202 protein-coding genes, 5 tRNA genes, 3 pseudogenes and 1 CRISPR repeat array (2 of these 211 only partly in view) are annotated in these 227,315 nt (G+C 60.9%); of the genes and pseudogenes, 122 read left to right on the top strand and 88 right to left on the bottom strand.

Features of this window, described 5'->3' with window-relative positions:
* The 6 genes from ribD to ACYQ4Z_RS05355 form a co-directional block, all read right to left on the bottom strand.
* On the bottom strand, positions 1–316 hold the 5' end (the start) of the coding sequence (gene ribD / locus ACYQ4Z_RS05380) for a bifunctional diaminohydroxyphosphoribosylaminopyrimidine deaminase/5-amino-6-(5-phosphoribosylamino)uracil reductase RibD (protein ID WP_325162762.1). Its footprint begins 866 nt before the window's first position; the window shows 316 of its 1,182 coding nt (coding positions 1–316); its start codon is at positions 314–316; the stop codon falls past the left edge of the window.
* A 13-nt stretch (positions 317–329) separates the two neighbouring features.
* A complete protein-coding gene (nrdR, locus tag ACYQ4Z_RS05375) occupies positions 330–881 on the bottom strand; it encodes a transcriptional regulator NrdR (RefSeq protein ID WP_219971546.1) in 552 nt (183 codons plus the stop codon).
* Positions 882–897: 16 nt separating this feature from the next.
* Positions 898–2,154 carry a serine hydroxymethyltransferase gene (gene glyA / locus ACYQ4Z_RS05370; RefSeq protein WP_219971522.1) on the bottom strand — a complete coding sequence of 419 codons (1,257 nt, stop codon included), beginning with the start codon at positions 2,152–2,154 and terminating at the stop codon, positions 898–900.
* 131 nt (positions 2,155–2,285) lie between these two features.
* A complete protein-coding gene (locus ACYQ4Z_RS05365; protein ID WP_459860292.1) occupies positions 2,286–3,062 on the bottom strand; it encodes a TerC family protein in 777 nt (258 codons plus the stop codon).
* Positions 3,049–4,323 carry a pyridoxal-dependent decarboxylase, exosortase A system-associated gene (locus ACYQ4Z_RS05360; protein WP_459860290.1) on the bottom strand — a complete coding sequence of 425 codons (1,275 nt, stop codon included), beginning with the start codon at positions 4,321–4,323 and terminating at the stop codon, positions 3,049–3,051. The genes ACYQ4Z_RS05365 and ACYQ4Z_RS05360 overlap by 14 nt, the downstream gene beginning before the upstream one ends.
* Before the next feature lie 24 nt (positions 4,324–4,347).
* Positions 4,348–5,970, bottom strand: coding sequence for an AMP-binding protein (locus tag ACYQ4Z_RS05355; protein WP_119335273.1), 1,623 nt, complete (start codon positions 5,968–5,970; stop codon positions 4,348–4,350).
* 74 nt (positions 5,971–6,044) lie between these two features.
* Here ACYQ4Z_RS05355 and ACYQ4Z_RS05350 point away from each other — a divergent pair, with 74 nt between their 5' ends.
* Positions 6,045–6,308, top strand: coding sequence for an acyl carrier protein (locus ACYQ4Z_RS05350; protein WP_145981795.1), 264 nt, complete (start codon positions 6,045–6,047; stop codon positions 6,306–6,308).
* A gap of 36 nt (positions 6,309–6,344) precedes the next feature.
* On the opposite strand, the gene argB is transcribed toward ACYQ4Z_RS05350, so the two are convergent.
* Genes argB through ACYQ4Z_RS05305 form a run of 9 tightly spaced genes read right to left on the bottom strand, consistent with a single transcriptional unit; the run spans position 6,345 to position 16,987 of the window.
* Positions 6,345–7,235: an acetylglutamate kinase gene (gene argB / locus ACYQ4Z_RS05345; RefSeq protein ID WP_119335271.1), complete on the bottom strand. Its 891-nt coding sequence runs from the start codon at positions 7,233–7,235 to the stop codon at positions 6,345–6,347.
* 52 nt (positions 7,236–7,287) lie between these two features.
* Positions 7,288–8,871 (bottom strand): tetratricopeptide repeat protein, encoded by a 1,584-nt coding sequence (locus ACYQ4Z_RS05340; protein WP_459860289.1) that lies wholly within the window; start codon positions 8,869–8,871, stop codon positions 7,288–7,290.
* A 15-nt stretch (positions 8,872–8,886) separates the two neighbouring features.
* Positions 8,887–10,677, bottom strand: coding sequence for an aspartate--tRNA ligase (aspS, locus tag ACYQ4Z_RS05335; RefSeq protein WP_233467914.1), 1,791 nt, complete (start codon positions 10,675–10,677; stop codon positions 8,887–8,889).
* Between the two features lie 22 nt (positions 10,678–10,699).
* On the bottom strand, positions 10,700–10,972 hold the full coding sequence (locus ACYQ4Z_RS05330) for an FmdB family zinc ribbon protein (protein ID WP_119335268.1): 273 nt from the start codon (positions 10,970–10,972) through the stop codon (positions 10,700–10,702).
* Between the two features lie 57 nt (positions 10,973–11,029).
* Positions 11,030–11,917 carry a prepilin peptidase gene (locus tag ACYQ4Z_RS05325; RefSeq protein ID WP_459860288.1) on the bottom strand — a complete coding sequence of 296 codons (888 nt, stop codon included), beginning with the start codon at positions 11,915–11,917 and terminating at the stop codon, positions 11,030–11,032.
* A gap of 16 nt (positions 11,918–11,933) precedes the next feature.
* A complete protein-coding gene (locus ACYQ4Z_RS05320) occupies positions 11,934–13,145 on the bottom strand; it encodes a type II secretion system F family protein (protein ID WP_119335266.1) in 1,212 nt (403 codons plus the stop codon).
* A gap of 13 nt (positions 13,146–13,158) precedes the next feature.
* Positions 13,159–14,874, bottom strand: coding sequence for a type IV-A pilus assembly ATPase PilB (pilB, locus tag ACYQ4Z_RS05315; protein ID WP_219971510.1), 1,716 nt, complete (start codon positions 14,872–14,874; stop codon positions 13,159–13,161).
* Positions 14,871–16,160, bottom strand: a complete 1,290-nt coding sequence (locus ACYQ4Z_RS05310; RefSeq protein ID WP_459860286.1) for an HlyC/CorC family transporter — start codon at positions 16,158–16,160, stop codon at positions 14,871–14,873. The genes pilB and ACYQ4Z_RS05310 overlap by 4 nt, the downstream gene beginning before the upstream one ends.
* Positions 16,157–16,987, bottom strand: coding sequence for a cytochrome C assembly family protein (locus ACYQ4Z_RS05305; RefSeq protein WP_219971493.1), 831 nt, complete (start codon positions 16,985–16,987; stop codon positions 16,157–16,159). The genes ACYQ4Z_RS05310 and ACYQ4Z_RS05305 overlap by 4 nt, the downstream gene beginning before the upstream one ends.
* 36 nt (positions 16,988–17,023) lie before the next feature.
* Here ACYQ4Z_RS05305 and ffh point away from each other — a divergent pair, with 36 nt between their 5' ends.
* Genes ffh through ACYQ4Z_RS05290 form a run of 3 tightly spaced genes read left to right on the top strand, consistent with a single transcriptional unit; the run spans position 17,024 to position 19,987 of the window.
* Positions 17,024–18,379, top strand: coding sequence for a signal recognition particle protein (gene ffh / locus ACYQ4Z_RS05300; RefSeq protein WP_459860285.1), 1,356 nt, complete (start codon positions 17,024–17,026; stop codon positions 18,377–18,379).
* A gap of 10 nt (positions 18,380–18,389) precedes the next feature.
* Positions 18,390–19,241 carry an EI24 domain-containing protein gene (locus ACYQ4Z_RS05295; RefSeq protein WP_217125471.1) on the top strand — a complete coding sequence of 284 codons (852 nt, stop codon included), beginning with the start codon at positions 18,390–18,392 and terminating at the stop codon, positions 19,239–19,241.
* Entirely contained in the window at positions 19,241–19,987 is a 747-nt protein-coding gene (locus ACYQ4Z_RS05290; RefSeq protein ID WP_459860477.1) for a competence/damage-inducible protein A, read from the top strand. Before ACYQ4Z_RS05295 ends, ACYQ4Z_RS05290 begins: the two co-directional genes overlap by 1 nt.
* On the opposite strand, the gene ACYQ4Z_RS05285 is transcribed toward ACYQ4Z_RS05290, so the two are convergent.
* Positions 19,944–21,794 (bottom strand): bifunctional diguanylate cyclase/phosphodiesterase, encoded by a 1,851-nt coding sequence (locus ACYQ4Z_RS05285; protein ID WP_459860284.1) that lies wholly within the window; start codon positions 21,792–21,794, stop codon positions 19,944–19,946. The genes ACYQ4Z_RS05290 and ACYQ4Z_RS05285 overlap by 44 nt on opposite strands.
* Positions 21,791–22,219, bottom strand: a complete 429-nt coding sequence (locus ACYQ4Z_RS05280; RefSeq protein ID WP_459860283.1) for an HDOD domain-containing protein — start codon at positions 22,217–22,219, stop codon at positions 21,791–21,793. Before ACYQ4Z_RS05280 ends, ACYQ4Z_RS05285 begins: the two co-directional genes overlap by 4 nt.
* A 92-nt stretch (positions 22,220–22,311) precedes the next feature.
* Between ACYQ4Z_RS05280 and ACYQ4Z_RS05275 the strand changes: the two genes are divergently transcribed.
* Positions 22,312–22,893 (top strand): DUF1415 domain-containing protein, encoded by a 582-nt coding sequence (locus tag ACYQ4Z_RS05275; protein ID WP_219971465.1) that lies wholly within the window; start codon positions 22,312–22,314, stop codon positions 22,891–22,893.
* 47 nt (positions 22,894–22,940) lie between these two features.
* On the opposite strand, the gene ACYQ4Z_RS05270 is transcribed toward ACYQ4Z_RS05275, so the two are convergent.
* The 9 genes from ACYQ4Z_RS05270 to ACYQ4Z_RS05230 all read right to left on the bottom strand — a co-directional run bounded on the left by ACYQ4Z_RS05270 (position 22,941) and on the right by ACYQ4Z_RS05230 (position 32,178).
* Positions 22,941–23,795 carry an HDOD domain-containing protein gene (locus tag ACYQ4Z_RS05270; RefSeq protein ID WP_170141291.1) on the bottom strand — a complete coding sequence of 285 codons (855 nt, stop codon included), beginning with the start codon at positions 23,793–23,795 and terminating at the stop codon, positions 22,941–22,943.
* A complete protein-coding gene (hemF, locus tag ACYQ4Z_RS05265; protein WP_119335256.1) occupies positions 23,773–24,741 on the bottom strand; it encodes an oxygen-dependent coproporphyrinogen oxidase in 969 nt (322 codons plus the stop codon). Before hemF ends, ACYQ4Z_RS05270 begins: the two co-directional genes overlap by 23 nt.
* Positions 24,741–26,060 carry a phosphoribosylamine--glycine ligase gene (purD, locus tag ACYQ4Z_RS05260; protein WP_219971452.1) on the bottom strand — a complete coding sequence of 440 codons (1,320 nt, stop codon included), beginning with the start codon at positions 26,058–26,060 and terminating at the stop codon, positions 24,741–24,743. Before purD ends, hemF begins: the two co-directional genes overlap by 1 nt.
* A gap of 66 nt (positions 26,061–26,126) precedes the next feature.
* Positions 26,127–27,701 (bottom strand): bifunctional phosphoribosylaminoimidazolecarboxamide formyltransferase/IMP cyclohydrolase, encoded by a 1,575-nt coding sequence (gene purH, locus ACYQ4Z_RS05255; RefSeq protein ID WP_219971438.1) that lies wholly within the window; start codon positions 27,699–27,701, stop codon positions 26,127–26,129.
* A 21-nt stretch (positions 27,702–27,722) separates the two neighbouring features.
* Complete coding sequence (locus ACYQ4Z_RS05250) at positions 27,723–28,004, bottom strand: helix-turn-helix domain-containing protein (RefSeq protein ID WP_219971429.1); 282 nt, start codon at positions 28,002–28,004, stop codon at positions 27,723–27,725.
* Positions 28,001–28,990, bottom strand: a complete 990-nt coding sequence (gene dusB / locus ACYQ4Z_RS05245; protein WP_459860282.1) for a tRNA dihydrouridine synthase DusB — start codon at positions 28,988–28,990, stop codon at positions 28,001–28,003. Before dusB ends, ACYQ4Z_RS05250 begins: the two co-directional genes overlap by 4 nt.
* 39 nt (positions 28,991–29,029) lie before the next feature.
* Positions 29,030–30,403, bottom strand: coding sequence for an aminopeptidase P N-terminal domain-containing protein (locus ACYQ4Z_RS05240; RefSeq protein ID WP_219971425.1), 1,374 nt, complete (start codon positions 30,401–30,403; stop codon positions 29,030–29,032).
* Complete coding sequence (locus tag ACYQ4Z_RS05235) at positions 30,400–31,143, bottom strand: nucleotidyltransferase family protein (protein ID WP_219971423.1); 744 nt, start codon at positions 31,141–31,143, stop codon at positions 30,400–30,402. Before ACYQ4Z_RS05235 ends, ACYQ4Z_RS05240 begins: the two co-directional genes overlap by 4 nt.
* 9 nt (positions 31,144–31,152) lie before the next feature.
* Positions 31,153–32,178, bottom strand: a complete 1,026-nt coding sequence (locus ACYQ4Z_RS05230; RefSeq protein WP_219971414.1) for an aminoglycoside phosphotransferase family protein — start codon at positions 32,176–32,178, stop codon at positions 31,153–31,155.
* A 63-nt stretch (positions 32,179–32,241) separates the two neighbouring features.
* Between ACYQ4Z_RS05230 and lptD the strand changes: the two genes are divergently transcribed.
* Genes lptD through rsmA form a run of 4 tightly spaced genes read left to right on the top strand, consistent with a single transcriptional unit; the run spans position 32,242 to position 37,462 of the window.
* On the top strand, positions 32,242–34,704 hold the full coding sequence (lptD, locus tag ACYQ4Z_RS05225) for an LPS assembly protein LptD (RefSeq protein ID WP_219971411.1): 2,463 nt from the start codon (positions 32,242–32,244) through the stop codon (positions 34,702–34,704).
* Positions 34,705–34,713: 9 nt separating this feature from the next.
* Entirely contained in the window at positions 34,714–35,706 is a 993-nt protein-coding gene (locus tag ACYQ4Z_RS05220) for a peptidylprolyl isomerase (RefSeq protein WP_119335247.1), read from the top strand.
* Positions 35,703–36,653 (top strand): 4-hydroxythreonine-4-phosphate dehydrogenase PdxA, encoded by a 951-nt coding sequence (pdxA, locus tag ACYQ4Z_RS05215; RefSeq protein ID WP_459860281.1) that lies wholly within the window; start codon positions 35,703–35,705, stop codon positions 36,651–36,653. The genes ACYQ4Z_RS05220 and pdxA overlap by 4 nt, the downstream gene beginning before the upstream one ends.
* Positions 36,650–37,462 carry a 16S rRNA (adenine(1518)-N(6)/adenine(1519)-N(6))-dimethyltransferase RsmA gene (rsmA, locus tag ACYQ4Z_RS05210; RefSeq protein ID WP_459860279.1) on the top strand — a complete coding sequence of 271 codons (813 nt, stop codon included), beginning with the start codon at positions 36,650–36,652 and terminating at the stop codon, positions 37,460–37,462. Before pdxA ends, rsmA begins: the two co-directional genes overlap by 4 nt.
* An 8-nt stretch (positions 37,463–37,470) precedes the next feature.
* Here the strand turns inward: rsmA and ACYQ4Z_RS05205 are convergent, their stop codons facing one another.
* Complete coding sequence (locus tag ACYQ4Z_RS05205) at positions 37,471–37,689, bottom strand: YgaP family membrane protein (protein WP_459860278.1); 219 nt, start codon at positions 37,687–37,689, stop codon at positions 37,471–37,473.
* Between the two features lie 67 nt (positions 37,690–37,756).
* Between ACYQ4Z_RS05205 and ACYQ4Z_RS05200 the strand changes: the two genes are divergently transcribed.
* Positions 37,757–39,244, top strand: coding sequence for a DNA recombination protein RmuC (locus tag ACYQ4Z_RS05200; protein ID WP_459860277.1), 1,488 nt, complete (start codon positions 37,757–37,759; stop codon positions 39,242–39,244).
* Here the strand turns inward: ACYQ4Z_RS05200 and ACYQ4Z_RS05195 are convergent.
* Complete coding sequence (locus ACYQ4Z_RS05195) at positions 39,216–40,478, bottom strand: Eco57I restriction-modification methylase domain-containing protein (protein WP_197713615.1); 1,263 nt, start codon at positions 40,476–40,478, stop codon at positions 39,216–39,218. The two genes, ACYQ4Z_RS05200 and ACYQ4Z_RS05195, sit on opposite strands and share 29 nt — an antisense overlap.
* An 85-nt stretch (positions 40,479–40,563) precedes the next feature.
* On the opposite strand from ACYQ4Z_RS05195, the gene ACYQ4Z_RS05190 reads away from it, so the two are divergent.
* Complete coding sequence (locus ACYQ4Z_RS05190; RefSeq protein WP_119335241.1) at positions 40,564–41,634, top strand: alkene reductase; 1,071 nt, start codon at positions 40,564–40,566, stop codon at positions 41,632–41,634.
* Here ACYQ4Z_RS05190 and xth read toward each other — a convergent pair.
* Genes xth through ACYQ4Z_RS05175 form a run of 3 tightly spaced genes read right to left on the bottom strand, consistent with a single transcriptional unit; the run spans position 41,613 to position 45,202 of the window.
* Positions 41,613–42,452 carry an exodeoxyribonuclease III gene (gene xth / locus ACYQ4Z_RS05185; RefSeq protein WP_119335240.1) on the bottom strand — a complete coding sequence of 280 codons (840 nt, stop codon included), beginning with the start codon at positions 42,450–42,452 and terminating at the stop codon, positions 41,613–41,615. The genes ACYQ4Z_RS05190 and xth overlap by 22 nt on opposite strands.
* Positions 42,449–43,060, bottom strand: coding sequence for a YqiA/YcfP family alpha/beta fold hydrolase (locus tag ACYQ4Z_RS05180; RefSeq protein ID WP_459860275.1), 612 nt, complete (start codon positions 43,058–43,060; stop codon positions 42,449–42,451). Before ACYQ4Z_RS05180 ends, xth begins: the two co-directional genes overlap by 4 nt.
* 3 nt (positions 43,061–43,063) lie before the next feature.
* Positions 43,064–45,202, bottom strand: coding sequence for a M3 family metallopeptidase (locus ACYQ4Z_RS05175; protein WP_219971385.1), 2,139 nt, complete (start codon positions 45,200–45,202; stop codon positions 43,064–43,066).
* A 97-nt stretch (positions 45,203–45,299) separates the two neighbouring features.
* On the opposite strand from ACYQ4Z_RS05175, the gene ACYQ4Z_RS05170 reads away from it, so the two are divergent.
* On the top strand, positions 45,300–46,097 hold the full coding sequence (locus tag ACYQ4Z_RS05170) for an alpha/beta fold hydrolase (protein WP_217125450.1): 798 nt from the start codon (positions 45,300–45,302) through the stop codon (positions 46,095–46,097).
* Here the strand turns inward: ACYQ4Z_RS05170 and ACYQ4Z_RS05165 are convergent.
* Positions 46,066–47,367 (bottom strand): MFS transporter, encoded by a 1,302-nt coding sequence (locus ACYQ4Z_RS05165; RefSeq protein ID WP_459860272.1) that lies wholly within the window; start codon positions 47,365–47,367, stop codon positions 46,066–46,068. The two genes, ACYQ4Z_RS05170 and ACYQ4Z_RS05165, sit on opposite strands and share 32 nt — an antisense overlap.
* Positions 47,368–47,394: 27 nt before the next feature.
* On the opposite strand from ACYQ4Z_RS05165, the gene ACYQ4Z_RS05160 reads away from it, so the two are divergent.
* Entirely contained in the window at positions 47,395–47,643 is a 249-nt protein-coding gene (locus tag ACYQ4Z_RS05160) for a hypothetical protein (RefSeq protein WP_459860270.1), read from the top strand.
* Positions 47,644–48,158: 515 nt separating this feature from the next.
* Here ACYQ4Z_RS05160 and ACYQ4Z_RS05155 read toward each other — a convergent pair.
* Positions 48,159–48,329 (bottom strand): phage virion morphogenesis protein, encoded by a 171-nt coding sequence (locus tag ACYQ4Z_RS05155; protein WP_459860269.1) that lies wholly within the window; start codon positions 48,327–48,329, stop codon positions 48,159–48,161.
* 72 nt (positions 48,330–48,401) lie between these two features.
* Between ACYQ4Z_RS05155 and ACYQ4Z_RS05150 the strand changes: the two genes are divergently transcribed.
* A tRNA-Arg gene (locus ACYQ4Z_RS05150) sits at positions 48,402–48,478 on the top strand.
* Here the strand turns inward: ACYQ4Z_RS05150 and ACYQ4Z_RS05145 are convergent.
* Together ACYQ4Z_RS05145 and ACYQ4Z_RS05140 are read right to left on the bottom strand one after the other, a co-directional pair.
* The gene (locus ACYQ4Z_RS05145; protein WP_459860267.1) at positions 48,476–49,453 is read right to left on the bottom strand and encodes a phage head morphogenesis protein; all 978 of its coding nucleotides are present in this window, start codon (positions 49,451–49,453) and stop codon (positions 48,476–48,478) included. The two genes, ACYQ4Z_RS05150 and ACYQ4Z_RS05145, sit on opposite strands and share 3 nt — an antisense overlap.
* 392 nt (positions 49,454–49,845) lie before the next feature.
* Positions 49,846–50,163, bottom strand: coding sequence for a hypothetical protein (locus ACYQ4Z_RS05140; RefSeq protein ID WP_459860265.1), 318 nt, complete (start codon positions 50,161–50,163; stop codon positions 49,846–49,848).
* 173 nt (positions 50,164–50,336) lie between these two features.
* Here ACYQ4Z_RS05140 and ACYQ4Z_RS05135 point away from each other — a divergent pair, with 173 nt between their 5' ends.
* From ACYQ4Z_RS05135 to ACYQ4Z_RS05115, 5 genes and pseudogenes are all read left to right on the top strand, one after another.
* Positions 50,337–51,239 (top strand): ISAs1 family transposase, encoded by a 903-nt coding sequence (locus ACYQ4Z_RS05135; RefSeq protein ID WP_459860264.1) that lies wholly within the window; start codon positions 50,337–50,339, stop codon positions 51,237–51,239.
* A gap of 47 nt (positions 51,240–51,286) precedes the next feature.
* A complete protein-coding gene (locus tag ACYQ4Z_RS05130) occupies positions 51,287–51,493 on the top strand; it encodes a hypothetical protein (RefSeq protein ID WP_459860262.1) in 207 nt (68 codons plus the stop codon).
* A gap of 366 nt (positions 51,494–51,859) precedes the next feature.
* Positions 51,860–52,837, top strand: a pseudogene (locus ACYQ4Z_RS05125) (IS21/IS408/IS1162 family transposase).
* Positions 52,825–53,473, top strand: a pseudogene (istB, locus tag ACYQ4Z_RS05120) (IS21-like element helper ATPase IstB). The pseudogenes ACYQ4Z_RS05125 and istB overlap by 13 nt, the downstream one beginning before the upstream one ends.
* 144 nt (positions 53,474–53,617) lie before the next feature.
* A CRISPR array of direct repeats spans positions 53,618–57,332; the repeat unit is 29 nt; unit sequence CGGTTCATCCCCGCATACGCGGGGAACGC.
* Positions 57,333–57,559: 227 nt separating this feature from the next.
* Positions 57,560–58,543: an IS5 family transposase gene (locus tag ACYQ4Z_RS05115; RefSeq protein ID WP_108079952.1), complete on the top strand. Its 984-nt coding sequence runs from the start codon at positions 57,560–57,562 to the stop codon at positions 58,541–58,543.
* Positions 58,544–58,700: 157 nt separating this feature from the next.
* Here the strand turns inward: ACYQ4Z_RS05115 and cas2e are convergent, their stop codons facing one another.
* The 13 genes from cas2e to ACYQ4Z_RS05050 form a co-directional block, all read right to left on the bottom strand.
* On the bottom strand, positions 58,701–59,006 hold the full coding sequence (gene cas2e, locus ACYQ4Z_RS05110; protein ID WP_219971909.1) for a type I-E CRISPR-associated endoribonuclease Cas2e: 306 nt from the start codon (positions 59,004–59,006) through the stop codon (positions 58,701–58,703).
* On the bottom strand, positions 58,987–59,898 hold the full coding sequence (gene cas1e / locus ACYQ4Z_RS05105; RefSeq protein ID WP_233467912.1) for a type I-E CRISPR-associated endonuclease Cas1e: 912 nt from the start codon (positions 59,896–59,898) through the stop codon (positions 58,987–58,989). Before cas1e ends, cas2e begins: the two co-directional genes overlap by 20 nt.
* Positions 59,898–60,557 carry a type I-E CRISPR-associated protein Cas6/Cse3/CasE gene (gene cas6e / locus ACYQ4Z_RS05100; RefSeq protein ID WP_219971375.1) on the bottom strand — a complete coding sequence of 220 codons (660 nt, stop codon included), beginning with the start codon at positions 60,555–60,557 and terminating at the stop codon, positions 59,898–59,900. Before cas6e ends, cas1e begins: the two co-directional genes overlap by 1 nt.
* A 12-nt stretch (positions 60,558–60,569) precedes the next feature.
* Positions 60,570–61,340 carry a type I-E CRISPR-associated protein Cas5/CasD gene (cas5e, locus tag ACYQ4Z_RS05095; RefSeq protein WP_219971364.1) on the bottom strand — a complete coding sequence of 257 codons (771 nt, stop codon included), beginning with the start codon at positions 61,338–61,340 and terminating at the stop codon, positions 60,570–60,572.
* On the bottom strand, positions 61,333–62,409 hold the full coding sequence (gene cas7e / locus ACYQ4Z_RS05090; protein WP_219971362.1) for a type I-E CRISPR-associated protein Cas7/Cse4/CasC: 1,077 nt from the start codon (positions 62,407–62,409) through the stop codon (positions 61,333–61,335). The genes cas5e and cas7e overlap by 8 nt, the downstream gene beginning before the upstream one ends.
* A gap of 18 nt (positions 62,410–62,427) precedes the next feature.
* Complete coding sequence (casB, locus tag ACYQ4Z_RS05085; RefSeq protein ID WP_219971360.1) at positions 62,428–62,946, bottom strand: type I-E CRISPR-associated protein Cse2/CasB; 519 nt, start codon at positions 62,944–62,946, stop codon at positions 62,428–62,430.
* On the bottom strand, positions 62,943–64,544 hold the full coding sequence (gene casA, locus ACYQ4Z_RS05080) for a type I-E CRISPR-associated protein Cse1/CasA (protein ID WP_459860259.1): 1,602 nt from the start codon (positions 64,542–64,544) through the stop codon (positions 62,943–62,945). The genes casB and casA overlap by 4 nt, the downstream gene beginning before the upstream one ends.
* 3 nt (positions 64,545–64,547) lie before the next feature.
* Positions 64,548–67,253 carry a CRISPR-associated helicase Cas3' gene (gene cas3 / locus ACYQ4Z_RS05075; RefSeq protein ID WP_459860258.1) on the bottom strand — a complete coding sequence of 902 codons (2,706 nt, stop codon included), beginning with the start codon at positions 67,251–67,253 and terminating at the stop codon, positions 64,548–64,550.
* A gap of 126 nt (positions 67,254–67,379) precedes the next feature.
* On the bottom strand, positions 67,380–68,300 hold the full coding sequence (locus ACYQ4Z_RS05070; protein ID WP_219971346.1) for a phosphoribosylaminoimidazolesuccinocarboxamide synthase: 921 nt from the start codon (positions 68,298–68,300) through the stop codon (positions 67,380–67,382).
* 27 nt (positions 68,301–68,327) lie between these two features.
* Positions 68,328–69,605: a DUF3422 family protein gene (locus ACYQ4Z_RS05065; protein WP_219971338.1), complete on the bottom strand. Its 1,278-nt coding sequence runs from the start codon at positions 69,603–69,605 to the stop codon at positions 68,328–68,330.
* A gap of 9 nt (positions 69,606–69,614) precedes the next feature.
* Complete coding sequence (locus ACYQ4Z_RS05060) at positions 69,615–71,066, bottom strand: PhoH family protein (RefSeq protein WP_219971336.1); 1,452 nt, start codon at positions 71,064–71,066, stop codon at positions 69,615–69,617.
* A gap of 43 nt (positions 71,067–71,109) precedes the next feature.
* A complete protein-coding gene (locus ACYQ4Z_RS05055; protein ID WP_119335232.1) occupies positions 71,110–71,586 on the bottom strand; it encodes a peroxiredoxin in 477 nt (158 codons plus the stop codon).
* A gap of 15 nt (positions 71,587–71,601) precedes the next feature.
* Positions 71,602–71,973, bottom strand: coding sequence for an Mth938-like domain-containing protein (locus ACYQ4Z_RS05050; RefSeq protein ID WP_459860255.1), 372 nt, complete (start codon positions 71,971–71,973; stop codon positions 71,602–71,604).
* A gap of 73 nt (positions 71,974–72,046) precedes the next feature.
* Between ACYQ4Z_RS05050 and ACYQ4Z_RS05045 the strand changes: the two genes are divergently transcribed.
* The 4 genes from ACYQ4Z_RS05045 to ACYQ4Z_RS05030 are packed head-to-tail and all read left to right on the top strand — an operon-like array spanning position 72,047 to position 75,542.
* Positions 72,047–73,405: a pyridoxal phosphate-dependent aminotransferase gene (locus tag ACYQ4Z_RS05045; RefSeq protein ID WP_219971307.1), complete on the top strand. Its 1,359-nt coding sequence runs from the start codon at positions 72,047–72,049 to the stop codon at positions 73,403–73,405.
* Positions 73,402–74,721 (top strand): homoserine dehydrogenase, encoded by a 1,320-nt coding sequence (locus ACYQ4Z_RS05040; RefSeq protein WP_219971304.1) that lies wholly within the window; start codon positions 73,402–73,404, stop codon positions 74,719–74,721. The genes ACYQ4Z_RS05045 and ACYQ4Z_RS05040 overlap by 4 nt, the downstream gene beginning before the upstream one ends.
* A gap of 28 nt (positions 74,722–74,749) precedes the next feature.
* Positions 74,750–75,055, top strand: a complete 306-nt coding sequence (locus ACYQ4Z_RS05035; RefSeq protein ID WP_219971293.1) for a nucleotidyltransferase domain-containing protein — start codon at positions 74,750–74,752, stop codon at positions 75,053–75,055.
* Positions 75,045–75,542 carry a hypothetical protein gene (locus tag ACYQ4Z_RS05030; RefSeq protein ID WP_119335227.1) on the top strand — a complete coding sequence of 166 codons (498 nt, stop codon included), beginning with the start codon at positions 75,045–75,047 and terminating at the stop codon, positions 75,540–75,542. Before ACYQ4Z_RS05035 ends, ACYQ4Z_RS05030 begins: the two co-directional genes overlap by 11 nt.
* On the opposite strand, the gene moaA is transcribed toward ACYQ4Z_RS05030, so the two are convergent.
* A complete protein-coding gene (gene moaA, locus ACYQ4Z_RS05025) occupies positions 75,527–76,606 on the bottom strand; it encodes a GTP 3',8-cyclase MoaA (protein WP_459860252.1) in 1,080 nt (359 codons plus the stop codon). The two genes, ACYQ4Z_RS05030 and moaA, sit on opposite strands and share 16 nt — an antisense overlap.
* Before the next feature lie 107 nt (positions 76,607–76,713).
* Here moaA and ACYQ4Z_RS05020 point away from each other — a divergent pair, with 107 nt between their 5' ends.
* The 23 genes from ACYQ4Z_RS05020 (at position 76,714) to ACYQ4Z_RS04910 (ending at position 102,610) form a co-directional block, all read left to right on the top strand.
* Positions 76,714–79,092, top strand: a complete 2,379-nt coding sequence (locus ACYQ4Z_RS05020) for an AAA family ATPase (protein WP_459860250.1) — start codon at positions 76,714–76,716, stop codon at positions 79,090–79,092.
* 14 nt (positions 79,093–79,106) lie between these two features.
* Positions 79,107–80,132 (top strand): YbgA family protein, encoded by a 1,026-nt coding sequence (locus tag ACYQ4Z_RS05015; protein WP_119336107.1) that lies wholly within the window; start codon positions 79,107–79,109, stop codon positions 80,130–80,132.
* 223 nt (positions 80,133–80,355) lie between these two features.
* Positions 80,356–82,023: an acetolactate synthase large subunit gene (gene ilvB / locus ACYQ4Z_RS05010; protein WP_219971276.1), complete on the top strand. Its 1,668-nt coding sequence runs from the start codon at positions 80,356–80,358 to the stop codon at positions 82,021–82,023.
* Positions 82,024–82,039: 16 nt separating this feature from the next.
* Positions 82,040–82,354: an acetolactate synthase small subunit gene (gene ilvN / locus ACYQ4Z_RS05005; protein WP_119335223.1), complete on the top strand. Its 315-nt coding sequence runs from the start codon at positions 82,040–82,042 to the stop codon at positions 82,352–82,354.
* 42 nt (positions 82,355–82,396) lie between these two features.
* Positions 82,397–83,536: a chorismate synthase gene (gene aroC / locus ACYQ4Z_RS05000; protein WP_219971274.1), complete on the top strand. Its 1,140-nt coding sequence runs from the start codon at positions 82,397–82,399 to the stop codon at positions 83,534–83,536.
* Positions 83,537–83,554: 18 nt separating this feature from the next.
* Positions 83,555–84,739, top strand: a complete 1,185-nt coding sequence (locus ACYQ4Z_RS04995; protein WP_219971245.1) for an MFS transporter — start codon at positions 83,555–83,557, stop codon at positions 84,737–84,739.
* Positions 84,740–84,767: 28 nt separating this feature from the next.
* Complete coding sequence (gene leuC / locus ACYQ4Z_RS04990) at positions 84,768–86,180, top strand: 3-isopropylmalate dehydratase large subunit (RefSeq protein WP_459860247.1); 1,413 nt, start codon at positions 84,768–84,770, stop codon at positions 86,178–86,180.
* Positions 86,180–86,299, top strand: a complete 120-nt coding sequence (locus tag ACYQ4Z_RS04985; protein ID WP_119335219.1) for an entericidin A/B family lipoprotein — start codon at positions 86,180–86,182, stop codon at positions 86,297–86,299. The genes leuC and ACYQ4Z_RS04985 overlap by 1 nt, the downstream gene beginning before the upstream one ends.
* Positions 86,300–86,301: 2 nt before the next feature.
* A complete protein-coding gene (gene leuD, locus ACYQ4Z_RS04980; RefSeq protein ID WP_219971241.1) occupies positions 86,302–86,946 on the top strand; it encodes a 3-isopropylmalate dehydratase small subunit in 645 nt (214 codons plus the stop codon).
* A 2-nt stretch (positions 86,947–86,948) separates the two neighbouring features.
* Positions 86,949–88,016: a 3-isopropylmalate dehydrogenase gene (leuB, locus tag ACYQ4Z_RS04975; RefSeq protein WP_459860245.1), complete on the top strand. Its 1,068-nt coding sequence runs from the start codon at positions 86,949–86,951 to the stop codon at positions 88,014–88,016.
* Positions 88,017–88,042: 26 nt separating this feature from the next.
* A complete protein-coding gene (gene asd / locus ACYQ4Z_RS04970) occupies positions 88,043–89,188 on the top strand; it encodes an aspartate-semialdehyde dehydrogenase (protein ID WP_219971233.1) in 1,146 nt (381 codons plus the stop codon).
* A 49-nt stretch (positions 89,189–89,237) separates the two neighbouring features.
* Entirely contained in the window at positions 89,238–92,228 is a 2,991-nt protein-coding gene (locus ACYQ4Z_RS04965) for a motility hub landmark protein FimV (RefSeq protein ID WP_459860242.1), read from the top strand.
* A complete protein-coding gene (locus tag ACYQ4Z_RS04960; protein ID WP_219971229.1) occupies positions 92,228–92,806 on the top strand; it encodes a hypothetical protein in 579 nt (192 codons plus the stop codon). The genes ACYQ4Z_RS04965 and ACYQ4Z_RS04960 overlap by 1 nt, the downstream gene beginning before the upstream one ends.
* A complete protein-coding gene (truA, locus tag ACYQ4Z_RS04955; RefSeq protein WP_459860240.1) occupies positions 92,803–93,624 on the top strand; it encodes a tRNA pseudouridine(38-40) synthase TruA in 822 nt (273 codons plus the stop codon). Before ACYQ4Z_RS04960 ends, truA begins: the two co-directional genes overlap by 4 nt.
* Positions 93,621–94,283 (top strand): phosphoribosylanthranilate isomerase, encoded by a 663-nt coding sequence (locus tag ACYQ4Z_RS04950; protein ID WP_459860239.1) that lies wholly within the window; start codon positions 93,621–93,623, stop codon positions 94,281–94,283. Before truA ends, ACYQ4Z_RS04950 begins: the two co-directional genes overlap by 4 nt.
* Before the next feature lie 16 nt (positions 94,284–94,299).
* Positions 94,300–95,526, top strand: coding sequence for a tryptophan synthase subunit beta (gene trpB / locus ACYQ4Z_RS04945; protein WP_219971206.1), 1,227 nt, complete (start codon positions 94,300–94,302; stop codon positions 95,524–95,526).
* On the top strand, positions 95,523–96,374 hold the full coding sequence (gene trpA / locus ACYQ4Z_RS04940) for a tryptophan synthase subunit alpha (RefSeq protein ID WP_119335210.1): 852 nt from the start codon (positions 95,523–95,525) through the stop codon (positions 96,372–96,374). Before trpB ends, trpA begins: the two co-directional genes overlap by 4 nt.
* Positions 96,375–96,376: 2 nt before the next feature.
* Positions 96,377–97,243, top strand: coding sequence for an acetyl-CoA carboxylase, carboxyltransferase subunit beta (gene accD, locus ACYQ4Z_RS04935; protein WP_219971899.1), 867 nt, complete (start codon positions 96,377–96,379; stop codon positions 97,241–97,243).
* Positions 97,240–98,571: a bifunctional tetrahydrofolate synthase/dihydrofolate synthase gene (gene folC, locus ACYQ4Z_RS04930; protein ID WP_459860238.1), complete on the top strand. Its 1,332-nt coding sequence runs from the start codon at positions 97,240–97,242 to the stop codon at positions 98,569–98,571. The genes accD and folC overlap by 4 nt, the downstream gene beginning before the upstream one ends.
* Entirely contained in the window at positions 98,538–99,416 is an 879-nt protein-coding gene (locus ACYQ4Z_RS04925; protein ID WP_459860237.1) for an SPOR domain-containing protein, read from the top strand. The genes folC and ACYQ4Z_RS04925 overlap by 34 nt, the downstream gene beginning before the upstream one ends.
* Positions 99,413–99,913, top strand: a complete 501-nt coding sequence (locus ACYQ4Z_RS04920; protein WP_119335206.1) for a CvpA family protein — start codon at positions 99,413–99,415, stop codon at positions 99,911–99,913. Before ACYQ4Z_RS04925 ends, ACYQ4Z_RS04920 begins: the two co-directional genes overlap by 4 nt.
* A gap of 1 nt (position 99,914) precedes the next feature.
* Positions 99,915–101,447, top strand: a complete 1,533-nt coding sequence (purF, locus tag ACYQ4Z_RS04915) for an amidophosphoribosyltransferase (RefSeq protein ID WP_119335205.1) — start codon at positions 99,915–99,917, stop codon at positions 101,445–101,447.
* The gene (locus ACYQ4Z_RS04910) at positions 101,444–102,610 is read left to right on the top strand and encodes an O-succinylhomoserine sulfhydrylase (RefSeq protein ID WP_459860236.1); all 1,167 of its coding nucleotides are present in this window, start codon (positions 101,444–101,446) and stop codon (positions 102,608–102,610) included. Before purF ends, ACYQ4Z_RS04910 begins: the two co-directional genes overlap by 4 nt.
* Here the strand turns inward: ACYQ4Z_RS04910 and ACYQ4Z_RS04905 are convergent.
* The 10 genes from ACYQ4Z_RS04905 to hrcA form a co-directional block, all read right to left on the bottom strand.
* On the bottom strand, positions 102,589–103,347 hold the full coding sequence (locus ACYQ4Z_RS04905) for a UDP-2,3-diacylglucosamine diphosphatase (protein WP_285614206.1): 759 nt from the start codon (positions 103,345–103,347) through the stop codon (positions 102,589–102,591). The genes ACYQ4Z_RS04910 and ACYQ4Z_RS04905 overlap by 22 nt on opposite strands.
* Positions 103,344–103,886: a peptidylprolyl isomerase gene (locus ACYQ4Z_RS04900; RefSeq protein ID WP_119336106.1), complete on the bottom strand. Its 543-nt coding sequence runs from the start codon at positions 103,884–103,886 to the stop codon at positions 103,344–103,346. The genes ACYQ4Z_RS04905 and ACYQ4Z_RS04900 overlap by 4 nt, the downstream gene beginning before the upstream one ends.
* 59 nt (positions 103,887–103,945) lie before the next feature.
* On the bottom strand, positions 103,946–105,109 hold the full coding sequence (gene dnaJ, locus ACYQ4Z_RS04895) for a molecular chaperone DnaJ (protein ID WP_219971190.1): 1,164 nt from the start codon (positions 105,107–105,109) through the stop codon (positions 103,946–103,948).
* 91 nt (positions 105,110–105,200) lie between these two features.
* Positions 105,201–107,129 carry a molecular chaperone DnaK gene (dnaK, locus tag ACYQ4Z_RS04890; protein WP_119335201.1) on the bottom strand — a complete coding sequence of 643 codons (1,929 nt, stop codon included), beginning with the start codon at positions 107,127–107,129 and terminating at the stop codon, positions 105,201–105,203.
* A 65-nt stretch (positions 107,130–107,194) separates the two neighbouring features.
* Complete coding sequence (gene grpE, locus ACYQ4Z_RS04885; RefSeq protein WP_459860235.1) at positions 107,195–107,884, bottom strand: nucleotide exchange factor GrpE; 690 nt, start codon at positions 107,882–107,884, stop codon at positions 107,195–107,197.
* A 97-nt stretch (positions 107,885–107,981) separates the two neighbouring features.
* Positions 107,982–108,692, bottom strand: a complete 711-nt coding sequence (locus ACYQ4Z_RS04880; RefSeq protein WP_219971186.1) for an alpha/beta fold hydrolase — start codon at positions 108,690–108,692, stop codon at positions 107,982–107,984.
* A complete protein-coding gene (trxC, locus tag ACYQ4Z_RS04875) occupies positions 108,689–109,123 on the bottom strand; it encodes a thioredoxin TrxC (RefSeq protein WP_219971184.1) in 435 nt (144 codons plus the stop codon). The genes ACYQ4Z_RS04880 and trxC overlap by 4 nt, the downstream gene beginning before the upstream one ends.
* Before the next feature lie 13 nt (positions 109,124–109,136).
* Complete coding sequence (locus ACYQ4Z_RS04870; RefSeq protein WP_219971897.1) at positions 109,137–109,565, bottom strand: phage holin family protein; 429 nt, start codon at positions 109,563–109,565, stop codon at positions 109,137–109,139.
* Positions 109,565–110,638, bottom strand: a complete 1,074-nt coding sequence (gene hemH, locus ACYQ4Z_RS04865) for a ferrochelatase (protein ID WP_219971182.1) — start codon at positions 110,636–110,638, stop codon at positions 109,565–109,567. The genes ACYQ4Z_RS04870 and hemH overlap by 1 nt, the downstream gene beginning before the upstream one ends.
* On the bottom strand, positions 110,635–111,657 hold the full coding sequence (gene hrcA, locus ACYQ4Z_RS04860; protein WP_219971180.1) for a heat-inducible transcriptional repressor HrcA: 1,023 nt from the start codon (positions 111,655–111,657) through the stop codon (positions 110,635–110,637). The genes hemH and hrcA overlap by 4 nt, the downstream gene beginning before the upstream one ends.
* A 66-nt stretch (positions 111,658–111,723) precedes the next feature.
* Here hrcA and ACYQ4Z_RS04855 point away from each other — a divergent pair, with 66 nt between their 5' ends.
* Together ACYQ4Z_RS04855 and recN are read left to right on the top strand one after the other, a co-directional pair.
* The gene (locus tag ACYQ4Z_RS04855; RefSeq protein WP_119335196.1) at positions 111,724–112,605 is read left to right on the top strand and encodes an NAD(+) kinase; all 882 of its coding nucleotides are present in this window, start codon (positions 111,724–111,726) and stop codon (positions 112,603–112,605) included.
* Between the two features lie 6 nt (positions 112,606–112,611).
* On the top strand, positions 112,612–114,300 hold the full coding sequence (gene recN / locus ACYQ4Z_RS04850; RefSeq protein WP_459860233.1) for a DNA repair protein RecN: 1,689 nt from the start codon (positions 112,612–112,614) through the stop codon (positions 114,298–114,300).
* Here recN and fur read toward each other — a convergent pair.
* Complete coding sequence (gene fur / locus ACYQ4Z_RS04845; protein ID WP_119335194.1) at positions 114,297–114,746, bottom strand: ferric iron uptake transcriptional regulator; 450 nt, start codon at positions 114,744–114,746, stop codon at positions 114,297–114,299. The two genes, recN and fur, sit on opposite strands and share 4 nt — an antisense overlap.
* 126 nt (positions 114,747–114,872) lie before the next feature.
* Between fur and ACYQ4Z_RS04840 the strand changes: the two genes are divergently transcribed.
* The 5 genes from ACYQ4Z_RS04840 (at position 114,873) to greA (ending at position 121,161) form a co-directional block, all read left to right on the top strand.
* A complete protein-coding gene (locus ACYQ4Z_RS04840; protein ID WP_119335193.1) occupies positions 114,873–115,346 on the top strand; it encodes an outer membrane protein assembly factor BamE in 474 nt (157 codons plus the stop codon).
* Positions 115,347–115,390: 44 nt separating this feature from the next.
* On the top strand, positions 115,391–116,194 hold the full coding sequence (dapB, locus tag ACYQ4Z_RS04835) for a 4-hydroxy-tetrahydrodipicolinate reductase (protein WP_285614195.1): 804 nt from the start codon (positions 115,391–115,393) through the stop codon (positions 116,192–116,194).
* Between the two features lie 91 nt (positions 116,195–116,285).
* Positions 116,286–117,428: a glutamine-hydrolyzing carbamoyl-phosphate synthase small subunit gene (gene carA, locus ACYQ4Z_RS04830; protein ID WP_119335191.1), complete on the top strand. Its 1,143-nt coding sequence runs from the start codon at positions 116,286–116,288 to the stop codon at positions 117,426–117,428.
* Between the two features lie 23 nt (positions 117,429–117,451).
* A complete protein-coding gene (gene carB / locus ACYQ4Z_RS04825; protein WP_459860230.1) occupies positions 117,452–120,688 on the top strand; it encodes a carbamoyl-phosphate synthase large subunit in 3,237 nt (1,078 codons plus the stop codon).
* The gene (greA, locus tag ACYQ4Z_RS04820) at positions 120,688–121,161 is read left to right on the top strand and encodes a transcription elongation factor GreA (RefSeq protein ID WP_219971151.1); all 474 of its coding nucleotides are present in this window, start codon (positions 120,688–120,690) and stop codon (positions 121,159–121,161) included. Before carB ends, greA begins: the two co-directional genes overlap by 1 nt.
* On the opposite strand, the gene ACYQ4Z_RS04815 is transcribed toward greA, so the two are convergent.
* Complete coding sequence (locus ACYQ4Z_RS04815; protein WP_459860228.1) at positions 121,152–121,547, bottom strand: YhbY family RNA-binding protein; 396 nt, start codon at positions 121,545–121,547, stop codon at positions 121,152–121,154. The two genes, greA and ACYQ4Z_RS04815, sit on opposite strands and share 10 nt — an antisense overlap.
* A 61-nt stretch (positions 121,548–121,608) precedes the next feature.
* Here ACYQ4Z_RS04815 and ACYQ4Z_RS04810 point away from each other — a divergent pair, with 61 nt between their 5' ends.
* The 24 genes from ACYQ4Z_RS04810 (at position 121,609) to ACYQ4Z_RS04695 (ending at position 146,577) form a co-directional block, all read left to right on the top strand.
* Entirely contained in the window at positions 121,609–122,232 is a 624-nt protein-coding gene (locus ACYQ4Z_RS04810) for an RlmE family RNA methyltransferase (RefSeq protein WP_219971149.1), read from the top strand.
* A 178-nt stretch (positions 122,233–122,410) separates the two neighbouring features.
* Complete coding sequence (gene ftsH / locus ACYQ4Z_RS04805) at positions 122,411–124,315, top strand: ATP-dependent zinc metalloprotease FtsH (RefSeq protein WP_219971892.1); 1,905 nt, start codon at positions 122,411–122,413, stop codon at positions 124,313–124,315.
* Between the two features lie 19 nt (positions 124,316–124,334).
* Positions 124,335–125,186 carry a dihydropteroate synthase gene (folP, locus tag ACYQ4Z_RS04800; protein ID WP_219971140.1) on the top strand — a complete coding sequence of 284 codons (852 nt, stop codon included), beginning with the start codon at positions 124,335–124,337 and terminating at the stop codon, positions 125,184–125,186.
* Positions 125,187–125,255: 69 nt separating this feature from the next.
* A complete protein-coding gene (gene glmM / locus ACYQ4Z_RS04795; RefSeq protein WP_285614192.1) occupies positions 125,256–126,614 on the top strand; it encodes a phosphoglucosamine mutase in 1,359 nt (452 codons plus the stop codon).
* A gap of 29 nt (positions 126,615–126,643) precedes the next feature.
* The gene (tpiA, locus tag ACYQ4Z_RS04790) at positions 126,644–127,384 is read left to right on the top strand and encodes a triose-phosphate isomerase (RefSeq protein ID WP_459860226.1); all 741 of its coding nucleotides are present in this window, start codon (positions 126,644–126,646) and stop codon (positions 127,382–127,384) included.
* A 2-nt stretch (positions 127,385–127,386) separates the two neighbouring features.
* Positions 127,387–127,731 (top strand): preprotein translocase subunit SecG, encoded by a 345-nt coding sequence (secG, locus tag ACYQ4Z_RS04785; protein WP_119335183.1) that lies wholly within the window; start codon positions 127,387–127,389, stop codon positions 127,729–127,731.
* Between the two features lie 54 nt (positions 127,732–127,785).
* A tRNA-Leu gene (locus ACYQ4Z_RS04780) sits at positions 127,786–127,870 on the top strand.
* Positions 127,871–128,037: 167 nt separating this feature from the next.
* Positions 128,038–128,409: an NADH-quinone oxidoreductase subunit A gene (gene ndhC / locus ACYQ4Z_RS04775; protein ID WP_219971120.1), complete on the top strand. Its 372-nt coding sequence runs from the start codon at positions 128,038–128,040 to the stop codon at positions 128,407–128,409.
* Positions 128,410–128,412: 3 nt separating this feature from the next.
* The gene (locus ACYQ4Z_RS04770) at positions 128,413–128,892 is read left to right on the top strand and encodes a NuoB/complex I 20 kDa subunit family protein (RefSeq protein WP_119335181.1); all 480 of its coding nucleotides are present in this window, start codon (positions 128,413–128,415) and stop codon (positions 128,890–128,892) included.
* A 14-nt stretch (positions 128,893–128,906) separates the two neighbouring features.
* A complete protein-coding gene (locus ACYQ4Z_RS04765; RefSeq protein WP_219971118.1) occupies positions 128,907–129,497 on the top strand; it encodes an NADH-quinone oxidoreductase subunit C in 591 nt (196 codons plus the stop codon).
* Between the two features lie 2 nt (positions 129,498–129,499).
* Positions 129,500–130,753 (top strand): NADH-quinone oxidoreductase subunit D, encoded by a 1,254-nt coding sequence (locus tag ACYQ4Z_RS04760; protein WP_217126185.1) that lies wholly within the window; start codon positions 129,500–129,502, stop codon positions 130,751–130,753.
* An 11-nt stretch (positions 130,754–130,764) separates the two neighbouring features.
* Positions 130,765–131,262: an NADH-quinone oxidoreductase subunit NuoE gene (gene nuoE / locus ACYQ4Z_RS04755; RefSeq protein WP_217126186.1), complete on the top strand. Its 498-nt coding sequence runs from the start codon at positions 130,765–130,767 to the stop codon at positions 131,260–131,262.
* Between the two features lie 20 nt (positions 131,263–131,282).
* Positions 131,283–132,578 carry an NADH-quinone oxidoreductase subunit NuoF gene (gene nuoF, locus ACYQ4Z_RS04750; protein WP_459860475.1) on the top strand — a complete coding sequence of 432 codons (1,296 nt, stop codon included), beginning with the start codon at positions 131,283–131,285 and terminating at the stop codon, positions 132,576–132,578.
* Positions 132,578–134,731, top strand: a complete 2,154-nt coding sequence (nuoG, locus tag ACYQ4Z_RS04745; protein ID WP_219971114.1) for an NADH-quinone oxidoreductase subunit NuoG — start codon at positions 132,578–132,580, stop codon at positions 134,729–134,731. The genes nuoF and nuoG overlap by 1 nt, the downstream gene beginning before the upstream one ends.
* Positions 134,728–135,777, top strand: coding sequence for an NADH-quinone oxidoreductase subunit NuoH (nuoH, locus tag ACYQ4Z_RS04740; protein WP_119335176.1), 1,050 nt, complete (start codon positions 134,728–134,730; stop codon positions 135,775–135,777). The genes nuoG and nuoH overlap by 4 nt, the downstream gene beginning before the upstream one ends.
* 13 nt (positions 135,778–135,790) lie before the next feature.
* Positions 135,791–136,276 carry an NADH-quinone oxidoreductase subunit NuoI gene (nuoI, locus tag ACYQ4Z_RS04735; protein WP_119335175.1) on the top strand — a complete coding sequence of 162 codons (486 nt, stop codon included), beginning with the start codon at positions 135,791–135,793 and terminating at the stop codon, positions 136,274–136,276.
* An 11-nt stretch (positions 136,277–136,287) separates the two neighbouring features.
* The gene (locus ACYQ4Z_RS04730) at positions 136,288–136,875 is read left to right on the top strand and encodes an NADH-quinone oxidoreductase subunit J (RefSeq protein ID WP_459860222.1); all 588 of its coding nucleotides are present in this window, start codon (positions 136,288–136,290) and stop codon (positions 136,873–136,875) included.
* A gap of 14 nt (positions 136,876–136,889) precedes the next feature.
* Positions 136,890–137,192, top strand: coding sequence for an NADH-quinone oxidoreductase subunit NuoK (gene nuoK, locus ACYQ4Z_RS04725; RefSeq protein ID WP_459860220.1), 303 nt, complete (start codon positions 136,890–136,892; stop codon positions 137,190–137,192).
* Positions 137,193–137,201: 9 nt separating this feature from the next.
* Positions 137,202–139,199 (top strand): NADH-quinone oxidoreductase subunit L, encoded by a 1,998-nt coding sequence (gene nuoL, locus ACYQ4Z_RS04720; RefSeq protein WP_219971095.1) that lies wholly within the window; start codon positions 137,202–137,204, stop codon positions 139,197–139,199.
* 15 nt (positions 139,200–139,214) lie between these two features.
* Complete coding sequence (locus ACYQ4Z_RS04715) at positions 139,215–140,699, top strand: NADH-quinone oxidoreductase subunit M (RefSeq protein WP_119335171.1); 1,485 nt, start codon at positions 139,215–139,217, stop codon at positions 140,697–140,699.
* Between the two features lie 16 nt (positions 140,700–140,715).
* Positions 140,716–142,188 (top strand): NADH-quinone oxidoreductase subunit NuoN, encoded by a 1,473-nt coding sequence (gene nuoN, locus ACYQ4Z_RS04710; RefSeq protein ID WP_219971086.1) that lies wholly within the window; start codon positions 140,716–140,718, stop codon positions 142,186–142,188.
* A 15-nt stretch (positions 142,189–142,203) separates the two neighbouring features.
* Positions 142,204–142,773, top strand: a complete 570-nt coding sequence (locus ACYQ4Z_RS04705; protein WP_219971084.1) for an NUDIX domain-containing protein — start codon at positions 142,204–142,206, stop codon at positions 142,771–142,773.
* 95 nt (positions 142,774–142,868) lie between these two features.
* Positions 142,869–144,110 (top strand): diphosphate--fructose-6-phosphate 1-phosphotransferase, encoded by a 1,242-nt coding sequence (locus ACYQ4Z_RS04700; RefSeq protein WP_459860219.1) that lies wholly within the window; start codon positions 142,869–142,871, stop codon positions 144,108–144,110.
* Positions 144,097–146,577, top strand: coding sequence for an EAL domain-containing protein (locus tag ACYQ4Z_RS04695; protein ID WP_459860217.1), 2,481 nt, complete (start codon positions 144,097–144,099; stop codon positions 146,575–146,577). The genes ACYQ4Z_RS04700 and ACYQ4Z_RS04695 overlap by 14 nt, the downstream gene beginning before the upstream one ends.
* Here ACYQ4Z_RS04695 and murJ read toward each other — a convergent pair.
* Positions 146,557–148,095, bottom strand: a complete 1,539-nt coding sequence (gene murJ / locus ACYQ4Z_RS04690) for a murein biosynthesis integral membrane protein MurJ (RefSeq protein ID WP_459860215.1) — start codon at positions 148,093–148,095, stop codon at positions 146,557–146,559. The genes ACYQ4Z_RS04695 and murJ overlap by 21 nt on opposite strands.
* A gap of 77 nt (positions 148,096–148,172) precedes the next feature.
* Between murJ and rpsT the strand changes: the two genes are divergently transcribed.
* Entirely contained in the window at positions 148,173–148,436 is a 264-nt protein-coding gene (rpsT, locus tag ACYQ4Z_RS04685) for a 30S ribosomal protein S20 (protein WP_119335164.1), read from the top strand.
* An 87-nt stretch (positions 148,437–148,523) separates the two neighbouring features.
* Here rpsT and ACYQ4Z_RS04680 read toward each other — a convergent pair whose 3' ends face one another.
* Complete coding sequence (locus tag ACYQ4Z_RS04680) at positions 148,524–148,838, bottom strand: DUF3579 domain-containing protein (protein WP_119335163.1); 315 nt, start codon at positions 148,836–148,838, stop codon at positions 148,524–148,526.
* A gap of 102 nt (positions 148,839–148,940) precedes the next feature.
* On the opposite strand from ACYQ4Z_RS04680, the gene ACYQ4Z_RS04675 reads away from it, so the two are divergent.
* Complete coding sequence (locus ACYQ4Z_RS04675; protein WP_219971069.1) at positions 148,941–150,815, top strand: SurA N-terminal domain-containing protein; 1,875 nt, start codon at positions 148,941–148,943, stop codon at positions 150,813–150,815.
* A 76-nt stretch (positions 150,816–150,891) separates the two neighbouring features.
* Here ACYQ4Z_RS04675 and ACYQ4Z_RS04670 read toward each other — a convergent pair whose 3' ends face one another.
* Both ACYQ4Z_RS04670 and smpB read right to left on the bottom strand, forming a co-directional pair.
* Positions 150,892–151,689, bottom strand: coding sequence for an enoyl-ACP reductase FabI (locus tag ACYQ4Z_RS04670; RefSeq protein WP_119335161.1), 798 nt, complete (start codon positions 151,687–151,689; stop codon positions 150,892–150,894).
* Between the two features lie 63 nt (positions 151,690–151,752).
* On the bottom strand, positions 151,753–152,202 hold the full coding sequence (smpB, locus tag ACYQ4Z_RS04665) for an SsrA-binding protein SmpB (protein ID WP_217126199.1): 450 nt from the start codon (positions 152,200–152,202) through the stop codon (positions 151,753–151,755).
* A gap of 66 nt (positions 152,203–152,268) precedes the next feature.
* Between smpB and ACYQ4Z_RS04660 the strand changes: the two genes are divergently transcribed.
* From ACYQ4Z_RS04660 to ACYQ4Z_RS04635, 6 genes are all read left to right on the top strand, one after another.
* Complete coding sequence (locus ACYQ4Z_RS04660; RefSeq protein WP_459860211.1) at positions 152,269–152,733, top strand: type II toxin-antitoxin system RatA family toxin; 465 nt, start codon at positions 152,269–152,271, stop codon at positions 152,731–152,733.
* A 50-nt stretch (positions 152,734–152,783) separates the two neighbouring features.
* A protein-coding gene (locus ACYQ4Z_RS04655; protein WP_088178290.1) for an IS3 family transposase occupies positions 152,784–154,339 on the top strand; the annotation gives its coding sequence in 2 pieces (ribosomal slippage) (positions 152,784–153,216 and positions 153,216–154,339; 1,557 coding nt in all).
* Between the two features lie 71 nt (positions 154,340–154,410).
* A complete protein-coding gene (locus tag ACYQ4Z_RS04650) occupies positions 154,411–154,698 on the top strand; it encodes an RnfH family protein (protein WP_219971066.1) in 288 nt (95 codons plus the stop codon).
* Between the two features lie 35 nt (positions 154,699–154,733).
* Positions 154,734–156,194: an IMP dehydrogenase gene (gene guaB, locus ACYQ4Z_RS04645; protein WP_217126202.1), complete on the top strand. Its 1,461-nt coding sequence runs from the start codon at positions 154,734–154,736 to the stop codon at positions 156,192–156,194.
* Between the two features lie 17 nt (positions 156,195–156,211).
* Positions 156,212–157,780 carry a glutamine-hydrolyzing GMP synthase gene (guaA, locus tag ACYQ4Z_RS04640; protein WP_219971056.1) on the top strand — a complete coding sequence of 523 codons (1,569 nt, stop codon included), beginning with the start codon at positions 156,212–156,214 and terminating at the stop codon, positions 157,778–157,780.
* Positions 157,781–157,810: 30 nt separating this feature from the next.
* The gene (locus ACYQ4Z_RS04635) at positions 157,811–158,701 is read left to right on the top strand and encodes a PilZ domain-containing protein (protein WP_459860208.1); all 891 of its coding nucleotides are present in this window, start codon (positions 157,811–157,813) and stop codon (positions 158,699–158,701) included.
* A gap of 11 nt (positions 158,702–158,712) precedes the next feature.
* Here the strand turns inward: ACYQ4Z_RS04635 and ACYQ4Z_RS04630 are convergent, their stop codons facing one another.
* Complete coding sequence (locus tag ACYQ4Z_RS04630) at positions 158,713–160,161, bottom strand: putative nucleotidyltransferase substrate binding domain-containing protein (protein ID WP_219971034.1); 1,449 nt, start codon at positions 160,159–160,161, stop codon at positions 158,713–158,715.
* A 106-nt stretch (positions 160,162–160,267) separates the two neighbouring features.
* On the opposite strand from ACYQ4Z_RS04630, the gene tadA reads away from it, so the two are divergent.
* Together tadA and ACYQ4Z_RS04620 are read left to right on the top strand one after the other, a co-directional pair.
* Positions 160,268–160,747, top strand: coding sequence for a tRNA adenosine(34) deaminase TadA (gene tadA / locus ACYQ4Z_RS04625; protein ID WP_217127029.1), 480 nt, complete (start codon positions 160,268–160,270; stop codon positions 160,745–160,747).
* Complete coding sequence (locus ACYQ4Z_RS04620) at positions 160,744–161,298, top strand: L,D-transpeptidase (RefSeq protein WP_285615645.1); 555 nt, start codon at positions 160,744–160,746, stop codon at positions 161,296–161,298. The genes tadA and ACYQ4Z_RS04620 overlap by 4 nt, the downstream gene beginning before the upstream one ends.
* 71 nt (positions 161,299–161,369) lie before the next feature.
* Here ACYQ4Z_RS04620 and ACYQ4Z_RS04615 read toward each other — a convergent pair.
* From ACYQ4Z_RS04615 to ACYQ4Z_RS04590, 6 genes are all read right to left on the bottom strand, one after another.
* Positions 161,370–161,445: transfer RNA gene (locus ACYQ4Z_RS04615), tRNA-Ala, on the bottom strand.
* A 13-nt stretch (positions 161,446–161,458) separates the two neighbouring features.
* Positions 161,459–161,533: transfer RNA gene (locus ACYQ4Z_RS04610), tRNA-Val, on the bottom strand.
* An 85-nt stretch (positions 161,534–161,618) separates the two neighbouring features.
* On the bottom strand, positions 161,619–162,131 hold the full coding sequence (locus ACYQ4Z_RS04605) for a hypothetical protein (RefSeq protein ID WP_219971014.1): 513 nt from the start codon (positions 162,129–162,131) through the stop codon (positions 161,619–161,621).
* Positions 162,132–162,253: 122 nt separating this feature from the next.
* A complete protein-coding gene (gene ettA / locus ACYQ4Z_RS04600) occupies positions 162,254–163,921 on the bottom strand; it encodes an energy-dependent translational throttle protein EttA (protein WP_459860473.1) in 1,668 nt (555 codons plus the stop codon).
* Between the two features lie 150 nt (positions 163,922–164,071).
* Positions 164,072–165,346, bottom strand: a complete 1,275-nt coding sequence (locus ACYQ4Z_RS04595; protein ID WP_459860205.1) for an NAD(P)/FAD-dependent oxidoreductase — start codon at positions 165,344–165,346, stop codon at positions 164,072–164,074.
* A gap of 85 nt (positions 165,347–165,431) precedes the next feature.
* Complete coding sequence (locus ACYQ4Z_RS04590; RefSeq protein ID WP_219971008.1) at positions 165,432–168,122, bottom strand: glycosyltransferase; 2,691 nt, start codon at positions 168,120–168,122, stop codon at positions 165,432–165,434.
* A 75-nt stretch (positions 168,123–168,197) separates the two neighbouring features.
* Here ACYQ4Z_RS04590 and ACYQ4Z_RS04585 point away from each other — a divergent pair, with 75 nt between their 5' ends.
* Positions 168,198–168,611, top strand: coding sequence for a hypothetical protein (locus tag ACYQ4Z_RS04585; RefSeq protein WP_119335137.1), 414 nt, complete (start codon positions 168,198–168,200; stop codon positions 168,609–168,611).
* Here ACYQ4Z_RS04585 and ACYQ4Z_RS04580 read toward each other — a convergent pair.
* The gene (locus ACYQ4Z_RS04580) at positions 168,538–170,091 is read right to left on the bottom strand and encodes a glycoside hydrolase family 17 protein (protein WP_219971006.1); all 1,554 of its coding nucleotides are present in this window, start codon (positions 170,089–170,091) and stop codon (positions 168,538–168,540) included. The genes ACYQ4Z_RS04585 and ACYQ4Z_RS04580 overlap by 74 nt on opposite strands.
* Complete coding sequence (locus ACYQ4Z_RS04575; protein WP_438437973.1) at positions 170,088–170,486, bottom strand: glycine cleavage system protein H; 399 nt, start codon at positions 170,484–170,486, stop codon at positions 170,088–170,090. Before ACYQ4Z_RS04575 ends, ACYQ4Z_RS04580 begins: the two co-directional genes overlap by 4 nt.
* A gap of 117 nt (positions 170,487–170,603) precedes the next feature.
* Between ACYQ4Z_RS04575 and ACYQ4Z_RS04570 the strand changes: the two genes are divergently transcribed.
* Together ACYQ4Z_RS04570 and ACYQ4Z_RS04565 are read left to right on the top strand one after the other, a co-directional pair.
* Entirely contained in the window at positions 170,604–171,050 is a 447-nt protein-coding gene (locus ACYQ4Z_RS04570; protein WP_119335135.1) for an FKBP-type peptidyl-prolyl cis-trans isomerase, read from the top strand.
* A gap of 17 nt (positions 171,051–171,067) precedes the next feature.
* Positions 171,068–171,913 (top strand): 3',5'-nucleoside bisphosphate phosphatase, encoded by an 846-nt coding sequence (locus ACYQ4Z_RS04565; RefSeq protein WP_459860201.1) that lies wholly within the window; start codon positions 171,068–171,070, stop codon positions 171,911–171,913.
* A 7-nt stretch (positions 171,914–171,920) separates the two neighbouring features.
* Here ACYQ4Z_RS04565 and lpdA read toward each other — a convergent pair.
* The 3 genes and pseudogenes from lpdA to aceE all read right to left on the bottom strand — a co-directional run.
* Positions 171,921–173,354: pseudogene (gene lpdA / locus ACYQ4Z_RS04560) on the bottom strand (dihydrolipoyl dehydrogenase); the annotation flags it as partial.
* 24 nt (positions 173,355–173,378) lie between these two features.
* Positions 173,379–175,163, bottom strand: a complete 1,785-nt coding sequence (gene aceF / locus ACYQ4Z_RS04555; protein ID WP_459860199.1) for a dihydrolipoyllysine-residue acetyltransferase — start codon at positions 175,161–175,163, stop codon at positions 173,379–173,381.
* A gap of 12 nt (positions 175,164–175,175) precedes the next feature.
* Positions 175,176–177,872 carry a pyruvate dehydrogenase (acetyl-transferring), homodimeric type gene (aceE, locus tag ACYQ4Z_RS04550; RefSeq protein WP_459860197.1) on the bottom strand — a complete coding sequence of 899 codons (2,697 nt, stop codon included), beginning with the start codon at positions 177,870–177,872 and terminating at the stop codon, positions 175,176–175,178.
* 180 nt (positions 177,873–178,052) lie between these two features.
* Here aceE and ACYQ4Z_RS04545 point away from each other — a divergent pair, with 180 nt between their 5' ends.
* Positions 178,053–180,011, top strand: coding sequence for a PAS domain-containing sensor histidine kinase (locus ACYQ4Z_RS04545; protein WP_459860195.1), 1,959 nt, complete (start codon positions 178,053–178,055; stop codon positions 180,009–180,011).
* On the top strand, positions 179,995–180,627 hold the full coding sequence (locus ACYQ4Z_RS04540) for a response regulator transcription factor (protein WP_219970986.1): 633 nt from the start codon (positions 179,995–179,997) through the stop codon (positions 180,625–180,627). The genes ACYQ4Z_RS04545 and ACYQ4Z_RS04540 overlap by 17 nt, the downstream gene beginning before the upstream one ends.
* Here the strand turns inward: ACYQ4Z_RS04540 and ACYQ4Z_RS04535 are convergent.
* Positions 180,551–182,170 (bottom strand): NAD(P)H-hydrate dehydratase, encoded by a 1,620-nt coding sequence (locus tag ACYQ4Z_RS04535; RefSeq protein ID WP_459860193.1) that lies wholly within the window; start codon positions 182,168–182,170, stop codon positions 180,551–180,553. The two genes, ACYQ4Z_RS04540 and ACYQ4Z_RS04535, sit on opposite strands and share 77 nt — an antisense overlap.
* A gap of 53 nt (positions 182,171–182,223) precedes the next feature.
* Here ACYQ4Z_RS04535 and tig point away from each other — a divergent pair, with 53 nt between their 5' ends.
* From tig to thpR, 8 genes are all read left to right on the top strand, one after another.
* The gene (gene tig, locus ACYQ4Z_RS04530; protein WP_459860191.1) at positions 182,224–183,585 is read left to right on the top strand and encodes a trigger factor; all 1,362 of its coding nucleotides are present in this window, start codon (positions 182,224–182,226) and stop codon (positions 183,583–183,585) included.
* A gap of 24 nt (positions 183,586–183,609) precedes the next feature.
* Positions 183,610–184,233, top strand: coding sequence for an ATP-dependent Clp endopeptidase proteolytic subunit ClpP (gene clpP / locus ACYQ4Z_RS04525; RefSeq protein ID WP_119335126.1), 624 nt, complete (start codon positions 183,610–183,612; stop codon positions 184,231–184,233).
* A 3-nt stretch (positions 184,234–184,236) separates the two neighbouring features.
* On the top strand, positions 184,237–185,544 hold the full coding sequence (clpX, locus tag ACYQ4Z_RS04520) for an ATP-dependent protease ATP-binding subunit ClpX (protein ID WP_285615634.1): 1,308 nt from the start codon (positions 184,237–184,239) through the stop codon (positions 185,542–185,544).
* 167 nt (positions 185,545–185,711) lie between these two features.
* Positions 185,712–188,153: an endopeptidase La gene (gene lon, locus ACYQ4Z_RS04515; RefSeq protein WP_459860188.1), complete on the top strand. Its 2,442-nt coding sequence runs from the start codon at positions 185,712–185,714 to the stop codon at positions 188,151–188,153.
* Between the two features lie 22 nt (positions 188,154–188,175).
* Positions 188,176–188,251, top strand: a tRNA-Val gene (locus ACYQ4Z_RS04510).
* Positions 188,219–189,046, top strand: coding sequence for a 2-C-methyl-D-erythritol 4-phosphate cytidylyltransferase (gene ispD / locus ACYQ4Z_RS04505; protein ID WP_459860186.1), 828 nt, complete (start codon positions 188,219–188,221; stop codon positions 189,044–189,046). Before ACYQ4Z_RS04510 ends, ispD begins: the two co-directional genes overlap by 33 nt.
* Entirely contained in the window at positions 189,036–189,566 is a 531-nt protein-coding gene (gene ispF / locus ACYQ4Z_RS04500) for a 2-C-methyl-D-erythritol 2,4-cyclodiphosphate synthase (RefSeq protein WP_219970965.1), read from the top strand. The genes ispD and ispF overlap by 11 nt, the downstream gene beginning before the upstream one ends.
* Positions 189,551–190,135 (top strand): RNA 2',3'-cyclic phosphodiesterase, encoded by a 585-nt coding sequence (gene thpR / locus ACYQ4Z_RS04495; protein ID WP_219970948.1) that lies wholly within the window; start codon positions 189,551–189,553, stop codon positions 190,133–190,135. Before ispF ends, thpR begins: the two co-directional genes overlap by 16 nt.
* Before the next feature lie 4 nt (positions 190,136–190,139).
* Here the strand turns inward: thpR and ACYQ4Z_RS04490 are convergent, their stop codons facing one another.
* Genes ACYQ4Z_RS04490 through ACYQ4Z_RS04480 form a run of 3 tightly spaced genes read right to left on the bottom strand, consistent with a single transcriptional unit; the run spans position 190,140 to position 192,294 of the window.
* Positions 190,140–190,586, bottom strand: coding sequence for a host attachment protein (locus tag ACYQ4Z_RS04490; RefSeq protein ID WP_459860183.1), 447 nt, complete (start codon positions 190,584–190,586; stop codon positions 190,140–190,142).
* Positions 190,583–191,365, bottom strand: coding sequence for a M90 family metallopeptidase (locus ACYQ4Z_RS04485; protein ID WP_219970944.1), 783 nt, complete (start codon positions 191,363–191,365; stop codon positions 190,583–190,585). The genes ACYQ4Z_RS04490 and ACYQ4Z_RS04485 overlap by 4 nt, the downstream gene beginning before the upstream one ends.
* Positions 191,362–192,294: a DMT family transporter gene (locus ACYQ4Z_RS04480; protein WP_219970928.1), complete on the bottom strand. Its 933-nt coding sequence runs from the start codon at positions 192,292–192,294 to the stop codon at positions 191,362–191,364. Before ACYQ4Z_RS04480 ends, ACYQ4Z_RS04485 begins: the two co-directional genes overlap by 4 nt.
* Positions 192,295–192,318: 24 nt before the next feature.
* On the opposite strand from ACYQ4Z_RS04480, the gene ACYQ4Z_RS04475 reads away from it, so the two are divergent.
* The gene (locus ACYQ4Z_RS04475) at positions 192,319–194,259 is read left to right on the top strand and encodes a RelA/SpoT family protein (protein ID WP_459860180.1); all 1,941 of its coding nucleotides are present in this window, start codon (positions 192,319–192,321) and stop codon (positions 194,257–194,259) included.
* A gap of 1 nt (position 194,260) precedes the next feature.
* On the opposite strand, the gene ppk1 is transcribed toward ACYQ4Z_RS04475, so the two are convergent.
* Positions 194,261–196,345, bottom strand: coding sequence for a polyphosphate kinase 1 (ppk1, locus tag ACYQ4Z_RS04470; protein WP_459860178.1), 2,085 nt, complete (start codon positions 196,343–196,345; stop codon positions 194,261–194,263).
* A gap of 112 nt (positions 196,346–196,457) precedes the next feature.
* On the opposite strand from ppk1, the gene ACYQ4Z_RS04465 reads away from it, so the two are divergent.
* From ACYQ4Z_RS04465 to ACYQ4Z_RS04450, 4 genes are read left to right on the top strand one after another with little or no spacing between them, the layout of a single operon-like run.
* On the top strand, positions 196,458–197,894 hold the full coding sequence (locus ACYQ4Z_RS04465) for a Ppx/GppA phosphatase family protein (protein ID WP_459860176.1): 1,437 nt from the start codon (positions 196,458–196,460) through the stop codon (positions 197,892–197,894).
* Positions 197,891–198,595 carry an ankyrin repeat domain-containing protein gene (locus ACYQ4Z_RS04460; protein WP_459860174.1) on the top strand — a complete coding sequence of 235 codons (705 nt, stop codon included), beginning with the start codon at positions 197,891–197,893 and terminating at the stop codon, positions 198,593–198,595. Before ACYQ4Z_RS04465 ends, ACYQ4Z_RS04460 begins: the two co-directional genes overlap by 4 nt.
* A gap of 18 nt (positions 198,596–198,613) precedes the next feature.
* The gene (locus ACYQ4Z_RS04455; protein ID WP_285615621.1) at positions 198,614–199,822 is read left to right on the top strand and encodes an amidohydrolase; all 1,209 of its coding nucleotides are present in this window, start codon (positions 198,614–198,616) and stop codon (positions 199,820–199,822) included.
* A complete protein-coding gene (locus ACYQ4Z_RS04450) occupies positions 199,822–202,374 on the top strand; it encodes an ABC transporter permease (RefSeq protein ID WP_459860171.1) in 2,553 nt (850 codons plus the stop codon). Before ACYQ4Z_RS04455 ends, ACYQ4Z_RS04450 begins: the two co-directional genes overlap by 1 nt.
* A gap of 11 nt (positions 202,375–202,385) precedes the next feature.
* Here ACYQ4Z_RS04450 and ACYQ4Z_RS04445 read toward each other — a convergent pair whose 3' ends face one another.
* A complete protein-coding gene (locus ACYQ4Z_RS04445; protein ID WP_119335111.1) occupies positions 202,386–202,574 on the bottom strand; it encodes a hypothetical protein in 189 nt (62 codons plus the stop codon).
* Entirely contained in the window at positions 202,571–203,302 is a 732-nt protein-coding gene (ygfZ, locus tag ACYQ4Z_RS04440; protein WP_119335110.1) for a CAF17-like 4Fe-4S cluster assembly/insertion protein YgfZ, read from the bottom strand. The genes ACYQ4Z_RS04445 and ygfZ overlap by 4 nt, the downstream gene beginning before the upstream one ends.
* Positions 203,303–203,340: 38 nt before the next feature.
* Between ygfZ and mltG the strand changes: the two genes are divergently transcribed.
* The 12 genes from mltG to ACYQ4Z_RS04380 are packed head-to-tail and all read left to right on the top strand — an operon-like array spanning position 203,341 to position 214,962.
* On the top strand, positions 203,341–204,423 hold the full coding sequence (gene mltG, locus ACYQ4Z_RS04435) for an endolytic transglycosylase MltG (RefSeq protein WP_459860168.1): 1,083 nt from the start codon (positions 203,341–203,343) through the stop codon (positions 204,421–204,423).
* On the top strand, positions 204,420–205,103 hold the full coding sequence (tmk, locus tag ACYQ4Z_RS04430) for a dTMP kinase (protein ID WP_219970906.1): 684 nt from the start codon (positions 204,420–204,422) through the stop codon (positions 205,101–205,103). Before mltG ends, tmk begins: the two co-directional genes overlap by 4 nt.
* Positions 205,096–206,160: a DNA polymerase III subunit delta' gene (locus tag ACYQ4Z_RS04425; protein ID WP_119335108.1), complete on the top strand. Its 1,065-nt coding sequence runs from the start codon at positions 205,096–205,098 to the stop codon at positions 206,158–206,160. Before tmk ends, ACYQ4Z_RS04425 begins: the two co-directional genes overlap by 8 nt.
* The gene (locus tag ACYQ4Z_RS04420; protein ID WP_459860166.1) at positions 206,160–206,558 is read left to right on the top strand and encodes a PilZ domain-containing protein; all 399 of its coding nucleotides are present in this window, start codon (positions 206,160–206,162) and stop codon (positions 206,556–206,558) included. The genes ACYQ4Z_RS04425 and ACYQ4Z_RS04420 overlap by 1 nt, the downstream gene beginning before the upstream one ends.
* Before the next feature lie 25 nt (positions 206,559–206,583).
* Positions 206,584–207,381, top strand: a complete 798-nt coding sequence (locus ACYQ4Z_RS04415; protein ID WP_219970891.1) for a TatD family hydrolase — start codon at positions 206,584–206,586, stop codon at positions 207,379–207,381.
* Entirely contained in the window at positions 207,378–209,021 is a 1,644-nt protein-coding gene (locus tag ACYQ4Z_RS04410; RefSeq protein WP_459860164.1) for an acyl-CoA synthetase, read from the top strand. Before ACYQ4Z_RS04415 ends, ACYQ4Z_RS04410 begins: the two co-directional genes overlap by 4 nt.
* 19 nt (positions 209,022–209,040) lie before the next feature.
* Positions 209,041–209,844, top strand: coding sequence for an enoyl-CoA hydratase (locus ACYQ4Z_RS04405; protein ID WP_119335104.1), 804 nt, complete (start codon positions 209,041–209,043; stop codon positions 209,842–209,844).
* A 22-nt stretch (positions 209,845–209,866) separates the two neighbouring features.
* The gene (locus tag ACYQ4Z_RS04400; protein WP_219970887.1) at positions 209,867–210,754 is read left to right on the top strand and encodes a TatD family hydrolase; all 888 of its coding nucleotides are present in this window, start codon (positions 209,867–209,869) and stop codon (positions 210,752–210,754) included.
* Complete coding sequence (locus ACYQ4Z_RS04395; protein WP_219970885.1) at positions 210,751–212,637, top strand: peptide-binding protein; 1,887 nt, start codon at positions 210,751–210,753, stop codon at positions 212,635–212,637. The genes ACYQ4Z_RS04400 and ACYQ4Z_RS04395 overlap by 4 nt, the downstream gene beginning before the upstream one ends.
* Entirely contained in the window at positions 212,627–214,162 is a 1,536-nt protein-coding gene (ubiD, locus tag ACYQ4Z_RS04390; protein WP_459860161.1) for a 4-hydroxy-3-polyprenylbenzoate decarboxylase, read from the top strand. The genes ACYQ4Z_RS04395 and ubiD overlap by 11 nt, the downstream gene beginning before the upstream one ends.
* Positions 214,163–214,219: 57 nt before the next feature.
* On the top strand, positions 214,220–214,462 hold the full coding sequence (locus ACYQ4Z_RS04385; RefSeq protein WP_217126401.1) for a FitA-like ribbon-helix-helix domain-containing protein: 243 nt from the start codon (positions 214,220–214,222) through the stop codon (positions 214,460–214,462).
* On the top strand, positions 214,459–214,962 hold the full coding sequence (locus ACYQ4Z_RS04380) for a type II toxin-antitoxin system VapC family toxin (protein WP_459860159.1): 504 nt from the start codon (positions 214,459–214,461) through the stop codon (positions 214,960–214,962). The genes ACYQ4Z_RS04385 and ACYQ4Z_RS04380 overlap by 4 nt, the downstream gene beginning before the upstream one ends.
* Here the strand turns inward: ACYQ4Z_RS04380 and recD are convergent.
* The 3 genes from recD to ACYQ4Z_RS04365 are packed head-to-tail and all read right to left on the bottom strand — an operon-like array spanning position 214,913 to position 223,559.
* The gene (gene recD, locus ACYQ4Z_RS04375; RefSeq protein WP_438437948.1) at positions 214,913–216,760 is read right to left on the bottom strand and encodes an exodeoxyribonuclease V subunit alpha; all 1,848 of its coding nucleotides are present in this window, start codon (positions 216,758–216,760) and stop codon (positions 214,913–214,915) included. The genes ACYQ4Z_RS04380 and recD overlap by 50 nt on opposite strands.
* Positions 216,761–216,774: 14 nt before the next feature.
* Positions 216,775–220,209, bottom strand: a complete 3,435-nt coding sequence (locus tag ACYQ4Z_RS04370) for a UvrD-helicase domain-containing protein (RefSeq protein WP_459860471.1) — start codon at positions 220,207–220,209, stop codon at positions 216,775–216,777.
* Complete coding sequence (locus ACYQ4Z_RS04365) at positions 220,209–223,559, bottom strand: exodeoxyribonuclease V subunit gamma (protein ID WP_219970863.1); 3,351 nt, start codon at positions 223,557–223,559, stop codon at positions 220,209–220,211. Before ACYQ4Z_RS04365 ends, ACYQ4Z_RS04370 begins: the two co-directional genes overlap by 1 nt.
* Between ACYQ4Z_RS04365 and ACYQ4Z_RS04360 the strand changes: the two genes are divergently transcribed.
* Together ACYQ4Z_RS04360 and ACYQ4Z_RS04355 are read left to right on the top strand one after the other, a co-directional pair.
* Entirely contained in the window at positions 223,509–223,964 is a 456-nt protein-coding gene (locus ACYQ4Z_RS04360; protein WP_459860157.1) for a DUF3592 domain-containing protein, read from the top strand. The genes ACYQ4Z_RS04365 and ACYQ4Z_RS04360 overlap by 51 nt on opposite strands.
* Positions 223,965–224,026: 62 nt before the next feature.
* Positions 224,027–224,374, top strand: a complete 348-nt coding sequence (locus ACYQ4Z_RS04355; protein WP_285615604.1) for a hypothetical protein — start codon at positions 224,027–224,029, stop codon at positions 224,372–224,374.
* A 1-nt stretch (position 224,375) separates the two neighbouring features.
* Here ACYQ4Z_RS04355 and hisC read toward each other — a convergent pair whose 3' ends face one another.
* Positions 224,376–225,458: a histidinol-phosphate transaminase gene (gene hisC / locus ACYQ4Z_RS04350; RefSeq protein WP_219970855.1), complete on the bottom strand. Its 1,083-nt coding sequence runs from the start codon at positions 225,456–225,458 to the stop codon at positions 224,376–224,378.
* Positions 225,459–225,537: 79 nt separating this feature from the next.
* Between hisC and hisB the strand changes: the two genes are divergently transcribed.
* The 3 genes in view from hisB to hisA are tightly spaced (at most 12 nt apart) and all read left to right on the top strand, a layout consistent with a single transcriptional unit that may run on beyond the window.
* Positions 225,538–226,137: an imidazoleglycerol-phosphate dehydratase HisB gene (gene hisB / locus ACYQ4Z_RS04345; RefSeq protein WP_219970853.1), complete on the top strand. Its 600-nt coding sequence runs from the start codon at positions 225,538–225,540 to the stop codon at positions 226,135–226,137.
* 12 nt (positions 226,138–226,149) lie between these two features.
* Positions 226,150–226,809 carry an imidazole glycerol phosphate synthase subunit HisH gene (gene hisH, locus ACYQ4Z_RS04340; protein ID WP_217126394.1) on the top strand — a complete coding sequence of 220 codons (660 nt, stop codon included), beginning with the start codon at positions 226,150–226,152 and terminating at the stop codon, positions 226,807–226,809.
* Positions 226,810–226,820: 11 nt separating this feature from the next.
* Positions 226,821–227,315, top strand: partial view of a 1-(5-phosphoribosyl)-5-[(5-phosphoribosylamino)methylideneamino]imidazole-4-carboxamide isomerase gene (gene hisA / locus ACYQ4Z_RS04335; protein ID WP_219970851.1) — the 5' portion only. The gene runs 285 nt beyond the window's last position; only the first 495 of its 780 coding nucleotides appear in the window; it begins with the start codon at positions 226,821–226,823; its stop codon lies beyond the right edge, outside the window.

Raw genomic sequence — 227,315 nt, 5'->3', positions numbered from 1 at the left:
CGTCGGCACACGGCGGCGTCTTGCCGTGGTGGGCGCACGGTTCAAGTGTCACGACAGCGGTTGCGCCGCGTGCGCGGTTACCTGCTTGATGCAGCGCGCCAATTTCGGCATGGGGACCCCCTGCGCGTTCGTGCCACCCTTCGCCGACAAGGGTGCCATCGGGGGCAACGAGCACACAGCCGACGCGCGGATTGGGGGTTGTCGTGTTCATCCCCCGGCGCGCCAGGCGAAGCGCACGCCGCATCCACTGGGCAAAAGGGGATGCGTCTTGAGGCGAAACCGTAGCTGTCACGTGGGCGAGGAATTGATCATTCACGGGGCGACGGATCCTAGGACGCGGCGTCTGGGTCGGCCTCTGTGGGCGTAGGGGCAAAGAGGTCCCCAGGCTCGGAAAGCGGGGGGTGCGTCTCTTTCGCCCCTTTTTTTCGCCGTCGCGGTTTGACGTTGCGCAGGAATTGCGCGAACGCGTCGACGTCTTCGAAGTTGCGGTAGACGGAAGCGAAACGGACATAACCGATCTTGTCGAGCGATTTGAGCGCGTCCATCGCCCATTCGCCGAGCTGGTCGGAGGCGATTTCGCTGGCGCCACTTGCGAGGAGCTTCGCTTCGATCGCGTCGATCGCTGCGTCGATCGCGTCGTTCGAGACGGGACGTTTGCGCAGCGCCAGCTCGAAACTGGCACGCAGTTTTTCGCGTTGGTAGGGTTCGCGCGCGCCGTTGCGTTTGATCACTGCGGGCAGTTTGATCTCGGCGCGCTCGAAGGTGGTGAAACGCCGCCCGCACGCGGCACAGCGACGGCGGCGGCGGATCACCGCGCCGTCGTCGCTTTCGCGCGTCTCCAGGACTTGGGTGTCAGGCGCACTGCAGAAGGGGCAACGCATCGCGCTGCAACCGCGATCAGACGCGGCTCCATTCGTAGACTGGGAAGCGCCGACAGAGCTCAGCGACTTCGCCTTTGACCCGCTCGATCACCGTGGCGTCTTCCGGTGCCTCGAGCACGTCGGCGATGAGGTGCGCGGTTTTGACCGCTTCGGCTTCTCCGAAACCGCGGGTGGTGATCGCAGGAGTACCGATGCGAATGCCCGAGGTGACCATCGGTTTTTCCGGATCGTTCGGAATCGCGTTTTTGTTCACCGTGATATGGGCTTGGCCCAAAGCGGCTTCGGCGGCTTTCCCCGTGATCCCCTTGGCGCGCAGATCGACCAGGAACAGGTGGGATTCGGTTCGGCCGGAGACGATTCGAAGCCCGCGCGCTTGGAGCACGGCGGCCATCGCCTGAGCGTTTTGCACCACCTGTTCTTGGTAGCGTTGGAATTCGGGCGTCATCGCTTCTTTGAACGCGACCGCTTTCGCGGCGATCACGTGCATCAGCGGCCCGCCTTGCAGCCCGGGGAAGACAGCGCTGTTGATCGCTTTTTCGTGCTCCGCCTTCATGAGGATCACCCCACCCCGTGGGCCGCGCAGCGTCTTGTGCGTGGTCGACGTGACGACGTCGGCGTGCGGCACGGGGTTGGGGTAGACCCCGGCGGCGATCAAGCCAGCGTAATGCGCCATGTCGACCCAGAAGATCGCACCGACGGCCCTTGCGATCGCGGCAAAACGCGCCCAATCGATTTTGAGCGCATAGGCGGAGGCCCCCGCGACGATGATGCGCGGCCGGTGTTCGTGCGCGAGCCGCTCGACGGCGTCGTAGTCGATCTCTTCACGGTCGTTGAGCCCGTAAGAGACGACGTGGAACCATTTGCCCGAGAGGTTGAGCGGCATGCCATGGGTGAGGTGCCCCCCTTCGGCCAGGCTCATCCCCATGATCGTGTCGCCCGGTTTCGCAAACGCCATCAGCACCGCTTGGTTGGCTTGCGAACCGGAGTTGGGTTGCACGTTTGCCGCTTCTGCGCCGAAGAGTGCTTTCAGGCGGTCGATCGCGAGTTGCTCGACGCCGTCGACGAATTCGCAACCCCCGTAGTAGCGACGGCCCGGGTAGCCTTCAGCATATTTGTTGGTCAGCTGGCTTCCTTGCGCCGCCATCACTGCTGGGCTGGCGTAATTTTCCGACGCGATGAGTTCGATGTGTTCTTCTTGGCGACGGTTTTCGGCCTGGATGAGCGACCAGATTTCGGGGTCGACGATTTCGAGGGTATCGGATTGGCGGAACATCGTGATTCCTTTGGGTGCCGCAAAGGCGCTATTTTACATGACGGAAGAGGCGCTGCGTGCAGGCGATCGCCTGGTTGGCAGCGCAATCCGCAAAAAGCCGTTCCTGAAATCGGGAGCGAACGGGAAAAGGGTTACTCTTTGCGTTCGTTCTGGGGGGCGTTTGTGGGCATGTGCGGGGTGTGCAAAGCGACAGCGTTGCCATTCATCCGTTTGCGCAACCGGATGTTGAGCATTTCGACGACAAACGAGAAGGCCATCGCAAAGTAGAGATAACCCTTCGGCACGTGGACGCCAAACGCTTCGGAGATGAGCACTACCCCGATCACCACCAGGAAACTGAGTGCGAGCATTTTGACCGTGGGGTGGTGGTCGATAAATGCGGCGATCGGCGCGGCGGCAACCATCATCACCAGCACGGCGACGACGATTGCCGCGATCATCACCGGCAGGTTTTGCACCAGCCCCACTGCGGTGATCACCGAGTCGAGCGAAAAGATAATGTCGATCAATGCGATCTGGATCAGGACGGCGAGGAACGCTTTGGGTTTGGGCGATTGTACGGCACGATCCCCGGACCCTTCCAGACTCTCATGAATTTCCGAGACGCTCTTGGCGATCAGAAAGAGCCCCCCACCAAGGAGAATGAGATCGCGCCCGGAGAATGACCAGGAAAAGAGGGAAAAGAGTGGTGTTGTCAGGCGCATCATCCAGGTCAGCGAAAAGAGGAGAGCGATGCGGGTGAGCATCGCCAGGGAAAGTCCCAGGATTCTGCCTTTGGTTTGCTGCGCTTTGGGCAGTCGGTTTACCAGGATGGCAAGAAAAATCACATTGTCGATGCCGAGGATGATCTCAAGCGCCGTCAGGGTCAGGAAAGCAAAGATCAGGTCGGATAGCTCAACGAGTGCCATGGTGGGGCTCCTTTGACGCAGTAACTGGCCAAACGAGAGTTTCGCTCACGGGGGGATGGCTCAGGAAGCGCTGCGGGCTCGCGGTGGTGCCATAAGCGCCCGACTGAAAGACCACGACCCAGTCCCCCGCTTCGGCGCGGGGCAGGAGGACGTTGCTGGCCAACCGGTCGAGCGGCGTGCACAGGGGGCCGACGATCGTCACCTTTTCCGTTGCGGGGCTGTTCATTCGGTTACCGATCGCCACCGGGTAGTTTTTCTTGAGCACCTGTCCGAAGTTACCCGTTGCGGCAAGGTGCGCGTTGAGCCCAGCGTCGCAAACGAGGAAGGTCTCGCCGCGCGAGGTTTTCCGTTCGAGGATTTGGGTGACGAACACCCCCGCTTCGCCGACGAGATAGCGCCCCAGCTCGAGGATGAGTTGGGTGGTGGGGAAGCGCTGCCGGTGGATTTGCGCCAGGCGGTGCAGCGCCGCGCCAATCGCGGCGCGATCGATCGGAGATTCTCCGGCGAAATAGGGAATGCCCAGGCCGCCCCCAAGGTTGAACCATTTTGGTGCCGCGCCTGCTTCATCACACAACCTAGCCAGAGTTTCGTAACTGTTTTGGTGCGCGGCAATCAACCGTTCGGTATCAAGGAGTTGTGAACCGGCGAAGAGGTGGAGTCCTGTCCAGTGCGCACCACTTGCTCGAATGCGGGCGATCAGCGCTGGGGCGGCTTCGCGGTCGACACCGAATGGTTGTGCGCCACCGCCCATTTTCATCCCAGCACGGGTCATCGTGAAATCGGGATTGATCCGAAGCGCCACGGCAGGGGTGACGCCGAGCTGTTCCGCGGCGGCAAGGACAGTAGTGAGCTGATCGGGCGATTCGATCGTGACCGTGACGCCGGCGGCGACGGCACGACGGATTGCCGTCGGGCGTTTCCCAGGGCTTGCGAACGCGATGCGCTCTGGCGGCATTCCGACGTCGAGCGCGAGCGCCATTTCGTTTTCCGATGCGACGTCGAAGCCATCGACCCACGAAGCGATTGCGGCGACGAGCGGCGCAAAAGGGTTGGCTTTCACCGCGTAGTGAATGTGGATCTCGGGGCCAAAGGCATAACGGCATTCAAGGATGCGGGTTCGGAGCCGTTCGGCATCGTAGGCGTAGAACGAGGCGGTGCCCAAGCGCGCAGCAACCAAGGGTAGGGGCGTTCCGCCGATCAAGAGAGTGCCGTCGGACTGAGCAGGCCAGAGGATCGAAGGATGGTGGCTGAGTTCCGTCACGATGGGGCTCCGTTTCTGTTCTGCTCAGTGTCCATGCGCCTCAGCCGAGAAGCGGGATTCGAGTGCTTGTCGAACCGCATGACGATCGATTTTGCCATTCGGGTTGCGCGGTAACGGTTCTGTCACCAGATCGATCAGCGCCGGGACCTGGTAGGTGGCCAAATGGCGACGGCAGTGAGCGGTTAGGTCGGCGGCGGTGACGTTGTTTAGGGAGACGACGACCGCAACCGCGATTTTCTGGCCCAGGAGGGGATCGTCGAGCCCGCACGCACAACATTCGACCACCGCGGGGTGCGCAAGGAGCACACTTTCGATCTCTTCTGGGCTCACGCGGTAGCCGCTGGTTTTGATCTGACCGTCGCGGCGACCGACGAAGTAGAGAAAGCCGTCATCGTCGCAATAGCCGTAATCGCCGGAAAAGACAGCGATTTCGGGCAGCGGCAATGCGCCATTGGCCGGTCGCAACGCGGGTGGAAGCGTCCGAAAGCGCGCTTGGGTCTTGACCGGATCGTTCCAATAGCCCAGGGAGACGAGTGGGCCGCGCTGCACGATTTCACCGATTTCGCCGGGGGGGGCCCGTGTTCCATCTTCGCGAACGACGATTACGTCGTTGTTGGGAACGGGGATGCCGATCGATTCCGGCCGTTTCGGCCATTCGGACGGCGGCAGGTAGGTGGCGCGGAACGCTTCCGTGAGCCCGTACATCACGAAGAATGGGCTCTTTGGGCAACGGTCGTACCACTCAGCCACCCAGCGCGGCGGCATCTTTCCGCCGGTACTCGCGCCCAAACGGAAATGTTCGGCGAAGGTTGTGGGCCAGGAAAGGTTGAGCAGTTGCCGCCACAGGGGGGGTACGGCGGTCAATACCGAGATCTGGTGTTCGCCGACGACCGCCAGCGCATCGCGGGGCAGAAAATAGTCGTGGAGCACGACCGTCGCGCCAACGGTCCAAGCAGTCGTGAGTTGGGAAAAGCCCGCATCGAAGGAGAGCGGCAAGAGCGCGAGGATCCGATCGGTAGTGGTGAGGCCCAGGTAGTGGGCGACGGTTTGGGCGCCAGCAAGCAGGTTGCGGTGGGAAACGACCACACCCTTGGGGAAACCGGTGCTGCCCGAGGTGTAGAAGATCGCCGCGGGGTCGTTTTCGGTGATCCGATTCGCGTCCTCGCGAACGGAATTCGATGCGGGGTTGGCGTGCGTGAGCAACAAAAGGGAATCGCGTTCGTGCGGCGCGGCCAATTCGGCAAGGGGCGACGGGGGCGTGTGGGGGCGCCAGGCGTTCGCTGCGTCCAAGTGGGCGCGCAAGGCGTCGGCGCGGGCGGTGCTGGTGACGATCAACGAGGGGCGTGCGTCGTGCACGAGGTAAGCGATCTGTTCTGGCTTGAGCGCAGGGTTGGCGACGATGAAGAGCGCGCCCAGGCGGTTTGCCGCCAGGAGCGCGATGATCGTTTCAACGCGTTTGTCGAGCCAGATCAGCACACGCTGCCCCGGATGGAGGTGCGCCTGCCACGCTTGGGCGGTTGCGGTGACGTGCGCGTCGAGCTGCGCGTAGGTAAGGCGGCGCGCACTGGCGCGCGTCTCGATGAGCGCCTGTTGTTCCGGTGTACGCTGCGCTTGGTGCGTCACGAGTGCGGCAAGGGTGATGATCATTGGCTTCGTTTTCTTGGTGCGCTGCACAACTCTTGCGTATAATCGCTCACTTCACGGACGCGCAGGAGTCTATCTTGGCTCTGGAAACGGAAATGCTCGATCTGGTTGCGACGGTGCTGGAGCTCTCTCCCCAGCGACGGGCGCAATTGACCACCGATTCCCCGCTGTTGGGCGCGTTGCCGGAGCTCGATTCGATGGCGGTATTGGATTTGCTCCATGCGATCGAAGCCCAGTATGGCGTGACCATCGAAGACGAGACGGTCACGAGCGACCGCTTCGCATCGGCGAAAGCACTGGCGGATTGGGTGCGGGAACTGCGTGGCGATGCTTTGAACTGATCGGCCTTGTGCATGCTCGATCATCCTGTTTGCTGCTCATTCGGCACGAATCATCGTGCCGACGCCATGGTCGGTGAGAATCTCGAGCAGAAGGGCGTGTTCGACCCGGCCGTCGATGATATGCACGGAGCGCACGCCGTTTTTCGCCGCTTCAAGTGCGGATGCGATCTTGGGCAACATGCCGCCTGAGAGGGTTCCGTCGGCGACCAGTTGGTCGATCAGGCTGGGGGTGAGTCCGGTCAGCAGATTGCCCGCTTTGTCGAGCACCCCAGGGGTATTGGTGAGGAGCACCAGTTTTTCGGCGCGGAGGACTTCGGCGACTTTCCCGGCGACGACGTCGGCGTTGATGTTGTAGGTTTGGCCGTCTTCACCGACGCCGATTGGCGCGATCACGGGGATGAAATCGCCGGAATCGAGAAAGGAGATGATGCTGGGGTCGATGCGGGTGATTTCGCCCACCTGACCGAGGTCGATCAGGTCTTCGTCTTTACCGGGCATCCTCATGTAGAGTTTCCGCGCGCGGATGAAGCCACCCCCATCCTTGCCGGTGAGGCCAACTGCTTTACCCCCATGCTGGTTGATGAGATGGACGATCTCTTTGTTGACCTGGCCTCCAAGGACCATTTCGACGACATCCATCGTTTCGGCGTCGGTGACCCGCATGCCTTGGATGAATTCGCCCTTTTTCCCGACGCGTTGCAGCAGGTTTTCGATTTGCGGCCCCCCGCCGTGCACGACGACCGGGTTCATCCCCACCAGTTTCAGGAGCACTACGTCTTGCGCGAAACAGGCTTTGAGGTGGGGGTCTGTCATTGCGTTCCCCCCGTATTTGATGACGATGGTTTTGTCGAAAAAGCGCTGGATATAGGGAAGTGCTTCCGAAAGGATGCTGGCTTTGAGACGGGGGTCGATCGTGTTGTCGTTCATTGGCGTGGGTCCTGGTCTCACGAACAAGAAAAGAATGGATGGAAAGATTGTATCAAGGGTTTTCTTGCTGGGGGGCAAGCAGCGTTTCCAACTTCTGTAAACCCGGATAGTTGGGGTCGAGACGGCGCAGTGTGCGCGCGGCGCGCTTCGCCTGTTCTTGCGCGACTTCTGCGGGGATCACGCCGTGCGCACGGGCGCGAAGGAACGCAAGCGCCAGGTTGAAGTGAACCGCAGGGCTTCCCGGCAGCGTTTCCACGGCTTTGGCCATTGCTTGGATCGCGGCTGGCCAGTCGTTCGTTTGGGCGTAAGAGACGCCTTGCAGCACGAGTTTTTTCGCCGATTCGGCAAGTTGCCGTTCGACGTCGTCCCACAACTGCCCATAGCCTGCGTTGCGCAACTGCGCCGCGAGGTGTTGGCGCGTCGTGTGGTCGCGCAGCAACTCGCGCAACCGCTTCAGTAAGCGCAACGCATCACTGCGTAGCGTTTCGTCGGAGAGTCCGGCAAGGAGCAGACGGGAGAACCATTCAGGAAGTGGATCGGGAATTGCCGAGTCACATGCGCAATGTAACGCGAGCCGTAACGCGTCGGTGGCTTCTTCTGCCAAACCTTGACGGTGCGCCAGGCGAAATTGGGCAAAATGGAAAATCGCCAATTCCAACGGGCTCTTGGTCCATTTTCCCAGTTCGGCAACGAGCGCTTTGGCTTCGTCCCATCGGCCGGTTTCCGCCATCGCTTCGACGATGAGCATTTTGTCTTCGGCGTTGCGTGGGATGCGGTGGGTTTGCAAGCGTTGCAGAGCGCGCCACGCGGTTTCGTGATCGCCCGCGGCAAGAAGGATCGGCAAGGCGTGCTGCAGACGCACGCGGTTGATCGGGGCTTGCGTGACGATTTGCTGAAAAGCCGCCGCCGCGGCTTCACGATCGCCCAGCCGTTCCGCAATAAGGGCCTGCACTTCCCACGCGTCGAGAAAACGGGGGTGGGCGTCGGTAAGGGCAGTGACGACCGCTTGGGCTTCGTCGAGTCGGTCGAGCGCAAGCAATGTGCGCGCTTTCCCCAACGACGCCCAGGGTTTGGCGTGTTCCGCAAGGATTGCGTCGTAGTGCGCCAGCGCCGCTTCCCAGTGGCCGGCGCGTTCGAGCAGGTGCCCGTAGAGGCGCAGCGCAGCGTTACGGAATTGCGGTGCGGCTTTCAGAATGGTTTGTAATGCATTTTGCGCGGTTTCGATCTCCGGGTCACCCCAAAGCCGCCAGAGGGGAAGGAGTGCTTGGTAACGGGCGGTGACCGAATGGACGCGCTTTTGCAGCTGCCAGCTGCTGACCGGTTGCAACAGCACTGCGTCGGGTCCGAGATCGGCAGTGCTGAGGATCACTTGCATTTGCTGCTCTTGGGTGAGCACCACGAAAGGGGTTCCGGCACGCGCGTCGGGAAAGCTGCGAACCGTTTCCAGTAGGTCGAGGGCGTTACCGTCTGGGCCACTCCATGTCGAGACGATGAGATCCGGCTTCTGATTCGCCAGCGCGGATTGTGCGGCAGCGAAGGTGGCTGTGACTTCGACTGCCGTACAACCGCTTTCGCTGAGCACCGACTGCAGGAGTGCGCGCGTCGTCCCGTGGGGTTCGATAAGCAGCGCGCGCATCGTCGCCGCCGTGCATCACGAGGCGTTCGTGGCCTTTTCGGGAAGGCGCAGACGCAAATGGAGCTCTTTGAGTTGCGCCTCAGAAACCGGTGACGGCGCGTGGGTGAGCAGACACTGCGCCCGCTGGGTCTTCGGGAACGCGATGACGTCACGGATCGATTCCGCGCCAGTCATCAACGTGACGATCCGATCCAACCCGAATGCCAACCCGCCGTGCGGTGGTGCACCGTATTTCAGCGCATCCAAGAGGAAGCCGAATTTCTCTTGCGCCTCTGCTTCGGAAATCCCCAACGCCGCGAAAACCTTGCGCTGCACCGCTTCGCGGTAGATACGAATCGACCCGCCGCCGATCTCCCAGCCGTTCAACGCGAGGTCGTACGCTTGCGCGCGTACGCGCGCCGGGTCGCTCTCCAGATAGGGGAGGTCGGCTTCGCGCGGACTGGTGAAGGGGTGGTGGCACGCCACCCAGCGCTTTTCGTCTTCGTCGTATTCGAACATTGGGAAGTCGACCACCCAAACCGGCGCCCACTCGGCCCCCGTGAGGAATCCTTTTTCGTGGCCGAGTTTGACGCGCAACGCGCCCAACGAATCGAAGACGATTTTTGGCTTGTCTGCGCCGAAGAAGAGCAAATCCCCCGTTTGCGCACTGGTACGCTCGAGGATCGTTCGCAACGCCCGTTCGTGCAGGTTCTTGACGATCGGCGACTGCAGCCCCTTTTCGTTCGGTTGGGCGGCGTCGTTGACTTTGATGTACGCGAGCCCTTTGGCCCCGTAGATCGCAACGAAACGGGTGTAGTCGTCGATTTCGCCTCGGGTGAGCGCGGCGCCGCCCGGTACGCGCAGCGCCATCACTTTGCCACCACTGTTGGCGGGACCAGAAAAGACCTTGAACGCGACGTCGCGCACTGCATCGGTCACATCGGTGAGTTCCAGCGTGACACGCAGGTCCGGCTTGTCCGAGCCGTAGCGCAGCATCGCTTCGTCATAGGTGAGGCGGGGAAACGGGTTCGGTAGCGTCACGTCGAGCACTTCGGCAAAGACCGAGCGAATCATCTCCTCCATGAGGGCGATGATCTCTTCTTGGGTCAGGAACGAAGTCTCGATATCGACTTGGGTGAATTCCGGTTGTCGGTCGGCGCGCAGATCTTCGTCACGGAAACATTTGGTGATTTGGTAGTAGCGATCGAAACCAGCCACCATCAAGAGCTGCTTGAAGAGCTGTGGGGATTGCGGTAGCGCGAAGAAATGACCGGGATGGACCCGGGACGGCACGAGATAGTCCCGCGCCCCTTCTGGCGTGCTCTTGGTAAGCATCGGGGTTTCGATATCGACGAATCCGTGCGCGTCGAGAAAGCGGCGAAAGGCGCGCGTGACCTGGTAGCGCAAAAGCAGATTCTTTTGCATGGTGGGGCGACGCAGGTCGAGCACGCGGTGGGTCAGGCGCACGGTCTCAGAGAGGTGTTCGTCGTCGATGGGAAAGGGAAGCGGGGCGCTCGTATTGAGGATTTCGAGCGTTTCGACGAAGACTTCGATTTCCCCGGTGGGAATGTTGGGGTTTTCCGTTCCTGCGGGACGCCGCCGAACGGTACCGGTGACGCGCAGGACATATTCGTTGCGCACCGCTTCGGCCAAACGGAACGCTTCGGGGCGGTCGGGGTCGACGACGACCTGGACGATCCCGGAACGGTCGGCGAGGTCGATGAAGATGACGCCCCCGTGGTCGCGGCGACGGCGTGCCCATCCGCAGAGGGTGACGGTCTGGTCGAGGTGTTGCGCGGTGACGGTTCCGCAGTAGTGGCTTCGCATCGCAATTCCTATCGTTGTGATGTCATTCGGTGGTTGCTGCGCAGGCTTCACAGGCGCCCGCACCGCATCCGCTGTTGTCCGCGGTTGCGTTCGTGCTCTTTTTCGTGTTGCTGTTGCCTTTGTAGTCGGTGACGTACCAGCCGTCTCCTTTGAACGCGAATCCTGCAGCCGACAGGAGCTTCACGTAGGTGCCGCTGCCACAGGTGGGGCACGTCGTGATCGGAGCGTCATTCACCTTTTGCAGGTGTTCTTGTTCATGACCACACGATTCGCAACGATATTCGTAGATCGGCATCGCGGTTCTCCCAAACACACGGCACAAACGCGAAATTATAAACGGGCGCGCGGTTTGCTAAAAGGTGAGGCGCGTCACGAGATCGGGCCAAAAGAGGGTGATGAGGCCAGCAAACGCCAGGAATGGGCCAAACGGGATCGGCGCGCCAGCGGCCAAGTGGCCACGTACGCGCGCCACCACGCCGATCACAGCACCGAGCGAAGCGCTCACGAGCAAAATTTGCGGTAATTGTGCGGCGCCAAGCCACGCCCCGAGCGCGGCGAGCAGTTTGAAGTCACCGTATCCCATCCCTTCTTTGCCTGTGAGCCATTTGAAGAGCCAGAAGATGCTCCAAAGAAGCAGGTAGCCACTCGCAGCGCCGAGAACGGCTTGGGGTAATGGGGCAAACAGGTTTTCGAGGTTGACGAGCAGGCCCGCCCACAGGAGTGGTAGGGTGATGTCGTCCGGCAACAACTGGGTTTCCCAGTCGATGAACGCCAACGCGATCAACGACCAAGCGAACCCGGCAGCACAGAGTGACACGACCGTGAGACCAAAATGCCAGACGATGCCCGCGGTGACGAGTGCCGTGACCCCTTCGACGACGAGGTAGCGGGCAGGGATCGGCTGTTGGCAATGGCGGCAGTGACCACGGAGCAGCAACCACGACAGGATCGGCAAGTTCTCCCACCATGCCAACCGGTGGTGGCACTGCGGACAGTGCGACGCGGGAAACGCAAGGTTGAAGCGCTCGGTTTCGACGCGCGCATCAGCAGAGGGGGCCGGAAGGGTCTTTGCCGTGCCTGCGCATTCGGCCAAATAGGCAGTGGCTTCGCGATACCACCGCCGTTCCAGCATCTTGGGCAAGCGGTAGATCACGACGTTGAGAAAACTGCCCACCACCGCGCCGAGGAGTGCGGCAGCTCCGACCCAGAAGAGCAGAGGCAATGTCGGTGTTGGCGTCATCGCAATTCCTGCGCGTTTAGCCGACCACTTGTCCAAGTTTGAAGATCGGCAGGTACATGGAGACGACGATACCGCCGACGACCACGCCGAGGAAGACCATGATCACCGGTTCCAAGAGCTGGGAGAGCGACGCGACGGCGTCGTCCACCTCCCTTTCGTAGTATTCGGCGATTTTGTTGAGCATGTCGTCGAGTTGCCCCGACTCTTCGCCAATCGAAACCATCTGCGGCACCATCGCCGGAAAGACGCCAGCGTCGATCATCGCAACGGTGAGTGCGACCCCTTGGGTCACCTGGGTGCGAATCTGCTCAGTGGCGTCGCGGTAAACGGCATTTCCCGCCGCATCGGCAACCGAAACCAGTGCTTCGTTGAGCGGCACACCCGCGGCGAACATCGTCGCAAGGGTACGCGCCCAGCGCGCGATCGCTGCTTTTTGGAGAATGACCCCGACGACAGGCAGTTTCAGCAGCAGACGATCGACACGGTCGCGAAACGTTTGCGATTTCCGGTGCGTGAGCACGAACGCCACCACCGCGGCGATCAGCGTACCGAAAATGGCCCACCACCACGCGACGAAGAATTCGGAGATCGAGATGACGAGGAGCGTGGGCGCCGGAAGATCGGCGCCGAAGCTCGAAAAGATCTCTTTGAATTGCGGGATCACGAAAATCATCAAAATCGAGATGACGATGAACGCAACCACGACCACCGCGGCGGGATAAAAGAGTGCCGATTTGATCTTGCCTTTGATTGCGATGATCTTTTCTTGGTAGGTTGCGATGCGGTCGAGCAGATCGTCGAGGATCCCGGCGTGTTCGCCCGCGGCGACGAGCGCGACGAAAAGCCGGTCGAAGTAGAGCGGGTGTTTGGCAAACGCTTGCGCAAGCGAATTGCCTTGCGCGATGTCGCTGCGAATCTCGTTCAACAACCGCGCGAGCGCCGGGTTCGATGTGCCGCGAATCGCAATGTCGAACGCTTGCAAAAGCGGCACCCCCGCTTTCATCATCGTGGCCAATTGCCGGGTAAAGAGGGCAATGTCTTTTTCTTGGACGCGTCCACGCCGCATCTTCACCGCCTGGAGTTTGCGGACGCGAACCCCTTTTTGGCGCAACGCCGATTTCGCGGCCAGTTCGCTCACGGCACGGATTTCGCCGCGTGTTTTTTTCCCTGCGGCGTCGGTTCCTTCCCAGACGAACAATTTCTCTTCTTGGGCTGTTGCTCGTGCCACCTTCTCCTCCTTTTTAGTCGTTGGTCACTGCGAGCACTTCCGCAAGCGACGTCACCCCCTGCTTGACTTTCAGGAGCCCCGATTGACGCAGATTGCGAATCCCTTCCCGACGCGCTTGCCGCTCCAACTCCAGCGCGTTCGCGTTGGTCATGATCAATTCGCGCATCGCATCGGAAATGGGCATCACCTCGTAGATACCGACCCGCCCCTTGTACCCCGACCCGTGACACCGTTCGCACCCTTTGGGGTTGGGGCCGAAAAGCGTCCAGCTGCCGTCGAGATCGGCTTCGGTGAAACCCGCGGCAAGGAGCGCCGGTTTCGGGATCTCCTGCGGCACTTTGCACGCACACAGGCGTCTGGCGAGGCGCTGCGCAGTGATGAGGATTACCGAGGAGGCGATGTTGAAGGGCGGCAATCCCATCAACCGAAGACGGTCGAGCGTCGAGGGGGCGTCGTTGGTGTGCAGCGTCGACAAAACCAGGTGGCCCGTCTGCGCCGCTTTGACCGCGATATCGGCGGTTTCGAGGTCGCGGATCTCACCCACCATGATGATGTCCGGGTCTTGGCGCAAAAAGGCACGCAACGCCGACGCAAAGGTCAAGCCGGTTTTTTCGTTGATATTGACCTGGTTGATCCCTGGCAAATTGATTTCGACCGGGTCTTCGGCGGTCGAGATATTGACGTCGGGTTGGTTGAGGATGTTGAGACACGTGTAGAGCGAGACGGTTTTCCCCGACCCCGTTGGCCCGGTGACCAAAACCATGCCGTACGGACGGTGAATTGCTTCGAGGAGCGCTGCTTTCTGATCGGGTTCGTACCCCAACGCGTCGATGCCGAGCATCGCTGACGAAGGATCGAGAAGCCGCATCACGATCTTTTCACCCCAGAGGGTGGGCAGGGTCGAAACGCGAAAATCGATCGCTTTCTGGCGGTTGAGCACCAATTTGATGCGGCCATCCTGCGGGACACGGCGCTCCGAGATGTCCAGCCGCGCCATGATCTTGATCCGTGCCGTGATCTTGTCTTTGAACGTGAGCGGTGGGCGCGCGACTTCACGCAGGACACCGTCGGCGCGAAAGCGGATGCGGTAGTGTTTCTCGTAGGGCTCGAAATGGATGTCGGATGCCCCTTCGTTGATCGCGTCGAAAAGGATTTTGTTGATGAATTTGACAACCGGCGCATCGTCGATCGTTTCGTCGCTCAGGGTGGATGCCGCGGTGTCCTCTGACGACTGGATTTCGGCCGAGAGGTCGAGCGCTTCGTCGGTGAGGGACGCGAGCGCGTCGGCTGCCGATTGGAAAAATTCGTTGAGCGTTCGCCATAGGGTCTTCGCAGGAACGACGACGGGTTCGATCGTCTGGCCGCTTTGGAAGCGCAACGCATCGAGCAGTTCCACTTGCGAAGGGTCGGCCATCGCGACGACGGTTTTCCCTTTCCGCCGCGAAAGGGGAAGCACGCCGTGTTTGAACGCGAGTTCGCGATCGAGCAGATCTTTGGGGATTTTGTCGAGATCGACGGCATCCAAGTCCAGGATCGGGATGCCGAACTGCTCGCCGGCAAAATGGGCCAACCGCTTTTCGGAAAGCTCCGCGATCGTGATCAGCGTGAGCAAGACACCGAATGGCCCCTCGTCGGGCTGTGCGAGCGCGCTTTGCAATTGCCCCTCGTCAACCCAGCCCGCGTGCACCAATGCGCGCATGAGACCCGTGATGTGGCGTTTGGCGTTCATTCGCTACGTTCCTCAGAAACGCGACGTAGGCGCGCAACCCGAACCGTTCGCTCGTCGGTTTGCACGATTTCGACCACCACGTCGTCGAAACGCACCGCGGTCTCTCCGTCCGGCAGTGCTTGTAACGTCGCAAGCAACAAGCCGTTCAACGTCCGGCCTCGATCTTCCGGCAGGTGGATACCGAGCGCGCGGTTGATTTCACGGATCAACGTCTCTCCGGGTAGGGTGACCATCCCGTTTGCGTCCCAATGGATCGCGTGTGCTCCCGTCAGCGACGTGGTGAATTGGCCGACGATCTCTTCGAGGATATCGTCGATCGTCACCAAACCCAAAAGCTCACCGTACTCGTCGACCACCAACGCAAGCCGCTGTTGCCGTTTCTGGAATTCGTTGAGTTGCGTCAATACCGGGGTCTTTGCCGGGATGAAATAGGCGGGTGTTGCCCGTTTTTTGAGGAGTTCGCGCGAAAAGGGTTGATCCTGCAACAGCGCACTCAAGATCTGGCGGGCATGGACGATTCCCAAGATTTCGTCGGATCGGCTGTCGATAAGCGGCAGCCGGGTGTGGTATGCCGTTGCCAACTGCTCGCGCAACGCACTTTCGCTTTCGGAGAGGTCGAGCGATTCGATCGCCCGTCGGGGTTTCATCACGTCGGCAACAGTGAGGTGTTCGATGTCAAGGAGATTGAGCAGCAATTCGCGGTGGTTCTGGAAACGCCACACAGAGGTTTGACTGAGCAGCGCGCGGAGTTCTTCGGGCAAGTAAGTGTGGTGATCCCGCCGTTGGTTGAGGCGCAATAGGGTCAGAACCCCCTTGACGAAGAGATTGACGAAATCGACGATCGGGCCGGTGAGTTTCAAGAGCGCCGTGAGCGGCCACGCGAACCAGAGGGCCAAAGTGTCGGCGTAGCGCGCACCGATGACTTTCGGGGTGATTTCGGAAAAGACGAGGATCACGAACGTCAGGACGAAGCTCCCTACGGCCAATGCGCTTTCGTGTTCGCCGAAGAGCGCGAGCGTGATCACCGAAGCGAGCGTCGCCGCACCGACGTTGATCACGTTGTTGAGGAGCAGAACGACCCCCAAGAGGCGGTCGGTGTCGGCCAAGAGCGCCGTGGCCAGGCGGGCGCTGCGGTTGCCGTTCGCAGCAAGCGCCTGTAGGCGGAAACGGTTTGCTGCCATCATCACCGTTTCACTCATCGACGCGAGACCAGAGCCCGCTAGGAGCGCGACGAGTGCGACGAAATGCCAGGGCGTGACCGCAGCGATTTGAGAGGGGGCGCTCATGCCGATCGATGGGTCAAGAGAAAATCACGAACGAAATGAAAACCGAGATAGGCGAGCGCCAGGAGCACGATCCCGCCCCACAACCAGCGCAGGGCCGTTTGGCCACGCCAACCGTAGCGCCAGCGCCCAAAAAGCAGCACGGCGAAGACGAGCCACGCCGAAAGGGAAAAGACCGTTTTGTGGTCCCAGCGCCAAGGAACGCCGAAGAGGGCTTCGGAAAAAACGATTCCGGTGAGGTTGGTCAGCGTGAGCGCGGCGAATCCCATCCAGATCATGCGGAAGAGCTGTCGCTCCATCGTCATGAGCGGGGGGAGATGCTCCAACCAACGGAAAAAACGGTGGTGGTGCAGCGCCTGTTCGGCAAGGGTCATGAGAAAGGCGTGAATCGCGACCACGGAAAAGAGGGCGTAGCTGACGACCGCGACCAAAAGATGGGCGACGAGTGCCGGACGTCCCGCTGCAACGACGGGGTTGAGCGAGAGCGGCAAGATTGCCGCGACGATGGCAACCGCGGCGGCCGCTGGCGCATGGATGAGCGTCGTCCAGTGGCCTTCGGGACGGCGCAGGTCCCACGCGAGGATGACGCCTGCCAACCAGAGGGTGAGTGAGAGGACTGGCGCCACGCCCAAACGGATCCCGCTTGTGACGCCGCCAAAGAGGATCGCCCAGACTGCTGCGCCATGAACGAGGAGTGCGGCGACGTAGGCAGGGCGCAGCCAACGGGGTGGGCAGGATTGCGGGTCGGAGACACGACAGTGGCGCCACCCGCCAACCGCGACGAGGGCGTAGCAGAGGGCTGCGGCCAAATGCAGTAGAATCGACGTCATAATGCGAAAGTGTAACCGATTCGGAGAGATTTGAAGATGCTCGACCAATTGACCCAACGCCTCAGTCGTGTGGTGAAGACGCTCCGCGGCCAGGCGCGCTTGACCGAAGAGAACATTCAGGATGCGCTGCGCGAGGTGCGCATGGCGCTCCTCGAAGCCGATGTCGCGTTGCCTGTGGTCAAAGCCTTCATCGAGCGCGTGCGGACCAAAGCGGTCGGGCAAGAGGTGATCGGTTCCCTCACCCCAGGGCAGGCGCTCGTAGGGGTCGTCTTTGACGAACTGAAAGCCTTGATGGGGGGGAACGAGGCGCCGCTGCAGCTCAACGCCCGTCCGCCCGTTGTCATTTTGATGGCGGGGTTGCAAGGGGCTGGTAAGACGACGACGGTGGGTAAATTGGGGAAATGGCTCAAAGAGACGAAACGCAAAAAAGTGCTCACGGTCTCCACCGACGTTTACCGCCCGGCGGCGATCGAGCAATTGGCTACGGTTGCGAAAGCAGCGGGGGTCGACTGGTTCCCTTCGAAGGCCAGTGAGCAACCCATCGCGATCGCGCAGAACGCGTTGGCGGAGGCAAAACGGCGGCTCTACGACGTCCTGATCGTCGACACCGCAGGGCGGCTCGCCGTCGATGAAGCGATGATGCAAGAGATTCGCGCGCTCCACGACGCGTTGCAACCCACCGAAACGCTTTTCGTGGTGGACGCGATGTTGGGGCAGGATGCGGTCAATACCGCGAAAGCGTTTCACGACGCGCTGCCGCTCACTGGCGTGGTGCTCACGAAGCTCGACGGTGACGCGCGTGGTGGCGCGGCTCTTTCGGTGCGTTATGTCACCGGCGCGCCGATCAAATTCGCGGGCGTCGGTGAAAAACTCGACGGCTTGGAGCCCTTCTACCCCGAGCGCATGGCCAGTCGGATCTTGGGGATGGGGGACATCCTGGGGCTGGTGGAAACGGCGCGCAAAGAGGTCGACGAGGAGAAAGCGAAACAGCTGGCGAAGAAGATCCAGTCAGGGAAAGGGTTCGACCTCAACGACTTTCGTGAGCAGATCGTGCAGTTGCGCAAGATGGGCGGGATGACCTCGCTACTTGACAAAATGCCCGCGCAGATCGCGCAGATGGCGGGGCAGCTCCCGGCAGGCAGCGACGACAAAATGATCCGACGGATTCAGGGGATCATCGACAGCATGACGCCCGAAGAGCGTGCGCGCCCGGAAATCATCAAAGCGAAACGCAAACAGCGGATCGCGGCGGGTGCCGGGGTGACGGTGCAAGAAGTGAACCGCTTGCTCAAACAGTTCGATCAGACCCAGCGGTTGATGAAGAGCTTGGGCAAAGGCGGACTCAAAAAGATGATGCGCGGTCTGGGCGGTGTGTTGCCGCGCTTGCGCTAAAGGAGGTGCGATGACGCATGCGGGAAGCGACGCGGCCGACTTCGCTGGGCCGCGGTGGCCGGATGGCCTTAGTGGCCTGCTGTGGCTTGCGCTTCGTCGTTCGCTCAGAACTTTGTTGCGTGGCGAGGCGATCGGCGCGTTGATCTGGCCCGTGCTCGTCGCCAGCCTCATCTGGCTGGTCGTGGGTGCGCTAGCGTGGGAACCGGTCACGGCGATGGTGGGCGGTTGGCTCGAAGCAGCCGGTTCCCCCGATGGCGCGGCAGCGGGTGACGTGCCCTGGTGGGCGGGGGCGCTGGCGATTGGCGTGAAGTTTGCCTTTTGGCTGGGGGTGATCCCACTCATCTACGTGACGGCGCTGGTGCTGTTGGCGGTGTGGACACTGCCGGGGCTGATTCGTCGGATCGCGCAACGCGATTACTCCGCGCTCGAATTCCGTCATGGGGGCTCGGTGGCGGGCAGTATCGTCAATACCCTCGTCGCGGTGCTGCTCTATCTCTTGGGTATGGTGGCGACGCTGCTCCTGTGGTGGGTACCTGGTGCGCTTGTCCTTTTTCCTTTCGTCCTCACCGCCTGGCTCAACCAGCGCACCTTTGTCTATGACTGTTTGAGCGAGGTCGCCGATCGCACGGAGCTGCGTCGCGTAGCCGAGCGCTACAAAGGGTGGCTCTTCGCAGTCGGTATGGTCGGGGCTTTGCTGTTGTGGATTCCGTTCGTCAATCTCCTGTCGCCGGTGCTGATCGGGATCCTGTTTGCTCATGCTACCCTGGAGCTGCTCGCTTGGGAGCGGGGGAATGGAAGAACGACGCCGACGTCGAGCCGCGAAGCGACGGAAACGAAACCAACGTGGGAGTTGCTGCCATGATCCATATCGGCGCGTATATCATCGGGGATGAGATCCTTTCGGGGCGGCGGGAAGACAAACACCTCAAGGCGCTCATCGCCATCCTCAAGAAGCGTGGGTTACGCCTCTCTTGGGCCCATTATCTGGGGGACGATCCGTTGCACCTCACCGAAGCGTTTCGGCGCAGCTTCGCCACGAGCGATGTGGTGTTCAGCTTCGGCGGGATCGGTGCGACACCGGACGACCATACGCGGCAGTGCGCCGCTGCCGCGCTGGGGCGGCGTCTTGTCTTGCACCCGGAGGCCGAGGCGCTCATTCGGGCTCGGCTGGGTGCGGACGCGACGCCGCAACGCCTGGAAATGGGGGTTTTCCCGGAAGGGGCGCGGATCATTCCCAACCCGTACAACCAGATTCCCGGTTTCAGCGTCGAACACCACCACTTCGTTCCCGGTTTCCCGCGGATGGCGTGGCCGATGGTGGAGTGGGTGCTCGATACCTACTACCGTGACCATTTCGCTCGCGAAGATTGGGTGGAAGAGAGCCTCATTGCCTGGGATGTCCGTGAAGGCGACCTCCTGGATCTGATGCAGCAGCTTACCGAAAAGTATCCCGAAGCGACGCTTTTTTCTTTGCCGTCCCTCAAGGAGGAGAGCGGCGGTCGCTGGCGGCTCGAACTGGGGTTCAAAGGGCCTGCCGCGCAGGTTTCGCAAGCGATCGCGGAGCTCAAAGCGGCGCTGACGGCGCGGGGGGTTGCCTTCGCTCCGTAAAGAGCGCGTTGGCGGGAACGATCCCTCTCTTGGCCTGGTCGGCACTTAACTTTTTCGCCAGCTTTTTCACTTCCGCAGCCGCAGCGGCCACCGCCCGGTAGCTGTCGAATTGCTGGGGCAGAACCGGTAGTGCGCCTACAGTTAGTGCGGAAAGGGGGTGAAAGACCACGTTGCCACGGCGATCTTCTGCTACGATGCCGCCGCGCTGCCAGTCGTCGCTGCTGTAGAAACTGGGAAGCGCGGCGGTGTAAGCGGAAAAGAGCGCCGTGATCCGTTCTTGCCACGCGGGATCGCGAAAGAGGACGATGAAGTCGTCGCCGCCGATGTGGCCAATGAAGTCTTCCGGATGGGTGACGTGGCGCTTCAGGAGTTCCGCAACCAGCCGAATCAGTTCGTCGCCGCGCTCGAATCCATAGAGATCGTTGTACGCTTTGAAGTGGGCGATGTCGACGTAGGCGACGACAAACGGTAGTTGCTGTGTGAGTAGGCTTTGGATGCGGTCGTTGATCGGCAAGTTTCCGGGAAGGCCGGTGAGCGGGTTGGCGTACCGTGCCGCTTCGAGTTGCAGCTCCACCAAGGTGCGCAACAGCGCCTGCCCGTCGCCAAGCCCCAGGTATTTGCCGCTTTCGCCGACGACGAGGAACGGTCGCCCCAGCTCGGTGAGCGCGAGCGTTTGCAGCTGCTGGGAGAGTTCGTGGATGGTCGCGTCGGAGCGGATCGCAAACGCTTTGCTCAGGTAGTGCTGACACGATTTGCGGCCAAAGAGTTCGTGGCGGTAGGGACGGGCGAAATCTTCCAGGAACGGGTGGCGGAAAATGAGACCCAGGGGACGTTCGTCCGTATCGACTACCGGGATTGCGCTCAAATCCGGATCGGCGGTGAAACGGGCATAGATCGTTTCGTTGTTCGTTTCGAGCGTTGCTGGCGGGATTGCGAGTGCGAGCGAAGCCACGTTCCGGGTGTGCGCTTTCGTGAGCACCTGCGCGTTCCCTGTTTGGAGCCATTGCCGCCGTTTCTCCGTGGGTAGCGAATCAACCAGCGTTTTTTGCGGTGGCGCGAACAGAAAACCTTGGACGAAGTCGAACCCCAACTGCTGCACCAAATGCCATTCCGCCGCTTTTTCCACCCCTTCTGCGACGATGCGGCTTCCGGTGGTCTGGCTCAGCATCACCACCGCTTCCAGAAAACGGCGGACGGCGCCGTCCGTTACCGCTTGGAGGACGAAGTGGCGATCGAGTTTGACATAGTCGGGACGGATTTCCGACCAGACACGAAGCGACGCGTACCCTTCGCCCAGATCGTCGATCGCGATCTCGAACCCTTGGCGGCGGTAATGGGTTACTGCCTGCCGCAGCGTGTCATAGTCCAGGTGTGGTGATGCTTCGGTAATTTCGATCACCACCTGGCTCGGTGCCATGCCGTGCAGAGTGAGAAGATGGCGGGTCCACCCTTTTTGGGCGCCCTGGATGAACGCGAGCGGATCGACGTTGAGGAAGAGCTTGTGCGGCGCACCATTGGCGATTTGGTGCGCATAGGCAGCGATCGCCGCTTCGCGGCAGGCGTAATCGAGTTCGGCGATACGCTGCGCCGCGCGTGCTGCGGAAAAAAGCGCGTCTGGTCTGGCCAGTGGGCTGTCTTGCGGCCCACGGATCAGCGCTTCCCAACCGTAGCAGGTGAGATCACGGGCCCGCCAAATCGGTTGGAAATGGGCAACGAGGGCGCGTCGACACAGAATGTCGTCCAATGTCAGTCGCCAGTCACTTGTGTCGTCGTTGCGGAGATGTGGTGCGTAACGGATTGCGTTCATGGAAGGCAGCCTTCGCTGGGGTTGAGGCAACCCAGATGGGACGCGATCGCGGCACTCAACGAAGCAATGCGTACGCTGTTGTCCCAGAACCGCGGCATTGGTTTGGGGATCTGATTGCGTAACGCGATTGCGGTGACCAGCGTCACCAGCGTTTCCACACCTAGGAGCGTGACCGCTTGGCGGATCGATTCCAATGGACGTGCGATACCATAGGCTGGCGAATTGACCGTTTTCAGTACCGCAGCACTCAGTGCGAGATCTTGCGTGACCAGATCGGCAATAGTACGCATGCTGGGGTGTTTGCGCTGTAATTCCTGGTCGATCGCCGACAGGATCTGCGGGCGCGGAGGAATGGGGATGTTGGCGAGAAGCGGGTCGGTTGCGCTTCGTTCTTGCGCCTTTTCTGATGCGTTCAGAGATGGCATTATCGCTTTCCTCCCGGTATCGTCGGTGCTGGTGTTTGGTCGAAAGGGTAGCGGATCGAGATGACGATTTGATGACAAGGAGCGACGACAGAATGGAGCCAACGGATTCGATCGATGAAGCAGCGGTGGTCGAGCAGATGCGTGCTTGGATCGAAAGGGCCGTGATCGGGCTGAACTTATGCCCGTACGCCAAAGCCGTTTGGATCAACCAGCAAGTGCGCATCCGAGTAAGCGATGCACGCCACATCGATCATTTTCTGGAGCATTTGGACGAAGAGCTGGAGCGGCTCGTAACGACTGACCCGAAGGTCCTGGACACGACGCTTCTCGTCCACCCCACCCTTTTCCCTGATTTCGCGACGTTCAACGATTTCTTGGATCTGGCCGAAGCCTGTTTGGAGGACCACGATTTGGTTGGGGTGATCCAGATCGCGTCGTTCCATCCCCAATTTCAATTTGCCGAGGAGCCGGAAGGGGATTGGAGTCACTACACCAATCGGGCACCGTACCCGACGCTGCACCTCCTGCGCGAAGCCAGTATTGCGCAAGCGGTTGCTGATCATCCCAACCCCGACGCGATCTGGCAACGCAACGTAGCCTTGATGCGCGAATTGGGGCGGTCGGGGTTGGCGAAGCTGAAGATCTGGCCGGAGTTGGAAGACGAAAAAAAGTAAGGCGCGCCTAAAATCTGCGCGTGCGGTCGGCCTCGCGGCGCGAGCGGTCAGGTGTCGGCGTTCGAGGGGTCGAGCAATGCGATCAAGTCGTCACAGAGCGCATTGTATTCTTCTTCGGAGAGTAAGAGAAATTCCAGAGCGGCATTTCCGAGTTTTTCCCATTCGTAGTTTTCGGTCAAACGCATGGCCCGGTAATCGATTTGTTCAGCGATAAGTGCTGTCGCGATCAGGTTGAGCGCCGTGGTTGAGAGGCTTTCTGAAGCAAAACAGTCCAGTTCATGGTGGTGCGCAATCGCTTCACAAATCGGCTCTGGAAGTCCCCAATTCTTGGCAAGCAGACTCCCAACAATCGCATGGCTGGTTTGATGGCGTTCTTCTTCGACTGCGGTGAAGGGGCGCTGAAATTCGGCATTGGCGGCGCGGAGTGTTTCGAGATAATCCGGAAAGCGGGCCGCCATCAGAGGAATCCCACAATCGCGAAAGAGCCCGAACAGGTAAGCGAGATTAGGGGACAGATTTTTCAGTTGTTTGGCAATGGCTGCGGAAAGGAGCGCGATCCGTGCCGAACTGTCCCAGAAACGCTCGAGTTTTGGGGTGGCCAGGGTGTTGCGCACCATGAAACCCGTTACCAGGGTAGCAATGTTGTCAAGCCCAAGCACCCCCACTGCTTGGTCGATCGATTCCACTTTGCGCCGTAAGCCGTAAAAAGGGGAATTGACCGTTTTCAACACGGCGGCCGAGAGCGCGACATCGCTGGCAACGAGCCGAGAAAGTGCGCGCAAATCGGGCGCATCGGATTGGAGTGCAGAAAAAATCTCCGTCAGGATTTGAGGGCGAGGCGGGATTGCGATACGCGCAATCAGCTGCTGTGCGGTCTGCTCACTCAGAGGTGGATTGTTCATTGCCGTGGCTCCCTTCGAACGCCCAGTCCCGGGGCGTGAGCAATTCATAGAGTCGTGCTTCGGGTGAGCCGGCCTCGGGATGCCAATCGTAGCGCCAATGGACCACTGGGGGCAGGGACATCAAGATCGATTCGGTTCGACCCCCTGTTTGCAGGCCGAAGATGGTTCCCCGATCCCAGACCAAGTTGAACTCGACGTAGCGCCCGCGCCGGTAACATTGGAACTGCCGCTCCCGTTCGCCGTAGGGGTGGTGGCGGCGCCGCGCGACGATCGGCAGGTAAGCGGGCAGGAAATGGTCGCCGACCGCAAAGGTGAGCCGTTGTGCAGCGTCAAACGGGGTGTTGCCGTCGGCGCCAAGATCGTCGAAGAAGAGGCCGCCGACGCCCCGTGGTTCGTTGCGGTGTTTGAGGAAGAAGTAACGGTCACACCACGTTTTCCATTCCCGGTAGCACGTATCGTCTCCGCCACCGGCATGGACCGCGTCGCGGCACGTACGGTGGAAATGGACGATATCTTCGACGAACGGATAGTACGGGGTGAGATCCATCCCGCCGCCGAACCACCAGACGTCAGGCTGTGTGTCATTGCTGTGCGCGACGAAAAAGCGAACGTTGAGGTGCACCGTCGGGCAGTATGGGTTACGCGGGTGGAGCACGAGCGATACGCCCAGCGCTTCGAACGGGCGGCCAGCAAGTTCCTGACGGTGCGCCGTGGCGGAAGGGGGAAGGCTCGCCCCCCGGACATGGGAAAAGTTGCAGCCGCCCCGTTCGAAGAAGCGGCCATTTTCGATGAGACGGGTAAGCCCGTCGCCTTGCAGACGGTCACCAGCGGGACGAGACCACGCATCGGTGTGAAACGGCTCACCGTCGAACGCTTCGAGCGACGAGACGATTTCGCGCTGGAGCGCAAGAAAACGGTCACGCAGTTCGGCGATTGGCAACGCCATCACGACCGTCCCGGTTTGGCAATGGCGCGGTGGCCGATGTCGCGACGCATCTGTTTGCCCGGGAATCGAATCTGTTCGGCGACGGCATAGGCACGCTGTTGTGCCGCGGCAACCGAGTCGCCCAATGCAGTGACCGCAAGGACTCGCCCCCCTGCGGTGACGAGGGTGCCGTCGTCGCGTTGCGCCGTGCCGGCGTGGAAAATCAACACCGAATCGTCATTGATGGCAAGCGGTGTCGGTTCTTTAGGTAGGCCCATGATCGGGTCCCCTTTCTTCGGCGCGTTGGGATAGCCTTGGGCAGCGAGCACCACCGCAAGCGCGACACGCCGATCCCATTCGGCAGTGGCGTCACCGATTCGCCCTTCGAGCGCGGCTTCGATGAGGTCGACAAGATCCGATTTGAGCCGCGCCATGATCGGTTGGGTTTCCGGGTCACCCATGCGGCAGTTGAATTCGACCACAAAAGGCGCGCCATTGGGCGCGATCATCAGCCCGGCATAGAGGAATCCGACGTAGGGCGTACCCTCTTCAGCCATCGCAGCGAGTGTGGGACGGATGATTTCCCGCATCACGCGCGCATGCACGTCGGGGGTGACGACCGGAGCAGGGCTGTAGGCCCCCATTCCGCCCGTGTTGGGCCCCTGGTCACCGTCCAAAAGGCGTTTGTGGTCTTGGCTGGTCGCCAGCGTCAACGCCTCTTTGCCGTCGGCAATCACGATGAAGCTCGCTTCCTCGCCTTCCAGGAACGCTTCGATGACCACACGCGCGCCCGCTTCCCCCATTTCCCGGCTCACCAACATTTTGTCGATTGCCGCATGTGCCTCGTCGAGCGTTTGCGCAACGACGACGCCTTTCCCGGCCGCGAGCCCATCGGCTTTGATGACGATCGGCGCGCCTTGGGCGTCGACGTAGGCGTGCGCTTTGTCGGGGTCAGAGAAGGTGGCGTAGGGCGCCGTGGGGATACCGTGCCGAGCCATGAAGGCTTTGGCGAACTCTTTGCTGGCTTCCAGCTGGGCAGCCGCTTGCGTCGGTCCGAAAATCGTGAGCCCTTCGGCTTGGAACGCATCGACGATTCCCGCCGCAAGTGGCGCTTCGGGGCCCACCACGGTGAGATCGACGTGATGGCGCTTTGCCGCGTCGATCCAGGAGGGAATGTCATTCGCGGGGAGGTTGCGACATTTTTCCGTCGCGGCGGTCCCGGGGTTGCCTGGCGCGACGAACACGCGCTGCACCCGCGGCGACTGCGCGAGTTTCCAGGCAAGTGCATGTTCGCGACCGCCGCTCCCAACCACCATCACGGTTAAACCCAGATGTTTCATCTTGCCCTTCCTCTGCTTCGCCTTTCTTGTATGACCGATCCGCTTCGTTTTGGTGTCGAGTGGCGCTCAGTGACGGAAATGGCGCATACCGGTGAAGACCATTGCCAGGCCGTGTTCGTTTGCGGCTGCGATCACCTCTTCGTCGCGCACCGAGCCCCCCGGTTGGATCACTGCAGTGGCGCCCGCTTGCGCCAGGACATCGACGCCGTCGCGAAACGGAAAGAACGCGTCCGACGCCACGACCGAACCGCGCACCTCGAGCCCGGCGTTTTGCGCTTTGATCACGGCGATGCGCGAGGAGTCCACACGACTCATCTGACCAGCGCCGATGCCGATCGTTTGCCCGTTTTTGCCGTAGACGATCGCGTTCGATTTGACGAATTTGGCAACGCGCCAGACAAAGAGGAGGTCGCGCATTTCGTCTTGCGTTGGTGTGCGGCGTGTCACCACTTTGAGGTGAGCGGGATCGAGCAGGTCGGTATCGTTGGACTGAACGAGCAATCCGCCGCCGATGCGCTTGAGATCCTGCTGCGCAACCGCTGGACCCCACGGACAGCGCAAAACCCGGACGTTTTTCTTCTCCGCAAGGCGCGCTCGAGCTTCTTGGGTGTAATCGGGCGCGATCACTACTTCGAGGAATTGCTGCGTCAGGGCTTCGGCTGCTGCGGCATCGACCACGGTATTGAACGCGATGATCCCGCCGAACGCAGAAGTGGGGTCGGTTGCGAACGCCTTGCGGTAGGCATCCGCTGCGCATTCGGCTACGGCAACGCCGCACGGGTTGGCGTGTTTGACGATCACGCACGCTGCTCCGTCTTGCTGGGGATCGAACTGTTTCACGCATTCCCACGCGGCGTCGGCATCTGCCAAGTTGTTGAACGAAAGGGCTTTGCCTTGCAGCGTTTCGGCAAGCGCAAGCGCGCCCGGCGCCGGATTGAGGTCGCGGTAGAACGCCGCCTGCTGGTGCGGGTTTTCACCATAGCGAAGCGGCATCACCAGGTCGAAGGAGAGGTGGAGGGCTTGGGGCCAGGTGGCGTCGCCTTCGAGCCGTTGTGTGAGGTAGGTGCTCACCATTGCATCATATCGCGCCGTGTGGGTGAAGGCTTTCGCAGCAAGACGAAAGCGGGTGGCGTAACTCACTTGGCCGCGGTTTTTGAGTTCGTCGAGCACGGGCGTGTAGTCGGCCGGGTCGACGATCACGGTGACGCCACCCTGCTCGTCGCCGTGGTTTTTCGCTGCGGCGCGAACCATCGCCGGGCCGCCGATGTCGATGTTTTCGATCGCCTCAGCTAGCGTGCAGTCGGGGCGGGCAACGGTGGCGGCGAATGGATAGAGGTTGACGGCGACGATCTCGATGGGGGGAATGTCGTGCGCGGCGAGCGTCGCGATGTGCTCGGGGTTGCTGCGATCGGCGAGGATGCCGCCGTGCACGCGTGGGTGCAGCGTCTTGACACGGCCATCGAGGATTTCCGGAAAGCCGGTGTGTTCGGCAACGTCGGTGACGGTCAAACCGGCGTCACGCAACGCTTTCGCGGTGCCGCCGGTAGAAAGCAGCGTGTAGCCCAATTGCGCCAACGCTTGGGCAAAGGGGATGAGGCCGGTTTTGTCGGAGACGCTCAAGAGCGCGGTGCGGTGGGTCATCGGTGGTTTCCTCGATCGATTTCAGGCATTGGGATAGAGGTCGTGCTCTTTCAGTTTGCGGCGCAAGGTGTTGCGCGTCACACCAAGGAGTTCGGAAGCGCGGGTGATGTTGCCGTGGGTTCGGATGAGCACGTATTCGAAGAGCGTGCGTTCGACCCGCTTCATGACCATCGCGTGCAGATCCGATGGAGGAGCGCCGTCGAGATCGACGAAATAGCGGTCGAGCATTGTTTTGACCGCGATGCACAACGTATCGTCTGGGCGAAGGGGGTCGTGCGGGGAAAGATTCTGCGGCGCATTCATGCAACGCGCTCCTCAAAGGCGGGCAATTCGGTGAAAAAGCGGTCGATGAGTTCGCGCTGTGCCGCCGCGCACTCCAGTTGGTTCATCTCCCGGCGAAACGCGGCGCCCCCCGGTAACCCTTTCGAGTACCACCCGATGTGTTTACGCGCGATTTTGACTCCGGTCTCTTCTCCGTAAAAGGCATAGAGTTCTTCCAGGTGTTCGAGCAGAATCGCGCGAATTTCGGCACGGGAGGGAGGCGGAAGGTGTTTGCCGGTGGCGAGGTAGTGTTCGATTTCCCGGAAAATCCACGGGCGACCCTGTGCGGCCCGACCGATCATCACGGCGTCGGCACCGGTGTATTCCAGGACGTATTTGGCTTTTTCGGGTGTGTCGATATCCCCGTTCGCGATCACAGGAATCGACACGAGGCTTTTGACCCGGGCGATGGTGTCGTACTCTGCCTCTCCCATATATTGGTCGGCTCGTGTCCGACCGTGGATCGCCAGCGCACGAATCCCAAGGTCTTCAGCGATGCGCGCCAGTTCCGGCGCATTCTTGTTTTGCCGGTTCCAGCCGGTCCGCATCTTGAGGGTCACCGGGGTTTCGGGAACCGCTTTGACCACCGCTTCGAGAATCGCCGCAGCCAGTTTGAGGTCTTGCATCAACGCCGAGCCAGCGAAGACGTTGCAGACTTTCTTTGCGGGACACCCCATGTTGATATCGATGATCTGAGCGCCGCGATCGACGTTGTAGCGCGCCGCTTCGGCCATCATTTTGGGGTCGGCGCCTGCGATCTGAACGACGATCGGCTCGACTTCGCCCTCGTGGTTGGCACGGCGCTGTGTTTTGACACTGCCGTAGAGGAGCGAATTGGAGGTCACCATCTCAGAGACCGCAAGCCCTGCTCCCAAGCGCTTGCAGAGTTGGCGGAACGGGCGGTCGGTGACGCCTGCCATCGGAGCAACGAACAAATTGTTGCGCAGCGTAAAACCGAGGTAGTTCACGGCACGTATCGTTCGAGTTTTCGGGGGGAAAAGTATACCCTATCCCCCGCGCATCAGCGCTTCGATCTCGTCGATCGCAACCGGGACGTCACGGGTGAGCAAGGTGCATCCCGTTTCGGTGACCAGTGCGTCGTCTTCGATGCGAATGCCGATACCCCAAAAGTCGCGGGGGATATCCTCGGCAGGGTCGATGTAAAGCCCCGGTTCGATCGTCGTGACCATCCCTGGCTGTAACGTGATCGATTGCCCATCGATTTGATAGGGGCCGACGTCATGAACGTCGAGCCCCAGCCAATGGCCGGTGCGGTGGGGATAGAAGCGCAGATGGCGCTTTTCGGCGATGAGGGTGTCGACCTCGCCGGAGAGCAGTCCCAGATCGACCAGGCCTTCGACCAAGACGCGGGTGGCGGCGTCGTGCGCTGCGGCAAACGGCGCCCCGGGGCGGGTTGCGGCAATCGCGGCGTTCTGAGCAGCGAGGACGATCTCGTAGAGTGCGCGCTGCGCGCCCGAGAAGCGGCCGTTGGCGGGAAACGTTCGCGTGATGTCGCTCGCGTAACCGCGATATTCGCAACCGGCGTCGATCAATACCAGCGCGCCGTCGGGAATGGTCGCGCGGTTTTCGACGTAGTGCAGAATGCAGGCGTTGGCGCCGCTTGCGACGATCGGCGGGTAGGCAGGCCCTTCGGCGCCCAGTTCACGGAACGTGGCAAGGATTTTGCCTTCGAGCGCCGCTTCGCTGACGCCGGGACGGGTGATCTGCATCGCGGCGCGGTGCGCGGTTGCGGCGATCGCTGCACTCATCTTGAGGCACGCAATTTCGTATCGATCTTTGATTTGACGAAAGCGTGCTATCAAAGCCCGGACGTCGTACCACGCCTGAGGGGGGGTGACCCCCTGCCGGGTTTTACGTTCGAGCGCGCTTTTCCACAGACGCAGCCGGGCGTCGACAGCCTCATGTTCCAGGATCGGCGCCCAGACGTTCGCAGCACCGGCCAAGAGGTCCGGCATTCGGGTGTCGAGTTCGGTAAGGGGAAAGGCGTCGTCGAGCGCGAGCGCTGCGGCGGCCCGTTCGACACCCAGCCGAAACCCGTCCCACTTTTCTTGTTCGGGGTTGCGGTCGCGACAAAAGAGCACCGCGCGCGGTTCGGCGAACGTGCGCAAGAGTAACCATGCGTCGGGTTCGGTAAACCCCGTGAGGTAGTAAAAGTCGCTGTCGAAACGAAACGGGTAGTGGGTGTCGCGGTTGCGTCGCTGTTCGCGTGCGGTGGGCAGCAACAGTGCCCCACCACCAGCAGCTTGCATCGCCGCCAGGATGAGCGCACGCCGGTTTGCGAACGGCGTGGGGTCCGGATCCAGGCGGCCAACCGGCGGTTGCGGGGGTTCAGGGGTAGGGGAGGGAAGCGAGGGATTCATGGGTCTCCTTTCGTCGAATCGATGAGCGCCTGCCGTTCGCGGCGCCAGCGGGCGAGCCGCTGCGGCGTGCCGATGTCCCACCACGGCGCTTCGGTGATTTCGTAACCGATGCGTCCCTCTGTGATGGCTTGGCGCAGCAAGGGGCCGAGCGGGGCACGGGTCTGTGGCGTCAGCGAAGTGAGCAACGCAGAACGGTACAAGGCAACACCAGCGAACGTATAGGTATTGCCCCGGGTTGTATCGGCATGGGGCAGCAACGCGCCGCTGGGGGTGACCGTGAAATCGCCATCGCGATGGTCCGGCGGATTGGGCGCAAGCAGCAGGTACCCAAGGTGATCCGGGTGGGTGTTCAGTTGTGCTTCACCTCGGCGCACGAACATGGCAAGTGACCAAGCGGGTGCGAGATCGACGTCGCCATTGACCACCAAAAAGGGGTCGCTGTCGATGAGGGGAAGTGCCGTGCGAATACCCCCCGCCGTCTCCAGCCCGGGTGGGGTTTCTCTGCTGTACTGGACCGTGATTCGCCACGCGCTGCCGTCGCCGACGTACTGCTCGATCTGTTCACCCAGCCAACAAGGATTGAGGACCACAGAGCCGATACCGGCGTCGGCAAGCCGTTCGAGCCAGTGGGCGAGGAGCGGTGTTCCCGCGGCATCGGGAACGAGCGGTTTCGGGGTGGTGTCGGTGAGCGGACGCAACCGTTCGCCGCGCCCCGCCACCAAGATCAAGGCACTGGTCATGGCAACCGTTCAGAAGGTGAGCGCGACTTGAACCTCTTCGGGGTGGAGCCGCTCGAAAAGACGCAGTAGTGGTTTCAGTGCGGTATAGCGCATCAGGGCTTTCCACAAGTAGCGCCGAACCCGTGGCAGGTCGTCGAGATAGCCGGTTTTGCCGTCGCGGTAAGCCAGCCGGGCGAAGATCCCAAGCACTTTGAGGTGGCGCTGTACGCCCATCCATTCGTAATCGGCGTAGAAGTCGTCGAACCGCTCATGGATGGGAACGCCGAGCCGTCGTGCCTGCTGCCAGTAGCGGACGAGGAGGTCGAGCGTGAATTCCTCCGGCCACTCGAGGTAAGCGTCGCGCAAGAGTGAAACCGGGTCGTACGTAATCGGCCCCCAGACGGCATCTTGGAAATCGAGCACACCCAACGCCCCAAGGGGGCGCAGCGGATGGTTGTCCGGCAGCACCATGAGGTTGCGACTGTGGTAGTCGCGATGGACGAAAACCTGAGGCTGCGCCTGAGCGCGTTCGATCAGCGCGGTGAAGCTCTGCTCCAGCATCTGTTGCTCAGTAGCGGTAAGCGTGACACCCAGATGGCGGCCTAGGTACCATTCCGGGAACAGACGGAGCTCGGCTTTGAGTTTGGCGGCGTCGTACTCCGGAAGCGCTGCGGGACGAGGTTGCTTTTGAAGCACCAAGAGCGTGGCCAACGCTTCGGCATACCATTCGTGGGCGGTTTCCGGTTGGCTGTTTAGCCGCGTCGCCAGCGTCTCGCTGCCGAAGTCGCTCAGCAACACGAAACCCAGTTCCGCAGCCACGGCCTCGACCGTGGGAACGGGTACGTTGGCCTCGGCAAGACAGGCCCGAATCTGTAGCCACGGCTGGATCGCCTCTTTCTCCGGCGGTGCGTCCATCACGATGCGTGTCGTGCCATCGTTCAACCGTACGCGCCAATAGCGTCGGAAGCTGGCGTCTTCCGAAGCAGGCGTCAAGCTGTCGCTTGCGATCCCCAAGTCGTGCAACCAGGCAGTCAGTGCCAGACGGCGTTCCTCCATCGATCAGCCCAAACCCTTTCGTGTACAATCGCGCTAGACGATTGTAACCGAACTGATTGCCCTGTGACTTTCGTGCCTGATTCGAATGGACGTCGCGGCAAACCACCGCGACCGCGGTTGCGTCCTATCGTCGCGTGGTTGGCGGTGATGGGGTTTTCCTCATGGACTTGGGGGGAAGGGCTGCCTCCGTTCGAAGTCGATCCTTCTCTGCTGGGTTCTCCTTCGGCGGTTCCGCCTCAGCAAACGCCCGTTCTGCCTCATGACGCAGCGCCGAAGGATGCCGCGAACCCGAACCGCGAGCCTGAAGTCCCGGTGCCACTGACGTCGGCAACTTCTGCGCAGCGGGTCAGTGAACGCGATCTGCCGTTTTTGCCGGCTGGTACGGTGATCGAGGCCGATCGCATTCGCGGCGAACGGGGAAAAACGTTGATTGCCGAAGGGGACGTCATCGTTGCACGGGATGGGCAGTTCGTGCGTGCCGAACGGCTCACCTACGACGAACCCTCGGAAACTGTGACCGCAACGGGTGCAGTAACCCTGGAGGATCGCGCCCTGGGGGTTCGGGTGACCGGTCCCGAAGCGCACTACAATTTGGCGGACAAGACGGGGGTCTTCCAGCAGCCGCGCTACTTTTTCACTCCGTCGGAGAAAAACCCGCACGCAACCGACGCCCACGGCGCGGCGCAAGCGGTCTATTTCGAAGGCGCGAACCAGTATCGGATCGAAAGGGGGAGCTGGACCACCTGTGCGGCGCCGGACCCCGACTGGTATCTCCAAGCCGATCGCATCACACTGGATCGCAATACCAACGTCGGCCATGCGCAGGATGCGCGGTTGCGTTTCGGCGATACCACGCTTGTGGCGCTGCCGTGGTTGGAGTTTCCGCTTTCGAAGGAGCGGAAATCGGGCTGGCTTGTCCCCTCGTTCGGGGTGTCGAGCCGGGCCGGGGTACAGGTTGCGGTACCCTACTATTTCAACCTGGCCCCGAATTACGACCTGACGCTGACGCCAAGAATTTATACCCGTCGTGGACTGCAATTGGGCAGCCAATTCCGTTATCTGACCGAATCGATGCGCGGAACGCTCGAAGCGGAGGTGTTGCCGAGCGACCGCGAAGCGGGGCGAACGCGCGCGCTGGGAATCTGGCGGCATGAGCAGCGTTTCACTGACCGGCTCTACGGTACGGTCGATTACAACGCGGTGGGCGACCGGGACTACTTCAAAGATTTGAGCAACAACCTGAGCCTTTCTTCAACGGTTCATCTGCTGCGGCAAGGGTCGCTCTGGTACCATGGCGAGGGGTGGGGTTCGCAACTCCTGGTGCAGCAGTATCAAACGCTCGATCGCACCATCGAAACGCCCTACCGTTTGCTGCCGCAGTGGCGGCTCTGGTCGGCACCCGTCGCGTTGGGCAATGCCGGGCGCTTTGGCACCGTGACCTTTTCGGGGCAGGTAACGCAATTTCGCCACCCGGATGCGGGGTCTATCTCCTCTTCGGGACTCTATTGGGCCGAAGGAACGCGCTGGGTAGCAACCCCCGAGTGGCGCCTGCCGATCGCAACCGAATGGTGGTCGGTGGAACCGCGCGTGCTGGCACATCTCAGCCACTATTCCCTCGACCAACCCGCGGTTGTCGGCGGGCGAACGACCCTTTCGCGCGCGTTGCCGATCGTTGCGCTCGACGCGCGGATGGCGTTCGAACGCGACTGGACGCTTTTTGGCCGCAACTGGTTGCAAACGCTGGAGCCTCGCCTCTTTTACCGCTACGCGCCCTATCGCGATCAGTCCGATTTTCCCCTTTTTGATACCGATCGGTACGGTTTTGGCTTTGCCCAGCTCTTCATGATGAACCCTTATACGGGGTATGATCGCGTTGCGGACGGTCACAGTGTCACGGTGGCGGTCACGTCGCGGTTGCTGGAGCCCGAAACGGGTAGAGAACGGATCCGTGCGTCGCTTGCGCAGCGTTTTTACCGTGACGATCCCAAAGTATTGCTCCCCGGAGAGGCGCCGTGGAGTAACCGGCGGACCGACCTGCTCGCGGAAGTGGTCTGGCAGCCTTTCGAGCGCTGGCGGACCAAAGGCTTTTGGCAATACGATCCCGACGAAGGAGTGAACCGCCGTTTCAACGTCGCGGTGCGTTATGAGGCAGGGCTAGCGAAGGTAGCTGGCTTCGACTACCGGTACACGCGCGATCAGCTGGAGGAAGTGGCGCTTTCGGGGCAATGGCCACTTGCGCCGCGCTGGTACGGGGTGAGCCGCATCGCCCGGTCACTGCAAGAAGACCGCTGGACGGAACTGCTCGCTGGGTTCGAATACAACGGCGGCTGCTGGGTTGGCCGGGTCGTACTGCATCGCTATGCGCTTTCGAGCGCCAGCAACAACACAGCGATCTTTTTCCAACTCGAACTCAATGGGTTAGGGAGTTTGGGCAACGACCCGGGGTCGCTCCTGCGGCGAGCTGTACCGGGCTATGGCAGAATTGCGCCGACCGGCCCGGAGCGGTCGCTCGAGTCGGGGTGGTAGGAGAAGCGAATGAAAAAAAGGGTAGGTATCTGGGTGATCCGATGGGTTTTGGCGAGCGTCATGGTCGCGCTTCCGCCTGCGTGGGCTACGGATACCATCGGTGTGGTTGCCGTCGTCAATGGGGAACCCATTACCTCGTTGCAACTGGAACGGCGTCGCGCCCAGATCGAACGCCAATTGGCCCAGCAAGGGCGTGCGGCACCTGCGCAACAGATCGCCGACGAAGCATTGCGGTCGCTCATCGTCGAGCGTATTCAATTGCAGGCGGCGAAGCGATTCGGGATCGAGGTCGAACCGCGTGAAGTGGACGACGCGATCGCTTCGATCGCGGCGCGCAATGGGATGGACCGGACGCAACTGGAAGCCGCATTGCAGCAAGACGGAATCTCTTGGGCCACGTTCCAAGAGGAGATCCGCCGGCAAATCCTGTTGCAGCGGTTGCAAGCGCGGGTAACGCAAGGGTCCGACACCGTCAGTGACGCTGAACTCGACCATTTCATCGCAGCGTTTCCTGACCTCAAACGCCGTTTTGCCGAAGAGGCGGCGAACGTCGTGCAAACCCATGTCCGCCACATTCTGCTCAAAACGGGGGCGACCCTCACGGACGAGGAGGCAAAAGCGCGCCTCGTCGCGCTCAAAGAGCGGTTGGCGCGCGGTGAAGATTTCGCGGAACTCGCGCGCCTCCATTCCGAAGACGGCTCGGCCGCCAATGGCGGTGACCTGGGTTGGGTGTTGCCGGGCGATTTCGTCCCGGAATTCGAAACGGTAATGAACCGCTTGCCGGTCGGCGCGGTTTCCGATCCGGTGAAAACGCGGTTCGGATGGCATTTGATCCAGGTGGTGGCGCGGCGGCCGCTTGCCGACGATCCCGACGCGTTCCGCAATTACGCGCGCAACAAACTTCGCGAGCGGAAACGGCAGCAGGCGTATGAGGCGTTCGTCCAATCGCTCGAAGCCGAAGCAGTGATCGAGCGACCGACTGGTGAGGGTTTACCGCGGTGAACGAAAACGCACGCGCTCCGTTGGCAATCACGCTGGGAGAGCCGGCTGGCATCGGCCCGGAACTCTGTGCCCGGCTGGTCGAACGGCGCTGGCCGCACCCGTTGGTGCTGATCGGAGATCCCGCATTGCTTGCGCGCTATGGTGTGACGTTGCCGGAATACGAACCGAACAAGCGGGTGCCCTTATCGATCCTGCCAGTTCCGCTTGTGGCACCCGTCACGCCGGGTGTGCTCGATCCCGCGAATGCCGCCTATGTCCTTGCCACACTGGATCGCGCGATCGACGGCGCATTGGCGGGCGCATTCTCGGGCATCGTCACGGCGCCGGTGCATAAAGGGGTGATCAACGACGCGGGGATCCCCTTTACCGGCCACACCGAATATTTGATGGAAAAAGCTCAGGTCACCCAAGTGGTGATGATGTTGGTGGGGGGCGGCCTTCGCGTGGCGTTGGCTACCACCCATTTGCCGCTTGCCGAAGTGCCAGCGGCTATCACCGCAGAACGGCTCGAAGCGGTGATCCGGGTCCTGCACCACGATCTTGTCCATCGTTTCCGGATCGGTGCGCCACGCATCTTGGTTGCTGGGCTCAACCCCCACGCGGGTGAAGGGGGGCATCTGGGGCGCGAAGAGGTCGAAGTGATCGCGCCTACGCTCGCGCGGTTGCGGGAAGAAGGACTCGACCTCGTTGGGCCGCTTCCTGCCGATACGCTGTTTACCCCACGGGTGCTCACAGGGTCTGACGCCCAATTGGCGATGTACCACGACCAAGGATTGGCGGTGCTCAAATACGCCAGCTTCGGCACCGGGGTCAATGTCACATTGGGGTTGCCGTTCGTGCGCACGAGTGTCGATCACGGCACTGCGCTCGACCTTGCGGGAAAAGGGGTTGCCGATCCCGGTAGCTTGTGTGCTGCCGTAACGCTGGCATCCGAACTCGCGCAATGAACCGATCTTTTCCCGCGCCTCGCAAGCGGTTTGGCCAGAACTTTCTGCGCGATCGCAACGTGGTGGCGCGCATCGTCGCTGCGATTGCGCCGCAACCCGGCGAAAAGGTCATCGAAATCGGCCCGGGGCGGGGTGCGCTCACCGAACCGCTCAGCCGTGTCGTGGCAGAGCAGGGGGGGCGATTGACGGTGGTCGAGCTCGACCGCGACCTGGCCGCCTACTGGCAAGAACGCGCGGCGCAGGGTGCACCGATCAACGTGGTCGCGTCGGACGCACTGCAAGTCGATTTTGCCGCGTTCGGTGCGCTTTTGGTGATCGTCGGCAATTTGCCGTACAACGTCTCATCGCCGCTGCTTTTTCACTTCGCGCGCTTTCACGAACAGATCGCGCGGCTCGTTTTGATGCTGCAGAAAGAGGTGGTCGAGCGGATCGCGGCGCAGCCAGGCAGTAAAACCTACGGGCGGTTGAGCGTGATGGTGCAGCGCCGTTTTCGCGTCACGAAATGTTTCGACGTGCCGCCGGGTGCCTTTTGGCCGGTACCGAAAGTGGTCTCGAGCGTGGTGAAGCTCGAACCGTTACGGCCAGACCCTTATCCGCAACTCGACGAGAAGCGGTTCGAAACGGTGGTGCGCACGGCGTTTGGACAGCGGCGTAAAACCTTGGCCAACGCGCTCAAAGGGGAGATCGATAGTGAAACGATACGCGCGCTGGGTATCGACCCCAACGCGCGCGCTGAAACGCTGCCCGTGGACGCGTTCGTGCGTTTGACTCGTGTGCCGTTACGCACAAGCGTCCAAACAGAGCCGTAACGGCGGGGTCAGCCGTTGCTCCCGCCTTCGTTTTGCTGCGGCTTGACCGGACAGGTGTTCATGCCCAGAATGGTATAGAGGGGGCAGTATCCAACCAGCCCGGTGACGAGCGGGACAACGCCAATCCACGTCCACGGGGTACCGATTCCCATGATCGCCAGAACGAGCAGAATGGCGCCTACGGCAATGCGCAGGATTTTGTCGATGCCACCCACGTTGGTTTTCATGGTCGTTCTCCTTCAGGTTCTATGGAATCTCACTATATCATAGTGTATTGATCGACGAGAGACAAGCATGGCGGGTGAAAGTATCATCGGGTGGATTGTTGGGGTCGCAGCATTGGTCGCGGCGGGTTGGGGTTGGCGTCAAAGCATGATTTGGCGTCAACGCTACTTCGATGACGCGCAGAATTGGGCAGACGCGCGCGCCACCCTGTTGGCGCAAGCGGCCCGCCTGGAGGCCGAATTGGCTGCGGCGCGCAGCGAGCTTCAGCAAAAGCTCGAAGCGGAGCGGGCGCGCCACCGGGAAGCGCTCGAAGCGCTCGAAAAGCAACACCAGCAAACGTTGGCAGCGTTGACCGAACGCCATCGGATGGAACTCGCCGCCCGTGACCAACAGCACCAAGAGGCGCTCGCGGCGCGGGACGCGCTCCAAGCCGAGCGTGACGCCGCATGGCGTGAGAAATTGGCGCTCTTGGAGTCGGCACGCGAAACCCTTACTCGTGAGTTCCAGACGATCGCGCACCAGCTCTTCGAAGAGAAGAGCCAGCGTTTTACGGCGCTCAACCAAGAGCAGTTGAGCGCGCTTTTGAACCCCTTGCGCGAACGGTTGGACGGATTTCGCCAAAAAGTGGAAGAGATCTACGTCACCGAAAGCAAGGACCGCGCCGCAATCGCCGAGCAGGTGCGGCAGCTGATGCGCCTCAACCAGACCCTTTCCGAAGAGGCGCGGCAACTCACCCACGCGTTGAAAGGTACGCAGCAGACGCAAGGGGCATGGGGAGAGATCGTGCTCGAACGGCTTTTGGAATTGGCCGGACTCCATGAAGGGCGCGAATACTTCACCCAGGTGAGCCACACCGTCGACGGCGAACGGTTGCGGCCAGACGTGGTGGTGCAACTGCCGGGCGATCGGGTATTGGTGATCGACGCCAAAGTGTCGCTCACTGCCTATACCGAAGCCGTCGCCGCAACCGAAGATGCGGCGCGCGAACGGGCACTGAACGCGCACGTCGCGTCGATCCGGCGCCACATCGACGGCCTTGCGAAACGCCACTATCCTGCGCTCTTTCCTGGTAAGACGCTCGATTTCGTCGTCCTGTTCGTCGCGGTCGAACCGGCGTTTCTCGCCGCGTTGGAGCGGGCGCCAACGCTCTTTGCCGAAGCCTGGGACAAAAACGTCTTGCTCACGAGCCCTTCGACGCTGCTCTTCGTGCTGCGCACCGTCGAACACTTGTGGCGGCAAGAGGCGCAAAGCCGCAACGCGCAGGAGATCGCGCAGCGCGGCGCGGAACTCTACGACAAATTGGTCGGTTTTCTCGACGCGATGGCCGAAGTCAAGCAACGCTTGGCGCAAGCGAACCGGGCATTCGAAACGGCCGAAAAACGGCTGGTGAGCGGCCGTGGTAGCCTCGTCTGGCAAGCGGAGCAATTGAAAGCGCTGGGGGTGAAACCGAAGAAAACGGTTCCCGAGGCGTGGTCCGAGCAAGCGGCAGAGTGCGAAGAAGAAGCCGATCTCACACAGCGCTTATCGGTTACAAATCCTGAGCTGCCTGCGGAATAAAAGGCGCGAACCACTCCGGAAGTGGCGCATTTTCCAGTGATCGTTGCGTGAAAAGATAACGGCCGTCGCAGACGAAACCGAGCGCTTCCCAAGCGACACGATTCAGCGCAGCGCACAGCGCTTCCAGATCGACGGTGGTGTCATGGGGAAATAGCGCCAACACGGAACCCTCGAAGTCGCGGCAGGGGTGGAGGAAAAAGGGTTTTGGGGCACGGGTTTTGGTATTGACATAGACGCGTGGCGCGTCGGTCTGAGGGTGGCTCCGCCCCCAATGCCACCAATTGCTTTCGTCGAAGCGGCGTACCCGGCGGTTGATCAACCGCGCTTTGTGTTCGAGTAACCACGGTGCAGGGGCAGCCGGGTCCGGCCAGAACATGCGCCGCGTCTTTCCGGTGCGCACCGTAGCCGAATAGACGAATTCGCGGTTGGCATAGCGAGGATTCGCGAAAATCGCGTCGGCACCCGAAACCGCCCCCACTTTGACCGAGGCGATCTGGTTGAGGCGAAACGGATGGTGATCCGAAAGGAACAACAGGTGGCCAGCGCACTCGGTGAAGTGGCGCAGCTCCCAGGTGAGTCGTGCCGCGTCGTCGGGTATGGGATCACCGCCTTTGACGGTAGCGACCAGAGTGCGGCGGGAAAAGTCGTTTTTTACATAACGAAAAATCTGACAGTTCGGGAGGGCGTCGGCAAAGATCCGCGCGTCACCCAGCTCGATGAGGTGGGTGATCGTTCCTTGCGCAAAGAGCCAGCGGTTGAGCGGCACTGCCGCGGTGGCTTTGAGCCAATCGCGTGGGGTGATGAAAATCAGTTCGCCCCCCGGGCGTAGCCGGCGGACTCCCTCGGCAATGAAATAGAGGTAAAGGTTGGCGCGGGCGTCGAGTTTGGGCAACGCGAACTGGTCGCTCAGGGATCGCCACAATTTACGTGTGGTCTTATCGATCCATTGTCCACGAACGTACGGGGGATTACCGACGATGGTCGCAAACGTCGCTTCGGGTTCCCAAGCGAAAAAATTGGCAAGGTGCGTGCCCGGTAGCGCAACGGCGGGGTCTCTTTCCACCGCGACGATCGCCAAGGGCGTGGCGCCAAAGCGTTCTCTGAGCGCACGCAGAATCGCGCCATCACCAGCCGCCGGTTCAAGAACCGGACCACGTGGAGTGACCAAGGACGCGATCAATCGCGCCACATTGGGCGGCGTGAAAAATTGCCCCAAAAGCGCTTGTTTGGACACAGCGGCGGATTGACTGTTTGGAGGTTCTGGTTTAAGATGATCCATTGTTAATAACCAACAAGTCACTAAAAGAAAGGAGCAGACGATGGCCGATCTCTTTACTCCGCTGGAAATGGGGCGTTTGACCCTGCCCAATCGGATTCTGATGGCACCGATGACGCGGTGTCGAGCGGAACGTGATGGTACGCCGACTCCGATCATGGCGGAATACTATGCGCAGCGCGCATCAAGCGGGTTGATCATCACCGAAGCGACCGCGGTCGCGCCCGAAGGGATAGGCTACATCTATACCCCGGGGATTTGGAACGACCGCCAGCAAGCGGCGTGGCAGCACGTAACCGAAGCGGTCCATCGCGCCGGCGGCCGAATCTATTGTCAAATTTGGCACGTGGGCCGGGTCTCCCATCCCGATTTGCAACCCAACGGGGCGTTGCCGATTGCCCCGTCAGCGATTGCGCCCGAAGGGACGGTCTACACCTACGAAGGGCCTAAACCGTTCGTCACACCGCGCGCGCTCGAAACGGACGAAATCCCCGGAATCGTTCAGCAGTTTGCCGACGCAGCGCGGCGCGCGATCGCGGTGGGTTTCGACGGTGTCGAGGTCCATGGCGCGAATGGCTACCTCATCGACCAGTTCTTGCGGGACGGCAGCAACCACCGCACCGATCGGTACGGGGGGTCGATCGAAAACCGCGCCCGTTTCCTGATGGAAGTGCTCGACGCCGTCGTGCAGGCGGTTGGAGCAGATCGTGTCGGTTTGCGGCTCTCCCCCGTTCAGCCGTTCAATTCGATGTCCGACTCCAACCCCGAAGCGACGTTTACCCGGGTGGTCGAAATGGTGCAAGCGTGGCCACTTGCTTACCTGCATGTGACACGCATGGGAATCGACCAACCGGGGAAAGCAGGGCCATTTTTCGAGCCGCTTACGCTCAAGAAGCGGTGGCCGGGCGTGTTCGTCGCGAACCACGGTGCGGATCGCGATACCGGTAACCAATGGATTCACGATGGCCTGGCCGATGCGGTCGCGTATGGGGCGCTCTACCTGAGCAACCCCGATTTGGTCGAGAAGTTCCGTACCGGTAGAGCGCTGCGCGCCCCCGACCCGAAAACGTTCTATCAGGGCGGGGCGAAGGGTTACACCGAGTTCGACGATTGAGTTGCCATATTTGTGGGGGGAAGCCATTCCACCCACACCGGTGCATGGTCCGAGGGGCGCTGCCACGTCCGCGGTTCCCGGTCGACGCCTGCGGCGATCACGCATCGGGCAAGCGGCGCGCTCACCAAGATGTGATCGATCCGCAACCCGATGTTGCGCCGAAACGCCCCTTGGCGATAATCCCACCACGAGTAGAGGACCTCCTCTGGGTGGCAGATGCGTACGGCGTCGGTGAAACCCTGCGCGACGAGTTCTGCCCACGCGGCACGTTCGGCACTGGAGACGTGGATCGACTCTTCGGGCCAGCTCGGGTGGGCGTCGCGCGCTTCGGGTGCGATATTGGCGTCTCCCATCACAAAGATCGCTTGACGCTGGGGGTCGAGCGCGGCGAGCCACGCAGTGAGCGCTTCGATCCATCGGAGTTTGTACGCGAATTTTTCGCTGCCCACTGCTTGACCGTTCGGGAAATAGGCGGAAACGGTCCAGAGGGGGCGCGTTTGAGCGGGAATGCGCCACTCAACCGCTAAGAGTCGCGCGGCGTCGTCGGCAAAGCCAGGGATGCCGCGATGGACTTCCTGCGCCTGCCATTCGTTGGGTGCGATGAGGGCGACGCCGTTGTAGGTGGGTTGTCCAAATGCCAGAATTTGGTATCCCCGTTCCGCGAACGGTTCCGTGGGCACCTGTTCGGTGACGCATTTCAGCTCCTGCAACGCGACGAGCGTTGGGCGCTTTTCGTCCAGATAGCGCAGCACGTGGGGCAAGCGCACCTTGAGCGAATTGACGTTCCAGGTCACGAACCGATTCGCATCACAGCTCATAGTGCGGCTCCTGGCACTGTGTGGGCAACCAGAAAGGCGACTACCTGCGGAAGTAGCTCAGAAAAATTCGAAAGCGCATGGTTCCCCCCTTCCAGCATCCAGTGGTGCGCCCCTGGGTAGCGGGCAACCATCTCACGCCAGTCGAGAAGCTCATCACCTTTTGCGGCGACGAGCAAAACGCGCTCGGGATTGGGAAGTAGCCCCACGGCGAGCGCTTCCAGTTGTGCGACGTGTGCCGCGGTGAAGGTGAAACGCTGCGTGGGATCATGCCAGCAGGTCTGCTCACCGATCTGCGCCCGTAAATCGCGTGCGGGGTAGATGGCAGGGTTCAGCAAAACCACCCGCGCAGTCACGGCTTTGGCAGCGAGCCAAGTGGCGTAAAAACCGCCCAGGGACGAACCGACGATCCCGAGTCGCGCGTCCGCAGGAAGCGCGGCGTACCAGCGGTCGATCAGCGCTGCGGCGGCAAAAGGGGCCGGTGGCAGCGCTGGGCAGTGCCAGACGATTTCGGGATGGTGCTCCGCCAAATAGGCCTTGAGCAGCTGGGCTTTGAACGATTGCGGCGACGAGCGAAAACCGTGGAGATAGAGCAGGTGCGTCAGCGCCATCACTCAGGCTCCCGTCGGTTCGGTGTCTGGTTGGGAGCCGAGTGTAAGCGCCAACAGCGCATCGATCTTCGGTTCACGCCCGCGGAATGCAACGAACGATTCGAGCGCGGGTCGGCTTGCCCCCACCGCAAGGATCTCTCGCCAGAATCGTTCGCCCACCGTGGGATCGACCACGCTGCCGCGCGTTTCTGCCGCTTCCAGAAACGCCTGATACGCATCGGCGGCGAGCACTTCGGCCCATTTGTACGAGTAGTACCCTGCCGCGTAACCACCGGCGAAGATGTGGCTGAAGCTGTGGGGAAAGCGGTGCCATTGGGGCGGAGTAAACACCGCCACTTCGGCGCGGACTTCGTCGAGGATCCGCATCACGTCGTCTAGCGCGACGTCATGCCGTCCTTCTGGGGTTGCCGCAACGCCCAATTCGCTGTGGATGCGAAAGTCGAAGAGCGCGAATTCGATCTGGCGGACCGTTTGCATTCCCGCCTGGAAGAAGCGCGCGGCGGTCATCTTGTCGAAGAGCGCGCGCGGCAGTGTCTCGCCCGTTTCGACATGCGCGGTGAGGGTCTGCAGTACTTCCCACTCCCACGCGAAAAATTCGAAAAACTGACTGGGTAGTTCCACTGCGTCCCATTCCACGTGGTTGAGCCCGGCGATCTCGCGCTCTTCCACTTGGGTAAGTAGGTGGTGCAGCCCGTGCCCCATCTCATGAAAGAGGGTGAGGACTTCGTCGTGGGTGAGGGTAGTGGGCTTGTCGCCCACAGGTGGCGCGAAATTGCACACCAAATAGACCACCGGATGATCCACGCGACCATCGAGGTGACGATGGCGGCTTTTCGCGTCGTTCATCCATGCGCCGCCTTTTTTCGTCTCCCGCGCAAAGAGATCGAGGTAGAGGTAACCGACCGTTTCTCCCGCTTTGTCGAGCCGGTAGGTGCGTACGTCCGCGTGCCACGTGGGCAGCACCACCTCTTCGAACGTGACGCCGTAGAGGCGCGTGATGAGCGCGAAGAGCCCGTCGAGCACTTTGGGAAGCGGAAAGTATTGCCGCAGTTCGTCGTCGGAAAAGGCGTATTTCGCTTGGCGCAGCTTTTCGCTGGCGAACGCGATGTCCCATGCTTCCAGTGGGCTCACCCCCAGGGTGTCGCGCGCAAAGCGCTCCAACTCCGCTTTGTCCCGTTCCGCGTAGGGACGCGCCGCGCGGGCCAGATCGGCCAGGAAGTCGCGCACCGCCTCCGGCGACGGCGCCATTTTCGGCGCAAGCGAATAGGCGGCGTAGTGGGGAAAGCCCAAAAGCTGCGCCTCTTCCTGCCGCAGTGCCAAGATTTCCGTGAGAATCGGGCCGTTGTCCTGTTCGGGCGGACCGAATTCGGAGGCGCGGGTGGCGTAGGCTCGGTAAAAGCGAGCGCGCCAGGCGCGATCTTCGGCATACTGCATCACCGGCAGATAAAAAGGCATCTGCAGCGTGAACTTCCACCCCGAAGCGCCGTCGCGTTCTGCTGCGGCACGCGCCATCGCACGGACCGTTTCCGGTAGCCCGGCCAATTGCGCTTCGTCGGTGACGAGTTCGCTATAAGCGTTCGTCGCATCGAGAAGGTTTTCGGAAAATTTCGCTGCCAGTGCAGAGAGCCGCTCCTGGATGGCAAGGAAGCGCGGACGGGCCGTCTCGGGAAGTTCGGCGCCCGAAAGCAGCCGGTCGCGCACTTCCAATTCCAGAGCGCGGCGCCGCCATGCGTTGAGGTCCGGTGCCTGCGCGAGCAAGCGCTTCATGCCCGCGTAGAGATCGGGGTCTTGCCCCAATTCGCTCCAAAAGCGGGTCATCTCCGGCAGCAATTCGTTATAGACGGCACGCCACTCGGGAGTGTCCAGCACACTATGCAAATGCGCGACCACGCCCCAAAGCGCGCCTAAGCGTTCCAGCGCTTCGTCGAGAGGGGCGTACCATTCGGCCCACGTCAACGCGGCGTTTGTGGTCTGCACCGCCCGTTTCGCCTGAGTGACCGCGGCTTGCGCCGTAGCCAGCGCAGAACGGATCGCCGCAGTTGCCCGCTCCGGTGTCAGCGCATCGAACGGAGGGAATTGCCAATGGGTCAGCAAAGGGGTGAGGTCGTCGGAAGTTGGGGTTTTCTCTGTCATCGTTGTCATGGGAAAATCGCGTACCGAGTGGAATCGATAGCCGCAATTGTACCGGCGGCAACCGCGATTCGCCATGCCCGGTGCACACGTGCGTGTAGGACGCAAGATGAACCAGTTTGAACGCTTTGTCGAACACCCCAAGGGGAAGCTTTTCGTAGCCAGTTGGCAGCCGGATCCGGTTGCGCCTTCTGGTAGCGCGAACGTCCCTTTTTTGCTGCTCCACGATTCGTTGGGGTGTGTAGGGCTGTGGCGCGATTTTCCCGTGCGCCTGTCGCAAACCCTTGGGGTGCCGGTCCATGCCTATGATCGCCTTGGTTACGGACGCTCCAGCGCGAAAACTGGTCCGCAGACGCTGTCGTTCATTGCCGACGAAGCAGATGAGGGCATCGTCCCGATACTGGACGCGCTCGAAATCGACCGTTGTGTGTTGCTCGGTCACAGCGTCGGGGGCGCGATGGCGCTCACTGCCGCGGCAATCCACCCAGAGCGCGTCGCGGGCGTGGTGACGATCGCGGCGCAGGCGTTCGTCGAGCAGCGCACGCTCGAGGGCATTCGTGCCGCGAAAGCGCTGTTTGCGCACCCCGAACAACGTGCGCGGCTTACCCGCTGGCACGGAGCAAAAGCGCAATGGGTACTCGATGCGTGGACCGAAACGTGGCTCGATTCGGCTTTCCGGGATTGGTCGCTTGTTTCGGTGCTGCCCAAAGTCACCGCACCGGTATTGGCGATTCACGGGGATCGCGACGAATACGGCTCTGAAGCGTTTCCCAACGCGATTGCCGCAGGCGTCGTAGGGCCGGCAGAACAAGTGATCCTACGCGACTGCGGCCATCTTCCGCATCGCGAACGGCCCGACGAGGTGATGACCGCGATTACCGCTTGGTTTCGGCGCCGTTTAGCGTGACGTTGCGCGCGCGCGTTTCCGTGACCATGAAACCCGCCAGCCACCCGATGACAGCAGCCCCAGCCAAGACACTGATCGCGGCCGTCATCGCGTCGGGCGGGTAGAGGGGGACGCCATCGACCACCGTCGCGCCCCCCAGCGCGTCCAAGATCGCCCCAGCGATGGGTTGCAGCAACGCGCCGCTCAAAAAGCCGCCCATATTGGTAAGCGCAGTGCTCATCCCGGAAAGATGCGGCGGGTTGACCTCTTTCGCGCACGCCCAAGTGAGGACGAACGCCGCATTGGCAAAACCCATCACCAAAAAGAGCAGGAAGGTAACGATTACGGGTTGTGCGGAAAGGGTGAGGAACGCTCCCCAACAGGCCACATAGACGGTGCTGGCGGCTACCAAAACGGTTTTGCGGCGCGCCAGGCGATCCGAAAGCGCACCCAACGCCAGGCATCCGATGGCAAACGCCAGGAAATAGGCAGAAAGGTGGTGTGACGCCAGAATTTTGTCGGCGCCATGAACGCTCATCAGGTAGGGCGTTGCCCAAAGGCCAGCGAACGCAAAAAAGCTGCCCGCGATGCCGAAATTGGCAACCACGGCAGGCCAAGTGCGCCGGTTGCGCACGATGGCCATCAAACCGTTCATCACGGTGCTGCGTTCGATCGGGCGGCGGTGTTCGCTGGGTTCGTTTTCGATGAGCCGCCAACAAAGCAGCGCCACCACGAAGGAAAGTAGCGCGGTAAAGAGAAAGACGCCGCGCCACCCGGTGATCTGCGCAACCGCGGTGAGCGGCGTTCCCGCGAGCATCGAACCCAGGTTGCCCAAAAAGAGCGCAAGACCGACGAGCGACGCGAATCGCCGTTCGTCGTACCAGAGCGCAAAGAGTTTGAGCATTGCGATGAAGGTGACCGAAACCCCCAAACCGGTGAGGGTTCGACCGGCAATCGCCCAGGAGAGCGTTGGTGCCAACGCAAAGAGCAGGCTTCCCGCCGCTGCGACGAACCCGCCCGCAACGATCACCCGTTTGGGGCCGAGCGTATCGGCCAAAATCCCAGTGGGAAGCTGCATCAGGGTGTACACATAAAAGTAGGTCGCGGCCAGCACCCCGAGCGACGCCGCGTTCGTCTGAAACGCCGAGGCGAGCTCCGGAGCAATCCCCGCGGGCGCAAAACGGTGAAAGAAGGACAGCACGTAAGCGGCAATGACGGCAACCAGCGCCAAACGCCGCGCTGCCGCGGAAGGGTGGGATGCGGTAGGGTAAGTGAGCCGGGGTGGGGCCATCGGGTTATCCAGTTGGCAAGCAGAGGAATGGCATTGTATGATGAAATTGTCGAGCAAGTGGGGGATTACGGTTCGGTTATCCTCGTTGGCGATATGCTGGGACCGATTCTTGCTTACATCAACGACCACACTTGGGCGCAATGCGCCTTTGTATTCTTTCTGTTTGTTCCGCCGCTTTTGATGGCGCAGCTTCGCGGAGAAAAAGGACTGGAGTCGCTCGATACCATCGTCAGCTGGCTTGCGTTTCTGCTCATCCTTGGGTTAGCCCTTGTCTGATCGCACCAACCGAAGGGAGATTTTGCCGCCAGCCCTTCTTGCCAGAATACCCTACCCCGTCTGCGTATCAAAGCGGGCGAAAATCCGATCGCGCCTTCCATCAGCGCCTGGCCAACACGATGCATCGCGGGCGTCATGTCCTAGACGCGCCGCGATAGGTCTTCCAGCGCCTTACGAACTTCGCGGTCGTCGATCTCGATCTTGATCATGCGGACTTTATGACGCACACAAGGCCGTCCGCTTTGACGCACGGGCGGGGGAAAGTATATACTATAGCAAGTCATTGGCGCGGAGGGCTGCGATCCCGACCATACAGCGCCAGACGAGCCGCAGGTGACGCAGCGCCTGCGGCTTTCACTCGCCGCCCGCCTCTCGCGCATGCTCTAAGGCATCCGACTTCAATCTCTGAATCTCACGAAGGGCAAGAATCAACCCTCTGTCATCAGGACTTTCTTCAAGCATTGACTATACACGTCGTTCCCATTCTTCGATCTCGGCCATGCTCAAGAAAGGCGTCAGGTCATTATCAACCAATTCCACGGCATAGATGACATTCCTAACTCACTGCGGCAAGCGCCAAACGCTTGATATTTGCGGTGCATCGCCGGCGTCATGTCGGACACGCGCCGGGAAAGGAATTCTAGCGCTGCGCGTACTTCGCGGTCGTCGATCTCGATCTTGATCATGGCGCATCCATCACGAACATCAGGCCCACACCTTGACGCGCGGGCGTGGTAGGGTATACTGATCGCAGCCATGAACCGGCGTGGCCCAATGGCAGGGTGGCTGCCCGTCGAGGGTAAGTAGATGCCGGTTCGAATCCGGCCCCGGTTCATGGCTCCCCATCGACCACTTCTTTGGTGATGCCGATCTCGCCAATGATCGCGCGATAGTCGTTTTCCGATATCTCGCGCCCAGATCGCACCACATTCATCGCGCGTCCAGCTTTTTTCAGCGCATAGTCGTAGCGCACCGCGATTTTTTTCCCCGCAGCTCCGTCGCGATAGATCAACAAAAGCGCTGGCGCTCCCCCTGACTTGTCCAGCAGTACGAGACCGGGATTGCGCAGGTGCACCGGCAGGCCGAGATACCAGCCCCAGTCCAGTTTGTTTGCCTTGGCATTACGGAAAGCGTGCGCCACGTCGATGTCGCTTACCGCAATTTCCGCCGTCTGCGGCGTGACGCCCAGTTCGCCGAGACGTTCAACCCATTTTGATTTGAGCGCGCCAACCATCATCCACTGCCCGGTCGTGCGCACGCGGTCGATACTTTCGGCAAACTCGGCAAAGCGCACTGCCAGCAGCCTAAACACATGCTCTGGCCAGGCATCCACCATCTGCGCACCGATCAGCGCAGGTTTTCCCGCCACCTTGTTGAGCAGCGCATCGACCAGCGCCATGTCCGCGCAGCGCTTGTCGCCACCTGCGGCATGCGCATCCGTGCACAGCACGCTCGCCCCCGGCTGATACCCCCAGCCATTGTCGATCCCGACCGGCTCTCCGGTCTTGGTGTCGATTTCGTCCCAACCGGCAGGCGGTTTGGTGTAGCCCGGTTTGCCGCCGAGCCGCTCCGCGCTCTTGGGGCCGTCCGCGCCGACTACGCGGCACTTGCACCCCCAGCCGTTCGGCGGGTAGTGCGTCTGCCAAAACGGATGATCGGCGGGCAGCGTCAGTCCGTTCCACGCAAGGTGTTGCAAGCGCGGGTTCTCGCTGCCCGAGTGGCGATAGACCCAGTACTTGAACCCGGCGTCCTTCAGTTGCGCAAGCCGCCCGGCGGCGTAGCTTGTAGCAAGATTCGTCTGGTAGATCACGCGCGAGCACCAGACGCTCCCGGCTGGCGTTTCTTCGCCAGTCTAACCGTGCCGCGATACGATCTCAGCGAAGCGCTTGCGAAACGACAAGAGCATCTCAACGTCGGCAATTGCGGTTCATTCTCGCATACGCGAAGAACCTGATAGTATAAACCTACGATAACCGTCGTCGCTATTCTTACCTCCGCCGCGCTGGCCTGGGCCACAGGCGCCAGCCTGATTGCCGGAATTTTCATCGGCATTGCGCTCTCGCCATTAGCGGCCATGCTTCTGGGGCTGGCCATCGGTCTTGCCCGGTCTTGATTTGCCACGCTCACTCCATCAGCTCGTCCGCCTCCAGCGCGTGGATCTCCTTATGGAAGCCGTCATCTCTGTCGTAGTCGTGCCGCTCGTTACGCAGGGAACGCGCTGATCGCTGCTGGTAACATCATGCGACTCCCGGTTGATCCCCGCATACGCGGGGAACGCTTATTTGCCGCCATGTCGAATGCCACCGCCATCTTCGCGGTCATTGCGACGAAGTCCGGCAAATCGCCGATCTTGACGCCAAGTTGGCTGCCAGATTCCGCTAGCGCAGCAAGCTCGGTTTGCGCCAATGGAATTTCACGCGCCATGTGCTTGATGGTGTCGCCACCCAGGCGTGCGTGCGCCTCGGTCGCCTCGCGCGTCCGGGTCTTGAGTCGCTCGATATTCTGCACCAGCGATTGCAACGCGCCATGCGCCGCGCCCGCCGAGGCGGTGATCAGCAGTCCAAGGGACAGGGCAATCGCATGAATGCCACTGTCGTGGACTGCTGAAGTAGTCGTTCCCGATCAATGGGTTGCCAAGGGGGCTATACACAGTGTCTTGATTTGTGTAGTTTTCTCTCTTTTTGGGGTGGCCCATGGAGACGGGGAACAAGCTGCGGTTGGCGGACGTATTCGTATCGATCAGTGATCCGAGGCAAGCGGGCAAGGTCAAACACGACCTGGTCGAACTGTTGGTGGTGGCGGTCGACGGCAAGACCAGCCGACGCACGGGCAAGGTGGATGCCACGCCGCTGCACCTGATCAGCGCGTTTGCGGCAGGTGCGGGCTTGGTGCTGGGGCAGCGGGCGACGGCGGCGAAATCGAACGAGAAGACGGCGATTCCCGAACTGCTGGCCACGCTGGCGCTGGAAGGCTGCATCGTCACCATCGATGCGATGGGCACCCAGGCCAACATTGCCCAAACCATCCGGGATCGTGGTGCTGACTATGTTCTGGCGGTAAAGGATAATCAGCCGACGTTGGCCGCTTCGATACGAGACTTCTTTGCCCAATTCCAAGCACACCCAACACTTACCCCGCACACGGCGGCCGAAACGGTCGAGAAGGATCATGGCCGCCTGGAAACACGCCGTTGCTATGCCTTTGATCAACTGGACTGCTTGGCCAGACCCGAGCAATGGCCGGATCTGAAATCCTTCGCAGTGATCGAGACGGAACGCTGTATCAACGGCAAGATCTCGCTGGAACGCCGTTTCTACATCAGCAGCCTGCCTGCCGATGCCCACCGCCTGGCTCGGGCGGTACGCGCACATTGGGCCGTGGAGAACCGCCTGCATTGGTGTATGGATGTTGCCTTTGCCGATGATCAGATGCGCGTTCGCACCGGTCATGCTGCTCACAATCTCGCCGTCTTGAAGCACATCACCCTGAATCTCATCCGCCTCGATCCCGTCAAACGCAAGGGCGGTATCAAGGCCAGACGCCTCATCGCCGCTACCTCCGACATCTACCGCGCTCAGCTCCTCGGCCTGCAGTGAGCCGTTCATGCGATTGCCCTGGTCCAAGGGATAAGGTGCTGCCTGCCATGCCAAATTTCGTCTATACTGCGCCCATGAATACCGATTCCGCCATTTTCTTGCTGCTGATGGCCGCCTATCTCACGCCCGCACTGATCATGCTGGCAACCGGCGCTTCGCTGGGTGCTGCGTTGCTGGGCGCGCTTTTGGCATTGCCCATCACCATCCCGGTGGCAGGCATCCTAGGCAGCCTTATGCTGGGTGCTCGTTCTTGATCTGCCGTCTCACACAGCCCAGCTGGTTCATCCCCGCATACTCGGGGAACGTGACCAGTGTTGACAGAGCTTCCTACGCGGCAGTGAACACCGTCTAGAAGCGTTCTAACGCCGTTCCTGATTTCTGAGCTGCCTACGCGGCAGTGAACTGGCGCGCTGCGCCATCGACCAGACCGGCATGTTTCTGAGCTGCCTACGCGGCAGTGAACTTTTCACCCGACGGATCACTGTCTTCACCACGTTTCTGAGCTGCCTACGCGGCAGTTGTCAGCACCGATGGTAAATGTCCGCAAAACACCGGTTTGAGATGTCCTCCCGACAAAGCTGGTGCATCCTTGTGTTGTGTCAAGAAGCAAGGAAAGCGCCATGCTCAACCGAGAGGACTGGCTCATGATACGCGAAATGCGAGAAAAGGGGTGTTATGGCGCTGCTGCGCGGTGGGCCGCCGCCGCGACGGCGAAGCGGGATTCGGTCCAGCAAACTCGACCCTTACAAGGCGCAAGTGGATCGGCTGCTTGCCGAAGGGGTCTGGAACGCCACGGTGATCTTTGCCGAGATCCAGGCGATGGGCTACCGCGGCGGGATCAGTATTCTGCGTGACTACATTCGACCCAAGCGAGCGCTGAGAAAGCCCAAGGGCACGGTGCGCTTTGAGACCGCGCCGGGGCGGCAATTGCATTTGGCGGCGTGCCGGGTGAAGTCTGGGTGGACAACCAGAAAGCAGCGGTGCTTGCCCACGGGCTCGATGGAGGCGTGCGGTTCAATCCGGGCTTTTTAGCGCTTGCCGCACACTATGGGTTTCGCCCCAAGGCCTGCCGACCGCACCGGCCGCAGACCAAAGGGAAAGACGAGCGGATGGTGCGCTACGTCAAAGAGAACTTCTTTCAGCGCCACCGGGCGTTTGAAAGCCTGGCGCATCTCAACCAGTTGCTCCAAAAGTGGCTTGCCGAGGTGGCCGACGAGCGGGTGCACGGTACCCACAAAGAGGTCGTGCGCGAGCGCTTCGAAGCGGAGCGCGCGCATCTTGCCCCGTTGCCGCCGGTGCGCTTCGATACCAGCTACCGGCAGACCCGACGGGTGGCGCTCGATGCCTTCATCGACGTGCGCGGCAACCGCTACAGCGTGCCCGCACACTTGTGTGGGCAAACCGTATTCATCCACATGGCCCTGGACGGTACGCTCAAAGTGTTCGACAGCGAAGGCACGGTGGTAGCCGAACACCGGCTGCGTCCGAAGCGCACAGGTTGGAGCGTCGTGCCCGAGCACCATGCCCGGCTGTGGCAGGAACTCAAGGTCGAGACCAGAAGCCTGACCACTTACGCGGAGGCGGCATCATGGAACTGATGCACCTGATGCGCCAACTCAAGATGGAGTACCTGATCGCAAATCTCGACGCCCTGTGCGAACAGGCGGCAAAGCAAAAGCTCGACTGCCGCAGCTTTCTTGCCGATGATCCGAAGCCTTGCCGGACTGGCGTTTGTGGAGCGGGCAGAGAACGTCATCCTGTCAGGGCCGCCGGGCGTGGGCAAGACCCACCTGGCCATCGCGCTTGGCGTGAAGGCTGCCGAAGCGGGTCATCGGGTGCTGTTTCTGACGCTGGAGGAAGTGATGAACCGGCTCAAGCGTGCCCAGCAGGAGAAACGCCTGGAGCGGCAACTGCAGCAGCTTACCTACCCCAAGGTGCTGATCGTCGATGAGATCGGCTACCTGCCGCTTGAACGACAGGAAGCGAGCCTTTTCTTTCGATTGGTGGCCCGACGCTACGAAAAAGGCTCGATCATTCTCACCTCGAACAAAGGGTTTGCCGACTGGGGCGAGATCTTTGCCGACCAAGTGGTGGCCACGGCCATTCTCGACCGGCTGCTGCATCATGCCACCACCCTCAACATCAAGGGCGAGAGCTTCCGGCTCAAGGAAAAGCGCAAAGCCGGGCTCCTGACCAAAGCGGCCAACCTACCCCAACCAGAAGGAGACAGGTAGCCCACCACCTACGGCCTGGGCAGCCAAGCAGCATTCCGTTGAAAACCGGACATCTCGAATCGGTGAAAAGCGGTCAATTGTGGTCGGTGTTGACAGCATACGCGGGGAACGCGGGGCGGCGGATAGCGAAACGTGCAAAACAGCCGGTTCATCCCCGCATACGCGGGGAACGCGAGCCATGCCGAACCACATAGCCAGGTCTAGCCGGTTCATCCCCGCATACGCGGGGAACGCCTCCACGAACGGCATGATTCCTCCAGAATCATCGGTTCATCCCCGCATACGCGGGGAACGCAATAACATCGCCGGGGTACTCATCAACCAGAACGGTTCATCCCCGCATACGCGGGGAACGCGCGACAGCGGCCTCCTGGGGCGCTTTGCGGGGCGGTTCATCCCCGCATACGCGGGGAACGCTGCACAAGCAGGTGGCAGATCAGCTCGCCGCGCGGTTCATCCCCGCATACGCGAAGAACGCCACCGCGTCATACGACGGCACCTGCCAGTCATACGGTTCATCCCCGCATACGCGGGGAACGCCATACCAGGCGGCGCTTGCCGTCCGGCGTCGTCTGGTTCATCCCCGCATACGCGGGGAACGCCTGCGCAGGGCGAGCATGGGCGATGCGCACGACTGGTTCATCCCCGCATACGCGGGGAACGCCGCTCGAAGTCCGCCCACACGTCGGCCAGCAGCGGTTCATCCCCGCATACGCGGGGAACGCTGCGCAGCCTCATCGATTACGAGTCGGGCATACGGTTCATCCCCGCATACGCGGGGAACGCGCCACATCGGTGCCGTCGCCCCATCCTTCGGCCGGTTCATCCCCGCATACGCGGGGAACGCCAAGCACTGGTCGAGGGCACCCGCGAACGTATCGGTTCATCCCCGCATACGCGGGGAACGCCCCGCCGCCGCTGACCCGAAGATCGCCTTCATCGGTTCATCCCCGCATACGCGGGGAACGCCGTAGAGGCGCTCTCGCGCCGCGTTGGTTTCTTCGGTTCATCCCCGCATACGCGGGGAACGCGCACCTTGGCCTGCGCCAGGCTGCCCGTACTGCCGGTTCATCCCCGCATACGCGGGGAACGCGACTACCCGCGATTCCGCGCCGGCCTTGGCCCCGGTTCATCCCCGCATACGCGGGGAACGCGATATCCGCGCCGAAAGAGAGGCTGGCGCCAGCGGTTCATCCCCGCATACGCGGGGAACGCTAATCACCGGCGGCGTGATCGACTTCTGGACCCGGTTCATCCCCGCATACGCGGGGAACGCGAAGCGCCCATCGTGGCGATCCTCTCGGTAGTCGGTTCATCCCCGCATACGCGGGGAACGCCGAGCAGGCGCTGGCAGGCTGCCACCGCCTCGTCGGTTCATCCCCGCATACGCGGGGAACGCGGGCTCCACCAGTAGCCCTGTTCCATGTCGGTCGGTTCATCCCCGCATACGCGGGGAACGCGGAACGACAAATGACTGAAGACCAACTCACCGCCGGTTCATCCCCGCATACGCGGGGAACGCGTTTCGTGGCAGAACTCGTAGGCTGGACAGGTCGGTTCATCCCCGCATACGCGGGGAACGCGAAGACACGGCAAGCACAGAGTCGAGGGCGTGCGGTTCATCCCCGCATACGCGGGGAACGCGCCGAAAGGCAAAACGGCCCGGAAGGAGGCAACGGTTCATCCCCGCATACGCGGGGAACGCTCGATGAGCCACTCGCCGTTCAGATCCTCCGGCGGTTCATCCCCGCATACGCGGGGAACGCGTCGATAATGGACTGGCTAGAGCTGGAGCATCGCGGTTCATCCCCGCATACGCGGGGAACGCGGTTGATCAAGCGCCGCGAGTTCGCTCCGGTGCGGTTCATCCCCGCATACGCGGGGAACGCGACTTCGTCCCACGTCGCTTCGGTCAATTCCGACGGTTCATCCCCGCATACGCGGGGAACGCGTGTTCCGATGACCGCGCGAAGGCGTGGGATGACGGTTCATCCCCGCATACGCGGGGAACGCGCGTGGGCAAAACAGCGAAAGGGGGAAACTGGCGGTTCATCCCCGCATACGCGGGGAACGCCGCAGCCTGGTGTTCCAGATGCGGTTCCGAGACGGTTCATCCCCGCATACGCGGGGAACGCAGGGGTGCCAAAAGGATTTTGGTCGCTGGTTTCGGTTCATCCCCGCATACGCGGGGAACGCACCTCCAGGGAGGTGTAGTGGGCGTTTGGGGTGCGGTTCATCCCCGCATACGCGGGGAACGCGCCTTTCCCGGCGGCTCGGGCCGTCGAAGAAGGCGGTTCATCCCCGCATACGCGGGGAACGCGGCTCTGGGGTGGCGCCCCCAGGGCCGTTTTGCGGTTCATCCCCGCATACGCGGGGAACGCGTCGAGATGGGCGTTCCTGGCGTTGAGATCGCCGGTTCATCCCCGCATACGCGGGGAACGCTCCAGATTTCTCTCTACGCAAGTCCACACATTCGGTTCATCCCCGCATACGCGGGGAACGCTTTCACGCGCTGCTAATGGTTAGGCCCAGCTACGGTTCATCCCCGCATACGCGGGGAACGCTTTATCGGTTCGAGTTTGGGCTCTTCGTTGGTCGGTTCATCCCCGCATACGCGGGGAACGCGATTGAGTTGACGAAACAAGTGCACCATCTCCGCGGTTCATCCCCGCATACGCGGGGAACGCAGCATCTGACCTGCTCCTACCAAGTTAGGTGCCGGTTCATCCCCGCATACGCGGGGAACGCATGAAGGTGGTAGGTAAGATCATCACCACGGTGCGGTTCATCCCCGCATACGCGGGGAACGCAACCCCTCGGCGATGCACAGTGCTGCTGCATCCTGGTTCATCCCCGCATACGCGGGGAACGCCTTCTTTGATTCCTCTTCAAATTCTCTTTCAGCGGTTCATCCCCGCATACGCGGGGAACGCTCCCCCGCCACGGGTACCAGGGCGCGGGATTGCGGTTCATCCCCGCATACGCGGGGAACGCAGCATGGGGTCGCTCGCGGCGTCAAGGGTTCGCGGTTCATCCCCGCATACGCGGGGAACGCTCTAGATAGGCAAAACGGCCCGGAAGAGGCAACGGTTCATCCCCGCATACGCGGGGAACGCATTACTCCTCTAGACATAGCTCATCCTCCGCGCTGGTTCATCCCCGCATACGCGGGGAACGCGTAGGCGGTGTCCAGGTATTCGCCAAGCGTGACCGGTTCATCCCCGCATACGCGGGGAACGCGCGCGCGGCCCTCTTGTGCGATCAGCGCGGCGTCGGTTCATCCCCGCATACGCGGGGAACGCTACGACGACGGTGTAGGCGTCCAGACCATCGGCGGTTCATCCCCGCATACGCGGGGAACGCGTACTGCTGCGCCACTGCGCGCCCGGCCATGGTCGGTTCATCCCCGCATACGCGGGGAACGCGATCGCCAGCACCAACAACGGCCTGCCGTACAACGGTTCATCCCCGCATACGCGGGGAACGCACCAAGACCCGGCATTACGCACGGGGTAAAGTCCGGTTCATCCCCGCATACGCGGGGAACGCGAAGGCGGCGAGGGCTCCGCTTCATTTCTTAGTCCGGTTCATCCCCGCATACGCGGGGAACGCGAGGGCCGTATGTGTTCCAGTTCTCGAAATTGCGGTTCATCCCCGCATACGCGGGGAACGCGGCTCTCGATCTTGTTGGTCTTTTTGGACTCTGCGGTTCATCCCCGCATACGCGGGGAACGCGGGACTGGACGCCATTCGACGACTCTTTCCAATCGGTTCATCCCCGCATACGCGGGGAACGCCCAGGAGGACGAGACCGACATCCAGCCGCGCGACGGTTCATCCCCGCATACGCGGGGAACGCACTTCATGTAACCCTATGAATTTTATGGTGTTTTGGTAGCTTGAAAAGCGTACCAGCACAATGGGCTAAAAAGAAATTTAGTAAACTTTTGATTTTTAGGGAAAGTTTCTTGTTTCGGATTGTCAAAGAGCACGTTTAGGACACACTGATTTAATCGCAGATCGATGGGCCGAACTCATCCCTGACATGCGACAATTGAAGTACTGACATTTGATAGGCACTTGACGATGCAAGCGAGCTTTTCCGAACTGGAATATGCGAGCAAGAAGAAAGTGACGCGGCGCGACCGGTTTCTTGCCGAAATCGATGCGGTAACGCCTTGGTCGGCGCTGGTGGCTGAGATCGAACCGTTCTACCCGAAGGGAACCGGACGAGGCCGGCCGCCGATTGGCGTGGAACGCATGCTGCGCATGTATATTGCCCAGCAGTGCTTCGGATTGTCCGATGAAGGGATCGAAGACGCCATCTACGACAGCCAGGCCATCCGGCGCTTCGTTGGCATCGACCTGTCGCGGGAGTCTGCGCCCGATGCCACCACCCTGCTCAAGTTTCGCCGCCTGCTGGAAAAGCACCATCTGACCGAGCGCATCTTTGCTGCCATCAATACCGTGCTGGCGCAGAAGGGTTTGATCCTCAAGGAAGGCACGGTCGTTGATGCCACGATCATCGCCGCACCGTCCTCGACCAAGAACCGAAGCGGCAAGCGCGATCCGGAAATGCATCAAACCAAGAAGGGCAATCAGTGGTACTTTGGCATGAAAGCCCACATTGGCGTCGATGCCGAAACCGGCATCACCCACACGCTGGTGACCACCCCGGCCAACACCAATGATGTCACCCAAGCCCATGCCCTGCTGCATGGAGAAGAGAAAGTGGCCTTTGGCGATGCGGGCTACCAGGGCGTCGAGAAGCGGCAAGAGAACCGCAACGGCAAGGTTCGATGGGAAGTCGCGATGCGTCCGGGCAAACGCAAGGCGCTGCCGAAGACGGCGATGGGCAGGTTGATCGACAAGATCGAGCAACTCAAGGCAAGCGTGCGTGCCAAGGTCGAGCACCCGTTTCACATCGTCAAGAACCTCTTCGGCATGAAGAAGGTACGCTACAAGGGATTGGCGAAGAACACTGCGCAGCTCTACACGCTCTTTGGGTTGGCGAATCTGCTGATCGCCAAGCGGCAATTGTTTGCACTCAACGCCCAAGGTGCGTCCTGAGAGGGGCGAAATGAGGAAATTCGCCGAGAAACGGGGCGAAAGCCAGCCGAAAATGGCGGCAAAAAAGACATTTCTTGCCCACCGAGGTGTGAATGTCGAAGGGATACGGTCACTCTCGCTCATTTCCAGTAAAATGCTGATTTGTTCAGCGTGTCCTTTACCAACCCTCCTTCTTACCCTCATTTGGTTCCGGTAGGAAGGATACCAGTTTCAGGCCATCCAGTTCGATGGGAATGCGGCGATTCTTGCCGAGAGTGAGAAAGTCGAAGCCTGATTCCGTATTGGTGCTCCAAACCATCACGGCGTTGCCGTCTTCGATCCCTGCCTCGATCTGCTGCCACAGCATCTCCCGTACCCGCCGGGAGAGATTGCCGACATAGACGCCGGCGCGCACTTCCACCAGCCACACCGCAAGACGGCCGCGCAGGCGGGGAGGCGCGTTTTCAACCACGATGACCAACATCACCCAGTTTCTCCTGTTCCGGAATGGCGGGGGGTACCGACTCCTTTGGTGGCTTTGGCGGCTCCAGGCCGCCGGCGGCCAGTACCTGCTCGATGGTGGGGATGATGCGCCCGAGGATCTTTTTCTGTCGGAACAGGTCGCGGCAAGCCAGTCGCACTTCCCGCTCCGGTTCCCGGGGTTTTTTGGCGGCGATGCGGAAAGCCAGGGGAACGACGGTATCGAATTTGAACAGGTCTGCGATGTCATAGACGAAGGAGAGCGGTTTGCCCGTGTGGATAAAGCCTACCGCTGGGGCGTAGCCAGCCGCCAGCACAGCCGCTTCGGTGATGCCGTAAAGGCAGGCGGTTGCTGCAGAAACACAGCGGTTGGGGAGATCACTGGCGTCCCAGATTTCGGGATCGTAGTCGCGTCGATTCCACCTGACTCCATACTGTTTGGCCAGTAGCTGGTACATTTTCCGTACCCGCGCCCCCTCGATGCCGCGCAACTGCTCGACGCTGCGTTTTTCCGGCGGTTTTTCGCCAAAGCGCAGTTCGTACATCTTGCGCACCACCTTGAGGCGGGTCTTCTCATCCAGGGCCAGCTGAGCCTGATACAGCAGGCGATCGGCGCGAGCGCCGCCGGGTTGGCCGGACGCATACAGGCGCACGCCCGCCTCCCCTACCCAGACCAGCAGGGTGCCGACGCGGGAAGCCAAGGCTGCGGCCCGGTGGGAGATCCGGGTGCCCGGTTCCAGCATGATGCAGGCAACTGATCCAAGTGGAATCTGGGTACGAACACCATTTTCATCCACGACCACGAATGCGCCGTCGATGACATCGATCTGGCCTTTCTCGATGAAGATCATCGAGATCCGCTCTTTCATGGGGATGGGTTTGAGTGGCGGCAGCATCACACCTTCCTGACGAGCAGCAGGCCGCAGCCGAACGCTTTGGCTGGGCCGATGCCCTGAAACAGCGCCTTACGAAAAAGCTCGGGATCGGTGACGGTCAGAAGGCCGGTGAAATCCAAGGTGCTGAAGTGAATGGCGTGGCCGCCCCTGCGGGTGTGGTGCTGACAGTAGCCGTCCACCCGGACCGCCCCGTGGTCAATATTGAAGCCGTGGCGTTTCCCCTGGGCGCTTAGCCAGTCCAGACCAGCCCGATGGATCAGCTCCGGCAGCGGCGGGCGTTTGTCCAGCGGCAGAGATTCCCATCCGATCCGTTTCTTTTTGTCCATGACGATGTCGTGGCGTTCGCGGTCCCGACGCACCACCGGATTGGCTCGCAGCAGGAAGGCGAGTTTCTGTCCGGCTTGCAGTTTCGGCTCGAAGGGTTTGGGCGGATCGATGTGCCACAGCCCCAGGGGGTTGACCGGCGGTCGTCTAGAGAGGATGAAATAGCGGGGGCGGCCCAGGTGAACGTCACGGCGGTAGAGGAAGTCGCGCTTGGTGTCAGGGGCAGGATCGAACAGGCGCCAGAGCATCTGGTGTTCGCGGTAGGCGTCGCCCAGCTGTTGGACGATGGCCTTGAGGTCAGGATGGTCGAGAAGGGTGAGCCGGGTCAGGTACATAATCGTCTCCTGTCACGCCATGGCGTGGTGCTCGTCGCGGGCGGTGAACTGCCAGCGGCGGCGGTTGCCGGGCTGGTCGCGGCGGGGAATCACCCAGAGTTTTTCTTGATCGGTAAAGCCGCTGTCTAGCCCCTTGGGCAATGGTGTTTCCCATAAGTAGCGCTTCTTTTGAGGAGGACGTTCAGGCATCGGCTCTTCCAAGAGGTGGCGCTCCTTTAAACGGTGCTCGAGTGGGCCGAGCGTGGGATCGATCGTGTATTGATCGAAGGCGGCTTTGAGCGTGTCCGCCTTGACGATTTGAGGGTTCAGCGGGAGCGCTGGCGGGCAGGACTTGCGGCCGAGATAGAGGGTAAAGCGCGGGCGGCGCAGCGCTTCAGCCAGCTCCGACAACGGATACAGAGCCGACGCGGTGGCCCACAGGGCGCAAGTCCAGGCGGCTTCGACCCGGTAGTCGCGTTGGGAGAGGATGGTGTAGAGGTCGTCCACTGCCAGCTCTTCGGCGCGGGTGGTGAAAGTCCTCCCGCGCCGGGCGGGGGGCACCTGGGTGGTGTGATAATCGCGCAACAGTTCTCCCTCGGCATCGACCCGCACCGCCAGACCGTAACCGCTCGTCAATGCGGCCAGTTGCGCATCCTGATCGCGGGTCAGCCCCAGGGCGGCGCCCAGAAGCCCGGTGATCTGGGATTTGCCCGGATGGGTGGCGGAGGGACGGTATTCCCCAACCGCCGGCTCCCCCCAGCTCGCCAATGGGCCGTAGATCTGGAACAGCAGCAATTCAGCCATCGGTAAGCCCCCCTTTGGCGTAGGCGAGGATGTCGGCAAGGCTGCCTTGGCCGGTCAGGGTGTTCATGACGACGGCATCGCTGTCGCCGTCGCCATAGGCGCTGTCGAGGCGCCGGCGTTCGTCTTCCAGTGCCTGCACGGCATTGGCGAGCAGGCCCTTGCTTCCGGTTTCCACCGGCTTGAGGAAGGCGACGGCGAGGCTTCTCGGCTGGGCGTCCCCCTTTTCACACAGGATGTAGCTGGCCCGGGCGCGGGAGGCGAAGCTGTTCTGCTTGCCGGTGGGGGCAACGGTGGCGGCGCTAGCCACCAGTGCCTCGATGGTGCGTTCGGCAAGCTGTGCGTCGCCGTTGAGGTTTTCGAGCAGCAATGCACGGTCAAGGCACAGGTAGAGATAGAACAGCCCGGCGCCGAATTCGGTTTCCCCCATGTGGCCGGCACCCACGTCCTCTTCACCCCTGTTGAGGTCGTCCACGGCGGTATAGAAGTCGTCCTCCACCGCTACGCGGTGGACGGTGATCGCGTGCGCGACCTGACAGGCAGCTTCGGTATTGAATCTGGGGGCGTCGGCGAGCATCCGTCCGAACAGGGCGATGTCGGCGGCGCTGTGGCGCTCGCGGAGCAGATTCAGATCTTCCTTGCTTGGCTCTTCTTTGGTTTTGATCAGGCGCTGCACCAGAGCGTCGATGGCGGTCAGTTCTTCGGGGCTGAAGTGAGCCAACTGTTCGATGTGGAGGGACTCGATGCTGCCGTCGTCCTTGGACTTTTTCAGCTTGCCGAAGACAGCGGCAATCTGCCTGGCCCACTCCCGAGCCTGCTTTTCCGCGATGCCCCCATGTGCCAGGCGGTGGAAGATCTCCTCCCCCATGCGCTTGGTACGGGTACCGATGTGCCCTTTGAGTTTTTCCTGGAACAGGTCGGAGGCGCGCCAGGCGCGTTTGAGGCTCTGTGACGAGATGCGCAGCCGCTCGGCCCCGCCCACCAGGGCGGTCTTGGGGCGTCCGAGGTCGTCTCGGTTGAGGTTGGCGGGGGGATAGGCGGTCAAAAGATGCAGTTGAACGAATCTTTCCATCGTTGCGCTCCGTTTGGATCAGGCGGTTTTCGGCAGTTTGGGGAAATAGGCGAAGGCCCATTGCTTCTGCATACCCGGCCCCCACCAGAACATCGACTCGGCCAGTTCGTACAGATTGGCGTGGCCGTTGAGTAGGGCAAGAATGCGGATCATGGGGCGGTAGAGTTCATGGCGCGGGGTTCGCAGCAGGCGGCGGAACCGCAGTTCCGACACCACTGGCCGGTCGCCTTTCAGGCGTGCCATGCGTTCCGGCAGTGGGGTGGCATCTTCGAGAACGGCATTGCGGGCATCCGGATCGAGATGGGCAGCCAGCCCCGCGATGGCCGGGATGCGCTCGATCCAGCCGCCGTGCTGCGCGACAGCGGTGCCCTGGAGTCGGGTCACCAGCTGGACGGTGACCGGCATCAAAGCGGCGTCGTCGGCTGATCTGGCTCGGCACAGCTCGGCGCGGTCGCCGCGGTTTTCAGCCAGCGCGAGCCACCATTCCTCGAGGACGTTTCCGGCAGGTGTATGTGGAGCGAAGGTTCGTTCTCTCATGCGGCTTTCTCCTTGGGTCTTTTGGGCAGGGTGAGGATCTTGGCGAGCTTGGCGCCGGAGAGCTGTTTCCGCAGGTCGTCGCGGGCCAGGGCTACGCGAGCCGGATCGGCAAAGGCGATTTCATCGTTGCCGGACCACTCGTCGAACAGTTCCAGGGCCGCGCGGGTGAGAATAGCGTGCCACGCTTGCAGCACCTCCAGATCCCGGCCTTGCGGGAGGGCGTCTACCAGCCGGGGCAGGCAGGCATAGAAGTCGGATTCGGTGTGCTGGTAGAAGCTATCGGCAAGAAAGCCAACATTGCCCTTGTCACCCGGACGTTTGAACCAGGCTTCCTTGACCCGGCTTTTCAGCAGACCAGCCACATATTCGGCCGCCTCGGTCAGCTGAGCTACCCGCTTGGTGTAGTCGTCGCGGATTTCCTCCGGCACCCGGTAGAGCGGCAGGATGGCCTCATACCAGCAGCGCGGCTTCATGTTGTCCATGTCGTAACCGAAGGCCCAGACGCGGAACTGCTCCTCCGGTAGTTTTTTGCGCTGGAATTCGCGCACCACGATGGCCGGGGTAAGGCGGGTCTTGCCTTCTGGTTCCTTGCAGATCAGCCCGAGCCAGTGGCGGTAGGTGATGCCGCCGGGCTGGGGATGCAGGGGAAGCGGTTCGGCGTTTTCCCGTTCCTGGTAAGGGCTCAACGGATGGCGCCATGCGCCAGCATAGTTGATACCGTAGTTGAGGGTGACATAGCGCGTGAGCAGCCGGTCCCGGCGGCCGCACAAATCGCAGGTGCCGTCATCGGTGTGATCGAAGTCGAGGCGGATGCGCCGCGGCATGGCCCAGTATATATGATAGGGGTGGGCGTCCTCTGGAGTGACGTTTTGATCGTTTTCGCTGGTACGAGTGGGAGCGAGCCAGGGAAAGATGTCCTTGGGTTCGGAGAGCTGCAAATTGCCGGTCAGACGCACGGTCTGCGGCAGCACGTTGAGCCAGAGGTGGTGCCACAGGGTGTCGGGCAAGCCACTGCCATCAGGATCCAGGGCCAGCAGAGTGGTGAGGGGGCCGCCGCCGCGCAGGGAGGTGCGGTGTCCAACGCCGCCGCTGGGCGCGTTGATCTGAAGGGTGAACAGCGCAGTAACGGCGCAGGCGGGACACAGAGCTTTCACACGGCCGCGCTTGACGAAGTGGTCGGCGTTGTTCTCCAGGGTGTTTTCGGTGGGGGCATCGATGAACAGCCATTCGATGGGTTTGGTGGCACTTTTTCGTTTCTGCCCCGTGAGTCTCTTTTCCAAAGCCTCGTAATCCTGCATGAAGCGCGCTCCTGCGCCGTCAACTTCGAAGGCATCGCGATAGCGGGCAAACGCTTGATCCAGCACGGCCACCGTCGGTGGCTGTTCTAGCCGATCCTCCCATTCGCGGTCGTCCTTCGGGGCATAACAGGTTTGCAGTAGACCAATGAGAAACTGGGCCAGAGCTCCGTTGAAGTCGGCCCGCGGACTGTCCAGCGCCACCGGCGGGTTGTCCGGGTCGGCAATCTCGGCTGGGCGGATGAGGCTGCGGCTGCCGTCGCTGCGGCGGACGGGAATCCAAGGCGTGTCGAGCAGGTTCATGGGCTACTCCTTGAAAACGAGGCCGGTAACATGAGAATAGACAACTGTTCGAATTCGGGCTTGTTCACTCTGAATCTGTCCCTCCCAGAGATTTTCCTTAACGGGGTTCAGAGCGACCACGACCCCCCATTTTCCCCTGCCGGGCAGTCCTTCCTTCCGTTTCTGCCAGCCTTCCGGGGAAACGCCATCGGGTATCACCTCGTGGCAGGCCAGGGTCTGGCGCAACGTGAGGCTGCTTTCCAGCCAGGCTTCCGGGGTGGTGCTGTCGCTGTGCAGCGGCAGCAGGCGGCCTTCGGCCAGCCGCGCCAGCCAGACGGTGGTGGTGGGCTCACCCAGGCGGGTGGGCGCTGTGTCCTCGTCGAGCCAGGGGCCCTTCAGACTGTAGCTATCGGCCAGTTTCAAAACCTTGTCTTCCCCGATGCTTTGTTTGCATTTCTCAAGTCCTTCAGCTTCCATACTTTTCCCTTGTAACCCTTCGGGAAAGTCCTCGAACGGGTCCGCGTCATACACACCCTCGATCAGAAAACGGGCATCGCCGGGCATGGCAAAGCCCCGTCTTTCCCGCAGCAGTTTCATCCCCAGCCAAAAACGGGCATCTTCGGCTTCGTACACTGCCGCTGTGCCCGGTAGGGCCTTACGCAGCCAGTCGGCGGGCGGGTCGTCGTCCCAGGGTGGGGCGAGCACCGTGAGCTTCGAAGGTCCGCGCCGATCCGGAGCGTCTGGGGTGTAGCGGCCTTCGGCATCACGGGGGTGGCGCTTTAGTCTCCCGGCACGCTGGATCAGGAGGTCGATGGGTGCCAGATCCGAGATCAACACGTCGAAATCAAGGTCCAGGGACTGCTCCACCACCTGGGTGGCGATGAGGATCCGGCCGCGACGTTCGGCAGGCCCGGAACGCTTGCCGAAATTCCGTAAAACCCGCTGCTCGATGGCCATCCGGTCGTGAAGGGTGAAACGGGCGTGGAACAGGTCCAGCTTCCAGTCCGGATGATTCTGGCGCAGCTGCTCGAAGCGCCGGCGGGCGTCGTCCACGGTGTTGCAGATCCAGCAGGCGCAGGATCCTAGAGAGATAGCCTCGGCGAGAACGACTTCGGCTTGTTCTTCACGCTCGATGAATTCGACCACCACCTGCCGAGCGACTTCCGGTCGGGTTTTCAGGGGATGAAGGCGAAAGCCGGTCCGTCCGAAGACGGTGGCAAGCGGATAGGCGTCGCTTGGTTCCAGGTGGTCGATTTCGTGTCCCAGCCCCTCCGCGAACGCCCGGATCAGAGCAGCTTTCTGCGTGTGGGGCAGGGTGGCGGAGAGCAGTACCGCGCTGCCTCCGACTTTGGCGTGGGCGCGGAGGAGATGTTCCAGTAAGCGGTTCGTGTAGGCGTCGCAGGCATGCACTTCGTCTACGATCAACACTTTGCCCAGCAGCCCAAGCAAACGCAGCGACTGGTAGCGGGAGGCGAGGACGGCCAGCAGGGCCTGGTCGATGGTGCCTACCCCCACCTCCGCCAGCAGGGCCTTCTTGTGGTTGTCGGCCAGCCAGGCGCTACAGTGGTTGGCAGCCGCCTCGGTGCCGTCGCCGTAGTCGCCCTCCGGTTCGGGTGGTGGTAGGAGGCGCTCACGGATCAGCCCGGCACGGCTGTGGGCCAGCACGAGTGAAGGGTGGGCGTCAGGAGCGAACAGTCGGCGGTACACCGGCGGCTTGCCGCCGCCAAGGCGTTGATATATGCCGTTTGCGGTGGCCATGGTTGGCAAGCCGAAATACAGCCCACCGCCTCCTTGTTTCCGCAGCAGCCGCTGGGCCAGCAGCAATGCGGCCTCGGTCTTGCCAGCACCGGTGACGTCCTCGAGGATGAAGAGACTTGGCCCGGAGTCGAGGGCGACGGTCTCCGCCCACCGCTGCAGCGGGGTGGGCGTCAGGTTTGCGGGTGGATCGGCGAAACACTTGGCGAGGGTGAAATCTTCAGATGGGGGATCTGAACTCAGGCCAGTGGCTTCGACAGCCCTTTCCGCCTGTTCCAGTGCGCATTTCCAGTAATCGCAAAGTGGCAAAATCGCGTCGCAGTAAGGGAAGAACTCGATGTTGGAGCCAAGCCAGTCGGCGAGTACGGTGAGGCCCGCCAACCACCAGGTGGCTTCGGGCGGAAGCGCCACCTTTGGCAGGGAGTCGGCTCCAACCAGTTCGAGCACCGTTTGAAGGAACGCTTCGGCGGCAGCGATGTCCTCTGCCTCGAAGTGATCTCGAAGCAGCCCCGTGAGGTTTTCGCCGGGTGGTTGACCGTGATGCCCAGTGACCACCCGCATCCAGGGATCGGCAGGGCTCTCCGATGTGCGCCGACGTCGGCTGGTGTCTCTCCAACGGGATTGCAGTTGCTCGCGCCACAAGGCGTAACCGAGGGTATCGTGGCGGGTAGGGTAACCTTTGTTGCTGTGGCGGTGCTGCAGTTTCTCGAGCAAGTCTGGGCGCAGATTCTGGAATGAGGTAGCAAATTTTCCCAGGTCGTGGAGCGAGAGAAAAATCGTGAGGGCAAGAAGAAGGGAATCTTCCTCGGTTTCAGCCATGGCTGCCAACAGTTGCCGCCAGCGTGGTAACCGTTCCAGTAACTTCACTCCGCAGGCGGCGACGTCCAAAGCGTGATAGGGCAGCAGGTGGCAGGTATTGCCTTCACCGGCTTTTCCCCAGTAGCGGTAGAAGGGTAGAGCTCGGTGAGTTGCCACTGTTTCTACCCCTCTGTTCCCCACAAACTAGTCAGCAGCGCTGCCCGGATTTTTTCCCCAAGGGCATCGTTATGGGGGACGTAAGATAAGGAGTGCATGGACGTAAATATCGGGATATTTTTGGGGCTACCCAGCCAACACCCGCCCCGTCAGCCGCTCATACGCTTCCCGGTATTTCTGTCGAGTCTTTTCGATCACTTCGGGCGGAAGTTTCGGTGCCGGGGGCTGTTTGTTCCAGTCGAGCGATTCGAGGTAGTCACGGACGAACTGCTTGTCAAAGGAGGGCGGATTGGTACCGGGTTGCCAGGCGTCGGCGGGCCAAAAGCGGGAGGAGTCCGGTGTGAGCACTTCGTCGATGAGGTGAAGGGTGCCGTGTTCGTCGATGCCGAATTCGAATTTGGTGTCGGCGATGATCACGCCGCGGGCGAGCGCATAGTCGTGTGCTTTTTGGTACAGCGTCAGTGCCGCGTTGCGTGCAGCCTCAGCGAGCGCGGCGCCGTCGAACGGGGCGAGCGCTTCGGCACAACGCGCTTGCGCTTCGGCAAACGAGATGTTTTCGTCGTGTTCGCCCACGTCTGCTTTGGTTGCTGGGGTGAAGATCGGTTCTGGGAGTTTTTCGGCCAGGCGCAATCCTTCGGGAAGTGGGATACCACACACGGCACCGGTCGCTTGGTATTCTTTCCAGCCAGAGCCAATCAGATAGCCGCGGACCACAGCTTCGATGGGCAGGGGCTTGAGCCGTTTCACGACCATCGCGCGGCCGGTCACCTGGTCGCGTTCCTCTGGGGCGACGACGCTTTCCGGCGCGATGTCCGTGCGTTGATCGGCGACGATTCCCTCCAGGGTGTCGAACCAGAACGCGGTGATTTGGGTGAGGATCTTGCCCTTTTCGGGGATAGGGTCGGGCAGGATGACGTCAAACGCGGAGAGACGGTCACTGGCGATCACCAGGAGTTTGTCGTCGCCTACTGCGTAGATGTCGCGCACTTTGCCACGGCCAATGAGCGGGAGGCTTTTGAGGTTCGATTCGTAGAGCGCTTGGGTCATGGTTTCTCTCTTTCAGTCTGATAGGGTTCAGTGCACAGAGACGTGGAGGCGCTGCCGAAGGCGGTGGATGCTGTAGGCGGCAGCAGCGGCAATTACCGGAATGGCGATCGCGGTGATCAGTTCCGGCGATGCCGGTAGCCACCCTTTCGCGCCCTTGGCCAGGTATTGCACCAGTTGCGAGCCGTAGTAGGTGATCGCGACCACGGAGAAGTGTTCTGCCGCCTCTTGCAGCCGCAGTTGCAGCCGGGCGCGGCGGTTCATTTCGTCCAGCAGTTGCTGGTTTTGCTCTTGGAGTTTGAGATCGACACGGGTGCGCAAGAGTTGCGAGTTGCGCGCGATCCGGGCAGAGAGTTCTTCCTGGCGGCGGTGCACTGCGGCGCAGGTGTTCATCGCGGGGGCAAGGCGCCGTTCCAAGAATCCTTTCAAGGTCGAGTAGCCAGAAAGGCGCTGTTCGCGCAGGTCTTCGGAGCGTTGCTGAACCAGGCGGTAGTAAGCGGCGGCAGCACCGAAGCGGAAGTTGGAGTCGGCGACCGAGCGTTCGACTTCGGCGGCCAGTTGGGTAAGGCGTTGGAGCAGAACCCGCTCATTTTCGATGGTGTTGGCTTCGCCCAGGTCGTGCATCAATTGCGCCAGCCGCTTTTCCCAGAGAGAGAGTTCGGCGCTCACCATTCGTGCTGCGGGAAACGCCAAAAGGGCGAGCATGCGGTAGGTTTCGATTTCGATCAGCCGCTGCACGATCCGGCCCAATTGACGCGGCAAAATGGCACCGTCGATGATGGTGAAGTGGGTCATGCCGTCGTGGAGGTGGAAGTCGGTGAAGAGCCACCCGGCGCCGTCGGCGATCTTCGAGGCGACGGTGGTGGGACCGAGCGGATCGATGGCGTCGATGAACTGATCCGGCGGGGTTTCGCGGATGGTTTGGATGTCGACGGCGACGGCGGCAATCAACGATCCGGGTCCTTGGTCGATCCAATGCGGGGGAAGTTTCGCCAGGATCGCTTCGGTGCCGGGGGTTCCTTCGCAATAGACGGTGTAAGAGACGAACTCGGTGTGGTGTTCCCATTTCACCCGCAGGTCACCGTATTCGACGAGCTCTTGGCGGTCAGAGCTGTCGTTGAGCCGTTTGACGTCTGGACGATTGGTCAGAAGCGCCCAGTGGGCGCGCGCTGCGGGGTGTTCGTCGGGTTCGATGAGAAACGCCCAGGAGCGGACCTGAGCGGGGGCGGTGACGACCACCGACGGGCGGGCATGGAGTTCATTGTGCAGTGTCTCCCGCAGGTCGTGAAGACGAAAAGCGGTAGCCATCGGCATTCCTCAAAGCCGTTCCGCCGCGGCTTCGGCAAGGCGTGAGCGTTCGCCGCGCGCCAGCGTGACGTGGCCGCTGTGGGCCCATCCTTTCATGCGTTCGACCAGATAGGTGAGGCCAGAGCTGCCTTCGGTGAGGTACGGGGTGTCGATCTGCGCCAAGTTACCCAGACAGATCACTTTGGTTCCGGGCCCTGCGCGGGTGATGAGCGTCCTCATCTGTTTGGCGGTGAGGTTTTGCGCTTCATCGAGCACCAAGTATTTGCGCACGAAGGTACGCCCGCGCATGAAATTGATGCTCTTGATCTTGACTTTGGCGCGGATGAGCTCGATCGACGCGCCACGGCCCCATGCGCCCCCTTCGCCGTTTCCGGCCAAGACTTCGAGGTTGTCTTCGAGTGCCCCCATCCACGGCGCCATCTTCTCTTCTTCGGTGCCGGGCAGAAAGCCGATGTCTTCGCCGATGGGGACGGTGGCGCGGGTGAAGATCACTTCGCTGTAGATTTTTTGGTCGAGCGTTTGGGCCAGACCCGCGGCCAGGGTAAGGAGCGTCTTGCCGGTACCCGCTTGCCCCAAAATGGTGACGAGGTCGACTTCTGGATCCATGAGCAGATCGAGCGCGAAATTCTGTTCGCGGTTTCGCGCCGTGATGCCCCAGACGGCGTTTTTTTCATGGCGAAAGTCGCGCACGCTCTTCAAAACCGCCGCGCCATCCTCAAAACGGACCACCCGCGCTTCGAAGGAGGGATCATCGGCGGTGACGACGAATTCGTTGGGGTAACAGTCTGCAGCGGTGAGTGCTTTCGTTTGCCACCAATCGAACCCGTCGGCCCGCCACGCTTTGAGGTCGGGTGCACGGGTTTCCCAGAAGCCCGGCGGGAGCTCGTAGATGCCGGAGTAGAGGAGGTCGGTGTCCTCCAGCAGTTTGTCGTTGCGGTAGTCTTGCGCCAGAAGGCCAAGCGCCCGCGCTTTGATGCGCAGGTTGATATCCTTGGAAACCAGGATCACCGGACGCGGGGCAAACTGTTCAGAGAGCGCTTTGACGAGCGACAGAATCGCGTTGTCGTTTTGCGAAAGCGGCAACCCCGGTGGAAGCGGTGAGGCGATCGCTTCCGTTTGGAAATAGAGGCAACCGGTGGCCATTCCTCCGGAAGGTTCCGTGAGCGCATACCCGTCACGGATTTCGTGGCTGGCTTCTCCGATGATCGCTTCGAGTTCCCGACTCACCTGCCGGACGTTGCGCGCGACCTCGGAAAGCCCTTTCTTGTGCTGATCGAGTTCTTCGAGCGTGGCAAGGGGCAGGTAAATGTCGTGTTCTGCGAAACGAAAGAGGGCTGTGGGGTCGTGCATGAGCACGTTGGTGTCGAGTACGAAGAGTTTACGCGCCGCGTCATGCGCCGCTTTTTTGGTTGGTTTTTTGGTGGTGCGTGGCCGCCGCGTGGCCTTCCGGGGCTCGTTCATTTCGACTCCAAAAATGGGTAATAGAGAAGGATACGCACTGCGATCATGCGTTCTTGGCGATTTCCCGCAGTTTTGCCAAGACCGCTTCCGCGTGTCCATCTACCTTGACTTTGCGCCAGATTGCGGCGATGTTTCCATCCGCGTCGATCAAAAAGGTACTGCGCTCGATCCCCCGCACCGGTTTGCCGTACATCGTTTTGTTGCGCATCACGTCGTACGCTTGGCACGCGACCTCTTCAGGGTCGCTCACCAGGTCGAACGGTAAAGAGAATTTGGCTTTGAACTTTTCATGCGAGGCGACGGAGTCGCGCGATAGCCCCAGGATCACGGCGCCCAGTGCAGTGAATTGGTCGTAAAGGTCACGAAAAGCGATCGCTTCGTTGGTACAACCAGGCGTATTGTCACGGGGGTAGAAATAGAGGACGACCGGTTTTCCTTTGAGCGCCGAAAGTGTGATCGTTTGGTTTCCGGTTGCCGGCAAGGTGAAATCGGGTGCCGGTTGGTTGAGTTCAAGCGTCATGGGGTGCTCCTTTCGTTAGCGCAAAACCAGTCCAGCGACGACACGTCGCCCTTCGCTGGCCAGGACATTATACGTGCGGCAAGCGGCTGGCAACGCCATCACTTCGAATCCGATGCCGGATTGGGTCAGGCGTTGCAGTGCCGCAGCAGGCGGCCAGACAAGGGTCGGGCCCGACCCAAGCAGGATCAATTCCGGCTGGTGGGCCAAGAGCTGTTCGACGGCTGCCGCGTCGAAGGAGGACCAGCCAGTTTCGAGCCACCCGGGATAGGCGGCGTCAGGCGTCAAAATGAGATTCTGTTCGTGCCGTTCGCCGTCGATCGCAATCCAGCCATCGCCGTGCGCGGTGATGAGACGCACGTCGCCTGTCAATTCCAGTTGCAATTTCACCGCTGCTTCTCCTTGCGCCGCTTTTTCGCTAAGATTACCGACTCGCCCCATTTTCGCCAAGAGGAGTGCCGCAATGAAACCTGATGACGTTCCGCTTTCGTCTTCGTCGCAACGGCTCGATGCGCCGAAAGCTGCGCCGGGTGGGGAAGCTCCGGTGGCGGCAGAGGCGGAACGGGTCTGGCGGCCAATCCTCAAATCGTCGAAACTCGACGACGTCTGCTACGACATCCGCGGACCGGTGCTCGAACGCGCCAAGGAGATGGAGTCCGAGGGGCACAAGATCATCAAACTCAATATCGGCAATTTGGCGCCGTTCGGTTTCGAACCGCCGGAAGAGATCGTGGTCGATGTGATTCGCAATTTTCGCGACGCGAGTGGTTACACCGACTCGAAAGGACTTTTCGCGCCACGCAAGGCGGTGGTGCAGTACATGCAGACCAAAGGGGTTCCAGGCGTCGATGTCGAGGATGTGTACCTGGGCAACGGGGCGTCGGAATTGATCGTGATGAGCCTGCAGGGGCTTTTGGAGTCTGGTGACGAGGTGCTCGTCCCTGCACCCGATTATCCCCTGTGGACCGCGGCGGTTTCGCTGGCTGGCGGCAAACCCCGCCACTACCTGTGCGACGAAGCGTCCGATTGGTACCCGGATCTCGCCGACATCCGCAAAAAGGTGACCGACCGAACTCGTGCGATCGTCGTGATCAACCCGAACAACCCTACCGGCGCGCTCTATCCGCGCGAAATCCTGGAAGGAATCGTTCAGATCGCGCGGGAACATCAGCTCATCGTGTTCGCCGACGAGATCTACGACAAGATGCTCTATGATGGGCGAGAGCATGTCTCGATTGCGTCGCTTGCCGATGATGTTTTTTTCATCACGATCAACGGGTTGTCGAAAAATTACCGCTCGTGTGGCTATCGCGCCGGATGGATGGTCCTTTCTGGTGAACGGCGCCACGCGCGCGATTACATCGAAGGGCTCAATATCTTGGCGTCGATGCGCCTCTGTTCCAACGTGCCTGGTCAGATGGCGATCCAAACCGCGCTTGGCGGCTACCAAAGCATTCAAGAGCTGGTCGCACCGAACGGGCGTCTGACGCGCCAACGCAACATCGCCTACCAGATGTTGAACGAGATTCCCGGGGTTTCGGCGGTGAAGGCGCAAGCAACGCTCTATATGTTCCCACGGCTCGACCCGAAGGTTTATCCGATTGTCGACGACCAGCAGTTCGTCTTGGAGCTTTTGGAAGAGGAGCGGGTGTTGGTCGTGCAAGGGACCGGGTTCAACTGGCCCAATCCGGACCATTTCCGGATGGTTTTCTTGCCGCACGAAGACGATTTGCGTGACGCGATCGAACGGATCGCCCGTTTCTGCGACCGCTATCGCCGGCGGCATCAAGTGATTGTGACGCAAAAGGAAGGGACGGAATGAAAGCGATACGTGTCGGATTGTTGGGAATTGGAACCGTAGGTGGGGGGGTTTGGAGTGTATTGACGCGCAACGCGGGCGAAATCGCTCGGCGTGCGGGGCGTCCCATCGCGATCGTGGCGGTGGCGGACCGTAACCTCGAGCGTGCGCGCGCGGTGGTGGGCGAACAGGCGCTCGCCGATGGCGTACGCCTCACCGAGGATGCCTTCTCGGTGGTCAATGACCCAACGATCGATATCGTCGTCGAGCTGATCGGTGGTTACACGGTTGCGAAAGAGCTTGTGTTGGCAGCGATTGCCGCGGGTAAGCACGTGGTGACCGCGAACAAGGCGCTTTTGGCCGTGCATGGTGCGGAAATCTTCGCCGCGGCGCAGGAAAAAGGGGTGATGGTAGCGTTCGAAGCCGCGGTGGCTGGTGGGATTCCGATCATCAAAGCGCTGCGCGAAGGGTTAGCCGCAAACCGCATCGAATGGGTGGCGGGAATCATCAACGGGACCACCAATTACATCCTCACGCAGATGGATCAGCGGGGCCTGAGCTTTGACGGGGCGCTGCAAGAAGCGCAAGCGCTCGGCTACGCCGAGGCCGACCCCACGTTCGACATCGAAGGCATCGACGCCGCGCACAAAGCAACGCTCCTTGCTTCGCTTGCGTTCGGAGTGCCGATCCAATTCGACAAAGCCTACGTCGAAGGGATCACAAGAATCGACGCGCGTGATGTCGCCCACGCTGAAGCGTTGGGCTACCGTATCAAATTGTTGGGAATCGCGAAGCGGCGTGAACAGGGGTTCGAACTTCGGGTCCATCCCACGCTCATTCCGAAAGACCACCTCTTGGCCAGTGTCTCTGGCGCGATGAACGCGGTATTGGTCCAAGGGGACGCGGTGGGGCAAACCCTCTATTACGGCGCCGGCGCCGGTTCGGAACCGACCGCAAGCGCCGTGATCGCCGATCTGGTCGATGTGACGCGGCTGCATACTGCCGATCCGGAAAACCGTGTCCCGCACCTAGCGTTCCAACCGGATCAGGTGCAGGATGTGGCTGCGCTACCCATCGCACAATGCCGTTCTTGTTACTATTTGCGGCTAAACGTAGCCGATCAACCTGGGGTGCTTGCGGAAATCGCGCATGTGTTGGCGAAAGAGTCGGTGTCGATCGCCGCACTGGTGCAAAAGGAACCCATTGCCGAACAGGCCGAACTGGTGCTCCTGACCCATGAAACCGAAGAACAGGCAGTAGACGCCGCAATTGCCGGTATTACTGCACTGCCGTTCGTCGTGGGGTCGGTGACGAAATTACGGGTCGAGCATTTGACCTGAGGGAAGATGCGCGACGGAGTTTCGGCCGATGCGGCTTCTGCCCAAAGAGCGGAATGTGATTGCTGAACTGGTCCGCTGCTACTTTGGGCCAGATGCCCGAGTTTGGCTCTTTGGCTCGCGGGTCGATGATGCCGCGCGCGGCGGAGACATCGACTTGTACATCGAGACCCCCGAGGCGGTGGACAATCTCGCGCTGGCACGCGCCCGTTTTCTCGTGGCGCTGCAGCGCGCTTTAGGGGAGCGAAAAATCGACGTGGTGATCCAAACCCCCGCGGGGCCAAAACTTCCGATCCACCGTATTGCCCGCAATACAGGGGTGCGCCTTGATCTCTGAAAGTGAAAGGGAACGGCTCGCCCACCTGGTTGCGATCGTCCAGCGTGAGGTCGCTGCTCTAGAGGTCTCTGACCGCGCGCTTTTTGCCAATTTGGAGTGGCTGTCCGAATTTTGGGCTCTGACCGCAGAGAGCCCGCTTACCGAACGGATCGACGCCTTTCTTTTGCGTTTTGCCCGGCTCCAAGATACGCTGGGAGATAAACTCTTGCCAGCAGTCTTGAGGTTACTTGCAGAACCCCCCCGAGCGATGCGCGACCGTCTCGACTTTGCGGAGCGGATGGGCTGGGTAGCCTCGAGCGATGAGTGGTTGGTGCTCCGCGAATTGCGCAACCGAATGGTCCATGAGTATCTTCTGGAACCCCAGGCAGCGGTTGAAGCGCTGCTCGCGGCCCATCGCTTCGTGCCGGCGCTGATTGCAACCGCCAATGCCCTGATCGAAGAGGTGAGCAGACGAGGGTGGCTCCCCAGCCATCACCCTCCAATATAGGACATTTCGATGCGCTTGCGCGGCGCCGTGGCTTGCGTGCGGAGCTCCGAATAACGGTCGCCACGAATTTTCCAGATCGCCGCGATCGCACGCGCCAGCGTCGTTTCGTCGGCGCCGTCGCGCACCAGTAGCCGCAAGTCGTACCCCCGGTCGGCGAAAAGACAGGTGAAGAGCTTGCCGTCTGTAGAAAGACGCAGACGCGTACACCCGCGGCAGAACGGTTGCGTGACCGAGGCGATCACGCCAATTTCACCCGCCCCGTCACGATACCGCCACCGTTCGGCGACTTCGCCAAAATAGTTGGGTTCGAGCGGCTCGATCGGCCAGCGCGCGTCGACCCGTTCCAAGATCTCTTTGGCGGGCACGACGTGCGCCATCTGCCACCCGTTCGTGGCGCCGACATCCATGAATTCGATGAAACGCAGAATGACCCCCGTGCCGCGAAAGTGTTCTGCCATCGTGGTGATTTCGTGGTCATTGACGTTGCGTTTGACCACCATATTGACCTTGAGCGGGACGAGTCCTGCTGCCAACGCTGCGGCGATTCCATCGAGGACGCGCGAAACTGGGACTTTGACGTCGGCAATCGCTTCGAAAGTTTCCTGGCTGAGGGCGTCGAGGCTCACCGTGACGCGCGCTAGGCCGGCGTCTTTGAGCGCTGCGGCGAATTTCGGTAACAGCACACCGTTGGTGGTGAGCGTGAGTTCCACCGGTAGCTGGGCCAACCGTTCGATCAGTTTGGGCAGATCGCGGCGCAGCAACGGTTCTCCCCCTGTGATGCGGATTTTGCGCACCCCCAGCGCGACGAATGCGCGCGCCACCCGTTCGATCTCCTCGAACGTCAGAATTTCGGCACGCGGTAAGAACTGGTACCCGTCGAACGCCTCACGGGGCATGCAGTAGGTGCAGCGGAAATTGCAACGGTCGGTGACCGAAATGCGCAGGTCGGCCAACGGGCGGTTGCGTTGGTCATGAACCGGGCCCGTTCCCGAATCGGCAAGTGGCGGAAGGGTCAGTAGCGTGCCTGCTTCCGAAAGGGGCTCGTAACGGAGCGCTTCGGCCATTGGGTCTTCTCCGTTGGTTTCAGGGTCGCCGTTGCTACAATCGTGCGACGCAGTTCTTGTGATGATAACGCGATCGTAACGCGACGGACGCCAAACCGACAAGACAGATGACCCAAATCGCCACGCTCGACCCGCAATCGTTGTACCGTCGTACCCAGCTCGACACGCAACCGGTACCCGATTCGACCCATCGCCCCCCGTTCGTCGGACAGGACGCGGCGCTGGAAACGCTTGCTTTGGCATTGGCAGATGCCAGGCGCGGCCACGTCGTGCTCATGGCACCACCCGGTTACGGGCGCCACGCGATCGCGCGGTGGGCCGCGGAACGGGCAGCACGCCTCCGACCGCCGCCGCATGATCTTCTCTACGTTCCCCGGTTCGACGATCCGTTGCGTCCGCAATTGCTGCGGTTGCCTGCAGGTAAAGGGCGGGAATTCGCTGCAGCAGTCGAACGACTCGTGCAGCGATTGCCCGAACTGGTGCGCGGCGCGCTCACCGCCGATCCCCACCGGACGCGGATCGAGGCACTCATGAAGCGGCACCAAGAGCGACAGCAGCAGGCGCTTGCCGAGATTCGCGACGGGTGTGCGGGTGATCGCCTCAAGCTGCTCCAAACCGACGATGGTTGGGCGCTCGTTCCCACGGATGAGCACGGCGAACCCTTTACGCCGGAGGCTTTTGCCGCGTTGCCCGACGCAGAGCAAGAGCGTTGGGAAAAGCGGGTAGCGCGCTGGCGCGACCGGTTGGCTGCGGTGTTGGCTCGTTTCCCGGAATGGGACGAGGCGCTGGCTGATGCGATCGACGCGGCTGAGCGGGAGGCGCTCGAGCCCGTGGCTCGTCACCTGTTGCACCCCCTTCGTGCGGCTTTTGCCGATTTTCCCGAGGTGATTGCCTACCTCGACGCATTCGAAGCGGAACTCGTTATGGGGCCGCGGCCCTGGTTGGCGCGCGACGGTACCGAGGTCCTGATCGACGAAGCGGTTCTGGCGCACTATCTCGTCAACCCATCCGTTGTCCATGAGGCTCAGGCGCATGCCCCAGTCTGTTTGGGGGAGAACATTTCCCATGCAACGCTCGTCGGATGGGTGGAAAGCGAAGTGGTCGAAGATGAACGGATCTCCGACCATCGCCATATCCGGGCCGGGCATTTGGCCCAGGCTGCCGATGGGTTTCTGCTCGTCGACGCAACGGCGTTGCTCGCCGACAGCGACGCCTGGCAAGCACTCAAACGGACTCTGGCGACGCAGCGGGTAGAGGTCGCCCCACCCCCCGCCCAAACCCGCTGGGGGGCGCTGCCGCTCGTGCGCCCCGATCCCATCCCTTTTGCCGGACAAGTCATCCTCATCGTTACCCCAGAAATTTATGAGGCGTTGCGCGACCTCGACGAGACTTTTACCACCCTCTTTCCTTGGGTGGTCGAACTGGAGCACACCGTCCCGCGAACCCCAGAAAACGAAGCACGGTACGCAGCGGTGTTGCGGCAACTCCTTGCAGATGACGGGGACGACGGGCCGGAGGTGAGCGACGACGCGATCGCGCGCGCGCTCGAAGCGGCGGCGCGTGCCGCGGAAGATCAGCAGCGGCTGGCATTGACCGTAGGGCGCTTCGCCGGGTTGCTGCGCGAAGCTGCGGCATGGGCGCAGGCGCAAGGGCGGCAGGTGGTGGCGCGGCAGGATGTCGAGGCGGCGGTTCGTGCCCGTTTCGCGCGAACCGGTTCTGAGTGGCGTGAAACGATTGCGGCGATCGCCAACGGGACCCACCTCATTACCACTTGCGGAAGCCGCGTCGGGCAGGTCAATGGCTTGGTCGTGTTCGAAAGCGGCGAAGAAGCGTATGGCCACCCCATCCGAATTACTGCGTCGGTGCGGATGGGAGGGGAGGGCGAAGTACTCGACATCGAGCGGGAAAGCGAACTCGGGGGTTCGATTCACAGCAAAGGAGTGATGATTCTTGCTGCGTTCCTGAGTGGCCGTTTTGGTCGCCGGCGGCCACTTGCGCTTTCCGCAACCCTGGTGATGGAGCAGTCCTACGGCTTTGTCGAAGGGGATTCAGCATCGTTGGCCGAAGCGCTCGCGCTCCTCTCGGCGATTGCGGGGGTGCCGCTTGAGCAATCGATCGCAGTGACCGGGTCGATCAACCAGTTCGGTGAGGTGCAGGCCGTTGGCGCGATCAACGAAAAAATCGAAGGGTGGTATGCGGTCTGTGCAGCGGCTGGGCTCGACGGCAGCCACGGTGTGATCCTACCTGCCGCGAACTGCCGCCATTTGATGCTGGATGATGCGGTAATCGCTGCGGTGCGTGCAGGCCGCTTTCACCTTTGGCCGGTGCGCTCGGTCGATGAAGCCGCGGCGGTACTTACTGGTCGCCCGATTCGTGGTCCCCAAAGTTTGCCTGCGCGCGTTGCCGATGCGCTTGCCCATTTCGCGCGTTGGCATGACGAGAAGGGGGCGAGTTGGCGCCGCCCGTGGCAACGGCGGCGCGAATGAGTTGCGAGGTGGAGATGACGGTTCCGAGCGAAGCGTCCAAACGCGCGCGACAAAAAGGAGATAAGCCCGACTTTCCTCGGCTGCGTCTTGCCGCCAGTGGTTGCCTACTCGGTCAGCCAGTGCGGTACAACGGTGGCCACGCGCAGGACGATTTTGTTCAGCGTTTGCGTCATTACGCCGATTTTTCTCCTTTCTGTCCCGAAGCACCCGTTTTGGGAACCCCGCGCGAGACGATCCGTCTGGTTTCGGTCGATGGGAAAGTGCGGGTTCGGGGCACCGTGAGTGGCACGGACGTCACCGAGGCAATCGAAGCGAGCTGCGAACGGCAGGCGCTTGCGGTGTTGGCCTACCAGCCCGACGGTGTGATCGTGAAGTCGAAGTCACCGACGTGCGGTTTGGAGCGTGTCAAACTCTACCGCGAGGATGGCGTCTGGCAAAGTCCGCGTGACCCCGTGACCTCGGGGCGGTTCACTGCGCGGCTTCTCACTGCCGCTCCGTTCTTGCCAATCGAAGAGGAAGGGCGACTCCACGATGCGTGGCTGCGTGAGCAGTTCATGCTGCGCGTCTATACCCGAGCACGCTGGCGGACCTTTGTGACGTCGGAACCGGTCACGGTGGCGGGGTTACAACGGTTTCACCGCCGCCACAAGCTGATCCTGTTGGCAAGGAACGAGATGATCCTGCGCCGACTGGGGGCGCTGGTTGCTGCCGCAACGTCGGAGAACCTGTCCCAAACACTCGCCCTCTACGATAAGCTCCTCAATGAAGCCTTTGCAACCGCTTCGTCGCGTCGCCGTTTGCGCAATGTCTTTCACCACGTTCTGGGGTATTTCAAAACGGTGCTCCGTTCTGAGGAGAAGCGTTTTTACCTGCAAACGCTCGACGAGTTCATCGCGGGTGTGGTACCGCTCATTACCGTGATCAAGGTGTGGGAAGGACTGTTGTTGCGCCGGCCGCACCCCTATCTGGCGGAGCAGATCTTTTGGCATCCCTATCCACCTGAACTCGCGTTGCGTTCCGCGGTGAGTGCAACGCGGTGAGTGGTTGCATTTCGCGAACGGATGTGCTAAAAATGCGACAAGTCATTTATAAGACTTGCGTTTGAGAAAACACGTGATGTCGTACACCTCTCTCCTTCTGGTCGTAGTAGTCGTCGTAAGCCAGCCAATCGGCCGGAGGGCGGGCGTGTAGCCAGTAACGGTAAGCAACCCAGCAAACCCCTCCGGCGACCCCGGAGGGGTTTTTGTTTTAGAGGAGTCGAAAATGGAGACGATGACCGGGGCCGAATTGATGGTGCGGCTCTTGGAACGGCAGGGGATCACCCAACTCACAGGCATTCCCGGCGGGGCGATCCTTCCCTTTTACGACGCATTGGCGCAACGAGGGACGATCGAACACATCCTGGCGCGTCATGAGCAAGGGGCAGGTTTCATCGCGCAAGGCATGGCGCGGGTGACGGGGCGAGCGGCGGTGTGCGTCGCATCGAGCGGTCCAGGCGCCACCAACCTGCTCACCGCGATTGCCGATGCGCACCTCGATTCGATTCCGCTCGTCGCGATCACCGGTCAGGTGCCTCTGGCGATGGTGGGTACCGACGCGTTTCAGGAGGTCGACGTCTATGGCATGTCGATCCCGATCACCAAGCACAATTTTTTGGTGCGCTCGGCCGCCGAACTGTTGGAGGTGATTCCGCAAGCGTTTCGTCTGGCGCAAAGCGGTCGGCCCGGTCCGGTACTCGTCGATGTTCCGAAAGACGTCCAGAATCAGAAAGTGAGTTTTGAGCACTGGCCGGATCCAGGAGCGCGCGAACCAGGCCCAGAAATCCCCATGGAAGCGATCGAACAGGCGGCCACGTTGATCAACGAAGCGGAGCGACCGGTGCTCTATCTTGGCGGGGGGGTTGTTGCAAGCGAAGCTGCGTCGCTTGCGGTGGCACTTGCCGAACAGGCATCGATGCCCACCGTGATGACGCTGATGGGGCTGGGCGCGATGCCGGTCGACCATCCGCTCTCATTGGGGATGCTCGGCATGCACGGCGCGCGCTACGCCAATTTCGCGGTGCAAGAAAGCGACCTCTTGGTAGTGGTGGGCGCGCGTCTCGACGACCGAGCGGTTGGCAAGGCCAGCGCGTTCGCTCCAAACGCCAAGATCGTTCACGTCGATATCGACCGCGCCGAATTCGGCAAGATCAAAACGCCGTACCTTGCGGTTCATGCCGACGTGAAAGCGGCGCTTGCGGCGCTGTTGCCACGCGTGCGGCCGCAGATGCGCAAGCGGTGGCTTTCGCACGTCGCAGCGCTCAAGGCGCGTTATCCGCTCGCGATGCCCGGGCGAGACGACGTGCGCCAGCACTACGGTCTCATCGCGGCAGTTGCCGAAGCGCTCGACGATTCAGCGGTGGTGGTGACCGACGTGGGCCAACACCAGATGTGGGCCGCGCAGGCCTATCCGTTGCGGCGACCGCGGCAATGGCTCACCTCGGGCGGATTGGGGACGATGGGGTTTGGTTTGCCCGCTGCGATCGGCGCAGCGCTTGCCGAACCGCAGCGGACCGTGGTGCTGTTTACGGGCGACGGCAGTATCAAAATGAACATCCAAGAGTTGGCAACCCTTGCCGAGCTGCAAGCCAACGTCAAGATCGTCTTGATGGACAACCGCTCTTTGGGACTTGTCTATCAGCAACAAAACCTCTTCTACGGCAAACGGGTGATTGCGTCCCGCTATGATCATGGGGTCGATTTCGTCACCGTGGCGCGGGGGTTTGGCGTTCCCGCGTTCGATCTCGATGGCGTGGCGGACCCGAAAGCAGCACTTGCCGAGGCGCTGACCACACCCGGCCCGGTCTTCATCCGTTGTCCGATCGATGCCGAGGCGTTCGTCTATCCCATGGTGCCTCCCGGGGCAGCGAACACCGAAATGATCGAGGCGTAACGACAAGGAGCAAGCGATGATCGAACAGGTAGCAGAGCCGCTGCCGACGAGCGGTTTCGAGAAAACGGTTTTGGAGCTCGAAGTAAATAACCATCCGGGAGTGATGAGCCATATCGTCGGGCTCTTTGCACGACGGGCGTTCAACGTCGAAGGGATTTTGTGTATGCCGTTGCCTGACGGGACGGTGAGTCGCATTTGGCTCCTGGTCTTTGCCGACCAGCGGCTGGAACAGCTCATCAAACAGCTGGAAAAATTGGTCGACGTCCGTTCGGTCCGTCAGCATGGGGCGGACCACGACGTCTTTGTTCAGGCAGAGCGCTTCTTCCGCTGACGCGTGCGATAATCGCCCTTTCCAGACGTTCAGGAACGGCGGATGAGTGGTAACACCTTCGGGCAGCTTTTTCGCGTGACGACCTTTGGCGAGTCGCATGGACCCGCGCTCGGGTGCGTGATCGACGGGTGTCCTCCCGGGCTTGCGATCGACGCTGCGGAAATTCAGCGGGAATTGGATCGGCGCAAACCGGGCACGAGCCGTTTCGTGACGCAGCGGCGCGAGCCGGACCGCGTCGAGATCCTCTCGGGGGTCTTCGAAGGGGTGACCACGGGCACGCCCATTGCGCTCCTTATTCGCAACGAAGATCAGCGCTCGAAAGATTACGGCAAGATCGCATCTACGTTCCGTCCGGGGCATGCCGACTACCCCTATCTGATGAAATACGGGATTCGCGACTATCGAGGGGGGGGACGCGCTTCGGCGCGCGAAACCGCGGCGCGTGTTGCAGCCGGGGCGATCGCGAAGAAGTGGTTGCACGCCCATTACGGGATCGTGATTCGTGCGTTCCTGGCGCAGATGGGGCCGATTGCGATTCCGTTCGTTTCGTGGGACGAGGTCGACCGCAATCCCTTTTTCGCGCCCAACGCGGAAATCGTTCCCGAACTTGAAACCTATCTCGATGAAGTCCGTCGTGCGGGCGATTCGGTCGGCGGCAAAGTGACGGTCATCGCTAGCCACGTGCCAGTGGGGTGGGGGGAACCGGTCTTTGGCAAGATCGACGCGGAAATCGCCTACGCGATGATGGGCATCAACGCGGTCAAAGGGGTCGAGATCGGTGACGGAATGGCGGTTGCCGCGCAACACGGTAGCGAACATGGCGACGAAATCACGCCGGAAGGTTTTGTGAGCGACCACGCCGGGGGGATGCTCGGCGGTATCAGCACTGGGCAACCGATCATCGTCCATCTGGCGATCAAGCCCACTTCGAGTATTCGGATTGCGAAGCGATCGATCACCATCACAGGCGAGCCCACCGAAGTGGTGACCACTGGCCGCCACGACCCGTGCGTCGCGCTTCGGGCGGCACCGATCGCCGAAGCGATGCTTGCGCTGGTATTGATCGACCAGGCGTTGCGTCACCGGGCGCAATGTGGCGATGTGACGCCCCCCCTTCGCCCGGTTCCTGGGGTTGCACCGCAGGGTCAGTTGCCGTTTCCGCTTCCCCCTGAAGCGCCGTAGCGCACCGTTTGCTGCGCGATGAGTACCGCGCGTTTCCCCTTCTGGCCGCTTGCGGGTTATCAGTTTTTCTATTTTGCTTTCATCGGTATCTTTTCTCCCTACTTTCCGCTCTACCTCGACGCGGTGGGGTGGGGCGCCGGGGCGATCGCGGCGTTGATGGTCGTGATGCAAGCGGCGCGTATCGTCGCGCCAACGCTCTGGTCGCTCTGGGCTGGAAATCGTTACGAACGCATGCGCCAAGTGGTGCGCTGGGCGCCCCTTGCCGCGGTCGGCGGGTTTTCGCTCTTCTATTTTTCGGACGACGTGCAAGCGGCGCTCGTCGCGGTTGGGATCGTCGCGTTTTTCTGGAGTGGGGCGCTTCCGCTTGTCGAAGCGTTGACGTTGGCCCATCTGGGCCGGGCGGTGCGGCGCTATCCATTGATCCGGCTCTGGGGGTCGGTGGGGTTCATCGTGGCCGTGGTGGGTGTGGGGGTGTGGCTCGAAATCATGCCGTTGCCCACGGTTCGTGACTGGATTCTGCTGGTCCTGGTGTTGCTCACCCTCTTGGGGTGGACACTGCCGCTACCATCGGATCCTCCTGCGTCAACCACGCCGCAGCGCGCAAACTGGCGGTGGTGGCGCGCGCCGGCGGTGCGCTGGTTTTTGGGCGCGGTCTGCCTGATGTCGGTAGCGCACGGGGCGCTCTACACTTTTTTTTCGTTGCACCTTACGCTCATCGGCTATAGCAAGGTCACGATCGGGATCTTGTGGGCGTTGGGGGTGATTGCCGAAATCGCCCTTTTTTTGATTCTGCCCCGTCTGACCCAGCAATGGGGCGTTGCCTGGCCGTTTGTCGTAACGTTCGCCGTGGCCACGCTGCGCTTCCTGCTCATCGGTTGGTTGGCGGAGTCGCTCGTCTGGGTGGTGGTCGCCCAGCTCATGCACGCGGTCACCTTTGCGCTCTACCACGGTTGCGCCGTGCAACTCGTCAACGGTTGGTTTGGGGCACGGGCACCGGCGTTGGGGCAGGCCCTTTACAGCAGCCTCTCTTTTGGTTTGGGAGGGATGATCGGCTCGGCTTTGGCGGGCGTTGTCTGGACACACGGTGGCCCTGGGTGGACGTTTACCGCATCGAGCGTCGCGGCGCTGGGGGGTTTTGTCGCCGCGTGGCGGAGCGTGCGCACCGCGACACCATTTGTCAGAGCAAACGGTCCTATGGAATAATTGCACGATCCAACAAAGGAAAGATGGGATGGCAGGCAAAACGCTTTACGACAAACTCTGGGACGCCCATCTCGTTCGGCAAGATCCGGACGGAACGGCGCTCATCTACATCGATCGGCATCTGGTTCACGAGGTGACCAGCCCGCAGGCGTTCGAAGGGCTGCGCTTGGCGGGGCGAAAACCGTGGCGAATCGATTCGGTCGTTGCCACCGCTGACCACAACGTGCCGACGGATCCGCAAGAGGCTGAAATCAAAGACCCGGTCTCGCGTGAACAGGTGGTGACGCTCGACGCCAATATCCGCGCGTTCGGGGCACTGGCCTATTTTCCCTATCGCGACACCCGACAGGGGATCGTCCATGTGATCGGACCGGAAACTGGAGCTGTCCTACCCGGGTTGACTGTGGTTTGTGGCGATTCCCATACCTCGACGCACGGGGCGTTTGCCTGCTTGGCGCACGGTATCGGCACGTCGGAAGTCGAGCATGTCCTGGCCACGCAGTGTCTGGTCGCGAAAAAATCGAAGAATATGCGCATCTGGGTCGATGGTGCGCTTCCGGAAGGCGTCATGGCGAAGGACCTGATTCTGGCGATCATCGGCAAGATCGGTACCGCAGGCGGAACAGGGCACGCGATCGAATTTGCGGGGCCTGCCGTTGCTGCACTCTCGATGGAAGGGCGGATGACCGTCTGCAACATGGCGATCGAAGCCGGTGCCCGTGTGGGGATGGTCGCGGCGGACGACAAAACCATCGACTATTTTGCCGACAAACCCTTTGCGCCGAAAGGAGCGTTGTGGGAACAAGCGGTCGCTTATTGGCGGACGCTTACGAGCGACGACGACGCCCATTTCGATCAGGAAATTCATCTCGATGGGAGAACGCTGGTACCGATGGTCACCTGGGGTACCAACCCGGAGCAGGTGACGACGGTAGACGGCGTCGTTCCGGACCCCGAATCGTTTTCTGACCCGGTGAAGTGCGCTGCGGCGAAACGGGCGCTCGAATACATGGGGCTCACGCCCGGAACGAAGATCAGCGAAATTTCCGTCGATCAGGTATTCATCGGGTCGTGTACCAATTCTCGCATCGAAGATCTGCGCGAAGCGGCACGCGTGGTTCAGAAATTGGGCCGCGGTAAAGCGGAAAACGTCAAACGCGTGCTCGTCGTGCCTGGGTCTGGGCAGGTGAAAGCCCAAGCCGAAGCCGAAGGCCTCGATCGGATCTTTCGTGCAGCTGGTTTCGAGTGGCGTGCGCCGGGCTGTTCGATGTGTCTGGGAATGAATCCCGATCAGTTACGACCTGGTGAGCGCTGCGCCTCGACCTCGAACCGCAATTTCGAAGGGCGTCAAGGGCCGGGCGGACGTACCCATCTGGTGAGCCCCGCGATGGCGGCTGCCGCGGCGATTTTCGGCCATTTCGTCGATGTTCGGAGCCTGTGATGCGTGCAACTCTGCTCTTTTTGCTTGTCTCGACATTCTTGATGGGCTGCAACACGGTGCAGGGAGTGGGTAAAGATCTCGAAAAAGTGGGCGAGGTCATTCAACAAAAGGCTAAGTAATCATGCAACCTTTTACCGTTCATGAAGGAATCGTCGCGCCGCTGGATCGCGCAAACGTCGATACCGATGCGATCATACCGAAGCAGTTTCTGAAATCCGTGCGCCGCAGCGGTTTTGGTCCCTACCTCTTCGACGAATGGCGCTATTTGGACCGTGGCGAACCCGGGATGGACTGCAGTCAGCGGCCCAAAAATCCCGATTTCGTCCTCAATCAGCCCCGGTATGCCGGAGCCACCATTCTGCTCGCGCGGGAAAATTTCGGTTGTGGCAGTTCCCGCGAGCATGCGCCGTGGGCGCTGGTCGATTACGGCTTTCGCGCGATCATTGCGCCGAGCTTTGCCGATATCTTCTATAACAACAGTTTCAAGAACGGTCTGTTGCTCATCACCTTGCCTGCGGATACGGTCGACCAACTCTTTGCCGAGTGCGTGGCAACCCCGGGCTATCGCTTGAAGATCGACCTTGCGCAGCAGACAGTCACCAAACCGGATGGTTCGCAATTGCGTTTCTCGATCGACCCATTCCGCAAGGAGTGTCTACTGAACGGGTGGGATGAGATCGGTCTGACCCTCAGGCATGCCGACGAAATTCGTGCGTTCGAAGCACAGTACCGTGAACGCTACCCCTTCTATTTCGTGAAAGGATGACCATGTCGGTTACCAAAAAGGTCTGTCTGCTCCCGGGTGATGGCATCGGACCGGAGATCGTTGCCGAAGCCGTCAAAGTGCTGAAAGCGTTACAGCTTCCGCTCGAATTCGAAACCGCGCTCCTTGGCGGTGCTGCAGTCGATGCCACGGGCGAACCCTATCCCGAAGCAACGCAGACGCTCGCGCGCGAAGCCGACGCGGTTTTGTTGGGTGCTGTTGGCGGCCCGAAGTGGGATACGCTTCCCCGTCCGCAGCGGCCGGAACTGGGCCTGTTGGCGATCCGCAAAGACTTGAACCTCTTTGCCAACCTGCGCCCGGCGATCCTCTATGACGAACTGGCCGCGACTTCGACCCTCAAGCCGGAGGTGGTTGCCGGGCTCGACATTCTGATCGTGCGCGAATTGACAGGCGACATCTACTTTGGTGAGCCGCGTGGGATCGAGGTGCGCAACGGCGAGCGCGTCGGGTTCAACACGATGATCTATTCGGAAGCCGAGATCCGGCGGATTGGTCGCATCGCGTTCGAGGCGGCACGCAAACGGCGCAAGCACCTCTGCTCGGTCGACAAGATGAACGTGCTCGAAACGACGCAGCTGTGGCGTGACGTGATGAACGAACTCGCGCCGGAATACCCCGACGTGACGCTCACCCACATGCTGGTCGACAATGCCGCGATGCAGTTGGTTCGCGCGCCGAAACAGTTCGACGTGATCGTCACCGGCAATATGTTCGGCGACATCCTTTCGGACGAAGCGGCGATGCTCACCGGGTCGATCGGCATGCTTCCTTCGGCGTCACTCAACGAAACGGGCAAAGGGCTCTACGAGCCGTGTCATGGTTCCGCCCCCGATATCGCGGGGCAGGGGGTTGCGAACCCGCTTGCGACGATCCTTTCGGCAGCGATGATGTTGCGTTACAGTTTCGGTTGGGAAGACCCGGCAACGGCCATCGAGCGCGCAGTGCAGAAGGTCCTGGCGCTAGGGCTTCGCACACGCGATATCGCCGCGCCTGGAGATACGGTCGTAGGAACCGCGGCGATGGGTGACGCGGTAGTCGCGGCATTGGCTTGACTTTTCGATAATGGGAGTGGAACACGATGGCAAAACCACGCGTGGGTTTGATCGGTTGGCGTGGCATGGTCGGCTCTGTCCTCATGCAACGGATGACCGAAGCGGGCGATTTCGCGCATATCGAACCGGTCTATTTTTCCACGTCGGCGGCCGGGAAGCCCGCGCCGACCTTTGGCGGTGTGACACCCGAACTGCCGCTGCAAGACGCATACCACATCGACGCGTTGAAACCCATGGATATCATCGTCACCTGTCAAGGGGGCGATTACACGAAAGCGGTCTACCGCAAACTTCGTGATGCCGGGTGGCAAGGGCACTGGATCGACGCCGCGAGCGCGTTGCGCATGCAACCCCATACCGTGATCGTGCTCGATCCGGTGAACCGACCCGTGATCGACGCGGCATTGGCGAACGGTGGGCGCGATTGGATCGGCGGCAACTGTACCGTTTCCCTGATGCTCATGGCAATTGGTGGTTTGTTTCAAGCCGGCTTGGTCGAATGGGTGAGTGCGATGACCTACCAGGCCGCGTCCGGCGCCGGGGCGCAAAACATGCGCGAACTCTTGCAGCAGATGGGGCGGCTCTACCAGGCGGTGGAACAGGAACTCGCCGATCCTGCGAGCGCGATTCTGGAGATCGACCGGAAAGTCACCGAAACGATGCGGTCGCCCGATTTTCCCACCCAGCATTTCCGCGGTGCGCCGCTTGCGGGAAGTCTCATTCCCTGGATCGACGTCCCGGTCGAGCACGGACAGTCGAAAGAGGAGTGGAAAGGGGGTGCGGAGTGCAACAAAATCCTGGGGTTGCCCCCTTTCCGTTCGCCCGGCTCGATCCCGATCGACGGCATCTGTGTGCGGATTGGGGCGATGCGGTGTCATTCGCAAGGGCTGACCATCAAGTTAAAGCGCGATGTACCGTTAACGGAGCTCGAAGCGCTGATCGCCAATGCCAACGAATGGGTGAAAGTGGTGCCCAACGAACGGGAAATCACGGAGCGTGAGCTGACGCCCGCGGCGGTTTCCGGAACACTCACCGTTCCCGTTGGGCGGCTGCACAAATTGGCGATGGGTCCTGAGTACCTCGGCGCCTTTACCGTAGGGGATCAGCTCCTTTGGGGGGCAGCGGAACCGTTACGGCGCATGTTGCGCATTTTGTTGGAACAGCGTTCCTGACAGGACGGGCGGAGAACGGCTCGGAAACGTAGGAAAAGGGGGGACAACCGTGGCCGCACCACAACATCGCATGAAAAAATGGTTGCTTGCCGTGACAGGCGGTTTGGCGTTGTCGCCAGCCTTTGCTGCAAGTTTGGGCGAGTTGACGGTTGCTTCCCGCCTGGGCGAGCCCTTGACTGCGTATGTGACGGTGCAAGCCGACGCTTCTGAACTGCGTTCGATGGTGGTGCGGCTTGCGGACGAAGCGGCGTATCGCGACGCCGGAATCACACCGTCTCCGCTCCTACCGAAACTCTCTGCCCGACTGATTCCGCGCGGCGCGGGGTGGGCGGTCGAGCTCAAGACGCGCGAGCCAGTTCGTGATCCGTTCGTCAATGTCCTGCTCGATTTGCGTTGGAACGGAGGGCGGATCCTTCGTGAATACGCGATTTTGATCGACCCGCCCGAATACGCGCTGCCCACGCAACCCGTTTTGCCCAAAGCAGTTGCCGCAACCCGCGCGGTTGCCGAGCCGAACACCCAGGGGCATTCGAAGGCACGTACACCAGCGGATCCGTTCGTTCCGAACACACCCGGAACGCGGTGGGTGCGTCCGGGTGATACGTTGATGAAAATCGCTCGCGAAACGCAGCCGCGTGGTGTGCCGCTCGAGGTCGTCCTCTATGCGCTTTGGCAGAAAAACCCGGAAGCATTCCTCAACAACGACATCAATCGGCTTCAGGCAGGCGTGCGGCTTCGTCTCCCCACACCAGACGAACTGACCCGGGTACCGGTTGCCGAAGCGCGGAGCGCGGTCGGAGCGCAGCTCAAAGGTGCGTTGGCTGTCCATCAACAGCGCGTTGCCGAAAAGCCTGCGGTCGTCGCCGAAAAACCCGCTGCCGCCGCGAAAGGTTCGGTCGTTGCCCGTGCGTCGGTCACCGAAACCGAGCCCAGCGCCCAAGCGCACGACCAGGTCGAGGTCAAACCCATTCAGCTGGTTCCGCCTACCGAAAAGGGAGAGAGCGAAACCCTGAACGCGGCACCCTCAGACTCTGTTCCTCTCGAAGACTGGCTGGCGCTGAAAGGGGATCTGGAAGAAGCGCGCGATCGCATCGCGGTGCTCGAGCAGCAGCTTGCGCAGATTACGAAATTGCTGGAAGTGCAAAATGGGCTTTTGGCCCAATTGCAGCAGCAGGCGATCGCGCAACAAGGAACGAAGGCGACCGCAACGCCACCCGCGCATTCCGAAGCGCAAGGTGTGGAACCGGCTGCGATTTCGCCGCGGCAAAGCGAGCCGGAAAAAATGGCCGCAGCTCAACCCGAAGAGAAAGGGGAAGCGTCGGCGCCGCCTCAGAAAACGGAAACGGAAAAGCCAGCAGTATCTGACGCAGCGAAAACACCTCCGAAAGCGCCGGCAGATGCTCCTCTGCCACGCTCGACCGAACCCAGTTTTCTCGAGTTCCTTCTCGAGCAACCGGCGCTGCTGGCAGGGGCGGGTGGCGCCGTACTGCTGTTGGTCGCGCTCCTCATCATGCGGCAACGCAAACAACGGGAAGGTGACGACCATTCTCCAGCCGCTGAGGCGATTGGCCCTGCGACGCAGTCGGAAACGCAGACTGCGCAGGGCACCCAAGCCACTCAGCTCAAGACCCTCAGCACCGAACCCACGCCGTCGCGGCTTTCGGCGGCTTCCGGGCAAGAGGTTGACACCTCCGCCAGTATTTTGGGGGCCGATTTCACGCAGGTCGCGTTCAACGCGCTGCAAGCGGACGAGGGGATCGACCCGGTGGCGGAAGCTGAGGTGTTGCTTGCCTACGACCGCGACCAGCAGGCCGAAGAGATTCTGCTCGATGCGCTCAAAGAGACCCCGGATCGGCCGCAGATCCCGTTGAAATTGCTCGAGGTCTATGGCAAACGGGGTGACCGGCAACAGTTCGACCACTATTTCGATATGGTAGCAGCACTGACCGGGCGCAGTGGCAAAGAGTGGGATCGCGCAGTATCCCTGCATGAACGGTTCTTTGGCCCGATGCCGGGTGCGCAGAGCGCGCCACTTGCTGCCGCAACGGATGCCGCGGATCAAACCGACGAAGAGACGCTGCGCTTCGACGACGTGGAAACGCCTACTGAGCCGCAAGCCGCATTGGAAGGGGCGTCCGATGTGGGGGTTGAAGGAGCCCCAGAATCGTCACCAGAGCCGTCGACAGAAGCGCCGCTCGATTTTGCGCTCGACTTCGATACGGCGCAGAGCAAGGAAGCGGTACGTAGGGGCGAAACCCCGGAGCAAAGCCACGAGAAGAACGATACCGACGTAGAAACCCAAGTCGATGCCGTTGAGACAGCGCGTCAACCCGAAGCGGCATCGGAGCCGGAACTCGAGCTCGATATCGATCTTGATCTCGACGATCTCGATTTCGATCTCGAGCTCGAATCGGAACGGAAACCACAAACCGAATCCGAGCCCACACCGGAACGCCCGGAGGGCGACGCGTTTGGCGAAATGGCCGAATCGCTCGAACCGCAGACCGAAACGCCATCATCCGATGTGCCGCCCAACCAGCCCGAATCTGCTGAGCCTCCCAAGTCGCTCGAAGCGGAAGAGGAGATCACGCTTCCTGATCTCGACCTCGACGCCGAGCTCGAAACCGAACAACCCATGCAACCGGAAGGCGAACCGACATCGGAAGCGAAAAGTTCTGCCGAATCCACAACGGACGAATCCATGGTGACGGCGCCTGAGGACGCCACCGTGCCTGACGAACCGCAGTCGCCTGCTGAAGAAGAACAGGCAGAGCAACCCACCTCAGAAGCCAAAGAACCCGCAACGGAGCCCTCTGTAGACCTTTCGGTACTTCCCGAGGTCGACCTCGAAACGGTGATGCAAGAAGAGGGGGAAGCGCCAGAAGCCGAAATCGACGACAGCCGTCTTCAGCTTGCGCTAGCGTATCTCGATATGGAGGATTTCGAAGGGGCTCGCGAGTTGCTCGAAGAGGTTGTGCGTGATGGCAGCCCCGAAGCGAAAGCCAAAGCCGAGTCCCTGTTGGCACAGCTTTCGGGTTGATGGGGCGCGCTGGGTCGGTGCGGATCCCTTATGCTTTTCGGGTCTGGCTCTGGATTGCCGGCGCGGTGGCGCTTCAGGCCGTTACCTCGCTGTCGCTCCTTTCGCTCGCAACACTGGTCGTCGTGGGGGCGGCGATTGCAATCGACCGGGCCCGTTTCGTGCGGCTACTGCGCCGGATCCGCTGGTTGTTGCTGAGCATCGTGATCCTCTTTGGTTGGATGACGCCGGGAACGGCGATCGTGCCGTTCTGGGTTGCGTTGATGCCAACCTTTGAGGGGCTGGAATTGGCGGTGCTGCATGGCCTGCGCCTATTGGCGTTGGTCGCATGGTTGATTTTCTGGTTCGCGTGGTTACCCATCCCCGAACAGCCGACAGCGCTGTATCGCGCGTTTTTTCCCTTGGTCTGGTTCGGCGTTCCGCTGGAACGCTTCGCGGTGCGTCTGGCGCTCATCCTCGACGGACTCGATGCGCTGGCGAAAGCGCCGGTCCGGCTTCGGGACTGGCGCCACCTGCCGCGCTGGCTCGAAGGGGAGGACGACGCAGCTGAGTCGTGTCGTCAGAAGGCGGGTTTGCGATGACCGAGCCGCAACGGTGGTTGCTGTTGGTCGCATACGCGGGGGATCGGTTCCACGGGTGGCAAAGCCAACCGTCGGGACAAACGGTTCAGGACCATCTGGAACGTGCGATTGCTGCGATCGCCCAGCACCCGGTTCGTGTCCATTGCGCGGGGCGAACCGACGCCGGTGTCCATGCGCTCGCGCAGGTGGTCCATTTCGATACCGTCGTGCACCGCCTGGCAAGCGCGTGGCAGCGGGGAGTGAACGCACACCTCCCGCCGGGAATCGCGGTGTGGCACGCCCAGCCGGTATCGCGACGGTTTCACGCGCGTTTTGGCGCGCGGGCGCGGCGTTACCGCTACCTGCTTCTGGTGGGTGCGGCGCCACCGGCACAATGGTGCGGAAAAGTAGGATGGTTTCACCGCCCGCTCGACGGCGAAGCGATGCAACGGGCGGCGCAATACTGGGTGGGTACCCACGATTTCAGCGCCTTTCGTGCGGCACAATGTCAGGCGAGATCGCCGATTCGGACCGTCACCGCAGCAACGGTCACGGCAATTCCCGGCGGGTTCGCGTTCGACTTCGAAGCCGACGGCTTTTTGCACCATATGGTGCGCAATTTCGTCGGCACCCTGGTCGCGATCGGCAAAGGGTATGCGCCACCGGAATGGGCAGCGGAGCTGCTTACCCACCGTGATCGCACGCGCGCAGCGCCCACTTTCATGCCCGACGGGCTCTACTTCTGCGGCGCCGATTATGGCGCGGTGTCGGAACTTCCTGGCGGCGGGCGAATCATCAAAGTCCCGCACTTGGCGATCGACGGGGAGATAGCGACGTGACCACAGAAGGTAACCGGCGGATCCGAGTCAAGATTTGTGGCCTGACGCGCGCGATCGATGTGTGCGCGGCGGTCGAGGCTGGTGCCGATGCGCTTGGGTTCGTCTTCTATCCCGCTAGTCCCCGTGCCGTGACGGTGGCGCAGGCACGCGCGCTTGCGCGTGACGTGCCGCCGTTCGTGAGTATCGTCGCGCTCTTTGTCGATCCATCGGTCGCCGAGGTCGCTGCGGTCTTGGACGCGCTCCCCATGGCGCTCCTACAGTTTCATGGGCAGGAAATGCCCGAATTTTGTCGCCAGTTCCACCGGCCGTACCTCAAAGCCTTTCCGGCTCGATCGCAAGCGATGCTCGCCCAGGCGCTCGTCCGCTACCCCGATGCGTGCGGCTGGCTCGTCGATACGCCGACGGTACAACACGGCGGTAGTGGGAAAACGTTCGACTGGACGGTATTGCCGCCCCCTGAAGCGCGGACACGACCCCTTGTACTTGCCGGTGGTTTGACCGCGGAAAACGTTGCCGAAGCGATCGCACGCGTGCGCCCATGGGCCGTTGACGTCAGCAGCGGCGTCGAAAGCGCGAAAGGGATCAAAGATCGCGGTAAAATCGTGCGGTTCCTCTCAGCGGTACGCAAAGCCGAAAACGACTTTGCCGCTTCTCATTGATGGAGACCAGACGAGCATGAACGCCCCCCAACACAAGGCAACAGTGCAACCCTACGCCTATCCCGACGCAAACGGCCATTTTGGTCCTTACGGAGGCGTGTTCGTCGCCGAAACGCTGATTCCTGCGCTCGAAGCGCTCACCGAAGCGTATGAAGCGGCGAAGGACGATCCGGCGTTTCGTGCTGAATTCGAAGCCGATCTCAAACACTACGTCGGGCGTCCGAGCCCGATCTACCATGCGAAACGTTGGTCGGAGGCGTTGGGTGGGGCGCAGATCTACCTCAAACGCGAAGACCTCAACCATACCGGGGCGCACAAGATCAACAACTGCATCGGGCAGGCGCTTTTGGCGCGCCGGATGGGCAAACCGCGCGTGATCGCCGAAACGGGCGCCGGGCAACATGGGGTCGCGACCGCAACGGTCGCAGCCCGATTCGGGCTCAAATGCGTCGTCTATATGGGGGCAGAGGATGTCCAGCGGCAGGCAGCGAACGTCTATCGCATGAAGCTCTTGGGTGCCGAGGTCGTGCCGGTCCATTCAGGGTCGAAAACCCTCAAAGATGCGCTTAACGAAGCGCTGCGTGACTGGGTCACCAATGTTGCGGACACCTTCTACATCATCGGAACCGTGGCCGGTCCCCACCCCTATCCGATGATGGTTCGCGATTTCCAAGCGGTGATCGGACGCGAATGCCTCGAACAGATGCCGGCGCTCGTCGGGCGACAGCCCGACTACGTGGTCGCGTGTGTTGGCGGGGGATCGAACGCGATCGGCATCTTCTATCCCTACCTTCCGTACGAATCGGTGCGGCTCATTGGGGTCGAAGCCGCCGGCGAGGGGATCGCCACCGGGCGACATGCCGCGAGCCTCACCGCTGGCCGTCCAGGGGTGCTCCACGGCAACCGAACCTATCTCTTGCAAAACGAAGATGGGCAGATCATCGAAACCCATTCGATCTCGGCTGGCCTCGACTACCCGGGGGTTGGGCCGGAGCACGCGTGGCTGAAAGAGATCGGCCGTGCGGAATACGTTGCGGTGACCGACGACGAGGCGCTGGCTGCGTTTCACGACCTGTGTCGCTACGAAGGCATCATCCCTGCGCTCGAATCGTCGCATGCGCTCGCGTACGCAGCCAAGATTGCGCCGACATTGGCCAAAGATCGGATCCTTTTGGTGAACCTCTCAGGGCGTGGCGACAAAGACATGCATACCGTTGCCCAGCGTTCGGGGATCACGCTATGAATGCTGCTTCCAACCGCATCGACACCCGGTTCGCACGCCTTGCTTCCGAGCAGCGCAAAGCGCTGATTCCGTTCGTGACCGCGGGTTTCCCCACTCCGGAAGTAACCGTCCCGCTCATGCACGCGATGGTGGCGGCTGGGGCCGACCTGATCGAATTGGGCGTGCCTTTTTCCGACCCGATGGCAGACGGCCCGACGATTCAGCGCGCCAGTGAACAGGCGCTCGCAAACGGGCAGACGTTGGCGAAAACGCTCGCGATGGTCGAAGCGTTTCGCGCGCAAGACCGTGAGACTCCCGTCGTCCTGATGGGGTACCTCAATCCGATCGAAGCGATGGGGTGGACACGTTTCGTCTCCGAAGCCGCACGCGTGGGGGTCGACGGGGTGCTCACCGTCGACCTGCCTCCCCAAGAGGCGCACGAACCGGCTCGGTTGCTCCAAGCAGCTGGGATCGCACCGATCTTTCTATTGGCACCCACCTCGCCAGAGACGCGCGCACGGGTGGTTGGCGAACTCGGTCGCGGCTACGTCTACTATGTGTCGCTCACCGGCGTGACAGGCGCAGGGCACCTCGACGTTGCCGCGGTGACTGAGCGCCTAGAAGCGTTGCGGCAGTGGGTCACGTTGCCCATTGCCGTGGGGTTTGGGGTCAAAGACGCTCAGTCGGCGCAAGCGATTGCCAAAGTAGCCGATGCTGTGGTCGTCGGTAGCCGTTTGATCGAAGCGATCGACGCCGATCCGGCCAACGCCATTGCCGCAGTCTCCGAATTGCTCACCACGCTGCGTGCAGCAGTCGATACGGTAGCGGCAACGGCGGAACCGCGCGGTAGCGAGAAAGGAAACGAATGACGATGAACTGGTTGGACAAGATCATTCCGCCGGGTATTCGGCGGGTCACGAGTGGGGTGCGCAAAAGCGTACCCGAAGGGTTGTGGACCAAATGCCAGGGGTGCGAAGCGGTACTCTATTCCGCCGACCTCGAAGCCAATCTGCGCGTCTGTCCCCAGTGTGGCCACCACCACCGTTTGGGCGCGCGCGCGCGACTCGACGCGCTACTCGACCCGGAAGGGCGTGAACCGATCGGTGACGAAATCCGGCCAGTCGATCCGCTGCGCTTCAAGGACAGCAAGCGCTATACTGAGCGCCTCAAAGAGGCGCAGCGCGCCACCGGTGAGCACGACGCATTGGTGGTGGTTGCGGGCACCGTGGCGCAAATCCCCGTCGTCGCCGCGGCGTTCGAATTCGAGTTCATGGGCGGATCGATGGGCTCGGTGGTGGGCGAGCGCTTCGTTCGTGGGGTGCGTGCCGCAGTCGAGCGCCGCGCCGCATTCATTTCGATTGCGGCAAGCGGGGGCGCGCGCATGCAGGAGGGGCTTCTCTCCCTGATGCAGATGGCAAAGACCAACGCGGCACTGGCGCAACTGGCAGACGCTCGCTTGCCTTATCTCTCGATCCTCACCGATCCGACGATGGGCGGTGTTTCTGCCAGTTTCGCGTTCATGGGCGATCTGGTCGTCGCCGAACCGGGGGCGTTGATCGGTTTTGCCGGACCGCGCGTGATCGAACAGACCGTACGACAAACCCTGCCCAACGGGTTCCAACGTGCCGAATTCCTGCTTGAAAAAGGTGCGATCGATGCCGTGGTCGATCGCCGCGAACTCAAGCAGTGGACGGCGCGCGCCCTGAGCCTATTGATGGCCCCGTTTTTACACCCATGATCCCTTCCACGACGCCCCTTTCGCCACCGTCTGAGCACGCGTTGCCTGAGAGCGTCGACGCGTGGTTGGCGCGGATCGAGGCGCGCGGCAGTGAAGCGCGCATCGTGCTGGGATTGGAGCGCGTTCGGGCGGTTTGGCAGCGGTTGTGGGGCGATCGCCCTTTTCCCCATCCGGTGATCACCGTTGCCGGTACCAACGGCAAGGGCTCGACCTGCGCCTACCTGGAGGCAATTTATCGCGCCGCTGGCTACCGCGTCGGTTGCTATACCTCTCCGCATCTCGTGCGTTTCCACGAACGGATTCGGGTCGGCGGAGTACCGATCGAGGACGCAGCGCTCATCGCGGCGTTTACCGCGGTGGAAACGGCGCGTGACACCGTCGCCCTGACCTATTTCGAATTCGTGACCCTTGCAGCGTTGTGGCATTTTGCCCAGACATCACTCGATCTCGTCATTTTGGAAGTGGGGATGGGCGGACGGCTCGACGCCGTAAACCTGATCGATCCCGACGTTGCGATCGTCACGACCGTCGATCTCGACCACCAGGCGTGGCTGGGGCCGGACCGTGAAGCGATCGGGCGCGAGAAAGCGGGGATCTTCCGCACCGGACGTCCCGCGATCGTCGCCGATCCCAACCCCCCGCAAAGTCTTCTCAATACGGCACATGCCCTGGCTGCGCCTCTTTTTCGCATCGGGGCCGAGTTCGGGTTCGAACCGCAGGAATCCCAATGGCGGTGGTGGTCGACCGCAGCAGGGCAGCGTGCGGGTCTGCCCGCGCCCGCATTGCGTGGCGAGGGGCAGTGGCACAACGCGTCGGCTGCGTTGATGGCGGTTTCGCTGTTACGTGATCGGTTGCCGGTGCCCCAACAAGCGGTACGAGAGGGGCTGCTCACAGCGACGCTGCCGGGTCGTTTTCAACTGTTGCCGGGACGCCCCCTCTTGATCCTCGACGTTGCGCACAATCCGCAGGCCACTGCGGCGCTCGCGAAGAACCTCCGCGCGCTCCGCTTGCCCACGCCTACGTACGCGATCTTCGGCTGCTACCGTGACAAACCGGTCGAGGCGCTCGTTGCACCGCTCGTTGCCTTGATCGACCGCTGGTGGCTGGTGCCGACCCCTGGAGAACGCGGACAGGATGCAGCGGCGCTGGAACCGGTCGTTACCGCGGCAGGGGCGCGTGCCGTCACGGTTGCGAAAGATGTCGAGGCGGCGCTCGCGCAAGCGGTGAAGGAAGCTGGGCCGGATGATAAAATCGTCATATTCGGCTCCTTTTCGATCGTCGGACAGGCCTTGGCATGGCGCGACAACGTGCGCACCACGAATCCGTGACCGATCCGGTGGCTTCGTCACCCAGTGAGGCACTCTTACGGGCGCGGCGCCGCTTCTTCGGAACGCTCGCGCTCTTTCTTCTGAGTTTGCTCATCCTTCCGTTCGTGATGGATTCGGAACCCCCCGCATCGCTTCCTGCACCAACGGTTCGGCTCATCACGGAAAAGCAAGAGGTGATCACGCTTCGTTCTGGGGCGGAAACCGCTACGCATTCGGAGTCGGATGCGAATACCGCGGCGCTATCTGAGTCCGCCGCTTCCGCCACAGGGGAGATGCCAGCGGGTGCGGTGCCGCGTTCGGCTGCGGAACCCTCCTCGGGTGCTGCAGAACCTGCCGAGTCGTCTGCCGGTAGCAACGCCAAAACGCCAGAGGAGGGGCACTCGTCCCAGCAAAGTAGGGCGCGGAACCCACAAAATATGGCTCAGGATCGACTGAGCCAAAACGGGCAGAAGGCCCCTCACGAACGAACGGAAGCCAGCGCACCATCCGCAACCCCGAAGCCCACTCAAGACAAAAAGAACGTACCGATCTGGTCCGAAGCAAAACTCAGCGATACCGCTAAGGCGCAGGCCGTGCTGCGTGGGTTGGCGTCGCCGCAGCAGCCCCTTACCCAGTTCTGGTACGTTCAGGCGGGAGCGTTCCAGAACGATGCCCAGGCGGTCACAGCGGTCGAGCGGCTTCGGGACGCGGGGCTTCCTGCGTTTCTCATGCCGCAACGCTCAGGGTGGTACCGCGTTCGGGTCGCCCCTTTTGTCACCGAAGCGGACGCGGAAGCGGTAACGGGCAAAATCGCGGCGCTCGTCGGCGGCAAACCGCGCGTCGGCGCGCAGAGGATCGCGCAATGAATCCGTTCGATCTCGCTGTCGTTGCGGTGATTGCGCTCTCGGTGGTTGCGGGGATCTGGCGTGGAATCGTTGCCGAGTTGCTGTCGCTTGCCGCGTGGGGGATCGCGATCGCTGCGGGATGGTTTTGGGGAGAAGCGCTTGGTGAGCGGGTGCTGGCCACGGTCTTTTCCGATCCCCGCTTGCGCTGGTTGGGTGGTGCGGTGATCCTTGCCCTTGCGGTTTTCTTACTGAGCGCCATATTGCGCGCGCTCTTAGGCGAGGTGTTGAAAGTGACGGGTTTGGCCGCGTTCGACCGCTTTTTGGGCGCATGGTTCGGTTTGGCGCGCGGCGTGGTGGTCGTGGTTTTCGTCGCGCAAGTACTGTTGTGGTTGGGCGCGGAAAAGACCCAATGGTGGCAAGCTGCGAAGACGCGCCCGTGGGTAGAAGCCGGGTTGGCGGAAGCGCTCCTTCTCTTGCCGGATACGGTGACACAACGCGTGGTGCAAAAGGGGTCTTGAAATGTGCGGAGTCATTGGGGTCGTTGCGCAGGAACCGGTCAATCAATTGCTCTATGACGGGTTGCTCGTCTTGCAACATCGTGGCCAAGATGCGGCGGGCATCGCTACCGGTGCCGACGGGCGTTTCTATCTCCACAAAGGGCCTGGGTTGGTGCGCGACGTCTTTCGTACGCGCAATATGCGCAACTTGATCGGCAATTGGGGGATCGGCCATGTGCGCTATCCCACCGCGGGGGATCCGTGCGACGTCTCGGAAGCGCAACCCTTCTATGTCAATTCCCCTTTCGGGATTTTGCTCGCCCACAACGGCAACCTTACCAATACCGAAACCCTGAAAGCGGAGCTCTTTCGCACCGATCGGCGACACATCAATACCAATTCCGATTCCGAAGTGATCCTCAACGTGTTGGCACACGAATTGCACCGTTCGGTTTCGGGGTTGGAATTGACCGACCGCGCCGTGTTCGACGCGGTGCGCGGGGTGCACCGTCGCTGCCGCGGCGCGTACGCGGTGGTCGCGATGATCGCCGGTTATGGCCTTTTGGCTTTTCGGGATCCGTTTGGCATTCGCCCGCTCGTCTTTGGCAAACGCGAAAGTGCCAACGGAACCGAATGGATGGTCGCTTCCGAATCGGTTGCGCTCGATGTCTTGGGGTTCGAACGCGTGCGCGACGTCGCGCCGGGTGAAGCGATCCTCTTTTCGGCCGAACAGGGGATGCGCGCGGAGCAGTGTGCCGATCGGCCGATCCTGGCGAGCTGTCTCTTCGAATTCGTCTATTTGGCGCGGCCTGATTCCTTCATCGACGGGGTTTCGGTCTATGACGCGCGGGTGAAGATGGGCGCGAAACTGGCCGAGCGTTTTCGCGCGTTGATGCCGCAGGAAAGGGTCGATGTCGTCGTGCCGGTTCCCGACTCTTCGCGGCCCGCGGCGATGGAGATGGCGCAGCGCTTGGGGGTAGCCTACCGCGAAGGGTTCGTGAAGAATCGCTACATTGGGCGCACCTTCATCATGCCGGGGCAAGCGGTACGGAAAAAATCGGTGCGACAAAAGCTCAACGTGATCGAACAGGAATTCGCCGGAAAAAACGTGCTCATTGTCGACGATTCGATCGTGCGGGGCACCACGTCGCGCGAAATCGTCCAGATGGCGCGGGATGCGGGCGCAAAGCGCGTGATCCTCGCCTCTGCCGCGCCGCCCGTGCGCTACGCCAATGTCTATGGAATCGACATGCCGACGCGCGCCGAGCTGATCGCAGCGTATCGGAATGAGGCGGAGATCTGCGCCGAGATTGGTGCCGACCGCATCCTTTATCAAAGCCTTGACGACCTCAAAGCGTGCATTCGCGAGATCAACCCGGAGATCAGCCACTTCGAAGCCTCCTGTTTCGATGGCTGCTACATTACCGGCGACGTCTCGCAAGATTACCTCGACGGAATCGAGGAACGCCGTACCCGTGGTGAGCGCAAACCTGTGCGCGGGCACAACCAACTCGATCTGACCTTGGCCAGTGGGGACGAGGAGCGCGACGCGTGAAAGTGAAAACCCTTGCCGTTCGCGCCGGGCAGACGCGCAGTCACTTTCAAGAACACGCCGAAGCGCTCTATCTGACTTCGAGCTTCGTTTTCGAATCGGCTGCGCAAGCGGCGGCACGCTTTGCTGGGGATGAGGAAGGATTCGTCTATTCCCGTTACGCCAATCCCACGGTGGCGATGTTCGAATCCCGCCTTGCGGCGCTCGAAGGAGGGGAACGGTGCGTCGCGACGGCCAGTGGGATGGCGGCGATCCTTGCGGTGGTGATGACGTTTTGCCAAGCCGGGGATCGGATCGTCGCGGGGCGCGGTCTTTTTGGTGCAACGCAGCAGCTTTTCGCCACGATTCTCACGCGGTTTGGGGTGACGACCGAATGGGTCGAATTGAGCGACTCAGACGCCGCAGCGACGGCGATTCGTCGGGTTCGACCACGTCTGGTCTATTGCGAAAGTCCAACCAACCCGTTGACCGAGCTGATCGATCTCGCGCTCGTCGCCGAGGTGGCACATGAGGTCGGGGCCCTTTTCGTCGTGGATAACTGCTTCTGTACCCCCATCTTGCAACAGCCGCTTGCGTTCGGTGCTGACCTTGTCGTCCATTCGGCAACCAAGTATCTCGACGGGCAAGGGCGCGTCTTGGGTGGAGCGGTCGTCGGGGCGCAGGTGCTGGTCGACGAGGTGGTGCGGTTCCTCCGCACAGCCGGGCCTTCGCTTTCGCCGTTTAACGCATGGGTGCTGTTGAAGGGGCTGGAGACGCTGCCACTTCGGATGCAAGCGCACTGTGCACATGCCCAAGCGGTTGCGGAATTTCTGGCTGGGCATCCGAACGTGACGCGCGTCTATTTTCCCGGGCTCCCCAGTCATCCGCAACACGCGTTGGCCAAGCGGCAACAGCGTGGATTTGGTGGAATCGTCGCGTTCGAGGTCGCTGGCGAGCGGCAAGCCGCTTGGCAGGTGATCGACCGTGTCCGCCTCTTTTCGATCACGGCGAATCTGGGGGACGCCAAAAGCACCATCACCCATCCGGCGTCCACGACCCACGGACGTCTGGCGCCAGAGGTCCGCGCGGCGATGGGGGTACGGGAAGGATTGATCCGTTTGTCGGTCGGGTTGGAAGATCCCGAAGATCTGATCGCCGATCTCGATCAGGCACTCACCCTGCGGTGAAAACCCGCTGGGTCGAGTCGCGCAAGCGGCGCGGGTTGGTGATCGCGCCACTCGGCGAGCACCCATCGATAGCGCAAGGTACCCGTTACGGGGTCGGGGTACGGCACGTCGCGGGGAATGTGGGTGTGACCGTGGATGAGGTGGGTGCCGGGATAGCGTTGGAACAGTGCCATAACGGCGGTTTCGCTCAGATCATCGGGAATGTCGTGGCGCATCGCGCTTTGCTGGCGCGCTTGTTGTGCAAATGCCAGCCGTTCCGCCAAGGGGCGCGCCAAGAACGCGCGTTGCCACGCGGGGTTGCGCGCTTGCGCGCGCCATGCCAGGTAGGGCGCATCGTCCCAGCAGAGCGCGTCGCCATGGGTAAGGAGATAACGTGCTGTGCCGGTATCGACGCCGACCAGGTCGGGGAGGCGGCGAAAGCCCAACCGTTTCGCCAAATCGCGTCCCACCAGGAAATCGCGGTTCCCGGTCTGAAAGAGGATGAGCCGCCGCTCAGCAACCGCGGCAAGCTGGGTAAAGAGGTCAGCGAACGCCGGAGGATCCCAGTCGTCGCCAATCCAATAATCGAAAAAGTCCCCGAGGATTGCGATCGGCTCTTCAGGCGGGAGTTGCTGCAACCATCGAACGAACTGCTGTTGCCGCGCGCTGGGCGTGATGGGATCGAGATGCAGGTCCGAGACCAGCCACAGGACGGGTAAGTGCAACCACAGGCGGCAGTATAACTGCGGCGGGGTCATTCGACGCGTTCGGCCCGTTCGATTACCACCGGTTCGACCGGCACGTCCCGCAGCGGACCGACGCGGGTCGTGGGAACTTTCGCGATCGCATCGACAACCTCCATCCCTGCGACGACACGGCCAAAGACGGCGTAACCCCATCCCTGCGGGGACGGGTCACGGTGATCCAGGTGGGGATTGTCGACCAGGTTGATGAAAAATTGCGCGCGCGCCGAGTGGGGGTCTTGCGTCCGCGCCATCGCGATCGTTCCTCGGACGTTCTTGAGTCCGTTGTCGGCTTCGTTGGGAATGGGCGTGTTGGTGGGGCGCAGCTGCAGCTCGCGATCGAACCCGCCGCCTTGAATCATGAAGCCGGGGATGACGCGATGAAACACGGTGCCGTCGTAATGTCCTTTCACGAGATACGCGAGAAAATTGGCGACGGTTTTGGGTGCGCGCTCAGCGTCGAGTTCGACGGTGATCGTTCCCAGATTGGTGTGCAGCGCAACGCGGGGTGCGCGCGATGCGCCTTCAGTCTGGTCTGCCGAGTGCGAAGCCATCGGGGTAAGGAGACTCATGAGCGCGATTCCTAGGTGAAAAATTTTGCGGCGGTTCGGATTCATTCCTTGTCCGCTCCGTTGTCGTCGTCGCCGGCCGAGAAGAATTCCCGCACGCGGTCGAGCCAGCTTTTGCTCTTCGGTTGCTGCCGCTCGTGGTGTTCGCGGCCAATCGCTTCGAATTCGCGTAGGAGTTCTTTCTGGCGGTCGGTAAGATTCACAGGAGTTTCGACTACGACATGGCAGTAGAGATCCCCGTACCCGTGGTGGCGGACGTTCTTGATTCCTTTGCCGCGCAGCCGGAAAACCTGGCCGGTTTGGGTCTCCGGGGGGATTTTCAGGCGCGCGACGCCGTCGAGCGTCGGAATTTCGATTTCGCCGCCCAGCGCCGCGGTGACGATCGAAATCGGCATTTCGCAATGCAGGTCGTCGCCATCCCGTTGAAAGATCGGGTGCGGTTTGACGTGGATCTCCACGTAGAGGTCGCCCGGCGGTCCGCCATTGATCCCCGGTTCGCCGTAGCCGCTCTGCCGCAAGCGCATGCCGGAATCGATCCCTGCTGGAATTTTCACCTCCAGCGTTTTGTGTCGGCGAATCCGACCCGCGCCACGGCACTCTGGACAGGGGTGGGCAATGATCGTACCGGTGCCGTGGCAGTCGGGACAGGTTTGCTGAATGGAGAAGAAACCCTGTTGCATTCGCACTTGGCCCATCCCGCCACAGGTCGGGCAGGTGAGGGGTTGGGTTCCGGGTTTGGCGCCGCTGCCAGCACAGGTACTGCAGGTTTCGTAGGAGGGTACTCGGATCGTCTTGGTGGCGCCGTGAGCCGCCTCTTCGAGCGTGATCTCGAGGTGGAAGCGCAGATCGGCGCCGCGATAGACTTGCGTGCGGCTGCGACGGGTGCTGCCGCCGCCAAAGAAATCTTCGAAAATATCGCCAAAGGCGCTCGCGAAATCGTCGAAGCCGCGGGCGCCCGCACCGGCGGCCGCGGCGGCGCTGGGGTCGACACCCGCCATGCCGTAGCGATCGTACGCAGCACGTTTGGCTTCGTCGGAGAGGATATCGTAGGCGCGTTGGATCTCCTTGAATTTCTCTTCCGCGGCCTTGTCGCCCGGGTTGCGGTCCGGGTGGTATTTCATTGCGAGCTTGCGGTATGCTTTTTTGATTTCGGCCGCCGAAGCGTCGCGGGAAACCTCGAGAATCGCGTAGAGGTCGATTTCACGCATGGGTTCGATCCGTCAATGAGGTACCAAAACAAGCAAAAGAAGCCGCTGCCCATGAGGCAACGGCTTCTTTCTGATCAATAGGACGACGCGGTCACGATGACTTTTTGTCGTCCTTTACTTCGGTGAATTCGGCGTCGACCACGTCGGCATCGTTCGCGCTGGCGCTTCCTTGCGTGCTGCTACTGGTGGTGCTGCCGCTCTCTGCGCTTTGCGCTTTTTGCATCACTTCGGCACTGACTTGCGCCAGTTTTTGCATCGCCGCTTCGATCGCCGCTTTGTCTTCACCTTTCGCTGCCCGTTCGGCTTCTTCGATCGCCGCTTCAACCTTGCCTTTTTCCGCAGTGCCGACCTTGTCGCCAACCTGTTCGAGCGATTTCTTCACCGAATGGACGAGCGCATCGCACTGGTTGCGCGCTTCCACGAGCTCGCGCATCCGTTTGTCTTCGGCAGCGTGCAGTTCGGCGTCACGAATCATCTGTTGGATCTGCTCTTCGGTCAACCCGGAGTTCGCTTTGATCGTGATCTTGTTCTCTTTACCGGTATCCTTGTCACGCGCCGAAACGTGGAGGATCCCATTCGCGTCGATGTCGAAGGTGACTTCGATCTGCGGCACACCACGCGGCGCAGGCCGGATCCCTTCCAGATTGAATTCGCCCAAGAGCTTGTTGTCGCGCGCCATTTCGCGCTCGCCTTGGAAGACGCGAATCGTCACCGCGGTCTGGTTGTCGTCGGCGGTGGAGAAGATCTGCGTCGCTTTCGTCGGGATCGTGGTGTTCTTGTTGATGAGCTTGGTCATCACGCCACCGAGCGTTTCGATCCCGAGTGAGAGCGGAGTGACGTCGAGGAGCAGGACGTCCTTGACCTCACCTTGCAACACGCCCCCTTGGATCGCGGCACCGATCGCCACCGCTTCGTCCGGGTTGACGTCTTTGCGCGGTTCTTTACCGAAGAATTCTTTGACCTTTTCCTGGACCTTCGGCATCCGGGTTTGTCCGCCGACCAGGATCACCTCGTCGATGTCCTTGACGGTGAGACCCGCGTCTTTGAGCGCGATGCGGCACGGCTCGATGGTCCGCTCGATGAGGTCTTCGACGAGCGATTCGAACTTCGCCCGGGTGATCTTCATCGCCAGGTGCTTCGGCCCAGAAGCATCCGCGGTGATGTAGGGGAGGTTGACTTCGGTCTGCTGGCTCGATGAGAGCTCGATCTTCGCTTTTTCCGCCGCTTCTTTGAGGCGCTGCATCGCCAGCGGGTCTTTCTTGAGGTCTACCCCTTGCTCTTTCTGGAATTCACTGACGATGTAGTCGATCAAGCGGTTGTCGAAGTCTTCCCCGCCTAGGAAGGTGTCACCGTTCGTGGCGAGCACTTCGAACTGGTGTTCACCGTCGACTTCGGCGATTTCGATGATCGAGATGTCGAAGGTGCCACCCCCCAAGTCATAGACCGCGATTTTGCTGTCGCCGGGTTTTTTGTCCAGGCCGTAGGCGAGCGCCGCTGCGGTCGGCTCGTTGATGATCCGTTTGACTTCGAGACCGGCGATCCGCCCCGCGTCTTTCGTCGCTTGCCGTTGCGCATCGTTGAAGTATGCCGGTACGGTGATCACCGCCTCGGTGACCTCTTCGCCCAGGTAATCTTCTGCGGTCTTCTTCATTTTGCGCAAGACTTCCGCAGAAATTTGCTGCGGCGAAAGTTTCTTGCCGGTCGAGGTTTCCACCCAGGCGTCGCCGTTTTCTGCCCGAATGATCTTGTAGGGCATCAGTTTGATGTCTTTTTGCACCTCCGGGTCTTCGTAACGGCGACCGATGAGACGCTTGATCGCGTAGAAGGTGTTCGCCGCGTTGGTGACCGCTTGCCGTTTCGCCGGGGCGCCAACCAGGATTTCGCCATCCGCGGTGTAGGCAACGACCGACGGCGTGGTGCGTGCTCCTTCCGAATTTTCGATCACGCGCGGTTTGCCGTTCTCCATCACCGCGACGCAGCTGTTGGTGGTTCCCAAGTCGATACCGATGATTTTGCCCATTGTTTTCTCCTATTACCGTTTCTGTGTTGGAACTGTTTTGGTGTATGAGGGCGTTGATGAGAATTTCAAGAGCCCGATTTGGCTTTCGAGACCATCACGAGCGCCGGACGGAGCACACGTTCATGGATCAGATAGCCTTTTTGCAATACCTGCGCTACGTGGTTGGGTTCGCCGTCGGTCTCGATCATCCCGATTGCCTGGTGTCGGTTGGGGTCGAATTTGTTGCCTGCTGGATTCTCCTCTTTGATGCCGAACTGTTCGAGCGCGGCGGTGAGTTGTTTCAACGTGAGTTCGACCCCCTCACGCAGGCTTTCGACTGTTTGATTCTCTGTGGCGAGCGCCGCTTCCAGACTATCCTTCACCGGCAAGAGCGCCGCGGCGAATTTGTCGATTGCGTAGAGGCGCGCTTTGGCGATCTCTTCTTCGGCACGGCGTCGAACGTTTTCCGCTTCGGCTTTTGCCCGCAGCCAGGCGTCGTAGTGCTCTGCCGCTTTGCGCTCTGCAATCCGCACCATCTCTTGGAGGTCGGGGATACTATCGATGGGCGGATGGCTTTGTGCGTTAGGCTCCACATTTTGTCCCGATTCGGAAGCGGCAGCATCGGGAGCCTTGCCTGCAGCAAACGCTGAGCTGGCAATGGTGTCACTCGCGATCACAGACGGGTGCGCTTCGCTATTGACGTCCGGTGTCGGGTTCTGGTTGGTTTGAGTTTCTTGGTTTTCTGATTGCGGATGTGGTGTTTGCGGATTGATCATACGGTTCTGCTCCCATGCCAATGGTTCAATTGTACTGGAATGGGGGCAGGGAAAAGGAATTTCAAGGGATAGCCGGTCGCATCACCAAAAGAAACCGTCACGCGGCAAAACGTGAGATGCTGTCAACGATCGCCGCTTGGTGGCGCAGAAAGGGCGCATGTGCGGCGTTGGGGATGGGTAGCCATTTCCCATGAGGCACGGTCTGTGCGATGGCTTCCCCCGCAGCACACGGAATGAGGGGGTCGTTCTCCCCGTGAATGACGAGGACAGGGGTCGTAATGGAGGGGAGTTCTGCGCGCAGATCGACCGTAGCCAGCCAATCGAGCCCGGCAAGCAGGATCTCCAGCGACGGGGCGGGATCGGCGGTAGCCAGAATTTCGGCGGTCAGGGTTTTGTTCTCCGGTTCGCCGCGGTTGAAGCCGCCGACGAAACGGGGCAGCATCGCCGGTTCGTCTTCGGCGATCGCGGCGCGAAACTCGGCAAGCGCTTCAGGCGTAAGCCCGTGGGACCAACCGTCGCGTGTCACGAACGAGGGTGTGCCGCCGATCACGACCACGCCGCCGATGTGGTGCGGTGCACGCGCCGCAGCCGCAAGCGCAATCATGGCGCCCAACGACCAGCCAACCAGGACGGTTCCGGGCGGAACGGCAGTGATCAGCCGGGTAACCGCGTCAGCAAAGTCCGCAGTAAAGGGGGTTTCCCGGTAGCCGGGAAGGTCATACCACTCTGCGTCCAACGCGTTCGCCAAAGGGGCAAGCGGCCCGCGTCCAAGCCGCCATCCCGGTATTAGGGTAATCGGTGGGTTCATCGCAAATGCACTTGTAGCCAAGAAAGGAGGCGTCCGGCATCCATCGCGCCGCTTTGCCGCGCGATTTCCCGTCCGCGGACAAAAAGTGCGATGGTGGGGATGCTTCGAATGTGGTACTGCGCGGCAATATCGGGGTTCGCCTCGGTATCGACCTTGACGAAATGTATTTTGGGTGCCTTTTGTGCCGCTTGAGCGAAGTGGGGGGCCATCATTCGGCACGGGCCACACCAAGGGGCCCAGAAATCGACCACGACGGGAATCGTCGGTTGTAGGACGTGGCGTCCAAACCATGCCGAATCGACGTTGATCGGTTCGCCGGGTAGTAGCGTCTGTTTGCATTTGCCACACACGGGCCCCTCGTCGAGACGCTCAGCAGGTACGCGGTTCAAAGCGTGGCATTGCGGACAAGGGATCATCAATGGTTCGGTCATCGTTCGCTCCTCTTCAAACCCAGGGATCGTCGTCACGGTCACGCCAGCGGCGTCGATCGACGCGCCAGCGCACCTTGACTTCATATCTGGGGTCGGAAAGCGCAATGGCAACTACCCCCGTCAGAATGCTGTAGAGCAGCGCGCCCCAAAACGCCGACCAAAAGTCGGCGACGACTACCCCGGGCACGATTCCCGTTGCCGCCCAAAAAAGCAGTGCGTTGATCACGAGGGCGAAGATGCCGAGCGTGAAAAGGGTGGCTGGCAGGGTCAGTAACAGCAGGATGGGTTTGATCGACCAGTTGATGATCCCCAGCACGAAAGCGGTCAAGAGCGCGGCACCGTAGCCCGTGACGGTAATCCCGGAGACGATCTCGGCCACCGCCAAGAGCGCGACGGCATTGAGCAACCAGTGGAGCAGCAAGCGAAGCCAGGAAGGAAGCATCATGACGAAGGGAACTCCACGCGGGTGCGCATCGGCCAACCGGAAAGATGCGGGGTGAGGATGGTGGCGAAATCACGAATCCATTCGGGATCCGCGTTGAGACAAGGAACATAGGTGAAGTGTTCGCCGCCGGCGGCCAAGAACGCCTCACGGCATTCGATCGCGATCTCTTCCAACGTTTCGAGGCAATCGGCGACGAAACCGGGACAGACCACCGCAACCCGTTTTACCCCGGAGCGTGCCAATTCCTCGAGCGTTTCTTGCGTGTACGGTTGCAACCATTTCGCTGGCCCGAAGCGGGATTGAAAGGTAACCATCCAGCGATCGCGTGGCAGTTGCAGTGCCTCTGCGATCAACCGCGCGCTTTTTTGGCATTCGCAATGGTACGGGTCACCGGCGTAGAGGGTTTTGAGCGGCATGCCGTGAAAGCTGAAGAGGAGTCGCTCCGGTTCGCCATCTTGGTCGAACGCCCGACGAAGCGTGGCGGCTACCCGTTCGACCCAGGCCGGGTGGTCGTGCCAGTGACGCACGAAGCGAACTTCCGGGAGATCCCGCCAGTGTTGGAGCGTCTGCGTGACGGCGTCGAAGACCGAACCGGTGGTGCTTGCACAATACTGGGGATAGAGCGGTACGACGAGCAGACGACGCACGCCAGCTTGCCGCAGCGAAACCAATTCGTCACGCACATTCGGGTTGCCGTAGCGCATCGCCCAACGAACGAGCGGCCCGGATTCTCCCCACAGGGCTTGAAGCCCTTCGGCCAGTTGCCGCGTGACAACCGTGAGGGGGGAGCCCGCTTCGGTCCAGATTTGGGCGTATTTCGCAGCGCTCGCTTTCGGGCGGCGCGGCAGAATCGCCAGTTCGAGAATGGGGCGCCACAGCCAGCGTGGCAGTTCGATCACGCGAGGGTCGGTGAGAAATTCACGCAAATAACGGCGAGTCGCAGCAGGAGTGGGGGCGTCGGGGGAACCCAAATTGACGAGCAAAACCGCGGTGTGGAGGGTGATTCTCTCATGAAACCCCCGACACTCGACAGGATCGGATCGTTCCGTTGGCTGCATCGTTGTACTCATCCTTGGGTATTCTCATATTGACTCAGCGCATGGGTGAGGAGTTTCGCGGTGATATCGACGATGGGAATCACCCGATCGTAGGCCATGCGGGTGGGACCGATCACCCCGATCGAGCCGACGATCCGGCCATGCACCGAGTAGTTGGCGGTAATCAGCGAACACTCTTCCAATTCCGCGACACCCGATTCGCTCCCGATGAAAATCTGCACGCCGTTTGCCTGTGTCGCCTGCTCCAAAAGACGCATCAACGCGGTCCGTTGCTCGAACAGGGAGAAGAGTTCGCGCAGCCGCTCCATGTTGCTGGCGAATTCACCCACTTCCAGTAAGCGGTTTTCACCAGAAACGACGTACGGATCGGCTTCGGGGAGTGGCGCGGTGAGTGCGGCACGCATCAGATCCGAGATGTCTTCCCGCATCCGGCTCAACTCTTGCGCCAACGCTTCCCGCATCTCTTCGAGCGATTTCCCAGCGAAATGGGTCGTCAAAAAGTTGCTGGCCTCGACAAGTTCGGACGGAGAGAGCGCCCGAGGCGCGCTCACCAGGCGGTTGAGGACCTCGCCACTTTGTGTTACCAGGATGAGCAACAGACGATTGCCCGAAAGCGGGACGAATTCGATGTGCCGCAACCGTTCGGTGTCGCGCTTCGGTGCCATGACGATGCCGGCAAATTGCGTCAGTTCCGACAAAATCTGAGAGGCGCGTCGGATCAACTGCTGCGGCTGGTCGGGTTTGAGCTCTTCGCGCAGATCGGCGATCAGTCTCTGGTCGAGCGGTTGGATCGCAATCAATTTGTCGAGGTAGAAACGATAGCCTGCCGCGGTGGGGGCGCGACCTGCCGACGTATGGGGACTCATCACCAGCCCGAGCTCTTCCAGGTCGCTCATGATGTTGCGCACGGTGGCCGGCGAAAGCGTCAAGCCGCTTGCGCGCGACAGGGTGCGCGAGCCGACGGGTTGTCCTTCCGCGATATAACGCTCGACAAGCGTTTTGAGCAGGATGCGGCTGCGTTCGTCCAACATGGCGTTCAGAGTAGTCGCTACCGCGCCCATATTACCACTGGCCTGGCTTTTCGTTACAATGGGGTCATGGGTGTGCAATTTCAATCCGTTGGGCTTGCCGCGAAGGTGCACTCGGAAGCAGCGCTGGAAGCGCTGCAGACGCTTGCCGAGTGGTTATCGCAGATGGGCTGCCAAGTGGTGATCGAGTCGTCGACGTTTGCGCACGATGCTGCCGAATCGTGCCGGTGGACATTGGCCCCTTTTTCCCGCATGGCGCAGATGGTCGACCTGGCCGTGGTCCTTGGCGGTGACGGGACGATGCTCAATGCAGCGCGGCAATTGGTCGAACACGACGTGCCACTCGTCGGGATCAACCTGGGTCGGGTGGGATTTCTCACCGACATCGCGCGTTCCGAGGCGATTCCACAGCTCGAACGGATCTTGCACGGCGAATATCAAGAAGAGCGGCGACTGCTCCTTTCCGGTCGAATCGTCCGGGACGGCGCCGTGATCGCCGCGAGCCACGCACTCAACGACATCGTGATGAACAAAGGGGATCTGGGGCGGATGATCGAATTCGAATTACACATCGACGGTCATTTCGTCTATACGCAACGGTCTGACGGGATGATCATTGCTACACCCACCGGTTCCACCGCCTACGCGCTTTCGGCGAACGGCCCCATTCTGCATCCTCAGGTTGCGGGCATTGCTCTTGTGCCCCTGTGCCCACACGCACTCACGGCGCGGCCGATCACGATTCCCGACCGGGCGGAGATCGAACTCGCCTTACTGCCAGGCCATGTTGCCGATGTCCATTTCGATGGGCAAGGGCGGGTGGAGATGCTGCCCTCGGACCGCTTGCAGGTGCGGCGCGCTGGCCACCAAGCCCGTTTCCTCCATCCGATTGGCTACGACTATTTTGCGATGTTGCGGGAAAAGCTCCATTGGAGCGCGTCACCGCGGTAACGGATCATGATTCGTCGTCTGGAAATTCGCGATTTCGTCCTGATCGAACACCTCGACCTCGCGTTCGAAGCCGGGTTCGGTGCGCTCACCGGGGAGACTGGGGCGGGGAAATCGATTCTGCTCGACGCCGTGACGTTCGTTTTGGGCGCACGTGCCGATGCGAACTGGGTGCGCACCGGCGCGCAACGGGCCGAGGTGGTGCTCACTTGTGATTGGCCGGAACAACCTGAAGCCGCGTCGCTTCTTGCCGAATGGGAGATCGCGCCAGACGACGAGGCGATGCTGCTCATTCGGCGTACCCTCGACGCCAATGGGCGTTCGCGCGCTTGGATTCAAGGTGTCGCGGTGACGCAAAGCCAATTGCGCGCATTGGGGGCGTGGCTTGCCGACGTACATGGGCAACATGCGCACCATGCGCTCCTGACCCCAGAGACGCAACGGTGGCTCGTCGATCGTTTCGCCGAAGCCGTTCCAGAAGCGGAAGCGGTCGCGCGTGCCTGGCAAGCGTGGCAACAAGCGAAAAATGCACTCGATGAAGCGATCGCGACGCAGGGACGGATCGCCGAGGAGCGTGAGCGCCTCACTTGGTGGTTGAGGGAGTGGCAACCGATCGCTTTTACCGCAGAGGAGTGGCAAGCGTGGGAAGCGGAGTATCGCCGCTTGAGCCACGCAGCCGAACTGCAGCAGCAGGTCGCGGTTGCGCTCGATCTTCTCGATCGGGACCCAGATGGCGCGCTCGTTGCTGTCAGCCGCGCGATCCGCGCGCTACGGGAAGTGGAAACGTTCCATGCCGCGATCGCGGAGCCGCTTTCGCTGTTGGCTGCGGCGGAAGCTGAGCTCGACGAAGCGGCAGCGAGCCTTAAGCGGGAGTTGGCGCGCTTCGAGGAAGACCCCGAACGGTTGGCATTTTTGCACGAACGGATCAGCGCCGCCCATGAATTGGCGCGCAAACATCGCGTTCTTCCGGAAGCGCTGCCTGCGCTTGCCGCCGAATGGGAGAAACGCCTGGCCGCGCTCGATGCGGCAAGCGATCTGGAACGGTTGCAGACTGCAGAGCGCGCAGCGCACCAAGCGTATCGGGACGCCGCGGCGCGCCTGAGCGCGAAGCGTCAGAAGGGTGCGCGGCGGTTGCGCGACGCGGTGATGCGCTTGTTGCCGGAACTGGCAATGCCTCATGCCCGATTCGAAGTGGCACTCGAATCGAACGAGCCGAGCGTGCACGGCATGGAACGGATCGCGTTCCGTTTTGCGGCCAACCCAGGGCAGCCACCAGCAGCATTGGCCCAAGTGGCGTCGGGCGGGGAGCTTTCCCGCATTGGGCTGGCGATTCAGGTGGCTTCGGTTGGTGCCGAGGCGATCCCCACTGTGATTTTCGACGAAGTGGATGTTGGGATTGGGGGCGCGGTTGCCGCAGTCGTGGGTCGGTTGATGCAGCAGCTCGGGACATGGCGGCAAGTGCTTGCGGTGACCCATCAGCCACAGGTGGCGGCGTGTGCCGATTGGCACTGGCGGGTCAGTAAACGGCCCGATTCGGAACAAAGTGTCGTGACGGTCGTCGAACCGCTCGCAATCGATGCGCGAATCGACGAATTGGCGCGCATGGTGGGGGGTGCGCAAGTCGATGAGGCGGCTCGAACGCACGCCTGCTCACTGCTGGCGATGAGCCAGCGCGGGGCGCAAGACGCGAAGGGCTAACTTTTCGAACGCGTTTTACGGTACGGGCAATCGGCTCCCTGCACGCAACGACCGTAGAGTGCAAGGGCGTGGTCCTCGAGCGAAAATCCGTACTGTTCGGCAATCGCTTTTTGTCGCGCTTCGATCGCCTCGTCGTGGAATTCGACGATCCGCCCGCAATCCACGCAAACGAGGTGGTCATGGTGGTGGTTTTCTGCCAGTTCGAAAACTGCTTTCGTGCCGTCGAAGTGGTGTTTGAGCAGCACCCCGGCCTGTTCGAACTGCGTGAGCACGCGATAGACCGTCGCGAGACCGATTTCGACCCCCTGGTCGAGCAGTTCGCGATAGACGTCGTCGGCACTCAAATGGCGCGCGCCTTCCTGCGCGAAGAGTTCGAGAATTTTGATTCGCGGGTAGGTGGCTTTGAGCCCTTTTTCCCGGAGGTCGATGTCGGTTTTTGCGTTCATGGCAATCAGAGAGGATGACGACAAAAAGAATCGTTCCGATTATACGCAATCGTTGCTCTGAGTGCGAATCACGCACCGACCAGAGCATGCTATAGTTTCGCATCGTGAAGGGTTTTCGAGGGAAACATGCGTCGCGAATCGCCTTTTCGTCGCACTAAGAAACGCCTACTCACCGCGGAGCTTGCGGGGGTTGGGGTTGTCTTCGCGCTTACGGGGTGTGCGCTGGAGCAAGGAAGCGCGTTCGACCGTGTTGCCGCAATCGCTTCCCCCTATTCGGCACCGGTTCGTCAAGGCAACTGGGTGGAGCCGGAAGCGGCGCGCCAACTGCGCAAAGGGATGCCGCAAGAAACGGTCCGGTTGTTGCTCGGGGCGCCACTGCTCGTCGACCCGTTCCGCAACGATCGCTGGGATTACCTCTACCGTTACGACGACAAGCGGGGGCATGTTGAGATGCGCCGCTTGACCCTCTTTTTCGAAAACGGCGTGCTGGTGCGCGTGGAGGGTGACGTCGTCCCGGCAAACGAAGCCGCGGCGGGGTCGCAGTCAGAAAGTCGACCGCGTTGGCAGACGGTCGAGATTCCCGCGGAACAGAAAGAGTAACGCGTTCGCAGCCGCCAATCGTTTAGAAAAAGGAGAACAGGTCCATGCATGCGGTCAAGGTAGCGATTGCGGGAGCGGGTGGTCGGATGGGACGAATGTTGATCGAAGCGGCACTGGCGCCCGATTCTGGAGTGGCGCTTGCTGCAGCGTTCGACCGCCCAGGATCTCCCGTGATCGGTCAAGATGTGGGGCAACTGCTCGGCCGGACAACCGGCGTTTCGATAGGCGACGACATCGCTGCAGCGGTCGTAGCTGCCGATTGTGTGATCGATTTCACGCGCCCCGAAGGGACCTTCGCAATCCTGGACGAAGCCGTGCGACACAAGCGGGCGATGGTGATCGGCACCACGGGGTTCGACGAAGCAGGGCGTGATCGGATCGGCGCGGCGGCCCGCGACATCCCAATCGTCTTTGCGCCCAACATGGCGGTAGGGGTCAACGCCGTATTCAAACTCTTGGAGGTGGCGGCAAAGCTCTTGGAAGGGTATGACGTCGAGGTGATCGAAGCGCACCATCGCCACAAGGTCGATGCCCCTTCGGGTACGGCGCTGGAAATGGGACGGATCGTCGCGCGTACGTTGGGGTGGTCGTTCGATGCGGTGGCCATTTTTGGGCGTGAAGGGAATACGGGTGAGCGGCCCAAACAGCAGATCGGGTTTTCGACGATCCGGGCCGGTGAAATCATTGGCGACCATACGGTGCTTTTTGCTGCGCAAGGGGAGCGGATCGAGATCACCCACCGGTCGCAAAGTCGGATGCCGTACGCCGCCGGTGCGATCCGGGCTGCGCGGTTTCTCGCCGACAAACCTGCGGGGCTCTATTCGATGCAGGACGTCCTGGGCATCTGAGACGACGGGAATTCTGGTAAAATGGCAGCAAGGACTGCCTAGAAAACAACGGGATGCGGTTGCGTCCCGTTTTTTTACGTGAGGAACGATCGTGCGCTCGAATGCAGTTTTGGCTCTGGCCGACGGAACGGTTTTCCACGGGGTGGGGATCGGAGCGGTTGGTCTGACCGTAGGTGAAGTGGTGTTCAACACCTCGATCACAGGGTATCAGGAGATCCTCACCGACCCCAGCTACCGTCGCCAAATCGTGACGCTCACCTACCCCCATATCGGAAATGTGGGGACGAACCCAGAAGACGAAGAGAGCGAGACGGTGCATGCGGCGGGGTTGGTGATTCGGGATCTCTCCCGCGTGGTGAGTAATTTCCGTGCCACCGAATCGCTTCCTGACTACCTCAAGCGCCACAATGTGGTGGCGATCGCGGAAATCGATACCCGCGAACTCACGCGTCGTTTACGCGACCAGGGGGCGCAAAGTGGCGCGATTCTCACCGCTCCGCCCGGTGAAATGCCGAACGTTACCGACGCGCTCGCTGCGGCCCGAGCATTCCCTGGGTTGGCGGGAATGGATCTTGCACAAGAGGTGACACGGCGCACGGTGAGCGAATGGCGTGAGGGCGCGTGGCAACTCGGTCTCGGTTACCCCACGGTGACGGAAACGACCCGACACGTCGTCGTCTATGATTTTGGTGTGAAACGCAACATTTTGCGCCTCTTGGCGGCACGCGGTTGCCGAGTGACGGTGGTGCCGGCGCAGACCCCTTACGCCGAGGTGAAAGCGCTCGATCCCGATGGCATCATGCTCTCGAATGGCCCTGGGGATCCGGAGCCGTGTCACTACGCGATCGCAGCGGCGCAGGCGGCGATGGCCGACGGGATTCCCCTCTTTGGGATCTGTTTGGGACACCAGATCCTGGGTTTGGCATCCGGCGCGCGCACCGTCAAAATGAAATTCGGTCACCACGGCGCGAACCATCCGGTCAAGGATCTCACCAACGGTCGTGTCTATATCACCAGCCAGAACCACGGTTTTGCAGTGGACGCCGATTCGCTGCCCATCAATTGCCGCGTCACCCACGTTTCCCTCTTCGACGGCAGCGTTCAGGGGATCGAGCGCACCGACGTGCCAGCCTTCGGTTTTCAAGGCCACCCAGAGGCGAGTCCCGGACCGCATGACATTGCGGATCTCTTCGACCGCTTCGTTGCGTTGATCGACGCGCGGCGTCAGGCATAAACCCGAGATTGCAAGGAAAAACCATGCCGAAACGCACGGACATCGAATCGATTCTGATCATTGGTGCTGGACCGATCGTCATCGGTCAGGCCTGTGAGTTCGACTACTCGGGGGCGCAAGCGTGTAAAGCGTTGCGTGCAGAGGGGTACCGGGTCCTTTTGGTGAATTCCAACCCGGCAACCATCATGACCGACCCCGAAATGGCCGATGTGACCTATATCGAGCCCATCACCCCTGAGGTCGTCGAGCGCATCATCGCGAAAGAGCGGCCCGATGCGCTCCTGCCCACGATGGGGGGACAAACCGCGCTCAATACCGCGCTCGATCTCGCCCGTTCCGGCGTGCTCGAACGCTATGGCGTCGAATTGATCGGCGCGAACGAAAGCGCGATTGCCAAAGCCGAAGACCGCCAGCTCTTCAAAGAGGCGATGACCCGCATCGGACTGGAATCGGCGCGCTCAGGCATCGCGCACAGTTTGGAAGAGGCGCTGGCGGTTCAGTCTGAGATCGGTTTCCCGGTCATTATCCGTCCCTCTTTTACGTTGGGAGGAACCGGGGGTGGAATCGCCTACAACATGGAAGAGTTCGTCGAAATTTGTAAGCGAGGGTTAGATCTCAGTCCGGTGCATGAACTCCTCATCGAAGAGTCGCTCATCGGCTGGAAAGAGTTCGAAATGGAGGTGGTGCGGGACAAGAACGACAACTGCATCATCGTCTGTTCGATCGAAAACCTCGACCCGATGGGTGTGCACACGGGCGACTCGATCACCGTGGCACCGGCACAGACGCTCACCGACAAAGAGTACCAACGGATGCGGGACGCGTCGATCGCGGTGCTGCGCGAAATCGGCGTCGATACCGGAGGGTCGAACGTTCAATTCGCGATCAATCCGAAAGATGGTCGAATGATCGTGATCGAAATGAACCCGCGGGTATCGCGCTCTTCGGCGCTCGCGTCGAAGGCAACCGGCTTCCCGATCGCGAAGATCGCGGCGAAACTCGCTGTTGGCTACACCCTCGACGAACTCAAAAACGACATCACCGGTGGCGCGATCCCCGCGTCGTTCGAGCCGACCATCGACTACGTCGTCACCAAAATCCCCCGTTTCGCATTCGAAAAGTTTCCGCACGCCAACGACCGTTTGACTACCCAGATGAAGTCGGTCGGCGAGGTGATGGCGATCGGTCGCACCTTCCAAGAGTCGGTGCAAAAAGCGTTGCGCGGCTTGGAAGTGGGTGTTTACGGGTTCGATGAGGTCGAATGCACCCCCGAATCGCTCGAACACGAGCTCGCGAACCCCGGGGCGCAGCGCATTTTGTACTTGGCGCAAGCGTTCCGCGAAGGGATGTCGCTCGAAAAAATCCACCAGCTGACCAAGATCGATCCGTGGTTCTTGAGTCAGATCGAAGCGCTCGTCGAAATCGAGCAAAAGCTCAAAGGGCGTTCGCTCAAAGGGATCGACGCCGACGAAATGCGCGCGTTGAAGCGCAAAGGATTCTCGGATCGCCGGTTGGCGAAGCTCCTCGATACCACCGAAGAGGCGGTCCGGTTGCATCGCCACGCACTTGGGGTGCGGCCCGTCTATAAACGGGTGGATACCTGCGCGGCCGAATTCGCCACACCTACTGCCTACCTCTATTCGACGTACGAAGCCTTTTGCGAAGCGGCGCCCAGCAATCGTCGCAAAATCATGATTTTGGGCGGAGGGCCGAACCGCATCGGCCAGGGGATCGAATTCGATTACTGCTGCGTCCATGCGGCACTGGCGCTGCGCGAAGACGGCTTCGAAACGATCATGGTCAACTGTAACCCGGAGACGGTCTCGACCGATTACGACACCTCTGATCGCCTCTATTTCGAACCGATCACGCTCGAAGACATCCTCGAAATCTGTCACGTGGAAAAGCCGGAAGGGGTGATCGTGCAGTTCGGCGGTCAAACTCCGCTCAAACGCGCCAAAGCGCTCGCCGCGAATGGCGTGCCGATCATCGGAACGTCGCCGGATGCGATCGACGCCGCGGAGGATCGCGAACGCTTCCAAAAATTGTTGATGCAACTGGGGCTGCGGCAGCCGGAAAACCGCACTGCACGTACCCCAGATGAGGCGATGCGTCTCGCTGCAGAGATCGGTTACCCGCTGGTCGTTCGTCCCAGCTACGTCTTGGGGGGGCGGGCGATGGAGATCGTTCACGATCCGCAAGATCTCGAACGCTACATGCGCGAAGCGGTCAAGGTGTCGAACGATTCGCCCGTGCTGCTCGACCGGTTCCTGGACGACGCGACCGAAGTCGATATCGACGCGGTGAGCGACGGTGAGCGCGTCGTGATCGCAGGCTTGATGGAACACATCGAGATGGCGGGGGTCCATTCGGGCGATTCCGCATGTTCGATCCCGCCCTATACCTTGCATCCTGCGGTGCTCGACGAAATCCGTCGCCAGACGGTCGCGCTCGCGAAGGCGCTCGACGTCGTCGGCTTGATGAACGCCCAGTTCGCGGTGCAGGGCAGTGGTCCCGATGCCACCGTTTATGTGCTGGAGGTGAACCCCCGTGCGTCCCGCACGGTTCCGTTCGTCTCCAAAGCGTGCGGGGTGCCCTACGCCAAAGTGGCCGCGCGCTGTATGGCTGGGAAAAAGCTCGCGGAACAGGGCGTGACCGAAGAGCTCGTTCCCCCCTATTTTTCGGTCAAAGAGGTAGTTTTCCCGTTCAACAAGTTCCCGGGTGTCGACCCGATCTTGGGGCCCGAGATGAAATCGACGGGCGAAGTGATGGGGATCGGCCGGACCTTCGCCGAAGCGTTCTACAAATCGCAGTTGGCCGCAGGCGTGGTGTTACCCCGAAACGGAAAGGTCTTTTTGAGTGTGAAACCGAGCGATCGCCCCGCTGCGGTCGCAGTTGGGCGCCGACTGCATGATCTCGGCTTCACGATCGTAGCGACACGGGGTACGGCGCGCACATTGGAAGCAGCAGGTATTCCCGTGCAGGTCGTCAATAAGGTCAATGAAGGGCGGCCGCATGTCGTCGACATGATCAAAAACGGCGAGATCGCGCTGGTGATCAATACGGTCGAGGCCCGCCGTCAAGCGGTGATCGATTCCCGTTCGATTCGGGTGAGTGCGCTCGCAGCAAAGGCCCCCATCTATACGACGATCGAAGGGGCTGAGGCCGCGGTGATGGGAATCGAAATGGCCGAACGGTTCGACGTCTATGCGTTACAACAACTCCATCGGGAAGCGTTGGCAGCTCGGAGGAACGGTTGATGAAATATCCCATGACGGTGCGCGGCGCACAAAAGCTCAAAGAAGAGCTCCATCGCCTGAAAACGGTGGAGCGTCCCGCGGTGATCGCGGCGATTGCCGAGGCGCGTAGCCATGGAGACCTTTCGGAGAACGCCGAATACGACGCGGCGCGCGAACGGCAGGCGTTCATCGAAGGACGGATCATGGAGCTCGAAGGGAAATTGGCGAACGCCCAGATCATCGACCCGAAAACACTCGACGCCGATGGGCGGGTGGTTTTTGGTGCCACGGTCGATTTGGAGGAAACGGAATCGGGCGAGCAGGTCACCTATCAAATCGTCGGCGAAGACGAAGCCGACGTGCGTGAAGGGAAAATTTCGGTCACTTCGCCGATCGCCCGCGCTTTGATCGGCAAATATGCAGGAGATGTCGTGGTCGTGCAGGCGCCCGGCGGCGCCCGCGAATACGAAATTCTCGACGTCCGTTACGAGTGATTCCGTTTTTTCGTCAGGGCTTGCCGACGTGCGCGCCGAACGAACGCGGCAGCGTTGTTGTTATCAGCGGTTTTCGCACGAGATGCGCGTGGCGTTTCTGCGCGCTTTTCTGGGTTGGGGCGCCAAACAAGGAGCAGATTACCCAACAACTGGACCGGAGCGCAATCGAGCGTGTCGCAAATCGTTTCCAGATATTGGGCGCGAATGTCGCGTTCGGCTCCCGTAACACGGATTTTGATCAATTCGTGCGCCGTGAGCGCCCGGTCGATTTCGGCCAATACCGCAGGGGTCAGCCCTTTGCTGGCGATCATCACCACCGGTTTCAGATGGTGGGCCTGCGCCCGCAAGGCTCTTTGCTGGTCCGAATCGATTGTCAGTGCAGCCATGATGGATCGATCTTTCGCTGTGTTTCCAACACACGATTATCGCAGAAAACGTGAAGTCCGCATGAAAAAACACCGCAGTAAAAAGGCTTGGCTCGACCGGCATGTGCACGACCCCTATGTCCAGCGCGCTGTACAGGAAGGGTACCGTTCGCGGGCTGCGTACAAGCTCCTCGAGATCGACGAAAAAGATCGCTTACTGCAACCCGGGATGCGGGTGGTCGATCTGGGGGCAGCGCCTGGGGCCTGGTCGCAGATTGCCGCCGCTCGGGTCGCGCCAACCGGCAAGGTCTTTGCGCTTGATCGCTTGCCGATCGTGTCGCTTCCCGGTGTGACGGTGATCCAAGGAGATTTCACCGACGAAACGGTCCTGAACGCCCTGGAACAGGCGCTCGAGGGACAACCGGTCGATCTCGTGCTTTCCGATATGGCGCCCAACCTCTCCGGTATCGCGATCACCGATGCGGCAAAAAGTTTTCATCTTGCCGAATTGGCGTTGGCGTTTGCGCTCGAGCATCTGACACCAAACGGTGCCTTCCTCGTCAAAGTGTTCCAGGGCCCAGGGATCGACGCGTACCGGCAGCAGCTGCAAAGCGCGTTCCACACGGTGCTCTCGCGCAAACCCAAAGCGTCCCGTTCGGAAAGCAGCGAGCTCTATTTCTTGGGTAAACGACCCAAAAGGCGCTGATCTCGTCATGGACAGCGCATAGATCCTATCGTGGCGATCGAATTTTTCTATTGCCGTGTGGAACCCAAGCGGTTAGAATCGACTCGAAGATGCGAATCGTGCGTAGGTAGGTAGAAGGAGTCCCCCTTTGAACGGCAACAGTTTTTTTCGCAATCTAGCGATTTGGCTCGTCATCGGCATGGTGCTTATGACGGTGTTCAACCAATTCAACGACCGCACCGCGCCGGCGTCGACCATGGAATACTCCCAATTCATGGAAGCGGCGAAAGAGGGGAAGGTAACGAAGGCGATCATCGATGGGCGAACGGTACGCGCCCTGATGAACGATGGTCGTCAAGTGACCGTCTATGCTCCGCCGATGGATCTGTGGATGGTTTCCGACCTGATGAAATACGGCGTTTCGATTGCCGCGACGAAGCCGGACGAAGGGCAATCCCTGCTCACCAATATTTTCGTTTCTTGGTTCCCGATGCTCTTGCTCATCGCAGTCTGGGTCTATTTCATGCGGCAGATGAGCGGTGGCGGCAAAGGAGGCGCGTTCTCGTTCGGAAAATCGCGGGCGCGGTTGCTCGATGAATCGAGCAATACCGTCACCTTTGCCGATGTCGCCGGTTGCGATGAGGCCAAAGAGGAGGTGCAAGAGCTCGTCGACTTTTTGAAAGACCCCAGCAAATTCCAGCAACTGGGTGGACGCATCCCGAAAGGGGTGTTGATGGTCGGCCCTCCGGGAACCGGGAAGACACTGTTGGCCAAAGCGATCGCAGGTGAAGCGAAAGTACCGTTTTTCAGCATCTCCGGTTCTGACTTCGTCGAAATGTTCGTCGGTGTCGGTGCCGCGCGGGTGCGCGACATGTTCGAACAAGCGAAAAAGCACGCCCCGTGCATCATCTTTATCGATGAGATCGACGCGGTCGGACGGCAGCGGGGGGCCGGGTTGGGCGGTGGCAACGACGAACGCGAACAGACCCTCAACCAACTCCTGGTCGAAATGGATGGCTTCGAAGGCAGCAGCGGGATCATCGTGATTGCCGCGACCAACCGTCCCGACGTGCTTGACCCCGCGCTCTTGCGGCCGGGGCGATTCGATCGGCAAGTGGTGGTGTCACTACCCGACGTCCGGGGTCGAGAACAGATCCTCAAGGTCCACATGCGCAAAGTTGCGTTGGGTCCAGACGTCGACCCCGCGATCATCGCACGGGGCACGCCTGGCTTTTCGGGCGCCGATCTCGCCAACCTGGTCAATGAAGCGGCACTTTTTGCCGCCCGCGCCAACAAGCGCTATGTGGAAATGGAGGACTTCGAGCGCGCGAAAGACAAGATCCTGATGGGGCCGGAGCGGCGCTCGATGGTGATGAGCGAGGAGGAACGTCGTAATACCGCGTACCACGAAGCGGGTCACGTGGTGGTCGCGAAGCTCCTGCCCAAAACCGACCCGGTGCACAAGGTGACGATCATCCCGCGCGGCCGTGCGCTGGGGGTGACGATGCAGCTCCCGGAGGGCGACCGCTACAGCCAGGACAAAGAACGGCTGCTGAACACGATCGCGGTTCTGTTCGGCGGACGGATCTGCGAAGAGATCTTCATGAACCAGATGACAACGGGGGCGTCGAACGACTTTCAACGGGCAACCGATATCGCGCGCAAAATGGTCACCCAGTGGGGAATGTCCGATATCCTGGGGCCGATGGTCTATGGCGAAGAGGAAGGGGAAATTTTCCTTGGTCGCGCCGTGACGACGCACCGCAACATCTCCGAAGCGACGATGCAAAAGGTCGACGCCGAAGTGCGCCGCATCATCGACGAGCAATACGCGCTCGCGCGCCGCTTGATCGAAGAGAACCGGGACAAGGTCATCGCGCTTGCCGAAGCACTGCTCGAATATGAGACGCTCGACGCCGACCAGATCGACGACATCATGGCGGGAAAACCGCCGCGTCCGCCGAAAAAACCGGAGACGAACCCGCGCAATGCGGCGCCACCGAGTGGCGAAGGGGTAGTTGCCGACGCGCCGGCGCCAGACGGAAAAGAGGCGCGCCCCGCTTCGCCTGGCGGGCAGCCGCCCGAAGCGGAACCGGCTGGATGAACGCGGTGAAAAACCGTCGATGAAACCCAAAACGGTCGATTCCCTTCAGCCCCGCGTTTGGCGCGCGGGGCGTTTCCGTTTGTCGTTGCATGAGCCACTCGTGATGGCGATCGTCAACCTCACGCCCGATTCGTTCTCAGGCGATGGGGTGGACGCCGACGTTACAGCGGCACTCAAGCAGGCCGAGGCCGCGGTCGAAGCGGGCGCCGCAGTGCTCGATTTCGGTGCCGAATCGACCCGCCCGGGGGCGCAGCCTGTCCCAGCAGAGGTGGAATGGCAACGGTTGGAGCCGGTGCTGCGGGCAGTCACGAAGTGGCCAGTCGCGATCTCGGTCGATACCCGTAAACCAGAGGTCATGGCGCGTGCCGTCGAACTCGGTGCGGACATCCTCAACGATGTTTCGGGCTTTCGCACTGCTGACGCGGTTCGGGTCGCTGCGCAGAGCGGGTGTGGCTTGTGTGTGATGCACATGAAAGGGGAGCCGCAAACGATGCAAGCGGCACCGCACTACGACGATGTGGTCGGTGAAGTATATGCGTTTCTCAATGCCCAGACCCGCGCGCTTGAAGCGGCAGGGGTGGCCCCTGCACGCATCGTCTGGGATCCCGGCTTTGGTTTTGGGAAGACGTTGGAACACAACGTGGCGCTGTTTCGCGCGTTGCCGCGTTTTGTCGCATCGTATCCCGTCCTCGTTGGTGTTTCGCGCAAACGGATGATTCAGGCGATCACCGGTCGGGACGAACCCAAAGCGCGCGTCTTCGGCAGTGTTGCCGCCGCGCTCAAAGCGGTGGCGTTGGGCGCTGCGATCGTGCGCGTTCACGATGTTGCGGCAACGGTCGATGCACTGCGCGTTTGGCGTGCGCTGGCGTGAACGCGTAGCGAAACAGCGGCTTTGTACGATCCCCCTGGTACAATGGCACTTTTTTGAACTGGGTAACCTATGGCACGGTGGTTTGGCACCGACGGCATCCGCGGGCGCATCGGGGATCCCCACCTTGCACCCGATTTCGTCGTTCGGCTGGGCTTTGCCGCAGGCAAGGTTTTGGCACGCGCTCATACCGGTTTGCGGCGTCCGACGGTTGTGATTGGCAAAGATACGCGCGTTTCTGGCTATCTGCTGGAATCGGCACTCGAAGCGGGGCTGGCCAGTAGCGGAGTAGACGTCTTGCTGACAGGCCCCTTGCCGACGCCTGGGATCGCCTACCTCACCCGAGCGATGCGGCTCGATGCGGGAATCGTCGTCAGCGCGTCGCACAACCCCTATTACGACAACGGAATCAAATTTTTCTCCGCAGCGGGGACGAAACTCGACGACGCGCTGGAAGTACAGATCGAAGAGTGGCTGGAAGCGCCCGTCGAATCGGTTACAGCAGACGCGTTGGGCAAAGCGAAGCGAATCGACGACGCCTCAGGGCGTTACATCGAATTTTGTAAGAATACTTTTCCCGCGGACCTTACGCTCGATGGCTGGCACCTGGTGCTTGATTGCGCTCATGGCGCAACGTACCAGGTAGCGCCGCACGTTTTTCACGAATTGGGCGCGAAGACCACGGTGATCGGCGCAGAACCGGACGGCTTCAACATCAACCGTGCGGTAGGCGCGACCCATCCCGAAACCCTGCAACGCGCGGTCGAAGCGCACCAGGCAGACCTTGGGATCGCGTTCGACGGTGACGGGGATCGCGTGGTGATGGTCGACCGGGACGGGCGGTTGTTCGATGGTGACGCCCTGTTGTTCGCGATCGTCCGCGACCGCTTGGCTGCGGGGGTTGCCGTGCCCGGTGTCGTGGGAACGGTGATGACCAATTTGGGGTTGGAGCGTGCGCTCGCTGCCTACGGTGTGCCGCTTGAACGGACTGCGGTGGGCGATCGTTTCGTCGCGGAGCGTTTGCGCGAACGGGGTTGGTGCTACGGTGGGGAGAATTCGGGGCATATCCTCTGTTTGGACAAACACACCACGGGCGACGGGATCGTCAGCGCGTTGCAGGTCCTGGCCGCGTTGGTGCGCCATGAGACCACCTTGGCGGAATGGACCGCGCCGTTACAGACCTACCCCCAAAGGTTGCGCAATGTCGTCTGGCCCAAGGGAGAGGACTGGCAAGCCCACGGGGCGCTTCGGGACGCCGTAGCGCGTGCCCAATCCGAACTGGCCGATCGTGGACGGATTCTGATCCGCCCTTCGGGCACCGAGCCGCTTTTGCGCATCATGGTCGAAGGGGAAGAGGCGGCGGTGGTCGACGCTATCGTAGCGGCGCTTGCGGAAACCGCGGAACGGATCGCCGAGCAGGTGCGTCGGTGATGGTTTGATTGGGGTGAGGAGTTTTTTCCATGAAATGGGTTATCGGTAACTGGAAATCGAACGGCGCATGGTCGCAGAACGAAGCGCTACTCGTCGCGCTCAAAGCGCTGGCTTTCGAGAAGACCCAGGTAGGGGTTTGCGTCCCTTTTCCCTATCTTGCGCAAGCGCGAAGCGTTCTGCATGAGAGCAAAGTTCTCTGGGGCGCACAGAATGTCAGCCCGTTCGGTCCCGGGGCCTACACCGGTGAGGTGCACGCGGAAATGCTGTGCGATTTTGGGTGCCGGCTGACCATCGTCGGTCATTCGGAACGGCGGCAATATTTCGGCGAAACCAATGCGCAGATCGCAGAAAAGATCCAGCGGCTCAATGCGGTGGCGATTACGCCGATCTGGTGTGTTGGTGAGACGCTGGAAGAGCGGGAGCGCGGCGCCTGGCAAGACGTATTGCGTCAGCAGATCGTCGAGGTGGTCGAGATCGTCGGTGCCGCAGCGGTCGAAAACGTCCTCATTGCGTACGAACCGGTTTGGGCAATTGGAACCGGACGCAATGCCACGCCCGAAGACGTTGCTGCGGCGCATGGTTGGTTGCGCACGGTGCTTTCTGAGGTTGGGGCGCACTCAGACCTTCCCATTCTCTACGGGGGAAGTGTCAAAGGGGGTAACGCTGCGGAACTGTTTACCGTCGAAGGGTGTGATGGTGGGCTGATCGGCGGCGCGTCGTTGAGTGCTACGGAATTTGCCGCGATCGTCGCGGCTGCTGAGAAGGAGTAACAATGGGTAGTTTGGCTTTTTCGATCGTTCTGACGATTCACCTAGTCGTTGCCGTGGCATTGATCATTCTGGTGCTGTTGCAACACGGCAAGGGCGCCGATGCCGGTGCCGCGTTTGGGGGCGGAAGCTCGGCGAGTCTTTTTGGGGCTTCCGGCGGAGCTACCTTTTTGAGCCGAACCACCGCGATCCTCGCCACGGTTTTCTTCCTGACCAGTCTCGCGATGACCTACCTCGCGAGCAAAACGCATCTTTCTGCGCCATCGAGCGTGATGCAACAGGACGCTGGCGCTGCTGCACCGCAACCGCAACAACAATCGCCAGCACCGGAGTCGAAAATCCCTGAGTGACTGGTGCGAGGTATTGCGCTGCGGCAAAATTCCGGTATAATTCGCTTCGTTGCTGCCGACGTGGTGGAATTGGTAGACACGCCATCTTGAGGGGGTGGTGGCGAAAGCCGTGTGAGTTCGAATCTCACCGTCGGCACCAAACAAAAAAAGCCGCTCATGAGCGGCTTTTTTGTTGCAAAAAGAATTTTTATCAAAAAAAATTCAAATAACTTAGATTTTTTTGATAGCTCGTTTTTTTGCTTCGCGCTGCATTTAGAACCAAAAAGGTGTATCCTATCGGTCGCCCGAAGATGAGGAGCGGCCGTAATGGAAAGCTACTTTCCGGTCCTGGTTTTCCTGGTAGTCGCGCTGGCGATCGGCGTACTGCCGATGGTGTTTGGGTGGATCCTTGGCCCACGCCGTCCTGATCCCGAAAAATACTCGCCCTACGAATGCGGTTTCGAGCCGTTCGAAGACGCCCGTATCAAATTTGACGTTCGCTATTACCTGATTGCGATCCTGTTCATTCTGTTCGACTTGGAAATCGCGCTCTTGTTTCCGTGGGGCGTTACGTTCAATGAAATGATCGCTGCAGGCGCAAACGCCTGGTACGCTTTTACTACCGTGCTGATCTTCCTCGCCGTGTTGGTCTTGGGCTATGCGGTCGAATGGAAGAACGGCGCGCTCGATTGGGAGTGAGCGATGGGCATTGAAGGAGTGATGCGCGAAGGGTTCATGACCACGTCGCTCGATACGGTCATCAACTGGACGCGGACGGGGTCGCTGTGGCCGATGACCTTCGGGTTGGCGTGTTGCGCCGTCGAGATGATTCATGCTGGCTGTTCGCGTTACGATCTCGACCGCTTCGGTGTCGTTTTTCGCCCCAGCCCGCGACAATCGGATCTCATGATCGTTGCGGGGACGCTCTGCAACAAAATGGCACCCGCATTGCGCAAAGTCTATGACCAAATGCCCGAGCCGCGGTGGGTGATCTCGATGGGATCCTGCGCCAACGGGGGCGGCTATTACCACTATTCCTATTCCGTGGTGCGCGGTTGTGACCGCATCGTGCCGGTCGATGTCTACGTTCCCGGCTGTCCGCCAACGGCTGAAGCGCTTTTGTACGGCATCATTCAGCTTCAGAACAAAATCAAGCGCACGTCCACGATCGCGCGCACGTAGCCTAGGGGGCGTCGATGAAAAGAACCGAAGCTTTGGCGCAACGACTGCGGAACCGGTTCGGCGATCAAGTCGTGGTGCAGGAGCACCACGGGGAAGTGACGATGACCGTCGACAAGGAAAACTATCTGGCGATCGCGCAAACGTTGCGCGACGATCCCGATTTTGCGTTCGAACAGTTGATCGACCTTTCCGGTATCGACTATGTCACCTACGCGAACCGTCCGTGGGTGGGACCGCGTTTCGCCGTTGCCGTCCATCTGCTTTCGCTCACCCATAACGTAAGGTTGCGGCTGAAGACCTTTGCGGTAGACGACGACTGGCCGACCCTTCCTTCGTTGATCGAGATCTGGCCCAGTGTCGATTGGTATGAACGCGAAGCGTTCGACCTCTTTGGGATCCTCTTCGAAGGGCACCCCGATTTGCGGCGCATTTTGACCGATTACGGATTCGTCGGCCACCCCCTGCGCAAAGACTTCCCGGTGACCGGCCATGTTGAAATGCGTTACGACCCGGAGAAAGGGCGCGTCGTCTATCAACCGGTGACGATCGAGCCGCGCGAAAACACGCCGCGAATCGTCCGTGAAGCGAACTACGGGGACGTGTGACGATGGCCGAAATCAAGAACTTTACGATCAACTTCGGGCCGCAGCACCCGTCGGCCCACGGTGTCTTGCGCCTGATCCTCGAACTCGACGGGGAGGTGGTGGTGCGCGCCGACCCGCACATCGGGTTGTTGCATCGCGGTACAGAAAAATTGGCGGAAACCCGCACCTGGGTGCAATCGGTTCCCTATATGGACCGGTTGGACTACGTCTCGATGATGTGCAACGAACACGCCTACTGCCTGGCCATCGAGCGGCTGCTTGGGATCGAAGTGCCGATTCGCGCGCAGTACATCCGCGTGATGTTCGATGAAATCACGCGCATCCTCAACCACCTTCTCAATATCGGTACCCATGCGCTCGATATCGGCGCGATGACGATGGTGCTCTATACCTTCCGTGAGCGCGAAGATCTGATGGATGCGTATGAGGCGGTCTCCGGTGCGCGGATGCACGCAGCGTACTATCGCCCAGGCGGGGTGTACCGCGACCTGCCGGACGAAATGCCCAAATACACCGTCAGCAAATACAAAGACGAAAAACGGGTCAAGGAGCTCAATCGCGCTCGTGAAGGGTCGCTGCTCGACTTCCTGGAAGATTTCTGTGAGCGGTTCGAAGGGTATCTCGACGACTACCATACGCTCCTTACCGACAACCGCATCTGGAAACAGCGGACCGTCGGGATCGGCGTGGTCTCCCCGGAAGAGGCGCTGGCGTGGGGATTCACCGGGCCGATGCTGCGCGGCTCTGGCGTGGCGTGGGACCTGCGCAAGAAGCAGCCCTATGAAGTCTACGATCAGCTCGAATTCGATATCCCGGTGGGGACCAACGGTGACTGTTACGACCGCTACCTGGTGCGCATGGAGGAGATGCGGCAATCGAACCGCATCATCAAACAGTGCATCGACTGGTTGCGGAAAAACCCCGGCCCGGTGATCACGGACAATTACAAAGTGGCGCCGCCTCCCCGCGAGAAGATGAAAACGGGGATGGAAGAGCTGATCCACCATTTCAAGTTGATGACCGAAGGAATCCACGTGCCGCCAGGTGAGGTTTATGCCGCAGTGGAACATCCGAAAGGGGAGTTCGGCGTATACGCGATCTCCGATGGTGCCAACAAACCCTACCGGGTCAAACTGCGCGCACCGGGGTTTGCGCACCTTTCGGCGATGGACAAGATGGCGCGCGGACATTTGATTGCGGACGTCGTTGCGATCATCGGCACCATGGATATCGTCTTCGGCGAAATCGACCGCTAAAGGAGTTTTCGATGCTCTCACCAGAGGCGTTGGCCCGCATCGACCGTGAAATCGCCAAATACCCGGCGGGGCAGAAGCAGTCGGCGGTGATGGCGGCGCTACGGATTGCGCAAGAAGAGAAAGGGTGGCTTTCGGAAGAGACGATCGCGTTCGTCGCGGACTATCTCGAGATGCCGCCAGTCGCGGTCTATGAAGTCGCCACTTTCTACAACATGTACGATTTGGCACCAGTAGGCAAATACAAACTCACGGTGTGCACCAATCTGCCCTGTGCGCTCTCTGGCGGCTACCACGCGGCAGAACACCTCAAGGAGCGCCTCGGCATCGATTTCAACGAGACCACACCGGACGGCCTTTTCACACTGAAAGAGGGTGAGTGCATGGGCGCTTGTGGAGATGCTCCGGTGCTGCTCGTCAATAACCACCGCATGTGCTGCCGGATGACACGCGAACGGCTCGACGCCCTTTTGGAAACCCTCAAGCGCCAAGCCACGGAGAATACCCAATGAGTACGCTCAAGCTGGGTCAGATGATCCTCAAGGATTGCGATGAATCCCGCTGGCGGTTGGCCGATTACGAAGCGCGGGGTGGCTACCAAGTTCTGCGGCGTATCCTCACGGAAAACTGGTCGCAAGAACGGGTGATCGAAGAGGTGAAGACCTCGGCGCTGCGTGGGCGTGGGGGTGCTGGCTTCCCAACCGGGCTCAAATGGAGTTTCATGCCCCGGCAGTTTCCTGGGGAAAAATATGTCGTGTGTAACTCCGATGAAGGCGAACCCGGAACGTTCAAGGATCGCGACATTCTGCGCTACAACCCACACAGCGTGATCGAAGGGATGATCATTGCCGGTTACGCGATGGGGGCGAGCTGCGGGTACAACTACATCCACGGTGAAATTTTCGAAGTTTATGAGCGTTTCGAAGAAGCGCTCGAAGAGGCGCGCCGCGCTGGCTACTTGGGTGAGAATATCTTGGGGAGTGGTTTCCACTTCGAACTCTATGCCCACCACGGCTACGGGGCTTATATCTGTGGCGAAGAGACGGCGCTTTTGGAATCGATCGAAGGGAAAAAAGGGCAGCCACGGTTCAAGCCGCCATTTCCCGCCAGTTACGGCCTTTACGGAAAACCCACCACCATCAACAACACCGAAACGTTTGCTTCGGTTCCTTTTCTGCTTGCGATGGGGGGCGAGCAGTTCCTGCATTTGGGCAAGCCCAACAATGGTGGGATGAAAATCTTTTCGGTCTCGGGCCATGTCAATCGCCCGGGAAACTACGAAATTCCCATGGGAACGCCATTTGCGGAGCTCTTGGAACTGGCCGGTGGTGTCCGCGGCGGGCGCAAGCTCAAAGCGGTGATCCCGGGGGGTTCTTCTGCACCGGTCGTCCCAGGCGACGTGATGATGCAGTGCACGATGGATTACGACTCCATCGCCCAGGCTGGCTCGATGCTGGGTTCTGGTGCGGTGATCGTGATGGACGAAACGACCTGCATGGTAAAAGCGCTGGAGCGACTCTCTTACTTTTACTATGAGGAGTCGTGCGGTCAATGTACGCCGTGCCGCGAAGGGACCGGTTGGCTCTACCGAATCGTCCACCGCATCGAACACGGCCAGGGTCGTGTCGAGGATCTCGAAATCCTGGAGTCTGCTACCGGCAACATCATGGGGCGCACCATCTGCGCGCTCGGCGACGCGGCGTCGATGCCGGTGCAAAGCTTCATCAAGCATTTCCGCGACGAATTTCTCTACCACATCGAACACAAGCGCTGCTTGGTGCCCCCGGAAGTCCAGTGGGCCGGTAGCGACATCTACGTGGAGGCGTGATGCTGACACTCGAGATTGATGGCAAACCGGTCGAGGTCGAAGACGGCGCCACCGTGATGGACGCCGCGAACAAACTCGGCATCTACATTCCCCATTTCTGCTACCACAAAAAGCTGTCGATCGCCGCCAACTGCCGCATGTGCCTGGTCGAAGTGGAGCGCGCTCCGAAGCCGCTACCTGCTTGTGCGACGCCAGCGACCAACGGAATGAAGGTGTGGACCCATTCCCGGAAAGCGATCACGGCGCAAAAGGGGGTGATGGAGTTCCTGCTCATCAACCACCCGCTCGACTGCCCCATTTGTGATCAGGGCGGCGAATGCCAGTTACAGGATCTGGCGGTCGGCTACGGTCAGAGCGCTCATCGCTTCGCTGAAGAGAAGCGCGTGGTCGCCGACAAAAACCTCGGGCCGCTCATCGATACCTTCATGACCCGTTGTATCAACTGTACGCGGTGCGTGCGTTTCTTGGCCGAAATCGGCGGCTTTCAAGAACTGGGGCAAGCGTTTCGCGGCGAGCATGCCGAGATCCTGCCGTTTCTGGGGGAGACCGTTCATTCGGAGGTCTCGGGCAACGTCATCGACCTCTGCCCAGTAGGGGCGCTGACCTCCAAACCTTTTCTCTATCAGGCGCGTACGTGGGAATTGACGCGGCGCCGCTCCATCAGTCCCCACGATGCCTGGGGTTCGAACCTGATCGTGCAAAGCAAACATGACGCAGTCAAACGGGTTCTGCCGCTCGAATTCGAAGCGATCAACGAATGTTGGCTTGCCGACCGTGACCGCTTCGCTTATGAAGGGCTGAATGCGGCGGATCGCCTCACGCGGCCGATGGTGAAGACCGACGGCCGCTGGGTCGAAGTGGCGTGGCAAACCGCGCTCGAAGTGGCTGCGAATCGTCTGGCCAGTGTTGCCGAAGAGAACGGGAGCGACGCGCTTGCCTTCCTCGCCCACCCGATGAGCACCGTCGAAGAGCTCTATCTGCTCAAAGCGCTCGGGGCCGCTTTCGGAGCAGCGGTCGACACCCGGATTCGCCAGCGCGACGCGCGCGCAGACCTGGCACGCGGCAAGGTTGCGTGGCTCAACGGTTCGATTACCGAAATCGTCGAGAGTGACGGTCACTGGTTCCTGGGTGCGGACGTACGTCGCGAACTGCCCCTCATGGCGGTACGTCTTCGTGCTGCGGCGAAAGCCGGAGCCCGTATCGTCCGCTGGGACGACAGCGACGACGATTGGCGCATCCCTGGTGTGGATCCGCACAAACTGACCGCACCCGCAATGCTCGTCGCGTTGGTCCATTTCGCGAAACACTTGGGGGTGACGCTTCCGGATTGGGCGGTTGGTCTGGTGCAACAGCCTTCGCCGCTTTCGGCAGCCGAATTCGACGCGCTCAGCGCCGCGCTGCGGGGCGCTCAGAAGCGGCGGATTTGGCTGGGGCGCCCGTTACGCGCGCATCCCAACGCCGCCGAATTCGAATGGCTGGCCGAAGCGATTGCCGGTGCGCTGGGCGCAAAACTGGGTTGGCTGGTCGATGGCGCGAACGCTGTGGGCGCAGCTGTCGTCGGCGCGCAAGCAACGCAAACCGCGCATCAGTTGGCGTCTGCCGGAAAAGCGGGCTATCTCCTCGTCAATCTGGAACCGGAAGATTTCGCTGCGCCTGATGCGGTTGCCGATTCGTTCGCGCGCGCACGCACCGTCGTTGCGCTGACCCCATACGCAAGTGAATCGCTCAAAGCCGCTGCGGATGTGCTTTTGCCAATTGCACCCTTTACCGAAACCTCGGGCACATTGGTCAATATCGAGGGGCGGTTGCAATCCTTTACCGCAGTTGTGCGGCCGCTGGAAATGACGCGACCGGGTTGGAAAGTCTTGGCTGCGCTCACCGCGATGCGCACGGGGAGATCGGTGGCCTACACGGCAAGCGACGCCGTTCGGGATGCCGCGCTGCCGCAAGGGTGGCGTACCCAACTGGCGCAACATGGCCTCACCGCAATCGCCCCCGCGCCAACGCTGCACGCGAGCGCCATTCCCGCGTTCGACCGCGTCACGCTCTATCAAGGCGATATGATCGTTCGCCGTTCTGCGTCGCTGCAAGCCACGGACGACGCGAAAGCGGAACGGGGAGCAACCATTCCGAGTGAGGAGGCCGCAGCATGAACGAATGGCTCTCGTTGGCGCAAGGCTGGCTGGGACCCGCGTGGCCGGTCGTCTGGAACGTGCTCAAAATCATTGTGCTGCTGGTGCCGCTCCTACTCGCGGTTGCCTATCTGACCTACGCGGAACGTAAGATCATCGGCTACATGCAGGTGCGCATCGGGCCGAACCGTGTTGGGCCTAAGGGGTGGTTGCAGCCGATCGCTGACGCGCTCAAACTGCTCTTCAAAGAGGTGATCGTCCCCAGCCAGGCCAACAAGGTCCTCTATTTCGTCGGTCCGGCGATGGCGCTTGCGCCGTCGCTGTTGGTCTGGGCGGCAGTTCCCGTGAACGACGGTTGGGTGATCGCCGATCTCGACGCCGGGTTGCTCTTCGTGATGGCGGTGATTTCGCTCGAAGTCTATGGGGTGATCATCGCCGGTTGGGCGTCGAACTCGAAATACGCATTTCTGGGCGCGATGCGTGCCTCGGCGCAGATGATCTCGTACGAAGTGGCGATGGGGTTCGGCTTGATCTGTGTGCTGCTCGTTTCGGGTACGCTCAACCTCAGTGAGATCGTGCGGCAACAAGGAACCGGCTGGTTCGCCGACCACGGCTTATCGTTCCTCTCCTGGAACTGGTTGCCGTTGCTGCCGATCGCCGTCGTCTATTTCATTTCGGGGGTTGCCGAGACCAACCGGGCCCCGTTCGACTTGCCGGAAGGGGAGTCGGAGATCGTCGCCGGACATATGGTCGAATACTCCGGTATGGCGTTTGCACTCTTTTTCTTGGCGGAATACGCCAACATGATCCTGGTCTCGTTCCTCACCTCGATCCTCTTTTTCGGCGGGTGGTTGAGCCCAGTGGCGTTCCTTCCGGATGGGCTACATTGGTTGCTGATCAAAGCCAGCGTCTTCCTTTTCCTCTACCTGTGGATCCGCGCCACCTTCCCGCGCTTTCGCTACGACCACGTGATGCGGTTGGGGTGGAAGGTGTTCGTGCCGATCACCATCGTCTGGTTGCTGGTGGTGGCGGTTTGGATGTTGACTCCGCTGTCGATCTGGCGCTAATGGGAGCGTTGCGATGAGCGCACTGAATTTCCTGAAAAGCCTTTTCCTGACCGAGCTGCGGCAAGGGATGGCGGTGACGTGGCGTCACCTCTTCAAGCCGAAGATCACGGTGCAGTACCCCGAAGAGAAGACTCCGTTGAGTCCGCGCTTCCGGGGGTTGCACGCATTGCGGCGCTACCCCAACGGTGAAGAGCGGTGTATCGCCTGTAAGCTGTGTGAGGCGATTTGCCCGGCGATGGCGATCACGATCGAAGCCGAGCCGCGCGCGGACGGGTCTCGGCGAACCACCCGGTACGACATCGACCTCACGAAATGCATCTTTTGTGGCTTTTGCGAAGAGGCCTGCCCGGTCGATGCGATCGTGGAGACGCGGATTTTCGAGTATCACGGCGAGAAGCGGGGCGATCTGTACATGACCAAAGAGATGTTGTTGGCAGTTGGTGACCGCTACGAAGCGCAGATTGCCGCCGATCGCGCCAAAGACATCAAATACCGCTGAGGATTCCGCTCATGGATGTGGTCTCGTTCGTCTTTTCCCTTTTTGCCTTCTTCCTCCTCCTAGGCGCGTTGGGTACCGTCTTCAGCCGCAACCCCGTTGCTGCAGCGATGTGGTTGGTACTCACCTTCTTTTCGGCAGGTGGGGTGTGGCTGTTGCTGCAAGCGGAGTTTTTGGCGCTCACGCTCGTGCTGGTCTATGTCGGCGCAGTGATGGTGCTCTTCCTCTTCGTCGTGATGATGTTGGACCTCAATTTGGCCAAGTTGCGGGAAGGGTTCTGGCACAACGCACCGCTGGCGTTGCTCGTCGGCGGCGCGTTGGCGATCGAACTCTACCTGATGTTGACGAGCCCCGCGTTTCACCGGGCCGCAGCCCCCGCCGTCGAGGGCAGCAATACCAAGATGATCGGCGAAGTGCTCTACACCGTTTATGCCTATCCATTCGAAGTCGCGGCGATGATTCTGGTCGTCGCGATGATCGCCGCGGTGACATTGACCCATCGCAAGCGGACCGATGTTCGTGTCGTGAAGCCGGAAGAGCAGATCGCGGTGAAAGCGAGCGAGCGGCTCAAGGTGGTTTCGCTCCCTGCGGAAAAAGAGTGACAGGAGCATTCGCAATGACCCTTACGCACTATCTGTTGCTCGCAGGCGCGCTGTTTGTGATCAGCGTCGTGGGCATCTTCTTGAACCGGAAGAATTTGATCGTTTTGCTGATGTGTATCGAATTGATGCTCCTCGCGGTCAATACCAATTTCATCGCGTTTTCCCATTTTCTGGGCGACATCCACGGTCAGGTCTTCGTTTTCTTCATATTGACCGTGGCAGCCGCGGAAACTGGGATCGGCTTGGCGATCCTGGTGGTTCTATTCCGGCACCGGCAGTCGATCCACGTCGATGATCTCACCGAGCTGCGTGGGTAAGGAGGGAGCATGAAATTACTCTATACGGTCGTCCCTTTTGCGCCGCTCGTTGGCGCGATCGTTGCCGGATTGTGGGGCAATCGCCTGGGGCGAACCGCAACACACCGCATCACGATTTTGGGGGTGTTGATCGCGTTCCTGGCGTCGGTCGCGATCTTTTTCGACGTGCACAATGGCAATACCTTCAATGGGCCCTTGTACACCTGGGGAACGAGTGACGGTCTGACCTTCGAGGTCGGCTTTTTGATCGATTCGCTCACGGTGACGATGATGCTCGTCGTCACGTTCGTCTCGCTGATGGTGCATATCTATACCATCGGCTATATGGCCGAGGATCCCGGGTATTGCCGTTTCTTCAGCTATATCTCGCTCTTTACCTTTTCGATGTTGATGCTCGTGATGAGCAACAACTTTTTGCAGCTCTTCTTCGGCTGGGAAGCGGTGGGATTGGTCTCCTACCTGTTGATCGGTTTCTGGTACACGCGGCCAACCGCGATCTACGCCAACCTCAAGGCTTTTCTGGTCAACCGCGTGGGTGACTTTGGGTTTTTGCTGGGGATTGGGTTGATCGCAGCGTACGCCGGTACGCTCGACTATACCGAGACGTTCGCGCAAGCGGAAAAACTCGCCACGATGAATGAGGCGGTCACAGGGTGGCCGCTGATCACTGCGATCTGCATCGCTTTGTTCATCGGGGCAATGGGGAAATCGGCTCAGGTGCCGCTCCATGTTTGGCTTCCCGATTCGATGGAAGGTCCGACCCCGATTTCGGCGCTGATCCACGCCGCGACGATGGTCACTGCCGGGATCTTCATGGTCGCCCGGATGTCGCCGCTTTTCGAGCTTTCCGATACCGCGCTTTCGTTCGTGCTGGTGATCGGTGCGACCACGGCGTTTTTCATGGGCCTTCTTGGGATCGTCCAGAGCGACATCAAGCGAGTGGTTGCCTATTCAACCCTTTCGCAGCTGGGGTATATGACGGTGGCTTTGGGCGCTTCGGCCTATTCAGTCGCGATCTTCCACCTGATGACGCACGCATTTTTCAAAGCGCTCCTTTTCCTCTCCGCAGGTTCCGTGATCATCGCAATGCACCACGATCAAGACATGCGCAACATGGGGGGATTGTGGAAGTACCTGCCCGTGACTTGGCTCACCGCGCTCATCGGGGCGTTGGCGTTGATTGGAACGCCCTTTACTTCCGGGTTCTATTCCAAAGACTCGATTCTGATCGCAGTGGCGCACGCGCAGATTCCTGGCGCAACCTATGCCTATTTCTGCGTGATGGCTGGGGTGTTCGTCACTGCGTTTTATACCTTCCGCATGATCTTTTTGGTGTTCCACGGCAAAGAGCGCTTCGGTCAAGCGCACGCGCATCACGATCACGCAGCGCACGGTTCGGATGACCATCACCATGGTCTGGCGCCGGGGGAAAAACCGCACGAGTCGCCCAAGGTGGTAACCGTGCCGCTCGTGCTCCTTGCGATTCCTTCGCTGTTGATCGGTGCCTTCACGATCGACGCAATGCTCTTCGGCGGTTGGTTCGCGAATGTCATTTTCGTCGATGAAGCGCGCCACGGCGCGATCGCAGCGCTCCGGGAAGAGTTCCACGGTGCGCTGGCGATGGGGTTGCACGGCTTGACCTCGCTGCCGTTCTTCATCGCGCTTGCGGGTGTGGCTTTGGCTGCCTTTTTCTACCTGGTGCGGCCCGATCTGCCCGATCGAATCGCGGCGCGCGTGCGTTGGCTCTACACGATTCTCGTCAATCACTACTATTTCGACCGCTTCAACGAGATCGTCTTTGCCGGTGGCGCCCGCCGTTTGGGTCGTTGGTTGTGGCAAATCGGTGATCGCACGGTGATCGACGGCGCGATGGTGAACGGCTCGGCGCAAATCGTCGGTGAAGTAGCGGAAGCTGGCGCGGCGCTGCAAAGTGGGCGTCTCTACCATTACGCTTTCTCGATGATTCTGGGAATTGCCGTTTTGCTCCTTTTCCTTTACCTCGTTTGAACGTGGATGACCGTTATGTCGGGAATGCCCTTACTGAGTCTCGCGATCTGGATCCCAATCATTGGCGGGGTGCTGGTTCTCGCAGCGGCAGGCAATGACCGCCGTGCGTTCGAGGCGCGCTTGATCAGCCTGTTTGCAGCTGCGCTCGGGTTTGCGGTAACGTTGCCGTTGTGGTTCCAGTTCGATCCCACGACCTCAGCGATGCAATTCGTCGAATTGCGCGAATGGATCCCGCGTTACAACATCCGCTATTACTTGGGGGTCGATGGGATCTCGATGCCATTCGTGGTGTTGAACAGCTTCATCACCTTGATCGTCGTGATCGCCGGTTGGGAGGTGATCCAGAAGCAGGTCGCGCAATATCTCGCGGCATTCCTGATCATGTCCGGGATCATCAACGGCGTTTTTTCGGCGCTCGACGCGGTCTTGTTCTACGTCTTTTTCGAAGCATCGTTGATCCCGCTCTATTTGATCATCGGGATTTGGGGCGGCCCCAATCGCGTCTATGCCGCGATCAAGTTCTTCCTCTATACGTTGGTGGGCTCGCTCCTCATGTTGGTGGCGATCCTCTACCTCTTCGCCGCATCGGGTGGCAGCTTCGACCTCTTGGAGTGGCACAGGTTGCCGCTTACCCTCACCGAACAGAAATGGCTCTTCCTGGGTTTCTTGCTCGCCTTCGCGGTCAAGGTGCCGATGTGGCCGGTACATACCTGGTTGCCGGATGCGCACGTCGAAGCGCCTACGGGCGGGTCGGTGGTTCTGGCGGCGATCGCGCTGAAGCTGGGTGCGTACGGTTTTTTGCGCTTTTCGTTGCCCATCGCGCCAGATGCGGCGCAGGCGTTCCAAGGGTTGATGGTAGCGCTTTCGCTCATCGCGGTCGTCTATATTGGCTTGGTGGCACTCGTTCAAGAGGACATGAAGAAGTTGGTCGCCTACTCGTCCGTGGCGCACATGGGGTTCGTCACGTTGGGGTTCTTCCTCTTCAACGCACTGGGGATGGAGGGGGCGATCGTTCAGATGGTGTCGCACGGCTTCGTTTCGGGTGCGATGTTCTTGTGCATCGGCGTGCTCTATGACCGCCTGCACACCCGCCGGATCGCCGATTACGGCGGTGTGGTCAATACCATGCCCAAATTTGCCGCGTTTTTCCTCCTTTTTGCGATGGCCAATTCGGGGCTTCCAGCCACGAGCGGTTTCGTCGGCGAATTCATGGTGACGTTGGCTGCGGTGAAGGTCAATTTCTGGATCGCAGCCGCAGCGGCGACGACGTTGATTCTGGGTGCCGCCTATTCGTTGTGGATGTATAAGCGGGTCGTTTTTGGCGCCATAGCCAACCCGCAGGTTGCTGCGCTGCAGGATATCAACCGGCGGGAATTCATGATCTTGGCAGCGATGGCGTTCTTCGTCCTGCTGTTGGGGATCTGGCCCATGCCGCTGCTCGAGGTGATGCATACCTCGGTCGATGCGTTGTTGGCCCATGTGGCAGCCGGAAAACTCTAAGGAAGGGTGAGACACCATGGCATTGGAACTTCCCAATTTTGCGTTGTTGGCCCCGCAGATCGTGATCGCGCTCGCTGCGCTGGTTTTGATGACCGCTGGGGCCTTTGCGCGTGAGCGGTGGCGGCAGTGGAACTATGTGGTCGCGCAACTGGCGGTGATCGTCGCGACGCTGCTTACGGTGTTCACTTCCGGCGATCCGCGCGTACAGACCACGTTCGGCGGGATCTTTCTGGTCGATTGGATCACGTTGGTGGTGCAGCTCTTCATCTACCTGTCGGTTTTTGCGGCATTGATCTACGGCCGTTTCTATCTGATCGAGCGGGGGCTGGAGCGGGCCGAGTATTACGCGCTGGTCTTGTTGTCCCTTTTGGGGATGCAAATCCTCGCGATTGCCAACCATCTGCTCCTATTCTATCTGGGTTTGGAGTTGATGTCGCTCGCGCTCTATGCGCTCGTCGCGTTTGACCGCAACCACGCGTTGCGTGCCGAAGCGGGGATGAAGTATTTCGTGCTTGGGGCGCTCGCGTCTGGTTTGATCCTCTATGGGCTCTCGCTGATCTACGGTGCCACGGCCACGTTGTCGCTTCCCGAAATTTCGTCGGTGGCCGCGTTGCGACCGGGTGACGAACGCGTTTTCGGCTTTGGCTTGGCCTTCTTGGTTGCAGGTATAGCGTTCAAATTCGGTGCGGTACCGTTCCATATGTGGGTCGCCGACGTCTATCATGGCGCGCCCACTCCGGTGACGCTGCTCCTTGCTTCGGCGCCGAAACTGGCCGCGTTTGTGCTCGCGTTTCGCCTGCTCGTCTTTGGCTTTTTCGAATACGCCCACTATTGGCAACCGATGATTATGGTGGTTGCGGTGGCGTCGATCGTTTTGGGTAATCTTGCGGCGATCGCGCAGAAAAACCTCAAGCGGATGCTCGCATACTCTGGGATCTCCCATGTGGGCTTTATTCTGCTGGGACTCGCGGTCGGCGTAGTGGAAGGGAACCATCAATTGGCCCTGAACGCCTACAGCGCGACCCTTTTCTACGCGATCGTCTATGCGGTGATGAGCATGGCAAGCTTTGGTCTGATTCTGCTGATGGCGCGCGCGGGCTTTGAAGCGGAATGGCTGGACGACGTCAAGGGGCTGAACCAAAAAAGTCCGTGGTTCGCCGCGATGCTGTTGATTACGATGTTTTCCCTTGCGGGCGTTCCGTTCTTCGTCGGGTTTTTCGCCAAATTGGCTGTGTTGCAAGCGGTGGTTGCGGCGGGCTACTTGTGGGTCGCGGTGGTTGCGGTGGTGATGTCGTTGATCGGCGCGTTTTACTACCTCCGCGTCGTCAAACTCGCCTATTTCGACGAACCGACGGAGCGTCAGCCGTTGATCGCATCCAGCGAAACCCGGGTGCTGCTTTCCGGGAATGCGTTGGCGCTTGCGCTCTTTGGCTTGATGCCACAGGGGTTGATGTCCCTTGCGGCGTACGCGATGATCGCATCGCTGTAACCGTTTGGCTTTTCGATGAACGAAACGACAAAAACGGATGGTGACAGCCACCTCGTCGAGGTGGCTGTCGCGTCGTCGCGGGTCTGGCAGGGCAAACTGCTCGATGTCTGGCGCGACAAGGTCCGCTTGCCGGATGGTCGTTCGGCAACCCGCGAGTATATCCGCCACCCCGGTGCGGTGGTGATTATCGCGCTCGATGCTCACAACCGGGTGGTGATGGAGCGGCAATACCGCCATCCGGTGGGAGCGGTGGTCGAAGAGTTGCCCGCCGGGAAGCTCGACGCCGGTGAAGATCCGCTCACCTGTGCGCAGCGTGAATTGCAGGAGGAGACGGGATATACCGCAAAGCAGTGGCGCTTACTCGGCAGCTTTTGGCCGTGTGTCGGCTACAGCAACGAAGTGATCCACGTGGTGCTGGCAACCGAAATCGTCCCGGGTGCTGCTCGGCTTGACGAGGGGGAGTTTCTCGAGGTCTTCTTGTTACCGGTTGCAGAATTGATTGCCCGTGCTGAGCGTGGGCAATTGCGTGACGGAAAGTCTTTGGCAGCGCTTTGCTTGGCTCGGCCTCATCTACTTGGCGGGTGAGCGATTCGAATCGGCGCGCCCGTTTCTGGTCGCGCGTTTTTTCACGACATCACCCTTGTGCTATATTGAACGGTGGTACAGTGTAGGAGCCACCGATGGGTGCGATTCGCCGTATCGTCTATGCCCAGTCTGGAGGAATGACGGCGGTGATCAATGCAAGCGCTGCCGGGGTGATTGCCGAGGCGCAACGCCGCGGGCTGACCCTTTTTGCCGCGCGCTACGGGATGCACGGGTTGCTCGCGGGTGATCTGATCGCAGTCCCGCCGTTGTCCGCCGAGCAACTGCAGCGACTCAGCCATACGCCAGGTGGTATTTTTGGCACGGCACGGCGTGATCTTCCGGATCCTGAAATCGATGCGACTCCGTATGACCTGTTGTTTCAGGTCCTAGCGCACTACGATATCGACGCGTTGCTCTACAACGGTGGGAATGGGTCGATCGCGACGGTCGCGCAGATCGACCGTGAAGCGAAACGGCGGGGCATCCCGCTCACCGTGATCGGCATTCCCAAGACGATCGACAACGATCTGGAAGGGACCCACTTCTCACCTGGCTACCCTTCGGCGGCACGCTATTTGATCACCAGCTTTCTGGAGGCGTCACTGGATCTCGCGTCGTTTCCGGCAAAAGGGGCGCGCGCGTTTGTGATGGAGACGATGGGGCGCAACGCCGGTTGGTTGGCCGCGGCGGTGAAAGCAGCGTCGGCGGTTTTGGCCGACGAGGGGCCCCATCTCATCGTGTTGCCGGAAATGCGTTGGGACAAAACGGCGTTGCTCGCTGCCGCGGATGCCGCGATCGCGCGCACGGGCTACTGTACCGTGGTCGTCGCCGAAGGGGCGACACTGGATGGCGAACAGCTTGCATATCAAGGGGTGGAAAAACGGCGGTACGTGCAGCTAGGCGGGGCGGGGAGCGTGATTGGTGGTTGGTTGCGTGACGCCCTGGGCGCAAAGGTCCATGTGGCGGTCCCGGATTACCTTCAGCGCGCCGCGGCGCATTGGGTGAGTGCAGTCGACCACCGCGTCGCCTGGCAGGTGGGCGAGACCGCAGTCGCTTGGGCCGACGAAGGGACGCGTTCGGGCGTGATGGTTGGGGTCGTGCGTGACCCAGCAACCAGCGGTTGGCGGATGGAAGCGGTCGATGCCGCGACCGTAGGGAATCGCGAACGGCGCTTTCCCGCATCGTGGATTGCGGCGCCTTTTCAGGTCGATAGCGCATTTCTCGACTATCTTTTGCCGCTCTTGGAAGGGTGTCCGCAGATTCCCTGTGGGGCACACGGGCTTCCCGATTTTTTTCCGTTCGCCACTTTGACCGAGCGAAGCGATGCCCCGTCATGACCTGAACGCTGCGCTTGCCCGCGTCCTCGATGCGTTGGGCTGGGGCTACTGGGTTCGCGATCTGGCGACCGGTGCGATGGTCTGGTCCGAAACCTTTCGCCGTCAGCACGGCATCGCTGCTGACGAATCCCCGACGCGGGAAGTGTTTTTGGCGCATCTTCTCCCCGAGGATCGTGACGCGTTCGTACGCCAAGTGGAAGCGGCTTATCGCAGCGGACAAGGGGTGGTTCAGTATCGGGTGGTTCTTGAAGCGGGCCAAATCCGTTCGTGTATCGTGCAGGTGGTGGTCCTCACGACGCCGGAAGGGAAACGGCTCGCCTACGGAATCAACCGTTTCGACGATCGCCATTTGGCGCTCGATGCCGCACTCGCTGAAAAAGCGCGTACGCTCAACGCAGTGATCGCGGCGCTGCCGGTTGGTCTGATGGTCTTCGACGCCGACCTGCGGTTGCGCTACTGGAACGACCGCGCGTTCGCCATTCTCGATCTGCCCCGCTCGTTGGCCTACGAAGGGGTTTCGTTCGCCGATCTGATTCGGGTTCCGGCATCCCGCGGCGAATATGGGCCGGGCGACCCGGAACGGTTGGTCGCGGAACGGGTTGCGTTGGCCAAAACATTCCAGCCGCACCGTCTCGAACGCCAACACCCTGACGGGCGCTGGCATCTGGTGCAGGGAGAACCCTTTTTCGACGCGCAGGGGCGGCCGGCAGGTTTCGTTTCGACCTTCACCGACGTCACTGCGCTCAAAGCGGCGGAAGCCGCGGTACAGGTCACGCGGGATCGCTTGCAAACGCTGGTCGATCATCTCCCCAGTGGGGTGACCTTGTTCGACGCGGACTTGAAATTGGTTGCATGGAACCAGAAGTTTGCTGAACTCCTCGATTTCCCGTTGTCACTGCTTGAAAAAGGCGTCGATTTCGCGACGTTGCTGCGCTTCAACCTTGAGCGCGGTGAGTACGGGGAAATCGCTGACCCCGAAGCGTATCTGGCGGAACGGCTTCGCGCCGCGCGCAGTTTTGTGCCGCACGAACTCGAACGGACGCGCCCTGACGGTCGCGTGCTCCATATCATCGGGCAACCGGTTCCCTCTGGTGGCTTCGTTTCGATCTACCAAGATGTGACCGAGCAGCGCCGCATCGAAGCGGAATTGCGTCGCCGTGCTTTGACCGACGAACTGACCGGTTTGACCAACCGAGCGGCGTTGCTCAGCCAACTGCCCCGTTTGTGCGAAGAGGCGAGGCGGCGCAAAGAGTACCTTGCGGTGTTGTTCATCGATTTGGATCGCTTCAAATGGGTGAACGACACCGCCGGGCATGTAGTGGGCGATGCGGTGTTGCGTGCTGCGGCTGAGCGGCTCCGCACGACGGTGCGCGCCAGTGATCTTGCTGCCCGTGTCGGCGGAGACGAATTCGTCGCGGTGACGTTCGTCACCGAAGCGACGCAAGCCAGTCAATTGGCGCAGCGCTTGCTGGATCGGTTCGCTTTGCCGTTCGAAGTGGGGGAAAACCAATGGCAACTCTCTCCTTCGATCGGGATCGCGCTCTATCCCGACGACGAGCGTGATCCAAACGCGCTCTTACGCGCTGCGGGTCTTGCGATGTATCGTGCAAAGGGGGAGGGGGGAAACCGTTTTGCCTTTTTTACCCGGAGTTTGCACGAAGCGGCGACGTCACGCAGTCGTTTGGAGCAACGGCTGCGCCTTGCGATCCACCATGATGCGTTTCATCTCGTATTTCAACCGATTTGCGATCGGACAGGCGCGATCGTCAGTGCAGAAGTACTCTTGCGTTGGCGCGATGAAGAGCTGGGAGAGGTTCCGCCAGCACGCTTCGTCCCGGTTGCCGAACAGGTCGGGCTGATGCCGGCCATCGGTCGTTGGGTATTGCGGCACGCGTTGCACCAGTGGGTGCAGTGGAGTCAAGCCGGTTTGCGTCTTCCGAGCATTGCGGTCAATCTCTCCGCGCATCAGCTCTACGACACGATGCTCTATGAGACGGTTTGCGCCGCGCTTACCGCAAGCGGTGTCGAGCCCAGTGCGCTCAAATTGGAGATTACCGAATCGGCGATGATGCACGACCCGGCACTTGCGCAGGAGCAGGTGCAACGTTTGGCGACGTTGGGGGTGCGTTTTGCCGTTGATGATTTCGGCACGGGATACTCTTCGCTTGCGTATCTGCATACCTTTCCGCTGTCGGAGCTGAAGATCGACCGCTCCTTCGTGACGCCGCTGGCGTCGGACGAACGCGACGACGCGATCGTCGATGCGACCATCCAGATGGCCCATCGGCTAGGACTCCAGGTGGTGGCAGAGGGGGTGGAGTGCGCGCAGCAGTGGGACCATCTGTTGCGTCTGGGCTGCGACTTTTTCCAAGGGTATTGGTTTGCTCGGCCGCTTTCTGCCGCCCAATTTTTCCATTTGTGGCAAAAGGAGCAAACAACCGCCTCGTCACAACGGCCGTTTGAGTGATGCCCAGCGAAACCCAGTGAGCCGAAGAGCCAAAAAATAGGTGGCCATGCCAACGGTAACCCAAAGCGCCACGCCCAGCAAACGGATCCATTGCCCGGATGCGGTTTTCGCTGCCACCCATGGCTCGGTGGTAGCGAGAAAGAGGGCAAGAACAAGTAGCGCAACCGTAAGGGAAAGCAGGAAACGCAGCCAGTTGGGTTGCCACGCGAAGTGGCCGCGGCGGCGCAAGTGAAAGAGCAAGAACCCGGCGTTGCCCCAGGCGGCGAGCGAAATCGACAACGCTAGGGCCCAGTGGCCCCAATCGAAGAGGAAAAGAAAGAGGGCGTTGCCAAGTTGCGTAAGGATCAGCGAAAGGATTGCCCCTTTGACCGGGGTTCGTGTGTCTTCGCGCGCGTAAAATCCGGGCGCCAAGATTTTGACACCGATGAGGGGAATCAGACCCAACGCATACGCAGTCAGTGCCAATGCCGTTGCGTGCGCGTCGCTTGCGGTGAATGCTCCACGCACAAAGAGCGCGAGGGTGATTGGTTCCCCAATCAGCACGAACGCGAGCGCGCACGGAGCAGTCAAGAGGAGCGTCATTCGCAAACCCCAGTCGACCAAGCGCTGATACCCCGCTTCATTGCGTTCCGCGACCGCGCGGCTGAGGTGCGGCAAGAGGATCACACCGAGCGTCGCACCAAAAAGGCCTGCCGGTAATTCCATCAGACGATCGGCGTAGTAGAGCCAGGAGACGCTTCCTGTGGGGAGTAGAGAAGCGAAGAGGGTATTGAGCAGCAACGAGATCTGCGCGGCGGAAACCCCAAAGACCGCTGGCCCCATCAGGGTGAGGATCCGGCGCACGCCAGGATCGCGTGGGTGCCAGTCCCAGCGTGGCGTCAAGCCCAGACGGGGCAATTGCCACCAGTGCCAGAGCCACTGCAGGATTCCCCCCAAAAGCACCGAATAGGCAAGCCAATACGGGTCGCGATCGTCCATTGCCCACGCGGTGGTAAGGAGTAAGAGGAACGCGGTATTGAGCGCGATCGGTGTTGCCGCGGGCAGACGAAAATGGCCCCAGGTGTTGAAAAGCGCCGAGGAAAACGCCACGAGCGACATGAACAAGATATAGGGAAACGTCAAGCGGGTCATCGCGACGGCAAGCGCGAAACGTTCCGGATCCGCAGCGAACCCAGGTGCCACTGCGCGGACCAACCCTTCGGCACCAAGCACGCCTGCGAGCGTCACGACGCCAACGGTGACGAAAAGAACCGTGAACACCCGGTCGATCAACGCTTTGGTGCGCTCGGGAGGCGCAGTGCGCTGCGTCTGGGCCAAGACGGGAACGAATGCCTGGGAGAACGCGCCTTCGGCGAAGAGGCGACGCAAGAGGTTGGGAAGTCGAAACGCAACCACGAATGCGTCGGTAGCCGCTTGCGCCCCAAAAAGGGCGGCGATCAAAACGTCACGGGCGAACCCCAGGAGGCGAGAAAGGAGCGTCAGGCTGCTCACCTGCGCGAGTGTTTTGAGGAAATTCATCCAGAACCGCCTTGCAAAGGGGTGATGAAAAAGTTAGAATTATAGTTTCTGGTGCATGAATTTCGATTGGGGATAAGATGGCCAACACGGCACAAGCACGCAAACGTGCACGGCAGGACTTGAAGCGCCGTGCCCATAACCGCAGTCTTCGCTCACGTCTGCGCACAGCGATCAAGTCGGTTCGGCTTGCGATCGCTTCGGGCAACAAAGAACAGGCCCAAGCGGCGTACCAAGCAGCGCAATCGGTGATCGATTCGATTGCGGGCAAAGGCATTATTCACAAGAATGCTGCTGCCCGTTACAAGAGCCGGCTGGTTGCCAAGATCAAAGCCATGGCGTGATGGTTTGTTTCTTTCGTCTTTGATAGGAAAAGCGGCCACAGGCCGCTTTTTTATTCCTTGCGGTATCGGCTGCGCCCTCCGCGCCGTTCAACTGGCCTCTTTTTCGGGCGGGGCAACCGTACAAACGTCGCGATAGCGAATTTCCAGGTTGTTGTCCTTGGCGAAATTGACAAGAAAACGGTAAGCCATCGGCTGAACGTGGTACAGTTTGGCATCTACTTCGACGGTCTTGGCCCCATCGATCATCGGGCCGGGGCGAACATAGGGGGAGTAGCGCATTCGGTTGTCCGCCCCCATCGTTGCCATGATGCCGCAAAGGCGTTCCGCCCAATCGCTGGGGCGGAAACGGCGTCCATCGACCGTCCGTCCGACAATCAGAAAGTCACTGACTTCGTTTTCCATAATTTCGATGTCAAGAAAACTGAACGATAATTATACGCCACTGCAGCAACGAAACGGCTTATGCGATAATTACGGCTTCCGATTTTGTTCGAGGTCACGATAATGCTCGATGCCATTCGCCGCCGCAAGCGAATCGCTCAGATCATCTTGCTCATATTGATCATTCCCTTTGCCTTTTTTGGCGTAGAGCGTTACTTTTCCACAGGTCCGTCGCGTAACGAAGTGGCAACGGTAGGGGATTCCGCGGTAACGGTTGCGGCGCTGCGCGACGCGCTGCAGCGGCAAAGCGACCGCTTGCGTACCCAGATGGGGGAGGCGTTTGACCCAAAGCTCGTGCGCAGCCAAGCGTTCGTTGAGGAGGTACTGCGGCAATTGCTGGAACGCCAAATCCTTTTGAATGAAGCGCAGCGGCTCGGACTGCAGGTTCCGCAAACGGTGGTGCAGAAAACCCTGGCTGCGATTCCCGTGTTTCAGAAGGATGGCCGTTTCGATTTTGCCACGTATGAAGCGGCGCTGCAGGCGCAGGGAATGACGCCGGCGCGGTTCGAAGCGCTGGTCCAAGAAGATTTGGCGATCGAAAAACTCCTGCGCTCGGTTCGCGCTGCAGTCGTCCCTCCGCAAAATGTCCTGACGCTGTTGCGGTGGCAAGAAGAGGTGCGGCGCGTGCGCTGGCAACGCCATTCGATCGACGCCGTTGCGGCGACGCTGCCGGTCGACGAGCAAGCGGTCGAAGCGTTTTTCCAACAACATCAGGATCGCTTCCAGAAACCGGATGAAGCGGCTCTCGAATACGTAGTGCTCGACGAAAAGCAACTTCAGGTGCCGCCCGTACCAGAGGAGGACGTTCGCAAGGCCTTTGAGGCCCGGAAAGCAGCGATCGCACAACCGGAAAAACGGCGTATTCGCCACATCTTGATCACTGCCTCGAACTTTGACGACGGCAAAACGCTACCTGCGGAAGTCACGCAGCTTCTTGCGCAACTGCGCGGCAAAGACGAAGTGCAATTCGCCGAAATCGCCAAAAACCGGTCGGAGGATGCGGCAACCCGCGCCCAAGGGGGTGACTTGGGGTGGGTCACGAAGGAAGAGCTGCCGCCAGCGTTGGCTGAAGCGGTTTTTGCTGCGAAAACCCCGGGGCTACTCGATCCCGTTCGCACCGATTTCGGTTGGCATCTGGTTTGGTTGTCTGCGATCCAGCCGGCTCAAACACCCACTTTCGACGCGGTTGCCCCGCAAATTCGCGCGGCATTGCAGCAAGAGGCACGCAAGCGGCGGTTCACGGAATTGGCCGCGGAATTGCCCAATCTGGCGTTTGACGCGGTGGACCGCCTTGACCCGGTTGCGGAAAAGGTCGGGGCACCCATCGAGAAAACGCCACTCATGCCGCTCGATGCGCTCACGCTCAACGATGGCACGCCTTTGCCAGCTGCACTGGTGGCGCAATTGAGGAGCGAAAATGCCCGCCGCGGCGAAAACCTGGATCCGGTCACGTTGCCCGATGGGCGTATGGTGGTGGTGCGGGTTGCCCGTTTTGAGCCCGCACGACCGCGCACCTTTGCCGAGGCCAAAGCGGACGCAATTGCCGCGTGGCGTCGCGATCACGCGCAGTCGCAATTGGTGGCTTCGCTCGCGCAACAGGTAGAAACGAACGCGTCGATCACGAAATGGGACGGCGAAAAGCGGTTACAACGCAACGATACGACCTTGCCGCGCACTGTGGTGGAAGCCGCGTTTGCGCTGCCGCGGAAACCGGGCGTTCGCAACGTGGTTACAAGCGGTGACGCCGTATGGCTGCTCGAACTCGTCGCGGTGGAAACGCCGGTCGTCACGGATAACGATGCACGGGCCAAATCGCTTGCGACACAATTGCACAGCCTCTATGGTGACGTGCATTACCGTGCGTGGTTGCGCACGGTGGAAGCGCGCTATCCCATCCAGATCCGTCAAGAGGCGTTGCGGGAATTCACCGCCGAATAACGGGCGAGAAATCCTGTAGGGCAAAACGAAAAGGGCGCAGCACGCGCCCTTTTTCGTTGCCCCGTTTTGCTTTTCCTTACAAGACGAGCGGTTCGGGGTTGCCGAGCGCGACGTTGTGAAAACCGCCATCAACGTAGAGAATCTCGCCGGTGATGCCGCTTGCGAGATCCGAAAGGAGGAACGCCGAGGCGTTGCCCACCTCTTCGATCGTGACGTTGCGGCGCAGCGGCGCATGGTGTTCGTTGTAGCGAAGGAGTCTGCTGAAACTGCCAATGCCCGACGCGGCAACGGTTTTGATCGGGCCTGCCGAGACACCGTTTACGCGGATCCCCTCAGGTCCCAAGCTTGCCGCCAGGTAGCGCACACCCGCTTCCAGACTGGCCTTGGCCATTCCCATCAGGTTGTAATTGGGCATCGTGCGCACAGCGCCAAGATACGAGAGCGTCAACATCGACGACTTTCGGTTTTGCATCAACGGCCGAAACGCTTTCGCCATCAGGGGAAAACTCGCTGCGCTCACTTCATGGGCGATGCGAAACGCTTCGCGCGTGAACCCGTCGAGAAAATCGCCCTCGAGCGCTTCGTTCGGGGCATAGGCAATGGAATGGACGAAACCGTCTAACCCTTCCCATTCTTGAGCGATGCGATCGGCAAGCCCGGTGATCTCTTCGTCGCGCGTCACGTCGAGCGGCGCGATGAAATCGGCCCCGAATTCCGTTGCGAACTTGGCGATGCGCCCTTCGAACCGTTCGTTTTGGTAGGTGAACGCCAAACGTGCGCCTTCCCGCGCGCACGCTTGCGCGATGCCATAAGCGATCGAGCGGTTGCTGAGTAGCCCGGTGATCAGGATCTTTTTACCCGCCAAAAAACCCATCGACAACTCCTTCGTCACAATTGGGAATATCTTATCATGAGCGTTCCGCGGTGTTTCAGTGCTTCAGCGCACCGCAGCACGCAGCAACCGAGCTTTTTCGCGTGCCCAATCGCGTTCCTTCGCGCTTTCCCGCTTGTCGTGAAGTTTCTTGCCTTTCGCCAACGCAATCGTTGCTTTGATCCGACCGTTCTTGTAATGGAGGTCGAGCGGCACGAGCGCGTAACCCGCGCGCTCAACCTTGCCGATCAAACGGTCGATCTCGCGGCGATGAAGCAAAAGTTTGCGCGTCCGAGTAGGGTCGGGTCGGACATGGGTCGATGCGCTGGCAAGCGGCGAGACGTGCATTCCCAAAAGAAAAAGTTCGCCATGCCGAACCAGGACGTAGGCTTCCTTCAGATTGACCCGTCCGGCACGGATCGCTTTCACCTCCCAACCTTCGAGCACGAGTCCGGCTTCGAAGGTCTCTTCGATGAAATATTCGTGTCGGGCTTTTCGATTTTCGACGATGGCCATAAAAGAGGTTCATGCGTTGCGGTACAATCGCCCGATTATACCGAGGAGTGGCTTGGGTTTTTGCCAATGGCGACGGTACACAAGCAAGTTTTGATCGATCGTCCTGCGGAGGCGATGTTCGCGCTGGTCGATTACTGCGAACACTACCCGGAGTTTCTGCCGTGGTGTGGTGGCACCGAGGTCCACCAGCGCACGGAACATCTGACCGACGCCACCTTGAAGGTCGACTTCCACGGGGTGAAAACCCAGTTCCGCACCGTCAATCAGAAACAGCCCCCGTTGGAAATGCGGATCACGCTCAAAGAGGGGCCGTTCAAACACCTTCACGGCCACTGGCGATTCAAACCGCTCGGTGCGATCGGCTGCAAGATCGAGTTCGAGCTCCATTACGAGTTTGCGAATAAATTGTTGGACAAGGTACTGGGGCCGGTTTTCGACAAAATCGCCCAAACGTTCGTCGATGCGTTCGTCGCGCGCGCGCATGCGATTTCCCCAGAAGTCTGGGCGGCGTTGCCCTCTGTGTCAGAATAGTTGTCGTCTCGATAGATCCTGAAACCAGAGGGCGACAAAGGAAGAACGAAGTGGCCAGATACGGACAGTCCTTCAAGGACAGGGCGGTTGCACGGCTGTTGCCGCCAGAAAGTGTCGCGGTGCAGACGCTGGCGCGAGAGCTGAGCATTTCAGCTGCGACGCTAGCGCGCTGGCGAGCCGAGGCGCTCTCCCAGCCCGTTGGCGAGCGGGGCTGGAGTGCGGGGGCCCGATTCGAAGCGGTGCTCTCGACCGCCGCGATGGACGAGGCGAGCAAAGGGGCCTGGTGCCGCGAGCATGGCGTGTATCCCCAGACGCTCGAGCAATGGCGCACCGCCGCCCTGCAGGCGCTCGATGAGCCCGAGGAAGTCGCACGGCAGGCTCTGCGGGAGAAGAAGGCCGAGCGGGGTCGCATCAAGGAACTCGAGCGCGACCTGCGCCGCAAGGAAAAGGCGCTGGCCGAAGCGGCAGCGTTGCTGGTGCTATCAAAAAAGCTCGAAGCGATCTTCCCCAAGGACGAGGACGCATGATCGGCCTGGAAGATCGCCAAACACTGGTCCGACACATCGATGAGGCACACGCAGCCGGCGCGCGCCTACGCCCGGCCTGCGAGGTCGCAGGCATGACGCTGCGCACCCTGCAGCGCTGGAAAGCGCAGGAAGGACTGCGCCAGGGGGACCGCAGGCCCCTGGCAAAGCGTGCGCAGCCGGCGCATGCGCTCAGCGACGAAGAACGGGCGAGGATCCAGGCGTTGGCCAACGAGCCCCGTTTCGCCGACCAACCCCCGGCGCGCATCGTCCCCACGCTGGCCGACGAGGGCGTCTATCTTGCCAGCGAATCGAGCTTTCAGCGCGTGCTGCGTGCCCACGGACAAACCCGTCACCGTGGGCGCAGCCGTGCGCCGCAGCGCACGCGAGCGCCGACGACGCACGTAGCCAGCGCCCCCGGACAAGTGTGGTGCTGGGACATGACCTACCTGCCCACCCACGTGAAGGGGCAGTGGTTCTACCTGTATCTGATCATGGATCTGTACAGCCGCAAGATCGTCGGCTGGGAGATTCATGCCACCGATGAGGCAGAACACGCGGTGAGCCTGCTCAAGCGCACCGCGTTGGCCGAAGGCCTCCACGCCCTGCCGGAAAAACCCGTGCTGCACGGCGACAACGGCAGCACGCTCAAGGCCACCACGGTGTTGGCGATGCTGCACTGGCTGGGGATCAAGCCCTCATACTCTCGCCCCAGGGTGTCCGACGACAACGCCTTCGTCGAATCGCTCTTCAAAACGGCGAAGTACCGCCCCGAATTCCCGGCGCGCGGCTTTGCCAGCCTGGACGAAGCCCGCCAGTGGGGACAGCACTTCGTGCACTGGTACAACGTCGAGCACCGCCACAGCGGCCTGCGCTACGTCACCCCCGCCCAACGGCATGCCGGGGAAGACCATGCGATCCTGGCGGCACGGCACCAGACCTATCTTCAAGCCCGCGAACGTCACCCGGCGCGCTGGTCCGGGCAGACACGGGACTGGACACCGATCGGGGCCGTCACGCTCAACCCGGAACGGGACAGCGTCGTTCGGGACTCTACCCAAGCTGAAATAGAAGGCAGGTGATTGCATGAATCAGGCGACAACTATCTTGACTTGTTCCGGTTGCCAGGGTACCGTAGCGAGAGGAGTGAGTGATGACAGAGACCATCACGGTCGAGGTGGTTTATGCGCCAGCCCCGCACCAAGTCGATCTGGTCACGGTGCAGTTGCCGCCCGAAAGCACCGTTGCCGACGCGCTCGAACGCTCCGGGATTCTATCCCGCCATCCTGAGATCGACCTCGATGGGAAGAATCGGATCGGAATCTATGCCAAACCCGTGACCCTGGCCACGCCGCTGAAAGACCGAGACCGAATCGAAATCTATCGCCCGATTATCGCCGACCCAAAGGCAGCGCGGCGGAAAAAAGCGGCTCAGAAGTAATCGCGATATAATCCCGTTTTGGCTGGAGTGTCGCAATGCGTCTCAAAAAAATCGCACTCACGTTCGATGATGTTCTCTTGGTCCCTGCCTATTCCCAAGTCTTGCCGCGCGACGTTGACCTCTCGACGAAGCTGACGCGCGCCATCCGCCTCAACATCCCTTTGGTGTCGGCGGCGATGGATACCGTGACCGAAGCGCGGTTGGCGATCGCACTCGCGCAGGCAGGTGGGATTGGAATCATCCACAAAAACCTCTCCGCAAAACAGCAAGCGGCCGAAGTGGCGAAGGTGAAGCGGTTCGAATCCGGGATCCTCAAAGATCCCGTGACGATTCCGCCCACGCTGACCGTAGGAGAGGTGCTTTCGCTCACACAGCAACTCGGAATTTCCGGGCTTCCGGTCGTCGACGAAGGCCGCGTGGTGGGGATCGTCACCCATCGCGACCTACGATTCGAAACCCGGCTGGACCTGCCAATTGCGCAAATCATGACCCCGCGCGAGCGGCTGGTTTTCATTCGCGAAGGGGAGAGCGTCGAGAAGGCCAAAGCGTTGATGCACGAACACCGTTTGGAGCGGGTGCTGATCCTGGGTCCGGACGATACCCTCAAAGGGTTGATCACGGTCAAAGACATTCAGAAGTCGACCGAACACCCCAACGCGGCGAAAGACAGCGACGGGCGGCTCCTGGTGGGGGCTGCGATCGGCGTCGGCGCGGGTACCGAAGAGCGCACCGAACGCCTGGTCGAAGCGGGTGTCGATGTGATCGTCGTCGATACCGCACACGGCCATTCGCAAGGGGTACTCGACCGGGTGCGCTGGGTCAAGCGCCAATTCCCGAACGTGCAAGTGATCGGGGGCAACATCGCAACGGCTGAGGCGGCAAAAGCGTTGGTCGACGCCGGCGCGGACGCGGTCAAAGTTGGGATCGGGCCCGGTTCGATCTGTACGACTCGGATCGTCGCTGGCGTTGGGGTGCCGCAAATCACCGCGATATCTGACGTTGCGGAGGCGCTCGCGGGAACCGATGTCCCGTTGATCGCCGACGGCGGCATCCGATTCTCGGGTGACATTGCCAAAGCGCTCGCTGCCGGCGCCCACTGTGTGATGTTGGGTGGTCTTTTTGCTGGTACCGAAGAAGCGCCCGGTGAGACGGTGCTCTATCAAGGCCGGTCGTACAAAGCGTACCGAGGCATGGGGTCGTTGGGCGCGATGCAGGCGGGCGCTGCCGACCGCTACTTCCAGGACAACACCGCAAACGTCGACAAATTCGTGCCCGAAGGGATCGAAGGACGCGTGCCGTACAAAGGGCCGGTTGCTGCGGTGATCCATCAGTTGGTTGGCGGCGTTCGCTCCTCGATGGGGTATCTGGGCTGCCGCACCATCGAAGAGTTGCACGCGAAAGCCGAATTCGTGCAAATCACCTCGGCGGGCGTTCGCGAGTCGCACGTCCACGACGTGCAGATCACGAAAGAGGCGCCCAACTACCACCTCGACTGACCGCGGAAGAGCGCACCATGGCGCAACACGACAAAATTTTGATCCTCGACTTTGGGTCGCAGCTCACGCAATTGATCGCGAGGCGGGTGCGCGAACATCAGGTCTATTGCGAAATCCACCCGTTCGACGTCTCCGACGATTTCGTCCGCTCGTTCGGCGCCAAAGGGGTGATCCTCTCTGGTGGCCCCAACTCTGCGTACGACGCCGTCGACTGGCGTGCGCCGCAAGCGGTCTTCGAACTGGGCGTGCCGGTACTGGGGATCTGCTACGGCATGCAGACGATGGCTGAGCAATTGGGGGGTAAGGTCGCGCCCAGTGGCAAACGGGAGTTCGGCTATGCCGAAGTTCGGCTGCGCAACCACTCGCCGCTCTTCGAAGGCATCGAGGATCGTCGCGACGAATCGGGGCGCGCTTACCTGGAGGTGTGGATGAGCCATGGCGACGCCGTGGTCATGCTTCCCCCGGGGTTTCAAGTGATCGCAGAAAACGATTCGACGCCGGTGGCTGCGATGGCCGATCCTGAGCGCGGCTTTTACGGTGTGCAATTCCACCCGGAAGTGACCCATACGATCAAAGGCAAAGAGATACTGGGGCGCTTCGTCCATGAGATCTGTGGCTGCGGTTGGGATTGGACGATGCCCGAGTTCATCCCGGAGGCGGTCGGGCGCATCCGCGAGCAGGTTGGTGACGAAGAGGTGATCTTGGGGCTTTCGGGCGGAGTCGATTCCAGCGTGGCCGCAGCGCTCATCCATCGGGCAATCGGCGATCAGCTCACCTGTGTCTTTGTCGACAACGGGCTCCTGCGCCTCAACGAAGCGCAACAGGTGATGGCCACCTTCGCCCGCCATTTGGGGATGCGGGTGATCCACGTCGACGCGTCAGAGCGTTTCCTCCAAGCGCTGGCCGGCGTAACGGACCCGGAAGCAAAACGGAAAATCATCGGTCGCGTCTTCGTCGAGGTCTTCCAGGAAGAGGCGACGAAGCGCCCCAATGCCCGGTGGCTCGCGCAAGGGACGATCTATCCCGACGTGATCGAATCGGCTGGCAGCAAAACCAAAAAAGCACACACCATCAAGAGCCACCACAATGTGGGCGGGTTACCGGAAACGCTCAACCTCAAACTCCTGGAACCGCTGCGGGAACTTTTCAAAGATGAGGTGCGGGAGTTGGGGATTGCGCTTGGGTTGCCGCATGAAATGGTCTATCGCCATCCGTTCCCCGGTCCCGGGCTCGGGGTGCGCATTCTGGGCGAAGTCAAGCGCGAATACGCCGAAATTTTGCGCCAGGCGGATGCGATCTTCATCGACGAACTCCGCGCGGCCGATTGGTACGACAAGGTGAGCCAGGCCTTTGCCGTCTTTTTGCCGGTCAAGAGCGTCGGGGTGATGGGAGACGGGCGGACCTACGAATACGTGATCGCGTTGCGCGCAGTACAGACCCAGGACTTCATGACCGCGCATTGGGCCGAACTGCCGCACGCCTTGTTGGGGCGCGTCGCGAACCGCATCATCAACGAAGTGCGCGGTGTCAACCGCGTCGTTTATGATATTTCGGGCAAACCGCCAGCAACGATCGAGTGGGAGTGACTTGCTTTTTCGCGAAAAGAGGTTTGACCGATGTTGCGCGCCCCCGTCAAACTGCACGAACTCCTGGTCGGGAAGCCGTTGCCGTTCGACGTCTACGACCGGGACGGGCGGCTTCTGCTGCGTCGCGGTTATGTGATCGAAACCGATCAGGAAAAACAAAAACTCTTCAAATTGGGTCCAGAGCGGGACATTTCTACCGACGAACGGTTTCGCGCGGCACTCGAAAGCGCGCAGCGTGTCGAAGTCAAAGGTAGTGACGAAGAAAAAAGGGCGGTTTCTCTGGGGTTCCATGAGCTCCATCTGGTTCCTGGGGAGTTGCTGCAAATCAAGATCGGCAGTGAAGAGCAGCCCCTTTGGGCGCGTTACGTCGGCATGTTGCGCAACAAATCGTTGCTGATCGATGCGGTGACGCGCAATGACGTCCCCATCTTCATCAGGGAAGGGACAACGCTTCAAATCAAAGGGACGTCGGGCTCCTATGCCTTCCTTTTTTCCGGGTCGCTTTTGGCGAACGTCTCGAAACCTTTTCCCTACCATCACTTGACCTACCCGGGCGAAGTCAAGGCGTTACGCCTGCGCCGCAGCGACCGTGTGCCGGTTCGCCTCGTCTGTGCGGTTCTCACCGAAGATGGGACACCCCATGGCGGCGTGTTGTTGGATCTTTCGTTGGGTGGCGGCTTGTTGGCGACTCGTCACCCGTTGCAGGTCGGCGAGACCGTGACGTTGAAGTTCAAAATCGACTTGGCGGGCAGCGAACTCATTCTGAGTGTGCGTGCCCAGGTGCGCTCCCAACGGAAACTGGATGCCGCCCATCTTCGCGGCGGGGAGGGTTATGGCGTTCAGTTTCTCGATCTGACACCAGAAGAGACGATCGCGCTCATGACCTATATCCGCGCCGTTCAGGCTGGCGCGGTCGCTTGATCCCGTGTTGCTCAGTTGCGCAACAAGTCCAATTTGAAGTGCATGCGGATGAACGCTTGAAAGCGCTCGACCGTACGCAGCGCGGCGATGAGTTCGGCCCGCTCCAACCGCGTAAGCGCTTTGAGATCGATCACATTGCTGGGGGGCATGCCTGCGTCGATCGCGTCGAGCTGCGCACGCAGCCGTAGATCGAGCAGGAAGGCCAAGGCAGAGCGCAGTTCCTTGCCCTCGTGTTCAGGCAATACGCCTTTTTCTTTGAGTTTTTCGATTCGCGCGAATGTATTGCCCGTTAACGCTTGGTGACGCAGGGCAAGTGTCCGAATGCCATCGGTGATCGCGAAAATCCCCGCTTTTTTGAGGTCGACCCCCGCCTTGATCGCACCGGAGGGTTTGGTCTTGATCCGCCCCAACCAGCCGAGTGGTACCGCGAAGCGCACCGTGTTCTGAGCCATCCGCGCAAAGAAGAGGTTGTCGCGCGCCGCTTCCGTGTAAAACCTCTGCACGAGTTGCTGTGTGAGCGTATCGTTGCCCGCAAGCGTCCGAATATCGGCAAACATCGCCGCGTTGAGCACGTGCTCGGGTGTGGGCCGCTCAACCCACGCAGCGATCTGTTCTTGCCACGCTTGCGCACTGCGCCGCCAAAAGGGGTTTCGGGTCATGATGTTTCCCGGGCACGGCGGGAAACCGATCGCGAGTAAGCCTTCAGAAATGCGTTCCCCGAGCGTTTGAGCCAACGCCACTTCCGTTTCGTCGAGATCGTCGGCCAAAACGAGCGCATTGTCCTGGTCGGTGGCCAACGTTTGTTCGCCCCGCCCTTGACTCCCCAGGACGACGAATGCAAAGCGGTCCAACCCCAACCCTACCGATTCCGCGGTGATTTCCACCACCCGACGCGCCAACGCGTCGTTGAGATAGGCAATGAGCGCCACGGTCTCCTGAATGGGCGTATGGGTTCGAACCAGGATCGCAACCAACTCTTGCAGCGTCTGTTGGAGTTCCTTGAGCGTCTCCAAAGCGGTGGCTTTCTCGATTTCGAGCGCCATCAAATGGGGGGAATGGCGTTGGGTTTTGAGCACATCGCTCTGCGACAGGATTCCGATGGGGTTGTCTGCCTCATCACAAACCACCAGGCGGTGAATGCCGCGGCGCGCCATCTCCAAGAGAGCGGCGTGAAGCGGCGCATGACGGGGTAAACTCACCAGCGGCGCCCCCATGATCGACTCAGCGGTAACCGATTCCGGCGCAAGCCCACGCGCAACCACTTTGTTGCGTAGGTCGCGGTCGGTGACGATACCCACGGCTTTTCCCGCTTTTTCGACGATCAGACTCGAGACCCCTTGGGCTTCCATCTGCTGTGCGACAGCCATTGCGGTATCGTCTGCCGCACACGTTTTGAGCCCTAGCGTGCACCAGCGCGCCAATGGATCGAACAAAATGTTGTGTTGTTGTGAGGGGGACATAGGTCGAATTCCTTGGGATCGCAGCACTTTGCTATTATAGAGTCAAGGTTGTTGCGGAGCAGCAAATTTGACCCATTCGGCACATCGCAATCGCCGGGATGCCCTGGTGACCCAGGCATTATGGGATCAGGTGTGGATGCGCTGGGCGATCGCTATGGCGAAACTGTCGGAGCGTTGCGGTGAAGTGCCGGTGGGTGCGGTGGTGGTAGCAGAAGGTGCGTTAGTGGCGTTGGGATGCAATCAGCCCATCGGCACAGACGATCCGACCGCTCATGCCGAGATCGTCGCACTGCGCGCCGCGGCGCGACAGCGGGGCAACTACCGGTTGCCTGGGACGATTCTCTATGTGACGGTCGAACCCTGTGCGATGTGCGCCGGTGCCATTTTTCAAGCCCGGGTCGCAGCCGTGGTTTTCGGCGCACCGGAACCCAAAACCGGGGTGGCGGGCTCACAACTCGACCTTTTTGCCCACCGTGCGCTCAATCCGCATACCGAGGTTCGCGGCGGAGTGCTGCGGGATGCGTGTATCGCGCAATTGCGCCATTTTTTTCAGCTTCGACGCACACAACGGAAAAAACGATCATGAGCGCAGCAAAAGTGGTGATCTGCGTCGCAACCCAACGCCTCTTTCTCTACGATTGGGACGGAGTATGCCAACGCATCTATCCCGTTTCCACAGCACGTGCCGGGGTAGGGCAACGGCTTGGCAGTGGCCAGACACCGCTGGGGCGACATCGCATCCGCGCGGTGATCGGTGCCGGAATGGCGTTAGGGACGGTCTTCAAAGGGCGGCGTCCGACCGGTGCTCGCGGCTTCCTTCCCCAATGGGGGCAGGACGGGCGCAAGCAAGGTAGCGGAGCCGGTCTGGCGCGTTCCGACGCGCACGACTGGATTTTGACGCGGATTCTTTGGTTGTGTGGCGAAGAGGTGGGTTGGAATCGGTTGGGGAAGGTCGATACGCAACGGCGATTCATCTACCTTCATGGCACGGCAGAAGAGGAAAAGCTTGGGGTACCGTGCTCGCACGGATGTATTCGGATGGGGAACCTCGATATCGTCGAACTCGCTACAGCGGTCCAACCCGGAACCAAGGTGTGGATCGTCAGCAAGTGGTGGGCGCAAGCGGCAGGGATATAGGAAACAAACAGCGAGTCACTGTACGACAGCTGTACTGAGGAGATCGGAGCAAAAGCAGGAAAAAAATGGGTTGGTGGACCGGATGGGAGTCGAACCCACGACCTTCGCATTGCGAACGCGACGCTCTACCAACTGAGCTACCGGCCCGTACGTACTTCACTGGTGGGTGGTAGTGGGATCGAACCACTGACCCCTGCCGTGTGAAGGCAGTGCTCTACCGCTGAGCTAACCACCCGCAACGTGCGAGAGACGCGTATGATACGGTGTTTCGCGCTCTCTGTCAATAGCTGCTGCGCCCGAAGCACGCATCTTTCGCACGATCATAGGACCTTCAACAGGTCGAGACGCAGTTGTTCTGCCCGCGCTCTTCCTTGCGTCGTCTCGACGATCGCTTGGTACCAGCGACCGAAGAGGGCGCGCAAGACTTCATGGTCTGGTGCGGCGGCAATGTCTTCGATCAAAGACAAGTGGTCGATCGGCGTCGCGGAAAAGGTGCGCAGCGTATTGATCATGAAATTACGCGCCATTTCGAGCTCTTTCGGGTTGGGGGGGGCCGGGAGCGGGCGGAACGCTGTGATCGATTCGATGCGGTCGACCGACTGCGTTGCTCCTGTTTCATCCACCGTCCCAACCAGCTCGATCAGACCAAGCTCTTCCATCGTACTGAGGACATGGGTCAAATCGTCGGTAGCGGCTAGCTCCCGCAATTGGGAAACGCTCTTTTGACCGTCGATGAGGATCAGGATGCGCCGTTGTCGCGGATTGAGTCCCGCGCTGCGCGTTTTGATCTCTTCCTGCCCTTTTTCGGTTTTGCGGAAGATCGCGTCGCTCATGGTTGTGTGTCTCCAGTTTATCCTTTGGTGTGGTCATGGGATATGCAAAGAGCGAGCCCCGCGATCCGGCCTGAACGATGGCCGGCTTCCTGCCAGTGCGTGGCGATCCAGTTCATTCCGGACTAGGAACGGGTGATCGGTTTGTAGCGGATCCGTTTCGGTCTTGCCGCTTCTTCACCCAGACGCCGTTTCTTGTCCTCTTCGTATTCGCGGTAGTTGCCCTCGAAGAAGGTCCATTGCGAATCCCCTTCGGCCGCTAGGATGTGGGTGCAGATCCGGTCGAGGAACCAGCGGTCGTGGCTGACGACCAGCGCGCAGCCGGGGAATTCGAGGAGCGCTTCTTCAAGGGCGCGAAGCGTCTCGACGTCGAGGTCGTTCGACGGCTCGTCAAGGAGCAACACGTTGCCCCCCTGCAGGAGGGTTTTCGCCAGGTGCAGACGCCCCCGCTCGCCGCCGGAGAGCTTCCCGACGATCTTCTGTTGGTCTGCCCCCTTGAAATTGAAGCGGCCAAGATAGGCGCGGCTGTTGATTTCGAAATTGCCGATCTTGAGGATGTCCTGACCGTTGGAGACCTCTTCCCAGACGGTTTTGTTGGGGTCGAGCCCTTCGCGGGTTTGGTCGACGGCCGCGATTTTTACCGTCGGGCCGATCAGGATTTCGCCGCTGTCGGGCTGCTCTCTTCCCAGGATCATGCGAAAGAGGGTCGATTTACCGGCGCCGTTGGGGCCGATGATCCCAACGATCGCCCCTTTCGGGACGATGAACGAGAGATTGTCGATCAGCAGTCGATCGCCAAACCCTTTGCTGACGTTGCGGAATTCGATCACCTGGTCCCCCAGACGCTCTCCGGGCGGAATGAAGATCTCCTGCGTTTCGTTGCGGCGCTGATACTCGATACTGGCGAGTTCTTCGAAGCGGGCTAGACGTGCTTTGGATTTGGCTTGCCGTCCTTTGGGATTGCTGCGCACCCACTCCAATTCGTGTTTCATCGCTTTGAGGCGCGCTGCTTCGGCTTTCGCCTCTTGCTCCAGGCGCTTCTCTTTTTGCTCCAACCACGAGCTGTAGTTCCCTTTCCAAGGGATTCCTTCGCCGCGGTCGAGCTCCAGAATCCATTCGGCGGCATTGTCGAGGAAGTAGCGGTCGTGGGTCACAGCGACGACCGTTCCTGGGAAGCGCACCAGGTACTGCTCCAACCATTCGACCGATTCGGCGTCGAGGTGGTTGGTCGGCTCATCCAAAAGCAGCATATCGGGTTTGGAGAGGAGCAATTTCGCGAGTGCCACCCGACGCTTTTCACCGCCAGAAAGGTTGGCGATTTTGGCGTCCCAAGGGGGGAGGCGGAGCGCATCGGCTGCCTGTTCCATCTGGTTTTCGATGTCCGCACCAGCGTTGGCCAGGATCGCTTCGTATTTGGCTTGTTCTTCGGCCAGTTTGTCGAAATCGGCGTCGGGTTCCGCGTACGCGGCGTAGATTTCGTCGAGCCGTTTTTTCGCTTCGATGATCGCTCCCAACCCCGATTCGACCTCTTCGCGCACCGTTTTGTTGGGGTCGAGTTCTGGTTCTTGCGGCAGATAGCCGATCTTGATCCCCGGCTGCCACTGGACTTCGCCTTCGTACTCTTTATCGACGCCCGCCATGATGCGGAGCACGGTCGATTTTCCGGCACCGTTGAGCCCCAGAAGTCCGATCTTGGCTCCGGGGAAGAAAGAGAGCGAAATGTCTTTGATGATTTGCCGTTTCGGAGGGACGGTTTTGCTGACCCGAAACATCGACATCACGTACTGCGCCATCGGTGTATCCATTCGTTTTGCTGATGAGGGTTCATTATATACCGGCGTTGCTCGAGCGTTTTGCGCCGCAGAAAACGCAAGAAGCGCGGCGGGAACCGTTTGGTTCCGGCCGCGCTGGTCGGAGGTGCGCACAATGGGTCAGAGGTGGAGTTACTCTTTGAGTCGGGAGAAACCCATCATCTTCATCAAGGCTTTTTCGTAGAACGGCTCCGACTTGCCCGTTTTCATCTTGTTGAGGAAGTATTTCTCGAACCCGATCTTCGCCCAATGGACCCATTTGCCCGACGCGAACCAGTTGACGTCACGCGGTGGCAGTTGCGGGATTGCAGCAAAAGCAGCGCCACGGTCGCCGAAGTCTGCCAGGCAGAGCGCCTGCCAGCTTCCCTTGTGCGAGGGTTCTTTGCCGTCGAGCACCTCTTTGAGGTTATGGACGATTGCAGTCACCATCGACTCGATCATGTACCCGGTTTTGGGAACGCCGGTGGGGACGGGCGTGGGACCCACCGGAGGAATGGCGATACAAACGCCAGCCGAGTAGATGTTCGGGTATTTGGGGCTGCGCTGGTACTCATCCACGATCACGAAGCCGCGGGGATTGCACAGCCCTTCGACCGCTGCAACGGCATCGACTCCTTTGAACGCCGGGAGCATCATCGCGTGCTTGAACGGGAGTTCGTGTTGCTTGACCAGTTGGCCGTTGCGGTCGAGCTCGTCGACGAACATCTTGCCGTCTTCCACCCGCGTGGTTTTGGCGTTAGTGATCCAACGGATGTCGTGCTGGCGGAATTCGTGTTCCATGATCCCTTTGGAATCACCGACGCCATCCAACCCCAGGTGGCCGATGTAGGGTTCCGAAGTGACGAAAGTGATCGGAACTTTGCTGCGCAGTTTGCGTTTGCGCAGCGCAGTGTCGAGCACCATCGCGTATTCATAAGCGGGGCCGAAACAGCTCGCTCCCGGCATCGCACCGACGATCACGGGGCCCGGATCGGCACACAGTTTTTCGAAATCGGTGTAACACTGCTCGGCATGGTCTACGGTACAGACCGATTGGGTAAAGCCCCCGTTCGGCCCCGATCCTGGGACTTCGTCGAACGCCAGCTTCGGACCCGTGGTGATGATGAGAAAATCGTAATCGACCGTTTCCCCGTTGGCGAGCGTGATGGTGTTGTGGTTCGCGTCGATCCGTGTCGCGGGCTGCGCGATGAAGTCGATCCCTTTGCGTTCGAGATAGGGGCGGATAGGCAAGACGATCTCTTCTCTTTTGCGCCACCCCACCGCAACCCAGGGGTTCGACGGGACGAATTGGAAATAGTCGGTGGCGTTGATCACGGTGATTTTGTGCGGCGGCCCGATGAGTTCACGAGCTTCGTATGCCGCAGGTATGCCGCCGATTCCCGACCCGAGGATGACGATGTGTGCCATTTCACTGCCTCCTTTGGTGATAGTATATATAATTATTTTCTAATAATCATAGCTTGTCAACCGTATCGCCAGCGATGCGCTGTTTTCAGGAGTGTGGCGCTGGCGATGGGGTGCTTGCAGCGGTTTCGGGTGGAGTATTGTCGGGCAGATAGGCAAAGATCTGGCACAACACCGCCGCAAGGTAAGGGATCGTTTGCAGCGCCAGGATCGCAACCCAGAGCTGGATTTCCAGTGAGAGCCATCCCCGTTGTGCAACGAGGAGCGCGCCGCTTGCGGTGATCGCGATGAGCATACCCAGTTCTTCGCGGATGGGGCCAAAAAATGCGAAGGTACCCTTGGCGCGCCACCCTTTGGGCGTGCGCACGAACGTCCCTTTTTTGTGGGTGAGCCCCGCCAACACGCCGCGCGCGATGGTGTGCGACAGTCCCACCGAAAGGATCGACGCGCCCAGAATGTCGATCCATTTCGTCTGCATGGTGCGGCGATAGAGGATCGGCCCCAACGCCGACTTGAACGCCATGAAGCCGAGCACCGGTGCTGCCAGCGTTGCAACGGGAAGAGTGAAGGTTTTGGGTGCGTAGATCATGCCCAGCGTCCAGAAGAGCGACCCCATCGCGAAGATGAGGTGGAGCGCATCCCCAAACCAGGCAAACCAGCCGGTGAGGAAATGGTAGCGTTGCGCAAAGGTCAGTTGGGATGGCTTTTTCCCCAGAAGATACGGCATATGGGCTTTGAGGATCTGCATCGCCCCAAACGCCCAGCGGAATCGTTGTGATTTGATCGCGGCGAAGTCCGATGGGGTCAGCCCGCGACCGAAGATGTGGTCGACGTAGCGGATCTCATAGCCCCGCTCCAAGAGCCGCAACCCCAGCTCGGTGTCTTCACAGATGCACCATTCGGACCACCCGCCAACCGCTTCGAGCATCGAGCGGCGAATGAGCGTCATCGTCCCGTGCTGGATGAGGGCGTTGCGTTCGTTGCGGTGGTGCATCCCGATCCGGAAAAAACCTTCGAACTCCCAATTGCACATCCGTTGGAAAAAGGAGTGTTCATATTCCCGGTGGGCTTGCGGCGCCTGAACCACCGCGACCAGCGGTGACTCGAGGAAATGGGGGATGAGCCGCGCAAGCCAGTCCCGTTCGACGACGTAATCGGCATCGACGACGCCAACCACCTCGGCACGTGGGTCGGTTTGCCGAAGCGCGAAATTGAGCGCCCCTGCTTTGAATCCGGGCCATTTGGGGAGGTGGAAAAACTTCACCCGATCGCCCAATTGGGCACAGTGGGCTTCGACCGGCTTCCACAGCGCTTCGTCGGTAGTGTTGTTGTCGACGACGATCACTTCGAAGTGGGGGTAGTCCATCGCAACGAGCGAATCGATGGTGGCGATCACCATTTCGGGCGGTTCGTTATAGCAAGCAAGGTGGACCGAAACGAATGGGGCTTTTTCAGGAGGAACTGGAGGCAGAGGGGTGAAGCGTCGCCGCCATTGCCGTTTGAAGAGCACTTCACCGAATTCGAACCCATGGGAGAGGAGCACTGCGGCGGTCATCAGTGTTGCCAGGATGAGGAAGATCAGGCCGACGAGATCCCCGCGCGAAAGGTAATAGTCTTTGGGGAGATAGACGCCGATGAGGAGCACGATCACACAGAGCTGCGTCAGCCCCATCAACCACAGACGCCCGAGCAGGTTCCAGCTGGCGAGCGCAAAGGCGAGCGCAAAGAGGAGCGGCGCGCCGATGAAGGTTGCAAGTTTGGCCTTCTCTTGCCAACGGACGTCGCGGACGATGAGGCCATCGAGCGAATATTTCGGTTGCCGGTCGGCGTCAAAGACCCCCCAATGGGCTCCTGCCCACCCTTCGACGGCCACCTTCCAGGGTTGATCGAACGCCTCCATGATGTAATAGTCGAGAAAGAGCGAGCGAGGGTCGGAGAGAAAGCCACGGACGAAATGGGCAGCGTTTTCGATCGAAGCTTCAGCCCGTTCATCCCCTCCCAAGAGGTTGGGCATGACTTCGCCGCGACTGGGCCAGCCGATCTCACCGATCACGACGGGCAGTTTCGGGAAACGCTTTTGCACTTCTTCAAGGCGTCCAAAGGCGTAATCGAGCGCCCGGGCGACGTCGATCCCCTCGTGGTAGGGGAGCAGGTGGATCATCACGAAATCGACGTGGTCCGCCAGTTCGGGGTTCTTCAGCCAAACGTGCCACGGTTCGGCTGTCGAGACGAGCGGGCGGCGATTTTTGTCGGGAAAGCGGCGGCGCAGTTCATCACGGACGCGATCGAGGTAGGCAGCCATTTCGGCAACGGTCATCTCTTTGCGCAAGAGCGCTTCGTTGCCCACGACGATGCGGGTGATGTTGTCGTAGCGTTCCGCCATTTCGAGCCCTGCTGCGATTTCGCGTTCCGAGAGCGCTTGATCCGCGGAGACCCAGAGACCCATAGCCACTTCGAATTTGCGCTGGTGGGCCAGAGGGTAGATGGCGGGGGCGTCGGTGACCCCGTAGGTGCGGATCCGTTTCGTATAGAGAGCGAGTAGATCGAGATCTTGCGCAATTTGCTCCGGGCTCGGATAACGCTTTTCGAGCGGCGATTGATCCCGGCGAAACGGTGTGTAGGCAAACCCGTTGATCTCTCCGGCAACCCCAGGTTCGGTTCCCAGCCGCACGTGCCAGGCCCAGGCTTGCCAGAAAGCGGTAAGGACGAGCACGGTGAGGAGGAGCGCCGTGAGCGTTCGGCGCAGCAGTGGCAGGAGGGGCGTGACAGAGCGGAGCATGGTGGTCCCTACGAAATCGCGTGAAGGAAAATCGGTAGAATCACGACACAACGGGAAAACGGGCGGAGAACGGCTGTGGATACGACAGGCAGGCAGGATTCTAACAGGCTGGTAGTCGCGGAAAAAGGTGGTTGGTTCGTTCTCTTCGTAAGTCTTGCCGGTTTTCTGGCGCTGCGTTTTCTGTGGTTGGAAAGTGGGGTAGCCCCCTTTGCGTGTGGTGCGACATGGCAGCCGGAACTGGGTTGGGCGTGTGTTGCAAAGACCTTGCTCGTGCAAGCGTTCATCGAGGAACGAGCGGGTTGGGTCGCCGTTGCGCTCGCGATGGCTGCGTTCCGCTTTTCCTGGCGACAGATCGCGTTTGGGGCGCTTTGGTTGGGACTCTTCGCCACGGTTTTCTATAGTGCGACGACGGGGGTCATTGCGGCGCTGTTGGCGCTACCCGTGTGGCTTGGCTGGACGCAGCGCGGGCGCGCGGAAGCGACAGCGTGATCGCCGCGGTGGTGAGAAACCACAAGAGCGCTTGGCCGTTCATCGCCTCTTTCAGCCAGACGAACGCGGCGCAAAGGAGTGCGATCGCACTCCAGAGCCGTTCGGTGAGGGTAACGGACCAGTGACGCAGTGGCGCCACCAACGCAAGCGGTAGGTAGAGACAGGTGGCATAGTCGCGATAACGGCCATCGACGACGAGCCAAACGTTGGCGACGGCCAGGGCAAAGAGGAGATAGCTGGTCGCAACGGTCAGCCAGTCTGGTGGAGTCGCGCGGTACGTGGGTCGTGCCGCCAACGCGACCGCGACGACAAGCGCAACGACCCCGGTAGCGCCCAATGCTCCCCATTCCCACGCGTTGCGATAGGCGACCACCGCATGTTCCCATTGCCAAAAGGCCGTGAATCCCAGCGCTGCCCCAAGAAGCGTCACCGGCCAGCGTCGCAGCGACGCGATGAGCGGCAGCAGCACCGCGCCCATGAGCGCCGCAGTCAAAGGGGGCCAGAGGGTGTCCCGCTCCGCAACCGGCCCAGTGAGGGGAAATTTCGGTTCCTGAGCGGTATTCAAAACCCCCCAATACCCACCCACGGTCCCTTCCAAAGCGCGTTTCCACGGTTGGTCGTGGGATTCGATGAAATTGACGTCCCAGTTGAACGTAGCCGCCAGTGAGAGAACATCGCGAACGTATTTCGCCTGATTCACCCGGGAGGGAACGGCGCCTTCGCGTTGTTTGCCAGCACTGGGCCAGCCGGTCTCGCCGATCGCGATCGGAATGGCACCGAGCACTTGGCGGGCCATCGTTCGGATGCGGAAGAGATGTTCTGCAGCCGAGTCGATTGGCTGCGGTCGATCTTCCCAGTACGGAAGGATATGAATCGTTGCAAGGTCGACGTGCGGAAGTAGCGCATTGCGGTAACGCAACCAGAATTCCCAGACGTCGGCGTAGGTGATGGGAACCTGCGCTTGTGTTTTTGCTTGTTCCAGGTAGCGCGCCAAATTTTCTGGTGTCTGTTCGCGCCGTAGCAAGACTTCGTTGCCGACGATCAGGCGTGTTACGACGCCGCGATATTGATTGGCCAACGCGATCGCGCGCGCGAGTTCCTGCGCGTTTTTCTTGTCGTCCCGTCCGATCCACGCACCCAGCCAAACGGTGAGGCCATGGCGCGCCGCGAACTCGGGCACTCGATCGAGCCCCTGGTCGACCGAATAGGTGCGCACACAGCGGGTGATTTTGGCCAACGCTTGGAGGTCCAGGTCGATCCATTCCGGTGGGATCTGGGTATTGGGGTCAAGTGGTGTGACGCCCGCACGGAAGTAGGGACTGTACGAGACACAGGGAAGGCGTGCGTCAGCGTTGGGACGCGTAGGCGCGTCGGGTAGGGGTTGTGGAACCGTTTCGCCGTGGTACCAGACCACGAAGAACGCGACCACCAGCAACCAGAGCGCTACCAGAGCGCGCGGGAACGGAAGCGGGCGCTTCATCGTTCTGCCGCGATTTGCTGCGCATACGTTTCCGCAGCGAGGCATTTTTCCGGATCGATCGGCTTTTCGGCGCGGAAGAGGACGATCCAATGGTCCAACGGCGCTTCGTTGAGCCACTCGGGGTGGTCGTGCAACGCGCGGTTGACGTCGAGGACTTCGAGGTCAACCGGTGCCGCGACGTCGGACGCGGTTTTGACCGATTCGACGACGAAGAGGGTTTCGCCTTCGTTTACCCGAACTTCACGATCCGGAAGTTCGACGAAGACAACGTCACCGAGCTGTTCAGCCGCAAAAGGGGTGATCCCCATGCGCCACAGCCCTTCGCCTTCGGGTTGCAACCATTGGTGCGTGGGCAAATAGATTCGGTCATCCGCGATGGCGTTGGTCGTCTGCACTTTTTTGCCTCAAAGGGTTGTGAAAAAGAAACGAAAGGAGTATTGTAGCGAAGTGGTGGGCAAAAAACGCACGTGCGGCTCGCCACGTTGATCTGACTGTTTGAAAGGAAAGTGAGTATGACCACGCAACAAGCCGCCCAAGCGGGCGATACCGTCCAGGTGCATTACAAAGGGACACTGGCCGACGGCAGCGTCTTCGATAGCTCCGAAGGTCGCGATCCCCTCCAGTTCACACTGGGGGCTGGACAGGTGATCCCCGGCTTCGAGAAGGCGGTCGAAGGGATGCAGGTAGGGGAGCGCAAGACCATTACGATTCCTGCCGACGAAGCCTACGGGCAGCGTTCGGAGCGCGCGATGCTGCAAGTGCCGCGTGAACAACTGCCACCCGAAATCGAGCCGGAGGTTGGGCTGCAACTGGTGATGCAGCGCGCAGACGGCCAGCAAATTCCGGTCGTGGTTGCCGAGGTGACCGAAACGCACGTGACGATCGACGCGAACCATCCGCTTGCGGGCCACGACCTGACGTTCGAAATCGAGTTGGTGGCGGCTGATCGCGCCGCATAAATCGGGACGGGTGGCCGATGTGGAAGGCGCAGCGCGTCGACCTGCACAGCCACTCGACCGCGTCGGACGGGGTTTTGACTCCGTCCGAGCTCGTCAAAAGGGCTGCCCAGAACCGGGTGGCCCTTTTTGCGCTTACCGATCACGATACGGTGGCCGGTTTGGCGGAAGCTCGGGAAGCCGCTGGGCAGTTTGGGGTTCCATTTGTCGCGGGCGTGGAGATTTCCGTTTCGTTCGCCGGGGAGACCATCCATGTCGTTGGATTGGGAATCGACGAAACGGCGCCAGCATTGACTGCGGGGCTCAAGCAAGTTCGGCGGGGCCGCACGGCGCGCGCGCGCAAGATGGCGGCTGCACTCGAAGCGTGTGGCTTTGCCGATGTCTGGGAAGGGGCTTTGCGTTTCGTGCGCAACCCCGATTTGATCAGCCGCGCCCATTTTGCGCGCTACCTCGTGCATGCGGGCCATTTTTCTTCGATGAACGCGGTTTTCGCCCATTACTTGGCGAAAGGAAAACCGGGGTACGTGGACCACCAATGGGCAACACTCCAAGAAGCGGTTTCGTGGATTCATGCCGCAGGAGGGGTGGCGGTGGTGGCGCATCCCGGACGGTACCGCTTGAGCGAACGCGAATGGAACGCACTTCTTGCCGAATTCGTCGATCTGGGGGGTGACGCGATCGAGGTGATTACCTCGGCGCACGATCCAAACGCCACCAACCATTGGGTGCATATCTGCCGCCGCTATGGTCTCGCTGCGTCCCAAGGGAGCGACTTCCACGCGCCAGAGGAATCACCGTGGGATTTGGGCGCTCTGGGCCACACGTTGCCAGACGACCTCGTTCCCGTCTGGCAACGGTGGCAATAGCGGCTCGTTAGCGTTTGCGTTTGGGCGGTAGGTCGGTACAACTCCCTTCGGCTACCTCTGCCGCCATCCCCACCGACTCACAGAGGGTGGGGTGGGGATGGATCGTGTGCGCGATATCGGCGACCTCTGCGCCCATTTCGATCGCCAAACAGATTTCGCCGATCAATTCCCCAGCATTCACCCCAACGACGGCACCGCCGACGATCCGCTTCGTTTCGGCATCGAAAATGAGCTTGGTGAACCCTTCGTCGCGGCCGTTGGCGATCGCCCGCCCCGATGCGGCCCACGGGAAAGTGGCCACTTCGACCGCGCACCCCTGCGCTTTCGCCTCGGTTTCGGTCAAACCGGCCCAGGCGATCTCTGGGTCGGTGTAGGCGACCGACGGGATCTGCAATACGTCGAACGCCCGCTTGTGTCCGGCCGCAGCCTCGGCCGCAACGTGCCCTTCATGCACGGCTTTGTGCGCGAGCATCGGCGCTTCTGCCAAATCCCCGATCGCGAAGATGTGCGGCACGTTGGTACGGCGCTGGGCATCTACCGGGATGAATCCCCGTTCGTCGATGGTGATACCGGCCGCTTCCGCACCGATCGCTCGCCCATTCGGGCGCCGACCGACCGCAACCAACACCAGATCGTAGCGTTGGGCTCCTTCGGGTGCGTTGGCTCCTTCGAAACTTGCCCAGATGCCGTCGTCTTTGGCTTCGAGTGCCGTTGTGCGGGTGTTGCGGTAGAGCCCGGCGAAGCGCTTGCCGTTGACCTTTTCCCACACCCGCACTAGGTCACGATCGGCCCCCGGTATGAGATCGCTGCTGGCTTCGACGACATCGACCTGCGCCCCGAGCGTCGCATACACGGTACCCATTTCCAGACCGATGATGCCACCGCCGACGACCAGCATCCGCTTGGGTAAGAAGGGAAGCGCAAGCGCACCGGTGGAATCCACCACACGGGGGTCTTGGGGTTGGAAGGGGAGACGAATCGGCTCCGACCCGGCAGCGAGAATCGCTTGCTCGAAGGTGAGCGTGAGCGTTTCACCCGTCGGTCGGCCGTTCGGACCCTCGTCGGTCCGTTCGATCGCCAACGTGCTGGGCCCCGTGAGTTTCCCGATGCCCTGGATGTGATTGACCTTGCGCGCTTTGGCCATTCCCGCCAGGCCTTGGTTGAGTTTTCGCACCACTTGGGCTTTGTAGTTACGCAGGCGGTCGAGATCGATTTGCGGCGCGCCGAAGGTGATGCCGGCTCGGTCGAGATGTCGCGCTTCGTCGATCACCGCAGCGACGTGCAGCAGTGCTTTCGATGGGATACAGCCCACATTGAGGCAAACGCCCCCAAGGACGGGGTAACGTTCGACGATCGTTACCTCAAGACCAAGATCCGCTGCGCGAAATGCGGCAGAGTATCCGCCTGGACCGCCACCAAGCACCAGCAATTGGGTTTTCATGCTCATCGTCTTCTCCCGTCTCGGTTAGAGGAGCACCCGCCGGAAATCGGCAAGGAGTTGCGTGAGCAATGTCGTGAAGCGGGTGGCGTACGCGCCGTCGATCACCCGGTGATCCGCGGTAAGCGAAAGCGGCACGATCAGGCGAGGAACGAACGTTTCGCCGTTCCAGACTGGTTTCATCACCGCTTTATTGACGCCCAGGATCGCCACTTCTGGGGCATTGACGATCGGGGAGAACCCCGTTCCACCGATGCCGCCCAGGCTCGAGACGGTAAAGGTTGCCCCTTGCATCTCAGCGGGCGCGAGCTTGCCGGCGCGCGCTTTCGCAGCCAACTCCGCGGTTTCGCGTGCGATCTCGACCAAGCTCTTTTGGTCGGCGTTCTTGAGCACCGGCACGACAAGCCCGTGCGGAGTATCCGCCGCAAAGCCGATATTCCAATAGTGCTTGAGCACGATGTTGTGCCCATCGAGGCTCGCGTTCATCTCCGGGAACCGCTTCAACGCCGCAACGCAGGCCTTGATGAGGAACGCAAGGAGCGTGAACTTCACGCCTTCGCGTTCGTATTCGCGGTTCAGTTGTTTGCGGAACGCCTCGAGTTCGGTGATATCCGCTTCGTCATGGTAGGTGACCGCGGGAATCGCAACCCAGTTGCGCGCCAAATTCGCTGCGGAGATCTTGCGGATTCGCGGCAGTTCTTTGATTTCGATCGGACCGAATTTGGCGAAGTCGACCTTCGGCCACGGCGGCAAGTCGAGCGCAAAACCGCCACTGGTTACCGCGGGGGTTTTGCCTGGGACCACGCCGCTCGTCATCGCCGCTTTGACGAAATTGCGGACATCCTCTTTGCGGATCCGGCCGTTCGGACCGGTTGGGGTGACGAAGCGCAGGTCTACCCCCAGCTCTCGGGCATAAGCGCGAACCGCGGGACTCGCATGGACCTTCGCACCCAACGCAACGCCGGGTAGCGGCTCGGCCAGTGACGGCGCGGCCGGCGCTCGCGACGCGGGTGCGGCGGCTGTGCCCACTGAAGACGAAGCCGACACCGTTTGCGCGGGCGTGGGCGCTGGCGTAGCTGACGTGGCTGGCGTTGGCGAAGATTCTGTTTTGGGTTGTGCGGAGGTACTTGGGGAAGCCTCTGGGGGCGCAACGTGGCTTTCGTCCGGGACGACGATCGCAACCACGTCCCCTTCGTTGACCTTGTCGCCCACTTTGACGCGCACTGCTTTCACGACCCCCGCGACCGTAGCTGGGACATCCATCGTGGCCTTTTCGGATTCCAACGTACAGATCGGATCATCGACCGCGACCCTTTGCCCCGGGGCAATCATCACTTCGATCACCGGTACGTCGTGGAAGTCTCCGATATCGGGAATCAAGAGCGCCACTTCTTGCGGTTGGGTCGAGGGGGGTACGGTTGCGCCTGCGGCTGCAGGCGATTCGGCCGACGCTGGGGCAGATGCGGCGGGTGCAGAGACTGCGCTGGGTTCGGTTGCGCTGCTTGGTGCCGCATCGCTGGCTTGAGATGCTGTCGTTGTGACCGGTGCCGAAGATTCGGCGTCCCCGGAAGCCTCGGTTTCGATCACGACCACCGGCGTGCCTTCATTGACTTTGTCGCCGACCTGCACCTTCACCTCTTTGACGATACCGGCAACGGTGGACGGGACGTCCATCGTCGCTTTTTCGGATTCCAGCGTACAGAGGGGGTCATCCACAGCGACGCGTTGTCCGGGCGTGACCCAAACCTCGATGACGGGAACGTCGTGAAAGTCACCAATATCGGGGACGGTAACGGTTACCAATTTGCTCATCGCCGCTCCTCCTTACACCAGGCGGGGGTTGGGTTTTTCAGGATCGATGCCGTATTTGACGAGTGCTGCGGCTACCAGCTTGCGATCGATCTCCCCATCGTCGGCAAGCGCTTTCAATGCGGCGATCGTGATCCAGTGCCGATCCACTTCGAAGAAGTGGCGCAACTTCTCGCGGGTATCGGAACGCCCGAACCCGTCGGTGCCCAGTGTGAGATACGTTCGTTTGACGAAAGGCCGAATCTGTTCGGCAAAGAGACGGACGTAGTCGGTTGCCGCTACGACCGGCCCCGGATGGTTCTCGAGCTTCTGCTCGACGTGGGACTTGCGGGGCGCTTCCAACGCGTGGAGGAGGTTCCAGCGGACACAGTCGTGGCCATCGCGCGCCAATTCGGTGAAACTTGGGCAGCTCCAGACGTCTGCGGCTACGTTCCAGTCACGCGCGAGCAACTCTGCGGCAGCGATCGCTTCGCGTAGGATCGCCCCCGACCCCATGAGCTGGACACGCGGACCGTCGAGGTTTTCCGGTGCGGCCTGGAAGAGATACATCCCTTTGAGGATATCCTCACGGACCGTCTCGCTTTCCGGCATCGGCGGATGTTCGTAGTTTTCGTTGAGCACCGTGATGTAATAGAAAACATCCTCTTGTTCTGCGACCATGCGCCGCAACCCTTCTTGAACGATCACGGCGACTTCGTATTGGAAGGTGGGGTCGTAGCTTACACAATTGGGGACAGCGGCAGAGAGCAGATGGCTGTGGCCGTCTTCGTGCTGCAGCCCTTCACCGTTCAACGTGGTTCGACCCGAGGTGCCGCCGATCAGGAACCCGCGGGTGCGCTGATCCGCTGCGGCCCAAATGAGGTCCATGGTGCGCTGGAAGCCGAACATCGAATAGAAGATGTAGAACGGGATCATCGGCACGCCATGGACGCTGTAGCTCGTTCCAGCGGCGATGAAGTCGCAGACGGCTCCCGCTTCGTTGATCCCTTCTTGAAGGATTTGGCCGTCGCGTGACTCTTTGTAGAACATCAACTGGTCGTGGTCTTCGGGAACGTATTTTTGCCCCTCTTGGCTCCAGATCCCGAACTGACGGAACATCCCTTCCATCCCGAACGTCCGCGATTCGTCGGGTACGATGGGGACAATGTGTTTGCCGAGCTGTTTGTCGCGCATCAGTTGGATCATGATGCGTACAAGCGCCATCGTCGTGGAGATTTCCCGCCCCGGTCCCGTTCCGGCAAAGAAACTTTTGAATGCATCGAGCGGGGGAACCGGCAAGGTGATTTCGGATTTCGTTCGACGCTGCGGGAGATAACCCCCAAGCGCTTGCCGCCGCTCCTGCATATAGCGGTATTCGGGCGAGTCGGGTGCGAAAGTCAGGAACGGCAGTTCGTCGAGTTTGTCGTCGGGCACAGGCAGTTGGAAACGGTCGCGGAAGCGGCGGATCGCGTCGTGATCCATCTTCTTCGCTTGGTGGGCGATGTTCATCGCTTCGCCCGCTTGTCCCATTCCGTATCCTTTGATCGTCTTCGCAAGGATCACGGTGGGTTGCCCTTTGTGCGCGACAGCGGCTTTGTATGCGGCATAGACCTTGAAAATGTCATGACCGCCGCGGTTGAGCTGCCAGATCTCTTCGTCGGTCCAGTCGGCGACCAACGCTTTCAGTTCGGGGGTATTGAAGAAGTGCTCCCGGACGTATGCGCCGTCTTTCGCTTTGAAGGTCTGGTAGTCGCCGTCACAGAGCTCCATCATCCGCCGTTTGAGGGCACCGGTTTTGTCGCGCGCAAAGAGCGCGTCCCAATGGGTACCCCAGATCACTTTGATCACGTTCCAGCCCGCACCCCGGAATTCCGCTTCGAGCTCTTGGATGATCTTCCCGTTGCCGCGCACGGGGCCATCGAGCCGTTGCAAATTGCAATTGATCACGAAAATCAAGTTGTCGAGCTTTTCTCGGGCTGCCATCCCGATCGCACCGAGGGTTTCGACTTCGTCGGTTTCCCCATCCCCGATGAAGCACCACACTTTGCGTTTTTCGTGTTTCGCCGGATCGACCAGGCCGCGGGTGATCAGATATTTGATGAAACGGGCTTGGTAGATCGCTTGGATCGGGCCCAGCCCCATCGATACCGTGGGAAACTGCCAGAACTGAGGCATCAGCCATGGGTGGGGATAGGAAGAGAGTCCTTTTCCGTCGACTTCGCGACGAAAGTGGATCATCTGCTCTTCGGTCAATCGCCCAAGCAGAAAAGCACGTGCATAGATTCCCGGGGCCGAGTGCCCTTGGAAGTAGACGAGGTCGCCGCCGTGGTCTTCGGTTGGCGCGTGGAAGAAGTGGTTGAAGCCAACGTCGTAGAGCACCGCTGCCGAAGCAAACGAGGCGATGTGGCCACCCACGTTGCTGTCGCGATTGGCGCGAACAACCATCGCCATCGCATTCCATCGGATGTAGGAATGGATTTTGATTTCGAGATCCAGGTCACCCGGGTACGGGGGTTGTTTATCGGCAGGGATCGTGTTGACGTATGCCGTATTGGCGGAATAGGGGATGTCGGCACCGTGTTCGCGCGCTTCACTGATCAGCGATTCGATCAGATCGTGCGCGCGCTCCGGCCCTTCGTGCTCGATCACGCCATCGAGCGCTTCCAACCATTCTTGGGTCTCTTCAGGATCGGGATCGTTTTGCAGAATGATTTGACGATGACGTTCAGCCATGGTGGTCCCTCCTAGGTCTTACTGGTGGTCATTCCGTATGCTAAAACAAAATTCCACGATATGCAATACTGCAGTGCAGCAATCGCGTTGCCGCAGTTTCCATGTCCCCCATGATAGGATTCGCGGCACCAGAAAGCAAAAACCATTCGATGATGCAATGAGACGTAACAAGGAATGGGCATGAATCAGCCCGATACCTTCGCGATGGTCGCGATTGCGCTGTTGACGGCGGCCGTGGTTTGGTTGAGTTGGCTCCAGCGCCGGCAACACCTTCGGCTGCAACGGCTGCTTCGGGAGCGCGATCGGCTCTTCCACTTTTCTTTGGATTTGTTGGCGCTCTTGACCCCTAAAGGGGAGTTCCAGCAATGTAACGCTGCATTTACCCGGGTGTTGGGTTATACCGAGCGGTTGCTGCTGGGGAAATCGCTCTTCGATCTCACGGTGCGTGACGATTGGCCGCACGTCGACGAAGCAATGGCTTTTCTGCGGCAAGGCGAACCGGCTTCCTTCACGGTTCGCATGAAGACCCTCAACGGCGCGCATCGCTGGCTCTCTTGGCACATCAACCCGGCGCCAGACGATGGGGTTTGGTTTGCCGCTGCCCACGATGTCACCCAACAAAAAGAGGTAGAAGCTGCGTTGCGCTCCGAAATGGCGTTTCGCCGAGCCATGGAATCGTCGGTGAGCCTTGGACTGCGCGCGACCGACCTCGAAGGGCGCATCACGTTTGCCAACCCAGCCTTTTGTCGCATGGTGGGCTTCGACCGCGATGAGCTCGGAGGCAAAATGCCACCGTTTCCCTACTGGCCTGAAGAGGATTGGGATTTGTGCCAACGTACCCTGCAGATGGTGTTGGCGGGGCAAACGCCACCCGAAGGGTACGAGATGCGTATCAAACACAAAAACGGTGAGCGGCGTATCGCCCGCTTTTACGTTTCCCCGCTGATCGACGAGAGTGGCAAACAGAGCGGATGGATGGCGGCAATTCTCGACATCACCGAACAGAAGCGAACCCGTTTGGCACTGGAAGCGGCCCAACAGCGGTTCGAAACGGTGCTCGATGGTGTCGACGCACTGGTTTTCGCTGCCGATTGGCACACCGATGAGCTCCTCTTTGTCAACCGTGCGTTCAAACGGGTCTTCGGTTTCGATGCGTTAGGGACACGCGCGCGAGATCTGGGGGCACCCGCCATCCCGCCTCCGGAGAGCGATCCGCCGAAACCGATGAATACTGCGGAGCATGTTCCAGAAGGTGTTTGGCAAGGAGACTGGCAGCACCCCACGAGCGGACGTTGGTACCATGTGCGCGAACAATTGACGGCATGGGTCGATGGTCGTGTGGTGCGGATGGTCGTCGCTACCGACATCACAGCGCAACGGGAGGCGATCGAAGCGGAACTGCAGCAAATGCAGCAACTCCACCAGACGGCGCGTCTCATCACGCTCGGTGAGATGGCCTCGATGCTGGCGCACGAGTTGAACCAGCCGATCGCAGCGATCGCCAACTACTGTCGTGGTGCGCTGTTACGGTGGCGGCAAGGCCGCCTCGATTCGGAGGTGGTGGGTGAGGTGTTGCAAAAAGCGGCGGAACAGGCGGAACGGGCAGGTACCATCGTCCGCCGCATTCGGGCTTTTGCCCGGCAATCGGCACCACAACAACAGTGGGTCGACGCGGTGACGATCGCGCGTGAAGCGATCGAACTGCTGCGTGTCGACGCGCAACGGCGTGGGATTACCGTGCGGACGCAATTGCCTCAGAATAGGGTGATGATTTCCGCGGACAAAATTTTGCTCGAGCAGGTGCTGGTCAATCTCATTCGCAACGCGTTCGACGCGATGCAATCCGTTCCGCCGAAACAACGGGAATTGACCTTGATGGTTTCAGAAACGGATGAGGAGGTCTGTTATCGCATTGCCGACCGTGGGGTTGGCATCAGCGAAGAGGTTCGAAGCCGCCTGGATACGCCGTTTTTTACGACCAAACCGGACGGTTTGGGGTTGGGGTTGCGCATTTGCCGCGCCATCTTGGAAGCCCATAAAGGACGCTTGGCACTGTTGGCCAGACCGGGCGGTGGTACGGTTGCCGAGGTATGGTTGCCGCGTGCGCAAGGAGGAGCGAGCCATGACGCGCAAGGATGAGTGCTGCTATCGCACGGTGCATGTCGTCGATGACGACGATGCTCTACGGGATTCGCTGGTTTGGCTGATCGAAGGGGCTGGCTACGCGGTGAACGCCTACCCGGACGCCGAATCGTTTCTCGACGCCCTTTCCGTGATCGAACCCGGTTGTATCGTCAGTGACATCCGTATGCCGGGATTGAGCGGTCTGCAACTTTTCGATGCGCTCAAGGCGCGCGACGTGCCGTTCCCCGTCATCTTCCTCACCGGTCATGGCGACGTACCCATGGCTACCGGTGCGCTTCGTGCCGGTGCGATTGATTTTCTCGAAAAACCGGTCGATGAAATGGTGCTGCTGGCCCGTATCGAGGAGGCGTTGGCGCGTCTTGCTGCCGAATGTTCGGAGCGTGCCGCCAAAGAGGCGTTCGCCGCGCGGCTTGCCAAACTGACGCCACGCGAACGGGAAGTGTTCGATCGCGTCGTTTCGGGTTATCTCAACAAACAGATCGCAGACGAACTCGCAATTTCGATCAAAACGGTCGAGGTCTATCGAGCGCGCGTCATGGAAAAGATGGGGTGTAGGAAAGTGGCCGAACTGGTTGCGCTCTGGGCGCACCATCAGCAATCCAGCGGTTGAAGAGCCGTCTGGCGGCCGCCGCCGTTTCGCTCGCAGTAAGACCAACGGGGCCGACCTCCATTTGCGCAGCATCCTCAGCCGCTCTGCCATGTAAGTACGCAGCAAACGCCGCCGCAGCGACGCACGGCCAGCCTTGCGCAAGCAGCGTCACGAGGATTCCGGTGAGGGTGTCTCCCATCCCGCCGCTTGCCATCCCGCCGTGCCCTGTGGGGTTGATCGCCCAGTGACCGTGCGGGGTCGCGATCACGCTCCCACACCCTTTGAGGATCACGACACATCGGTAGCGGCGCGCGATCGCCACCGCGGCGGCGATTCGGTTTTTCTGAACCTCACGCGGCGGCGTCTGCAAAAGCCGTGCCGCTTCGCCGGGATGCGGCGTGAGCACCGTGGGAGCGCGTCTTTCGGTCACGGCGCGTTGCAGGGTCGCGTGCTGTGCAAGAAGGTTCAACCCGTCGGCGTCGATTACCAATGGGACGGATACAGCTAGCGCCTCCTCAAGCCAGCGCACCGCATCGCTCGTCTGCCCCAGTCCGGGTCCGATCGCGATTGCGGAAACCGTTTGGGGAAGTGCCGTGGGCCACATCACCTCGGGTAGGGTCGGGTCGAAACGCGGAGCCTCTTTTGCCAGAGTGATCGCGGAGACTTTACCCGAACCCAGGTAAAGGGCGCTGCGTGCCGCCAGGTGGAGCGCACCGCGCATACCGGATGCGCCACCGATGATCACGGCGTGGCCAAAGCAGCCTTTATGGACATTGCGTTTCCGCGGAGTCAGCCACAGAGAAAAAAGCGCGCGGTCAAGAAGGATTCCTGCACTGGCTGGCGCGGACGAAGCGGTTTCGTCCCACGATTCCTCATTCGCAAACAAGGCATACTGTTGTTGGCTGCATTGTGCGGCGATCTCGTCATTCAGACCCAAATGGTAAACGGTAACCACTCCGGCGACGTCCGGCCCGTCGTGGGTATGGAGCCCCGGTTTGTCGGCAAGAAAGGTCACGGTCTCGTGGGCTTCAAAAACGGCATCACCGACCCGCATGCCCGTGTCGGCGTCTAGCCCGCTCGGCACGTCGACTGCAACCCGAATCGCCGCTTGGCTCAGTGCCCAATGAATCCACTCCCGGTATGGGCTTGCGATCGGTCGGGTAAGGCCAATACCAAAGAGCGCATCGACGATTACCGCTGGGTGGTCGGCTCCGACTTGTGGCGGCGTGTTGCGCGTCTCCCCGCCGCAAGCACGCCAATCCTGCCAGGCAGTTCTCGCTTCCGGGGAGATGCGTTCGGATGGTTCAAGGGCCACGACCGTCACGGAAAACCCTAGCTCGTGCAAGCGCGTAGCGGCAACGAGTCCGTCACCGCCATTATTGCCCGGGCCGCAAAGCAAGACGATGCGATGACCCTGTTCGGCCCACCGGCGCAAGTGGTTCGCGAGCGCCGCGCCAGCCCGTTGCATCAATGGAATGTGCGGCAGAAAACGCGCTTCGAGCGCCCGAATCGCGTTCACCGTCAGCAACCACCGTGCTTCTCGTTTCACCGTCACTTTCGCCATTTTCCTTATGCTAAAATTATTCGCTTAGCATACCGCAAAGCAAGGAAAAACGGATGGAAGACCAAAACGTTCAGAACTTGGAACCGAACACGGAAGCGGCCCCTGCGGCGGAAGCGGCAGCGAACCCGTTGGAACGGAAAGTGACGCTTCGCATTCCGGCTGAACGGATCGCGAACGAAACGCAGCGGCTCATCAAACAGTATGCGCGCAGTGTGAAAATGCCGGGTTTTCGCCCCGGGAAGGTGCCGCTCAAACTCGTCGAGCGGATGTATGGCAGCGAAGCCCGTTCGGAGGCGCTCTCCAAAGCGATCGAAAAGGCGCTCACCGAAGCGATCCAGCAAGGCGAATACCGGGTAGCGGGTGGCTATCGAATCGATCCAGTGGGTGATGAACCCGCTGCGGAAGGGGAATTCGTCGTCGAAGCCGCGTTCGAAATCTACCCCGAAATCGAGATTGTCGATCTCAAAGAGGTCGAAGTCGTCAAGCCGGTGGTCACAGTCGATGATGCCGCGGTCGAGCGCACGATCGAGGTGCTGCGCAAACAACGCGCGACGTTTGTCGAAGTGGATCGGCCCGCCGAAAAAGGGGATCGCGTCACCGTCGATTTCGTCGGTACGCTCGACGGGGAACCCTTCGAAGGGGGCAGCGCAACCGACTACGTTTACGTCATCGGCGAAAGCCGCCTGCTGCCCGAATTCGATACCGCACCAGTCGGTCTCAAAGCGGGTGAGAAAAAGACGTTCGACGTCACCTTCCCAGAAAATTATGGCGCCGAACACTTGGCTGGCAAGACGGCGCAATTCGAACTGACCGTGAAGAAAGTCGAAGCGCCGCAGTTGCCCGAAGTGGACGCCGAGTTCGCGAAATCGCTCGGAATCGAAGACGGTGACGTCGCAAAAATGCGCGACGAGATTCGCGCGAGCCTCGAGCGGGAGGTCAAAGCGCGTATCGACAGCGAGGTCAAGCGTCAAGTGTTCGACCACCTGTTGGCGAAACACGATTTCCCCGTCCCGCAAAGTTTGGTGGCAAGCGAAGCCCAAACGTTGGCCGAAAACGCGAAGCGCGCCCTTCAAATGCGCGGGATGAAGGTGGATAACCTCCCCGTCGATCCCAAGTGGTTCGAAGAAGAAGCGCAGCGACGTGTGCGTCTTGGCCTACTGATTGCGGAGATCGTCAAACAGTTCGAACTCGTTGCGAAACCGGAGCAGGTGCGCGCGCTCATCGAAGAGATGGCGCAAAACTACGACGACCCACAGGCGCTCGTGAAGTGGTACTATGAAAATCCGCAGCGCCTGGGTAACGCCGAAGCGGTGGTGATCGAAAACAACGTCGTCGGGTGGGCGCTCGAGCGGATGACGGTGAAAGAGGAACCGCGCGATTTCGAATCGTTCATGAACCCCAACGTCGCCGCTTGAACAACGAAAGGAAAGTGAACCGGTATGAGCGAACCTCTGGGATTGGATCTCTATAACCTGGGCCTGGTGCCCATGGTGATCGAACAAAGTGGTCGGGGCGAACGGGCCTACGACATCTACTCGCGGCTTCTCAAAGAGCGGGTGGTGTTCCTGGTGGGGCCCGTAAACGATGCGGTTGCGAACCTGGTTGTTGCGCAGCTGCTTTTCCTGGAGTCCGAAAACCCCGACAAGGATATCCACTTCTACATCAACTCCCCCGGAGGTTCGGTGACGGCTGGGATGGCGATCTATGACACGATGCAGTTCATCAAACCCGACGTCTCCACGCTCTGCATCGGCCAAGCCGCGAGTATGGGGGCATTCCTTCTTGCTGCGGGCGCCAAAGGGAAGCGTTTCGTGCTGCCCAACGCCCGCGTGATGATCCACCAACCGTTGGGCGGTGTTCAGGGGCAGGCCACCGACATCGAAATCCACGCCCGAGAAATCCTCAAACTCAAGGCACGGTTGAACGAACTGCTTGCGCACCACACTGGGCAGAGCATCAAAAAGATCGAACGCGACACCGAGCGGGACAACTTCATGTCGGCCGAAGAAGCGGTGCAGTACGGTCTTGCGGACAAAGTGCTCACCCGCCGCGGCGAGGAGTAAGCGATGGCGCGATCTCGAAACCGCGACCTCAAATGTTCGTTCTGCGGCCGCACCCAAGACGAAGTCGATCACCTTTTGGCGGGGCCAAGCGGCCTTTACATTTGCAACTACTGTGTTCAAGACGCCTATCAGGCGATTTTGGACGACGATTTGGGCCAAGGCGAACTGGACGGCGGCGCAGCAACGGCGCCGTTCGAGCAACAAAAGCTGCCGACTCCTGCCGAACTGGTTGCGTACCTCGATCAATACGTGATCGGCCAGGATTACGCCAAAAAAGTCTTGTCGGTGGCCGTCTACAACCACTACAAACGGCTTCGTAGCCAAAGTCAAGGCAGCGAGGTCGAGATCCAAAAAAGCAACATTCTGCTGATCGGCCCAACCGGATCCGGCAAGACGCTGCTCGCGCAGACGCTCGCGCGCAAACTCGACGTTCCCTTCGCGATTGCCGATGCGACCACACTCACCGAGGCTGGCTATGTCGGTGAAGACGTCGAAAATATCCTGTTGCGTCTGCTGCAAACGTGTGACATGGATGTCGAACGCGCGCAGCGCGGCATCATCTTCATCGACGAGATCGACAAAATCGCCCGCAAATCGGAGAATCCCTCGATCACCCGCGACGTTTCGGGTGAAGGGGTGCAGCAAGCGCTCCTCAAGATCATCGAAGGAACGATTGCGAACGTCCCGCCGCAAGGGGGGCGGAAAAACCCCCACGGTGAGATGATCCAGGTCGACACTTCGAACATCCTCTTCATCTGTGGCGGCGCGTTCGAGGGGTTGGAAAAGATCGTCGAACAACGTGCCGAAGCAGGCGGCATCGGTTTCGGGGCTACGGTGAAAAGTCGCCAGCAACGCAAACGCGATGAACTCCTGCGCATGGTCGAACCCGAAGACCTGGTGCGTTTTGGTTTGATCCCAGAACTGATCGGGCGCCTGCCAGTGATCGTCCCGCTGCAAGAACTCGACGAATCGGCGCTGATGCGCATTTTGGTCGAACCCAAAAATGCGCTGGTGAAGCAGTTCCAAGCGCTTTTCGCGATGGAAGGGGTCGAGCTCGAATTCACCGAAGGGGCGATTCGCGCGATCGCGCAACGGGCGATCGAACGCAAGACCGGCGCGCGCGGTCTGCGCTCCATTCTCGAAGCGTTGCTGTTGGACGAAATGTACGAATTGCCGTCGCGCACGGGCATTGCGAAGATCGTGATCGACGAAGCGGTGGTGCGAGAAGGCGCTCCGCCAAAACGGATTCCCCGTGACGCGGCATCAGAGGCCGAAGCGGCTGCGGCACCCTCCAACCGGCAAGCGAGTTGAACGGCACCCCTTTCCACCGTGGGTAATATGCGTTTTCGCAGCCCGAGAGCGTCTTGCCGCTCCCGGGCTTTTTACGCCTCGACGGAACCTTTTCGGGCGACTTGAATTCAGAGAACCAGACCCCCATGATAACGGGTAACGAACCCACAGATGAGAAGGAATCCACGATGAGCGAACAAACGATGATCGAACAGATCGAGCACTATCCGGTGTTGGCGCTACGCGACGTAGTCGTCTATCCGGAGATGGTGATCCCGCTCATCGTCGGCCGACCCAAATCGATCAAAGCGCTCGAGCTGGCGATGGAGGAAGGCGGGCAAATCGTGCTCGTCGCTCAGAAAGAGCCAGAACATGAAAATCCCTCGCTCGACGACCTCTACCGTGTGGGCTGTCTGGGCCAGATCATGCAAATGATGAAATTGCCCGACGGTACGGTGAAGGTGCTGATCGAAGGCAAATCGCGCGTGCGTCTCGTTCATCTCGAAGACAGCGAAGCAGTATTGTTGGCACGGATCGAGCCGCTCGTGACCACCAACGAAACCCACAGTGAGATCCCCGCGCTGCGCCGCGCGCTGCTCTCCGCTTTCACCGAATATGCGAAACTCAACAACAAACTGCCGCAAGAGCTGATCAATTCGGTGAGCCAGATCGAAGAGACTGAAGCGCTCACCTTCGCGATTGCAGCGCACCTTGGCGTCAAGCTGGAAAAGAAACAAGAGATCCTCGAGATCGACGACTTGGCACAGCGGCTTGAGCGACTGCTCGCGTTGGTCGAAGGCGAACTCGACATCCTGGAGACCGAGCGGCGGATTCGCCAACGGGTGAAGCGGCAGTTGGAAAAGAACCAGCGCGACTTCTACCTCAACGAACAGGTCAAAGCGATCCAGAAAGAGCTGGGCGAAGCCGACGAACAGGCAGAACTCGACGAACTCGAAAAGAAAATCAAAGCCGCAGGCATGCCAAAAGAGGCCGAAGAGAAGGCGCTTTCTGAGCTCAAGAAACTGCGCCTGATGCAGCCGATGTCGGCAGAAGCGACCGTGGTGCGCAACTACCTCGATACCCTGGTGCAATTGCCGTGGGCGAAGCGCACCAAAGTGGCGCTCGACCTCAAGAAAGCGGAAAAAGTCCTCGACGAAGACCACTACGGGCTGGAGAAGGTCAAAGAACGGATCCTCGAGTACCTGGCGGTGCAAAAGCGGGTCGACGTCGTCAAGTCGCCGATCCTCTGCCTGGTTGGCCCTCCCGGTGTCGGGAAGACCTCGCTTGGGCAGTCGATCGCGCGGGCCACGGGGCGAAAATTCGTGCGGATGGCACTGGGTGGTGTGCGCGATGAGGCCGAGATCCGCGGTCACCGCCGCACCTACATCGGTGCGCTGCCGGGGCGCATCATCCAAAACCTGATCAAAGTCGGCGTGAAAAACCCGCTCTTCCTTTTGGATGAAGTCGACAAGATCGGGATGGATTTTCGCGGTGATCCCAGCTCGGCGCTCCTCGAAGTCCTCGACCCCGAACAGAACCACGCGTTCCAGGACCATTACGTCGAGCTCGACTTCGACCTTTCGGAGGTGATGTTCGTCGCCACCGCGAACACCTTGAACATTCCGGCACCGCTCCTCGACCGAATGGAGGTGATCCGGCTTTCGGGCTACACCGAAGACGAGAAGATCGCGATCGCCGAACGCTACCTACTGCCGAAGCAGATGAAAGCAAACGGCTTGAAAAAGCGCGAATTGAGCGTCACCATGGAAGCGATTCGCGACATCGTTCGCTATTACACCCGCGAAGCCGGCGTGCGCAATCTCGAGCGTGAAATCTCGAAGATTTGCCGGAAAGTGGTGAAAGGGATCCTCACCAAAGCGCTCAAAGCACCGGTTACCGTGACGCCGGAAGACCTCGAGAAATACTTGGGGGTGCGTCGCTACACCTTTGGCGTCGCCGAAAAAGAGAATCAGGTGGGCCAAGTGACCGGGTTGGCCTGGACCGAAGTCGGTGGCGAACTCCTGACGGTAGAGGCGGTGACGCTTCCGGGCAAAGGCAAAGTGATCACCACCGGCAAACTGGGCGAGGTGATGCAGGAGTCGATCAAAGCGGCGCTCACCGTCGTCCGCAAACGGGCCGAAGCGTGGGGCATTGCGCCGGATTTCTACGAAAAAACCGACGTGCACGTCCACATGCCGGAAGGGGCGATCCCCAAAGACGGCCCGTCGGCCGGGATTGCGATCACGACGGCGCTCGTCTCATCGCTCACGGGAATTCCAGTGCGGTGCGATGTCGCAATGACCGGTGAAATCACGCTGCGCGGTGAGGTCTTGGCAATCGGTGGTCTCAAAGAGAAACTGCTCGCGGCAGTCCGCGGAGGTATCCGCAAGGTCCTGATCCCAGAAGAGAACGTCAAGGACTTGGCGGAAATTCCGGACAACGTGAAGAATGCGCTGGAAATCCAACCGGTGCGCTGGATCGAGCAGGTCTTGGAGGCGGCGCTCGAACGCAAACCGGAGCCGCTGCTCAAAGTCGAAGAGCCTCTGACAGCCAAAGTGGCAGAGTCTTCCGCGGTCTTGACCAGCGGGAACGAAGGCAAGCGAGGTGCACGCAAAAATTTGAAACACTAAGGTATAATAGCGGGCTTTCGGCGGGTGCTTAGCTCAGTTGGTAGAGCGTCGCCCTTACAAGGCGAATGTCGGCGGTTCGAGTCCGTCAGCACCCACCACCCGCACCGCTTGACCTGTGCCCAATCGTCGTGACGACGCATACCCGAACGTTCGCTGTGATCCCCGCCGCGGGCATTGGCGCGCGGATGAGCGCAGCGCTTCCCAAACAATACCTCCCTTTTGCCGGAGCACCGCTCCTCGTTCGCACATTGTCACGTATCTTGCGCGTGGGCTGGATCGAACGTTGTTACGTCGTCTTGGCGCCCGATGATCGATACTGGGATACGCTCGTTACCCCCCACTTGGCCCAACTACCCCCAGCGTTCGCTGTCGCCGAACGGCTCCGCGTCGTGCGGCTGGGCGGTACAACGCGCGCCCATTCGGTTCGTGCAGGCCTGCGCGTGGCGCATGCCGAAGGCTTTGGCGACGACGATTGGGCGCTCGTTCACGATGCAGCGCGCCCGTGTCTCACCACAGAGACGATCGAACATCTCCACGGATCGGTCGGCAACAGCAATGTGGGTGGCTTGATCGCGATTCCTGCAACCGATACGGTCAAGGTCGCGACCCCACACACGTCGCCTAACAGTTTCCCCGTCGTCGAACGGACCGTGCCCCGCGAGCGCATCTGGCTTGCGCAGACCCCGCAGCTCTTTCGTCTGGCCGTTTTGCGCCAAGCGCTCGACCGTTTTCCCGATGCCACGGATGAAGCCAGCGCGGTCGAACGCCTTGGGTTGCAACCCATCTTGGTGAAAGGGCATTGGAGCAACCTCAAGGTGACGCTTCCTGGCGACTTAGAACTGGCGCAAGCGATTTGGTCGTTACAAGAGGATTCGCTTTCTGATGTCGGATAATCCCAAAACGAATCGCGAAGCGCGACCGGTACACGCTCCTCCTTTTCGAGTGGGAATCGGATACGACGTCCACGCATTGGTGCCGGGGCGGCAGTGCGTGATCGGCGGGGTCGTGATTCCCGCGTCGTTCGGTCTCAAGGGTCATTCGGACGCCGACGTGCTCGCGCATGCGATCACCGATGCGGTTTTGGGCGCCGCGGCGTTGGGCGATATCGGCGCGCTTTTTCCCGACGACGATCCGCGCTGGCAAGGCGCAGACAGCCTTGTGCTGCTGACGCAGGCGTGGCGCCGTGTCGCTGCGTTGGGTTGGCAGCTCGCGAATCTCGACGCGGTGGTGATCTGTGAACGCCCGAAAATCCTGCCGTACGTCGCAACGATGAAGGCGCGACTGGCTGCCGCGCTCGACTGCGATACCGAACAGATCCAGATCAAAGGGAAAACGCACGAAAAACTGGGGCCAATGGGGCGGGGTGAAGGGATCGCGGCGCAGGCGGTAGTGCTGCTATGGCGAACGCCGTAACGGGGGGCTTCGTCGTGACGTCACAGGAGATCCCATACGCTTCAGCAAAGATGCGCCTTTTCCTGGCACTCCCCCCACCGGAGGCGTGGCGACGCGATACGGCACGTCTCTTGGGCGAGACGCTTCGTGCGCAAACGATTCTACATACGTTTCGCTTGGTTCCCGCACGCAACTGGCACCTGACGCTCCTCTTTTTCGGTGACGTAACCTCAACACAAGTCCCTCTGTTGCAACAGACCGTACAAACACTACCTGCGACTCCACGAACGCCGCTCGTCCTCGATCGTATCGCGTTTTGGTCAAACGCTCGTGTCGTGGTCCTCACCACCGATCGGTTGCCAGCGGCTTGGCGCGATTATCACCAGGCGCTCATCGCGGCGTTCCAGCCGCTTGGCGTCGTAGACGAAAAGGGGCGCCCTTGGCGCCCGCATTTGACGTTGTTGCGCGGGGTACGCGCATGCCCCGCGTTACCTGAGTTGCCACCGTGTCGCTGGCAACGCCCCATCCGGCCGCTCCTTTACCGTTCGCATCTGGGCCGCGCTGGGGCGCGCTACGAAGTACTCGGGTGAGGGTTCACGCAGCGTACCGGATCGACTCGGCCAACCGTTCGCCGAGCGTGCGCTCATCCTCCTGCGTATAGTCTTTGTCGATGCTCTTTTCGACGAGTTTAGCGGTAGCAGCATCGAGCGTTGCGATCAACACTCCCTTGAATTGGGGGGCTGCCGCAACGATCAACCGTTCGAATTGTTGTTGTACGCGCCCCTCTTTCAGGTACGCGGCGATCTCGTGCGCAAAACGCTGGGCTTCGACGGCTTTCGGCGAGATCCGTTCACCGTCGTGCGGCGTTGCCGCACCGCCATTGTGGTGTTCTTTTTGTTTGTCCGTGACCAGGTCTTGAATCCGTAATCGGCTTTCCGGGTGGCTAAGGGTTGTGATCAACGCCAATTCTCCTTTCGCATTCAGTGCTTGGTAGATTTTCGCCGTACTTGCGTTGGCAACGACCACCCAGGTTTTTTTCATGATGCCTTACTCCTTTCCGTTGGAACGACAGGCTCTGAGCCATTGCGAGCCGGGTCGAGCCCGGTTACCCGGCTCCATTCTAAATATAGTCGCTCATCCCAATACTTCAAGTTTGTGGGTGTCAAAAAGAAGGCTTCCGCGGTTACCGCGACGAATTCGGCAGGATCGGTGAGCGCGTAGTCGTCGAACGGCAGCGTACCGCCTTGACGCACCGCGCGGTGCGCGGTATCCCAAGCCGCTTCCCAGTGCCGATTCCAGAGTCCGTCGCAAGCGAAATCGACGCGGTGCGCCAACTCGTGAAGGATCACCGCCCAGCGTTCGGTGGGGTCAGGCTGCCAGGTGACGAGGACTGGTCCTTGTTCCCAGGTTTCGCCGTCCAGCGTATCGTCCCATTCGCTTTCGATCCCCGCCTCCGTGTGGAGCTGGCGGCGGACTCGGAACGGGGCCGGGTAGAGGATCACCCCCACGAAATCGCGATAGAGCGCAAGTCCGTGACGATACGCCAAAAGCGCAGCCCCCCAGGCGACGGTGCCAGCGATTTCCGCTGTGATCGCGAAGCCATGTGCCCCCCAAAAACGCTTTTCGTGCAGGAAAGCCTCGGCAAGCCGTTGTAAGCGATCAAATTCACTCGTGGTGACCGCAAACGGCAAGGACGCTGCGATCGTGCGCCAAAAAGTGGCGTTCTCTGCATAAGGCATGCGCCCGTCGTCTGTTTGCTGCCGGCTGGGAAAGAGCGCCCGACGCACCGCGCCGAACGTTGCGCGCCAAAAGCGGATCATCGGGAATGCCCTATCCGGGAAGGAGATGTCCTAGGAAGGGTGATGAGAATCCCTGCAAAGACCAAGACAAACCCCATGGCGTGGTACCACTGCGGACTTTCGCCCAAAAAGAGGATCGAAAGCAGCGCCGCCAGTACCGGCATCGCGTAGAGGAATAGACTGCCTGTGCTCGCGCCGACCACCGCAACCGCAGCATTGTAGAAAATGTAGCCGAGAAAACCGGGAAAGAGACCGGTATAAGCCATCACCAGAAGCGTCGTCAGGGAAAGAGTGGGGACCTTGCCCAACCCGTAGTGTTCCCACAGCGTGAACGGGATCAAAACCACGATACCAACCGCGATGTAAAAGAGCAGCTGCACGAGGGGGTCGATCCCAGCGGGACGGCGACGCAACAATACCGTGTAGAGCGCCCAAGAAAACACCGCGGCGAGCATCCATAGGTCACCCCGGTTGAATTCGAGTTGCGCGAGCAACGTCCAGTCACCATGAGTGATCACGGTAGCCACCCCCAGCAACGCAAGCGCGATGCCCATCCCTTTGCGCCCGCTGATTGGCTCATGGACCAGCACTGCGGCAAGCAGCATCGTCACGATCGGAATCAGCGTGTTGAGCAAGGTGGCGTTGATCGCGGTCGTGTATTGCAGTGCCATGTACGCAAAAGTGTTGTAGCAACCGACCCCCAACACGCCCAAAAGGGTCAGCAACCGCCAGTGCGTTTTTATCTGTGGCCAGTGCGTACGCCAAAGGGGGAGCGCAAACGGAAGGCAGAGGAAAAACGCGATCACCCACCGGGCCATCGCGAGCTGGATCGGGGGTAAATCGTCGCGAAACGCGCGTGCCAACACCATGTTTCCCGACCAAAAGGAAACGGTATAAAACAAGAGTGCGTAAGCGTGACGCAGAGCTGCAGCGCAATGGGATAATCGCATGATCGAAGTTTCGCACAAATCGTCATGGTTGCAACCACCTCATCCGTAGCCGTAGCCTCTTGGGAGACCGCTCAAGCGGCGCTCGGCATCGAGCTGAGCGAGCCAGAGCGCCTACAGTTGGAAACGGTAGCTCGCGATGCCCAGAGCTGGCTGGAGGGTTTGACGCTGGAAACGGGCGAACCGGTCTGGTCCCATGCCCTTGGGATGGCGTTATTGGCTGCGGAACTGAAGCTTGATTTAGCCAGCCGCTTGGCAGCGTTGCTCTATCCGGTTCCCACGCGCGTACCGGAACAGTGGGATGCGATTCAAGAATCTTTATCTCCTGACGTCCTGAGGCTCATCAAAGGGTTGCAGCGGCTCCATGGCGTGCGGTTGTATGGTGGCGAAAGCGCACCGGAGCGCGACACCATCGAGGCGGTTCGCAAGATGGTGCTCGCGATGGTCGAAGACGTACGCGTGGTGCTGTTGCGGCTGAGCTCCCGCGTGATGACCCTTCGCTGGTTTGCGAAACACCCGGAGCACGAAATCGCTCGTTCTTTTGCGGCCGAATCGCAGACGCTTTACGCGCCGCTTGCGAACCGGTTGGGAATCTGGCGGCTCAAGTGGGAGATCGAGGACCTTGCGTTCCGTCTGCTCGATCCCGAAACCTACAAGTCGTTGGCGAAACGCCTCGAAGAGCGACGGGTGGAACGAGAAGCGTTCATCACGGAACGGATTGCGGAATTTACCGCGCTGTTGCAGCAGATGAAAATTGCGCCGTTCGAGGTGACAGGGCGCCCCAAGCATCTGTACAGCATCTTTCTCAAGATGCAGCGCAAACGGTTGGACCTACGCGAAATTTACGATCTGCGCGCCGTGCGCATCTTGGTTCCCACGGTTGCCGACTGTTACGCCGTGCTTGCCGAGGTGCACGCCCGTTACCAGCCGATCGAAGGGGAGTTCGACGACTATATCGCCCGCCCGAAAGCAAACGGCTATCAATCGCTCCATACGGCGGTGGTCGCAGCAGACGGACGTCCGCTCGAGGTGCAGATTCGCACCTTCGAAATGCACCGTGCTGCCGAATTCGGCGTTGCGGCCCATTGGCGGTACAAAGAGGGGGCGCCCAAACCCTCTTCGTACGACGAAAAGATCGCGCTGCTCCGTTCGTTGTTGGCGTGGCGCGACGAGGTCGCCGACGCCAATGTTTGGGCCGATCGGGTCAAGCGCGCAATCAAAGAGGAGGTGATTTACGTGACCACACCGGCAGGTCGCGTGATCGACCTGCCGTATGGCGCAACGCCGATCGATTTCGCCTATCGCATCCACACCGACGTGGGGCATCGCTGCCGGGGGGTGAAGGTCGATGGCCAGATCGTCCCGCTCAACACACCGTTGACGACCGGACAAACGGTCGAGATCCTCACCGCGAAAACGGGTGGGCCGTCGCGTGACTGGTTACAACCTGGGTTTGTCGTGACGCGCCACGCGCGCAGCAAGATTCGACTCTGGTTCGCGCAGGCCGAGCAAGCGCAACTCGAAGCGCGCGGCAAAACGCTCGTGGAGCAGACGCTCGCCCGTGCTGGGAAAACGAAGACCAAAGTCGATGATTTGGCGGCACGACTGGGATTCAAAGAACCGGCTGCGCTCTACCGCGCGTTCGCCCGGGGCGAGGTAGGGCCCAAAGCGCTGCTCGAAGCGGTCGAAGGAAAGCCGGACGCCAGTGAATCGGCTTCCGCAGCGCGCCGTCGCGCACCGCAGGATCACGTGGGCCCGAATGCCGTCGCGTCTGTGGTGATCGGCGGGGAGCGTGGCTTTTACGCACAACCAGCGAAATGTTGTTTACCCCAACTAGGTGATGCGATCGTCGCATTTTTGAGCCGCAGCCGCGGGCTCACCATTCACCACCAAGCGTGTCCGGAGATCGCACGCCTGCGGCACGTCCACCCCGAACGGGTATTACCGGCGACGTGGGAGTCGTCTTGACTCAGTTGCTTTTCGCGAGTTCTCTAAGGAGCAGCTCTTGTGCGGCACGCCGCATCGTCCGGGCGTGCTTGAGCCGGTAGCGCCCGTCCGGTCCCAACTCCCACGCTTGCGCATTGTCCAGCAAATAGATGCGCAAACCCTCTTTGATCACCCGCCGTTTGAGCGCCGGGTCCAACACCGGGCACGCGACTTCGACGCGGCGGAAACAGTTGCGATCCATCCAGTCGGCACTGGAAAGATAGACTTTGCGCGCCCCGTCCGCATAAAAATAGATGACGCGGTGATGCTCCAAGAAGCGTCCAACGATCGAGCGCACGCGAATGTTTTCCGAAAGGCCTGCTATGCCCGGTTTGAGGGCGCATGGGCCACGAACGATGAGGTCGATCTCCACACCCGCTTGCGACGCGGCGTAGAGCGCTTCGATCAGGTGGGGTTCGAGTAGTGCGTTCATCTTGGCGATGATTCGCCCGCGACGTCCAGCCTGCGCTGCGTCGGCTTCGGCGCGGATGTGCGCCAGCAAGTTGGCATGCAACGTAAAGGGCGACTGCCAAAGATGGCGCAATTGCGGTGCATCGCCCATGCCCGTGATCGATCGGAAAATGGCATCGACGTCGCTGCCGATTTCCGGGTTGGCGGTGAGCAATCCGAAATCGGTATACAGACGAGCGGTTTTTGGGTGGTAGTTGCCTGTACCGATATGGCAGTAGCGACGCAGTTGCCCCCCTTCGCGCCGGATTACCAACAAGAGCTTTGCATGGGTTTTGAAGCCGAAAACGCCATAAACCACATGGGCGCCCGCTTCATGCAGCCTTCTTGCCCAGCGGATGTTCGCCTCTTCGTCGAACCGCGCCATCAACTCCATCACCACGGTGACCTCTTTCCCCAACTGTGCGGCGCGGATCAGCTGTTCCATCAGGATCGAATCCATACCGGTGCGATAGACGGTCATTTTGATCGCGACGACGTTCGGATCGTCGGCCGCGATCCGCAGGAAGTTGATCACCGGCTCGAAACTTTCGTACGGGTGATGCAACAGCAGATCCTGGCGACGGAGCGTGGCAAAGGTGTCCTGAGGGCGCGCCAACGCTTTCGGAACCCGAGGAGTGAAGGGGGGGAATTTGAGGTCGGGCCGATCGACTTCGTCGCAGATCGCCATCAACCGCACCAAATTGACGATCCCCGGAACGCGGTAGAGCGCCTGCTCGGTCAGGCCGAACTGCTCGAGCAGAAACCGGGCCATCTGCTCGGAGCAGTTGTCGGCCACTTCCAGACGCACGGCGTCACCGAAGTGGCGTTGCCGCAGTTCGCCGGAGAGCGCATCCCGTAAGTCTTTGATCTCCTCTTCGTCCAGGAAGAGGTCGGAATTGCGCGTGACGCGAAATTGGTAACACCCCTTTACCGTCATGCCCGGAAAGAGGCGGTGCACGTTGGCGTGAATGATCGAAGAGAGGAAGACGAACGCGTACGGGTGTTCGGAAAGCCCTTTGGGGAGCCGCAAAACTCTGGGCAAAGCCCGTGGCGCTTGCAAAATGGCCCGGCCCGAGGTACGCCCGAACGCGTCTTTCCCTTCGAGTTCGATCGCGAAGTTGAGGCTCTTGTTGAGGATGCGCGGAAAAGGATGGGCGGGATCGAGCGCGATCGGGGTAAGGAGCGGTTCGATCTGGTCGACGAAATAGCGCTCGAGCCACTCCCGTTGCGCGTCGGTCCAGTGGTTGCGGCGGACGAAGACGACCCCTTCCCGCGCCAGCGCCGGGATCAAGGTATCGTTCCACAGCGCATATTGCCGCGAAACCAGGGAATGGACCTCTTTGCCGATCCGCTCCAAGAGTTCGTCGATCGCGATGCCGTCGATGCCGGCGCGCGTGAGTCCTTGGTGCTGCTGCTCTTTGAGCCCAGCGACGCGGATTTCGAAAAATTCGTCGAGGTTGCTGGAGACGATGCAGAGATAGCGCACCCGTTCGATGAGCGGCGTAGCTGGGTTTTCCGCCATCGCCAATACCCGCCTTTGGAATTGCAACAACGACAATTCGCGGTTGAAAAAATGGTCGGCTGGGTAGTTCGCCGGTGGTGGAACGGGGGTGGGCATCTTCTCCTCCTGTGCGTTCTGACCAATTGTACCGTGATATGCGTACAATGGCGGGATGAAGCTTGCAGCCGTAGACCTAGGGTCCAATACGTTTCGCCTCACGATCGCGGCCGTGGACGGGGAGCTTGTCTTTCCTCGTGACGAATACAAAGTTCCGGTCCGTCTTGCGGCAGGCCTGACCGCCGAGAAGTGGTTGACGCCGGAAGCGATGAGCCGCGGTTGGCAAGCGCTGGCGCAATTTTCGGAGCGGCTTGCCGATTTTCCGCCGGATGCGCTCCGTGCCGTGGCGACCAATACGCTCCGTGTCGCAAAAAATGCGGCGCATTTCATCGCCGAAGGTCAGGAACTCTTGGGCTTTCCCATCGAGGTGATCTCTGGTCGCGAAGAGGCGCGCCTCATCTATCTGGGCGTTGCCCATTCGATCGCCAACCCTCATCGGCAGAATTTGATTTTCGATATTGGTGGCGGTTCCACTGAATTCATCATCGGTCGTGGGTTTGCGCCCGAATGGCTCGAAAGCCTCTACATGGGTTGTGTCAGTTTCACCACTCGCTTTTTTCCCGATGGGGAAGTGACGCCGCGGCGTTTCGCTCAAGCGACCACCGCTGCGCGCATGGAACTCGAGGCGATCGCGCAAACCTACCGCACGATCGGCTGGGAGCAGGTCTTCGTTTCGAGCGGTTCGGCCCGCGCGATCCGTGACGTTGCGGTTGCGATGGAACTGACCGACGAGGCGATCACGCTGCCGGTATTGCAGGAGATCGAACGCGTCATACTCGACGCCAAAGCGGTCGAGAGCATCGCTCGATTACCCGGTATGCGTTCGGAGCGCGCCGATCTCTTCGCTGCAGGTTTGGCCATCATGAAAGCGGCTTTTGAAGCGTTGGCGATTGCTGAGGCGCGGTATGCCAACGGCGCGATGCGGCTTGGGGTGCTCTACGATCTGTTGGGGCGCACGCACCATCACGATATCCGGGAGGCGAGCGTCGAACGGTTGATGGAACGGTGCCAGGTCGACCGCCCGCATGCGTTGCGGGTCGAAGCCGAAGCGTTGCGACTGGCTGGACAGTTACAACCCGCATGGCAGGATCCCTACCACCCCATGCGCCAATTCCTGTCGTGGGCAGCGCGGCTGCACGAAGTAGGACTTTTCGTCGCGCACAGTGGTTACCACAAACACGGTGCCTATTTGCTTGCGAACGCGGATCTCCCCGGTTTTTCGCAATCGGATCAAGCGCGACTGGCGCGATGGATCCTTGCGCATCGCGGCAAACTCGCGCGGCTCAAAGAGTTGGCCGAGTACGACCCGGAGTGGGACGCGATCTTGGCGCTCCGGTTGGCGGTGATCCTTGCGCGGGCGCGAAACCAAAAGCCGCTTCCACAACTCGAAGTAGCACGGGCAGGAAAAGGGTATCGTATTGGCTTGCCTATCGATTTCGCAAGAAACCATCCGCTCACCCATGCCTTGTTGCTGACAGAGCGCGAACAATGGGAAAAAGTGAACAAACCGCTTACTTTCGTCGGTCAGGAAAACGAGGAGGCCCCGTGAGACGCTGGGAGGGAAAACGCATCATCGTAACCTGGATGGCGTGCCTCGCGCCATTCTTCGCACCAGTCGGTGCGACGGCGGAAAATGGCGCAGCGATCTATGCACAGCTGCAACGCGCATTGGCGCAGGAAGATGTCGAAACCGTCGCGTCGCTCGTCGCGCGGGGGCTCGACCCCAACGTCAGCGACCGTGAAGGCAATCCCTTGCTGGTCTGGGCGGCGCGTCATGGGAAAACCGAACTGGTGACTACGCTCCTTCGTCACGGCGCTTCGGTCAATCAACGCAACCTCGTCGGCGAAACCGCGTTGATGGCGGCGGCTTATGGCGGATATACCCAGATTGCCGCTCAGCTGATCGAATCTGGGGCCATCTTCGATCACGACGGCTGGAACCCTCTGATCTACGCCGCGATGCAAGGCCATACCGCGATCGTCGACTTGTTGCTCAAAGCCGGCGCGAACCCCAACCGGGCTTCGGAGAACGGAATGACCCCCCTGATGTGGGCGGCCCGAAACGGTCACGCCGCGGTCGTTGCGCGGCTGCTTACCCACGGCGCCGATACCGAAGCGCGTTCTGACCGCGGATACACTGCGGTGACGCTTGCGCTCAGCAAAGGGGAAACCGCGATTGCGCAACAGATCGAGGCGGTTCGCCGGCAAAAAGGTTTGCCACCGACGCAACTCAACCTCTCGATCGAATGAACGGAGTCGGAGGAGACGATGGAACCCTTGACGTTGGAGAGCCCGGTATGGCAGCGGTGGCAAGATCGCTGGCACCACCGGTTTTCCGAATGGCAAACGTGGCGGCGGCATCTCCACCGCCACCCTGAGTTGGCCTTCCAAGAGGAGGCAACCGCGACCTTCGTCGCGGAACGGTTGCGCGCGATCGGACTGACCCCGCAGACGGGGTGGGCGAAAACGGGCGTGGTCGCATCGATCACCGGCACCATGGGTGCAGGGCCTACGATCGCGCTTCGTGCCGACATGGACGCCCTGCCGCTCGAAGAGGCCAATACCTTCGACCACCGTTCGCGCCATCCCGGCCGTATGCACGCGTGCGGTCATGACGGTCATACCGCGATGCTGCTTGCTGCAGCAGAAGCGATCGCTGCAGAACCCGATTTCGCGGGGACGGTCGTTTTCCTCTTCCAACCCGCGGAAGAGGGGGGCGGGGGTGCGCGCGTCATGGTCGAAGAAGGGGTGCTCGATGCCTTTGCGATCGACGAGATCTACGCACTGCACAACTGGCCGGGTTTGCCGGTTGGCACCTTTGCGGTTCATACCGGCCCGGTGATGGCAGGCACCAAGAGTTTCGACCTGACTTTCCGAGCATCGGGCACCCACGCAGCGATGCCCCATTTGGGTGCCGATCTCATTGTTGCCGCCAGTCAGTTCGTCACGTACGTACAAAGTGCGATCAGCCGTAGGATCCCGCCAACAGAAGCCGCGGTCTTTTCCGTGACGCAGTTCCACGGGGGAACCGCGTACAACGTCCTGCCCGATCGCGTCACCCTTGCCGGAACGGTCCGTGCCTTTTCCGACGCGACGATGCTCCATATCATCGAAACCGCAACGCACTTGGCCACGGCGATCGCAGCGAGCGTCGGCGCCGAAACCGAATGGCGCTGGCACGACGGTTATCCGCCGACCGTGAACGACGCAACCGCTGCCGAAAACGCGGCACGTACCGCCGCGACCGTCGTCGGTGCCGAACGTGTGCTGCGCGACCAACCCCCATCGATGGGGGCGGAAGATTTCGCCTATTTCTTGCAAAAACGCCCCGGCGCGTATCTCTGGATCGGAAACGGGCCAGGGGAGGGCGGGTGCGTGCTTCACAATAGCCGGTACGATTTCAACGATGCGATCCTGCCCCTGGGCGCAGCGTTCTGGTGGCGGTTGGTGCGCGATCGCTTGGCTTCGGAGGGGTGATGCGTTCGTGGCAACGGGGTTGGCACCATTGGCGGCTGTCGCGCGCGCTCCTTGATGGCGCGGGTGGACTCTGGGCGCTCGTTGCAGCGCTCGCCGTTGCAGTCTCCTGCGTTGCATCCGTTGCGTGGCTAAACGACCGCTTGACGTCGACACTGGTGACCGAGGCCGGAGCGTGGCTTGCTGGAGACTTGCAAATCGCATCGTCACGCCCCTTTGCTGCGCGCTGGCACGGGCGGCGCGCGCAGCATCCGGAAATTCGGGTAGCCGAATCGGTCACCACGACGTCGATGGTACGAACGCCGCAAGGTGATCGACAACTCGTCGCGCTGCGTGCGATTGGACCAGGGTACCCGCTGCGCGGCACCATCCGACTCCGTGCAGCGGGATCTACCGATGAAGCGGCGACCGAAGAGAATCCTCGACTCGTGATCGTCGATGCAGCCAATCTGACAAGCAACCAAGCGTGGATCGACGCCCGTCTGTCAGCGCTCTTGGGATTGCGCGAGGGGATGACGTTCGCCCTGGGGCGCAGTGAGGTGGTGGTGGCTGGGATCCTCGAATCGACTCCCGAACAAGGGGCCGATTTTTTGAGTTTTCTGCCCGAAGTCATCGTTTCGACCGAAACGCTCGACGCTTCGGGGCTGATCGCCCCGGGGAGCCGGGCCACTTGGCGCTGGCACATCGTCGCGCCGCAAGCAGCGCTACCCCAGATCAAAGCGGAGATCGAAGCCTTGCTGCAACCAGGGGAACGGCTTGTTGCAGTCGACGAAGCCCAACCGTCGGTCAAGACGCTCCTCGAGCAGGTGCAGCGGTTCCTGCGCTTGGGCACCATCGCTGCTGTGGTACTTGCCGCAGTCGCGGTGGCGCTGGCAGCGCGGCGCGTCGCACTGCAATTGACCCGTCGCGTTGCGGTGGTTCGCGCGCTGGGAATCAGCCGCTTGCGCCTCCTCATGCTCTTGGGGTTGCGCTTTTTGGTTCTCGCGGCACTGGGAGTCGGAGCCGGGTTGGTGATCGGGTGGGGCGCACAATCGCTCTTTGCCGAATTGCTGCAAACGCTCGTCGCGCACACGGGACTTGCGCCCGCTGCGTTCGTTGCCGGATGGCCGGCTGCGCTGCTTGGTTTCGTACTGGTCGCTGCATTTGTCACACCGTGGCTCGTCTGGCTGGTCCGTCTGCCGCCGATCGCTGTGTTGCGCCACGTCGCGCCGCCCAGCCATCCCTTGGGGTGGCTCGGATGGGTGCTTGTCACCAGTGGGGCTCTTGCCGGCGTCACGGTAGCATTGGCGGGCGAATGGCAGCTCGCAGTGACCGCGCTTGCGGTGATTGCTGCGATCACGTGCGGCTTCGGTGTGTTGGCGATTGTCCTCCTTCGCTTCGCCTACCGTTTTCTGCCGCAGCGGACGCCCACGCCAGTTCGCCTCATTTTGCTCTTTCTCGTGCGCCAGCCCCTGACGGTGGCGATTCAGGTCGCAGCGCTCGCTGTGGGATTGACCGCGATTTGGCTGTTGCTCTTCGTGCGCAGCGACCTCCTGGCGGCGTGGCGCTACCAAACTCCGCCTGATGCGCCGAACCGTTTCGTGATCAACGTGATGCCCGATCAGGTTGCGCCGCTCACGGCACAGTTCGAAAAAGCGGGCATCGCTCCGCCGCGCTTTTGGCCGATGGTGCGCGGTCGATTGCAGTCGATCAACGGCGCACCGATCCCACAAGCGCTTTTGGACGCCAACCCGCGCGCCGAGCGTTTGGCGAATCGGGAGTTCAACCTCACCTGGTCCACCGCTTTGCCTGAGGACAACCGAATCGTCGCCGGGCGGTGGCACGGTGACAGCACGGCGCGCGAAGCCTCGGTAGAGGCGGGATTGGCGAAACTGTTCGACATCAAAGTGGGCGATACGGTGACGTTCGGGATCGCAGGCGAAACGGTGACGGTATCGATCACTTCGATTCGTGCGCTGCGGTGGGAGTCGATGCGCCCCAATTTCTTTTTCATCACCACGCCAGCCGCGTTGGAACATTTCCCTGCAATCTTTATGGCTGCGATTCGGTTGCCACCGCATGAGCGAGCATTCGAACGCACGCTGGTTGCGCAATTTCCGAACGTCACGGTGATCGACGTCGAGCAATTGCGCGCAGAGTTCGAACGGTTGAGTAACGACGTCACCCGCTTACTCGAAGCCGTCTTCGCGTTCGCGTTGGCAGCAGGCGGTCTGGTCCTGCTTTTGGGTTGGGCTGCTGGAGACGAGCGGCGCGCGCAGCAAGTGGCGCTCCTCAGAGCGTTGGGGCTGCAGGAACGCGTTGCCCATCCGTTCCTGCTCGGCGAAGCCGCTACCGTTGGCGCGCTTGCCGCGCTCTTTTCGGTGCTCGCCGCCAGTCTGCTGGGATCGTGGTTGGCGTATCGCCTCTTCGATCTGCTGCTCCCCGTACGCTGGGGGCCGCTTGCGGCTGCTGCGCTGATCGTGGCCGTGCTGGTCGGCATCCTAGGGTGGTGGCGCGCCAAAGGGCTCCTCGCGCAGCCGCCCCTCACGGTGTTGCGCGCAGCGTCACCACAATGACCATGACTGCGTCAGAGGTTGGGGTCGTGCGGCGTTTCGGCGTTGAGGATCGCGAAGACGCCCGCCGCAGCAACCGCCATCCAAAGCAGGAACGCCCCAACCCCCAACCGCTCCCACAGCGCGCCGAAGTAAAAGAGCATCACGAATGCGATAAAAAGGAGCAGGTTGCCGATGAGGCTGGCGTGGCGCTTCCAGTTCATCCTTTGACCTCGTCGAGCGCGTAAGGAAGCGGCGTGAGGGTCGCTTTCGCGCCGTCGGGCGCGCCGATCGCCACGGTGCCTTCCGGGATCACCGATTTCGGGACCGATACAAGCGCCGCATAACCGTCCGGGTGCGGCACGGAAAGCACCACGCGCCCGGCAGTCTGTTCGCCCATCGCCGCACTAAAGCAAGGCGTACCCGCAGCGGGTGGGTCACCCGCGCCCACCACTTTGACCATTCGTCGTTTGACTTCTCCCAAATAGCGGGTACGGGCAATGATCTCTTGCCCAGGGTAACACCCTTTTTTGAAACTGACGCCACCGATGAGGTCGAGATTCACCCATTGTGGCAAGAACATCTCCCGGTTTGGCGGCAAAATCCACGGCCAACCCTCGGCAACGAACGTTGCCCACGTCAGGCCGCTCGTTTCGGCGCCAAGGTCGATCGTTACCTTGCTGCGGAAACGATATTTGAGGAGTGTGCTTTGGAGAAACGGCGCACTTTCGGGATCGATGAGGATCCGAAAAGTGGTCTCCTCGACACGCTCCAACCAGAAAATGGCCAACAACCGCCCTTTGGGGGTGCATAGCCCATTCCACTGCCGCGCATCTGTCGTCAATGACGTGACGTCATTGCACGTCAAACTCTGCAAGAAGCGTTGTGCGTCTGGCCCATTGACCAGCAACGTCGCGAAGGGCTGGGTCGAATCAACGTGTGCGCTTTCCATGGGACGGTATTATCGCAAAATTCGCTAGAATCGACCCCATGACGACCCGCTTTTGCCCGCACCTGGAAATCCAACCGTGCGTTGCGCCACCCCCTGTTGCGATGCGTGGTGGCATTCGGTTGGGTTTTGCACTGCTCCTTCTTGTGCTCGTTGCGCTGGGTGGCGTCTGGACGCTGCTGGAACGGTGGCGCACAACGCCACTTCCGGTCACCGAAACGGTCTCGGTGCAGATTCCCCGCGGAACCGGTGTGATCGGCGCCGCGGAGCGCTTGGCGCAAACGCTTGGCGGCGAAACGCTTTTGTGGCGCTGGCTGGTCTGGCGGGAGCGGCCTGAGCGGGTGATCGCTGGATATTACCAATTTCCACCGTCGGTCTCGCCGCAAGAGGCGCTCGCGATGGTCGTTCGTGGCGAGGTGATCCGCGACCGCCTCACCATCGTCGAGGGGTGGACCTTTCGCCAGATGCAGGCGGCAATCGACGCGCATCCCTATCTGACCCATACCCTGCAAGGCGCGGACGAACAGACGATCCTCTCTGCGATCGGCGCCCAAGTTCCGTATGCCGAAGGGTGGTTTTTTCCCGATACCTACCTCTTCGACCGGATGACGCCAGACCAGACGATCTACCGGCAGGCACACGAACGGATGCGTCGCGTATTGGCAGAAGTTTGGGCAGGACGTGACCCCGACCTTCCGCTGGAGTCCCCGGAAGCCCTGTTGATTTTGGCGTCGATCGTCGAAAAAGAGACCGCCCACCCGGAAGATCGCGGCAAAGTCGCATCCGTTTTCCTCAACCGCCTGCGCAAAGGGATGCCATTGCAGTCCGATCCAACGGTGATCTACGGGCTGGGCGAACGCTACGACGGTTCGCTCAGTAAGCGGGATCTGCGCCACGACTCCGCCCACAACACCTATACCCGGCAGGGGTTGCCGCCCTCACCGATTGCACTGCCCAGTTTGGCGTCGCTTCAGGCGGTTGCTCACCCCGAAAAGACCGACTATCTCTACTTCGTCGCAAGCGGCACCGACGCGACCAGCATCTTTTCCCGAACCCTAACCGAACACAATCGCGCGGTTCGCGCGTATCGTCAAGCGATGCGGAATGCGGAGTCCACCCAATGAGCACGCGCGGCCGTTTCTTGGTTTTCGAAGGAATCGACGGTGCCGGCAAAAGCACGCAGATCGCGGCGCTCTCGGAGTGGCTGCAAGCGCAGGGGGTAGCCACCGTCACCACGCGTGAACCGGGCGGCACCCCCGTTGGCGAAGCGATCCGAACGTTGGTCTTGACGCACGAGATGCACGCGGAGACCGAATTGATGCTGATCTGTGCCGCACGGCGCGAACACCTCCTCACGGTGATCGATCCCGCGTTGGCAGCGGGACGATGGGTGGTGTGTGACCGCTTTGCCGATGCCTCGTTCGCGTACCAGGTTGGCGGACGAGGGGTCGATCGCGAACGTTTTCGCCAACTCGACGAATGGACCCGTTCTGGCCGGCAACCCGACCTGGTCTTCTTGTTCGACCTACCGGTAGCCGCGGCGGCCAAACGGCGGGCCAACCGAGATCTCTCTGACGGTCCCAGCGCGTGCGACCGCTTCGAGCGCGAGTCGGAAGCATTCTTTGCCGCAGTGCGCGCTGCGTACCTGGCGCGCGCTGCGCAAGACCCCGAACGCTATTGTGTGTTGGACGCGCAGTTACCACCCGAGCGGCTCACCGAAATCGTATTGGCGACCGTTGCCCAACGGTGGTTTGCACCCAAGACCCGACAATCACCGTCGCAGGGAGTGGCGCACGATGGGTGACGCCGCTTTTGCTTACCCGTGGCTGATGCCCTGGATCGAACGCTTCTTCCAGGCATGGCGTCAGGGGCGGGCGCCGCAAGCGCTTTTGCTGGCAGGCCCCGAAGGGGTCGGCAAACACCACCTAGCCGCTTTATTGGCGCGTCGCTGGACCTGCGCTGCCCCCCCCGAAGCCGGAATCGAACCGTGTGGCCAATGCCCAGCCTGTACGCTCGACGACGAAACCGCGCATCCCGATCGTTTCGAATTGACCCCGCAATCGGGTACGCAGGGCATACCGATCGACGCTGTGCGCGCGTTGCAAGCGGACCTTGCGCTTTCTGCGCACGGGGTTCGCCGTGCAGTGGTGATCCAACCGGCCGAAGCGATGAATCGCTACACCGCGAACGCGTTACTCAAAATTCTGGAAGAGCCGCCGCAGGCGGTGCTGTTCGTCTTGGTGAGTGACGCGCCTGGACGGTTGTTACCCACGATTCTCAGTCGGACCCAACAGTGGCGCATCCTTCCCCCCCCGATCGCGCAAGCCGAAGCGTGGTTGCGCGCGGCGTGGCAGCAGGCCGGCGCGCAGGCAGAACCCGCCAAGGACCCCCAACAGGCGATCGCTGCGGCTTTGGCGCTGCATCGGGGTGCGCCGCTTGCGGCATGGCGCTTCTTGTCGTCCGGAAAAAATGCGCTGCGCGATGCGTTCGTCCGCGACGCCGCCGAATGCGCATGGCGGCAACCGATCGCGGTGGCCAGCGAATGGACGCAGCGCCTCAAAGCGCAAGAGGGGGATCCCAACGGGCTGCGCTTCGCCGAGCTTTTTCGTTGGTACCAGTACTGGCTCGCTGATCTGCTCACCATCGCCACCTTGGGAGATGCTTGCGCGAATCGTCCGGAACGCTTACACTTTCCCGATGCTGCAGCGCAGATCACAGCCGTGGCCAAACGGCGCTCGCCCATCGAATGGTTTCGCATCGCCCGCCTTGCCACGGCAATCGCGCCGTGGGTCGATCATCCCCTCAACACGGCGTCGCTCTGCGAAACCCTGTGGCTGAATTACTGCGACGGAGTTTCGTGATGGTTTCCCCAGACGCGGCTAGTGAAGCGAACAGCAACGCAATGGGCGAAAAGGCAAGCACCCGCGCCACCGTGCTCGCCGTGCACATCGAAGCTGTCTCTGCGCTCTACGCCGCCTATATGCCCTGGCTGAAGCGGGGCGGTCTCTTCGTCCCGACCAACCGGAAATTCGGTTTGGGCGATCCCCTTTTTCTTCGCGTGCAACTCCCCGACGAATCGGAACCGATTCTCCTTTCGGGTACCGTTGCGTGGATCAACCCGCCGAACGTCGCCGGCGGGCGCGTCCAGGGCGTGGGCGTGCATTTCGACGATGGCGAACTCACGCCCAAGGTCAAAGCGCTGATCGAACAAAAACTTGGGGCACTCATCGGCTCCGGCAAAACCACCCACACGTTATGACCCCAACGGAAGCGAAGAAACGACCATGACCCAACTGATCGACACCCATTGCCATCTCGAATTCCCCGGACTCAAAGAACGACTGAACGAAGTTCTGGCCAATATGGCAGCAAACCGCGTCGTCGCAGCGGTTTCGATCGGCACCACGCTGGAACGCGCGCGAGAGGTACTGGAAATTGCCGAAGCCCACCCCAATATCTGGGCCACCGTCGGCGTCCACCCAGATAACGAAGGCGTCGAGGAGCCGACCGTGGATCGCTTGGTTGCGCTCGCGAACCACGCCAAAGTCGTCGCGATCGGGGAAACCGGGCTCGACTATTATCGACTCACCGACGCGCCTGAGTGGCAGCGCACCCGCTTTCGTACCCATATCCAGGCGGCCCGCACCTTGAAGTTGCCGCTCGTGATCCACACTCGCGCCGCCGCGCACGACACGATCGCAATCCTTCGTGAAGAGGGAGCCGAAGCGGTTGGCGGCGTGATGCACTGCTTCACCGAAAGCCGCGAAACGGCGAAAGCCGCATTGGATCTCGGCTTCTACATCTCTTTTTCGGGCATCGCCACGTTCAAGAACGCGGCGTCGGTCCGGGAGGTAGCCCGTTACGTTCCGCTCGACCGGATCCTGGTCGAGACCGACGCCCCCTATCTGGCGCCCGTCCCGCACCGTGGCAAACGATGCGAACCCGCCTTTGTGCGCCACACCGCAGAATTTTTAGCGGAATTTCTCGGAATCGACTTCGCCACCTTTGCCGAACGTACTACGGAAAATGCCTGCCGTCTCTTTTCGTTGCGCCTAACCCACCCAGAGGAGGTCTCCGCATGACCAAAGCGTATGAAGTCGGGCTCGAGCGGTGTGAAGCCAATTACGTGCCGCTCACGCCACTCAGCTTCCTGCAACGCACCGCTGCCGTGTACCCCGATCGGCTGGCAGTGATCCACGGCAACCGCCGTTACACCTGGGCCCAGTTTGCCGAACGGGCGCGACGATTGGCTTCCGCGCTGCACCATCTTGGGGTCGGGAAGAACGACACGGTCGCGGTGGTGCTCAACAACACCCCCGAAATGCTCGAATGCCATTTCGGCGTCCCGGGGGCGGGGGCGGTGCTCAATACCATCAACACCCGACTCGACCCCGAAACGGTCGCGTTCATCCTGGAACACGGGGAAGCGAAGGTCCTCATCACCGACCGCGAATATGCACATACCGTCAAAGCCGCGCTCGCGCGTATCGACCGAAAGATTTTGGTGATCGACGTCGACGACCCCGAATATTCCGGACCGGGGGAACTTCTGGGCACACTCGATTACGAAGGGCTCTTGAGTGGCGGTGACCCCAACTTCGCATTCCGTTATCCCGACGACGAATGGGATGCGATCTCGCTCAACTACACCTCAGGGACCACCGGCAACCCGAAAGGGGTGGTTTACCACCATCGGGGCGCCTACCTGAACGCGCTTTCGAATATCGTCTCATGGGGGATGTCGCACCATTCGGTCTACCTCTGGACCTTACCGATGTTCCACTGCAACGGCTGGTGCTTCCCGTGGACGGTCGCTGCGAACGCTGGTGTCAATGTCTGCTTGCGGCGCGTCGACCCGAAATGGATTTGGGAGGCGATCGAAACGCACGGGGTGACCCACTACTGCGGCGCACCGATCGTCCACAGCATGATCGCCAATGCCGCGCCGCCAGCGTGGAAGAGCGGCAAAGCGGGCCGAACCGTGAAAGGGCTGATCGCCGCTGCGCCGCCGCCTGCTGCCGTCCTTCAAGCGATGGCCGAAATCGGGTTCGAAATCACCCACGTCTATGGCCTCACCGAAACCTACGGACCGGCCGCAGTGTGCGCCAAGCACGACGAATGGGCGACGCTTTCCCTTGCCGAGCAGGTGCGCTTGAACGGTCGCCAAGGGGTGCCGTACCACGCCCAAGAGGCGATTTCGGTGCTCGACCCCGATACGATGCAACCGGTGCCGCGTGACGGCCAGACGATGGGTGAGGTGATGTTCCGCGGCAACCTGGTGATGAAAGGGTACCTCAAGAACCCGGCCGCAACGGAAGAGGCGTTCCGCGGTGGGTGGTTCCATACCGGTGACCTGGGCGTGCTCGAACCCGACGGCTACGTCAAGATCAAAGACCGCGCCAAAGACATCATCATCTCCGGCGGGGAAAACATCTCGTCGATCGAAGTCGAAGATGCGCTCTACAAACACCCGGCGGTGATGGCGGTTGCGGTCGTCGCTTCCCCCGATCCGAAGTGGGGTGAGGTACCGCACGCGTTCATCGAATTGCGGGAAGGCGCTTCCGTCACCCCTGAGGAGTTGCAGCAACACTGCCGCCAATTCCTCGCCGGCTACAAAATTCCCAAGAAATTCACTTTTGGGCCGCTGCCGAAGACCTCGACGGGTAAGATTCAGAAATTCATCTTGCGCGAGCAGGCGCGTTCGCAAGAAGCGATCGAATAACCCACAAGGAGGAGCCCCAATGAACGACGCACCCTTCGTGTTAGAGACGCTCGACGATGGCGTCTTGACGCTCACCCTCAACCGTCCCGCCCAGTTCAACGCGCTTTCCCGCGCGATGCTCGAAGCATTGCTCGCTGCACTCGAACGCGCCAAAACGGACGAAGCGGTGCGCGCGGTGGTCCTTGCTGGCGCAGGCAAAGCCTTCTGTGCCGGCCACGACCTCAAAGAGATGCGCGCGAACTGCACCTTGGAATTCCAACGCGACCTCTTTGCACTCTGCACCAAAGTGATGCGAACGATCATGACGTTACCGGTGCCGGTGATCGCGCGTGTCCACGGGATTGCCACCGCGGCGGGTTGCCAACTCGTCGCCACCTGCGACTTGGCTGTTGCCGCCGATGTCGCGCGCTTCGCAGTCTCGGGCATCACGGTCGGACTCTTCTGTTCGACTCCGGCAGTGGCGCTTTCCCGCAACATCGGCCGCAAACCGGCAATGGAAATGCTGCTCACCGGCGAATTCATCTCCGCGGAGCGGGCGCAGACGCTCGGGTTGGTGAACCGCGTCGTCGCGGTTGACGCGCTCGACGACGAGATCAATAAGCTCACCGATTCGATCAAAGCCAAACCGCGTGCCTCGATCGCGATGGGTAAATCGCTCTTCTATCGTCAACTCGAAATGGGGATCGACGCGGCGTATCAGCTCGCATCCGAAGTGATGGCGTGCAACATGATGCACCCGGATGCCCAAGAAGGGATCGACGCGTTCATCGAAAAACGGACCCCGCGCTACCAGCACACGCCTGCACCCGAAAACGTAGTGTGACCCATAGGGGCTGCGGTAACGGATGCCACCACCGATTTCCCTCATCGATACCCATCTGCACCTCGACGCCGCCGAGTTCGACACCGATCGCGCAGCGGTCTGGGAAGGCGCACTGCGCGCGGGCGTTGCGGCTGCGGTCATCCCTGCGGTCGAGCCGCGCCAGTGGCCGAGCCAACGGGCGCGGCTTGCCCATTTTCCGGCGCTCGCGCATGCCTGGGGCATCCACCCCTGTTTCGTCGACCACGCCCACGCCTGGGCCGAAGCCGAGGCGGGGCGGCCGCTCGACGATACAGCGGCAGCCGCGTTCGCGTGCGCGGCGCTCGAAGCGTGGATTACTGAGCACGGCGCTGTCGCGATCGGAGAGATCGGGCTTGACCGCTTCGTTACCACTCCTGCATGGTCACGGCAGGTCGTCTGGTTCGAAGCGCAACTGGCGCTTGCCGAACGGCTGCACCTTCCTGTGCTCTGTCATGCGCGCCGCGCTGTCGAAGCGGTGCGCATCCGCGTCCGCAAAGCCAACCTTTCCGGTGGCATCATTCACGCCTTCAACGGTTCGCGTGCGCAGGCCGAAGACTTGATCACGCACGGGTTCTGTCTGGGGTTTGGCGGCGCGATGACCCACCCCCGAGCCAAACACCTGCAACGGCTTGCGGGCACACTGCCTCTGGAAGGGATCGTGCTCGAGACCGATGCCCCTGATATCCCACCCGTGTGGGCCGAAACGCGCCCGACGCGCCGGACTGAACCGGCCGATCTCGTGCGCTACGCGGCCTTTTTGGCCGAACAGCGCGGAGCGGACTTTGATGCGATCGCCTCGGCGACTACCGAAAACGCACTGCGGGTCATCCCGCAGCTGCAACGCCTCCGCACAACGACCCCGCTCACTGCCACTTTGGAGCCAGCGCGATGAACGGCTGGGGTCGGCTGCTCGAATGGGTGACGCTCGCGCTCCTTTTGCTCCTTGCGATGTGGCAAAACGACCGCCTATGGGAACGGGTCGGGCGGTTGGAAGGGCAGTTACGCGAGCTGCAACAGGACTTGCGCTACGCCAACCAACAGCTTGCCCGGTTGAGCGTCAGCGCAATGGCAACGGGCGGTGGGTCGCCACCACCAGATGCGCGGGATTCTGCGCAGGATTCGGCGCACGATTTCGCAGCAACTCCGCCGGCGCTCGGCGCATTTGCGCGCGCCGCGCACGCACGCACCCGTCCCGATTTTGCCGAAGGGGATTGGTTCGTCCGGGCGCTACCAACGGGAATCGCAACGCTTACGCCGTACGTTTCGTCGGACGCCTATGCCGCCGAAGTGCAATCCTACGTGATGGAGTCACTCTTGGTGCGCGACCCCGAAACCTTGGCGTGGCAGGGGTTACTCGCCGAATCGTGGTCGTTCGACGAAACGGGGACAACACTCACCTTCCGCTTGCGTCCGGGCGTGCGCTTCTCGGACGGCACCCCACTTACCGCGGACGATGTCGTCTTCACATTCCGCTTCGTGATGGACGAACGGATCGCCGCGCCGCGCGCACGGGCCTACCTGCAAAAGATCGAAGCGGTGGAAGCGCTCGACCCCCGAACGGTCCGCTTTCGCTTTCGCGAACCCTATTACGACGCACTCGCGCTCGCAGGCGGGATGGAGATCCTGGCACGCCACTACTACGAACGCTACCTTTCCGAGCCCGAAACCTTCAACCGCTCGCGGGCGTTGCTCTTCGGCACCGGCCCCTATCGCTTGCGTAACCCGGAATCGTGGCGGCCCGATCTGGGAATCGTAGAGCTTGAGCGCAACCCCCGCTATTGGGGACCGGTGGCGCCACCTTTCGAGCGCCTCGTCTGGAAAGTGATCACCAACGAAACGGCGCGGCTTACCGCGTTTCGCAATGGCGAAATCGATCTCTACGGCGCGCGCCCAGTCGAATACGAACGCCTGAAAGCCGACACGCGTTTGTCCGCGCGCGCGACACGGTTCGAATACCTCGCCCCAACCGCCGGCTACAGCTTCATCGCATGGAACCCACTTCGCGACGGCAAACCGACGTTTTTCGCCGACAAACGGGTGCGGCAAGCGCTCACGCTTTTGACCGACCGCGATCGCATCATCCGCGAAATCTTCCTCGGGTACGCCGAACCGGCAGTCAGCCCCTTCAACCCGCGCAGTCCGCAACACGACCCGTCGTTGCGCCCCGAACCCCCGAACCTCGAACGGGCGCTTGCGCTTCTTGCCGAAGCTGGTTGGCATCGCCGCGCCAATGACGGCGTCCTGGTGAACGCCGCTGGCGAACCCTTTCGCTTCAAGCTCACGTTCTTCCAAGACAACGACGATACGCGCCGCATGGTGCTTCTCTTGAAAGATCTCTATGCGCGCGCCGGAATCCTTCTCGAACCGGACCCCACAGAATGGTCGGTGATGCTCGAACGCCTCAACCAGAAGGCGTTCGACGCGATTACGCTAGGGTGGACCTCTGGCGTCGAGGTTGACCTCTATCAAATCTTTCACTCGTCACAGGCCGGGCCGGGGGGAGACAACTTCGTCTCGTTCCAAAACCCCGAGTTCGATCGCCTCATCGAAGCGGCGCGCAGCGAAATCGACGAGACGAAACGGATGCAACTGTGGCGGCAAGCCGAACGGATCCTTGTCGAAGAACAGCCCTACACCTTCTTGGTTCGCCGCAAGACCCTCGCGTTCGTCGACCGCCGGTTCGCGAACCTTCAGCAGACACGGCTGGGCCTCAACATCGGGTTCGTGCCGATCGAAATCTATGTTCCGAAAGCGAAACAGCGCTATGGCCAATGAACTCCGTTTTCCCGACCTAAGGGCGTTCTTGACCTTTCTCGAGTCGCGCGGAGAACTGTTGCGCGTCACGCAACCGGTCAGTCCCGACCTGGAAATGACCGCGTGGAGCGACGCAACGCTCAAACGGGAAGGGCCGGCGTTGCTCTTCACCCAGCCGGCGCGCAGCGACGGAACTGCGTACGACTTTCCGGCACTCACCAACCTCTTCGGCACGCCACAACGCATCGTCTGGGGCATGGGGCAAGAGCTCCCCGAATCGGGCGATTGGCGCGAGCCGCTGCGCGACCTTGGGCGGCTGCTTGCCTACCTCAAAGAACCGGAACCGCCGCGCGGTTGGCGCGACGCCTGGGAAAAACTGCCGCTTCTGCGCCGCGCGCTCGACATGGGGCCGAAACGGGTCGGCCGCGCCCCTGTGCATGAAGTCGTCTGGGAAGGCGACGCGGTGGATCTTACGCAACTGCCTATCCAGCGCTGCTGGCCAGAGGACGTAGCGCCACTCATCACTTGGGGGCTCGTCGTCACCCGTGGCCCCCACAAAAAGCGGCAGAACCTGGGTATCTACCGCCAACAGCTCATCGACCGCAACCGAGTGATCATGCGCTGGCTCTCGCACCGAGGCGGTGCGCTCAATTTTGCCGAACACCAAAAAGTCCACCCGGGCGAACCTTTTCCCGTTGCAGTGGTGCTCGGTTGCGACCCGGCAACGATCCTTGCCGCGGTCACCCCCATTCCCGACACCCTCTCCGAATATCAGTTCGCAGGCCTACTGCGCGGCGAAAAGACCGAACTCACCGCCGCGGGCGTTGGCGACCTGGAAGTTCCCGCGCGCGCCGAAATCGTCCTGGAAGGGTTCATCCACCCCGGCGACACCGCGCAGGAAGGCCCCTACGGCGACCATACCGGTTACTACAACGAACGGGCCGAATTCCCGGTGCTCACCGTCACACGGGTCACGATGCGCCGCGACGCGATCTACCACACCACCTATACCGGAAAGCCACCGGACGAACCGGCAGTGCTCGGCATGGCATTGAACGAAGTCTTCGTACCGCTTTTGCAGCGGCAATACCCGGAGATCGTCGACTTCTACCTGCCGCCAGAGGGTTGTTCGTATCGGCTGGCGCTCGTTGCGATCAAAAAAGCCTACCCCGGCCACGCCCGGCGTGTGATGTTCGGTGTCTGGGGTTTCCTGCGCCAATTCATGTACACCAAATTCATCATCGTCGTCGATGACGACGTCGACATCCGTTCCTGGCCGGAGGTGATCTGGGCGCTCACCACCCGTGTCGACGCCGCGCGCGACACGATGGTGGTCGAAAACACCCCGATCGATTACCTCGATTTCGCCTCCCCCGTCGCTGGCTTGGGCAGCAAGATGGGGATCGACGCCACCAACAAATGGCCAGGCGAAACCACACGCGAATGGGGCAGACCGATCACCATGCCGCGGGAGATCGTCGCCGCCGCGGAAGCGGGGTTAGAGGGGTTGTTGAAAAAGGGATCGGATCGCACAGAAGAGACTTGATTTTCCATCGAAGTGGAACCATAATGGTTGTGCAAATAAGACGATGAGATTTTTGCTGTGGCTACCATCACGCTGAAGAATATCCCTGAGGATCTCTACGAACGGCTTAAAATCGTCGCCAAGGCCAACCACCGTTCCATCAACAGCGAGTTGATCCACTGTCTTGAGATTGCTCTGAGACCGCATCAGGTACCACCTGAGGAACGGTTGGAACGTCTTCGCAAGATTCGTCCAGACATTCCGCATTCTGCCGTATCACCTGAGGAGATCCAACAGGCGATCGAGGAAGGCCGGCCGTGATCGTTGCTGATACCAATCTCATCGTCTATCTGGTGATGCCGTCCCCTTATACGGAAGCAGCGGAGCGGCTTCTGATTCGAGACCCGGATTGGGTGGTTCCTTTTCTCTGGCGCAGCGAATTCCGCAATGTGCTTTCGCTCTACCTGCGCAAAGGGTTGATCCGTTTCGACCAGGCGCTGGCAATCCAAGCTGAAATGGAAACGCTGTTTCAGGGTAAGGAGTACGACGTAACCTCGCTGGACGTTCTTTCACTGACACACCACAGCGGGTGCTCAGCCTATGATTGTGAATTTGTGGCGCTCGCAAAAGCGCTTGACATCAAGCTTGTGACCATGGATCGCAAATTGGGTAACCTGCTTCCCGGATACGGCAATGCTTTTGACCGCCTTCTGCGAGTGACTCTGGCCGTCATGGCCTTGACGAATAAATCCCGCCAAAGGCCCATAAGAATCAACGTGCAGAAGCACCAGATCCAACCACCGCGCCACCCAAACCACTGACTCGAACCGTCCGATTCGCGACTGCGGCGCGAAAAGCGTCCTCGGTACCCCAGAAAACGAACCCGCGTTTCGCTCGGGTGATCGCGGTATAGAGCAGTTCGCGCGTCGCTACGGTGACGGTCTCGGCAGGTAAGACGAGCAACACGGCGTCGAATTCCGACCCTTGCGCTTTGTGTACGGTCAGCGCCCACGCGCTCTCCCAATGGGGCAATTGCGCAAGCGGCACGGGGCGCACCCCGTGCGGCGCGTCGGCGTCGAGAAACCAGGCAAAAAGCGTCCCTAGCCACGGAAAGACCACCCCTTGGTCGCCATTGAAGAGGGAAAGACTGTAGTCGTTGCTTTCGATCGTGATCGGCTGCCCAAGCAGGATCGGTCTTCCCGCGCCCGTACCGACGAACGGGATGCGGTGCGCGCGGTGCCAATGTTCGGCAATTCGGGCGTTGAGGGCACGCACGCCATAGCGGCGATCGTGGCGTAAGGGACTGAGCAGCCGAAAGACACGGTAGCGCGCAAAGAGGGTGCGCACGTACGCGGCAACGCTCGAAAAGTCGCTTCCGTTGGGCGCAACGGCAAGGTGGGCCAACACGCTTTGAAATCCGCGATCGATCGCCGCGAACAGTTCCGCTGCGGTCGGTTGGAGCCGCAATGGAGGAAGATCTTTGGGGAACTCATGCGACGCGAAAAGAGAGCGCAACACCGCTTCGTCCGCAGGGGACAGCATCTGCCACGCCGCGTCACCGTTGCCCGCGATCACCGCATCCGCAAACGCCCCAATCGCGGCGGTGAAGCGGTGGCTGCGGGAAAGAGGCAGGTGGCAATTCGGGTAGCGCGCGACGAGATCGGCCAAGACGTTGCCGGCTTCCACGGAGGCGAGTTGGTTGGGGTCGCCGATGAGCAAAAGCTGGGCGGTGGCTGGAAGCGCGCGCACCAGTTTGGCAAGAAGCAGCACATCGACCATCGATGCCTCATCGACCACGACCAGGTCGTAAGGCAGTGGCCGTTGCGCGTGGTAGCTCGGTTCGGGTCTGCGTCCGATGCCCAAGAGACGGTGCAGCGTGAGTGGGGTGAGCGCACAAAGACATGCTTTCGCAGCGTCCGAAAGCGGCAATTCGGGTAACACGTGCGTCAATGCTTCCCCCATCCGTTGCGCCGCTTTCCCAGTGGGCGCAGCGAGCGCGATCCGCATCTCAGGATGACGCCGAAGCGCTGCGGCCAAGAACCAGGCGAGCGTCGTCGTCTTGCCGGTGCCCGGCCCTCCGGTCAAGAGGGCCACCGGCAGTGTGAGCGCGCGCGCGATCACCGTGCGCTTTTCCGCTTCGAGCGCGAACGCATCGGCGGCTGCACGAAATTCGGGATCGAGCGGCGCGGTCTCGGCAGGGTCGATATCCGCTTTTCGTAACCCTTGGGAATTGGCGCCAATGCCGACGCGCGCGTCGAAAAAAGCGGCCAGGGTCTGTTCCGCTAGCCAGTAGCGGTGAAACTGCGCAAGCGTCCCCGTAAGGATCACAGGGGCAAATCGCGAGCCGTCCGAAACCCACGGTTGTTGCCGCAACCAAGCGGCCGTTTCGGCAGTCAACTGGAGAGCGGTATTGCCCTCGGCAAGGGCTTCCAAAAGCGCCTCCACGAAGCGTTCCACCGCCTTGCCCGCGCGCTCCGCTTCATCGACCACGTTTCGATCCGCACCAGCGGGAGGAGAGGAAACAGCCTGGAAGGTTTGGGCGAGGTGGCGCGCCAAAATCGTGGTTGCCGTCTCTTCGCGTTCCCGTTCCGATTGGGTCGTTTCGCTTTGCGGTTCCATCGGGGTTCCTTTCGCTAGCGGTACGCGGCAGCGGCCATGCCCAGGATCCGCCGCGCTTCGTCGAGCAATGGCGGTGGGAACGCGAACGTATGGATTCCGTGCGACGTTCCGGCTACGGTTCCGCGAATGAAGAGGTAGTGAACAGGCCCCAGATGACGGTGGGGATCGTACCCGGGCTGAAAGCGCGCGAGCAACCGATCCACGGCCACCGTGTAGAGGAGCGCCTGCAGGGTATAGCGGTGGTGCGCCACCGCCTGCGCCAGGGTTTGGGCGTCGTACCGCGCCAAGCGGTTGGTTTTGTAGTCGATGATCGAGTAGCGGTCCTTGTGATGGACGATCAGGTCGATCACCCCCGTAACGTACCCGCGCAGCGCGTCGCGCGTCGGCAACGGCCGCCAACCGGGATCGAGGCGCGAAAGCAGAGCGTTGAGCGCGTCGAGATCGATCGCGTCAACCGCGAAGAGAAAAGGGTGTTCGCGAAACGTGGCGTGACGCGGCACCTCCTGTAGCGTGAACTCACCCAAATCGGCAGCGAGAGTGGCGGCGAGCCGGGTGCGCAGCGCCGCTTCGGGAATGGGGCCAGAGAGGCCGCGGCGCAGCCACAAAGGTTCGAGGCACGACCAGTCGGGGTCGGTAAAGTCGATGGTCTCCAACCATTCATGGACAAAGATCCCAAACGCAGTGCCAGCCGGCAGCGGGTCACAAATCCCGCTGGAATCGCTTTCCACGTTACTTGCCGCAAACGGGTCGGTTGCTTCATCCAGCCAGCGGCTCCACGGGGTTTCGCGCTCGTCTGGGGTGACCGCGCGCGCAAGCGCAGTGAAACTGGTGCGTTGCCGCGCGCCTTGTGTGATGCGTTCGTGCGGGGGTTCCGCTGGCGGTTGCAAGGTAACCGGATCTTCGGAGTGCTGCCAACGCGCCAGGTGCGTGGGGGGAACCCGCGTTTCGAAGTAAAAAGCCGAGGAGGCTTCTAGCTGGGAGCGGCGGTTGCCGACCAGTTGATCCAACGGATTGTTGTCCGCTCTCGACCGCTGGGGCCAATAGAGCGTGAGGTGACGCTGCGCCCGGGTACACGCAACGTAAAAGAGGCGGCGGGCCTCTTGCTCGGCTAGGGTCTTGTAGCGCGCTTTGTCGGCTTCCGTGAAACTTGCGCGCGTGCCATCAGGCAAGGGGAGGGCAAGCGGCGTACTTGCTGATCGCTGCTTCCGCCAGGCGTTGTAGAGGAAGACGATCGGGTATTCGAGTCCTTTCGCGCTGTGCATCGTGACGATCGTCACCGCGTCGTCGTCGCGCTCCAAGCGCAGTTGCGCGTCATCCTTTCCCCCACCCCCATGGTGGCGCGCTCGCGCCCAGCTAAGGAGCGCTTCGGGCGTTCGTCCGCGGCTGCTCGCCTCTTCTTGGAGGAGTTCGATGAGGTGGCGCGCGTCGGCCACCCGCCGTTCGCCATCGGGTAAGCGCGCGAGCGTCCCCCAAATACCGCACTGCGAAAAAAGCGCTAGGAGCGCTGCAAGCACCCCTTCGCGTTGCCAGGTGCGCTGCGCTGCTTCCAGCGCTTGGACAATGGTCGCAACCGCCTCGTCGGCTTCGAGCTGCGCTACCGACCACTGGAAAAACGGCCCCAGGAGCAGCGCTCTGAGTTGGGGTAACCGCGCCGGGTTGCGGATCACTTCCAACAAGCGGATCAGTTCCGCGGCGGTGTCGCTCAGCCAAACGGACGTGCGGCTGGTGAGCACGCTCGGCACCCCCGCTGCCCGCAGCGCCTCTTGAACCGCAAGGGCGTTGTCGTTCGTTGGCGTGAGCACCGCGATATCACCCGGGCGCACAGGGCGTTCACGCCGGGCGCCGTTCTCCGTTTCCCACAACCAACCGGTTTCGAGCGTGGTGACGATATCGGCCGCAAGGCACCACAGTTCGGCACGACGGAGCGCCTCGGCGCTGCTATCGCCGCCGTTTTCTACGGCTACTACCCGAATCCGCGTCATCTCCGTAGCGCCCAGCCGAAACCCGAGCGCATCGGGCGAACGCCCAGCGGCGATTTCGTGCGCGACGCACCGCGAATCGAGGAACGGGTTCGCGTCGTTTGCGAAGAGTTGGTTGAAGCCCGAGATCAGGGTAGGGTGCGAGCGATAGTTGGTCGTGAGCGTGTGGCGATGGTGCGCGGTGTCGATCGCCGTGAAATAGGTCTCCAGATTGGCCCCGCGAAAGCCATAGATCGCTTGTTTGGGGTCCCCAATGAGAAAGAGCCGATGGTGGGACTGCGTGAAGATCGTGCGAAAAACCCGCCACTGATCAGGATCGGTGTCTTGAAATTCGTCGATGAGACACGCGGCAAACCGCTCCTGCAATCGGGTGCAGATGGGCGGGGTCGGTGTTTGGGTGAGTCGATCCGCCAAGCGGCGTTTGAGGGAATCGAACGTGAAGCGGTCGTTTCGGACCAGCTCTTCGGCACGCCACTCCTGCCATCGGTGAAATTGTGCGGCGAACCAGGCTTCGACCACTGCGTCGAGCGGAGGGGTGGCGCGTAGCGCCGCGTCGAGCGCACGCCATTCGGCAACGGCATGCGCCCGATTTTCTGGGGAAAAAGCCGTCTCGAACGGGACCTTTTTGGGTAGCGCAGTTCCTTCCAGGTACGTCAGTACCCCGCCTGCGGCATCGCGAAAAGTTGGCAATTCGCCAGCAAGAAGGGGCGCAATGAGATCCCGTTTGACTTTTCCCCGTCGGTTGTCGGCATTTATTTTACATAACAATTCTTCTGAAATTTCTCCAAGCGCACGCAAACGCGCTGGCGGCCACTCGGCATAGAGCACCTCATGCGCTTGCCAAAGGGTTTGCCAATCGGTAGGGGAAGAGAACCGCGCGTTCGGGCCCAGGCGGTGAAAATCGGACGCGAGTTTGTCCGGTGTGGGATAACGCGCAATCACCGCGTCTTGTAGGAGTTGCGGCAACACGGCGCTCCTTTGCCATAGCGCGTCGATGAGCGGTCGGTCGAACCGCGCTTCGTCCTCGAGCAGCGTTGCCGCGGGCGATATGCCCAACGCGAACCCTTCCTCTTGCGCTACCTGCATCGCAAACGCGTCGATCGTTGTGATCGGCGCCAGATCGAGCAACCCTTTCGCGCGACGCAGACGGTCGCGCGCCGCGTTGGGATCGAGTCGCGCCAGCCACAGAGAAAAGGGATCATCAGGAACAATAGAGGGATCGTCGAGTGGTGTGTGCAACGCCAGTTCCACCTCGGTCAAACGGCGGTGGATCCGTTCGCGCAGTTCGGCCGCTGCAGCGCGGGTAAAGGTGACCACCAAGATTTGGTCGATTGGAATCGCCTTCTCGACGACCAGGCGGACGAGCAGTTGAGCCAACGTGTAGGTTTTGCCGGTTCCGGCGCTCGCTTCGATCGCGTGGATACCCGGTAGGAGCGGGTCGTTGTACAGATCGAACGGCGCAGCCTGCATCACGGTTTCACCCCCATTCGTCCCGTTTCGCTTGGAACCGAGTTGGCTTCGGCGCTACCGGAGAGCGGGATGACTTGGCTTTTCTGTGCCCAAAATTCGAGCCGTGGTAGCAATAACGCGTAGCTCTCTTCCAATAGCGCATAGAGCGCGCTTTCGGAACGGTTGCCAAAGGCCCAGAGCAGCGAGGGATCGGTGTGGCCTCCCCCATCGTGCCCTTGGCGCATGCCCATTGCGCGCTCTGCCGATTCGAACCACGCGGCGCGGCAATTTGCTTCCCGCTTCGCATCGCGTTCGTTGTTTTCGGGCGACGAAGACCGCCATTTTTCCCACCACGTGTCCCACCACGTGGCGTGCCACGGTAAGGGGGCGCTAAGCGTTCGGGAAAACAGCGCGAGCCACTGCGCGAGCTCTGCCGCCGCCTCCGCTGCGCTGACCGGCGGGTGTTGTAAAACGATCGCCGCTGTGTCTGCTTTCGGGGTTCGGTCGAACGCGTAGAGGTGCGTGTGCCAACCGCCTCTGTCGCTTGCGCAGAGCAGGAGATGGCGCAACCAGAGCTGAAGTCGGTTCTTTTTGGTGACTCGGTGGGGGTGAAAGGCGACGAACGTCCGATTCCCTGCAACGGGGAGGGTGTCGGTGAGCGTCCAGCCGTCGATCGTCACCGAATAGGTCTGTGGTGTGGGCGAAGTCGGACAGGCGTGCCGATACGCCTGCCAAAGGGTCGAAAAGTGAGCGAATGCTTCCTGTGCGCGGCGCGCGCCACTTGGGTGCAGCGGCCAGACTCCTTCGGCCTGCGCGCGTTGTAGGGTAGCATTGGGCAGGGTTTCGTCCCATGCCATGCATGAAGCCGAACGGGCTTGGGCACCTTCGTTGAGGCGTTCGCGCAAACGCCATTCGTCGAGGCCATCCACCACCAATTTGGCGCGCGGCATCGGCGGTTCCACAAGGGGATCGGTCGCGACGCCATGTTGGGCCAAACGCCAGGCAATCGGTGCGGAGAGCGCAGCGGCGAGCGTCTCGAGGGCCAGCGCTTGGGTTGGCCACGGCAACGGCGGCAGTCTGGAATCGCCCACCGCGGGCGCCAACGAGGCATCTGCTGCGTGACGCAGCGCGACGCAGATCGCGTAATGGTCCCTGTCGCGACCGCGCAGCACGTTCGGGGTGTCCGCGGCGAAGTAACGGCTGTGGAACGGAAAGGCACGGTGGCTGATGGTGAGCGTATGCGGAGGTAGCGCGTCGTCGCGCTCAACCGGCAGCCCATACCCGTATTCCAGCACTTCCCGCAATTCGGTCACCACCTGCGCAGGCGGCCGCTTGGCGTTGGTGTCCGGGGTCAGCCCTTGCCACAGAATTTCCAGCCGTTCGCGCACGCACAGCAACAGTTCGAGAAAGGTATAGCGGTCTTCGCTGCGTAGGTCGCGGTCGCCGATACGGAAATGGCGCCGCAGCAGATCGTACGCGGGCGCCCGCTGTTGCCTGGGGTAGGCTTGATCGTCCATGCCGATGAGAAAAAGAACACGGACCGGAATCGAACGCATCGGCAGCAGATCACAAAAGGTAATGCCCCGCTGCAAGAAACCCCGGCTGTTGCGCCGTTCCGCCCCCAAAGATTCCACCCAGGCGGCAATCGTGGCAAACCCGATGGGCGTGCCGGTTTCGGTGAGCGGTGCTGCCTCTTCACCCAATGTTTCGATCGCCTCGTCGAGCGGTAGGCGCTGCGGGTCATCAGGAAAGAAAAATTGCGCCAAGCGCCGCAGCTCCTTTTGCCAGAACGGTAGCGAAAACCCGTCTGGGTGGTGCGCAAGATCGCGCCATTCGCGCATCCGTTCCCACAGCGCGAAAAGCGGAGCAAGGAGCGCCATCCGCTGGCCTTCGCACGCGCCGACTGGAGCGAATGCGTGCCAAACGGTATCGGGTGCATCACAGACGGCGCCCAACAGCAATCGGCGCAGCCCGGAAAGCCAGTCGTTGCGATGGGTCTCGCTCGTGAGGTCACAACGCACCGCGCCGATCTCGACGACCATCTCAGAAAGGAGATCCAGCTCGGCGGCGGTGAGGTCGAACCGAGCCATCACCCACGGTTGGTGGAGGAAATCCCATACCTCGTCCCAGGCAAAATCCCCTTGGATCAGCGCGAACCAATCAAGAAGACATTGCAGCGCGGGCGCGTCATGGACCACCGTCCGGTCGGCGATGGTGTGCGGAATGTCGGCAAAAAGCGGCGTGATGAAGGGGCGGTACTGGTCGATTTGCGGCGACATCACCACGATTTCGTCAAGCACCAGATCGGGCGTCTCCGCCAACAGGGCTCGGATCCGATCCCGCAGGACTTCGACCTCTCTGAGCCGCGTATGGCAACGGTGAAAGAGGATGTTTCGCTCGACATCAGGCGGCAGCGGGGATAACGTGTTGTCGCAGAGGTCGTTTTGCAGATGCTCGAGCAGGGTCACCGGGCGATCGGTGGGTTGGTGCCGTTCGAAATGGGTGAGTTCGGCCATGGCTTGCGCTTCCAGCAACAGGCGCTGAAAGTGCGCGCCATGCCGCCCGTAGGCGATCAGCAACGGGTGGTGCGTACCTTCAGGTAAGCCGTTGGGATCGCTCAGGTAAGCAAACCGCGCTTCCCGTTTGGGAATGTCGCCCCAGTACGTTTCGGACGGCGAAAGGGTGAACAGGTGCACCGGAACATGGGCGCTTAGCGCGAGCAAGACTTCGAGCATGAGCGGAGGAAGATAACTCACTCCGAAGACGAAGATCTGCGGCGGAAGCTGCGCCACCTCCGCTTCCGAAAGCGCTGCGAGCCGTTCGATCAATTGCCGCCACAAGGTCCCGCGGTGGGGTGCAATCGCAAGCTTTTGCCACAGCGCCATCTGCCAAGACGCGTGAGGGTCGTTCGCGAGCGGGTTCTGCCCCTGCGACCAAGCGTCGAGCCAATCGGAGCGCAACAATTGGTACTGGTCGTAGAGGTTGGCGAGCTGCTCGGCCAACTGAAAACGCTGCCGCGCGGCGTCCGGTTCTGCGATCCCGGGGAATGGCAGCGTCGCGGCAAACGCAGGATCGCGCAACGCTGCCTCGATGCGCCAGCGCGTCCGTTCCCGAGCCAACGGCGCGGCATCGAGCGTCACGCCAAACGTTTCGGCCAACCGGTCGAAGAAATGGTGGGGAAAAAGGAATTCACCGTTCCCCCAAATCCCGAAGTGGCGCGCCAGTTGGTGTTCGAGCCACCGCTCCATCCCACGGCCTGCGATCAAGAAGGGCAGGCGTTCGAAGGGTTGCGGCGGCGCATGCTCGAGCAGATCGACCAGATGCGCCAGAAGAATTTCGGTGCGGTTGCTGACGTGGAGGATGAAATGCACGGTGGTGACAAACGTGGAGATTTGGATTTCGCGACGAAAAGAAAGTATAACGTAACGGTAAGCGATGCCTTCGAGATTGGCGTGAAGGAAAGTCTCATGATCCAACCAGGGTTGCGCCGAACGAAATCGAAAATCCTCGATTTTTTCCTCCTACTTTTCGTTATCGTGGGCTCGGTATTGATCGCCTATGGTGGGCAGCAACTCTGGATCGCTTACCAAGCGGAGTCATGGCCTCAGACAGTGGGGACCGTCATCGCGTCATCGGTTGACTATCATCGGAGCCGCAATTCGGCCAGCTATTTCCCTCGTGTTCGTTATCGCTACAGAGTGCCGATTCGTGGACGCTCAATCGCGAAGCAACGCGGCGTTTCTTTTTGGTTTTCACCGCGTTGTGGGTTTTGCTGAGTAGCCCTGTCGCGTGGGAGGCTTTGCAAGGGCGCGCGGCTCTAGGACTATTGGGCGTTCCGTTGATCGGACCACTCTTTGCCTGGCTGTTTGCGAAAGCCTTTGCAAAAAGCGCCCAAACACCGTCCGAGCCAGTACCGCGCGTCACCATTTCGCGACCAGAGGAACAAGAACGTCAGCGTGATGCGGTACGCCAGAAGGAGCGCATCATCACGATAGTGATCGTGGCGTGGTTGCTGGTTGCAAGCGGAATCGTTACGTTTTTTGGGCTCGGTTCGCTCATCGGGCAAATCGTCGCGGTGCTGACGCTCATTGATGTGGGATTTTTGTGGTACCTCAAACATAAGATCCGCGCCAGGGCTTCGGCACCAGAATCTGGCGTTGCGCTGCAGAAACGGACGCGCCGGTGAATTATCCGATCGCTCTGAGCGCAGCAAGCAACGCGTCGTTCTGTTCGGGCGCCCCCACAGTGATGCGTACAAACGGCGCGATGCGTTCCGGTTTTGCGAAATGGCGCACCAGAATCGCTCGGGCACGAAGCGATTGCGCCAACGCTGCGCCACCGATCGACGGATGGCGCGCAAAGAGGAAGTTGGCTTTCGAGGGAAGCACCACGAAACCCATCGCAGCGAGCGCGGTAGCAAGGCGCTCACGCTCCGCAATCACAGCCTGCCGGGTCTGTTCGAAATAGGCTTCGTCTTCGAGCGCCGCGATCGCGCCGGCTTGCGCCAACCGGTCGAGCGGGTAGGAGTTGAAACTGTCTTTGATCCGGATGAGCGCTTCGATGAGCGGCGGTTGGCCGATCGCAAAACCGACACGCAACCCCGCCAGCGCACGACTTTTCGAAAAGGTTTGGACCACCAAAAGATTGTCGTAGCGGTGGGTAAGTGGCACGGCGCTCTCCGCACCGAAATCGACGTACGCCTCGTCGACGAGCACGACCGCTTTTCCCTGATGCGCCGCTACGATCCGTTCCACTTCGGCAAGGGGTAGCGCAATGCCCGTTGGCGCGTTGGGGTTGGGAAAAACGACGCCGCCACGCCCAGCCGCCCTCAGCGCGGCGCAATCGAGCGTGAAATCCTCGTCGAGCGGGGTTGTCTCGAACGGCAGCGCGTAGAGCCCGCAATAGACGGGATAGAAACTGTAGGTGATTTCGGGAAAGCGCACGGGGCCGCTGTGGCCCAACAAACCTTGAAAGGCGAACGCAAGCACTTCATCGGAGCCATTACCGACGAACACCCATGACGGTTCGACACGATAGCGTCGGGCCAGTACTTCACGCAGCGCTGTTGCCTCAGGGTCGGGGTAACGACGGAGCGGCTCACCCAGCTCCTGTTGAATCGCAGCGATGACACGGGGCGATGGGGGATAGGGGAGTTCGTTGGTATTGAGCTTGATCAGATTGGCAATGCGCGGCTGCTCACCCGGCGTGTAAGGGGAAAGTGCGGCAATGCGGGGGTTCCAGTAAGGAGAGGAAGCGTTTGGTTGGAGCATGATACTCAGCGCACGGATAGAGACAAACGGGAAAATGGTATCATGGCGACTCGAAGATTTTTTGCCGATACAGGACGTGATGACTGCCCGAACCTCTGAAGTGACGCGCACCACCCTTGAGACGAGCGTCACCGTTCATCTCGATCTCGACGGCTCCGGCAAAGCGCACATCGCCACCGGCGTGCCCTTCTTGGATCACATGATCGACCAGATTGCCCGTCATGGCGCGTTCGATCTCCGCGTCGAAGCGCGTGGAGACACCCACGTCGACGACCACCACACGGTCGAAGATGTCGGCATCACGATGGGGCAAGCGTTTGCCCGCGCGCTGGGCGACAAACGGGGAATCGTCCGCTATGGCCACGCCTACGTCCCGCTCGACGAAGCGCTCTCCCGCGTCGTGGTCGACCTCTCCGGGCGACCGATGCTCACGTTCCATTGCGGGTTCACCGCGGAAAAAATCGGCCGGTTCGACACGCAGCTCGTTCGTGAATTCTTCCAAGGCTTCGTCAACCACGCCGCGATAACGCTCCATGTCGAAAATCTCTACGGCGTCAACGCCCACCACCAGGCAGAGACGCTCTTCAAAGCGTTCGGTCGCGCGCTGCGCGTTGCGGTAGCCATCGACGAGCGGCGCTCCGGGTCGGTTCCTTCGACCAAAGGGTCACTTTCCGGCTGAGGAACCATTGCGATGCGCATCGCCGTGATCGATTATGGGATGGGGAACTTGCGTTCGGTGCAAAAAGCGCTCGAACATGTGGCCCCGCATGCGCAAGTGACGCTCGCCCACACGGCTGACGCGTTCTATGAAAGCGACGCGGTGGTCTTTCCTGGGCAGGGCTCTTTTGCCGACTGCATTGCGGCTCTGACCGCGCAGCAACTTACCGACGCGGTCCGATGGGCCGCCGCAAACCGTCCTTTCTTGGGCATCTGCGTCGGTCTGCAACTCCTCTTTGCCCATTCGGAAGAAGGAGACGTTGCGGGACTTGGTATTTTACCGGGGAAAGTGGTGCGCTTTCCCAAAAACGAGATGTTCGCAACAGGGCATGCGCACCTCAAGGTGCCGCACATGGGCTGGAACACCATCACCGTGACCCGCGACCACCCCGTTTTACCCGCCAGCGAAACTGGGAAACGCTACTATTTCGTCCACAGCTACGTCGTCGTTCCGGAGGACGACGCGGTCACCCTCGCTACCTGTGAATACGGGATTCCCTTTACCTGCGCGGTGGCAACCGGCAATCTGATCGCGACGCAATTTCATCCGGAAAAAAGCGGTGAAACCGGGCTGGCACTCCTTTCTCGATTCGTGACTTGGGCCCAAACCTTTTCCGTTTCATCCACCCAGTAGGACTACACGCCATGTTGTTGATTCCGGCGATCGACCTCAAAAATGGACAATGTGTGCGTCTGAAACAAGGGCGCATGAGTGACGCCACCGTCTATAGCGACGATCCTGCTGCGATGGCACGCCATTGGGTCGACCAAGGCGCGCGGCGCCTTCACTTGGTCGACCTCGACGGCGCGTTTGCAGGGCGCCCGAAAAACCTTGAGGCGATCGAAGCCATTCTCGAAGAGCTCGCCGACGACGAAGTCCCGGTTCAGTTGGGCGGCGGCATTCGCGATCTCGACACCATCGAACGCTATCTCGACATGGGGGTCGACTACGTCATCATTGGCACCGCTGCGGTCAAAAATCCTGGCTTGGTGCAAGACGCTTGCGTCGCGTTTCCCGGACACATCCTGGTTGGATTGGACGCGAAAGCCGGAAAAGTCGCCACCGACGGATGGTCGAAGGTCACAGGGCACGACGTCGTCGATCTGGCGCGCAAATTCGAAGATTATGGCGTCGAGGCG

The organism is Hydrogenophilus hirschii, assembly GCF_054656675.1.
The sequence above is the reverse complement of the archived record's forward strand: the minus strand, read 5'-3'. Positions and strand labels throughout refer to the sequence as shown.

What these genes read in the sequence shown, in the direction of transcription:
- nrdR (WP_219971546.1), bottom strand. Translation starts at nt 881, where the DNA reads ATGCGTTGCCCCTTCTGCAGTGCGCCTGACACCCAAGTCCTGGAGACG.
- glyA (WP_219971522.1), bottom strand. Translation starts at nt 2,154, where the DNA reads ATGTTCCGCCAATCCGATACCCTCGAAATCGTCGACCCCGAAATCTGG.
- ACYQ4Z_RS05365 (WP_459860292.1), bottom strand. Translation starts at nt 3,062, where the DNA reads ATGGCACTCGTTGAGCTATCCGACCTGATCTTTGCTTTCCTGACCCTG.
- ACYQ4Z_RS05355 (WP_119335273.1), bottom strand. Translation starts at nt 5,970, where the DNA reads ATGATCATCACCCTTGCCGCACTCGTGACGCACCAAGCGCAGCGTACA.
- argB (WP_119335271.1), bottom strand. Translation starts at nt 7,235, where the DNA reads ATGAACGACAACACGATCGACCCCCGTCTCAAAGCCAGCATCCTTTCG.
- ACYQ4Z_RS05340 (WP_459860289.1), bottom strand. Translation starts at nt 8,871, where the DNA reads ATGCGCGCGCTGCTTATCGAACCCCACGGGACGACGCGCGCACTCCTG.
- aspS (WP_233467914.1), bottom strand. Translation starts at nt 10,677, where the DNA reads ATGCGAAGCCACTACTGCGGAACCGTCACCGCGCAACACCTCGACCAG.
- ACYQ4Z_RS05330 (WP_119335268.1), bottom strand. Translation starts at nt 10,972, where the DNA reads ATGCCGATCTACGAATATCGTTGCGAATCGTGTGGTCATGAACAAGAA.
- ACYQ4Z_RS05325 (WP_459860288.1), bottom strand. Translation starts at nt 11,917, where the DNA reads ATGACGCCAACACCGACATTGCCTCTGCTCTTCTGGGTCGGAGCTGCC.
- pilB (WP_219971510.1), bottom strand. Translation starts at nt 14,874, where the DNA reads ATGAACGCCAAACGCCACATCACGGGTCTCATGCGCGCATTGGTGCAC.
- ACYQ4Z_RS05310 (WP_459860286.1), bottom strand. Translation starts at nt 16,160, where the DNA reads ATGAGCGCCCCCTCTCAAATCGCTGCGGTCACGCCCTGGCATTTCGTC.
- ACYQ4Z_RS05305 (WP_219971493.1), bottom strand. Translation starts at nt 16,987, where the DNA reads ATGACGTCGATTCTACTGCATTTGGCCGCAGCCCTCTGCTACGCCCTC.
- ffh (WP_459860285.1), top strand. Translation starts at nt 17,024, where the DNA reads ATGCTCGACCAATTGACCCAACGCCTCAGTCGTGTGGTGAAGACGCTC.
- ACYQ4Z_RS05295 (WP_217125471.1), top strand. Translation starts at nt 18,390, where the DNA reads ATGACGCATGCGGGAAGCGACGCGGCCGACTTCGCTGGGCCGCGGTGG.
- ACYQ4Z_RS05285 (WP_459860284.1), bottom strand. Translation starts at nt 21,794, where the DNA reads ATGAACGCAATCCGTTACGCACCACATCTCCGCAACGACGACACAAGT.
- ACYQ4Z_RS05280 (WP_459860283.1), bottom strand. Translation starts at nt 22,219, where the DNA reads ATGCCATCTCTGAACGCATCAGAAAAGGCGCAAGAACGAAGCGCAACC.
- ACYQ4Z_RS05275 (WP_219971465.1), top strand. Translation starts at nt 22,312, where the DNA reads ATGGAGCCAACGGATTCGATCGATGAAGCAGCGGTGGTCGAGCAGATG.
- ACYQ4Z_RS05270 (WP_170141291.1), bottom strand. Translation starts at nt 23,795, where the DNA reads ATGAACAATCCACCTCTGAGTGAGCAGACCGCACAGCAGCTGATTGCG.
- hemF (WP_119335256.1), bottom strand. Translation starts at nt 24,741, where the DNA reads ATGGCGTTGCCAATCGCCGAACTGCGTGACCGTTTTCTTGCGCTCCAG.
- purD (WP_219971452.1), bottom strand. Translation starts at nt 26,060, where the DNA reads ATGAAACATCTGGGTTTAACCGTGATGGTGGTTGGGAGCGGCGGTCGC.
- purH (WP_219971438.1), bottom strand. Translation starts at nt 27,701, where the DNA reads ATGACCCACCGCACCGCGCTCTTGAGCGTCTCCGACAAAACCGGCCTC.
- ACYQ4Z_RS05250 (WP_219971429.1), bottom strand. Translation starts at nt 28,004, where the DNA reads ATGAATGCGCCGCAGAATCTTTCCCCGCACGACCCCCTTCGCCCAGAC.
- ACYQ4Z_RS05240 (WP_219971425.1), bottom strand. Translation starts at nt 30,403, where the DNA reads ATGAATCCCTCGCTTCCCTCCCCTACCCCTGAACCCCCGCAACCGCCG.
- ACYQ4Z_RS05235 (WP_219971423.1), bottom strand. Translation starts at nt 31,143, where the DNA reads ATGACCAGTGCCTTGATCTTGGTGGCGGGGCGCGGCGAACGGTTGCGT.
- ACYQ4Z_RS05230 (WP_219971414.1), bottom strand. Translation starts at nt 32,178, where the DNA reads ATGGAGGAACGCCGTCTGGCACTGACTGCCTGGTTGCACGACTTGGGG.
- ACYQ4Z_RS05220 (WP_119335247.1), top strand. Translation starts at nt 34,714, where the DNA reads ATGAAAAAAAGGGTAGGTATCTGGGTGATCCGATGGGTTTTGGCGAGC.
- rsmA (WP_459860279.1), top strand. Translation starts at nt 36,650, where the DNA reads ATGAACCGATCTTTTCCCGCGCCTCGCAAGCGGTTTGGCCAGAACTTT.
- ACYQ4Z_RS05205 (WP_459860278.1), bottom strand. Translation starts at nt 37,689, where the DNA reads ATGAAAACCAACGTGGGTGGCATCGACAAAATCCTGCGCATTGCCGTA.
- ACYQ4Z_RS05200 (WP_459860277.1), top strand. Translation starts at nt 37,757, where the DNA reads ATGGCGGGTGAAAGTATCATCGGGTGGATTGTTGGGGTCGCAGCATTG.
- ACYQ4Z_RS05190 (WP_119335241.1), top strand. Translation starts at nt 40,564, where the DNA reads ATGGCCGATCTCTTTACTCCGCTGGAAATGGGGCGTTTGACCCTGCCC.
- xth (WP_119335240.1), bottom strand. Translation starts at nt 42,452, where the DNA reads ATGAGCTGTGATGCGAATCGGTTCGTGACCTGGAACGTCAATTCGCTC.
- ACYQ4Z_RS05180 (WP_459860275.1), bottom strand. Translation starts at nt 43,060, where the DNA reads ATGGCGCTGACGCACCTGCTCTATCTCCACGGTTTTCGCTCGTCGCCG.
- ACYQ4Z_RS05175 (WP_219971385.1), bottom strand. Translation starts at nt 45,202, where the DNA reads ATGACAACGATGACAGAGAAAACCCCAACTTCCGACGACCTCACCCCT.
- ACYQ4Z_RS05170 (WP_217125450.1), top strand. Translation starts at nt 45,300, where the DNA reads ATGAACCAGTTTGAACGCTTTGTCGAACACCCCAAGGGGAAGCTTTTC.
- ACYQ4Z_RS05165 (WP_459860272.1), bottom strand. Translation starts at nt 47,367, where the DNA reads ATGGCCCCACCCCGGCTCACTTACCCTACCGCATCCCACCCTTCCGCG.
- ACYQ4Z_RS05160 (WP_459860270.1), top strand. Translation starts at nt 47,395, where the DNA reads ATGGCATTGTATGATGAAATTGTCGAGCAAGTGGGGGATTACGGTTCG.
- ACYQ4Z_RS05155 (WP_459860269.1), bottom strand. Translation starts at nt 48,329, where the DNA reads ATGATCAAGATCGAGATCGACGACCGCGAAGTACGCGCAGCGCTAGAA.
- ACYQ4Z_RS05135 (WP_459860264.1), top strand. Translation starts at nt 50,337, where the DNA reads ATGGAGACGGGGAACAAGCTGCGGTTGGCGGACGTATTCGTATCGATC.
- ACYQ4Z_RS05130 (WP_459860262.1), top strand. Translation starts at nt 51,287, where the DNA reads ATGCCAAATTTCGTCTATACTGCGCCCATGAATACCGATTCCGCCATT.
- ACYQ4Z_RS05115 (WP_108079952.1), top strand. Translation starts at nt 57,560, where the DNA reads ATGCAAGCGAGCTTTTCCGAACTGGAATATGCGAGCAAGAAGAAAGTG.
- cas2e (WP_219971909.1), bottom strand. Translation starts at nt 59,006, where the DNA reads ATGTTGGTCATCGTGGTTGAAAACGCGCCTCCCCGCCTGCGCGGCCGT.
- cas1e (WP_233467912.1), bottom strand. Translation starts at nt 59,898, where the DNA reads ATGCTGCCGCCACTCAAACCCATCCCCATGAAAGAGCGGATCTCGATG.
- cas6e (WP_219971375.1), bottom strand. Translation starts at nt 60,557, where the DNA reads ATGTACCTGACCCGGCTCACCCTTCTCGACCATCCTGACCTCAAGGCC.
- cas5e (WP_219971364.1), bottom strand. Translation starts at nt 61,340, where the DNA reads ATGGCTGAATTGCTGCTGTTCCAGATCTACGGCCCATTGGCGAGCTGG.
- cas7e (WP_219971362.1), bottom strand. Translation starts at nt 62,409, where the DNA reads ATGGAAAGATTCGTTCAACTGCATCTTTTGACCGCCTATCCCCCCGCC.
- casB (WP_219971360.1), bottom strand. Translation starts at nt 62,946, where the DNA reads ATGAGAGAACGAACCTTCGCTCCACATACACCTGCCGGAAACGTCCTC.
- casA (WP_459860259.1), bottom strand. Translation starts at nt 64,544, where the DNA reads ATGAACCTGCTCGACACGCCTTGGATTCCCGTCCGCCGCAGCGACGGC.
- ACYQ4Z_RS05070 (WP_219971346.1), bottom strand. Translation starts at nt 68,300, where the DNA reads ATGACCCAAGCGCTCTACGAATCGAACCTCAAAAGCCTCCCGCTCATT.
- ACYQ4Z_RS05065 (WP_219971338.1), bottom strand. Translation starts at nt 69,605, where the DNA reads ATGGCTACCGCTTTTCGTCTTCACGACCTGCGGGAGACACTGCACAAT.
- ACYQ4Z_RS05060 (WP_219971336.1), bottom strand. Translation starts at nt 71,066, where the DNA reads ATGAACGAGCCCCGGAAGGCCACGCGGCGGCCACGCACCACCAAAAAA.
- ACYQ4Z_RS05055 (WP_119335232.1), bottom strand. Translation starts at nt 71,586, where the DNA reads ATGACGCTTGAACTCAACCAACCGGCACCCGATTTCACCTTGCCGGCA.
- ACYQ4Z_RS05045 (WP_219971307.1), top strand. Translation starts at nt 72,047, where the DNA reads ATGAAACCTGATGACGTTCCGCTTTCGTCTTCGTCGCAACGGCTCGAT.
- ACYQ4Z_RS05040 (WP_219971304.1), top strand. Translation starts at nt 73,402, where the DNA reads ATGAAAGCGATACGTGTCGGATTGTTGGGAATTGGAACCGTAGGTGGG.
- ACYQ4Z_RS05035 (WP_219971293.1), top strand. Translation starts at nt 74,750, where the DNA reads ATGCGGCTTCTGCCCAAAGAGCGGAATGTGATTGCTGAACTGGTCCGC.
- moaA (WP_459860252.1), bottom strand. Translation starts at nt 76,606, where the DNA reads ATGGCCGAAGCGCTCCGTTACGAGCCCCTTTCGGAAGCAGGCACGCTA.
- ACYQ4Z_RS05020 (WP_459860250.1), top strand. Translation starts at nt 76,714, where the DNA reads ATGACCCAAATCGCCACGCTCGACCCGCAATCGTTGTACCGTCGTACC.
- ACYQ4Z_RS05015 (WP_119336107.1), top strand. Translation starts at nt 79,107, where the DNA reads ATGACGGTTCCGAGCGAAGCGTCCAAACGCGCGCGACAAAAAGGAGAT.
- ilvB (WP_219971276.1), top strand. Translation starts at nt 80,356, where the DNA reads ATGGAGACGATGACCGGGGCCGAATTGATGGTGCGGCTCTTGGAACGG.
- ilvN (WP_119335223.1), top strand. Translation starts at nt 82,040, where the DNA reads ATGATCGAACAGGTAGCAGAGCCGCTGCCGACGAGCGGTTTCGAGAAA.
- aroC (WP_219971274.1), top strand. Translation starts at nt 82,397, where the DNA reads ATGAGTGGTAACACCTTCGGGCAGCTTTTTCGCGTGACGACCTTTGGC.
- ACYQ4Z_RS04995 (WP_219971245.1), top strand. Translation starts at nt 83,555, where the DNA reads ATGAGTACCGCGCGTTTCCCCTTCTGGCCGCTTGCGGGTTATCAGTTT.
- leuC (WP_459860247.1), top strand. Translation starts at nt 84,768, where the DNA reads ATGGCAGGCAAAACGCTTTACGACAAACTCTGGGACGCCCATCTCGTT.
- ACYQ4Z_RS04985 (WP_119335219.1), top strand. Translation starts at nt 86,180, where the DNA reads ATGCGTGCAACTCTGCTCTTTTTGCTTGTCTCGACATTCTTGATGGGC.
- leuD (WP_219971241.1), top strand. Translation starts at nt 86,302, where the DNA reads ATGCAACCTTTTACCGTTCATGAAGGAATCGTCGCGCCGCTGGATCGC.
- leuB (WP_459860245.1), top strand. Translation starts at nt 86,949, where the DNA reads ATGTCGGTTACCAAAAAGGTCTGTCTGCTCCCGGGTGATGGCATCGGA.
- asd (WP_219971233.1), top strand. Translation starts at nt 88,043, where the DNA reads ATGGCAAAACCACGCGTGGGTTTGATCGGTTGGCGTGGCATGGTCGGC.
- ACYQ4Z_RS04960 (WP_219971229.1), top strand. Translation starts at nt 92,228, where the DNA reads ATGGGGCGCGCTGGGTCGGTGCGGATCCCTTATGCTTTTCGGGTCTGG.
- truA (WP_459860240.1), top strand. Translation starts at nt 92,803, where the DNA reads ATGACCGAGCCGCAACGGTGGTTGCTGTTGGTCGCATACGCGGGGGAT.
- trpB (WP_219971206.1), top strand. Translation starts at nt 94,300, where the DNA reads ATGAACGCCCCCCAACACAAGGCAACAGTGCAACCCTACGCCTATCCC.
- trpA (WP_119335210.1), top strand. Translation starts at nt 95,523, where the DNA reads ATGAATGCTGCTTCCAACCGCATCGACACCCGGTTCGCACGCCTTGCT.
- accD (WP_219971899.1), top strand. Translation starts at nt 96,377, where the DNA reads ATGAACTGGTTGGACAAGATCATTCCGCCGGGTATTCGGCGGGTCACG.
- folC (WP_459860238.1), top strand. Translation starts at nt 97,240, where the DNA reads ATGATCCCTTCCACGACGCCCCTTTCGCCACCGTCTGAGCACGCGTTG.
- ACYQ4Z_RS04925 (WP_459860237.1), top strand. Translation starts at nt 98,538, where the DNA reads ATGGCGCGACAACGTGCGCACCACGAATCCGTGACCGATCCGGTGGCT.
- ACYQ4Z_RS04920 (WP_119335206.1), top strand. Translation starts at nt 99,413, where the DNA reads ATGAATCCGTTCGATCTCGCTGTCGTTGCGGTGATTGCGCTCTCGGTG.
- purF (WP_119335205.1), top strand. Translation starts at nt 99,915, where the DNA reads ATGTGCGGAGTCATTGGGGTCGTTGCGCAGGAACCGGTCAATCAATTG.
- ACYQ4Z_RS04905 (WP_285614206.1), bottom strand. Translation starts at nt 103,347, where the DNA reads ATGACCCCGCCGCAGTTATACTGCCGCCTGTGGTTGCACTTACCCGTC.
- ACYQ4Z_RS04900 (WP_119336106.1), bottom strand. Translation starts at nt 103,886, where the DNA reads ATGGCTTCGCACTCGGCAGACCAGACTGAAGGCGCATCGCGCGCACCC.
- dnaJ (WP_219971190.1), bottom strand. Translation starts at nt 105,109, where the DNA reads ATGCGTGAAATCGACCTCTACGCGATTCTCGAGGTTTCCCGCGACGCT.
- dnaK (WP_119335201.1), bottom strand. Translation starts at nt 107,129, where the DNA reads ATGGGCAAAATCATCGGTATCGACTTGGGAACCACCAACAGCTGCGTC.
- grpE (WP_459860235.1), bottom strand. Translation starts at nt 107,884, where the DNA reads ATGATCAATCCGCAAACACCACATCCGCAATCAGAAAACCAAGAAACT.
- ACYQ4Z_RS04880 (WP_219971186.1), bottom strand. Translation starts at nt 108,692, where the DNA reads ATGAACCCACCGATTACCCTAATACCGGGATGGCGGCTTGGACGCGGG.
- trxC (WP_219971184.1), bottom strand. Translation starts at nt 109,123, where the DNA reads ATGACCGAACCATTGATGATCCCTTGTCCGCAATGCCACGCTTTGAAC.
- ACYQ4Z_RS04870 (WP_219971897.1), bottom strand. Translation starts at nt 109,565, where the DNA reads ATGCTTCCTTCCTGGCTTCGCTTGCTGCTCCACTGGTTGCTCAATGCC.
- hemH (WP_219971182.1), bottom strand. Translation starts at nt 110,638, where the DNA reads ATGAGTACAACGATGCAGCCAACGGAACGATCCGATCCTGTCGAGTGT.
- hrcA (WP_219971180.1), bottom strand. Translation starts at nt 111,657, where the DNA reads ATGTTGGACGAACGCAGCCGCATCCTGCTCAAAACGCTTGTCGAGCGT.
- ACYQ4Z_RS04855 (WP_119335196.1), top strand. Translation starts at nt 111,724, where the DNA reads ATGGGTGTGCAATTTCAATCCGTTGGGCTTGCCGCGAAGGTGCACTCG.
- recN (WP_459860233.1), top strand. Translation starts at nt 112,612, where the DNA reads ATGATTCGTCGTCTGGAAATTCGCGATTTCGTCCTGATCGAACACCTC.
- fur (WP_119335194.1), bottom strand. Translation starts at nt 114,746, where the DNA reads ATGAACGCAAAAACCGACATCGACCTCCGGGAAAAAGGGCTCAAAGCC.
- ACYQ4Z_RS04840 (WP_119335193.1), top strand. Translation starts at nt 114,873, where the DNA reads ATGCGTCGCGAATCGCCTTTTCGTCGCACTAAGAAACGCCTACTCACC.
- dapB (WP_285614195.1), top strand. Translation starts at nt 115,391, where the DNA reads ATGCATGCGGTCAAGGTAGCGATTGCGGGAGCGGGTGGTCGGATGGGA.
- carB (WP_459860230.1), top strand. Translation starts at nt 117,452, where the DNA reads ATGCCGAAACGCACGGACATCGAATCGATTCTGATCATTGGTGCTGGA.
- greA (WP_219971151.1), top strand. Translation starts at nt 120,688, where the DNA reads ATGAAATATCCCATGACGGTGCGCGGCGCACAAAAGCTCAAAGAAGAG.
- ACYQ4Z_RS04815 (WP_459860228.1), bottom strand. Translation starts at nt 121,547, where the DNA reads ATGGCTGCACTGACAATCGATTCGGACCAGCAAAGAGCCTTGCGGGCG.
- ACYQ4Z_RS04810 (WP_219971149.1), top strand. Translation starts at nt 121,609, where the DNA reads ATGAAAAAACACCGCAGTAAAAAGGCTTGGCTCGACCGGCATGTGCAC.
- ftsH (WP_219971892.1), top strand. Translation starts at nt 122,411, where the DNA reads ATGGTGCTTATGACGGTGTTCAACCAATTCAACGACCGCACCGCGCCG.
- folP (WP_219971140.1), top strand. Translation starts at nt 124,335, where the DNA reads ATGAAACCCAAAACGGTCGATTCCCTTCAGCCCCGCGTTTGGCGCGCG.
- glmM (WP_285614192.1), top strand. Translation starts at nt 125,256, where the DNA reads ATGGCACGGTGGTTTGGCACCGACGGCATCCGCGGGCGCATCGGGGAT.
- tpiA (WP_459860226.1), top strand. Translation starts at nt 126,644, where the DNA reads ATGAAATGGGTTATCGGTAACTGGAAATCGAACGGCGCATGGTCGCAG.
- secG (WP_119335183.1), top strand. Translation starts at nt 127,387, where the DNA reads ATGGGTAGTTTGGCTTTTTCGATCGTTCTGACGATTCACCTAGTCGTT.
- ndhC (WP_219971120.1), top strand. Translation starts at nt 128,038, where the DNA reads ATGGAAAGCTACTTTCCGGTCCTGGTTTTCCTGGTAGTCGCGCTGGCG.
- ACYQ4Z_RS04770 (WP_119335181.1), top strand. Translation starts at nt 128,413, where the DNA reads ATGGGCATTGAAGGAGTGATGCGCGAAGGGTTCATGACCACGTCGCTC.
- ACYQ4Z_RS04765 (WP_219971118.1), top strand. Translation starts at nt 128,907, where the DNA reads ATGAAAAGAACCGAAGCTTTGGCGCAACGACTGCGGAACCGGTTCGGC.
- ACYQ4Z_RS04760 (WP_217126185.1), top strand. Translation starts at nt 129,500, where the DNA reads ATGGCCGAAATCAAGAACTTTACGATCAACTTCGGGCCGCAGCACCCG.
- nuoE (WP_217126186.1), top strand. Translation starts at nt 130,765, where the DNA reads ATGCTCTCACCAGAGGCGTTGGCCCGCATCGACCGTGAAATCGCCAAA.
- nuoF (WP_459860475.1), top strand. Translation starts at nt 131,283, where the DNA reads ATGATCCTCAAGGATTGCGATGAATCCCGCTGGCGGTTGGCCGATTAC.
- nuoG (WP_219971114.1), top strand. Translation starts at nt 132,578, where the DNA reads ATGCTGACACTCGAGATTGATGGCAAACCGGTCGAGGTCGAAGACGGC.
- nuoH (WP_119335176.1), top strand. Translation starts at nt 134,728, where the DNA reads ATGAACGAATGGCTCTCGTTGGCGCAAGGCTGGCTGGGACCCGCGTGG.
- nuoI (WP_119335175.1), top strand. Translation starts at nt 135,791, where the DNA reads ATGAGCGCACTGAATTTCCTGAAAAGCCTTTTCCTGACCGAGCTGCGG.
- ACYQ4Z_RS04730 (WP_459860222.1), top strand. Translation starts at nt 136,288, where the DNA reads ATGGATGTGGTCTCGTTCGTCTTTTCCCTTTTTGCCTTCTTCCTCCTC.
- nuoK (WP_459860220.1), top strand. Translation starts at nt 136,890, where the DNA reads ATGACCCTTACGCACTATCTGTTGCTCGCAGGCGCGCTGTTTGTGATC.
- nuoL (WP_219971095.1), top strand. Translation starts at nt 137,202, where the DNA reads ATGAAATTACTCTATACGGTCGTCCCTTTTGCGCCGCTCGTTGGCGCG.
- ACYQ4Z_RS04715 (WP_119335171.1), top strand. Translation starts at nt 139,215, where the DNA reads ATGTCGGGAATGCCCTTACTGAGTCTCGCGATCTGGATCCCAATCATT.
- nuoN (WP_219971086.1), top strand. Translation starts at nt 140,716, where the DNA reads ATGGCATTGGAACTTCCCAATTTTGCGTTGTTGGCCCCGCAGATCGTG.
- ACYQ4Z_RS04705 (WP_219971084.1), top strand. Translation starts at nt 142,204, where the DNA reads ATGAACGAAACGACAAAAACGGATGGTGACAGCCACCTCGTCGAGGTG.
- ACYQ4Z_RS04700 (WP_459860219.1), top strand. Translation starts at nt 142,869, where the DNA reads ATGGGTGCGATTCGCCGTATCGTCTATGCCCAGTCTGGAGGAATGACG.
- ACYQ4Z_RS04695 (WP_459860217.1), top strand. Translation starts at nt 144,097, where the DNA reads ATGCCCCGTCATGACCTGAACGCTGCGCTTGCCCGCGTCCTCGATGCG.
- murJ (WP_459860215.1), bottom strand. Translation starts at nt 148,095, where the DNA reads ATGAATTTCCTCAAAACACTCGCGCAGGTGAGCAGCCTGACGCTCCTT.
- rpsT (WP_119335164.1), top strand. Translation starts at nt 148,173, where the DNA reads ATGGCCAACACGGCACAAGCACGCAAACGTGCACGGCAGGACTTGAAG.
- ACYQ4Z_RS04680 (WP_119335163.1), bottom strand. Translation starts at nt 148,838, where the DNA reads ATGGAAAACGAAGTCAGTGACTTTCTGATTGTCGGACGGACGGTCGAT.
- ACYQ4Z_RS04675 (WP_219971069.1), top strand. Translation starts at nt 148,941, where the DNA reads ATGCTCGATGCCATTCGCCGCCGCAAGCGAATCGCTCAGATCATCTTG.
- ACYQ4Z_RS04670 (WP_119335161.1), bottom strand. Translation starts at nt 151,689, where the DNA reads ATGGGTTTTTTGGCGGGTAAAAAGATCCTGATCACCGGGCTACTCAGC.
- smpB (WP_217126199.1), bottom strand. Translation starts at nt 152,202, where the DNA reads ATGGCCATCGTCGAAAATCGAAAAGCCCGACACGAATATTTCATCGAA.
- ACYQ4Z_RS04660 (WP_459860211.1), top strand. Translation starts at nt 152,269, where the DNA reads ATGGCGACGGTACACAAGCAAGTTTTGATCGATCGTCCTGCGGAGGCG.
- ACYQ4Z_RS04650 (WP_219971066.1), top strand. Translation starts at nt 154,411, where the DNA reads ATGACAGAGACCATCACGGTCGAGGTGGTTTATGCGCCAGCCCCGCAC.
- guaB (WP_217126202.1), top strand. Translation starts at nt 154,734, where the DNA reads ATGCGTCTCAAAAAAATCGCACTCACGTTCGATGATGTTCTCTTGGTC.
- guaA (WP_219971056.1), top strand. Translation starts at nt 156,212, where the DNA reads ATGGCGCAACACGACAAAATTTTGATCCTCGACTTTGGGTCGCAGCTC.
- ACYQ4Z_RS04635 (WP_459860208.1), top strand. Translation starts at nt 157,811, where the DNA reads ATGTTGCGCGCCCCCGTCAAACTGCACGAACTCCTGGTCGGGAAGCCG.
- ACYQ4Z_RS04630 (WP_219971034.1), bottom strand. Translation starts at nt 160,161, where the DNA reads ATGTCCCCCTCACAACAACACAACATTTTGTTCGATCCATTGGCGCGC.
- ACYQ4Z_RS04620 (WP_285615645.1), top strand. Translation starts at nt 160,744, where the DNA reads ATGAGCGCAGCAAAAGTGGTGATCTGCGTCGCAACCCAACGCCTCTTT.
- ACYQ4Z_RS04605 (WP_219971014.1), bottom strand. Translation starts at nt 162,131, where the DNA reads ATGAGCGACGCGATCTTCCGCAAAACCGAAAAAGGGCAGGAAGAGATC.
- ettA (WP_459860473.1), bottom strand. Translation starts at nt 163,921, where the DNA reads ATGGCGCAGTACGTGATGTCGATGTTTCGGGTCAGCAAAACCGTCCCT.
- ACYQ4Z_RS04595 (WP_459860205.1), bottom strand. Translation starts at nt 165,346, where the DNA reads ATGGCACACATCGTCATCCTCGGGTCGGGAATCGGCGGCATACCTGCG.
- ACYQ4Z_RS04590 (WP_219971008.1), bottom strand. Translation starts at nt 168,122, where the DNA reads ATGCTCCGCTCTGTCACGCCCCTCCTGCCACTGCTGCGCCGAACGCTC.
- ACYQ4Z_RS04580 (WP_219971006.1), bottom strand. Translation starts at nt 170,091, where the DNA reads ATGAAGCGCCCGCTTCCGTTCCCGCGCGCTCTGGTAGCGCTCTGGTTG.
- ACYQ4Z_RS04570 (WP_119335135.1), top strand. Translation starts at nt 170,604, where the DNA reads ATGACCACGCAACAAGCCGCCCAAGCGGGCGATACCGTCCAGGTGCAT.
- ACYQ4Z_RS04565 (WP_459860201.1), top strand. Translation starts at nt 171,068, where the DNA reads ATGTGGAAGGCGCAGCGCGTCGACCTGCACAGCCACTCGACCGCGTCG.
- aceF (WP_459860199.1), bottom strand. Translation starts at nt 175,163, where the DNA reads ATGAGCAAATTGGTAACCGTTACCGTCCCCGATATTGGTGACTTTCAC.
- aceE (WP_459860197.1), bottom strand. Translation starts at nt 177,872, where the DNA reads ATGGCTGAACGTCATCGTCAAATCATTCTGCAAAACGATCCCGATCCT.
- ACYQ4Z_RS04545 (WP_459860195.1), top strand. Translation starts at nt 178,053, where the DNA reads ATGAATCAGCCCGATACCTTCGCGATGGTCGCGATTGCGCTGTTGACG.
- ACYQ4Z_RS04540 (WP_219970986.1), top strand. Translation starts at nt 179,995, where the DNA reads ATGACGCGCAAGGATGAGTGCTGCTATCGCACGGTGCATGTCGTCGAT.
- ACYQ4Z_RS04535 (WP_459860193.1), bottom strand. Translation starts at nt 182,170, where the DNA reads ATGGCGAAAGTGACGGTGAAACGAGAAGCACGGTGGTTGCTGACGGTG.
- tig (WP_459860191.1), top strand. Translation starts at nt 182,224, where the DNA reads ATGGAAGACCAAAACGTTCAGAACTTGGAACCGAACACGGAAGCGGCC.
- clpP (WP_119335126.1), top strand. Translation starts at nt 183,610, where the DNA reads ATGAGCGAACCTCTGGGATTGGATCTCTATAACCTGGGCCTGGTGCCC.
- clpX (WP_285615634.1), top strand. Translation starts at nt 184,237, where the DNA reads ATGGCGCGATCTCGAAACCGCGACCTCAAATGTTCGTTCTGCGGCCGC.
- lon (WP_459860188.1), top strand. Translation starts at nt 185,712, where the DNA reads ATGAGCGAACAAACGATGATCGAACAGATCGAGCACTATCCGGTGTTG.
- ispD (WP_459860186.1), top strand. Translation starts at nt 188,219, where the DNA reads ATGTCGGCGGTTCGAGTCCGTCAGCACCCACCACCCGCACCGCTTGAC.
- ispF (WP_219970965.1), top strand. Translation starts at nt 189,036, where the DNA reads ATGTCGGATAATCCCAAAACGAATCGCGAAGCGCGACCGGTACACGCT.
- thpR (WP_219970948.1), top strand. Translation starts at nt 189,551, where the DNA reads ATGGCGAACGCCGTAACGGGGGGCTTCGTCGTGACGTCACAGGAGATC.
- ACYQ4Z_RS04490 (WP_459860183.1), bottom strand. Translation starts at nt 190,586, where the DNA reads ATGAAAAAAACCTGGGTGGTCGTTGCCAACGCAAGTACGGCGAAAATC.
- ACYQ4Z_RS04485 (WP_219970944.1), bottom strand. Translation starts at nt 191,365, where the DNA reads ATGATCCGCTTTTGGCGCGCAACGTTCGGCGCGGTGCGTCGGGCGCTC.
- ACYQ4Z_RS04480 (WP_219970928.1), bottom strand. Translation starts at nt 192,294, where the DNA reads ATGCGATTATCCCATTGCGCTGCAGCTCTGCGTCACGCTTACGCACTC.
- ACYQ4Z_RS04475 (WP_459860180.1), top strand. Translation starts at nt 192,319, where the DNA reads ATGGTTGCAACCACCTCATCCGTAGCCGTAGCCTCTTGGGAGACCGCT.
- ppk1 (WP_459860178.1), bottom strand. Translation starts at nt 196,345, where the DNA reads ATGCCCACCCCCGTTCCACCACCGGCGAACTACCCAGCCGACCATTTT.
- ACYQ4Z_RS04455 (WP_285615621.1), top strand. Translation starts at nt 198,614, where the DNA reads ATGGAACCCTTGACGTTGGAGAGCCCGGTATGGCAGCGGTGGCAAGAT.
- ACYQ4Z_RS04450 (WP_459860171.1), top strand. Translation starts at nt 199,822, where the DNA reads ATGCGTTCGTGGCAACGGGGTTGGCACCATTGGCGGCTGTCGCGCGCG.
- ACYQ4Z_RS04445 (WP_119335111.1), bottom strand. Translation starts at nt 202,574, where the DNA reads ATGAACTGGAAGCGCCACGCCAGCCTCATCGGCAACCTGCTCCTTTTT.
- ygfZ (WP_119335110.1), bottom strand. Translation starts at nt 203,302, where the DNA reads ATGGAAAGCGCACACGTTGATTCGACCCAGCCCTTCGCGACGTTGCTG.
- mltG (WP_459860168.1), top strand. Translation starts at nt 203,341, where the DNA reads ATGACGACCCGCTTTTGCCCGCACCTGGAAATCCAACCGTGCGTTGCG.
- tmk (WP_219970906.1), top strand. Translation starts at nt 204,420, where the DNA reads ATGAGCACGCGCGGCCGTTTCTTGGTTTTCGAAGGAATCGACGGTGCC.
- ACYQ4Z_RS04425 (WP_119335108.1), top strand. Translation starts at nt 205,096, where the DNA reads ATGGGTGACGCCGCTTTTGCTTACCCGTGGCTGATGCCCTGGATCGAA.
- ACYQ4Z_RS04420 (WP_459860166.1), top strand. Translation starts at nt 206,160, where the DNA reads ATGGTTTCCCCAGACGCGGCTAGTGAAGCGAACAGCAACGCAATGGGC.
- ACYQ4Z_RS04415 (WP_219970891.1), top strand. Translation starts at nt 206,584, where the DNA reads ATGACCCAACTGATCGACACCCATTGCCATCTCGAATTCCCCGGACTC.
- ACYQ4Z_RS04410 (WP_459860164.1), top strand. Translation starts at nt 207,378, where the DNA reads ATGACCAAAGCGTATGAAGTCGGGCTCGAGCGGTGTGAAGCCAATTAC.
- ACYQ4Z_RS04405 (WP_119335104.1), top strand. Translation starts at nt 209,041, where the DNA reads ATGAACGACGCACCCTTCGTGTTAGAGACGCTCGACGATGGCGTCTTG.
- ACYQ4Z_RS04400 (WP_219970887.1), top strand. Translation starts at nt 209,867, where the DNA reads ATGCCACCACCGATTTCCCTCATCGATACCCATCTGCACCTCGACGCC.
- ACYQ4Z_RS04395 (WP_219970885.1), top strand. Translation starts at nt 210,751, where the DNA reads ATGAACGGCTGGGGTCGGCTGCTCGAATGGGTGACGCTCGCGCTCCTT.
- ubiD (WP_459860161.1), top strand. Translation starts at nt 212,627, where the DNA reads ATGGCCAATGAACTCCGTTTTCCCGACCTAAGGGCGTTCTTGACCTTT.
- recD (WP_438437948.1), bottom strand. Translation starts at nt 216,760, where the DNA reads ATGGAACCGCAAAGCGAAACGACCCAATCGGAACGGGAACGCGAAGAG.
- ACYQ4Z_RS04370 (WP_459860471.1), bottom strand. Translation starts at nt 220,209, where the DNA reads ATGCAGGCTGCGCCGTTCGATCTGTACAACGACCCGCTCCTACCGGGT.
- ACYQ4Z_RS04360 (WP_459860157.1), top strand. Translation starts at nt 223,509, where the DNA reads ATGCGCCAGAAGAATTTCGGTGCGGTTGCTGACGTGGAGGATGAAATG.
- hisC (WP_219970855.1), bottom strand. Translation starts at nt 225,458, where the DNA reads ATGCTCCAACCAAACGCTTCCTCTCCTTACTGGAACCCCCGCATTGCC.
- hisB (WP_219970853.1), top strand. Translation starts at nt 225,538, where the DNA reads ATGACTGCCCGAACCTCTGAAGTGACGCGCACCACCCTTGAGACGAGC.
- hisH (WP_217126394.1), top strand. Translation starts at nt 226,150, where the DNA reads ATGCGCATCGCCGTGATCGATTATGGGATGGGGAACTTGCGTTCGGTG.